Source organism: Cupriavidus sp. 10L43_2, from assembly GCF_056395265.1.
On record NZ_JBFTJE010000012.1, the window covers coordinates 1 to 173184 of the forward strand.

At 66.8% G+C, this 173184-nt stretch carries 159 protein-coding genes and 4 pseudogenes; 74 read left to right on the forward strand and 89 right to left on the reverse strand.

Annotated features, from left to right (window positions below):
• The 3 genes and pseudogenes from AC1DEL_RS17225 to AC1DEL_RS17235 all read left to right on the forward strand — a co-directional run.
• Positions 1-365, forward strand: a pseudogene (locus AC1DEL_RS17225) (bifunctional UDP-4-keto-pentose/UDP-xylose synthase); the annotation flags it as partial.
• 7 nt (positions 366-372) lie between these two features.
• Positions 373-1263 (forward strand): polysaccharide deacetylase family protein, encoded by an 891-nt coding sequence (locus AC1DEL_RS17230; RefSeq protein ID WP_477110481.1) that lies wholly within the window; start codon positions 373-375, stop codon positions 1261-1263.
• A gap of 152 nt (positions 1264-1415) precedes the next feature.
• A pseudogene (locus AC1DEL_RS17235) lies at positions 1416-1737 on the forward strand (DUF4172 domain-containing protein); the annotation flags it as partial.
• Here the strand turns inward: AC1DEL_RS17235 and AC1DEL_RS17240 are convergent.
• Positions 1700-4018, reverse strand: a complete 2319-nt coding sequence (locus AC1DEL_RS17240; protein WP_477126049.1) for a heavy metal translocating P-type ATPase — start codon at positions 4016-4018, stop codon at positions 1700-1702. The pseudogene AC1DEL_RS17235 and the gene AC1DEL_RS17240 overlap by 38 nt on opposite strands.
• A 136-nt stretch (positions 4019-4154) precedes the next feature.
• Here AC1DEL_RS17240 and czcI point away from each other — a divergent pair, with 136 nt between their 5' ends.
• The 4 genes from czcI to AC1DEL_RS17260 all read left to right on the forward strand — a co-directional run bounded on the left by czcI (position 4155) and on the right by AC1DEL_RS17260 (position 10297).
• Positions 4155-4520 (forward strand): cation efflux protein, CzcI family, encoded by a 366-nt coding sequence (czcI, locus tag AC1DEL_RS17245; protein ID WP_092299937.1) that lies wholly within the window; start codon positions 4155-4157, stop codon positions 4518-4520.
• Positions 4521-4599: 79 nt separating this feature from the next.
• Positions 4600-5865 carry a TolC family protein gene (locus AC1DEL_RS17250; RefSeq protein WP_477159135.1) on the forward strand — a complete coding sequence of 422 codons (1266 nt, stop codon included), beginning with the start codon at positions 4600-4602 and terminating at the stop codon, positions 5863-5865.
• A 19-nt stretch (positions 5866-5884) separates the two neighbouring features.
• Complete coding sequence (locus AC1DEL_RS17255; RefSeq protein ID WP_477105898.1) at positions 5885-7108, forward strand: efflux RND transporter periplasmic adaptor subunit; 1224 nt, start codon at positions 5885-5887, stop codon at positions 7106-7108.
• A 15-nt stretch (positions 7109-7123) separates the two neighbouring features.
• Entirely contained in the window at positions 7124-10297 is a 3174-nt protein-coding gene (locus tag AC1DEL_RS17260) for an efflux RND transporter permease subunit (protein WP_477110478.1), read from the forward strand.
• Here AC1DEL_RS17260 and AC1DEL_RS17265 read toward each other — a convergent pair.
• From AC1DEL_RS17265 to AC1DEL_RS17275, 3 genes are read right to left on the reverse strand one after another with little or no spacing between them, the layout of a single operon-like run.
• The gene (locus tag AC1DEL_RS17265; protein WP_441593438.1) at positions 10281-10688 is read right to left on the reverse strand and encodes a VOC family protein; all 408 of its coding nucleotides are present in this window, start codon (positions 10686-10688) and stop codon (positions 10281-10283) included. The genes AC1DEL_RS17260 and AC1DEL_RS17265 overlap by 17 nt on opposite strands.
• 49 nt (positions 10689-10737) lie before the next feature.
• Entirely contained in the window at positions 10738-12189 is a 1452-nt protein-coding gene (locus tag AC1DEL_RS17270; RefSeq protein ID WP_255370953.1) for a heavy metal sensor histidine kinase, read from the reverse strand.
• A 27-nt stretch (positions 12190-12216) separates the two neighbouring features.
• Positions 12217-12894 carry a heavy metal response regulator transcription factor gene (locus AC1DEL_RS17275; RefSeq protein ID WP_092299922.1) on the reverse strand — a complete coding sequence of 226 codons (678 nt, stop codon included), beginning with the start codon at positions 12892-12894 and terminating at the stop codon, positions 12217-12219.
• A 201-nt stretch (positions 12895-13095) separates the two neighbouring features.
• Here AC1DEL_RS17275 and AC1DEL_RS17280 point away from each other — a divergent pair, with 201 nt between their 5' ends.
• The gene (locus AC1DEL_RS17280; RefSeq protein WP_477110476.1) at positions 13096-13455 is read left to right on the forward strand and encodes a hypothetical protein; all 360 of its coding nucleotides are present in this window, start codon (positions 13096-13098) and stop codon (positions 13453-13455) included.
• An 18-nt stretch (positions 13456-13473) separates the two neighbouring features.
• Here AC1DEL_RS17280 and AC1DEL_RS17285 read toward each other — a convergent pair whose 3' ends face one another.
• Entirely contained in the window at positions 13474-13779 is a 306-nt protein-coding gene (locus AC1DEL_RS17285) for an H-NS family nucleoid-associated regulatory protein (protein ID WP_092299916.1), read from the reverse strand.
• Positions 13780-14101: 322 nt separating this feature from the next.
• Between AC1DEL_RS17285 and AC1DEL_RS17290 the strand changes: the two genes are divergently transcribed.
• A complete protein-coding gene (locus AC1DEL_RS17290; protein ID WP_092299913.1) occupies positions 14102-14350 on the forward strand; it encodes a copper resistance protein CopQ in 249 nt (82 codons plus the stop codon).
• 30 nt (positions 14351-14380) lie between these two features.
• Here AC1DEL_RS17290 and AC1DEL_RS17295 read toward each other — a convergent pair whose 3' ends face one another.
• On the reverse strand, positions 14381-16444 hold the full coding sequence (locus AC1DEL_RS17295) for a putative bifunctional diguanylate cyclase/phosphodiesterase (RefSeq protein WP_092299910.1): 2064 nt from the start codon (positions 16442-16444) through the stop codon (positions 14381-14383).
• Positions 16445-16828: 384 nt separating this feature from the next.
• Here AC1DEL_RS17295 and AC1DEL_RS17300 point away from each other — a divergent pair, with 384 nt between their 5' ends.
• Positions 16829-17011: a glycine zipper 2TM domain-containing protein gene (locus AC1DEL_RS17300; RefSeq protein WP_092299907.1), complete on the forward strand. Its 183-nt coding sequence runs from the start codon at positions 16829-16831 to the stop codon at positions 17009-17011.
• Between the two features lie 351 nt (positions 17012-17362).
• Here AC1DEL_RS17300 and AC1DEL_RS17305 read toward each other — a convergent pair whose 3' ends face one another.
• From AC1DEL_RS17305 to AC1DEL_RS17315, 3 genes are read right to left on the reverse strand one after another with little or no spacing between them, the layout of a single operon-like run.
• Entirely contained in the window at positions 17363-18535 is a 1173-nt protein-coding gene (locus AC1DEL_RS17305; protein WP_092299904.1) for an acyl-CoA dehydrogenase family protein, read from the reverse strand.
• A gap of 12 nt (positions 18536-18547) precedes the next feature.
• Positions 18548-19540 (reverse strand): Bug family tripartite tricarboxylate transporter substrate binding protein, encoded by a 993-nt coding sequence (locus tag AC1DEL_RS17310; protein ID WP_477113566.1) that lies wholly within the window; start codon positions 19538-19540, stop codon positions 18548-18550.
• Positions 19541-19581: 41 nt separating this feature from the next.
• The gene (locus tag AC1DEL_RS17315; protein WP_477108125.1) at positions 19582-19986 is read right to left on the reverse strand and encodes a cupin domain-containing protein; all 405 of its coding nucleotides are present in this window, start codon (positions 19984-19986) and stop codon (positions 19582-19584) included.
• A 255-nt stretch (positions 19987-20241) separates the two neighbouring features.
• Here AC1DEL_RS17315 and AC1DEL_RS17320 point away from each other — a divergent pair, with 255 nt between their 5' ends.
• The 5 genes from AC1DEL_RS17320 to AC1DEL_RS17340 all read left to right on the forward strand — a co-directional run bounded on the left by AC1DEL_RS17320 (position 20242) and on the right by AC1DEL_RS17340 (position 26651).
• Positions 20242-21210 (forward strand): tripartite tricarboxylate transporter substrate binding protein, encoded by a 969-nt coding sequence (locus AC1DEL_RS17320; protein ID WP_477113565.1) that lies wholly within the window; start codon positions 20242-20244, stop codon positions 21208-21210.
• Positions 21211-21230: 20 nt separating this feature from the next.
• On the forward strand, positions 21231-22649 hold the full coding sequence (gene leuC / locus AC1DEL_RS17325) for a 3-isopropylmalate dehydratase large subunit (protein WP_092299893.1): 1419 nt from the start codon (positions 21231-21233) through the stop codon (positions 22647-22649).
• Positions 22642-23286, forward strand: coding sequence for a 3-isopropylmalate dehydratase small subunit (leuD, locus tag AC1DEL_RS17330; protein WP_092299890.1), 645 nt, complete (start codon positions 22642-22644; stop codon positions 23284-23286). Before leuC ends, leuD begins: the two co-directional genes overlap by 8 nt.
• A gap of 351 nt (positions 23287-23637) precedes the next feature.
• Positions 23638-25917: a TonB-dependent receptor gene (locus AC1DEL_RS17335; protein ID WP_092299983.1), complete on the forward strand. Its 2280-nt coding sequence runs from the start codon at positions 23638-23640 to the stop codon at positions 25915-25917.
• A gap of 47 nt (positions 25918-25964) precedes the next feature.
• Positions 25965-26651 carry a Fe2+-dependent dioxygenase gene (locus AC1DEL_RS17340; RefSeq protein ID WP_092299887.1) on the forward strand — a complete coding sequence of 229 codons (687 nt, stop codon included), beginning with the start codon at positions 25965-25967 and terminating at the stop codon, positions 26649-26651.
• Between the two features lies 1 nt (position 26652).
• Here AC1DEL_RS17340 and AC1DEL_RS17345 read toward each other — a convergent pair whose 3' ends face one another.
• Both AC1DEL_RS17345 and AC1DEL_RS17350 read right to left on the reverse strand, forming a co-directional pair.
• The gene (locus AC1DEL_RS17345; RefSeq protein WP_477126090.1) at positions 26653-27759 is read right to left on the reverse strand and encodes a CaiB/BaiF CoA transferase family protein; all 1107 of its coding nucleotides are present in this window, start codon (positions 27757-27759) and stop codon (positions 26653-26655) included.
• Between the two features lie 18 nt (positions 27760-27777).
• Entirely contained in the window at positions 27778-29022 is a 1245-nt protein-coding gene (locus AC1DEL_RS17350; RefSeq protein ID WP_092299881.1) for a CaiB/BaiF CoA transferase family protein, read from the reverse strand.
• Positions 29023-29154: 132 nt separating this feature from the next.
• Between AC1DEL_RS17350 and AC1DEL_RS17355 the strand changes: the two genes are divergently transcribed.
• From AC1DEL_RS17355 to AC1DEL_RS17365, 3 genes are all read left to right on the forward strand, one after another.
• On the forward strand, positions 29155-29985 hold the full coding sequence (locus AC1DEL_RS17355) for an IclR family transcriptional regulator (RefSeq protein WP_255370952.1): 831 nt from the start codon (positions 29155-29157) through the stop codon (positions 29983-29985).
• Positions 29986-30072: 87 nt separating this feature from the next.
• Positions 30073-31113, forward strand: a complete 1041-nt coding sequence (locus tag AC1DEL_RS17360; protein WP_441644356.1) for a Bug family tripartite tricarboxylate transporter substrate binding protein — start codon at positions 30073-30075, stop codon at positions 31111-31113.
• Between the two features lie 24 nt (positions 31114-31137).
• Positions 31138-32307 carry an acyl-CoA dehydrogenase family protein gene (locus AC1DEL_RS17365; RefSeq protein ID WP_092299872.1) on the forward strand — a complete coding sequence of 390 codons (1170 nt, stop codon included), beginning with the start codon at positions 31138-31140 and terminating at the stop codon, positions 32305-32307.
• Between the two features lie 4 nt (positions 32308-32311).
• On the opposite strand, the gene AC1DEL_RS17370 is transcribed toward AC1DEL_RS17365, so the two are convergent.
• Both AC1DEL_RS17370 and AC1DEL_RS17375 read right to left on the reverse strand, forming a co-directional pair.
• Positions 32312-33271 (reverse strand): Bug family tripartite tricarboxylate transporter substrate binding protein, encoded by a 960-nt coding sequence (locus AC1DEL_RS17370; RefSeq protein WP_441593442.1) that lies wholly within the window; start codon positions 33269-33271, stop codon positions 32312-32314.
• A 230-nt stretch (positions 33272-33501) separates the two neighbouring features.
• Positions 33502-34767, reverse strand: a complete 1266-nt coding sequence (locus AC1DEL_RS17375; protein ID WP_477126050.1) for a 4-aminobutyrate--2-oxoglutarate transaminase — start codon at positions 34765-34767, stop codon at positions 33502-33504.
• Positions 34768-34869: 102 nt separating this feature from the next.
• On the opposite strand from AC1DEL_RS17375, the gene pdxR reads away from it, so the two are divergent.
• From pdxR to AC1DEL_RS17390, 3 genes are all read left to right on the forward strand, one after another.
• On the forward strand, positions 34870-36357 hold the full coding sequence (gene pdxR / locus AC1DEL_RS17380; protein WP_092299862.1) for a MocR-like pyridoxine biosynthesis transcription factor PdxR: 1488 nt from the start codon (positions 34870-34872) through the stop codon (positions 36355-36357).
• A gap of 40 nt (positions 36358-36397) precedes the next feature.
• A complete protein-coding gene (locus AC1DEL_RS17385; RefSeq protein WP_477126051.1) occupies positions 36398-37843 on the forward strand; it encodes a PQQ-dependent sugar dehydrogenase in 1446 nt (481 codons plus the stop codon).
• 81 nt (positions 37844-37924) lie between these two features.
• The gene (locus AC1DEL_RS17390) at positions 37925-38827 is read left to right on the forward strand and encodes a DMT family transporter (protein WP_092299856.1); all 903 of its coding nucleotides are present in this window, start codon (positions 37925-37927) and stop codon (positions 38825-38827) included.
• 20 nt (positions 38828-38847) lie between these two features.
• Here the strand turns inward: AC1DEL_RS17390 and AC1DEL_RS17395 are convergent, their stop codons facing one another.
• The gene (locus tag AC1DEL_RS17395) at positions 38848-40149 is read right to left on the reverse strand and encodes a cation:proton antiporter (RefSeq protein ID WP_454757769.1); all 1302 of its coding nucleotides are present in this window, start codon (positions 40147-40149) and stop codon (positions 38848-38850) included.
• A 334-nt stretch (positions 40150-40483) separates the two neighbouring features.
• Here AC1DEL_RS17395 and atzF point away from each other — a divergent pair, with 334 nt between their 5' ends.
• From atzF to panE, 6 genes are all read left to right on the forward strand, one after another.
• The gene (gene atzF / locus AC1DEL_RS17400) at positions 40484-42214 is read left to right on the forward strand and encodes an allophanate hydrolase (protein WP_477126052.1); all 1731 of its coding nucleotides are present in this window, start codon (positions 40484-40486) and stop codon (positions 42212-42214) included.
• A gap of 41 nt (positions 42215-42255) precedes the next feature.
• Positions 42256-43266: an ABC transporter substrate-binding protein gene (locus AC1DEL_RS17405; protein ID WP_092299850.1), complete on the forward strand. Its 1011-nt coding sequence runs from the start codon at positions 42256-42258 to the stop codon at positions 43264-43266.
• A 5-nt stretch (positions 43267-43271) separates the two neighbouring features.
• On the forward strand, positions 43272-44123 hold the full coding sequence (locus AC1DEL_RS17410) for an ABC transporter permease (RefSeq protein WP_441593444.1): 852 nt from the start codon (positions 43272-43274) through the stop codon (positions 44121-44123).
• Between the two features lie 2 nt (positions 44124-44125).
• Positions 44126-44947 (forward strand): ABC transporter ATP-binding protein, encoded by an 822-nt coding sequence (locus AC1DEL_RS17415; protein ID WP_092299844.1) that lies wholly within the window; start codon positions 44126-44128, stop codon positions 44945-44947.
• A gap of 111 nt (positions 44948-45058) precedes the next feature.
• The gene (locus AC1DEL_RS17420) at positions 45059-45763 is read left to right on the forward strand and encodes a GntR family transcriptional regulator (RefSeq protein ID WP_477108138.1); all 705 of its coding nucleotides are present in this window, start codon (positions 45059-45061) and stop codon (positions 45761-45763) included.
• 80 nt (positions 45764-45843) lie between these two features.
• Positions 45844-46764, forward strand: coding sequence for a 2-dehydropantoate 2-reductase (panE, locus tag AC1DEL_RS17425; RefSeq protein ID WP_477126053.1), 921 nt, complete (start codon positions 45844-45846; stop codon positions 46762-46764).
• A gap of 12 nt (positions 46765-46776) precedes the next feature.
• Here the strand turns inward: panE and AC1DEL_RS17430 are convergent, their stop codons facing one another.
• The 5 genes from AC1DEL_RS17430 to AC1DEL_RS17450 form a co-directional block, all read right to left on the reverse strand.
• Positions 46777-47031: a translation initiation factor 1 gene (locus AC1DEL_RS17430; protein ID WP_092299977.1), complete on the reverse strand. Its 255-nt coding sequence runs from the start codon at positions 47029-47031 to the stop codon at positions 46777-46779.
• Between the two features lie 38 nt (positions 47032-47069).
• Positions 47070-47291 (reverse strand): translation initiation factor IF-1, encoded by a 222-nt coding sequence (gene infA / locus AC1DEL_RS17435; RefSeq protein ID WP_092299836.1) that lies wholly within the window; start codon positions 47289-47291, stop codon positions 47070-47072.
• Entirely contained in the window at positions 47284-47565 is a 282-nt protein-coding gene (locus AC1DEL_RS17440) for an isochorismatase (RefSeq protein WP_092299833.1), read from the reverse strand. Before AC1DEL_RS17440 ends, infA begins: the two co-directional genes overlap by 8 nt.
• A 344-nt stretch (positions 47566-47909) precedes the next feature.
• Positions 47910-49235: a type II toxin-antitoxin system HipA family toxin gene (locus AC1DEL_RS17445; protein WP_477126054.1), complete on the reverse strand. Its 1326-nt coding sequence runs from the start codon at positions 49233-49235 to the stop codon at positions 47910-47912.
• Positions 49235-49510 carry a helix-turn-helix domain-containing protein gene (locus AC1DEL_RS17450; protein WP_092299829.1) on the reverse strand — a complete coding sequence of 92 codons (276 nt, stop codon included), beginning with the start codon at positions 49508-49510 and terminating at the stop codon, positions 49235-49237. Before AC1DEL_RS17450 ends, AC1DEL_RS17445 begins: the two co-directional genes overlap by 1 nt.
• 244 nt (positions 49511-49754) lie before the next feature.
• Between AC1DEL_RS17450 and AC1DEL_RS17455 the strand changes: the two genes are divergently transcribed.
• Positions 49755-50489 carry an IclR family transcriptional regulator gene (locus AC1DEL_RS17455; protein ID WP_092299975.1) on the forward strand — a complete coding sequence of 245 codons (735 nt, stop codon included), beginning with the start codon at positions 49755-49757 and terminating at the stop codon, positions 50487-50489.
• Between the two features lie 10 nt (positions 50490-50499).
• On the opposite strand, the gene AC1DEL_RS17460 is transcribed toward AC1DEL_RS17455, so the two are convergent.
• The 22 genes from AC1DEL_RS17460 to AC1DEL_RS17565 form a co-directional block, all read right to left on the reverse strand.
• A complete protein-coding gene (locus tag AC1DEL_RS17460; protein WP_441593447.1) occupies positions 50500-51162 on the reverse strand; it encodes a 4'-phosphopantetheinyl transferase family protein in 663 nt (220 codons plus the stop codon).
• A 76-nt stretch (positions 51163-51238) separates the two neighbouring features.
• Positions 51239-51688 carry an excinuclease ATPase subunit gene (locus AC1DEL_RS17465; protein ID WP_092299825.1) on the reverse strand — a complete coding sequence of 150 codons (450 nt, stop codon included), beginning with the start codon at positions 51686-51688 and terminating at the stop codon, positions 51239-51241.
• Between the two features lie 67 nt (positions 51689-51755).
• Positions 51756-52985, reverse strand: coding sequence for a beta-ketoacyl-ACP synthase (locus tag AC1DEL_RS17470; RefSeq protein ID WP_477108142.1), 1230 nt, complete (start codon positions 52983-52985; stop codon positions 51756-51758).
• Complete coding sequence (gene fabG / locus AC1DEL_RS17475) at positions 52982-53713, reverse strand: 3-oxoacyl-ACP reductase FabG (protein ID WP_477110469.1); 732 nt, start codon at positions 53711-53713, stop codon at positions 52982-52984. Before fabG ends, AC1DEL_RS17470 begins: the two co-directional genes overlap by 4 nt.
• A complete protein-coding gene (locus tag AC1DEL_RS17480; RefSeq protein WP_477126055.1) occupies positions 53710-54195 on the reverse strand; it encodes a hotdog family protein in 486 nt (161 codons plus the stop codon). The genes fabG and AC1DEL_RS17480 overlap by 4 nt, the downstream gene beginning before the upstream one ends.
• Before the next feature lies 1 nt (position 54196).
• On the reverse strand, positions 54197-55387 hold the full coding sequence (locus AC1DEL_RS17485) for a beta-ketoacyl-ACP synthase (RefSeq protein ID WP_477126056.1): 1191 nt from the start codon (positions 55385-55387) through the stop codon (positions 54197-54199).
• A complete protein-coding gene (locus AC1DEL_RS17490; protein WP_441644348.1) occupies positions 55384-55986 on the reverse strand; it encodes a DUF3261 domain-containing protein in 603 nt (200 codons plus the stop codon). The genes AC1DEL_RS17485 and AC1DEL_RS17490 overlap by 4 nt, the downstream gene beginning before the upstream one ends.
• A complete protein-coding gene (locus AC1DEL_RS17495; protein ID WP_092299810.1) occupies positions 55974-57203 on the reverse strand; it encodes an NAD(P)/FAD-dependent oxidoreductase in 1230 nt (409 codons plus the stop codon). The genes AC1DEL_RS17490 and AC1DEL_RS17495 overlap by 13 nt, the downstream gene beginning before the upstream one ends.
• A 5-nt stretch (positions 57204-57208) precedes the next feature.
• Positions 57209-59575, reverse strand: coding sequence for an MMPL family transporter (locus AC1DEL_RS17500; protein ID WP_477110484.1), 2367 nt, complete (start codon positions 59573-59575; stop codon positions 57209-57211).
• 1 nt (position 59576) lies between these two features.
• Complete coding sequence (locus AC1DEL_RS17505; RefSeq protein WP_477126057.1) at positions 59577-60206, reverse strand: outer membrane lipoprotein carrier protein LolA; 630 nt, start codon at positions 60204-60206, stop codon at positions 59577-59579.
• The gene (locus tag AC1DEL_RS17510; protein WP_477126058.1) at positions 60203-60619 is read right to left on the reverse strand and encodes an acyl-CoA thioesterase; all 417 of its coding nucleotides are present in this window, start codon (positions 60617-60619) and stop codon (positions 60203-60205) included. The genes AC1DEL_RS17505 and AC1DEL_RS17510 overlap by 4 nt, the downstream gene beginning before the upstream one ends.
• A 23-nt stretch (positions 60620-60642) precedes the next feature.
• Positions 60643-61656, reverse strand: a complete 1014-nt coding sequence (locus AC1DEL_RS17515) for an LpxL/LpxP family acyltransferase (protein ID WP_092299804.1) — start codon at positions 61654-61656, stop codon at positions 60643-60645.
• Positions 61653-62402, reverse strand: a complete 750-nt coding sequence (locus tag AC1DEL_RS17520) for a glycosyltransferase family 2 protein (RefSeq protein ID WP_092299801.1) — start codon at positions 62400-62402, stop codon at positions 61653-61655. Before AC1DEL_RS17520 ends, AC1DEL_RS17515 begins: the two co-directional genes overlap by 4 nt.
• Complete coding sequence (locus AC1DEL_RS17525) at positions 62399-64129, reverse strand: ApeI family dehydratase (protein WP_477126059.1); 1731 nt, start codon at positions 64127-64129, stop codon at positions 62399-62401. The genes AC1DEL_RS17520 and AC1DEL_RS17525 overlap by 4 nt, the downstream gene beginning before the upstream one ends.
• Positions 64122-64679 (reverse strand): COG4648 family protein, encoded by a 558-nt coding sequence (locus AC1DEL_RS17530; protein ID WP_092299798.1) that lies wholly within the window; start codon positions 64677-64679, stop codon positions 64122-64124. Before AC1DEL_RS17530 ends, AC1DEL_RS17525 begins: the two co-directional genes overlap by 8 nt.
• A 6-nt stretch (positions 64680-64685) precedes the next feature.
• On the reverse strand, positions 64686-64943 hold the full coding sequence (locus AC1DEL_RS17535) for an acyl carrier protein (protein ID WP_092299795.1): 258 nt from the start codon (positions 64941-64943) through the stop codon (positions 64686-64688).
• A gap of 40 nt (positions 64944-64983) precedes the next feature.
• Positions 64984-65253 carry a phosphopantetheine-binding protein gene (locus AC1DEL_RS17540; protein WP_477159136.1) on the reverse strand — a complete coding sequence of 90 codons (270 nt, stop codon included), beginning with the start codon at positions 65251-65253 and terminating at the stop codon, positions 64984-64986.
• Entirely contained in the window at positions 65240-66016 is a 777-nt protein-coding gene (locus tag AC1DEL_RS17545) for a lysophospholipid acyltransferase family protein (protein WP_092299789.1), read from the reverse strand. Before AC1DEL_RS17545 ends, AC1DEL_RS17540 begins: the two co-directional genes overlap by 14 nt.
• Entirely contained in the window at positions 66009-66767 is a 759-nt protein-coding gene (locus tag AC1DEL_RS17550) for a beta-ketoacyl synthase chain length factor (protein ID WP_454757761.1), read from the reverse strand. The genes AC1DEL_RS17545 and AC1DEL_RS17550 overlap by 8 nt, the downstream gene beginning before the upstream one ends.
• A 459-nt stretch (positions 66768-67226) precedes the next feature.
• A complete protein-coding gene (fahA, locus tag AC1DEL_RS17555) occupies positions 67227-68507 on the reverse strand; it encodes a fumarylacetoacetase (RefSeq protein WP_477126060.1) in 1281 nt (426 codons plus the stop codon).
• Positions 68508-68526: 19 nt separating this feature from the next.
• The gene (gene hmgA / locus AC1DEL_RS17560) at positions 68527-69861 is read right to left on the reverse strand and encodes a homogentisate 1,2-dioxygenase (RefSeq protein ID WP_477126061.1); all 1335 of its coding nucleotides are present in this window, start codon (positions 69859-69861) and stop codon (positions 68527-68529) included.
• Between the two features lie 382 nt (positions 69862-70243).
• Entirely contained in the window at positions 70244-70627 is a 384-nt protein-coding gene (locus AC1DEL_RS17565; protein WP_092299777.1) for a helix-turn-helix domain-containing protein, read from the reverse strand.
• Positions 70628-70910: 283 nt separating this feature from the next.
• Here AC1DEL_RS17565 and AC1DEL_RS17570 point away from each other — a divergent pair, with 283 nt between their 5' ends.
• Together AC1DEL_RS17570 and AC1DEL_RS17575 are read left to right on the forward strand one after the other, a co-directional pair.
• Positions 70911-71528, forward strand: coding sequence for a TetR/AcrR family transcriptional regulator (locus AC1DEL_RS17570; RefSeq protein WP_092299774.1), 618 nt, complete (start codon positions 70911-70913; stop codon positions 71526-71528).
• Between the two features lie 288 nt (positions 71529-71816).
• Positions 71817-72719 carry an alpha/beta fold hydrolase gene (locus AC1DEL_RS17575; protein ID WP_255370947.1) on the forward strand — a complete coding sequence of 301 codons (903 nt, stop codon included), beginning with the start codon at positions 71817-71819 and terminating at the stop codon, positions 72717-72719.
• A 93-nt stretch (positions 72720-72812) separates the two neighbouring features.
• Here AC1DEL_RS17575 and AC1DEL_RS17580 read toward each other — a convergent pair whose 3' ends face one another.
• The 7 genes from AC1DEL_RS17580 to oxlT (AC1DEL_RS17610) form a co-directional block, all read right to left on the reverse strand.
• Positions 72813-73829: a zinc-binding alcohol dehydrogenase family protein gene (locus AC1DEL_RS17580; RefSeq protein WP_092299768.1), complete on the reverse strand. Its 1017-nt coding sequence runs from the start codon at positions 73827-73829 to the stop codon at positions 72813-72815.
• Between the two features lie 108 nt (positions 73830-73937).
• On the reverse strand, positions 73938-76802 hold the full coding sequence (gene fdhF / locus AC1DEL_RS17585) for a formate dehydrogenase subunit alpha (protein ID WP_477126062.1): 2865 nt from the start codon (positions 76800-76802) through the stop codon (positions 73938-73940).
• On the reverse strand, positions 76799-78538 hold the full coding sequence (locus AC1DEL_RS17590; protein WP_454757758.1) for an NADH-ubiquinone oxidoreductase-F iron-sulfur binding region domain-containing protein: 1740 nt from the start codon (positions 78536-78538) through the stop codon (positions 76799-76801). Before AC1DEL_RS17590 ends, fdhF begins: the two co-directional genes overlap by 4 nt.
• Before the next feature lie 137 nt (positions 78539-78675).
• Positions 78676-79995: an oxalate/formate MFS antiporter gene (gene oxlT, locus AC1DEL_RS17595; RefSeq protein WP_092299759.1), complete on the reverse strand. Its 1320-nt coding sequence runs from the start codon at positions 79993-79995 to the stop codon at positions 78676-78678.
• 515 nt (positions 79996-80510) lie between these two features.
• The gene (locus AC1DEL_RS17600) at positions 80511-80723 is read right to left on the reverse strand and encodes a hypothetical protein (protein ID WP_092299756.1); all 213 of its coding nucleotides are present in this window, start codon (positions 80721-80723) and stop codon (positions 80511-80513) included.
• Positions 80724-80960: 237 nt separating this feature from the next.
• Complete coding sequence (locus tag AC1DEL_RS17605) at positions 80961-81872, reverse strand: LysR family transcriptional regulator (RefSeq protein WP_092299753.1); 912 nt, start codon at positions 81870-81872, stop codon at positions 80961-80963.
• Positions 81869-83200: an oxalate/formate MFS antiporter gene (gene oxlT / locus AC1DEL_RS17610; protein ID WP_477159137.1), complete on the reverse strand. Its 1332-nt coding sequence runs from the start codon at positions 83198-83200 to the stop codon at positions 81869-81871. The genes AC1DEL_RS17605 and oxlT (AC1DEL_RS17610) overlap by 4 nt, the downstream gene beginning before the upstream one ends.
• A gap of 215 nt (positions 83201-83415) precedes the next feature.
• On the opposite strand from oxlT (AC1DEL_RS17610), the gene AC1DEL_RS17615 reads away from it, so the two are divergent.
• Both AC1DEL_RS17615 and AC1DEL_RS17620 read left to right on the forward strand, forming a co-directional pair.
• Entirely contained in the window at positions 83416-84384 is a 969-nt protein-coding gene (locus AC1DEL_RS17615) for a LysR family transcriptional regulator (RefSeq protein WP_092299747.1), read from the forward strand.
• Between the two features lie 107 nt (positions 84385-84491).
• The gene (locus tag AC1DEL_RS17620; protein WP_454757756.1) at positions 84492-84806 is read left to right on the forward strand and encodes an HAD family hydrolase; all 315 of its coding nucleotides are present in this window, start codon (positions 84492-84494) and stop codon (positions 84804-84806) included.
• A 179-nt stretch (positions 84807-84985) separates the two neighbouring features.
• Here AC1DEL_RS17620 and AC1DEL_RS17625 read toward each other — a convergent pair whose 3' ends face one another.
• Both AC1DEL_RS17625 and frc (AC1DEL_RS17630) read right to left on the reverse strand, forming a co-directional pair.
• Positions 84986-87115, reverse strand: coding sequence for an acetate--CoA ligase family protein (locus AC1DEL_RS17625; protein ID WP_441593463.1), 2130 nt, complete (start codon positions 87113-87115; stop codon positions 84986-84988).
• 55 nt (positions 87116-87170) lie between these two features.
• Positions 87171-88403, reverse strand: a complete 1233-nt coding sequence (frc, locus tag AC1DEL_RS17630) for a formyl-CoA transferase (protein WP_092299738.1) — start codon at positions 88401-88403, stop codon at positions 87171-87173.
• 349 nt (positions 88404-88752) lie between these two features.
• Here frc (AC1DEL_RS17630) and sucC point away from each other — a divergent pair, with 349 nt between their 5' ends.
• Both sucC and sucD read left to right on the forward strand, forming a co-directional pair.
• Positions 88753-89967, forward strand: coding sequence for an ADP-forming succinate--CoA ligase subunit beta (gene sucC / locus AC1DEL_RS17635; RefSeq protein WP_477126063.1), 1215 nt, complete (start codon positions 88753-88755; stop codon positions 89965-89967).
• A gap of 1 nt (position 89968) precedes the next feature.
• Complete coding sequence (gene sucD, locus AC1DEL_RS17640; protein WP_092299735.1) at positions 89969-90892, forward strand: succinate--CoA ligase subunit alpha; 924 nt, start codon at positions 89969-89971, stop codon at positions 90890-90892.
• Positions 90893-90967: 75 nt separating this feature from the next.
• Here the strand turns inward: sucD and AC1DEL_RS17645 are convergent, their stop codons facing one another.
• From AC1DEL_RS17645 to AC1DEL_RS17675, 7 genes are all read right to left on the reverse strand, one after another.
• The gene (locus tag AC1DEL_RS17645; protein WP_144197077.1) at positions 90968-91414 is read right to left on the reverse strand and encodes a PAS domain-containing protein; all 447 of its coding nucleotides are present in this window, start codon (positions 91412-91414) and stop codon (positions 90968-90970) included.
• A gap of 218 nt (positions 91415-91632) precedes the next feature.
• The gene (gene frc / locus AC1DEL_RS17650; RefSeq protein ID WP_477159138.1) at positions 91633-92883 is read right to left on the reverse strand and encodes a formyl-CoA transferase; all 1251 of its coding nucleotides are present in this window, start codon (positions 92881-92883) and stop codon (positions 91633-91635) included.
• 41 nt (positions 92884-92924) lie between these two features.
• Positions 92925-94658, reverse strand: a complete 1734-nt coding sequence (oxc, locus tag AC1DEL_RS17655; RefSeq protein ID WP_092299727.1) for an oxalyl-CoA decarboxylase — start codon at positions 94656-94658, stop codon at positions 92925-92927.
• A gap of 279 nt (positions 94659-94937) precedes the next feature.
• Entirely contained in the window at positions 94938-95720 is a 783-nt protein-coding gene (locus AC1DEL_RS17660) for a fumarylacetoacetate hydrolase family protein (RefSeq protein ID WP_144197074.1), read from the reverse strand.
• Between the two features lie 116 nt (positions 95721-95836).
• The gene (frc, locus tag AC1DEL_RS17665; protein ID WP_441644339.1) at positions 95837-97108 is read right to left on the reverse strand and encodes a formyl-CoA transferase; all 1272 of its coding nucleotides are present in this window, start codon (positions 97106-97108) and stop codon (positions 95837-95839) included.
• 381 nt (positions 97109-97489) lie between these two features.
• Positions 97490-98206 carry a GntR family transcriptional regulator gene (locus tag AC1DEL_RS17670; protein ID WP_092299721.1) on the reverse strand — a complete coding sequence of 239 codons (717 nt, stop codon included), beginning with the start codon at positions 98204-98206 and terminating at the stop codon, positions 97490-97492.
• A 246-nt stretch (positions 98207-98452) separates the two neighbouring features.
• Positions 98453-99463, reverse strand: a complete 1011-nt coding sequence (locus AC1DEL_RS17675; protein WP_092299718.1) for a 2-dehydropantoate 2-reductase — start codon at positions 99461-99463, stop codon at positions 98453-98455.
• Positions 99464-99655: 192 nt separating this feature from the next.
• Between AC1DEL_RS17675 and AC1DEL_RS17680 the strand changes: the two genes are divergently transcribed.
• From AC1DEL_RS17680 to AC1DEL_RS17690, 3 genes are all read left to right on the forward strand, one after another.
• The gene (locus tag AC1DEL_RS17680) at positions 99656-100411 is read left to right on the forward strand and encodes a TerC family protein (protein ID WP_092299715.1); all 756 of its coding nucleotides are present in this window, start codon (positions 99656-99658) and stop codon (positions 100409-100411) included.
• Between the two features lie 90 nt (positions 100412-100501).
• Complete coding sequence (locus AC1DEL_RS17685; protein ID WP_477159139.1) at positions 100502-101209, forward strand: GntR family transcriptional regulator; 708 nt, start codon at positions 100502-100504, stop codon at positions 101207-101209.
• Positions 101210-101480: 271 nt separating this feature from the next.
• A complete protein-coding gene (locus AC1DEL_RS17690; protein ID WP_477126064.1) occupies positions 101481-101870 on the forward strand; it encodes a DUF427 domain-containing protein in 390 nt (129 codons plus the stop codon).
• A gap of 117 nt (positions 101871-101987) precedes the next feature.
• On the opposite strand, the gene AC1DEL_RS17695 is transcribed toward AC1DEL_RS17690, so the two are convergent.
• Entirely contained in the window at positions 101988-102173 is a 186-nt protein-coding gene (locus tag AC1DEL_RS17695) for a hypothetical protein (RefSeq protein WP_092299706.1), read from the reverse strand.
• Between the two features lie 214 nt (positions 102174-102387).
• Between AC1DEL_RS17695 and AC1DEL_RS17700 the strand changes: the two genes are divergently transcribed.
• The 8 genes and pseudogenes from AC1DEL_RS17700 to AC1DEL_RS17735 all read left to right on the forward strand — a co-directional run bounded on the left by AC1DEL_RS17700 (position 102388) and on the right by AC1DEL_RS17735 (position 109868).
• Positions 102388-102864 (forward strand): nucleoside deaminase, encoded by a 477-nt coding sequence (locus AC1DEL_RS17700; RefSeq protein WP_477126065.1) that lies wholly within the window; start codon positions 102388-102390, stop codon positions 102862-102864.
• 148 nt (positions 102865-103012) lie between these two features.
• Positions 103013-104395 carry an LLM class flavin-dependent oxidoreductase gene (locus AC1DEL_RS17705; RefSeq protein WP_477126066.1) on the forward strand — a complete coding sequence of 461 codons (1383 nt, stop codon included), beginning with the start codon at positions 103013-103015 and terminating at the stop codon, positions 104393-104395.
• A 34-nt stretch (positions 104396-104429) separates the two neighbouring features.
• Entirely contained in the window at positions 104430-106034 is a 1605-nt protein-coding gene (locus tag AC1DEL_RS17710; protein ID WP_092299697.1) for an ABC transporter substrate-binding protein, read from the forward strand.
• Positions 106035-106038: 4 nt separating this feature from the next.
• On the forward strand, positions 106039-107037 hold the full coding sequence (locus AC1DEL_RS17715) for an ABC transporter permease (RefSeq protein WP_092299694.1): 999 nt from the start codon (positions 106039-106041) through the stop codon (positions 107035-107037).
• The gene (locus AC1DEL_RS17720) at positions 107034-107912 is read left to right on the forward strand and encodes an ABC transporter permease (RefSeq protein ID WP_477126067.1); all 879 of its coding nucleotides are present in this window, start codon (positions 107034-107036) and stop codon (positions 107910-107912) included. Before AC1DEL_RS17715 ends, AC1DEL_RS17720 begins: the two co-directional genes overlap by 4 nt.
• A 70-nt stretch (positions 107913-107982) precedes the next feature.
• Positions 107983-108453 (forward strand): annotated as a pseudogene (locus tag AC1DEL_RS17725) (ATP-binding cassette domain-containing protein); the annotation flags it as partial.
• 144 nt (positions 108454-108597) lie between these two features.
• Positions 108598-108924, forward strand: a complete 327-nt coding sequence (locus AC1DEL_RS17730) for an oligopeptide/dipeptide ABC transporter ATP-binding protein (protein ID WP_477126091.1) — start codon at positions 108598-108600, stop codon at positions 108922-108924.
• Entirely contained in the window at positions 108921-109868 is a 948-nt protein-coding gene (locus AC1DEL_RS17735; RefSeq protein WP_092299685.1) for an ABC transporter ATP-binding protein, read from the forward strand. Before AC1DEL_RS17730 ends, AC1DEL_RS17735 begins: the two co-directional genes overlap by 4 nt.
• A gap of 10 nt (positions 109869-109878) precedes the next feature.
• On the opposite strand, the gene AC1DEL_RS17740 is transcribed toward AC1DEL_RS17735, so the two are convergent.
• Both AC1DEL_RS17740 and AC1DEL_RS17745 read right to left on the reverse strand, forming a co-directional pair.
• Positions 109879-110706, reverse strand: a complete 828-nt coding sequence (locus tag AC1DEL_RS17740; RefSeq protein WP_477126068.1) for a phosphate/phosphite/phosphonate ABC transporter substrate-binding protein — start codon at positions 110704-110706, stop codon at positions 109879-109881.
• Positions 110693-111682: a fatty acid desaturase gene (locus AC1DEL_RS17745; RefSeq protein WP_477126069.1), complete on the reverse strand. Its 990-nt coding sequence runs from the start codon at positions 111680-111682 to the stop codon at positions 110693-110695. Before AC1DEL_RS17745 ends, AC1DEL_RS17740 begins: the two co-directional genes overlap by 14 nt.
• A 299-nt stretch (positions 111683-111981) precedes the next feature.
• Here AC1DEL_RS17745 and AC1DEL_RS17750 point away from each other — a divergent pair, with 299 nt between their 5' ends.
• From AC1DEL_RS17750 to AC1DEL_RS17760, 3 genes are all read left to right on the forward strand, one after another.
• Positions 111982-113232 carry an acyl-CoA dehydrogenase family protein gene (locus AC1DEL_RS17750; RefSeq protein ID WP_477126070.1) on the forward strand — a complete coding sequence of 417 codons (1251 nt, stop codon included), beginning with the start codon at positions 111982-111984 and terminating at the stop codon, positions 113230-113232.
• Positions 113233-113330: 98 nt separating this feature from the next.
• Positions 113331-114092, forward strand: coding sequence for a MetQ/NlpA family ABC transporter substrate-binding protein (locus AC1DEL_RS17755; protein ID WP_477110483.1), 762 nt, complete (start codon positions 113331-113333; stop codon positions 114090-114092).
• A 73-nt stretch (positions 114093-114165) separates the two neighbouring features.
• Positions 114166-114999 carry a class II aldolase/adducin family protein gene (locus AC1DEL_RS17760; protein WP_477105884.1) on the forward strand — a complete coding sequence of 278 codons (834 nt, stop codon included), beginning with the start codon at positions 114166-114168 and terminating at the stop codon, positions 114997-114999.
• On the opposite strand, the gene AC1DEL_RS17765 is transcribed toward AC1DEL_RS17760, so the two are convergent.
• On the reverse strand, positions 114996-115610 hold the full coding sequence (locus tag AC1DEL_RS17765) for an HD domain-containing protein (protein ID WP_477105883.1): 615 nt from the start codon (positions 115608-115610) through the stop codon (positions 114996-114998). The two genes, AC1DEL_RS17760 and AC1DEL_RS17765, sit on opposite strands and share 4 nt — an antisense overlap.
• Before the next feature lie 180 nt (positions 115611-115790).
• On the opposite strand from AC1DEL_RS17765, the gene AC1DEL_RS17770 reads away from it, so the two are divergent.
• Positions 115791-116570 carry an enoyl-CoA hydratase gene (locus AC1DEL_RS17770; protein WP_477105882.1) on the forward strand — a complete coding sequence of 260 codons (780 nt, stop codon included), beginning with the start codon at positions 115791-115793 and terminating at the stop codon, positions 116568-116570.
• Positions 116571-116603: 33 nt separating this feature from the next.
• Here the strand turns inward: AC1DEL_RS17770 and AC1DEL_RS17775 are convergent, their stop codons facing one another.
• Positions 116604-117035 carry a MarR family winged helix-turn-helix transcriptional regulator gene (locus tag AC1DEL_RS17775; protein WP_092299953.1) on the reverse strand — a complete coding sequence of 144 codons (432 nt, stop codon included), beginning with the start codon at positions 117033-117035 and terminating at the stop codon, positions 116604-116606.
• Between the two features lie 74 nt (positions 117036-117109).
• Positions 117110-117859, reverse strand: a complete 750-nt coding sequence (locus AC1DEL_RS17780) for an SDR family oxidoreductase (RefSeq protein WP_441593476.1) — start codon at positions 117857-117859, stop codon at positions 117110-117112.
• 107 nt (positions 117860-117966) lie between these two features.
• On the opposite strand from AC1DEL_RS17780, the gene AC1DEL_RS17785 reads away from it, so the two are divergent.
• Positions 117967-118890 (forward strand): LysR family transcriptional regulator, encoded by a 924-nt coding sequence (locus AC1DEL_RS17785; protein WP_477159140.1) that lies wholly within the window; start codon positions 117967-117969, stop codon positions 118888-118890.
• A 272-nt stretch (positions 118891-119162) separates the two neighbouring features.
• Here AC1DEL_RS17785 and soxR read toward each other — a convergent pair whose 3' ends face one another.
• Positions 119163-119615 carry a redox-sensitive transcriptional activator SoxR gene (soxR, locus tag AC1DEL_RS17790; protein ID WP_143093934.1) on the reverse strand — a complete coding sequence of 151 codons (453 nt, stop codon included), beginning with the start codon at positions 119613-119615 and terminating at the stop codon, positions 119163-119165.
• Positions 119616-119781: 166 nt separating this feature from the next.
• On the opposite strand from soxR, the gene AC1DEL_RS17795 reads away from it, so the two are divergent.
• Both AC1DEL_RS17795 and AC1DEL_RS17800 read left to right on the forward strand, forming a co-directional pair.
• Positions 119782-120210 carry a RidA family protein gene (locus AC1DEL_RS17795; RefSeq protein ID WP_477108168.1) on the forward strand — a complete coding sequence of 143 codons (429 nt, stop codon included), beginning with the start codon at positions 119782-119784 and terminating at the stop codon, positions 120208-120210.
• Between the two features lie 106 nt (positions 120211-120316).
• Complete coding sequence (locus tag AC1DEL_RS17800; RefSeq protein WP_441593506.1) at positions 120317-121891, forward strand: MFS transporter; 1575 nt, start codon at positions 120317-120319, stop codon at positions 121889-121891.
• Positions 121892-122119: 228 nt separating this feature from the next.
• On the opposite strand, the gene AC1DEL_RS17805 is transcribed toward AC1DEL_RS17800, so the two are convergent.
• The 5 genes from AC1DEL_RS17805 to AC1DEL_RS17825 all read right to left on the reverse strand — a co-directional run bounded on the left by AC1DEL_RS17805 (position 122120) and on the right by AC1DEL_RS17825 (position 126042).
• Positions 122120-122737 (reverse strand): nitroreductase family protein, encoded by a 618-nt coding sequence (locus AC1DEL_RS17805; protein ID WP_477126071.1) that lies wholly within the window; start codon positions 122735-122737, stop codon positions 122120-122122.
• Between the two features lie 298 nt (positions 122738-123035).
• Positions 123036-123692, reverse strand: coding sequence for a DUF799 domain-containing protein (locus AC1DEL_RS17810; RefSeq protein WP_092299649.1), 657 nt, complete (start codon positions 123690-123692; stop codon positions 123036-123038).
• Complete coding sequence (locus tag AC1DEL_RS17815) at positions 123689-124111, reverse strand: DUF4810 domain-containing protein (protein ID WP_441593479.1); 423 nt, start codon at positions 124109-124111, stop codon at positions 123689-123691. The genes AC1DEL_RS17810 and AC1DEL_RS17815 overlap by 4 nt, the downstream gene beginning before the upstream one ends.
• Positions 124112-124147: 36 nt before the next feature.
• On the reverse strand, positions 124148-124828 hold the full coding sequence (locus AC1DEL_RS17820) for a CsgG/HfaB family protein (protein WP_477126072.1): 681 nt from the start codon (positions 124826-124828) through the stop codon (positions 124148-124150).
• A gap of 257 nt (positions 124829-125085) precedes the next feature.
• Entirely contained in the window at positions 125086-126042 is a 957-nt protein-coding gene (locus tag AC1DEL_RS17825; RefSeq protein WP_092299640.1) for a LysR family transcriptional regulator, read from the reverse strand.
• Between the two features lie 165 nt (positions 126043-126207).
• Between AC1DEL_RS17825 and AC1DEL_RS17830 the strand changes: the two genes are divergently transcribed.
• Both AC1DEL_RS17830 and AC1DEL_RS17835 read left to right on the forward strand, forming a co-directional pair.
• Positions 126208-127206 (forward strand): tripartite tricarboxylate transporter substrate binding protein, encoded by a 999-nt coding sequence (locus AC1DEL_RS17830; protein WP_477126073.1) that lies wholly within the window; start codon positions 126208-126210, stop codon positions 127204-127206.
• Positions 127207-127217: 11 nt separating this feature from the next.
• A complete protein-coding gene (locus tag AC1DEL_RS17835) occupies positions 127218-128303 on the forward strand; it encodes a maleylacetate reductase (protein ID WP_477126074.1) in 1086 nt (361 codons plus the stop codon).
• A gap of 36 nt (positions 128304-128339) precedes the next feature.
• Here AC1DEL_RS17835 and AC1DEL_RS17840 read toward each other — a convergent pair whose 3' ends face one another.
• Entirely contained in the window at positions 128340-129344 is a 1005-nt protein-coding gene (locus AC1DEL_RS17840; protein WP_477126075.1) for a hypothetical protein, read from the reverse strand.
• A 243-nt stretch (positions 129345-129587) separates the two neighbouring features.
• On the opposite strand from AC1DEL_RS17840, the gene AC1DEL_RS17845 reads away from it, so the two are divergent.
• Positions 129588-130661 carry an AraC family transcriptional regulator gene (locus tag AC1DEL_RS17845; RefSeq protein ID WP_477126076.1) on the forward strand — a complete coding sequence of 358 codons (1074 nt, stop codon included), beginning with the start codon at positions 129588-129590 and terminating at the stop codon, positions 130659-130661.
• Here the strand turns inward: AC1DEL_RS17845 and AC1DEL_RS17850 are convergent.
• The 4 genes from AC1DEL_RS17850 to AC1DEL_RS17865 form a co-directional block, all read right to left on the reverse strand.
• Positions 130648-131622: a quinone oxidoreductase family protein gene (locus tag AC1DEL_RS17850; RefSeq protein WP_477126077.1), complete on the reverse strand. Its 975-nt coding sequence runs from the start codon at positions 131620-131622 to the stop codon at positions 130648-130650. The two genes, AC1DEL_RS17845 and AC1DEL_RS17850, sit on opposite strands and share 14 nt — an antisense overlap.
• Positions 131623-131699: 77 nt before the next feature.
• A complete protein-coding gene (locus AC1DEL_RS17855; protein WP_477108181.1) occupies positions 131700-132689 on the reverse strand; it encodes a Bug family tripartite tricarboxylate transporter substrate binding protein in 990 nt (329 codons plus the stop codon).
• A 36-nt stretch (positions 132690-132725) separates the two neighbouring features.
• The gene (locus AC1DEL_RS17860; protein WP_477126078.1) at positions 132726-133784 is read right to left on the reverse strand and encodes a beta-keto acid cleavage family enzyme; all 1059 of its coding nucleotides are present in this window, start codon (positions 133782-133784) and stop codon (positions 132726-132728) included.
• 34 nt (positions 133785-133818) lie between these two features.
• Complete coding sequence (locus tag AC1DEL_RS17865) at positions 133819-134664, reverse strand: TauD/TfdA dioxygenase family protein (RefSeq protein ID WP_477108183.1); 846 nt, start codon at positions 134662-134664, stop codon at positions 133819-133821.
• 312 nt (positions 134665-134976) lie between these two features.
• Here AC1DEL_RS17865 and AC1DEL_RS17870 point away from each other — a divergent pair, with 312 nt between their 5' ends.
• Together AC1DEL_RS17870 and AC1DEL_RS17875 are read left to right on the forward strand one after the other, a co-directional pair.
• Entirely contained in the window at positions 134977-135264 is a 288-nt protein-coding gene (locus AC1DEL_RS17870) for a DUF3562 domain-containing protein (protein ID WP_477126079.1), read from the forward strand.
• A gap of 41 nt (positions 135265-135305) precedes the next feature.
• On the forward strand, positions 135306-135536 hold the full coding sequence (locus AC1DEL_RS17875; RefSeq protein ID WP_092299600.1) for a hypothetical protein: 231 nt from the start codon (positions 135306-135308) through the stop codon (positions 135534-135536).
• Here the strand turns inward: AC1DEL_RS17875 and AC1DEL_RS17880 are convergent.
• Positions 135488-144109, reverse strand: a complete 8622-nt coding sequence (locus tag AC1DEL_RS17880) for a glycoside hydrolase family 94 protein (protein WP_477126080.1) — start codon at positions 144107-144109, stop codon at positions 135488-135490. The two genes, AC1DEL_RS17875 and AC1DEL_RS17880, sit on opposite strands and share 49 nt — an antisense overlap.
• Before the next feature lie 127 nt (positions 144110-144236).
• Between AC1DEL_RS17880 and AC1DEL_RS17885 the strand changes: the two genes are divergently transcribed.
• Entirely contained in the window at positions 144237-144644 is a 408-nt protein-coding gene (locus AC1DEL_RS17885) for a hypothetical protein (RefSeq protein ID WP_441593488.1), read from the forward strand.
• Between the two features lie 30 nt (positions 144645-144674).
• Here the strand turns inward: AC1DEL_RS17885 and AC1DEL_RS17890 are convergent, their stop codons facing one another.
• Positions 144675-145184 carry a hypothetical protein gene (locus AC1DEL_RS17890; RefSeq protein ID WP_092299591.1) on the reverse strand — a complete coding sequence of 170 codons (510 nt, stop codon included), beginning with the start codon at positions 145182-145184 and terminating at the stop codon, positions 144675-144677.
• 196 nt (positions 145185-145380) lie between these two features.
• On the opposite strand from AC1DEL_RS17890, the gene AC1DEL_RS17895 reads away from it, so the two are divergent.
• A complete protein-coding gene (locus tag AC1DEL_RS17895) occupies positions 145381-146241 on the forward strand; it encodes a transglutaminase-like domain-containing protein (RefSeq protein ID WP_092299588.1) in 861 nt (286 codons plus the stop codon).
• A gap of 7 nt (positions 146242-146248) precedes the next feature.
• Here AC1DEL_RS17895 and AC1DEL_RS17900 read toward each other — a convergent pair whose 3' ends face one another.
• The 5 genes from AC1DEL_RS17900 to AC1DEL_RS17920 form a co-directional block, all read right to left on the reverse strand.
• Entirely contained in the window at positions 146249-146566 is a 318-nt protein-coding gene (locus AC1DEL_RS17900) for a hypothetical protein (protein ID WP_092299586.1), read from the reverse strand.
• Positions 146567-146600: 34 nt separating this feature from the next.
• On the reverse strand, positions 146601-146735 hold the full coding sequence (locus AC1DEL_RS17905) for a hypothetical protein (RefSeq protein WP_255370945.1): 135 nt from the start codon (positions 146733-146735) through the stop codon (positions 146601-146603).
• A gap of 96 nt (positions 146736-146831) precedes the next feature.
• Entirely contained in the window at positions 146832-147209 is a 378-nt protein-coding gene (locus AC1DEL_RS17910) for a hypothetical protein (RefSeq protein WP_477126081.1), read from the reverse strand.
• A 173-nt stretch (positions 147210-147382) separates the two neighbouring features.
• On the reverse strand, positions 147383-147586 hold the full coding sequence (locus AC1DEL_RS17915) for a cold-shock protein (protein WP_092299580.1): 204 nt from the start codon (positions 147584-147586) through the stop codon (positions 147383-147385).
• 265 nt (positions 147587-147851) lie between these two features.
• Entirely contained in the window at positions 147852-148208 is a 357-nt protein-coding gene (locus AC1DEL_RS17920) for a hypothetical protein (protein WP_092299577.1), read from the reverse strand.
• 214 nt (positions 148209-148422) lie between these two features.
• Here AC1DEL_RS17920 and AC1DEL_RS17925 point away from each other — a divergent pair, with 214 nt between their 5' ends.
• Positions 148423-148920, forward strand: a complete 498-nt coding sequence (locus tag AC1DEL_RS17925; RefSeq protein WP_092299574.1) for a hypothetical protein — start codon at positions 148423-148425, stop codon at positions 148918-148920.
• A 57-nt stretch (positions 148921-148977) separates the two neighbouring features.
• On the opposite strand, the gene pcaD is transcribed toward AC1DEL_RS17925, so the two are convergent.
• The 5 genes from pcaD to AC1DEL_RS17950 are packed head-to-tail and all read right to left on the reverse strand — an operon-like array spanning position 148978 to position 152829.
• Positions 148978-149757, reverse strand: a complete 780-nt coding sequence (gene pcaD / locus AC1DEL_RS17930; protein WP_092299571.1) for a 3-oxoadipate enol-lactonase — start codon at positions 149755-149757, stop codon at positions 148978-148980.
• Positions 149758-149772: 15 nt separating this feature from the next.
• Positions 149773-150057 carry a muconolactone Delta-isomerase gene (gene catC, locus AC1DEL_RS17935; protein ID WP_092299568.1) on the reverse strand — a complete coding sequence of 95 codons (285 nt, stop codon included), beginning with the start codon at positions 150055-150057 and terminating at the stop codon, positions 149773-149775.
• Positions 150058-150084: 27 nt separating this feature from the next.
• Positions 150085-151143: a cyclase family protein gene (locus tag AC1DEL_RS17940; RefSeq protein WP_477108189.1), complete on the reverse strand. Its 1059-nt coding sequence runs from the start codon at positions 151141-151143 to the stop codon at positions 150085-150087.
• A gap of 14 nt (positions 151144-151157) precedes the next feature.
• Positions 151158-151454 carry a YciI family protein gene (locus AC1DEL_RS17945; protein WP_092299562.1) on the reverse strand — a complete coding sequence of 99 codons (297 nt, stop codon included), beginning with the start codon at positions 151452-151454 and terminating at the stop codon, positions 151158-151160.
• A gap of 34 nt (positions 151455-151488) precedes the next feature.
• The gene (locus tag AC1DEL_RS17950; RefSeq protein ID WP_477126082.1) at positions 151489-152829 is read right to left on the reverse strand and encodes a short-chain fatty acid transporter; all 1341 of its coding nucleotides are present in this window, start codon (positions 152827-152829) and stop codon (positions 151489-151491) included.
• 374 nt (positions 152830-153203) lie between these two features.
• Between AC1DEL_RS17950 and AC1DEL_RS17955 the strand changes: the two genes are divergently transcribed.
• The 6 genes from AC1DEL_RS17955 to AC1DEL_RS17980 all read left to right on the forward strand — a co-directional run bounded on the left by AC1DEL_RS17955 (position 153204) and on the right by AC1DEL_RS17980 (position 160999).
• A complete protein-coding gene (locus tag AC1DEL_RS17955; protein ID WP_177219996.1) occupies positions 153204-154016 on the forward strand; it encodes a thioesterase family protein in 813 nt (270 codons plus the stop codon).
• Positions 154017-154181: 165 nt separating this feature from the next.
• The gene (locus AC1DEL_RS17960; RefSeq protein ID WP_092299553.1) at positions 154182-155645 is read left to right on the forward strand and encodes an MFS transporter; all 1464 of its coding nucleotides are present in this window, start codon (positions 154182-154184) and stop codon (positions 155643-155645) included.
• Entirely contained in the window at positions 155642-157165 is a 1524-nt protein-coding gene (locus tag AC1DEL_RS17965; RefSeq protein ID WP_441593492.1) for an FGGY family carbohydrate kinase, read from the forward strand. Before AC1DEL_RS17960 ends, AC1DEL_RS17965 begins: the two co-directional genes overlap by 4 nt.
• An 18-nt stretch (positions 157166-157183) precedes the next feature.
• Entirely contained in the window at positions 157184-158863 is a 1680-nt protein-coding gene (locus AC1DEL_RS17970) for a glycerol-3-phosphate dehydrogenase/oxidase (protein WP_441593493.1), read from the forward strand.
• Entirely contained in the window at positions 158860-160410 is a 1551-nt protein-coding gene (locus AC1DEL_RS17975) for an FAD-binding oxidoreductase (protein ID WP_477126083.1), read from the forward strand. The genes AC1DEL_RS17970 and AC1DEL_RS17975 overlap by 4 nt, the downstream gene beginning before the upstream one ends.
• A 4-nt stretch (positions 160411-160414) precedes the next feature.
• Positions 160415-160999, forward strand: coding sequence for a glycerol-3-phosphate responsive antiterminator (locus tag AC1DEL_RS17980; RefSeq protein ID WP_477159141.1), 585 nt, complete (start codon positions 160415-160417; stop codon positions 160997-160999).
• 3 nt (positions 161000-161002) lie between these two features.
• On the opposite strand, the gene AC1DEL_RS17985 is transcribed toward AC1DEL_RS17980, so the two are convergent.
• Positions 161003-162295 carry a phospholipase D-like domain-containing protein gene (locus AC1DEL_RS17985; protein WP_477105874.1) on the reverse strand — a complete coding sequence of 431 codons (1293 nt, stop codon included), beginning with the start codon at positions 162293-162295 and terminating at the stop codon, positions 161003-161005.
• Positions 162296-162502: 207 nt separating this feature from the next.
• Here AC1DEL_RS17985 and AC1DEL_RS17990 point away from each other — a divergent pair, with 207 nt between their 5' ends.
• The 3 genes from AC1DEL_RS17990 (at position 162503) to AC1DEL_RS18000 (ending at position 166456) form a co-directional block, all read left to right on the forward strand.
• On the forward strand, positions 162503-163036 hold the full coding sequence (locus AC1DEL_RS17990) for an RNA polymerase sigma factor (RefSeq protein ID WP_255370944.1): 534 nt from the start codon (positions 162503-162505) through the stop codon (positions 163034-163036).
• Between the two features lie 17 nt (positions 163037-163053).
• Positions 163054-163884, forward strand: coding sequence for a FecR family protein (locus AC1DEL_RS17995; protein WP_477126084.1), 831 nt, complete (start codon positions 163054-163056; stop codon positions 163882-163884).
• A 115-nt stretch (positions 163885-163999) separates the two neighbouring features.
• Complete coding sequence (locus tag AC1DEL_RS18000) at positions 164000-166456, forward strand: TonB-dependent siderophore receptor (protein WP_477126085.1); 2457 nt, start codon at positions 164000-164002, stop codon at positions 166454-166456.
• Here AC1DEL_RS18000 and AC1DEL_RS18005 read toward each other — a convergent pair.
• Positions 166444-167652, reverse strand: coding sequence for an MFS transporter (locus AC1DEL_RS18005; RefSeq protein WP_477126086.1), 1209 nt, complete (start codon positions 167650-167652; stop codon positions 166444-166446). The two genes, AC1DEL_RS18000 and AC1DEL_RS18005, sit on opposite strands and share 13 nt — an antisense overlap.
• 111 nt (positions 167653-167763) lie before the next feature.
• On the opposite strand from AC1DEL_RS18005, the gene AC1DEL_RS18010 reads away from it, so the two are divergent.
• Entirely contained in the window at positions 167764-168216 is a 453-nt protein-coding gene (locus AC1DEL_RS18010; RefSeq protein ID WP_477126087.1) for a winged helix-turn-helix transcriptional regulator, read from the forward strand.
• Here AC1DEL_RS18010 and AC1DEL_RS18015 read toward each other — a convergent pair.
• A complete protein-coding gene (locus tag AC1DEL_RS18015; protein ID WP_177219994.1) occupies positions 168213-168959 on the reverse strand; it encodes a FadR/GntR family transcriptional regulator in 747 nt (248 codons plus the stop codon). The two genes, AC1DEL_RS18010 and AC1DEL_RS18015, sit on opposite strands and share 4 nt — an antisense overlap.
• A gap of 71 nt (positions 168960-169030) precedes the next feature.
• On the opposite strand from AC1DEL_RS18015, the gene AC1DEL_RS18020 reads away from it, so the two are divergent.
• From AC1DEL_RS18020 to AC1DEL_RS18035, 4 genes and pseudogenes are all read left to right on the forward strand, one after another.
• Positions 169031-170041 (forward strand): Bug family tripartite tricarboxylate transporter substrate binding protein, encoded by a 1011-nt coding sequence (locus AC1DEL_RS18020; protein ID WP_177219993.1) that lies wholly within the window; start codon positions 169031-169033, stop codon positions 170039-170041.
• Positions 170042-170051: 10 nt separating this feature from the next.
• Complete coding sequence (locus AC1DEL_RS18025; protein WP_477126088.1) at positions 170052-171620, forward strand: AMP-binding protein; 1569 nt, start codon at positions 170052-170054, stop codon at positions 171618-171620.
• 33 nt (positions 171621-171653) lie between these two features.
• Positions 171654-172832 (forward strand): thiolase family protein, encoded by a 1179-nt coding sequence (locus AC1DEL_RS18030; RefSeq protein WP_477126089.1) that lies wholly within the window; start codon positions 171654-171656, stop codon positions 172830-172832.
• Positions 172833-173039: 207 nt separating this feature from the next.
• Positions 173040-173184 (forward strand): annotated as a pseudogene (locus tag AC1DEL_RS18035) (UDP-glucose 6-dehydrogenase); the annotation flags it as partial.

Here is a 173184-nt window from a genome sequence, read left to right on the forward strand (position 1 = left end):
TCTCGGCCCTGATGCAGATCATCGAGAACAAGAACGGCGTGGCCAGCGGCAAGATCTTCAACATCGGCAACCCGGCCAACATCCACTCGGTGCGCGAACTGGCCGAGATGATGCTCAAGATGGCTGCCGACTACCCCGAGTACGCCGAAGAAGCCCGCAAGACCAAGATCGTGGAGACGTCCTCCGGCGAGTTCTACGGCAAGGGCTACCAGGACGTACAGCACCGTGTGCCGAAGATCGACAACACGATGGAAGAACTGGGCTGGCAGCCGAAGCTGAACATGGAGCAGGCGCTGCGCCGCATCTTCGAAGCCTACCGCGACAAGGTGGTGGAGGCGCGTACGCTGGTCGACGCCTCGCACTGAGCACGGCATGGCACGCATTGCCCTGAAAGTCGACGTGGACACGCTGCGCGGCACCCGCGAAGGCGTGCCCAAGCTGCTGTCGATGCTCGCCGCCGTGCAGGCGGAGGCCACGTTCCTGTTCAGCCTCGGTCCGGATCACACGGGCTGGGCGCTGCGGCGCGTGTTCCGGCCCGGCTTCCTGAAGAAGGTGTCGCGCACGTCGGTGGTGTCCAACTACGGGCTGCGCACGCTGATGTACGGCGTGCTGCTGCCGGGGCCCGACATCGGCCGCAAGGGCGCCGCCGAGATGCGCGCCGCCGCTGCGGCCGGACACGAGTGCGGCATCCACACCTGGGACCACGTCTACTGGCAGGACAACGTACGCACGCGCGACGCCGCCTGGACGCGCCGCCAGATGCAGCACGCACACCGCCGCTTCGTCGAGGTCTTCGGCACGCCGCCCACCACGCACGGCGCGGCGGGCTGGCAAATGAACGACGACGCCTTCCTGCAGATCGACGACTGGGGCATGGCCTACGCCTCTGACGGACGCGGCACCGCGCCGTACATCCCCACCGTAGCGGGCAAGCCCTGCCGCCACGTGCAGATGCCGACCACGCTACCCACGCTCGACGAGCTGATCGGCGTGGACGACCTCACCGAGGACAACGTCCACCACGCGCTGCTGCGCCTGACCGAGGGCCCCGGCGATCACATTTTCACGCTCCACACGGAGCTGGAAGGCGGCAAGCTGGCACCCGTGTTCGAGCGCCTGCTGGCCGGCTGGCGCGCGCAGGGCCACGACCTGGTATCGATGGCCACCTATTACCGCCACCTCGACCGGTCCGACCTGCCGCAACTGCCCGTCACCTGGGGCGAAATTGCCGGCCGCAGCGGGGAACTGATCATCCAGCCGTAGGTTTGCGGAGATTAGCCCCCTAATCTCCGCATATCCTGCGGCGAATAGGTTGCGGATGCGGAGGTCGTCTCGGGCCCCATTGGCCGCCAGCGCGTGCATTTCGAGGCGCCGCCGGCCGATCAACTCGAAGACGAGTCCCACCTGTTCCTCAAATGGACCGTGCAGTCGACCACGCCCACCTGAACCTTGACGCGGTACTGGCCAAGGCGCGCTTCTGGCGTCACTGGGCGATGCTGCCGTTGAACGAGCGGCAAGTGAAGCTTCTCAACCGACTGCTCGATGGTTTCGACGGCAAGCTCACCAGCAGCAAGTGGGCGGCCATCGCCAAATGTTCCCCTGACACGGCGCTGCGGGATATCAACGACTTGCTGACGCGCGGTGCTGCGAAAAACAGACGGCGGCGGGCGCAGTACCGGTTACGAACTGGAGGACAGGTTCACGAACGCACGCCCCGCGCCAGCCGAAGCCCGTTGAACACCACCAGCAGGCTGGCGCCCATGTCGGCGAACACGGCCATCCACATCGTTCCCAGGCCCATCACGGTCAGTACGAGGAAGACCGCCTTGATGCCCAGCGCCAGCGCGATGTTCTGCTTGAGGATGGCCGCCGTGCGCCGGGAAAGCTGCACGAAGGTGGGGATCTTGCGCAGGTCGTCGTCCATCAGCGCCACGTCGGCCGTCTCGATGGCGGTATCGGTGCCCGCCGCGCCCATGGCGAAGCCGATGTCGGCGCGCGCCAGCGCCGGGGCGTCGTTGATGCCGTCGCCCACCATGCCTACGCCGCCGCCGTGCGTGTGCGCCTGCCCAGCCAGCGCCGCGATGGCGTCTGCCTTGTCCTGCGGCAGCTGATTGCCGCGCACCTCGTCGATCCCCACCGCCGCGCCAATCGCCTGCACCGTGTGCGGGTTGTCGCCGGACAGCATCAGCGTCTTCACGCCTAGCGCGTGGAGTGCCTCGATAGCCTGCCGGCTGGTGTCGCGCACCGTATCCGCCACGCCGAACAGCGCCAGCGCGCGCGGGTTCGCCCCATCCGCGCCGGCGGACGCCAGCAGGACGAGCGTCTTGCCCTGCCGCTCGATCGCCTCCAGCCGGGCCTCCAGCGCCGGCGAGCACGCGCCGAGGTCGTGGATCAGGCGATGGTTGCCGAGGAAGTACGTCACACCCGCCACGCCGCCGCGCACGCCCTGCCCCGGCAACGCGGCAAAATCGTCCACGGCGAGCGGGGCGATGCCTTCCGCTTCGGCCGCCACAGCCACGGCCCGCGAGACCGGGTGGTCGGAGCGCGCGGCCAGGCTCGCCGCAATCGCGCGTGCCTGCGGCAGGTCATCCGCCAGCAGGCCGACATCGGTCTGCACCGGCTTGCCGTGCGTGAGCGTGCCGGTCTTGTCGAGTGCCAGCCACTTCAGGTGCCGGCCCTGTTCCAGATAGACGCCACCCTTGATCAGGATGCCGCGCCGCGCGGCGGCGGCCAGCCCGCTGACGATGGTCACCGGCGTGGAGATCACCAGCGCGCACGGGCAGGCAATCACCAGCAGCACCAGCGCCTTGTAGATCCAGTCGAGCCAGGCGCCACCCAGCAGCAGCGGCGGCAGCACCGCCACGGCCACGGCCAGCGCGAAGACCACCGGGGTGTAGATGCGCGCGAACTGGTCCACGAAGCGCTGCGTGGGCGCGCGGCTGCCCTGCGCGGCCTCCACGGCGTGGATGATCCGGGCCAGCGTGGAATCGCTGGCCGGCGCCGTCACGGTGTATTCGAGCTCGCCGGACTGGTTGATCGAGCCAGCGTAGAGCGGGTCTCCCACGGCCTTGTCGACCGGCACGCTCTCGCCCGTGATCGGCGCCTGATCCAGCGCGGATTGGCCGCGCAGCACGCGGCCATCGATCGCCACGCGCTCGCCGGGGCGCAGGCGCACCACGGCGCCCACGGGCACGTCGCGCGCCATCACGGCCAGCCAGGTGCCGTCCGGCTGCTGCACGGTGGCCTGCTCGGGCGCCATCGCCATCAGCCCGCGCACGGCGTTGCGCGCGCGGTCCAGCGAGGCGGCCTCGATGCGCTCCGCCAGCGCGAAGAGGACCATCACCATCGCCGCCTCGGGCCACTGGCCGATCAGCATGGCGCCGGTGACGGCGATGCTCATCAGCGCATTGATATTGAGGTTGCCGTGGCGGATGGCGATCCAGCCCTTGCGGTAGACGCCCAGACCCGACACCAGCACGGCGGCCAGCGCCAGCACGGCGGGCGCATACGGCAGGCCCCATTCGAACCAATGCGCCACCTCGGCGCCCAGCGCCGCCACGCCGGCCAGCGCCAGCGGCCACCAGGGCTTGGGCGCTTCGGGGGCGGCGACCGGCGCATCAGCCTGGGTGTCGGCATTCAGCGGCTGGGCATGCATGCCGAGCGTGGCAATCGCCTTGACCACGCCCTCAGTCGAATCCAGCGTGTGGTGGACGGTCAGCACGCGCTGCATCAGATTGAAGTCGAGCGCAGCCACGCCGGCCATGCCGCCAAGCTTGTTGCGGATCAGCGTTTCCTCGGTCGGGCAATCCATGGCCTCGATGCGGTAGGCGGCCGAGCGCGTACCGGCCGGGGCCGCCTTCGGCTTACGGATGGGCGTCGGCATCGACACCGTTGCCGTACCGCAACCGCCGCCACAGCAGGCGTGCTCGGCGGCAGGGGCATGGGCATGATCGTGGGCATGATCGTGGTCGTGCGCATGTGCATGAGGCATCACGTGATCGTCGGTATGGCGAGCCATGGCGGTGAGCGTTGGTCTGATATGGATGTCATTGAAGACCCTGTAGTCGCTACAAGGTCAACCCTTCGGGGCGAAGCCCCACAGATGACACGGTTGTCACGTGCGCCCGCGCGGCAGCCCCGTATAATCGGCCGCCATGCGTCGCCTGCTCCTCGTCTTTCTCGCCATCCTGCTGCCGATCCAGTTCGCCTGGGCCGGTGCTGCGGCGTATTGCGCCCATGAGGAGCGCACGCCGGCGAACGGCGCCAGTTGGCACATCGGGCATCACAGCCATGTGCATCCTGGCGCCGATGCCCATCAGGACGCCGCCAAGCCGGCCCCGAAACTGCCCGACGCCGACTGCGCCGCCTGCCACTTCCCCGGCTCGCACGGGGTGATTGCGCAGGCCATCCTGCCCGGCAGCTACCATTTCGTCACCGTGCGCTACCTGCCGCGTGTTGCGGGCTTCGGCTCGATCCCCGCGCGCGCCCCAGACCGGCCCCAGTGGTCCCGTCCCGCCTGAGCGGCGAGACGCGGACAATCCCCCTTCCCTGACTGCCTGACGTCTCGCCGGTTTTCCCTGTTTGCAACGGTGAAATTCGATGAGAAACCTTGTATTGCCCTGGGCAATGGCCGCCGCTTTGGCGTGGTGCGGCCTCCTGCCCCATGCCGCCGCGCAGCTTGCCTTGCCACCTGTGTCACCGCCTGCCGGCCAGGAGCCACCCGGCCCGCTGACGCTGGAAACCGCGCTGGCGCTGGCCATCGCGCAGAACCCCACGCTCTCCGCCTCCCGCCACGAGCTTGACGCCACCGAAGGCGGCATCACCCAGGCGCGCGTGATACCGAACCCCGAAGTGGCCGTGCTGATGGAAGACACGCGCCAGTCCACCCGCACCACCACGGCGCAGATGAACCTGCCGGTGGAGCTGGGCGGCAAGCGCGCCGCGCGCATCGGCGTGGCCCAGCGCACCCGTGAACTGGCGCAAGCGCAGCTGGAAGCTACGCAAGCCGACCTCCGCGCCAGCGTCATCGGCGCCTTTTTCAACGTACTGGTGGCCCAGGAGCGCGTGCGACTGGCAGCGGGTGCCGTCGACATCGCCAGGCGCGGCGCCAACGTGGCCGCGCGCCGCGTGGCGGCCGGCAAGGTCTCGCCGGTGGAAGAAACCAAGGCCGGCGTGGAGTTGGCCAATGCCGAACTCGAGCGCGCCGAGGCCGATGCGGCGCTTGTCGCCGCGCGGCAGGCGCTGGCCACGCTGTGGGGCAACCCGTCGCCCCAGTTCGCCGAAGCGGACGGCAGCCYCGATACGCTGCCCGCGCGCCCGGACGCCCTCGTCCTGCGCGAAGCGCTCGACGCCGCCCCCGCCACCGTGGCCAGCCAGCGCGAACTGGCGCGCCGGCAGGCCGAGATCAACGTGGAGCGCAGCCGCCAGTATCCCGATGTGACGCTGAGCCTTGGCGCCAAGCGCGAAAACGCGTCCGACCGTGGCTACTACCCGGTGCTCGGCGTGGCGATTCCGCTGCCGCTGTTCGATCGCAACCAGGGCAACCTCTACACCGCGATCCGGCAGGCCGACAAGGCGGCGGACACCTATCGCGCCACGCGGCTCCGGCTGGACCACGACCTCCAACAGGCCACCAGCCAACTCGCCGTCTCGCGCGGCTCAGCGCAGACGCTACGCGACACCGTGCTCCCTGCCGCCCAGCGCGCCTATCAGGCCGCCACGCAGGGCTTCGAGGCCGGCAAGTTCAGCTATCTCGAAGTACTGGACGCCCAGCGCACGCTGTTCCAGGCGCGCATCCGCTATCTCGGCGTGGTGGCCAATGCCTGGCAGGCCGCCACCACGATCGACCGCATTCTCGGCCGCTGACGCGCCGCAAGGATTTCCCATGACCCTCACACGAAAACAAGGCATGGCCATCGCGGCCATCGTCATCGGCGGCCTGATCGCCGCGCTGGCGCTGCTGCTGGTGGGCCGCGAGAGCGGTTCGCATGACGACCACGGCCACGGCAGCCACAGCGATCACGGCGATCACGGCAATCAGGCACCCGCCGCCTCGGCGCCTCAGGCCCCAGCCGCCGCCCCCGGCCTGATCGCCATGACGCCTGAGCAGATCGCCAACGCCAACCTCGTGCTGCGCACGGCCGGCCCGGGCCGCATCCGCAGCACGGTGCAGTTCCCGGGCGAGATCCGCTTCAACGAGGACCGCACCGCCCACGTGGTGCCGCGCGTGGCGGGCGTGGCGGAGGCGGTCGCGGCCAACCTCGGCCAGCGGGTGAAGAAGGGCGACTTGCTGGCGGTTTTCGCCAGTTCGCAGTTGTCCGAACTGCGTAGCGAATGGCTGGCCGGCCAGCGCCGGCTGGAGCTGGCGCGCAGCACCTTCGCGCGCGAGAAGCGGCTCTGGGAAGACAAGGTGTCCGCCGAGCAGGACTACCTGGCCGCCCGCACGGCCTTGCAGGAAGCCGAAATCGCCGTGCGCAACGCCACGCAGAAGCTGACCGCCATCGGCGCGAAGCCTTCGGCGGACGGCATCAACCGCTTCGAACTGCGCGCGCCGTTCGACGGCATCGTGGTCGAGAAACACCTGTCGCTGGGCGAAGCCGTGGGCGCCGACACCGCCGTCTTCACCCTCTCCGACCTGACCACGGTCTGGGCCGAATTTGTGATCGCGCCGAAGGATCTCGGCCACGTGCGGCTCGGGGAGGCGGTACGCGTCACTTCCACCGCGTTCGACGGCACCGCCGACGGCAAGGTCTCCTACGTGGGCGCCCTGCTCGGCCAGCAGACCCGCACGGCCACCGCCCGTGTGACGCTGGCCAATCCCGAGATGGCCTGGCGCCCCGGGCTGTTCGTCACGGTCAGCGTCAATACGGGCGAAGTGGACGCCCCCGTGGTGATCGAAGCCGAAGCCCTGCAGACCGACGATGGCCACACGCAGGTCTTCGTGGCGGTGCCCGGCGGCTTCGCGGCGCGCACGGTCAAGACCGGCCGCACGGACGGCCAGCGCATCGAGGTCACGGACGGCCTGCCCGCCGGCACGCGCTACGTGGCGGCCAACAGCTTCGTGCTGAAGGCCGAACAGGGCAAGGCTGGCGCCGAGCACGCCCACTGAGCGGAGCGACCACACATGTTCGAACGCATCCTCCGCTTCGCCATCGCCCAGCGCTGGCTGGTCATGCTGGCCGTGCTGGTCATGGCCGCGCTGGGCTTCTACAACTACGGCCGGCTGCCGATCGACGCCGTGCCGGACATCACCAACGTCCAGGTCCAGATCAACACGGCGGCGCCGGGCTACTCGCCGCTCGAATCCGAGCAGCGCATCACTTATCCGATCGAAACGGTCATGGCCGGCCTGCCGGGGCTGGTGCAGACGCGCTCGCTGTCACGCTACGGGCTGTCGCAGGTCACGGTGATCTTCCGGGACGGCACCGATATCCACTTCGCGCGGCAACTGGTCAGCCAGCGCATCCAGGACGCCCGCGCGCAGCTGCCAGCCGGCGTGGCGCCGCAGATGGGGCCAATTTCGACCGGCCTCGGCGAGATCTACCTGTGGACCGTGGAGGCCGAGCCCGACGCGCGCAAGCCGGACGGCACGCCCTACACCGCCACGGACCTGCGCGAGATCCAGGACTGGCTCATCAAGCCGCAGCTGCGCACCGTGCCGGGCGTGACCGAGATCAACACGATCGGCGGCTTCGCCAAGGAATACCTCGTGGCGCCGAACCCCGAGAAGCTGGCGGCCTACGGCATGTCCCTCCAGCACGTGGTGCAGGCGCTGGAGCGCAACAACGGCAACGTCGGCGCCGGCTATATCGAGCGGCGCGGCGAGCAGTACCTGGTGCGGGCGCCGGGGCAGGTGAAGTCGATCGACGACATCCGCGACGTAATCGTCGGCACCGCCCAGGGCCAGCCGATCCGCATCCGGGATCTGGCCGATGTGGGCCTGGGCCGGGAGTTGCGCACCGGCGCGGCCACCGACAACGGGCGGGAGGTAGTGCTCGGCACGGTCTTCATGCTGATTGGCGAGAACAGCCGCGCCGTGTCGCGCGCGGTGGATGCGCGCATGGTGGCGATCAACAAGTCGCTGCCGGCCGGCGTGCGGGCGGTGACGGTCTACGACCGCACCGTGCTGGTCGACAAGGCCATCGCCACGGTCAAGAAGAACCTGCTGGAAGGCGCCGCGCTGGTGGTGGCGGTGTTGTTCCTGTTCCTCGGCAACCTGCGCGCGGCGCTGATCACGGCGATGGTGATCCCGCTGTCGATGCTGTTCACGTTCACCGGCATGGTCGCGGCCGGCATCAGCGCCAACCTGATGAGCCTGGGCGCGCTGGACTTCGGCATCATCGTCGATGGCGCGGTGGTCATCGTCGAGAACTGCGTGCGGCGGCTGGCCCATGCGCGGCAGGCCGCCGGACGGCCGCTGACGCGTGCCGAGCGCTTCGAGGAGGTGTTCGCGGCGGCGCGGGAGGCGCGGCGGCCGCTGGTCTTCGGCCAGCTCATCATCATGATCGTCTACGTGCCGATCCTGGCGCTGACGGGCGTCGAGGGGAAGATGTTCCACCCGATGGCGAACACCGTGGTGCTGGCGCTGCTGGGCGCGCTGATCCTCTCGGTGACCTTCGTGCCGGCCGCCGTGGCGCTGTGCATCGGCGACCGCGTGGCGGAGAAGGAGAACCGSGTGATGGGCTGGGCGCGCCGCTGGTACGCGCCGGCGCTGTCGCGCGCGCTGGCCAATACGCCGGTGGTGCTGACCGGCGCCGTGGTGGCCGTGCTGCTGAGCGGGCTGGTGGCCACGCGGCTCGGCAGCGAGTTCATCCCCAACCTGAATGAGGGCGACTTCGCCGTGCAGGCGCTGCGCATTCCAGGCACCAGCCTGACGCAGTCGGTGGCGATGCAGCAGCAGATCGAAACCCGGCTCAAGGCGAAGTTTCCCGAGGTGGAGCGCGTGTTCGCGCGCACGGGCACGGCCGAGATCGCGGCGGACCCGATGCCGCCCAACATCTCGGACGGCTACATCATGCTCAAGCCGCGCGACCAGTGGCCCGATCCATCCCGCTCGTACGACGCGCTGCGCACGGCCATGTCAGCCGAACTGGAGCAGCTGCCCGGCAACCGCTACGAGTTCTCGCAGCCGATCCAGCTCCGCTTCAACGAGTTGATCTCTGGCGTGCGCAGCGACGTGGCGGTGAAGCTCTATGGCGACGACAACGCCGTGCTGGCCGCCACCGCCCAGCGCATCGCCGAGGTGCTGCAACGCGTGCCCGGCGCCGCCGAGGTCAAGGTGGAGCAGACCTCCGGGCTGCCGGTGCTCACGGTAGACATCGACCGCGCGCGCGCCGCGCGCTACGGCCTGAACATGGCCGATGTGCAGGAAACCGTGGCAATTGCCGTGGGCGGGCGGGAGGCCGGCCTGTTCTACCAGGGCGACCGCCGCTTCAATATCGGCGTGCGGCTGCCGGAAGGGATTCGTGCCGACGTGGAGGCGCTGCGGCGCCTGCCGATTCCGCTGCCGGCCGCGGAAACCAAGGGCGCCGAGGCGCGCACGAGCTACATCCCGCTGGGCGAGATCGCCACGCTGGAGATTGCGCCGGGGCCGAACCAGGTATCGCGCGAGAACGGCAAGCGGCGCATCGTGGTCAGCGCCAACGTGCGCGGGCGCGATGTCGGCAGCTTCGTGCCGGAGGCGATGAGCGCGGTCGAGCGTGGGGTGACGGTGCCGGCCGGCTACTGGATTGCCTGGGGCGGCACGTTCGAGCAGCTGCAATCGGCCACGCAACGGCTCGCCATCGTGGTACCGCTGGCGTTGCTGCTGGTCTTCGGGTTGCTGTTCGCCATGTTCGGCAATCTGCGCGACGGCCTGCTGGTCTTCACCGGCATTCCGTTCGCGCTGACGGGCGGCGTGCTGGCGCTCTGGCTGCGTGGCATGCCGCTGTCGATCTCGGCGGCGGTGGGGTTTATCGCGCTGTCTGGCGTGGCGGTGCTGAACGGGCTGGTGATGCTGTCGTTCATCCGCACCCTGCGGGACGGCGGCCAGCCACTGGACGCGGCGGTCACAACCGGCGCCCTGACCCGCCTGAGGCCCGTGCTGATGACGGCGCTGGTGGCCTCGCTGGGTTTCGTGCCGATGGCCATCGCCACCGGCACGGGCGCCGAGGTACAGCGCCCGGTGGCCACGGTGGTGATCGGCGGCATCCTGTCATCGACGGCGCTGACGCTGCTTGTCCTCCCGGTGCTGTACCGGTGGGCGCATCGGCGCGGGGGATTGGGCGCCGCCGGGCCTGCTCTTAGTGCTCGCAGTTGACCATCCAGCTCATGCCGAACTTGTCGACGAGCATGCCGAATCCTTCGGCCCAGAATGTCTTCTGGTACGGCATGAGCACCTTTCCGCCTTCGGCCAGCGCCTCGAAGATGCGCTTGCCCTCCGCGTTGGGCACGTAGCCCACGGACAGCATGAAGCCCGAAAAGGGATACGGCTCGCCTTCCCTGCCGTCCGAGGCCATGATCTGGCTGTCGCCGATCTGGATGTTGGCGTGCATCACCTTGTCCCCCCAGGCCGGCGAGGCGGGCGCCTCTCCGGGCGGCGCTTCCTTGTAGCGCATCAGGAACGTCACCTTGGCGTCGAGCACCTTGCCGTAGAACGCCATCGCCTCGTCGAAACGGCCACCAAAATCGAGATACGGTTGTACCTGCATATCGGTCTCCTTTACGTCACGTGGGTTGCCCAGATCCGGGCGCCGTCAATTATGCGCCGGCCTTGCTGCCGGTCAACGCGTCCGGAAAGTCGATCTCGAACTCGGTCTGTACCGCATCGCTGCGCACGGTGACGCTGCCGCCATGCAGCCGCATGATGGTATCGACGATGGCCAGCCCCAGCCCCGTGGAGGTGGCTGAATTGCGGCGCGACGGGTCGGCGCGGTAGAAGCGCCCGAACAGGTGCGGCAACGACTCCGGCGCGATGGCCGGGCCGTCGTTGGCCACGCGGATGTCGGTAAAGCCCGGCCGACCGCGCCCCACCGCCACGCGCACGGTGCTGCCGGCCGGCGCGTGGCGCAGGGCGTTGTCGAGCAGGTTGATGATGGCGCGCCGCAGCAGCGTGCGGTCGGCCGTGACCGTGGCGACGCCCGACACGGCCAGCGTGACGTCGCGGTCGGCGGCCACGGCCTCGAAGTACTCGGCGACCTTGTCCAGTTCTGCGCGGGCGTCGAGTTCGCATGCCCCCAACGCCACCTGCGCGTTGTCCGCGCGGGCCAGGAACAGCATGTTCTCGATCATCCGCGCCAGCCGCTCGTATTCCTCGAGGTTCGATTCGAGCAGCGATTCGTACTCGGCGGCGCTGCGGCGTTGGGCCAGCGTGACCTGCGTCTGTCCCACGAGGTTGCTGATCGGCGTGCGGAAGTCGTGGGCCAGATCGGCCGAGAATGCCGAGAGCCGCGTGAAGCTGTCCTGCAGCCGCGCCAGCATGCCGTTGAGGGCGCCGGCCAGTTCGCGCAGCTCCTCGGGCGCGCCGCCCACGTCCAGCCGCGTAGCCAGCCGGCTGGTGGTCACCGCCGCCGCGTCGCCGGCCATGCGGCGCAGCGGCCTTAGGCCCCGGCGCGCCAGCAGGTAGCCCAGCGCCGCCGCCACCAGCGCGCCGCACAGCACCGCGCCCAGTAGCTGGCTGCGGTATTCGCTCATCAGCGCCACGCGGTAACCGGCATCGCTGAGCACGATGATCTCCACGGCGCGGTCGGTATTGCCCAGCACGCCCAGCGCCGCCATGCCGCGCGACGGCACGCCGTTGCGCGGATACCAGGTCTGGAGCATGCCCTTGTCCGGCGCGGCGTTAGCCGGCAGCACGCGCAGCGGCGGCACCGACTCGTTGCGCGGATTCAGCGTGATCAGCGGCTCGCCCTGCCGCGTGCGCACCACGAGGATCAGGCCCTCATGGCCCATGGCGATATCGGCAAAGCGGTGGGTGTCGGCACGGATATCGGCTTCGTCGCCCACCTCGCGCAGCAAGTGGCGCACGAGCAGGATCTCGCCAACCAGTTCGCTCTCGTCGCGCGCCTGGAGCTGGCTGTCGAGCGCGCTGGAGAGGTAGGCGGCCACGCCGACCAGGATCAGCGCCGTGGTCAGGCCATAGGCCAGCGCCAGCCGCGTGGTCAGGGACGCCGTGAGGGAAACCGGGAGCGCGCCGGAGAGGCGGCCCAGCATTCGTCGCCAGCGACGCGCCATCGCCGCTCAGCCCTCGTCCGATTCGTCGAGCACGTAGCCCATGCCGCGACGCGTGTGGATCAGCTTGCGCGGGAACGGATCGTCCACCTTGGCGCGCAGCCGGCGGATGGACACATCCACCACATTGGTATTGCTGTCGAAGTTCATGTCCCAGACCTGGGAGGCGATCAGCGAGCGCGAGAGCACCTCGCCCCGGCGCCGCGCCAGCAGTTGCAGCAGCGCGAATTCCTTCGATGTGAGATCGATCTTCTGCCCGGCACGCGAGACGCGGCGCCGGATCGCATCGATCTGGAGATCGGCCACTTCCATGAACTCGCTCTCGCGCAGCGGCCCGCGCCGCAGGATGGTGCGGATGCGCGCCACCAGTTCCGCGAAGGCGAACGGCTTGACCATGTAGTCGTCGGCGCCCAGTTCCAGGCCCTTGAGGCGGTCGGACAATTCGTCGCGAGCGGTCAGGCAGAGCACTGGGGTGTCCTTGTCGCGGCGCAGTTCGCGCAGCACCTGCCATCCGTCCATGCCGGGCAGCATCACGTCGAGGACGATCAGGTCGTAGTGCTGCTCGCGTGCGTGGCCCAGGCCGTCCACGCCGTCGCGGGCGAGATCGGCCACGAAACCTGATTCCGTGAGGCCCTTGAGCAGGTAGTCGCCGGCCTTGGGTTCGTCTTCAACAATCAGGATGCGCATGGGAATTCACTGACAACAGCCATGGGTTGCGGGGGGAATCCACGACACTAGCCGAGGTTGGTACGCAATGGGCGAAGATTGCAGGAATGTCATCTTGGCGCCAGCGTTCTGACGGGTGGAATCCCAGTACAATGCGGGCTGCCATGATGAAAGGACGCCACCTGTGCGTCCCGTCTGGCGCGCCGCCCCCAAGATCCCGCAATGAAACGCCTGCCTGCCCTCTCCCTGCTGTACCTTGCCCTGTCCACCCTGCCCGTTTCCGGCGCGAGCGCGGCGGTCGTGGACTCCAGCGTAGCGGAAGTGGCCGGTTTGTCGATGTCGGAACGGCATGTGGCCATCAAGGCCGAGGCCGAAGCCGCCATCGCCAACACGGAAGCGGCCCAGTGCACCGAGGCGACCAGCGCGGCCAACCTGCCGGCGCCCCTGCCCGTGCTCGCGGAACTGCCGCGTGTGGCGCTTGAGCATCATCGACACTCCATGCCGATGGCCTCGCCGGCGGCGTTCGCGACCTCAGCGGCCTACGTCCCGCGGCCGGTCGAGCGCCCGGCCCCTCACTGCTGAACCCTGCCCGCGTGGCGCTCAGTCCACGCGATAAAAATCGATCGACTGCCCCGCGTTGACTGCGCGCTGGAGCCAGTCGGGATATTCGCCGGTACCGTCCCACGTCTGCCCCATCGCATTGCGGTAGAGCACCCGTACGCGCGCAACTTCGGGTTGGGCGGCGATGGTGGGGGGTACGTCGGTTTCCACGGTGACGGCGTCGCCGTCTTCGCTATCGGCAAAGCAACCTGCTTCGACCAGATCGTCGAACGTCAGGCCATGGCGATCCATTTGCTCGCGGATCCACGCTACCGCGGCTAGTTTGGCTGCATCAGACTCGGACATGACTATCGTGCGGCGCCCGCCGCAAGATGGGCGGGCTGGTGAAAGACCTTTTTGGGGGAATGGCCCTGAACGGCTGGGCCAGTACGGATTCTACAGGGTGTTTGCTCCGCCCCCGCCGCATTTCGTGCGGCGGCACATCGTCACACCGCTGGAATTGCTGCATGACAGCATTGTCATGGATGGGTCATCTTGGCGTCGGGGGCCCGCTTCTAGACTGCCTGCCATGGTCGCCATCAGCCGGTGCGCGTCGTCAAGAACGGCGCCACGCAGCGCGGCCCAACGCAGTTTCCCGCCTCCCTGGGACACGCAACGGAGTCTCACTATGCCTTCTATCCGACAAACCATCCGACAAACCATCGCCTACGCCGCGCTGGCCGCCACACTGGCCGGCACCGCCGGTCTCGCCAACGCCGCGCCGCGCTCGACCGACCCGTTCACCGACGGGGCCCGTGTGGGTGCGCGCGATGTCTATTCCGACGGCGCCCGCGCCGTGCACGACACCCGCAGCCCGTTCGTGGACGGTGCGTTCAGCGCTACCGGCCCGCGTGACGCGTTCGACAGCGGCGCCTGATCGACACCCCTCCCTCGCGCGCAGGCGGCTTCAGCCCGCCTGCTCCACGCCGGGAAATTGCGACGCGGGCATCGGGCGGCCCAACAGGTAGCCTTGCAGCGCGTCGCAGCCCAGATCGGCAAGGAAGGTCCGCTGCGCGGCCGTTTCCACACCTTCCGCCACCACCTGCAGTTTCAGCGTGCGGCCCAGCGCCACGATGGCGGACACGATGGCCGCATCCTCCGTATCCTCCGCAAGATCCCGCACGAAGCCACGATCGATCTTCAGCTCGCTGGCCGGAATCCGCTTCAGGTGCAGCAGGCTCGAATACCCCGTACCGAAATCATCGATGGCGATGCGCACGCCCATGTCGTCCAGTTGCGTGAGGATGGCCAGGCTGGCCTCCACGTCGCGCATGGCCGTGGACTCCGTGATCTCCAGCGTCAGGCTGGCCGGCGGCACGCCGTGGCACGCCAGCGCCTCCCCTACCGACTCGACCATGCCGGCATGGCAGAACTGCAGCGCCGACAGGTTGACCGCCATCGACCAGCTCGTATGGCCCAGCGCGTGCCACTCGGCCAGTTGGCGGCACGCCTCGTCGAGCACCCAGGCGCCAATCGGCACGATCGCGCCGGTCTTCTCCGCCAGCGTGATGAACTGGTCCGGCATCAGCATGCCGTGCGCGGGATGGTTCCAGCGCAGCAGCGCCTCCGCGCCGACCAGCTCGCCGCCCGCCGCCGCGAACTTGGGCTGGTAGTGCAGCTGTAGCTGCCCGTGCTTGAGCGCGCCGCGCAGATCCTGGATCAGCGCCTGCTGGGTGCGCGCCTGGTGATTCATCGAGCGTTCGAAGAAGCAGTACGCGTTGCGGCCGGCGGCCTTGGCGTGATACATCGCCGCGTCCGCGTTGGACATCAGCGCGTCCTGGTCCTGCCCATCCGCCGGATGCAGGGCGATGCCGATGCTGCCCGAGACATGCAGCGCATGGCCGGCCACCTGCACGGTCTCGCGCAGCGCTTCCAGCAGCCCTTCGGCGATCACGCCGGCGTCCTCGGGTTCGTCGATGCGCACCAGCAACACGAATTCGTCGCCGCCCACACGCGAGATGGTGTCATCGGCGCGCACCGCCGAGCGCAGCCGCCGGGCGATTTCCACCAGCAGGCCGTCCCCCACGTGATGGCCGTAGGTATCGTTGACGCCCTTGAATCCGTCGAGATCGACGAACAGCACGGCAAAGCGCGCATGCTGGCTGGCGCCGGCCTGGATGGCCTGCGCGAAGCGGTCGTCCAGCAGCGCGCGGTTCGGCAGATGGGTGAGCTTGTCGTGCAGGGCGAGGAATTCGAGTTCCTTATTCGCCACGCCGAGCGCCTGTGCCAGCATGGCGGTGCGCATTTCCAGCCGCATGTCGAGGACCGACGTAATCAGCGCCACCGCCAGCACGCAGACCGTGACGACGAGGATGGGCAGCGCCAGCGAGCCGCTGTCCACGCCGTCCCGGGCCGCGCCGCACACGCTGCCGAGCGGAAACTGGGCCGCTGCCATGCCCGTGTAGTGCATGGCGGCGATGGCCCCGCCCATCACCACGGCGGCGCCGAGGCGCAACTGGTGGATGCGCGGCATGTTCCGGCGCAGCCGGAAGGCAATCCACAACGCCACGCCCGAGGCCACCACCGCGATCCCAATCGACAGCACGAACAGCCACGGCACGTACTGGATGCCCGGCTGCATGCGCAGCGCGGCCATGCCGGTGTAGTGCATGCTGGCCACGGCGGCGCCGAGCACCAGCGCGCCCATCACCAGCCGGCGGCGAGGCAGGTGTTCCTGGCAGACCAGTTTCAGCGCGAAGGCCGAGGCGACGATGGCAATCAACAGCGAGCCCACCGTGATGGCGGGGTCGTAGCCCAGTGGAATCGGCAGCCGGAAGGCCAGCATGCCGACGAAATGCATCGACCAGATGCCCAGCCCCATGGCAACCGCGCCGCCGGCCAGCCACATATGGGCATAGCGTCCGCGCGCAGTGGCGATACGGCCGGCCAGGTCCAGCGCGGTATAGGACGCGAGGATGGCCACCAACAGGGAAAACAAGACGAGAAGCGCGTCGTAGCTCGGGGAAATCATGGTGGCGCGTGACGAAGCAGTGGCTTGGAGAGCCGGAATTCTGAGGGGTGGCGCCGCGCGAGCGTGCAATTCCCGTTATCAGTAAGGTTATCGGCGGATGGAGGCCAGACTTTAGCGGGATTGCGCTAGGCCCGCCTCCCCCGTTTTCCCTGCTTGCGCGCTGATATCCGACCTGTACCCGGCTTGCGCCCAGCTTGCCGAGGGCTTGACACGAGGCCGACCCGGCCCGCCCGCCGTCCGACAATTCCTACATCCCAATCGGCGCGCGCCGGAATGGCTGCGCCCAGCGCCCCGCCTATTCTTGAGTCGTGGCGGAAGCGCCGCATCGCAAATCTGCAAGACCTAGGCAATGCGACGCGGCCCGCGGAATGCAGGAGAGCAACCATGTGGAAACGACTGGCTGGCGCGCTCGCGGTGGGCGCATGCTGTTGGGCCTTCTCGGGCTGCACGGCAACCGGCGCCGTCGCGGGCGGCGTCGTTGGACACGAAGCGACCAACGGCAGCGCGCTAGGCACCGTGGGTGGTGCCGTGGTGGGTGGCGTGATTGGCCACGAGCTTGGCAAGTAACGCTGCAAGTAACGGATTGATGAAGTAACGTTTTCCGCGGTCTGGATGGCGGGCAGGGTCGTCCAGGCTAGCGCGGCATATGCTTGAAGATGGGAAGGATATGCCGCCGCGCGCCGCGCCATGAGCATCGGCTGTTGTGTTTTTCAACGATGAGCGGACGTTTTCATCGCTGAAAGGCATCGCGGCACACAACGATGTCAGATCTCCCCGATCGTCATGGCGCGGCCGTGGGAAACCCTGCAATGAGAAAGCCCCGGCGCGTGTGCACCGGGGCTTTTTCTTTTCCTGCTTTTCTCGATACTGCCTTCGACACTGCTTTCGACACGCCTCTCGCGTTCCCGCGCGATAGGACTAGTACGACTTCGGCAACCCCAGCACCCGCTCGGCGATATGGCACATGATCAGTTGGGCGCTGACCGGCGCGATGCGCGGGATGTACGACTCACGCAGGTAACGCTCCACGTGGTATTCCCGCGCATAGCCCATGCCGCCCAGCGTCAGCACGGCGGTCTGGCACGCCTGGTGCGCGGCCTCGGCGGCCAGGTACTTGGCGGCGTTGGCCTCGGCGCCGCACGGCTTGCCGTTGTCGTAGAGCCAGGCGGCCTTCCACACCATCATGTCGGCGGCTTCCAGCGCCATCCACGCCTGCGCCAGCGGATGCTGGATGCCCTGGTTCTGGCCGATGGGCCGGCCGAATACGATGCGCTCGCGGGCGTAGCGGGTGGCGGCCTCCAGCGCAGCGCGGCCCAGTCCCACGGCTTCGGCGGCAATCAGGATGCGCTCCGGGTTCAGGCCATGGAGGATGTACTCGAAGCCCCTGCCCTCCTCGCCGATGCGGTCCGCCGCCGGCACCATCAGGCCATCGATAAACAGCATGTTCGAGTCCACGGCGCCCCGGCCCATCTTGTCGATCTCGCGCACCTCGATGTGCTCGCGGTCCAGCGCCGTGTAGAACAGGCTCAGGCCCTGCGTGGGCTTGGCGACGGCCTCCAGCGGCGTGGTGCGCGCCAGCAGCAGCATGCGCGTGGCCACCTGCGCCGTGGAGATCCAGATCTTGCGGCCATCCACGCGATAGGCGCTGCCGTCCGCCGTGCGCACCGCCTGCGTCTTCAGGTGGGTGGTATCGAGCCCCGCGTCCGGCTCGGTCACGGCGAAGCAGGCCTTCTCCTGCCCGGCGATCAGCGGCGGCAGCGCGGCCGCCTGCTGGGCCTCGGTGCCGAACACCACCACCGGGTTCAGGCCGAACACGTTCATGTGGATGGCGGACGCGCCCGAGAATCCCGCCCCGGACGCCGACACGGTCTGCATGATCAGCGCCGCCTCGGTAATGCCCAGCCCCGCGCCGCCGTACTGCTCCGGCATGGCAATGCCGAGCCAGCCCGCGCCGGCCATCGCCTTGTGGAACGCCTCGGGAAACGCGTGGCGCTGGTCCAGCCCGGCCCAGTAGTCGGGGCCGAAGTCGCTGCATAGCTGGCTGACGGCCTCGACGATGGCGTTCTGTTCAGGTGTCCTTTCGAAGTTCATCGGCGTCTCGCGTTATTCCGGCTGGATGCCGGCGTCCTTCACCAGCTTGGTCCACTTGACCAGCTCGCCCGCCACGAAGCCGGCGAACTGCTGCGGGGTCTGACCGAAGGCCTCGAAGCCCAGCGCCTCGAAGCGCGGCGCCACCTCCTTGCTCGACGCAATGCGCGACAGCTCGCGATTGACCCGCTCGACGATCGGCTGCGGCGTCTTGGCCGGCGCGAACACGCCGTTCCACGATGTGATGTCGAAGCCCTTCATCTCCGGCGTATCGGCAATCGGCGGCAGGTCCGGCAGCAGGCGGCTGCGCTGCGCGGTGGTCACGGCCAGCGCGCGCATCTTGCCGGCCTTCACGTTGGCGATGCCGGCGGCCACGTCGACGAACATCATCGGCACCTGGCCGGCAATCACGTCGGTCATGGCCGGCGGTGTGCTTTTATAAGGCACGTGCAGCAGGTCCAGCTTGGCCAGACGCGAGAACGTGGCGCCGGAGACGATGCCAGTGCTGTTGCCGCTGGCGTAGGACATGCCCGGATGCGCCTGGGCATAGGCGATCAGCTCGCCCACCGTCTTCACCGGCAGCTTGGGATTGATCACCAGCATGAACGGCAGGTTGCCCATGCGGCCGACCGGCGTGAAGTCCTTGATCGGGTCGTAGGGCAGCTTCTTCATCAGCGACGGATTGGCCGAATGCGTGGTGTTGGTGGTCATGAACAGCGTGTAGCCGTCAGGGGCCGCCTGCGCCACCAGCTCCGCTGCGATGGCGCCATTGGCGCCGGGGCGATTGTCGACCACCACGTTCTGGCCGAGCGCATCGCCCAACTCCTTGGCCGTGATGCGCGCCACGGCATCGGTGCCGCTGCCGGCCGCAAACGGCACGACGAGGCGGATCGGGCGGCTAGGCCAGTTATCGGCAGCCTGAACGGCGGGGGCAAACGACAGCGTTGCCAGCGCGGGCAACGCCACGATGGCGGCGGCAAGCACGCGCCGCGCACGGAAAGTCGGCATGGAGGTCTCCTCGGGTTCTTATATAGGCAGGCGGCGCGGATTCAGGCGGGACGGATGACGCGGTCCGGCGATTCCTCGTAAGGCGGGGCGTAGACCACGAGCAGCTTGACGGGCTCGTCGCTGATCACCGTGAAGACGTGCATCGCTTCGGCGGGAAAGAAGCAGCAGTCCCCGGGGCCCAGTTCCTGGGACTGTCCGTTGACTTCGGCGCGCGCACGGCCTTCCAGCACATAGCAGACCTGTTCGATGCCCGGGTGCGCGTGGGGCAGCGCACCCTTGCCGCGTTCGATGGTGCCGTGGATGACTTCGAGTTGGGTGGCGCCGACGTTCTCGCGCCCGATGATGCGGCGGTTCAGCGTGCCGACGTGATTGGCGGGGTGGTAGCCGGCAACGTCCTCGGTGCGGACGAAGTACACCGGCCCGGATGCGGGTGAAGCTTGGGTCATAAAGGGCTTGTCTCCAACAGGGAATGACATCGGTCGCCGCGTGGCATCACGGGCGCCTCTTTTCATGTTTGTGAAACTGATTTTATGTCCATGAAAAACGAAGTCAACTAGGGGATGGCCCTTGGGTGTGGCGCGGGTGCACATCGCATTCATGAAATTGAGGCACGAATGAAGTGCATCGACCGAAATTATGTCGCCGCAGGCAAATGCTAGGATGCCAGCCATAACGACACCTATCCAAAAGGAGACAACCCCATGAAACTCAGCCATCTCGCCTGCACTGCCTTGCTCGCCTGCACCACCATCGTGGGTACGGCCTCGGCCCAGTCCTACCCGCAACGCCCGGTTCGCCTGATCGTGCCCTACGCGCCCGGCGGCAGCGCCGACATCGCCGCGCGCCTGATCTCGGAAGCCTGGTCGAAGAGCCTCGGCGGCACCCTCGTGGTGGAGAACCGCGCCGGTGCGGGCGGCAATATCGGCGTGGATGCCGTCGCCAAGTCGCCGGCGGATGGCTACACCATCGGCCTGCAAACCGTCTCGCTGGCCATCAACCCGGGCCTGTTCCCGCGCATGCCGTATGACACGCTGAAGGATCTGGCCCCGATCGGCATGGTGGCCAGCTCGCAGCACGTGCTGGTGGTCAACAACAAGGTGCCGGCCAAGAATCTGCAGGAACTGATTGCGCTGGCCAAGGCGTCGCCGGGCAAGCTGACCTACGGCTCCGCCGGCAATGGCAGCACCTTCCATATGTCGGCGGAACTGTTCAAGTCCGTCGCCAATGTGTCGATCGTCCACGTGCCCTATCGCGGCGGCGGCCCGGCCCTGGTGGACACCATCGCCGGACAGGTCGACATGAGCTTCCCGGTGATTTCCGCCGCCCAGCAGCACGTGCAGGGCGGCAAGCTGACCGCGCTGGCGGTGACCGGCGCCAAGCGCTCGGCCCTGCTGCCGAATGTGCCGACCGCCGCCGAAGCCGGCCTGCCCGACTACCAGTTCGAGACGTGGTTCATGGTCTTCGCCCCGACCGGCACGCCCAAGCCCATCATCGACAAGCTCAATGCCTCGCTGAACAGCGCGCTGGCCGCGCAGGCCACCAAGGAGCGCATGGTCAAGGAAGGCTTCGAGCCCACCCCGACCACGCCGGAAGCCGCCCGCCAGCGCCTGGAGCGCGAAATGCCGATGTGGGCCAAATTGATCAAGCAGCGCGGCATCACCGCCGAATGACCGAAGCAGAGACCGTAGCGATGACTTCCCGAACCCTATACAACAAGCTGGTGGACTCCCACACCGTCGCCCGGATCGATGAGGACAACGTCCTCCTGTTCTGCGACCTGCATCTGATGAACGAGTACACCAGCCCGCAGGCCTTTGCCGGCCTGCACGAGCAAGGGCGCGGCGTGCTGGTCCCGGGGCAGAATGTCTCGGTCGTCAGTCATATCATCCCGACTCATCCCACGGTGATCCGCGTGATTGCGGACCCGGCGTCGGCGCTACAGGCGACCAACCTGCGCGATAACTGCACCCGCCACGCGATTCCGCTGTTCGACACCAATGACCGCCTGCAGGGCATCGAGCACGTGGTGGCGCCCGAGCACGGCATGATCCGGCCCGGCATGGTGGTGATCTGCGGCGACAGCCACACCACCACCTATGGGGCGCTGGGGGCGCTGGGCTTTGGCATCGGCACGTCCGAGGTCGAGCATGTGCTGGCCACCCAGACGCTGGTCTACCGGATGGCGAAGACCATGCGCATCCGTGTGGATGGCAAGCTGCCGGTGGGCACCACGGCCAAGGACCTGATCCTCAAGATCATCGCCCGCATCGGCGCGCAGGGCGCGCGCGGCTACGTGGTGGAGTACTGCGGCACCGCGATTCGTGACCTGAGCATCGAGGCGCGCTTCACGCTGTGCAATATGACCGTGGAAGCCGCCGCGCGCGGCGCGCTGATCGCCCCGGACGACGCCGCCATCGACTACGTGCTGCGCCGAGCAGCCGATATGGACGAGGCGCAGCGCATCGCCGCCCGCCAGTACTGGGAAACGCTGAAAAGCGACGCCGACGCCACCTTCGACATGGAGTACGTGTTCGATGCCAGCGACATCGAGCCCTACGTCACCTGGGGTACCAGCCCGGACCAGGCGCTGCCGGTATCTGGCCACATCCCCTTCCCCGAAGACCAGATGGACGATGCCGAGCAGCGCTCGGTGGCACGCGCCCTGGCCTACACCCACCTGACGTCTGGCGCGACGCTGGAAGGCACGCCGATCCAGCACGTGTTCATCGGCTCCTGCACCAATGGCCGCATCGAGGACCTGCGCGCGGTGGCCAGCGTGGTACGCGGCAAGCACGTGGCGCAAGGCGTGCGGGCGATGGTCGTGCCGGGCTCCGGCACGGTGAAGGCGCAGGCCGAACGCGAGGGGCTGGCCGACATCCTGACCGCCGCCGGCTTCGAATGGCGCCAGCCGGGCTGCTCGATGTGCCTGGCGATGAATGACGATGTGCTGGCCGATGGCGTGCGCTGCGCCTCCACGACCAACCGCAACTTCGAAGGCCGCCAGGGGCGCGGCGCCATCACCCACTTGATGAGCCCGGCCATGGCCGCGGCCGCCGCCATCACCGGCACGATTACCGATGTCCGCAAGCTGGAGCTTTCCCATGTCTGATTTCGCACACCTTACCGGCAAGGGCGCAGCCATCCGCTTCGAGAACCTCGACACGGACCAGATCATCCCCAAGCAGTTCCTGCGCGGCATCGACAAGGCCGGCCTGGCCCAGGGCGTGCTCTACGACCACCGCTTCGACGCCGCCGGCCAGCCGCGCCCCGATTTCGTGCTGAACCGGCCCGAATACGCCGGCACCCGCATCCTGGTGGGCGGCGCCAACTTCGGCTGCGGTTCCAGCCGCGAGCACGCGGTGTGGGGGCTCCAGCAGTTCGGCGTGCAGGCGGTGATCGCGCCGAGCTTCGGCGAGATCTTCTACTCGAACGCGATGAACAATCGCCTGCTGCTGGTGATGCTGCCCCGGGACGTGATCGAGCAGTTGATGAACGATGTCGATGCCGACAGCGACAACGTCATCACCATCGACGTCGACGCCATGCGGGTGCGCACCCCGGCTGGCGAATACCCGTTCGAACTGTCCGCGCGGCACCGCCGCATGTTCCTGGAGGGGCTGGACATGATCGGCCTGTCCCTGAAGCAGCGCGGCGAGATCGAGCAGTTTGCCGCGCGCTACTGGTCGGCATTCCCCTGGACCAAGGACGTCGCCCGGCGCACCCGGGATCGCCTCTCCGAGGTCTGAAATAAAAATCTTTCGGATGAGTGCCACCCAAACGGGTGGAACCTGTCTGCATACGGCCCGTGATGAACGGGCCGTTTTGCATTTCCGAATCGATATGGGGACCAGGCAGGCGGCACTATAAGCGCCGCTTTCACCATTTTCCACGCCGACAATGTATTAAAACGGAGACAATCTCGATACGCTCACCGTGTCTGTGTCGGGCTAGCAACGCAAATTGAATGGGAATTGTTCGCATTTATATTCCGCCAGCCCGCCAGATAGATGCCCCTCCCGCAGCCGAACCCCGCGCAATCGCGCCCGGCGGCTGAGGACGGATCGGGCCCGACCGCGGAGGAGCGAATGGACCTGACAATGATTCGCCGTACCCCCGTGGCCACCGCACTTGTGGCCCTGTTCGCCGCCCCCGCCGCCCCCGCTGCGTTCGCGCAGCAGGCCCCCACGCCTCCGGCCGCCACGGCCGCCCCAGCCGCCCCTGCTGCCACCGAAAGCGCGCCGACCACGCTGCGCGAAGTCACGGTCCAGGGCTCGGCGGCGCGCGACGACTTCAATGCGTCCGGCAGCCAGCTGTCCAAGCTGCCCGCCGACCTGCGCGACGTGCCCCAGTCCGTCACCATCGTGAACCAGGCGCTGATGCAATCGCAGGGCGTCAGCTCCCTGACCGACGCGCTGCGCAACGTCCCCGGCATCACCATCGGCGGCGCGGAAGGCGGCCAGATCGGCAACAACATCAACCTGAACGGCTTTTCGGCGCGCACCGACATCTACCTCGATGGCTTCCGCGACCGTGGCCAGTACTACCGCGACACCTTCGCGCTGGATCAGGTGGAAGTGCTGATGGGCCCCTCGTCGATGCTGTTCGGGCGCGGCTCCACCGGCGGCGTGATCAACCAGGTCACCAAGAAGCCGTCCCTGAAGGCCGCCACCGAGGTCAGCGGCTCGGTCACCACCAACGGCCTGGTGCGTGCCACCGCTGACGTGAACACCCCTACCGGCGACACCTCGGCCTTCCGCATCTCCGCGATGGCGCAGGACGGCAAGCCGAGCACACGCGACGAGATGACCGTGCAGGACTTCGGCATCGCGCCGTCGTGGCGCTATGGCATCGGCACGTCCACCCAGATCACGCTGTCCGCGCTGCTCCAGCACAACGAGGACATGCCCGATTACGGCCTGCCGGCCATCAACGGCCATCCGGTGAAGGTGGACCGGGACACGTTCTACGGCTTCAACAACGACCACACGCGGCAGAACATCGCCTCGCTGTCGGCGGGCATCGACCACAAGTTCTCGCCCAACCTGCGCCTGCGCAACCAGACCGCGTTCAACTACGTGGAGACGGACGCCCGCGAGACCGCGCCGAACGCCGTCGGCTCCATCAACGCGGCGGGCGCCTTCACCGCGCTGACCACCACCAACCTGCCGCTGTCGCAGCTCTACGTGCGCCAGCAGAGCCACGACCGCAACATCCGCGACTACTCGATCTTCAACCAGACCGAGCTGACCGCCACCTTCGAAACTGGGTCGATCAAGCACACGCTGCTCACGGGCGTGGAACTGGGCCACGACGGCTACAACAACCAGAACTACTACCGGAACGGCAGCTGCGGCAGCACGCCGCTGAACCCGCCGGCCACCGCTACGGCTGCCGCCGGCACCTCGGGCTTCGTGGCCTGCACGCCGGTGGTCGATCCGGTGTACCGGGACTCCCCGGGCAACGTGCCGACCGCCACCGGCAACCTGCAGGGCGGCTCGGCCAACACCGTCGCCGTGTACGCCAACGACGCCATCGAATTCACAAAACAGTGGAAGGCGGTGGCGGGCCTGCGCTATGACCGCTACATCGCCAGCATCAGCAACTCGGTGAATGCCACGAACACACGGGGCAACACGGCGCTGGCCAACGCCGACCAGACCGTCAACTTCACCAGCGTGCGGCTGGGCGGCATCTGGCAGCCTACGGAGCAGCAGTCGTACTACCTCTCGTATGGCACGTCGTTCAACCCGTCGCTGGAGCAGCTGGTGGGCACGGTGGGCCAGCAGTCGCTGGACCCCGAGAAGAACAAGTCCTACGAGGCCGGCGGCAAGTGGGACCTGCTGAACGGCAACCTCTCGGTCACCTCGGCCCTCTTCCGCATCACCAAGGACAACGCGCGCAGCCAGATCGACGCCACCACCTACGCGCTGGCCGGCAAGATCCAGGTGGATGGCTTCCGCGCCGGCGTCACCGGCCGCATCACGCCGAAGTGGCAGGTCTTTGCCGGCTACACCTACCTCGACGCCGAGATCAAGAACGGCATCGCGGCGGGCACGCAGGGCAAGGTGCCGACCAACACGCCCAAGCACACCGCCACGGCATGGACCAGCTACGCCGTGCTGCCAAGCTGGGAAGTGGGCGGCGGCGCGTTCTATATGTCCGAGCGCTACGCCAACAACACCAACACCGTGCAGGTGGGCGGCTTCGTGCGCTGGGACGGCATGATCGCCTTCCACCAACCGAAGTACGATGTCCGCCTGAATCTCTTCAACATCTTCGACAAGAAGTATTACGATGCGCTGATTCAGTCGGATGGCGGCCGGTCGGTGCCGGGCACGGGCCGTACCGCCATGCTGTCGCTCACCTATCGCATGTAAACGCCGGCGGGGCCGCCCTGCCGGCGGCCTTCGCCAGGATTCCAGCCATGCTCGTCTGCATTCCCCGGGTACTCGACGCCGAACAGCTCGCGGTACTGGTCGCCCAACTCGAACACGCCGGCGATGCCTGGGTGGATGGCCGCGTCACGGCCGGCTACTCCGGCGCACCGGTCAAGTTCAACCAGCAGATCGACGAACGCGCCGAGGTGGCGGCCCAGTGCCAGCACCTGATCCTGAGCGCGCTGGAGCGCAACCCGCTGTTCATCAGCGCGGCGCTGCCCAACCTCGTCTATCCGCCGATGTTCAACCGCTACAGCGAGGGCATGACCTTCGGCGCCCATGTGGATGGCAGCGTGCGCATCGACCCGCACAGCGGGCGCAAGCTGCGCACGGACATCTCAGCCACGCTGTTCCTCTCGGACCCGGCCAGCTACGACGGCGGCGAACTCCAGGTGGAAGACACCTACGGCCTGCACAAGGTCAAGCTGGCCGCCGGCGACATGGTGATCTACCCGGCCACCAGCCTGCATCAGGTCACGCCCATCACGCGCGGCACCCGGCTGGCCAGCTTTTTCTGGATCCAGAGCCTGGTGCGCGACGATGGCCAGCGCGCGCTGCTGTTCGACATGGACAACGCCATCCAGACCCTGAACCAGACCAACGCCGACGAACGCGCCCGGCGCAGCCTGGTGGGCTGCTATCACAACCTGCTGCGGCAGTGGAGCGAGACCTGAGCTAGCGCGGATCGGCGGCGAGCCACGGGCTGCCCCGCTCCAGTCCGGCCCGGACTTCGTCGGCATGCTCGCCAATGGCAGGAATACGCCCGACCTGCCGCACCGCGCCGTCGAAGCGCGGCGCCGGGGCAGTCTGCAGGAAACCATCCGCCTCCACATAGACCCCGCGCGCCACGTTATGGGGATGGGCGGCGGCCTCCGCCGGGCTCAGTACCGGCGCAAAGCACACGTCGGTGCCCTCCAGCCGGCGGCACCAGCCTTCCCGGGTATCCGTGGCGAACACCTCGGCCAGATGCCGGTGGAGTTCCGGCCAGGCCTCGCGCTGCCACTGCCGGGCGAAGCGCGGGTCATCGGCCAGCCCCAGCGCCTGCACCAGCAAGCCGTAGAACTGCGGCTCGATGGCGCCCACGGTGATGAACTGGCCATCCGCGCAGCGATAAGTGGCGTAGAAGTGCGAACTGTCGTGGAGATTGCGCCCGCGCTCGCCGTGGATATAGCCCTTGGCCGTGGCCCCCAGCAGCAGTTGCAGCATGTGCGCCGAACCATCGACGATGGCGGCATCGACCACCGTGCCGACGCCCGTGCCCCGCGCGCGCAGGATGCCGGACAGCAGGCCCACGGCGAGGTACAGGGCCCCACCACCCACGTCCCCGGTCACGGCGAAAGCGGTCGAGGGCGGCGTCTCCGGTGCACCGTTGTAATAGAGCGCGCCAGACAGCGCGGTGTAGTTGTTGTCGTGGCCGGCCACCTGCGCCATCGGGCCGGTCTGGCCCCAGCCGGTCATCCGGCCATAGACCAGCCGGGGGTTACGCGTCATGCACACCTCTGGCCCGAGCCCCAGCCGCTCCATCACGCCGGGACGCATGCCTTCGATCAGCGCGTCCGCGTCCGCGATCAGGTCCAGCACCAGCGTGCGGCCTTCCGGCGTCTTCAGGTCGGCCATCACCGAGCGCTTGCCCCGGTTGACCAGCTTGCGCGGCTGCCCCGACGCGCCATCGTCAGGCCGTTCCACGGCTATCACATCGGCGCCGAGGTCGGCCAGATGCATCGCACAGAACGGCCCCGGGCCGAGCCCGCTGATTTCCACGATCCGCACGCCTTCCAGCATGGCTGCTCCTGACATCGCTCAAACGACTCCGGCCGACTTCAGCGCCGCAAGATCCGCAGCGGTGACCCCGATCGCGCCATAGACCGCCGCGTTGTGCTCGCCCGTGGCCGGACCACTGCGCGGCGGCGACGGCTGGTAGCCGGAGAAGCGCGGCACCACGCACGGCGCCGGAATCGTGCCGAGGTCGGCGTCTTCGAGCCGGACGATGGCCTCGCGCGCCTGCAGGTGGGGATCGTCGATCACATCGACAATGGTGAAGACCTTGCTGAACGGCACCTCGTGCGCCTTCAGCGCTGTGGCGATGGCGTCATAGGACTGCGCGGCGAACCAGGCCACGATCAGGTCGTCGAGCGGGCCGATATTGCGGATGCGGTCCGGGTTGCGGCGATAGTCGACGGACTCCGCCAGATCGGGCCGTTCCATGGCCTTGGCCAGCCGCCGGAACGTGACGTCCGACGAGGCCACCAGCGAGACCCACTGGTTGTCCGCCGTGCGATACATATTCGACGGCGCGGTGTAGGTCGCCCGGTTGCCGGAGCGCCCGCGCACCTGCCCAAGTTGCTCGTACTCCACCGCCAGCGGCTCCAGCAGGCGCAGCAGCGCCTCGGTGGCGGACAGGTCGATCTCCCGCCCCGGGCCCTCGGGCGCGCCGCGCGCCTCGGCAATCGCCGTGGCAATCGAGAACGCGCCGAACAGCCCCGCCACCATGTCCCCGATCGGATAGTTCATGTGCATCGGCCCGCCGGCGGCCTCGCCGCACAGGTTGGTGAAGCCGCTCATCGCCTCGAAGATCCGCGCGAAGCCGGGGTTGGCGGCATACGGGCCGGTCTGGCCGAAGCCGGTCAGGCGCAGCACGGTCAGGCGCGGATTGGCGCGATGCAGGGTGGCGATATCCAGACCCCATCGATCCAGCGTGCCGGTGCGGAAGTTCTCCACCAGCACATCGAACTCCGGCAGCAGGCGCAGGAACAGCGCCCGGCCTTCCGGCGTGCGGACATCGAGCGAAATACCCTGCTTGCCGCGATTGGTGACCTTCCAGTACAGCGACAGGTCGTCCTTTACCGGCGCCAGGCCGCGCAGCGGGTCGCTGCCGTCCGGCAGTTCCAGCTTGACCACCTCCGCGCCCATGTCGCCGCACAGCGTGGCGGAGAACGGCGCGGCCACCACGGTGGCCATGTCCAGGATGCGCACGCCGCGCAGCGGGCCGCCTTGGGGCGAGTCGGAGGGGGTCCGCTGTGCGGAATTGCATTCGGAGGGGTGCATGTCGTCGCCAGGTAGAAAGGGAAAAAGCGCGGTGAGACGAGGGTGGTCCCGCCAGACCCGCCTTGCAAGCAGGGTTTCGCACAGCGAAACCGTTCCGGTTCATCATTGACTCCCCGACCTGCGGAAACCAACATGAATCCACCCCAGCGCCCCCCCGCCATGGACCCAAACACGATTTCCGGCCTGGCCAGCGCCGACGAGCTGGCCCACGACAGACAGTTCGCCACCAACCTGGCGCGCGGCGTGGAAGTGCTGCGTGCCTTCACCCCGGCCCGGCCGATCCTGGGCAACCAGGATCTCGTGGTCAGCACCGGGCTGCCGAAGGCCACGGTGTCGCGACTGACCTACACCTTGTGCCTGCTGGGCTTCCTGAGCCGGGTGCCCGGTACGCAGAAATACCGGCTCGGTTCGGGCGTGCTGGCGCTGGCGTACCCGATGCTCGCCGCGCTGCCGATCCGCCAGGTGGCCCGCCCCTACATGGAGGCCATCGCGCGGGAAACCGGCTGCACGGTGAACCTCGGCATGCGGGACCGGCTGACCGTGGTGTACGTGGATAGCTGCCGGCTGGACCCGACCAACGTGTACCAGCCGGACATCGGCAGCACCCGGCCGGTGCTGTCCACGTCGATTGGCCGCGCGCTGCTGCTCGGGTGCAGCGCGGAGGAGCGCACGGCGGTGCTGAACCGGCTGCGCGTGGAAGACCCGGAGCGGTTCCGCGTGGAGAAGCCAATGTGGACGGCCGAGCAGCAGCACTTTCCCGCGCGCGGCTTCTGCCTGAGCCCGGGCGAATGGCGGGCGGAGATCCACGCGATTGCCGCGCCGATCCGCATGCCGAAGCAGGAGCCGTTTGCCTTGAACTGTTCGATCTCGGCCTTGCGCGACAAGGACGGGTATCTGGAGCGGGAAGTCGCCCCGAAGCTRCTGGAAGCCGTGCGGCAAATCGAATTCGGCCTGATGCGATAGCGAACCCGCCATCGCGCACCGGCCACCCGGACGGCCCGCAGAGGCCGCCGGACCCATCGTGGACCATCGTCAAATACGGAGACAACCATGTCTGGCATGAAGAATCTGGCCCGCTCGCGTCGCGGGTGGCTCACTGGCGCGCTGCTGATGGCAGCCTCACCGGCCCTCTGGTCAGCGGCCGCTCAGGCAGCGGACAAGGCAGCGGATAAGGCCAACGAGAGCGCGGCGCGCTTCCCGGACCATCCGATCCGGATCATCGTGCCCTTCTCCGCCGGCGGCGTGGTGGATTCCGTAACGCGCGTGGTGGCGGAGCGGATGTCGAAGACGCTGGGCCAGCCGGTCATCGTCGAGAACAAGTCCGGCGCCGGCGGCGCCATCGGCACGGACGGCGTGGCCCGCTCCACGCCGGACGGCTACACGCTGCTCGCGGTCAGCCCCAGCCACGCGGTGGCCCCGCTGCTCAACGCCAGCATCACCTGGAACGCCGAGCGCGATTTCCGCGCCATCGGCGGCTTCGGCATGATTCCCAACGTGATCGCCGTGCCGGCCAACTCCAGCGCGCAGACGCTCAAGGCGCTGCTCGACGATGCCCGCGCCCACCCGGACAAGCTGACCTATGCCAGCGCCGGCGTCGGCACCTCCAACCACCTGGCGGGCGCGCTGCTGGCGCAGAGCGCCGGGGTGCAGATCACCCACGTGCCCTACAAGGGCCAGCCGGAGGCGCTGACGGACCTGCTCGGCGGCCGGGTGTCGATGATGCCGCTGACGGTGGCCATCGCCCAGTCGCACGTCAAGAGCGGCAAGCTGCGTGCGCTGGCCGTGACCTCCACCAAGCGCTACCCCGGCATGCCGGACGTGCCCACGGTGGCCGAGGCAGCCAACCTGCCCGGCTACGAGGCCGGCGGCTGGTTCGGGCTGGTGGCGCCGCGCAAGACGCCGGACGCCGTGGTGCGCAAGCTGGCCGATGCCGTGGCCCAGGCCGTGGCCGCGCCGGATGTGGCCAGCCGGCTCCAGGACCTCGGCATGGACGTGACCCCGCAGACCGCCCCCGCCTTCGACAAATACGTCGATGCCGAATCGCGCAAGTGGGCCCGTGTGCTCAAGGCGTCCGGCATCACCGCCCAATAATCCTTTCCCGAGAGGCGACCTCCCATGATTACCAACCCTTCCGCCATGAACACGCTGCTGGCCGACATCCGCCGCTTCGTGCTGGAAACCTGCATCCCGCTGGAAGCCGAGATCGATCGCACCGATGTCATTCCCGAGCCCGTGGTGGAACAGATGCGCGCGCTGGGCCTGTTCGGCCACAGCATTCCGCGCGAGTACGGCGGCGCCGGCCTGACGGCCGAGGAGTTGACGCTGGTCAATATCGAGGTGTCGCAGGCGGCCACGGTGTTCCGCGCCCGCTTTGGCGGCAATACCGGCATCGCCTCCGAATCGCTGGTGGCAGACGGCACCGAGGCCCAGCGCACGCGTTACCTGCCCCGGCTGGCCTCCGGCGAGATCACCGGCTGCTTCGCGCTGACCGAGCCCGAGGCCGGCTCGGACGCCACCTCGCTGCGCACCGTGGCCGTGCGCGATGGCGACCACTACGTGCTCAACGGCAGCAAGTGCTTTATCACCAACGCGCCGCTGGCGGACCTGTTCACGGTCTTCGCCCGCACGGACCCCAACACGCCGGGCGCGCACGGCATCAGCGCTTTCCTGATCGARCGCGGCACGCCGGGCCTGAGCACCGGGCCGGCGGAGCGCAAGATGGGCCAGCACGGCTCCCCGGTGGGCGATGTGTACCTGAAGAACTGCCGCGTGCCGGCTTCGGCCATCGTCGGCGAGGTGCCGGGCCGTGGCTTCAAGACCGCGATGAAGGCGCTCAACAAGCAGCGCATCAACCTGGCCGGGCTGTGCATCGGCCCGGCCATCCGGCTGGTGGACGAAATGGTGCGCTACGCCGCCACGCGCGAGCAGTTCGGCCGCCCCATCGCCGATTACCAGCTGGTGCAGCAGATGATTGCCGACAGCAACACCGAGGTGCACGCAGCGCGGGCGCTGGTGCTGGAGACGGCGCGCAAGCGCGACAACGGCGGCGACGTGACCATGGAGGCGTCCATGTGCAAGCTGTTCGCCTCGGAGATGTGCGGGCGCGTGGCGGACCGCGCGGTGCAGGTCTTCGGCGGCAGCGGCTATGTGGCGCGCACCGTGGCGGAACGCTTCTACCGCGATGTGCGCGTATTCCGCCTCTACGAAGGCACCACGCAGATCCACCAGCTCAATATCGCCCGGCGCACGATGGACGCGCGCGGCCGGGCGCTGGAGCTGGGCTGAGCCTTTATTGGAGGGTCACGCCGGCCTGCTTCACCAGTTTCTCGGTGCGCGGGATCTCCGCATCGACCATCGCCGTGAAGTCGCCCACGCTGCCGCCGCGCGGCTCGGCGCCGGTGACGGCCAGCTTCTCGCGGAAGTCTGGCGAGTTCAGCAGCTTGTTGATCGACACGTTGAGGCGGGTCACCACGTCTGCCGGCGTGCCCTTGGGCGCGACGATGCCGTACCACGGCGCGATGTCGAAGCCCGCATAACCCTGCTCGGCGATGGTCGGGATCTCGGGCGCCTGCGGCGAACGCTTGGCGGTGGACATGCCCAGCGCGCGCAGCTTGCCGGACTTCACGAACGGCAGGCCGGTCATGATGGTGTCGAAGTACATCGACACCTGGCCCGAGAGCAGCGCGGGAATCGCCTCGCCGGCGCCCTTGTAGGGCACGTGAACGATGTCGATGCCGGCCACGGCCTTGAGCATTTCCCCGGCGATATGCGAGGTGGTGCCCGAGCCGAACGAGGCATAGGTCAGCTTGCCGGGGTTCGCCTTGGCGTAGGCGACCATCTCCGGCAGCGTCTTGAACGGCAGCGACGGGTTGGACAGCAGGATGTTCGGCGTGATCGCCACCACGGCCACCTTCTCGAAGGCATCCGGGTCATAGCTGAGCTTCTTATATAGGAAGCGGTTGGTCACCATCGACGCCGGCCCGGACATCAACAGCGTGTAGCCGTCGCCGGGCGCGCGCGCCGCGGCCTCGCTGCCGATCATCGCGGCAGCGCCGGGCCGGTTCTCCACCACGAAGCTCTGCCCGTACTCCTTACCCAGCCCCACGCCAAGCTGGCGCGTGATGAGGTCCGTGGCAGAACCCGCCTGGAACGGCACGACGATGCGCACCGGCTGGGTCGGCCAGTCGCGCGCGGTCTGCGCCATGGCCGTGGAGGACATGGCGAGCACCGCCAGCACGGAAGCCGTCATGAGTGCCCGGAAACTCGTCGATCTACTAAAACGCATGGTTGGTCCCTCGTGGATTTTGCGCAAGTTCGCGCTGGGTGTTATCCGCAACATGCGTGCCACGCTGAATCGGCACGCTTCAGGCTAGCGTTGAAATGCGTGTTTCCCGCCCCCTTCCGCGTGGGGGAGTTGGCCGGGGCGATGCACCGGGTTGGCGCGGGGCACGCTTGGCGTGCCCCGCCATGGCGTCTGACTTACTCGACCATGGCTTGCGCCAGCACGCCCAGCGCGGCGTCGAACTGCGCCTGCGGAATCGTCAGTGGGTAGAGGAAGCGGATCACATTGCCGTAGGTGCCGCACGTCAGCAGCAGCAGGCCGGCGTCCAGCGCGCGGCGCTGCACGCGCAGCGCGTGCTCGGCGCTCAGCGCGCCCGTGGCGGGGTCGCGGAACTCGGCGGCGATCATCGAGCCCAGCCCGCGCACCTCGGCCAGCGCCGGGCAGGTGGCGCGCAGCGCGGTCAGGTGCTCGCTAAGCTGCCGGCCCAGTGCGTTGGCACGCTCGCACAGCTGTTCCTCGGCAATGGTGTCGATCACCGCGTGCGCAGCGGCCACGGCCAGCGGGTTGCCCGCGTAGGTGCCGCCGAGCCCGCCCGGCAGCGGGGCATCCATGATGGCCGCGCGGCCACACACCGCCGACAGCGGCATGCCGCCGGCGAGGCTCTTGGCCATCGTCACGAGATCGGGCCGCACGTCGTAGTGCTCCATCGCGAACAGCTTGCCGGTGCGGCCGAAGCCGGTCTGCACCTCGTCGGCAATCATCACGATGCCGTGGCGGTCGCACACGGCGCGCAGGCCGCGCATGAAGTCGGCCGGGGCCGGCTGGAAGCCGCCCTCGCCCTGCACCGGCTCCACGATGATGGCCGCCACGCGATTCGGGTCGATATCGGTCTTGAACAGCCCTTCCAGCGCCTGCAGCGCCTGCGCCGTGCTGACGCCGTGCAGCGCGTTGGGGAACGGCGCGTGGAAGATGTCCGACGGGAACGGCCCGAAGCCGACCTTGTACGGCGCCACCTTGCCGGTCAGCGCCATGCCCAGCAGCGTGCGGCCGTGGAAGGCGCCCGAGAACGCGATCACGCCCGGGCGGCCGGTGTGGGCGCGCGCGATCTTGACTGCGTTCTCCACGGCTTCCGCGCCCGTGGTGAACAGCGCGGTCTTGTTCGGCCCGGGCACCGGCGCCAGCTCGTTGATGCGCTGGGCCAGCGTGACGTAGCTCTGGTACGGCACCACCTGGTAGGCGGTGTGGGTGAAGCGGTCCAACTGGGCGACGATGGCCTGCATCACACGCGGATGCCGATGCCCGGTGTTCAGGACGGCGATGCCGGCGGCGAAGTCGGTGTACTGACGGCCCTCCACGTCCCACAGGGTGGCGTTCTCGGCCCGGTCTGCATAGAAATCGCACATCACGCCAACGCCTCGCGGCGTGGCCTGGGCACGGGATTGGTTCAGTTCGCTGTTTTTCATGGGTCCGAGGTCTTGGGGCAGGGAGTGACAGGTGTGACGTGCATTCCAATCCCCTTTGGCTCTACAATCCAGCGCCACTTCGACAAATCAGATGGTGCCAATGTGAAATCGATCTGCGGCGACCTGCTGCTCCAGCGGCTCGGCCAGCCGACCGACCAACCGCTCAATCGGGCGCTGTACGCCTGCATCCGGGGGGCGATCCTGGACGGCAGCCTGGCGCCCGCCACGCGCCTGCCGCCCCAGCGCGACCTGGCGGCGGAGCTGGGCCTGTCCCGCAACACGGTGATGTTTGCCTACGAGCAGTTGCTGGCCGAGGGCTACCTGCGCGCCCGCACGGGCAGCGGCACCTTCGTGGCCGACACGGCACCCGAGCGCTACCTGAACGCCACCGCCGCCGACAGCGCGCCGGCCACGGCAGACGCCATGCCGGGCCTCTCGCCGCGCGGGCAGCGGCTGGTCTCGAGTGCCTCCGCATCGCCCATCCAATGGGGCGCTTTCATGCCCGGCGTGCCGGACCTGACGCGCTTCCCGCATCGGCGCTATGCCCAGATCGCCGCGCGGCTGTGGCGCCGGCCGCAGCCCGAATGGCTCAGCTACAGCCACGGCGGCGGCCTGCCGGCCCTGCGCGAGGCGGTGGCGGCCCACCTGCGCGTGGCGCGCTCCGTGCGCTGCGATGCCGATCAGGTGCTGATTACCGAAGGCATCCATCAGGCGATCGACCTCGTGGCGCGCATGCTGGGCTCGCCGGGCGATCAGGCGTGGGTGGAGGAGCCGGGCTACTGGGGCATCCGCGGCGTGCTGCAGGTCAGCGACATCGGCATGGTGCCGCTGCCCGTGGACGCCGAAGGGCTGTGCCTGCCCGATGCGGACGCCAGCGCCCCCGCGCCGCGCTTTATCTTCGTCACGCCCTCGCACCAGTATCCGCTGGGCGCCGTGATGAGCCTCCGGCGGCGGCGCGCGCTGCTGGAGTTCGCGCGGCGGCACGGGAGCTGGATCGTGGAGGATGACTACGACAGCGAATTCCGCTTCTCCGGCCAGCCGATTCCGTCGCTGCAGGGTATGGAGCCGGACGCGCCGGTGCTCTACATCGGCACCTTCAGCAAGACGCTCTACCCCGGCCTGCGCATGGGCTATCTGGTGCTGCCGAAGGGGCTGACGGAGGCCTTCCAGACCGCCCATTCCGACCTGTACCGCGCCGGCCACCTGATGACGCAGGCCACCGTGGCCGAGTTCATGCAGGCCGGCGACTATGCCGCGCACATCCGCCGCATGCGCCCGCTCTATGCCCGGCGGCGCGCGGTGCTGGCCGGGCTGATCGAACGCTACCTCGGGACGGAGGCGCTGCACGAACACGCGAGCAACGCCGGGCTGCACCTCGTGCTGCGCCTGCCCGACCACGTGGACGATGTGGCCCTGACGGCGGACATCCGCGCGCGCGGCATCCTGGTACGGCCGCTATCGCGCTATTTCATGGGGCCGACGGTTCGGCGCGGGCTGCTGCTGGGCTATGCCTGCGTGCCCGAGGAAGACATCGGCCCCGCCTTCGACGTGCTGCTCGATTGCCTGCTGCCCCGGCTCAGACCGACCTAGGATACAAAGGCTTCGGTAACGTGGTGAGCAGGAGGACGTGATGATTCATGCACATCGATCGATGCTATGCCGGCTGCTCGCCATCACCACGCTGTGGCTGGCCGGCTGTGGCGGTGGCGGCGGCGACGTCCAGATCACCAGCGGCAGCACGCCCGCCACCCTCGCGATCGTCGTGTCCGGCCTGCCCGCCGGCACGCCGGCCAACATCACGGTGACCGGGCCGGGCGGCTATCGGCAGACCGTCGGCCAGACCGTCACGCTTGGCAACCTCGCGGCCGGCACCTACACCGTGACGGCGGCCCCGGTACTGACCGGATCGACGTCCTACCAGCCCTCGCAGGCCGCGCAGACCGCGATGGTGGCCGCCAACACGGCGCCCACTATCGGCGTGAGCTACGGCGCGCCCTCGGACATGCGGCTGTCGCTGAACCAGGTGGCGGAAGGCTTCGCGGCGCCGATCTTCCTCACCGCACCCGCCAACGACCCCCGGCTGTTCGTGGTGGAGCGCGCCGGCCGGGTCCGCATCGTGCGGGACGGCAGCGTGCTCGCCGCGTCCTTCCTCGACCTCTCCATCCTCACCACCACCGACGGCGAGCGCGGCCTGTTCTCGATGGCGTTCGACCCCGCCTACGCCACCAACGGGCGCTTCTACGTCTACTACACCGACCAGAACGGCGCGATCACCGTGGCGCGCTACACGGTCTCGGCCAGCAACCCGGACGCAGCGAACCCCACCGGCACGTTGCTGCTGTCGATTCCGCACCCGGGGGCCAGCAACCACAACGGCGGCCAGCTCGCGTTCGGCACGGACGGCATGCTCTACATCGGCACCGGCGACGGCGGCGGTAGCAACGACCCCGCCAACAACGCCCAGAACAGCGGCACGCTGCTGGGCAAGATCCTGCGCATCGACGTGAGCGGCGCCAGCTATACCGTGCCGGCCGGCAATCCGTTCGCCGGCGGTGGGGGCGGACGCCCCGAGATCTGGGCCACCGGGCTGCGCAACCCGTGGCGGTTCTCGTTCGATGCGAACGGCCTGCTCTATATCGCGGATGTCGGCCAAGGCCAGCGCGAGGAAGTCAACGCCATGCCAACCGCCAGCGGCGGCCTCAACTACGGATGGGATCGTCTGGAAGGCACCGCCTGCGTCGGCGCCACCGCGTGCGACCCCGCCGGTCTGACCGCGCCCGTGTTCGAGTACACCCACGACGCCGGCGGCTGCGCCATCGTCGGCGGCTACGTCTATCGCGGCGCGGCCCTGCCCGAACTCCAGGGCCGCTATTTCTATACCGACCTGTGCACCGGCAAGCTGGCCAGCTTCCTGTACCGCGACGGCGCCGTTTCCGAGCGGGTGGACTGGCCGGTCACCGCCAGCGGCAGCGTCTACTCCTTCGGCACCGATGCCGCGCAGGAACTCTACGTACTGGCCGACGCTGGCACGTCTTCGACGAGCGGCAAGGTGTATCGGGTACAGCGGGCGCCTTAGGGGCGCCTTGCGGGGGGGCGCCAGCGCCACACGCCGTGATGGCGGATAATCCCGCATCCTCACGACGCCCTCCCCACCCCCATGCATGCCAGCGCCACCCGCCGCCTCGACGGGACCACCCTGTTCCTGCTCACCTTCCCGCCACTGGCCTGGGCGGGCAACGCCATTGTCGGGCGGCTGGCCGCCGGTACGTTTCCGCCCCTCACGCTGAATTTCGTGCGCTGGGTACTGGCCGGGACCTTGTTGGGGCTCTACGCCTGGCGCGGGGTGGTGGAACATCGGGCCACGCTGCGCCGGCATGCGGGGCTGCTGACGGCGATGGGCGTGCTGTCGATTGCCAGCTACAACGCGTTCCAGTACCTCGCGCTGACCACCTCGACGCCGATCAACGTCACCTTGATTGGCGCCTCCACGCCGCTGTTCCTGCTGATCATCGGCGCGCTGTTCTTCGGGGAGCGCATGCGGCCGTGGGCTGTGGCGGGGGCGCTGCTGTGTCTGGTGGGGGTGTCTTTCGTGCTGGTGCGCGGGGAGTTGGGGCGGCTGGCGCAGCTCGACTTCGTGCCCGGCGACCTGTACATGCTTGCGGCGACCATCGCCTGGAGCGCCTATACCTGGCTGCTGCGCAAGCATCGCCCGGACCTGCCGCTGCCGGTGCTGCTGTTCGCGCAGATCGTCACCGGCGTGGTGGCCAGCGTGCCCGTCACGGCGTGGGAATTGATGACGCTGTCGACGCCCATCCCCTGGAACGGCAAGGTGATGGGCATCCTGCTTTATGTGTCGACGATTCCCTCGCTGCTGGCCTACTTCGCCTGGGACCGCGCCATCGCACGGGCCGGCGCGCAGTTGCCGGTGTTCTTCATCACGCTGACGCCGGTGTTCGCCGCCCTGCTCTCCACGCTGCTGCTCGGCGAGTCGCCCCACTGGTATCACGGCGTGGGGCTGCTCACCATCGCCGCAGGCATCGGGCTGGCGCAGCGGCGCTGAATGACGCTGAAGGGTGCTGGCTAGCGCCCCAGCCGTTGATGGAAGGCCATCAGCGGCGTGGCCGTCAGGCCGTGCAGGACGATGGAGAACACCACGGTGCACAGCGTGGCGTGGATCAGGAAGGGGCTCCATTCCTCGCCGGCGGTGTGCGTCAGGGCATAGGCCAGGTAGTAAAGCGAGCCGATGCCGCGAATGCCGAACCACGCGGTCAGGCGCCGCTGGCCGCGCGCCATGGGCAGGTCGAAGGTGGACGCATAGACCGATAGCGGCCGGATCAGGCAGATCAGCAGCAGCGCCAGCACCACGTACTGGGCGTGGAAGACCTCCCGGGTCAGCATCGCCCCGATCAGCAGGGTGACGCACAGCTCGGCCAGCCGTTCGATATTGAACGAGAACTCCGAGGCGGTATGGGTGAGGTAGGCGGCGGCCTTGCGCTCGTGCGTGGAGGTGGTCTCGACATCGGCCGTATGCAGCGGTCCCAGCACCTCCGCCGGCGAGGTGGCGGGATTCTCGCGGCGCTCCACCTGCCGCATCGCCAGCCCCGCCGCGAACACGGCCAGGAAGCCGTAGGTGTGCAGCAACAGCGCGGCGCCGTAGGACACGCCGATCAGGCCCAGCGTGAGGAAACTCTCCAGCCCCACCGCCTCATGGAAGCGCAGCCGCAGGACCAGGATGGTCTTGCTCGCCAGCCAGCCCAGCAGCCCACCGATTGCCAGCCCGCCGAGGGTGCTCCAGACCAGATCGACCGCCATCCAGCGGCCGCCCCACGCGCCCAGTTCGTGGAAACCCAGCAAGCCAAGGCCGAGCATGACGAACGGGAACGCCGCGCCATCGTTCAGGCCGCCCTCACCCGTCAGGCTGTAGCGCACCACGTCGCGATCCTCGGTATCGGCCATCTGCACGTCCGAGGCCAGCACGGGGTCCGTGGGCGCCAGGATCGCCCCGAGCAGCACCGCCAGGCCCAGTGGCACCTGCAGCCAGCCCACCGCCACGGCGCAGACGCCGCCGATGGTCAGCAGCATCGCCACGGTGGCCAGCCGCACCGGCAGGCGCCAGACGCGGTACGTCATCTGCACCCGCAGCCGCAAGCCCACGCCGAACAGGGCGACGAGCACGGCCAGCTCGGTGATCCATTCCAGCACCTTCACGTGGCCCGGGTCCGTCAGATCGAGCACGATCAGCCCGGCCCCGCCCGGTCCCAGCGCCATCCCCACTAATAGATACAGGCCGGACGGGGACATGGGCAGGCGCTTCACCATGGAGTCGATCAACCCCATCGTGATCAGCAGCGCGCCAATGACCAATGCCCAGGTCGCGAACAAGCTGGCTCCTCTATTCGATATATCCCGGTCGAGACTTTCACAGTAGGCGGCGCGGCGGGCGGGCGCTGTCGGGCGGACCCCGTAGCGCCGTGTCAGTGAAGACCTCCCGACACTGGTGCGTGCGCGCACCACGCAGGGGCTTGCGGATGGCCGGCAGGGTGTGGGTGGCAGGCCGAAGGCGCCCAGCAGCCGGTCACGCGTGAACAGCCACGTGGTTAATCGACTGATTTCATTGACATTTTCCACGTCTGACCGGGCCTCCCCCTGCCCAAAAGTGCCTTTGGCACGGTGATTGCTATCTTGTATCCAAGATTGGATTTCAGATAGGACACTCATGCGTACCTCTACCTCGGCCACCACAGCGGCCACGACAGCCGCCCCCGGCGAGGCCGATGCGGCGTGGATCGCGCGGTTCGATACCCCGGTCGTCGCCCCGCACCCGGAGCACGCCCCGCTGGCCGGCCTGCGTTTTGCGGCCAAGGACAATATCGACGTGGCTGGCGTGCCGACGACCGCCGCCTGCCCCGAATTCGCCTACGTGCCGGACGCCCACGCCACGGTGATCGCGCGCCTGCTGGGCGCCGGCGCGGCGTTGGCCGGCAAGACCAACCTGGACCAGTTCGCCTGCGGCCTGAATGGCACGCGCTCGCCCTACGGCGCCGTGCCCAATGCGTTCGATCCAGCCTATGTCAGCGGCGGGTCGAGTTCCGGTTCGGCGTACGCGGTGGCCAGCGGTGAGGTTGACTTCGCGCTGGGCACGGACACCGCCGGCTCCGGCCGGGTGCCCGCCGGGCTCAACAATATCGTCGGGCTGAAGCCGAGCAAGGGCCTGATCTCCGCCCACGGCGTGTTCCCCGCCGCGCAGAGCGTGGATTGCGTGTCGATCCTGGCGCGCACGGTGGCCATGGCGGTGCGCGTGCTGGAAGCCGCAGCCGGCCATGACCCGCAGGACCCGTACTCGCGCGCGCTGCCGCTGGCGCGCACGCCGCTGCCGGCTGCGTTCCGCTTTGGCGTGCCGGCCGAGCCGGAGTTTTTCGGCGATGACCTCGCCCGCCGGGCCTTCGACGCCGCCGTTGCCGCGCTGGAGGCGCTGGGCGGTCGCGCGGTGCCCATCGACTATGCCCCGCTGGCCGAAGCCGCCGCGCTGCTCTATGACAGCGCGCTGGTCGCCGAGCGCTACGCCGCCGTGCGCCCCTTCTTCGACCGCGCGCCGGGCGCGGTCATCGAGCCGGTGCGTTCGATCCTGGCCGCCGGCAGCCGCTACAGCGCCGCCGATGTGTTCGATGCCCAGCACGCGCTCCAGGCCCTGGCCCAGCGCGCGGCCACGATGTGGCAGGACATCGACGTGCTGTGCGTGCCCACGGCGCCGACGCATTGCACCATCGCCGCCATGCTGGCCGATCCGGTGGTACGCAACCGCGAACTCGGCCACTACACGAACTTCGTCAACCTGCTCGACTACGCCGCGCTGTCCGTGCCCGCTAGCCTGCGCCCGGACGGGCTGCCGTTCGGCATCACGCTGATCGGCCAGGCCGGCAGCGACTGGCAGCTCGCCGACCTGGGGCAACGCTTCCACCACGCCACGGGGCTGACGCTGGGTGCGACGGGCGAGCCGCTGCCCGCGCCGGTGTCCATTGCCGGGCTGGCCCCGTCCCCCGCCACTCATCTGCCGCTGGCCGTGGTGGGCGCCCATCTCTCTGGCATGCCGCTGAACGGTCAGTTGACCGAACGCGGTGCGACGCTGGCCGAGGCCACCACCACCGCGCCGCACTATCGGCTGCACGCGCTGCCCGGCACCACCCCGCCAAAGCCCGGCCTGCGCCGCGTGGACGCCGGGGAGGATGCCGGCGCCGCCATCGCGGTGGAGGTGTGGCAGGTGCCGCTCGCCGCCGTCGGCAGCTTCCTGGCGCTGGTGCCGGCCCCGCTCGCGCTGGGCAGCCTCGAGCTGGCCGATGGCCGCTGGGTCCATGGCTTCGTCTGCGAAGGCCATGCGCTGCACGGTGCGCCCGATGTCAGCGCCCATGGCGGCTGGCGCGCCTATATCACGTCGCTCTCCGCCGCTTGACCGTCTTCCGAATCCTCAACATTCACGCACAGGAACCTGCCATGACCCGCTCCACCTCCCGTCCCGCCACCGTCTCCCCCTCGCGCCGCCGCGCGCTGAAGGCCGGCGCCGCCGCGCTGTCCGTGCTGGCCGCGCCGGCCATCGTCCGCGCGCAGGGCACGCCCAAGCTGCGCATCGGCTACTGGCCGGTCGCGTCGGGCCTGCCCTTCTTCGCCGCCGTCGAAAAGGGCTATTTCAAGGAAGCGGGGCTGAACGTCGAGCCGATCAAGTTCGCCAGCCCGCAGCAGGTCATCGAGGCCATCCTGGCCGGCCGCTGCGACGGCAGCGCCAATGGCACCGCCTCGGCCGCGCTGGCCATCGGTGACATCGCCCAGCCCGGCCTGCTGAAGATCTTCTGCACCAACCCGACCAACGCCAAGTTCGTGCTCGACGAGTTCCTCGTGGCCAAGGACAGCCCGATCAAGACCGTGGCGGAACTCAAGGGCAAGCGCGTGGCATGCGGCCCGGGCCTGCAGAACGTGGTGCTGGCCAAGACCATGCTCGAGCGCGCCGGCGCCGGCAAGATCAGCGTGACGGAGCTGCCGATTGGCCAGCACGTGGCCGCGCTCGCCGCCGGCCAGATCGATGGGGTCTACTCGCTCGAGCCGACCGGCACCATCGGCCGGCTCAACGGCACCACGCGCACGCTGGAAGCCGGCGTGGTGGCGCGCTACATCCTCGGCGACCCGATGGCCCCGTGGCATGGCGGCTCGGCCAGCCTGACCACGGAATTCCTCGGCAAGAACAAGGACGTGGCCAAGGCCTACCTCGCCGCCTACCGGCGCGGCGTGGTGCTGGTGCGCCAGAACCCGACCGAGGCGCGCCCCTTCCTCAAGGGCTATACGGCCATCGAAGGCGCGCTGACGGCCGAGGTGCCGATGGCTGACTACCTGTTCTTCGACGAATTCAAGGCCAGCGACGCCGCCCACTTCCAGAAGTTCTACGACCTGTTCACCGAAAAGGGCATCTTCTCGCGCAAGGTGGACGTCAACACGCTGCTCTACAAGGCCTGACGACCATGTCCGAACTCTCCGATACCGCCGCCGTGCCGGGCACGGCCCCGCCCGCCGGCCAGTCCTGGGCGCCCCCGGCCTCGCACGACGCCGCGCCACGCCGGCCCCTCGGCGACCGACTCTTGCCGATGGTCGGCCCGCTGGTGCTGTTCTTGATCTGGGACCTGGTGGTCCGCTTCGGCCTGATCAAGCCGATCCTGCTGCCGAGCCCCGGCGATACGCTGGTGGCGCTGGCCACCGGGCTGGCCGGCGGCGAGCTGCTGGCGGACTTCGCCGTCACCGTCGCGCGGACGCTGCAGGCGTTCGCCATTGCGGCGGTGGTTGGCATGCCGCTGGGCGTGCTGCTCGGCAGCAATGAGCGGGCCTACCGCAGCGTGGAGTTCCTGATCGACTTCTTCCGCTCCACGCCGTCTTCCGCGCTGATTCCGCTGTTCCTGCTGATCTTCGGCGTGTCCGACATCAACAAGATAGCCATCGCCGCCTTCGGTGCCCTGCTGATCGTGGTCTTCAACAGCGCCTATGGCGTGATCAACGCGCGCAAGCAGCGCGTGATGGCGGCGCGCGTGATGGGCGCCTCCCGCTGGCGCATCTTCCGGGACGTGCTGGTCTGGGAGAGCCTGCAGCCGAGCTTTGTCGGCCTGCGCTCCGCCGTGTCGATGGCGCTGGTCATCGTGATCGTCGCGGAGATGTTCATCGGCTCCGAGAACGGTCTCGGCCACGCCATCATCGATGCCCAGCAGGTGCTCAACGTCAAGACCATGTACGCGGCCATCCTCGCGGCCGGCGCGCTCGGCTACGTGCTCAACATCGCGTTCCTCGTGCTGGAACGCCGCATCGTCCATTGGAGTGGAAGGTAACCATGACCACCGTTCTGTCCCCTGCCCGCCACGCCGACGTGCCGGTGCCGCCGTTCCGCCCCGGGCCGCCGGGCACCCACATCACCATCCGCGGGCTGACCAAGTATTTCGCCGGCTGGCCGCTGTACGAGAACTTCGACCTCGACATCCCGAAAGGCAAGATCGTCTCGGTGTTCGGCCCCAACGGCTGCGGCAAGAGCACGCTGATCAACATGATCGCGGGGCTGATTCCGATCGACCGGGGCGAGATCCTGTTCGACGGCAAGTCGCTCAAGGACACGCGCATCGGCTACGTGTTCCAGAACTACCGCGAGGCGATGTTCCCGTGGATGCGGACCATCGACAACATCGCCTATCCGCTCCTGCTGGAGGGCCGCAGCAAGGCCGAGGTGGACCGGCGCATGGCGGAGCTGGTGGCGTCCTTCGACGTGAAGTTCGACCTGAACCGCTACCCGTACGAGCTGTCTGGCGGGCAGCAGCAGACGGCGTCGATCATGCGGGCGTTGGCGCCCCGGCCCGAGGTGCTGTTCCTCGACGAACCGTTCTCCGCGCTCGACTTCGAAATGACGCTGTTCATCCGGGAGAAGCTGCAGGAGGTGTTCATGCAGACCGGCACGACCATGCTGCTGGTCTCGCACGACCTGGAGGAGGCGGTGTACCTGGCCGACCAGATCCTGCTGCTGACCAAGCGCCCGACGCGCGTGGCCGAGATCCTCGACTACGGCGACGCGCGGCCACGCACGGTGGAGACGCTGTCGCAGGCGAGCTTCGTCGCGGCCAAGCGGCAGAGCCTGGAGATCTTCCAGCGTGAAGTCAGGCGCTGAAGCGTGCCCCCGGGGCCGGTGGCGACCCGGCCGGCGCCGGCGCATAATGGGCGCCAGCGCCGGCCCAGCCTTCCCCATGAGACCCGCACCGCGCCTATCCCCATGAATGCCATGCCCCCTACCGATGCCGGGCGCACCTCGCGTGCCGACGATGTGTACGCGCTGCTGAAGCGCGATATCGCCGACTTTCGCCTCGTGCCCGGCGACCGCTTCACCGAGAACGAAGTCTGTGAGCGGCTGGGCGTGTCACGCACGCCGGTCCGCCAGGCGCTGTTCCGGATGAAGCAGGAAGGATTCGTCGAGGTCAGCTTCCGCGCCGGCTGGCGCGTGCTGCCGTTCGACTTTGACAAGTTCGAGCAACTGTACGACCTGCGCATGGTGCTGGAGACCGAGGCCGTGCGGCGGCTGTGCGCGATGGCGCCGGACAGCAACCAGGAGGCGCTGGCCGCCCTGGCGGCGATCTGGCTGGTGCCGCCCGAGGCGCGGCTGCCCGACATGGCGCGCGTGGGCGAACTGGACGAGGCTTTCCACTGCACGCTGGTGGAGGCTGCCGGCAACCCCGAGATGGCGCGCGTGCATCGCGACGTAACCGAACGCATCCGGCTGATCCGCCGGCTGGACTTCACCAAGCCGGCGCGCGTGGATGCCACGTATGAAGAGCACGGGCGCATCCTGCGCGCCGTGCTCGCCCATCGGTCGGATGAAGCCTGCAGGCTGCTGCGCTCGCACATCGGGGCGAGCCAGGCGGAGGTGCGGAAGATCACCCTGCACGAGGTCTACCTCGCCCGCAGCCAGGCGCGGGGCGAAGGGAAATGAACGGCCCCTGCAGCTTTTGCGGCGCGCCACTACAATGGCGCACACCCGGCCTGGAGCCGGGCTGACCTGGGGAGTCGAACATGCGGATTCTGGTAGTCGGAGCGGGTGCGATTGGTGGGTATTTCGGGGCGCGGCTGCTGCAGGCCGGGCGTGACGTCACGTTCCTCGTGCGGCCCCGGCGCGCGGCCCTGCTGGCCGAACGCGGCCTGCGGATCATGAGCCCGCACGGCGACGTGCGCGTGGAAGACCCACCCACCGTGCTATCCACCCAGATCACCGAGCCGTACGACGTGGTGCTGCTGAGCTGCAAGGCCTACGACCTCGACGGCGCCATGGACAGCTTCGCGCCGGCCATGGGCCCCGGCACGGTGGTCATCCCGATGCTCAACGGCATGCAGCACCTGGACAAGCTCGATGCGCGCTTCGGCGCCGAGCGCGTGATGGGTGGCCGCTGCATGATCTCCAGCACGCTGGACGAGCAAGGCACCATCCTGCATCTGTCGGCCTTCCATATCCTCTCGTTCGGCGAACGCCCGGCTGGCAATACCGAACGCGCGCGCGCCGTGGCCGCCTTGCTCGAGAACGCCGGTTTCGACGTGCAGCGCAGCGAAGCGATCATGCAGGACATGTGGGAGAAGTGGCTGTTTCTGGCGACGCTGGCCTCGTCCACCTGCCTGATGCGGGCGACGATTGGCGACATTCTGGCCGCACCGCGCGGGCGGGAGACCATTGCGGCGCTGCTCGATGAGTGCGCGGCCATTGCGGCCGCGAACGGCTATCCGGCGCGGGCGCCGGCGCTCGAGCAGGCTCGGGCGACACTGTTTGCGGAAGGTTCACCGCTGATGGCGTCGATGCTGCGCGACCTGGAGCGTGGCGCTGCCATCGAATCGGACCAGATCGTGGGAGATTTGCTGGCGCGGCGCGGCAAGACGCCGGCGCCGACCCTGGAACTGGCCCTGACGAGTCTCAAGGCCTACGAGGCGCGCCGCGCACGCGGCTGACGCCTCGGGAACTCAGACGCCGAAGCCGGGCGCGCCGAATTTCGTCAGCAGCTGTTCGATCAGCGCCATGTCTTCGGTGCGCGGCGTGCGGTCCTCGACCACGCGGGACGGCCCGCCGTAGGTGGCGCTGACGTGCCGGCGCACGGTCAGCACGTCATCGGCCGGCGGGGCGATGTTCACGGCATCGCCCGGCTCATGCCGGTAGCTGCCGTCCATCCAGCCCTTGGGCGTCAGATGCATGATTTCCCATTCGTCATTGGCTGACATGACGGCCTCTTCCAGGTCGGGATGGCTCATGACTGCGCTCAATTCTTGTGCCGGTAGTTGATGCGGCCCTTGGTCAGGTCATAGGGCGACATTTCCAGCGTCACGCGGTCGCCGGCCAGAATCCGGATGCGGTTCTTCTTCATGCGGCCCGACGAATATGCCCACACCTGGAAGCCGTTTTCGAGAACGACGCGGAAACGGTTATCGGGCAGCACTTCGGAAACGTGGCCGCCGAATTCGACGAGATCTTCCTTAGCCATGACGGGCTCCTTGATTAGCGTGGGCAGTGGCGCCCGGTTGATGGTGTCGCGCAGCCAGGCGCGTGATGGCGCCTTCGCCGGCACAGCGGGCGGCATGCTTGGCCCGGGCGGCGGTGCGGTAGGTGTCGTGGCGCATGGCCACGTTGGCCACCACGCGTTCCATGCCGTCCTTGTATTCGCGGATCAGGTAGGCCGCGAACCAGACGCCTGGCTCTTGCTCGATGGGGTACACGGCAACCGTGTACGGCGATTCAATGATTTGCGTTTGCTGCAATGTGATGTGATGTCTCGTTTCGCGTGAACGCGCATGCGCAGGCTGGGCACCGATGTGCGCCTCTGCTTGCCAGTTGGTTCCAACGCGATGGGAAGGGGGTCAATGTGCGCGACACGCACTGAGGCGCATGTCGTCGCGATTGACGCGGAGTGACCGTGCTTGCGTAAGCTGGCGCGCTGGTACGGGGCGTGCCGGGTACGGAGCGGACTTGCCGCCGGTCATTATGGTGACGGGCCACGTGGCCCGGATCGATTCGGGTGTACGCCCGAAGGGTGCCAAAACTGAGTCTTTGTAGTGATGTCGGCACCCGGTCCTGTCGTTTGGAGAGAGGACCAAGTCCGGCATTATAACAGCTTCTTGCCTTGGGCCCTGATGCCATCGAACACGGCCCCGGCCACGTCCTGCGGAAATTCCCGGGGAAGGCGGGCCGCGACGGCGGCGATCGCCGGGTCCATGGCGGCAACGAGTTCGGCGATCATCGACTCCACCTCCGCCTCGGGCAGCCCCACCTGCCGCCCCTGCGCAATCCAGTGCCGACGCTGGATCTGGGCCAGCCGGTAGTAGTTCTGCGAGCCCCGCACCGCCATGGCCATGCGCGCCTTCTGTATGGCGAGTTGATTGGCGCCGCCCCCGACGATGGGATGTGCCGAAAGCACGTCATACAGCGGCGTGGCCCAGTAGCGACCGCCCGGCCCGATGCTCAGGCTGAAGTTCTTGGCATGCCCGTCCGTGGCGGCGAGCATCCAGAACAGGATCTGCGTCTTGAAGAAATTGCGACGATCCGCCTCGCGCGCGTCGGAGCCGGCCAGGATCGCCATGATGTCCGCGATGCCCGGCCCGCCATCGGCCTGATACTTGGCCAGCGGGGACATGCCCATCGCCTGGCAGAAGTCCTCCTGCGGCAGGCGCAGGATCCACTCGCCATCGGGCGCCACGCGCCGGTCGAAACGCTCGACCACGAGCGCCTTCTGATCCTCGAACATCGCCATCTCGCACGCCGCGATGGGCAGGCCGAAGGCCTCGACCAGCTGCGCGCAAAGCCATTCGTTCTCGACGGACGTGCGCATGTCCGCGCGCATATTGCCTACCAGCCCGAGCGGCAGCTTGAGGATATGGGTCGTCGGCGTACTGCCGTGCGGAACGAACCATTGGCCGTCCCGGCGCAGCAGCGCGGTCTTTTCCTGCGCGCCGGCGATCGACAGGCGCAGGTCGGCATCGTCGCCATGCTGGCCGAGGGGCGATCCACTCGTGGTGTCGCGCAGCAAGCGGGCGATGTGGGCGTCATCAGCCGGGCTGCCTTCGATGACGCGCAGTTCTTCGGGTACCTCGCCTTCGGGGAGCAGCTGCAGCGCGCCCACGCAGTCGCGGCCCAGCGCCGTGAGCAGATCGAACGGACCGATCCCACGCGTGCGATAGCGCTGCGCGAGCCGCCGGCGGATGGCGTCGCTATCCGGCAGCAGGTTGTCGAAGTAGTCCGTCACCACGCGGCCGCGATACGGCGCGTTGTCTGACCGGAACGGCATCGAAAGCGACAGCGGCCGGCCTTGCGCGCTGTGGATCCAGCGGGCCGCATAGTGGAAGGTCTCGCCCTCGCTGCCCTGTGCCCACACGCCCGTGAAATGGCCGTTCATCCAGACGCCGAGCTGGCGTCGCAAAGGTCGACGTCCCATTACCAGGGCTCGCTTGGCGGGGGCTGGCGGAGCATGGAGCCGCCGCCGCGATAGTCCTCGTCCCCATCGGTCGACAGGAGCATTTCCACGTCCAGCGCCTGCAATACCGCATGCAGCCGCTCCACGCTGACGCGCGCCGGGTTGGCTTCCAGCCGGGCATAGGTCTGCTGGCTCACCCCCAGGCGCGCCGCGAGTTGCGCCTGGGTCAGCCCGCGGGACTTGCGGAAGCCCTGGAGGATCGGCCGTAACTGGCTGATGATGCGGATGGGATACATAGTCGGATGTATGCTCGGATGGGGGCGCGAATACAGCTAGGAAGTTGTAAAGCCGTTTTACGCCATTTTGGCTGTATTTTCAAGATACAGCCTATCGGGCGTAAAACGGAAATACAGCCATTAAGCTGTATCGACGCGGCCCATCGGGCACGCCGTGGTACATTCCGGCCCCATATCCCTCCTGATTGCATGACACGCCCCGATGCCCGTGCGTCCCGATCCGTCCGCCGCCAAGCCGCCCTCGATGAACGTCAAGACCGCCCTGCGCGTGCTCGAGATCATCGAGACCTTTGCGCGCGAACGGCGCGCGCTGTCGCTCTCGGAGCTCTCCCGGCTGCTGTCCGTGCCAGCCTCTAGCTGCCTGGCGCTGATCCGCACACTGACCTCGCTAGGCTATCTCTATGAGACGGCCCGCAGGCAGGGCTACTACCCCACCGGCCGGCTGCTGGCCATGGCCCAGCAGATTGCCCGGCACGACCCCGTACTCGATCGCGTGCACGGCACCATGAGCGAATTGCGCGAAGCCACCGGGGAGACCATCGTTATCGGCAAGCTGCATGAGGGCCACGCGGTGGTGTATCTCGATGTGCTCGAATCGCCGCACGCGATCCGCTACATCGCCACGGCCGGCGAGCGGCGCGAACTCCATGCGAACTCGATCGGCAAGGCGCTGCTGGCCGCCATGGACGACGCCGAGCGCGCCGCCCTGCTCCCGCAGCTTCCCTTCCAGCCGTTCACCGCGCGCACGCTAGCCACGCCGGCGGCGCTGGAGGACGACCTCCGGCAAGCGCGCGAGCGCGGTGCGTTCGTGAATCTCAGTGAGTCGATGCCTGATGTCGGCGCGCTGGCCTGGCCGGTGCGGTTGTCGGGCGAGAGTTACGCGATTTCGATTGCCGGCCCGGTCTACCGGATCGAGCCGCATCTGGAGCGCTACGCGGCCATCCTGCGCGCGGCGTGCGCGGCGCTGGAGAAGATCTAGCCAGGCGGATCTAGTCGATCTGCTGCGCGCGGAGGCGCCATCCGGCCGGATTGGGCACCGACACCGAGGCCAGCGGCGCCGAAGCCGTCAGCGCCAGCACCGCGTCATCGCGCCGCCATGTGATGCCATTGGCGTGCGCCATCTGCACCGGCACGGCTTCCACCACGTGGCCCATCATGGTCCGGAACAGATTGCCGCCGTGGCACTTGATCCAGGCTTCCTTGAGCGTCCAGAGCTCGTAGAACGCCTCCAGCTTCGCCAACTCGTCACCCACGTCCAGCAAGGCCGGCAACGCGTCGCGCTCGGCCTCCGTGGTGGTGGCCTCGATCAGCGTGTCCAGGTGCTTGCGCGGCTGCATGTCCTCGATGTCGATGCCAACCGGCAGGTCGGACACGGCGCAAGCGAGGTGATCACCCGAATGGGCAATCGACAGGAATACCGGCGTGCCGACGGCCCCCCTGGTATGGGTCGCCAGCGGCGGCGCATCCTCGGCGGCCGACAGCGACCATTCCGCCGCCTCCCCGCCGAACGTCACCGCCAGCAGCCGCCGGGCGAGCCAGCGGCCCGCTGCGAACTGCTCGGCGCGGGCCCGGGCACGCATGGCGGCCAGCCGCGCCAGTTCCTCGGGTGACATCCAACGGCTGACGGGCGGCGCCATGGCCGCGAATGCCATGACCGATCCTGTGCGCAGCGCGAGCGGCATGGCAATCGTCCTGAAAACGTCTCAAACAGGTCCCGTCGATGGCGCCTTACTTGGCGGCCACCTTGGCGTAGGTGCCCTTCAGCGTCACGCCCACCACCACGGCGCCGGCGTGGCATTCGTACTCGGTGTTGCTGGCGTTGGTGTCCTTCTTGTAATAGCTCACCATGTCCACCACCGCATTCACGCCCAGCGACTTGGCCTTGTCCTGGAACGAGATCAGCGCCGAGAGCGCGGCCCAGCGGCACGCTTCCTCATCGGCCTTGCCCACGCCGTTGGTCTTTTTGTTCGAGACGTCGCTGTCCTTCTTCTCGAGCACCTTCGGCGTCTTCTGGCCGGCCAGGTAGAACGCAACCGATCCGTCGAGCTTTTCCTTGGCTTCCGGCATGTTCAGGACGTCCTGGAACGGCAGCATGTACTTGGTGTCGCGCGCGGCGGCAGGGGTGGACAGCAGCGTGCCTGCACAGGCGAGGGCAACCAGCGGGAGAGCGAATTTCATTGACCTTCCTTTGTTCTTGATTGTTAAGGGATGAAAACGGCGGTACGGCTCGGGTACGGCTTCCTGCTCAGGCGTCCCAGCGGCGGAACACCAGCGAGGTGTTGATGCCGCCGAACGCGAAATTGTTGCTCATCACGTACTCGGTGTCGAGTCGGCGGCCTTCGCCCATGATGTAGTCCAGCGGCGCGCAGCGCGGATCCGGGTTGACGAGGTTCACCGTGGGCGCGAACCAGCCGTCGCGCATCATCTCGATGGTCATCCACGCCTCCAGCGCCCCGCACGCGCCCAGCGTATGGCCGAGGTAGCTCTTCAGCGAGCTGACCGGCACGGCGCCACCCAGCACCGCGTGCGTGGCGTGGGATTCGGCGATGTCGCCATGGTCGGTGGCCGTGCCGTGCGCATTGACATAGCCGATGCGATCCGGCGCCAGCCCGGCGTCCTCCAGCGCCTGCCGCATGGCCACGGCCATCGTCGCGGCCTGCGGCTGGGTCACGTGCGCGCCGTCGCTGTTGGTGCCGTAGCCGACGATCTCCGCCAGGATGCGCGCGCCGCGCGCCTGGGCGTGCTCCAGTTCCTCGAGCACCAGCGTGCCGGCGCCCTCGCCCAGCACCAGCCCGTCGCGGTCTGCGTCGAACGGGCGCGGCGTGGCCTCGGGGGCGTCGTTGCGCGTGCTGGTGGCGAACAGCGTGTCGAAGACGGCCGCCTCGGTCGCATCCAGTTCCTCGCCGCCGCCAGCCAGCATCGCCACCTGCCGGCCCGCGCGGATCGTCTCGTAGGCGTAGCCGATCCCCTGGCTGCCGGACGTACACGCGCTCGACGTGGTCAGAATCCGTCCGGTGATGCCGAAGAACACCCCGATATTGACCGCCGTGGTGTGCGGCATCATGCGGATATAGGTGGTGGCGCTGATGTCCTCGGTGGTGCGCTCGCTCATCATCCGGCCAAAGTCCTGGATCGCGGACGGCGTGCCCGTGGACGAGCCGTAGGCGATGCCCATCTGCCCGCCCGTGATGATCGAATGGCCGGTCAGCCCGGCATCCGCCAGCGCGGCCTCGCTGGCCAGCACCGCCATCAGGGCGACCCGCCCCATGGACCGCGTGGCCTTGCGCGTGTAGTGGGCCGGCAGCGCGAACGGCGGCACCGGTGCCGCCAGCTGCGTGTTCAGGCCCTTGATGTCGGCCCACTCCGGCATCTGCACCACGGCATTGCGGCCGCTGGCCAGGCGCGCGCGCACCGTGGTCCAGTCGTTGCCCAATGCGCTGATTGCGCCCGCGCCGGTTACGACAACCCGCTTCATCCGAACATCCCCCCGTTCACCGAAATCACCTGCCGTGTAATGTAACCGGCATCCGGCGAGAGCAGGAAGGCCACCGTGGCCGCCACCTCGTCCGGCGTGCCCATGCGCCGCGCGGGAATCATCTTCAGCGCTTCCTCGCGCACATGCTCGTCCACCATTTCCGTGTCGATCAGCCCCGGCGCCACGCAGTTCACCGTGATATGGCGCTTGGCCAGTTCGATGGCGAGCGCCTTGGTGGCGCCGATGATGCCGGCCTTGGCGGCGCTGTAGTTGGTCTGGCCGCGGTTACCCACCAGCCCGGACACCGACGACAGCGTGACGATGCGGCCCGGCTGGCGGCGCTGCACCATCGGCATCACCAGCGGATTGAGCACGTTGTAGAAGGCGTCGAGATTGGTATGCACCACCTCATCCCATTCCTCCCCGCTCATGGCCGGGAACGCCGCGTCCCGCGCGATGCCAGCGTTGCAGACCACGCCGTAGTAGGTGCCGTGTTCCTCGATGTCGGCATGCAGCACGCCGGCGGTGGCCTGGCGGTCGCTGATGTCGAAGGCCAGCACGCGCGCGTTGCGGCCGAAGGCGCGCACGGCGTCGGCCACGGAGTCGGCGTCGTCCCGGCGGGCGCGGCAGTGCACCACCACGTCGTAGCCGTCGCGCGCGAGCCGCAGCGCAATGGCGCGGCCAATGCCGCGCGAGGAGCCCGTGACCAGCACGGTCTTGTTCGTCATGCTTGCTGCCCCTGGAGAAACGCCTGCGCGTCCGCAGGCTGGAAAACGGAAACATTGGCGCGCGCCACGTCGCGGCCATCCATCTCGAGCGTGCAGGCGAACATGCCGAGGCCGTTGTCCCCGATCAGTTCCACCTGGGTGCGGATGGTCAGCACGCTGCCCACCGGAAATGCGGGCACGTCGCAGGCATAGCGGCGCGAGCCAAGCAGGAAGCCCAGCCCCGGCGGGCGGCCCGCCGCGCGCTCGCGCACACCGGCCCAGGCGGCAATCGTCTGGGCCATATATTCGATACCGACCCAGCCGGGCATGCCGGCATCGTCCACGAACAACTGCGTGGCGCGCACCGTGGCGCGGGCCACGCAGTACTCGCCATCGGCCTCAACCAGTTCGTCGATCAGCCGCATGGCGCCCGCGTGGGGCACCACGTCGGACACCGGCGGCAGGAGTGGCGTGAAGTCAGGCTTCGTGTCAGATGTCGTCACGTCAGCCCTCCCCCATCACCAGCACGCTGTTGCTGCCGCCGAAGGCGAACGAATTGCTCATCACGTAGCGCGGGGCCCGGCCCAGCGACTCGTCCGCGCCCACCACGTGCAGCGGCGGCAGCGTCGGATCGGCCGCGCCGTCCCACCAGTGGGCCGGCAGCCGGCCACGCGGGTTGTCGGTCATGGTCAGCACCATCAGCGCCGCTTCCACGGCGCCGGCAGCGCCCAGCGTGTGCCCGGTCTGCGGCTTGGTCGAGCTGACCGGCACGTCGTGCCCGAGCAGGTCCGCCACGGCGCGGGATTCCATCGCGTCGTTCTGCTCGGTGGCCGTGCCGTGCAGGTTCAGGTAGTCGATGTCGGCCGGCTGCACGCCAGCGCGCGTCAGGGCCTCCTGCATGGCGGCGCGGGCGCCCGCGCCGGCCGGGTCGGGCGCGGACATATGGTGTGCATCGGACGTCTCGCCCCAGCCAGCCAGCCGCACCGGCCCGGCGTCGCACGACATCAGGAACAATGCCGCGCCCTCGCCCAGGTTGATGCCGTGGCGATGGGCCGACAGCGGATTGCACCGCTCCGCGCTGACTGAGTCGAGCGAGCGGAACCCGGCGATCGTGAACGCGCACAGCGTGTCCACGCCACCGGCGATGGCGACATCGGCCATGCCCTGTTCCAGCAGCCGCGCGGCGGCGGCCAGCGCCTTCGCGCTCGACGAGCACGCCGTGGAAATCGTATAGGCCGGCCCGGCCGTGCCCAGCGCCAGCGCGAGGTACTGCGCGGGCGAGCCCAGCTCCTGCTGGCCATAGTGGAAGGCATCCGGCCACGTGCCGGCCGCGTGCCGCGCGCGCACGGCCAGCTCGCCGTCGCTGATACCCGAGGTGCTGGTGCCGAGCACGATGGCCACGCGGGTCGGACCCACGCGGGCGATGGCAGCTTCCACGGCGGGGCGCAGCGCGTCCAGCGTGCGGTCCAGCAGCGCATTGTTGCGGCTGAACAGCGCGGGGGCGATGCCAGCCGGCAGGTCGGTGGCGGCCACCGGCTCGCGCACGGTGCCCAGGTGCAGCGGCGTGCCGGGCGTGTAGCGGTCAGTGACTTCGCCGCCCGTCGGGCCGTCCGTGCGCCACAGCGCGGCGCGCACGGCGTCGTTGCCGCTGCCCAGCGCGCAGATGACATTCATCGCGTTCAGGAAGATCGTCATGGCCGTGCTCCTTCGCCCTGCAGCGTGCGGATGGTCAGCCGGTAGCCGTCGCGGCGCTGCACGAATTCCGTGGTGGCGGCGTCGGGATAGCGGATCTCGGCCACGAGTTCGTCACCGGCCAGCAGGCGGCGCGTGGCCGGCGTGGCGTCCAGGCGCCAGCCCGGCGGCAGCGCCGCGCGAATGGCCGCCACGGGCCAGAGCGACAGCTGCAGATCACTGAGGATACGCTCCGGCACGAGTTCCGCGGGCGCCCATGGCGCGCGTGTCACGTGCAGGTCACTGCCGTCCCAGTCCAGCCGGGCCAGCACCTGTCCGCCGGCCAGCGCGGCCAGCCGGGTGTGGCCGGCGTCGGCCTCCAGCAGCGCGAGGATGTCCCGCGTCTGCTCGCCCTGCGGCGACGGATAGCGCACCGTGATCTGCTGCTGCAGATGCAGGGTGCGACCGAGCGACGCGGGCGGCAGGCGCAGCAGCGGCACCGCCGGGCGGCCCGCTTCCGCCACGGGCGGCGTGGGGCCGGCCGGCGGCGTCGCGGCGCAACCGGCCAGCACGGCAAACGCCGCGCCGGCCAATATCGAACACGTCAGCCTCAGACCGCGCAAAGCTGCTCCAGCACGTTGAGGCGCCGCCGGGACTCGGCCACGAAGGGGTTGCTGCGGTCCCAGGCGTAGCCGGCCAGAATCGACGAGATCATCCGGCGAATCTCGGGCGTGGCGTTCGGATGGAAGATCAGGGTCTGGAAGCGGCCTTCGTACCAGGCTTCGACGAAGGTGCGGAAGCAATCCACGCCGGCCTTCAGCGGCTTGGCGTAGTCGGCCTCCCAGTCCACGGTCTCGCCGGCCAGCTGGCGGGCGAGGCAGGCGGTGGCCAGGCTGGCCGATTTGAAGGCGATGGTCACGCCCGACGAGAACACCGGGTCCAGGAACTCGCCGGCATTGCCGAGCAGCGCGTAGCCATTGCCCCAGAGCGAGCTGACGTTGGCCGAATAGCCGACGATCTGCCGCGCCGGCGTGTCCCAGTTGGCGTCGCGCAGCAGGTGCGCCAGCCCCGGTTCCTCGCTGACCAGCTGCTTCAGCTTGGCCATCTCGTCGCCCGGATACTGGTCCAGGAAGGACTTCTCCGCCACCACGCCCTGCGAGCAGCGGCCGTTCGAGAACGGAATGGTCCAGTACCAGACATCGACATGCTCGGGATGCACGCCGATGCGGATCTTGTTGCGGTCGAAGGTGCCGGGCGCCACGCGGTCTTCCACGTGCGTGAAGATGGCTGCGCGTACCGGGAAGTTCGACGGGGACTCGAGCTTCAGCAGGCGCGGCAGGATGCGACCGAAGCCGGAGGCATCGAGCAGGCACTTCGCCTGCACGTTGTACGCCTGCCCGTCCGGGTCGCGCACTGTGACCACCGGCTGCGCGCCGGTGACATCCACCGCTTCCACCACGTGGCGGAAGCGCACCTCGGCGCCCTGCTTCTCGGCCTCGCGGATCAGCACGTCGTCGAAATGCGCGCGCTGCACCTGGTAGGTGGTGCCCCAGCCCTTGGAGAACTTGTCGCGGAAGTCGAATTCCGTGTAGCGGTCGCCCCGGGCGAAGGCGGCGCCGTTCTTGTACTGGAACCCGGCCTCCACCACGGCCTGCAGCATGCCGGCTTCCTCGATGTATTCCATGCTCTGCGGCAACAGGCTCTCGCCGATGGAGAAGCGCGGGAACGTCTCCTTCTCGATGACCAGCACCTGGACGCCGCGCTTGCGCAGCAGGCCAGCCGCCACCGAGCCAGCGGGCCCGGCGCCGACGATCAAAACCTCCACCTGTTCCGTTTTCATATGGATCAACCCTGTTCAGCTTGTTGTTGTGAGGCATGCCGGGCGAATGGCCGGAACCATGGCGACAGCACCCAGACCGCGCCCACGCCCGAAAGCATGGTCATGCCGAACGCATGCAGCGCCGGCGTGGAAGACAGTGCGAGCAGCCCGAACGCCAGCAGCGTGCTGGCCGCCCCGAGCACGATGGCGGTCCAGGACACGCCATCGCCGGGATGCTCGAGCAAAAATATGCCGTAATCGACACCTACGCCCAGCAGCAACGCCAGCGCCAGCACCGAAAACAGTTGCAACGGCACGCCGAGCCAGCCCAGCACGGCCACGCTGAAGGCGGCGGCCAGCAGCGTGGGCGCCAGCGCGCGCCAACCCTCGCGGCCATAGCGCCACGCCAGCAGCAGGGCCACGCCGGCCGCACCGGCCAGCAGCAGCCAGCTCATCAGCACGCGGTAATGGTGCAGCAGGAAGGACAGATCGGCGATGCGGTCGGCCCACTCGGCACCCTGCACCGTGTTAACGGCGGCGGCGATGCCAGACATGACTGCCGGATTTTCCAGCCCGCGCAGCAACATCACGCTGGCGTAGCCGCTGCCCTCGCGGTCCAGCCACAGATGACGCAGCGTGCCCGAGACCGGATTGGCCAGCCAGGCGGGCAGCGTCAGCACGGCGTCGGCCGGGGACGCCGCCGGCGCGGCAATCGACCCACCCAGCGTGCGGGCCACCCGCTCGCGCACGGCAGCTTCTTGACGGCCGGCCAGCGCGGCGTCCGCGCGTTGGCGGGCGGCGGACGGCACCCAGTCGGAAATCGCCAGGAAGCCGGCCAGCTCGCCGCGCCGGATGGCCGGCGCCAGCGCGGCCTTGACGGCCTCCTCGCGCGCCAGCACCTCGTCCGGCGTGGCACCGCGTACGAGCACGAACTGCGCGGGGCTCGGCGTGCCGAGCAGGCGGCCCGTGAGGCGCTGCGCCTCGATCAACGCCGGCGGCGAGCTTTGCAGCTGGCGCACGTCATCGACAACCCGCACCTGCCAGATCCCCGGCACGATAAACAGGGCCAGCGCCCCGAGCGCCAGCGCCGTGCGCCGGTCCGCCCGCACGCGCGGCCAGCGGGCGAGGCTCTGGGCCAGCCAGCTCGACACCCGCGTGGGCCGCAGCGCGCCCCGGTCCAGCAGTGGAAACCAGAACACCACGGTCAGGAACGCGGCGACCAGCCCCACCGCCGAGAACAGCGCCATCTGGCGCAGCCCCGGGAACGGCGCGATGCCGAGCGCCAGGTATGCCACCACGCTGGTCGCCAGCGCCAGCGCCATGCCCGGCAGCAGATGGCGCATGACCGATGGCGGCGTGGCGCGCGGCAGCGCCTGCCGCGAGACGAAGTAATGGATACCGAAGTCCTCCGCCACGCCCACCAGGCTGGCGCCGAACACCAGCGTGATCAGGTGCACGCGGTCGAAGACGATGGCCGTGGCCGAGATCGCCGCCGCCGTGCCGATGGCCAGCGACAGCCCCACCAGCACGATCGGCCGCAGCGAGCGGAACGCCAGCCAGACCAGCAGCAGCACCGCCGCCAGCGAGCCCCAGCCGATCACGTTCATTTCGAAATTCGCCTGCGCGGCGGCGGCCTCCGCGTGCAGCGGAATGCCGGCGGCCACTACGCGCACGTCCGCATCGCCCTGCCGCGCAGCGGCCTCGGCGGCGCGCAGCAGGTCGCTGTAGTCGGTACTGCCGCTGACCGAGAATGCCGGTTTGGTGATGTGGTACGTCAGCAGCACCCACTCCTTGCCATCGCCGGACAAGGCGGCCAGCCCGTCGCGCTCCTGCACGCGCGTCACGGCGGCGCGGGAGAGCCACCAGTCCTGCCACAGCCCAAGCGGATCGGCGGCCCAGTCGGTCAGGCGCGGCCCGGTGGAGAGCTGGTAGAGGCGCGTCAGCGCCTGCTGGGCGAGTTGGTCCGGATGACCTTGCTGCAACTGCTGACGCTGGGCGTCGGTGAGCAGGCGGTCCCGCCACGGGCGATAGAAGTCGAGCGCCTTGTCGAAGTCGAACGCGGCGATCTTGTCCACCGGTTGCAGCAGCGTGCCGCCCTGCGCCGTGGCTTGGCTGAAGCGCTGCGCGGCGGCGCGCGTGCGCGCCCAGTCCGGGCTGCCGACGAGCACCACCACCTCCTGCGCCACGCTGTCGGCCAGCCGGCGCAGCACGCGGTCCGCCGCAGCGGTGCGCTCGCTGGTCGGCAGCAGCGCCATCACATCCGTATCGAGCCGCGAGCCGCGCCAGAACTGCACCTGATGGGCGATCATCGCCAGCACGATCAGCAGCCAGACGATGGCCAGCCCACGCGCCAGCCGCGTGATGCCGCCCTGCATCGCCACGCCGCCCGCCACGTTACTCAAAGCGCTGCTCCTCGGCCGGGGTCAGCCTGGCGGCGGCGGCTGGGTCGATCATGCGGACCACGGTGCTGTCGCCGCCGGCTTCCTCGAGCCGCACGTCGCGCACGAACTTGTCGCCGGCCAGCTCGATCCGGGTGAACACGCGCCGCATGCCGGCATCCTTTGGGATCAGCGTCAGCGCCCATCCGGCGCTGCCGGCCAGCTTGCCGGTCACGTCGAAACGCGCGGACAGCCCGCGCAGGTCGCCGCGCAGCACGGCGATCATCGACTCGCCGACCACGCGCATCGCAGGCTGGGATTCGGCTTGCATCCGCTGCTGCACGCTGCCATCGGCGCCGCGCATCACCAGCTTCTCAGGGGTGACCAGCAGGCTCGACGGGAACGGCTCGCGCGTCTGCCAGACCACGCCACGGCCGCGCGCGAGCACGAAATCGCCCCGCGAGACCAGCGGATTGCTGAAGCCGGACAGCCGGCGCGTCTGCTCGAACCGGCCCCGGATCACGGGCGCATCGGCCAGCCGCTTGGCCACCGAGGCCAGCAGGTCGTCGGCATGGGCCGGCAGCGCCGGCAACATCACCACCAGCGCCAGTGCGCCAGCAGCGGCCAGAACCTGGCGGCGCCTCACGACGGCACCCCGAGCTTCTTCAGCAGCACCGGCGGGCAGACGTAGAGCATCTCCTGCGTCGTCATGTCCACGGCTACCTGGATCGAATAGCCCTTGGTCAGCCGCTGGCCAGACGCCGCATCGCGGATCTCGTAGTCGATCTTGAGCCGGTTTTCCCATTCGACGATGGTGGCGCGCACGATCATCGACTGGCCGTAGACCAGCGGGCGCACGTACTTGACGCGCAGGTCCACCACCGGCCACGCGTAGCCGGAATCGCGCATCTGGGGGTAGTCGTAGTCGATCTGCTTGAGCAGCGCGCAGCGCGCCACTTCGAAGTAGCGCACGTAGTTGCCGTGCCAGACCACGTTCATCGGGTCGAGGTCGTGGAACGCCGGCGTCAGCGTGATCTCGTGGCTGAAAGCTTTGGACATAGGTCTCCGGTGGGCGGCGCGGCTTAGTGCGCGTCCTGGCGCGCGTCCTGCGCGTCCTGGCGACCGGTACGGACCGGATCGTCCGCCCAGAAGTCGTAGAAGTTGAACCAGTCGAATGGCGAGCGCACCAGCAGCGCCTCCAGCCATGCGGCGTAAGTCGTGGCCAGCGCGGTCAGCGCGGCGTCACGGCTCGCACGTGGGAGCGTCACCGCGCGCGTGAGTTCCGTGAAACGCAGCAGATGGCCGTCGCCATGGCGCACGCAGCCCATGGCGTACAGCGGGCAGCGCATCAGCCCCGCCAGCACGTACGGGCCCACCGGGAAACGCGCCGGCGCGCCCAGGAACGGCACGCGCACCGCCCGGCCGCCGTGCGCGGGCGCGCGGTCGCCAGCAATCGCCACGAACTCGCCCGCCTGCACCTTGGCCGCCAGTTCCAGCGCCGTGGCGGGCGAGATATCGTCCACCTGATAGAGCTGGAGGCCCGATTTGGGATCGAGCCGCGACAGGATCCGGTTGAATCGCTCGGCATGGGCGGTGTGCACCAGCACGGTCAGCCGCAGCCCCTGCCGCTGGTTGGCCAGCACCCGGCACAGCTCCAGGCAGCCCATATGCGCGGTCATGATGATGCCGCCCTGCCCGCTGGCGATCTGGTCCAGCAGCACCTGGTGGCCTTCCCGCGTGACGTTGCCGAAGCGGTACTGGCCGCCGATGGACAGCAGCTTGTCCAGCAGCGTGTCTGCGAACGAGAACAGGTGGCGCAGCGTATGGCGCCAGGTGGGCTGCGCGCCGATCGCGCCGGCGGTGGCCTCCATGCGCGTGAGGTAGTCCATCGACGCCCGGCGCGCCAGCGGATGCGAGATCCAGTAATAGGTGACCACCGGGTACAGCACCGCCCGGAACAGCGTGCGGCCGAAGACGCGATAGAGCCCGTACAGGCACCAGACGCCCCAGACGCACGTGGCCTCGCCGATGGTGCTCCAGTGGCGCGACGGCGTGCGGCGCGTGGCGGCGTCAGCCGTAGGCTTCGCCGTGCTCATGCCGGCCTCACCCTGCGCCAGAGCAGGCGCGGCAGCCGCCACACCATGCCGAAGAACAGCCGCGTATGCATGCGCGAGATCAGCACGTTGTCGCGCCACGCCTGGAAGTGCGAGACGCCATCGGACGGATACGTCACGCGCGTCGGCACGTTGACGATGCGCACGCCGCGCCAGACCAGATGCACCAGCACCTCGGTGTCGAACTCCATGCGCCGGCCGAGGTCCACGTCGCGCATCAGGGCGGTTACCGCCGCCAGCGGGTAGACCCGCAGGCCGCACATCGAATCCTTGATCTGGAACGAGAGCGTGTTGATCCAGACCCAGATGTGCGTCAGGTAGCGCGCGTAGAGCCGCAGGCGCGGCACCGAGTCGTCGTAGACCGGGTGGCCGCAGATCATCGCGGCAGGCTGGGCCTGCGCCAGCGCGGTGAACTGGGGAATGCAGCCGGCGTCGTGCTGGCCATCGGCATCGATCTGCAGCGCGTGCGTGTAGCCGAGCCGCGCGGCTTCCGTGAAGCCGGCCATGATCGCGCCGCCCTTGCCCTGATTCACGGACAGGCGGATCAGGCGGACGCGCTCGGGGTGCGCGGCGGCAATCTCGCGGAGCACCTGCTCGCAGGCGGGGCTGCTGCCGTCGTCCACCAGCAGGCACGGCAGCGGATGCGCGAGGATGGCATCGACCATGGCGCCGATGGCGCCTTCGTGGTCATAGACCGGCACGAGCACAACCGGACGGAACGGCGTCATGGCGTATCGGGATGAAAAACGATCTTGCCGCTGGCGTGCGGGCCGGTGTCGGATGTCAGCCGGAAGCCGAGCGCGAGGGCGTCTGGCTGCCACGTCAGCGCCATGCGCACCGTGGTGCCAGGCTGGATCACGGCCTGGAACTTGAGCGTGTCCAGCCGCGCGAAGCGCTCGCGCGGCGGAATCGGCAGCCGCTGGGGCGCCAGCGCCATCACCCAGTCCACCTGGGCCACGCCCGGCACGATCGGGGTATCGGGGAAGTGGCCGTCGAAGATCGCCAGGTCATCGGTCACCTCCAGCGCGGCGGTGGCCGAGGTGGCCGAATTGGCCTCAGCGTCCAGCCAGTGCGCAGCCGGCACCGTGCGGCGGAACAGGTCGCGCAGCATGGCTTCGGTGGTCTTGCCCTGCGCGTTGCACGGCAGCGCCGGCACGAAGGCCCAGCGACGCGGCAGCGCCACCGGGTCCACGGCGTCGGCCAGTTGCGCGCGCAGCGCGGCGGTCAACGCGGCACGCCCATGGGTGTCGAGGAGTGCCTGTCCGGCGTCGCCAGGCACCACGGCGGCGGCCACGCGGGTGCCGACATCGAGTTCGACCATGACGACCCGCGCCTCCCGCACCAGCGGCGAGGCGGCCAGCCGCTGCTCGATCTGCGTCAGCGAGACGCGTTTTTCCTCGATCTTGACGATGCGGTCGGCGCGACCTGCCAGCACGAAGCTGTCGTCGCCGGCGGGCAGCGCGCGGTCCGCGCAGACGTACCAGTCGTCATCGGCCAGATGCGGCGAGCGCACGGCCAGGAAGCCGTCCTGCAGGCGCCAGGCGATGCCGGGCAGCGCCGTCCAGCGGTCCGCCTGCACGGCGCGCTGGCGCCAGGCGATGCCGCCGGTCTCGGAGCTGCCGAATACTTCGATGGGGGAGCGGCCGGTGTGGCGCAGCGCGTCCGCCGCAGCCTCGGGCGGGAGCGGCCCGCCGGACGAGAACACCGCCTGCAGCACCGGGCGCGTGACGGGCCAGTCGAGCGCATCGGGCATACGCTTCAGGTGCGCCGGGCTGCTGACCAGCACCGCCGGGCGGGCGTCGTCCGCGCAGGCGCGTACCAGTTCCTCATGGAAGGCGAGCCGCGCGCCGGGCATCGGCCGGCCCGCCGCCAGCGGCCAGAGCACCGTGAAGAGCAGGCCGTAGATGTGCTGGTGCGAGACCGTGCTCAGCACGTGCACATCGGCGGGCAGCCGCGCGCCAAAGGCTTGCTGGAGCGTATGGACCTCCGCGTCGAGCTGGGCCAGGCGCTTGTCGATGGCGCCGGGCTCGCCGGTGGACCCCGAGGTGAACAGCGTGACCCAGGTGTCGTGCGTGCTTAGCGGGAGCCAGTCGGCCTCCCCTGCCCCCGGAGTTGTTCCGGGCGCTGGCACCAGGCCGCCCGGCAACTCGCCGGCCCAGCCATCGGCATGGCCGCGCAGCGCCGCGAGCGTCTCCGTGCGGGTATCGCCGGGCAGCACCACGTGCTTGCCGGCATGCCACGCGCCGAACAGCGCGGCGGCGAAATCGGCCGTGCCCTCGAAGTACAGCGCCCAGCGCGCGCCTGGCGCCGCCGCGAAGGCCCGGCGCCACGCCGCCACACTGGCGACGAACGCTGCCGCCTGGGCATCGCCTTGCGCGGCCCGTGCCGCCTGGGCAGCCATCCCGGCGCCAACGCCCGTGAAGCCGGTGAAACCACTGAGCGCGGGCTCAGTCATGACGATTCTCCGCATGCCGCGCACGCGCGCGCTGCCGCACCAGCCATTCGCCGGCGAACATCGCGCCGATCAGGCCATAGGCAATCGCGCCGTTGTACAGCGCCCAGACCCGGTCGCTGGCGGCCAGCGCGGTCACGGCGGCAACGGCGCCATTGCAGATAAAGAACACGCACCAGGCCTGCGTCACGCGGCGCGTATAGGCCACGCCGCTGGGCGGCAGGTTCGGCTCGCGCAGCCGGGCCATGCGTTCCACCAGCGAGGGCGGATGGCGCAGGCTCCAGCCGAACACGCCCAGCATCGCCACGTTCACGAGCACCGGGTAGAGCTTCAGCGGCAGCGCGTGGTCGGAGGCCAGCACGATCAGGGCCAGCCCCGCCGCGAGCACCGCCATCGCCCGCCAGCCGGCCTGGCGGCTGGTGCCGGCGCGCAGCAGGGCGAGCGCGACCAGCGCCAGCGCCATCACGCGCGGCGAGAAGTGCTGCAGACCCAGGTAGATCACCACCGGGTACGACAGCGTCAGCAGCCCCAGCCCCCACTTGCGCCAGGTCATCGGGCGTCAGGCGGTGGCCGGCGAGTCGATCAGCAGCGCAAGCGCCTGCACCACGTCCTGCACGGTGCGCACGGACTTGAACTGCTCGGGCTTGAGCGGCTTGTTCAGCATCGGCTTCAGCTTCACCAGCAGGTCGACGGCGTCGATGCTGTCGATGTCGAGGTCGTCGTACAGCCGCGCCTCGGGCGTAATGCGCTCCGGGGCGATCTCGAAGGTTTCCTCGAGAACCGCCGCCACCCGCGCGAAGATTTCGTCGTGAGTCATGATCTGGCTCCGTATAGCAGTATTGCGATGACCTCGCGGATCAGGCCRGGGCCTGGCCGCGCTGCGACGCCACGAACGCCGCCAGCGCCGAAACACTGGCAAAGCGCGCGCGGATTTCCTCCTTGTCGCCGTTCATGGTGATGCCGTAGCGCTTCTGCAGCGCCAGGCCCAGTTCCAGTGCGTCGATGGAATCGAGGCCCAGGCCTTCGATGAACAGCGGCGCGGTGGCGTCGATATCGTCAGCCGCCACGTCCTCGAGGGACAGCGACGAGATGATCAGTTCCTTGATTTCTTGCTCAAGCGCCTGCACGGCGGATCTCCCTGGAGAAAAACTCGAATAGTGATTGGGTCAGGTGGCGCACGGCCATGGCGTCGTCGGTGCCCGGCGCCACCCACTGCGCGGGTGGCACGTCTGGGTGCACGTCGATGACGAAGCGCGGGCGCCGCACCGGCACGTGGTACCACTTCTCGCCCTTGGTCAGCGTGGGCGGTTCGCAGCGGATGACCACCGGGGTCAGCGCAAAGCCGCCGCGTACGGCCACGTTGGCCGCGCCGCGCTGGAGTTGCAGCGGCTGGCCCGGGCGCGTGCGCGTGCCTTCCGGAAAGATGATCAGGTTGTTGCCGGCCCGCAGCGAGGCGATGCAGTCGTCGACCATCGCCGCGCCACTGTCGTTCTGCACCCAGCCGGTGGCCAGCACCGGGCCGCGCGTGAACGGGTTGCGTGCCAGGCCGGACTTCACCACGCAGTCGGCGCGGCGCGTCAGCGCCATCAGGAACACCACGTCGATCAGCGACGGATGGTTCGCCACCACCAGCATCCCCTCGCGTTGCAGCCGTTCTGGATGGCGGATTTCGTAGCCGATGACGCCGACGCTGCGCATCAGCCAGAGGAACAGCCGGAAGGCATGGTGGATGACATCGCGGCACACGCGCTGGCGCGTCTGGGTGGACCACGGCAGCAGCGCCAGCGCCGGGAACACCAGCACGCGCAGCAGCAGGCCGCCCACGCCGAAGCTCGAGAAGCAGAAGCCGGTGGCGCACACGCGCCAGGCGCGGTCGAGGCGTTCAACCATGGCGCTGCCACCTCCAGACCGCGCGTTCGCCACGGTGGCACAGCTCGGCGTCGCCGGTCAGCATGAATCGCAGCACATCCAGCGCGTGCGGCAGCACCGGATGGGCGGTGTCGGGGTCCGACGCCTCGCGCACATGGTCGATGTCGAGCCGGAACACCGGCTCGCCCGGGCGCGGCTTGCCGATGCGCCAGGCCCAGCCGAACAGGCAGCCGGGCTCATCGGCGAACTCGGCATAGGCCTCGGGCAGCGGCGCGTCATAGCAGACCAGCAGCACCTCGTCCGCCCCATCGGCCAGCAGCGCGCAGGCTTCGAAGGCGGCCGTCTCCACGGTATCGCGGCCAGCCGCCACGGCCTGGAGGTTGGAGGCGTCTCCCCGGTCGATCGTAAACATCGCACCAATGGCGTTGTGGACAGAGAGGCCGAACGCGGTGGGCGACAGTGGCTCGCCGGCTGCCAGTTCGCTGAGCATGTCGAAGGCGCGGCGGGTGTCGCCGTGGCGCGAGGCAAACACGGCCGGCGGGGCTGGCGCGGCGGGGGCCTCGTCGGGCGGGAGGGTGTCGTAGGCGGGATGCAGCGCCGCGCGGCCGATGGCATTGACGCGTCGGCGCAACATCGGGGCCATGGCCGAGAGCGCCGGCAGGTCCGATCCCTCGGGCAGCCATGGCGCAAGACTCCACGCCTGCCAGGCTTCCGGGGATTGCAGTGCCGGCGCACAGGCCGCCCATGCGCGAATTCCGAATTCAATTGCCATGCCGTGCGCGTTGGGTGGAATGTGAGCCCCGCGTCCCCCGCCGTGCCTGGGGCAACGTTGGCCACGCGCGTGTGCGCAGGCCCGCGCGCGACCATCGCACCGGGGAACAGATTCCGTTTTTCCCTGAAATTAGAAGCAAAATCCGAGGATTTCGCCGAAATTAGTTATCGACACCCCGATTTCGCATATACCGCGCTAACGGCGGGTTTCGGCCAAACACTGAGCCGCCCAGTCGAGGGGTGTCCGTGGAGCGTGCTCCGGGCGGTCATCGCGGCAAACTACCGAAATGTTTCAACCCGGCGAACTTCGCCACACTTTTTTTGTCAGGGGCGAATTCTCGCATAAAGCGGCACCCGTAGGAATGGCGCAACAGTAACGGTCCTTCGCAAATGTAACGAGGGCGGGCGCGGCTTTTCAGCCGCCCCGCCCTGTGCTGGGACGCCCCGGAGGACGTGTCGATCAGGCCGCCGGCAGGATCTTCCCCGTGACCTCGCCAAAGCCGACCCGGTAGCCATCGCCCTGGCACCAACCGGTCATGGTCACCGTGTCGCCATCCTCGAGGAAACCACGCTGCACGCCGCCGCTCAGCGCCACCGGTTCGGCGCCATTGCGCGTGGTCTCCAGCAGGCTGCCGCACGAATCGGGCGTGGTGCCGCTGATCGTGCCCGAGCCCATCAGGTCGCCGACGCGCACATTGCAGCCAGACACCGTGTGGTGCGCCAGTTGCTGCGCCATGGTCCAGTACATCGCCTTGAAATTGGTGCGGCAGACCGTGCTGGGCGCCCCGCCAGCCGGTTGCAGCGCGATTTCGAGCGCGATGTCGTAGGCGTTGCGGCCCTGCTGCTGCAGATACGACAGCGGTTCGGGCGACTGTGCCGGATTGTCACGGCGGAAGGGCTCGAGCGCCTCCATCGTCACCACCCACGGCGAGATCGACGTCCCGAACGACTTGCTGTTGAACGGCCCGAGCGGCACGTATTCCCACTGCTGGATATCGCGCGCGCTCCAGTCGTTGAGGATGACCATGCCGAACATGTGCGCGGGGGCATCCCCCGTGCTGACCGGCTCGCCCAGCGCCGACGGCTTGCCGACGATGAACCCCATCTCCAGCTCATAGTCGAGCTTGCGGCACGGGCCGAAGGTCGGGCGCGCCTCGTTCGGCAGCTTGGTCTGGCCGTTCGGGCGACGCAGCGCGGTGCCACTAACCACCACCGAGCTGGCGCGGCCGTTGTAGCCGATTGGGATTTCGAGCCAGTTCGGCAGCAGCGCGTTTTCCGGGTCGCGGAACATGCGGCCGACGTTGGTCGCGTGCTCGCGCGACGAATAGAAATCGGTGTAGCCAGGGATCTCGATCGGCAGGTGCAGCGTCACGCCGGCCATCGGCAACAAAGCCTTGGCGCGCAGCGCCGCGTGATCGCGCAGCGCGGCGTCTTCGCCGGAGAGCAGCGCCGTCAGCCGGGCGCGGGTGGCCTGCCACAGGGGCTGGCCCAGCGCGATAAAGCGGTTGAGGCTGGCCGAGGCAAACGCGCCCTTGGCCGCCGCCGGCAGCAGGCCGGCATCGTCGAGCGCGACGAGGTCCAGGACCTGGTCGCCAATCGCCACGCCCACGCGCGGGGCCTGGCCGTTTGCCGAAAACAGGCCGTATGGCAGGTTCTGGATCGGGAAATGGGTCTGGCCGTCGTTGGCCGATTCGACCCAGCTGGTGGCACGCGTTTGGGTGCCGGTTTGGGGGGCAGTCATATTGGGAATCTTCCGGAAATCAGCGCACGTTCGGGTTGAAATGCTTCTTCAGGCCTTGCCAGCAGGTGTAGTAGTCATGCTGGAGCAGCGCCGACTGGGCCGCGTACGGCGTCGGGCGGATCACGCCCGGCGTCTCGAACATGAACGCCATGGTGTCGGTGATGTGGTGCGGCTGGCTCGTGTCAGCCCCCGAGGCGCGCTCAAAGGTTTCCGCATCGGGGCCATGGCCGCTCATGCAGTTGTGCAGGCTGGCGCCACCCGGTGCAAAGCCCTCGGCCTTGGCATCGTAAACGCCCGAAATCAGGCCCATGAACTCGCTCGCCACGTTGCGGTGGAACCAGGGCGGACGGAACGTGTTCTGCGCGGGCAGCCAGCGCGGGCCGAAGATCACGAAGTCGATGGTGTCCACGCCCGGCGTGTCCGACGGGGACTGCAGCACGAGGAAAATCGACGGATCCGGATGGTCGTAGCTGATCGATCCGATCGTGTTGAAACGGCGCAGATCGTACTTGTACGGCGCGTAATTGCCGTGCCACGCGACCACATCGAGCGGCGAATGGTCGATCTCGGCCTGCCAGAGATTGCCCTGGAACTTGGCGACGAGTTCGAACTTGCCCTCGCGGTCTTCGTAGCTCGCCACCGGCGTCAGGAAGTCACGCGGATTGGCCAGCCCGTTCGAGCCGATCACGCCGAGGTCCGGCAGCTTGAACAGCGCGCCGTAGTTCTCGCAGATATAGCCGCGCGCGGTGCCGTCCGGCAGGTCCACGCGGAAGCGCACGCCGCGCGGAATCACGACGATCTCCTGCGGCTCCACCGCCAGCCGGCCCATTTCCGTCGACAACAGCAGGCGGCCCTGTTGCGGGACGATCAGCATCTCGCCATCGGCGTTGTAGAAGAAGCGGTCCTGCATCGACTGGTTGGCCAGGTACAGGTGGATGCCGCAGCCGGTCATCGCTTCGGGGCTGCCATTGCCGGCCATCGTCACGATGCCGTCGATAAAGTCGGTCGGCGCGGTCGGCATCGCCGGCGGGCTCCAGCGCAGCTGGTTCGGCGACGGCGGCACCTCCTCGAAACGGCTCAGCCAGCGGCCCGGCTCCAGGCGGCTGAACGGCTGATGCATGGCGGCCGGGCGGATGCGGTACAGCCACGCGCGCCGGTTGTGAGCGCGCGGCGCGGTGAAGGCGGTGCCCGAGATCTGCTCGGCGTACAGGCCATATGGCACGCGCTGGGGCGAGTTCTGGCCCACGGGCAGCGCGCCGGGCAGTGCCTCGGTGGCGAATTCGTTGGCGAAGCCGGACAGATAGCCGGCCACCGAGACGTCCGCCATGGCTTCGTTCAGTTGAGTCTGGGTCATGAAGTCTCCTCTCGTGCCCCGGATCGTATTCGTCGTCCGACAAATTACGAATGGTAAAATCAATTTCTCATATCGTAATGATGACGGGTGGACGTGTCAAACCGGGAACGACCCTAAGTCGGTCCTAGGACGACAATAGGCGACCCGGCGGCCGGTTACAGCACTGCCGATGGAAAAGGCGAAGCGGAAATCAGAAGACGCGCAGCGAGATGTGCACGAAAAAGCACGCGGCGCAATGGCAGCGGCTGGGGATCGCGGGCGCGATCGGCATGAAGGACCGGGCATTGCCAGCGCGGCGGATTAGCCGCGCCGGAAATGCCCGGTGGTCTTGCTATCCGCAGACCATGTGGGCGGGTGCCCCCAGGCCCATGGACTGGCGGTGTTACATGGGCTTGTGGCCCTCCCCGGTGCTGGGTCCGGAACCGAACCCGCCCTGCCCCTGCGGCGCTGCCGCGGGAGCCGAGCCGGCCGGCTGGCCGGCCATCGAGGCTGCTGTAACGCCGCCATTGCGGCTGGCGATGAATGCGTTGACGTCGGCTGCCAGATGCTGCGGGGCCAGCACCACTTCCAGCCCCAGCGCCTCACAGGCCGCCAGGAACGTGGACATGCGTGGATCGGCTTGCCCCGATTCGGCCCGAAGATAGGCTTCCCGGGAAATTCCCGCCTTACGGGCGACGTCCTCCTGCTTGAGCTTGCGCGCACGACGCAACGCCCGCAGTTGCCGGAACGGTTCGCTAGCGCCTCTTGGCACGGCTGTACTGTTCATGTCGGTCTCCAGTCACCAGTGAAAAAAAAGTGCGCGGACGTGCATTCGAGTATAGAGCACGTAAAGCGTTCCGTAAGGTCATGTTTGGAACACTTTTACAGATTTCTTATGATGGCTTGATCTCGCCCACCGGAACCTCCTCCAAAAGGCGGATACAGCACAACTTCCTCTCCCCGCCTCCTCATAACGACAACGCACGCTTTGCGTTGACGTCACTTCAGTATCAACGATGTGTGGAATAAGGCAAGTTGACAAACCGACCGGTCGTGCTATTCTCAACCTCATGCAAAAAGGCCAGCTCACCCGTACCGCGATCATCGAACAGGCACTCGCTTCCGCCGCGCGCGTGGGGTTCGAGCAGCTTTCGCTCGCCACGCTGGCCGCGGATACGAATATGTCGAAGAGCGGGCTCTACGCGCACTTCCGCTCGAAAGAGGCGCTGCAGGAGGCCGTGCTCGAGCGCGCGGCGGAGCGTTTCAACGATGTCGTCGTACGTCCGGCGATGCGCCAGCCGCGCGGCGCACGCCGCCTGCAGGCGCTGTTCGACGGCTATATGGACTGGCTAGGTGCCACGGTGACGGAGGGGCGCTGCCTGTTCATGGCGCTCTCCCAGGAGTACCGCGACAAGCCTGGCGTCATTCGTGACAGGGTCGTGCAGGCCTTCAAGGACTGGCACAGCACCATCTGCCGCGTGATTACCGACGCGATGGACGAAGGCGATCTCCGGACCGATGTGGACCCGCGCCAGTTTGCGTTCGAGATGGCCGGAATTGGTATGTCGTTCCAGACATCGTTCAAGTTGATGGCGCGCAGCGATGCCGAGGCGATGGCCCGGCGCGCGTTCGCCCGGCTGCTCGACGACGCCCGAACCACGCGGGAAACCGCCCCGGCCGACGCCTGAAACGGCTCGCCGGCGGCTTCACACCACGGCGTTCCCGGGCACGAACGCAGTGTGTCAGACGGCATTTTCATCGTCATTTATTGCCCGAAAAATAGCACGACTGGTCGGTCGTGAATCATAAAAAAACAGGCGGGAAGCCAGCGAAGCTGGCCGATTTCGCCGGCAAGCCATCGGTTGGAGGTGTTAGCCGTGCCGCAAGTGCTGTTTTCCTCATCCACGCCACGCGCCGCTGGGTCACATCATGTGACGCATGCGGAACCCGTTTCCACCGTCCGCAGGGGGCCGCCCGTGTGGCTCAGACTGCGGTGGCAGGCTGCGAGCCTCCTCCATCCGGGGGGCACCGCCCGCGCGCTGGAGCGCCTATGGTTCACGCCGCCCCGCGCCAAGTCGAGCCCGGATGCACTGCGCCTGATCGATGCCGCGCGCAGCGAATGGGCACTGGTCACCGGCCAGGGCATCAGCCGGCGTGTGCGCGTCTACCGCTGGGGCACCGAAGGGCCGGTGGTCCTGCTGGCCCATGGCTGGGGCGGTCATGCCGGCCAGTGGCATGCGCTGGTCCATGCGCTGCTGGGCGCCGGGATGCGCGTGGTGGCGTTTGATGCGCTATCTCACGGGGCCTCCGACGCCGGCGCACGCGGGCCGAACCAGACCTCCTTGCTGGAGATGGCACGCTCGCTGCTGGCCGCGGCCTGGCAGGTCGGGCCGGTCCATGCAGTGGTCGGCCATTCGCTGGGCGGTGCCGCCGCCGCGCAGGCGATACGCGAAGGCTTGCCGGTGCGCGGCGCGGTGATGATCGGCTCGCCCGCTGATATGGGCGAATCCTGCGCCGCCCTCGCCTGGCAGCTCGGCATTGCGCCGGGCATCCTCGCGCGTATGCGGCAACAGAGCGAACAGTGGCTCGGCACGTCCTGGGCGACGTTCAACGTGCCCGATGTGGGGCGCACGCGGCCGGTGCCGCCGGCGCTGGTAATCCATGACCGCGACGACAAGGAAGTGCGCTGGGAAGACGGCGCCGCCATCGCAGGCGCGTGGCCGGCGGCGCAGCTGGTGACCACGACCGGACTCGGCCATCGGCGCATCCTGCAGGACAAGGCCGTGGCGACCGAAGTGGTCAGTTTCGTGGCGGGACTGGTTGGGGAGAACCCAGTGCGAAGCCTCGCGCGCGCGGTCGCCGCTCGTCCTCTCAGCTAACCCCCTTCTATATAGACAATAAGGGCCGGGTGCTGCGTCAGCAGCCCCGGCCCTCGTTTATGGCGCACCCGCGACTTGGCGGTTAATTGCAGATTAGAACCCGGACAGCACCAGCTTGCCGATAGTCTGGCCACCTTCGAGCTGCGCGTGGGCGCGGCGCAGGTTGGCCGCGTTGATCGTGCCCAGGTTCTCGCCCACCGTGGTTTGCAGGCGTCCCGCATCGATCAGCCGTGCCACCTCGTTGAGCAGGCGGTGCTGCGCGATCATGTCCGGCGTGCCGAACATCGCACGGGTGAACATGAACTCCCAGACGAAGGTCGCGCTCTTGCTCTTCAGCGCGCCCACCGGCAGTTCGCTCGCGTTCTCGACGATCGAGCAGATCTTGCCCTGCGGCGCGATGGCTTCGGCCATCGCCGGGAAATGGCGATCGGTGTCGTTGAAGCAGAGGATGTAATCCACCGCGTCAAACCCAAGCTTTCGCAGTTGCGCGGGGATGTCGGCACGATGGTCGATAATATGGTCGGCGCCCAGGCGGCGGCACCAGGCTTCCGATTCCGGCCGCGAGGCCGTGGCGATGACCGTCAGCCCGCCCAGCACCTTGGCCAGCTGGATGCCGATGGAGCCCACGCCCCCTGCCCCGCCGATAATCAGCACCGAACGGCCGGCATCGTCGCCCTTCGGCGAGACACCAAGGCGATCGAACAGCGCCTCCCAGGCGGTGATGGCCGTCAGGGGCAGCGCGGCGGCGTTGGGGAAGTCCAGCGATGCCGGCTTATGGCCGACGATGCGCTCATCGACGAGGTGAAATTCGCTGTTGGCGCCGGGCCGCGTGATGCTGCCCGCATAGAAGACCGGGTCGCCGACCTTGAACAGCGTCACGTCAGGGCCCACGGCGGCCACGGTGCCGGCGGCATCCCAGCCGAGCACGCGCGGGGCATCTTCAACCTTGTCCTTGGGCGCGCGGACCTTGGTGTCCACCGGGTTCACGGCGATCGCCTCCACCTTGACCAGCAGGTCGTGGCCCGAAGCGGCGGGCTTGTCGATTGCCACATCCACCAGCGCTTGGGGGTCGCTGATCGGCAGGTAACGGGTCAGTCCAATGGCTTTCATTGCAGGCATCCTTTCCAACGTATCGAGGGGATGCCTGCATCCTAACCGTTTCGGATTGCCCTGATTAGCCAGATGAATCCGCAATCACTTTCACGAATTTTCGGAAAATCATCCGGGCAAGGCCAATGCACCGGCCAGCGAATCCAGGATTTGCCCACCGCCGAAGCTCAGCTGCTCGGGCACGGCGCCGCCCAGCGCCATCCGGATCGCGCAGTACTTGAACTCCGGAATCTTGCCGAACGGGTCGAGCACCGGGTTGGTCAGCTTGTTGATGGCCGCCTCGTAATAGCAGAACGGCACGAAGACGGCGCCGCGCGGGGTGCCATCGTCGGCGCGCGCGTAGAGCATCACCTGGCCGCGCCGGGACGCCAGCGTGACCACGTCGCCGGGCTTGCCGCCGAGCGCCGCCAGATCGAGCGGATGGACCAGCGCCACCGGATCCGGCTCGATGGCGTCGAGCACGCCGGCGCGGCGCGTCATGCTGCCCGTATGCCAGTGTTCGAGCTGTCGGCCCGTGATCAGGACCGTCGGATATTCCTGATCCGGACGCTCCGCCGCCGGGATGATGTCTGCCGGCACGAATCGCCCGCGTCCGCTTACGGTCGGGAACGTGTCGGTAAAGATCACCGGCTCGCCTGGATCTCCCTCCGTCTTGCAGGGATAGGTCACCGCATGCTCGCGCTGGAGCCGCGCCCACGTCATGCCGCCGATGCTCGGCATCGCGTGTCGCATTTCGTCGAAAACCAAGGCCACGGGCGCCGCATCGCGGGTGGCATGTCCATAGTCCCAGGGCAGCCCGAGCCGCGCAGCCAGTTCGCACAGAATCCACAGGTCCTGACGCGCCTGCCCGGGCGGGTCGATGGCCTGCCGGCCAAGCTGCACGGTGCGATCCGTATTGGTAAACGTGCCGGTCTTCTCGGGGAAGGCCGAGGCGGGCAGCACCACATCGGCCAGGCAGGCGGTCTCGGTCAGGAAGATGTCCTGCACCACCAGATGGTCGAGCGCGGCCAGCGCCTCGCGCGCGTGCTGGGCGTCCGGGTCGGACATCGCCGGGTTCTCGCCCATGATGTACATGCCGCGCACGGTACCCGCTTCGATAGCCTGCATGACCTCCACCACGGTCAGGCCCGGCTGCTTGTCCAGCGGCATGCCCCACAGCGCCTCGAAGGCGGCATTGGCGGCGGGGTCATCCACGCGCCGGTAGTCCGGGAACATCATCGGGATCAGCCCCGCGTCGGACGCGCCCTGCACGTTGTTTTGCCCGCGCAGCGGATGCAAACCCGTGCCCGGCCGGCCGATCTGGCCCGTCATCAGCGCCAGCGCGATCAGGCAGCGCGCGTTATCGGTGCCATGCACGTGTTGGGACACACCCATGCCCCACAGGATCATCGATCCCTTCGAGGTGGCATAGAGCCGGGCCACCTCGCGGATGGTTTCCGCGTCGATGCCACAGACCGGGGCCATGACTTCGGGGCTGTACGGGGCCACATTGGCCGCCAGCGCCTCGTAGCCGGCCGTGCGCGAGGCAATGAATTCGGGATCGACAAGTCCTTCCTCCACAATCACATGCATCATCGCGTTCAGCAGTGCCACGTCCGTATCGGCCTGGAACTGGAGGAAACGGTGCGCAAAGCGCGCCAGATCCGATCGGCGAGGATCGGCGACGATCAGCTTCGTACCGTTGCGCACCGCATTCTTGATCCAGGTGGCCGCCACCGGATGGTTGACCGTGGGATTGGCGCCGATCAGCAGCACCACCTCGGCCTTGCCGACATCCATCACCGGATTGGACACCGCGCCCGAGCCGATCCCCTCGAGCAGCGCCGCCACCGATGAGGCATGGCACAACCGCGTGCAGTGATCGACGTTATTGCTGCCAAACCCGGTCCGCACGAGCTTCTGGAACAGATAGGCTTCCTCGTTGCTGCCCTTGGCCGAGCCAAACCCCGCCAGTGCGCGGCCACCCAGGGTGTCCCGGATGCGCGCAAGCCCGCCGGCGGCCAGCGCCAGCGCCTCTTCCCAGGTGGCTTCCCGGAATACCTCCATGACGCGATCGGGATCCAGCACGATGTCGCCGGATTTCGCCACGCCTTCGCGCCGCACCAGCGGCACCGTCAGCCGGTGCGGATGCTGGGCGTAGTCGAAGCCGTAGCGCCCCTTCACGCAGAGCCGATTGTGGTTCGCCGGGCCATCACGCCCTTCCACGAACAAAATGCGGTTGTCCTTGACGTGGTACGTGAGCTGGCAGCCCACGCCGCAATACGGGCAGACCGAATCCACCTCGCGGTCGGGCACCGCCAGCGCCACGTTGCGTGCCGGCATCAGCGCGCCGGTCGGGCAGGCCTGCACGCACTCGCCACAGGCCACGCAGGTGCTGACGCCCATCGGATCGGCCATATCGAAGACGATGCGCGCATGATCGCCGCGAAATGCCAGCCCGATCACGTCATTGGCCTGTTCGTCGCGGCAGGCACGCACGCAGCGCGTGCACTGGATGCAGGCGTCGAGGTTGACGGCGATGGCTGGGTGCGACAGGTCAGCCGGCACCGCCTCGCGCGGGGCGAAGCGTGGCTTGCCGACTTCGAGCCGGGCCGACCACTGGTCGAGTTCACTATGGCGCGTGTACGCGGTCTCCGGCATGTCGGATTGGAGCAGTTCCAGCACCATGCGCTGCGCGCGGCGGGCACGCTCGGAGTCCGTGTGCACCGTCATGCCATTGGCCGGCGCGCGGCAGCACGACGGCGCCAGCACGCGTTCCCCATCGATCTCCACCATACAGGCGCGGCAGTTGCCGGCCGTATCGAGCCCATCCTTGTAGCAAAGATGCGGAATCTCGATGCCTTCCCGACGCGCCACCTGCAGCAGCGACTCCCCGGGGCGGGCGGTCACGTCCCGGCCATCGAGCCGGAAGGTGACCTCGGTATCGGACGACGCCTGAACGAGCGCGACTTCAGCGCGGGTCAGTGCATTCATGGCTGGCCCTCCGGAGCGACGGATGTGAGTTCATGCGGGAAGTAGCGGATCACACAATCGACGGGATTCGGCGCGGCCTGCCCCAGCCCGCAGATCGACGCGTCACGCATCACGGCGGACAGGTCGGCCAGCGCGGCCAGGTCCCACGCCGCTGCCGGCTGCCGGATCAGGTCGAGCGCCTTGGCCGTGCCCACACGGCACGGCGTGCACTGCCCGCAGGACTCGTCGCGGAAGAAGTGCATCAGATTGCGCGCGGCATCGACGGCCCGGTCGTGGTCGGACAGCACCACGATAGCCGCCGAGCCGATAAAGCAGCCATGTGGCTGCAAGGTGTCGAAATCGAGCGGAATATCGCCCATCGCCGCCGGCAGGATGCCGCCGGACGCCCCGCCCGGCAGGTAGCCGTAGAAGGCGTGGCCGTCCAGCATGCCGCCGCAGTATTCGTCGATCAGCTCGCGCACGGTGATGCCAGCCGGCGCCAGATGCACGCCGGGATGCCGCACCCGGCCGGACACGGAGAACGAGCGCAGCCCCTTGCGACCATGCCGGCCCTGCCCCGCGAACCACTCCGGGCCGCGCTCCACGATCTCGCGCACCCAGTACAGGGTCTCGAAGTTGTGCTCGAGCGTGGGCCGGTCGAACAGCCCGACCTGCGCCACATAGGGCGGACGCAGCCGGGGCATGCCACGCTTGCCCTCGATCGATTCGATCATGGCCGACTCTTCGCCGCAGATATACGCGCCGGCGCCCCGCCGCAGGTGGATCTCGGGCAGGCCGGGCACGGGCGGCGCGGCGCGCAATTGCGCCAGCGCCTCGGTCAGCACGGCACGGCAGCCCGCGTACTCATCGCGCAGGTAGATATAGATGGCGGCCACGCCGGTCACGCGTGCGGCCACCAGCATCCCCTCCAGGAAGCGGTGGGGATCGCGCTCCAGGTAGACGCGGTCCTTGAACGTGCCCGGCTCGCCTTCGTCGATATTGACGGCCATCAGGCGCGGCGCCGGCTCAGCCCGGACGATGCGCCATTTGCGGCCGGTGGGAAAGCCCGCCCCGCCCAGCCCGCGCAGGCCCGAGTTCTCCATCACGGCGATCAGCGCATCCGCATTGGTATCGCCCTGCTCCAGCGCCTGCAACAGGCGATAGCCGCCCTGGGCGCGATAGTCGTCATAGCCGAGGTAGGGTTGGGGGTCATCGCGCACCGTGCCGGCCGTCACGCAGGCCTGGACGGCAGCAGGCGTGGCGGCATCCACGGGATGCTGGCCTACCAGCACGGCCGGCGCCCGTTCGCAGCGGCCGATGCAGGGCGCGGCCAGCACGCGGACATCGGTGCCGAGCAACACCGGCAGACGCTCCAGCAGCGATGGCGCACCGGCCATCTCGCAGGCGATGCCCTCGCAGACGCGCACGGTCAGCGCCGCCGGGGCGGTGATATGGCCATCGGCGTCCTCTCGGACAATATCGAAATGGTGATAGAAGCTGGCCACCTCGAAGACTTCGGTCTGGGCCATGCGCATTTCCTGCGCCAGCGCGGCCAGATGGGGGGTGGCCAGTTGGCCGTAGTGGTCCTGGATGGCGTGCAGATGCTCGATCAGCAGATCGCGGCGGCGTGGGGCATCGCCCAGCAGCTGGCGCACCTCGGACAGTGCCGCCGGATCCACCTGCCGGCCCTTGGGCTGGCGGCGCTTCCGCTCGCGTCCCCCGCCCTCCACCACAATCGGAATCACAACCTGGTTCATGGGGAATCCTGTCGGTTGCTGTGTTGCGCGCCGGCTATGCTGCCGGCTGGTCTGATGATACGCCCGGCATCGCCAGACGCACGGGGCCCGCGATGGCGGGCCCCTTCTGTCTAACCCGGCGCTCGGCTCAGGTCAGGTCAGGTCAGGTCGTCCGGCACGGCCCGATAGCCCATCGGCGGCGCCGAACTATCGTTGACGTACTTCCGGGCATGGGCCTCGCGCATCGGCTTGAGCACGAAGATCGCCAGCACCGCCGAGAGCGCCGCCATGCCGGAGGCCAGCATGAACACCGCGTGCCAGTCACCGGTGGCGGCGGTAATCACACTCGAGAACGGTACCAGCAGCGCGGCCGTGCCCTTGGCCGTGTACAGCAGGCCGGCGTTGGTCGCTGCAAACTTGGGGCCGAAGGTGTCGCCACAGGTGGCCGGGAACAGGCTGTAGATCTCGCCCCAGGCGAAGAACACCACGCCGGTCAGAATCACGAACGCCACCGGGTTGTGCCCGTACTTGGACAGCAGCAGGATGCCGACCGCCTCCACCGCGAAGGCCAGGAACATGGTGTTCTCGCGGCCGATGTTATCGGAGATCCAGCCGAAGAACGGCCGGGTCAGCCCGTTCAGCACGCGGTCGATGGTCAGCGCGAAGGTCAGCGCCGGCAGCGTCAGCCCGAGGATGGACACCGGCGAGTCATGGAGCCCGAAATCCTTGGCGATGGGGCCCAGCTGCGCCGTGGCCATCAGCCCGCCGGCGGCCATCATCACGAACATCGCGTACATCACCCAGAAGATCGGCGAGGACAGCACCTGGCGCGGCGACGCATTATAAGTAGCAGCCGCCTTCAGGGTGCTCTTCACGTCGGAGAGGATCTTGGCCGACGGCGGATAGAGCGCCAGGCCCAGGATCACCACCACGATGCCTTGCCCCAGCCCGAAGGTCAGGAAGGTGCTCTCGTAGCCGCTGGTCTTGATCATGTTGGCGATGGGCACCACGGTCAGCGCGGAGCCCGCGCCGAAACCGGCCGCCGTAATCCCCGCCGCGAGCCCGCGCCGGTTGGGGAACCACTTGAGCGCATTGCCCACGCAGGTGCCATACACCGCGCCGGCCCCGACGCCGCCAATGGCCGCAGCGAAGTACAGCAGCGGCAGCGACGACGCCACCGAGTTCAGCGCCCATGCAATCGCACAGAGCAGGCCGCCGCCCACCACCACCGGGCGCGGGCCGTACTTGTCGACCAGATAGCCCTCGATCGGCACCAGCCACGTTTCCGTGACCACGAAAATCGTAAACGCCACCTGGATGGCCGTGCGGCCCCAGTGGTATTTGTCATCGATCGGATTGACGAACAGGGTCCAGCCGTATTGCATGTTGGCGATCATCGCCATGCAGATAACGCCGAATACGAGCTGCGTCCATGGGGACGCAAATCGTGACGTGGACGCGCTTTGCTGTAGTTCCATGGTGTCTCCTTCTGGCGGTCATCGCCGCCGTTGTGGATGGGCATCTGATTCGATGCCTCTGTGTACCGCTATCGTTTTCTAGATGTTTTCGTAGAGTGGCTCGCCGCTCTAGTGCTATACAGTATGTGGTATATCACCCAAGTCAAGCCGTTTTCAGTGACCAGTTTTTCTGCCCGATACGACTCAGACCACCGCCGCCCGGAGCGAGGCTGGCAGTGGTGCGCCGGGCGCATCAAACCATGCCGCGAAACGGCGCTCGGTTCGTTGCCGATCAATGACTTAGCGGACGGCGCCAGATCAATGGCGCGACCTGGCGGCAAGCACCTGGGATGCTGCAATGCGAAGGGAAAAAAGATGTCCTAGGGAAAGTCCTAGGCCTTGGGAAAGGCTGGAAAACGCTGGATCAGGCGGGGGATGAAGCGAGGGGGAAACGAAAGATACGGCCGATGAGTACGACGACTGCTGGGAGGGAGTTGCCGGCCGCTACAAGCTCCCTGCCTTCGAACCCAACTGGCTTACGCGTGGGCGAACTGCGGGCGCGCGCCAGCGGCAGGCGTCGCACGGCCGATCCCGTCCACTGCCTGATCCGAGCCGAGGCCGGCAAAGCGGCCATGGTCACCGGCGGTGGTCAGCAGACCCATCGGCAGGCGCGTGGCAATCAGCCAGGTTACGGAAACACCCGAGGCAATCAGACCGAGGGCGATGAGGGAAAGCTGTGCGGCGTGCATGAAAACTCCTGAATGAGGTAGGTCAATGAGTCTTCAGTATATGCTGCACCGCGAGGTCTGTAAATATCCTGTATGTGATATATCAATAGAAGATTGGCACTAAAAACAACAACGCACCCCGTGGGGTGCGTTGTGGATCGCTTCTTGCGAGAACGACTGGCGAATTCGAGGGAAATAGCGCCTTATTCAGCGCAAAAAACGTTGCGGCGCTGCATCAGATGAATCCGATTCACGGCCCTACCCCGCTTTCTTCATCTGGCCCTGTTCGTACTCCTGGCCACGCAGGTTGTCCCACACCGCCGCCGCGTTGGGCTTGAGCGAGCGCGCCTTCCTTCGAACCAGCATCACGTTATTGTTGACCTGGGGCCGCAAGGGCCGCAGCACGGCCGCGGGCGCCAGACCGGCGGCCTGCGTGCGCGACGGCACCACGCCGATGCCGAGCCCCATCGCCACCATGCCGAAAATCGCCGAGAAATGCCCGAGCAGCTGCAAGGCGCCGGGCCGTACGTGATAGGTGGCCAGCGCGCGCTCCACGGCGGGCTGCACGCCCGAGTTGTGGTCGAGCGAGAGCACCGAGGCATCGGCAAGTTCGCCCCAGCCGAGGGACTCGCGCGCGGCCAGCGGATGCCCGGAGGGCAGCACCGCGTGCAGCGGGTCCATATAGAGCGGTTCGCAATAGAGGTCGTCGCAGGCCACCGGGTTGCTGGCGATGCCGAAGTCCACCTCGCCGCTGCGCACACTTTGCAGCACGCATTCGTGCGAGCGGTCGCGCAGCGTGATGCCGATGCCGGGCCATGCCGTACGGCAGCCGGCCACCCACATCGGCATGGACATCGACGACAAGACCGGATCGGTGGCGATATGCACGGTGCCCTGGCTGGGCTTGCCGGTGCCGTGGCTCTCGCGCAGCGTCTGCTCGACTTCCTCGATCAGATGGCAGATCCGTTGGGACAGATGCTCGCCGGCGTCGGTCAGCTCCACCTGGCGCGTGGTGCGGTCGAACAGCCGCTGGTCGATTTCCTCCTCCAGCTCACGCACGCTACGACTGATGGCCGACTGGGTCAGGCCGAGCTCCGCCGCCGCGCGCGTGAAGCTCTTCTGGCGCGCAACCGCAGCAAAGGCCTTCAGTTGGGGAAGCGAAACATTCATGGTGCCGCTCCTTGTCCTTGCATGGTGGGATGGGTTGCCGCGTGTCCGGTGATGAAGCGCCGGCGCATCGGCTGCAACAGGAACTTGGCGGACAGCCCCGCAGCCACGGTCAGCACGGCCGCCACCGTGAAGACCAGGCTCCATCCACCGCGATGCGACAACACCGAGGCCAGCGGCACCAGCATCGCCGCCGTCCCCTTGGCCGTATAGAGCGTGCCCGCATTGGCTGCGGCGTACTCGCTGCCGAACGTATCGGCACAGAGCGCCGGGAAGATCGAGAAGATCTCGCCCCAGAACAGGAAGGTGAGCGCCGCGAAGAACATGAACCAGTACGGGTTGTGTCCGAACTCCATCAGCCCGATCAGCGACAGCCCTTCGCCGATGAAGATGAAGAACATGGTGTTCTCGCGGCCGATGCGGTCGGAGATCAGGCCGCACAGCGGGCGCGTCAGCCCGTTGCAGAGGTTGTCGATGGACAGCGTCATGGTCAGCAGCGGCAGCGTCATGCCCAGCAGCGTGACCGGCATCGAGGCGAAGCCAAAGTCCTTGGCGATGGGGCCGAGCTGCGCAGTGGCCATGATGCCGCCTGCCGCCACGGCCACGAACGATGCGTAGATCACCCAGAACACCGGCGTGCGCACCATCTGGCCCGGCGTCAGCGCCACGGGGTTGGTCAGGTTGGCCTTGCCGGCGACGAGCCCCTTGGGCGGCTTCGGCTTGACCAGCAACATCGCCAGGATGAAGATCAGCACGCCCTGCAAGATGCCGAACGTGAAGAACGCGTGCTCGTAGCCCGATTTCTGGATCATGTTGGCGATGGGGATCACGGTCAGCGCCGAGCCCGCGCCGAAGCCGGCGGCGGTCAGCCCGGCGGCCAGGCCGCGCTTGTCCGGGAACCACTTCAGCGCTTTGCCCACGCACGTCCCATAGACGCCGCCCGCGCCGATACCGGCCACGACGGCCGCCGCGTAGAGCATCGGCAGCGAGGTGGCGAACGAGTTCATGACCCAGGCTGCTCCGGCGCACAGCGCGCCCACGGCCACCACGGGGCGCGGGCCGAACTTGTCCACGAGCCAGCCCTCTACCGGCACGAGCCAGGTTTCGGTGACGATGAAAATGGAGAAGGCGACCTGGATGGGGGACTCGCCCCAGTGATGACGCGCATTCATGGGCGTCACGAACAGCGTCCAGCCGTACTGGAGGTTCGCCACGAGGCCCATGCAAAGGACGCCGATGAAGAGCTGGAACCAGCGATTGCGGAGCAAGCCGCCCTGCCCGTCCAGATTGCCGTTGCCAAAGGCGGGGCCTGCCGCGTGCGGGTGCGCCATGTCGTGTCTCCTTACATTAGTGTGTCTCGCGCTCTGACGGCGCGACTGGTGGGCAGACCTGCGTGGGGACGCCCTACTTCACTACTGAATGAGCGCGCCTGACATTGCGGCACGTTGCATTGCTGATTGATGCTACTTCAAACTTAGATACGCAAAGCATAAAGTTTTTTATTATGATCATTGACGATCCTTTATAGATTGCAGGATATCGACCAATGAAGAACGCCACGCTGCGCCAGTTGAAAGTGTTCGAAACGGTGGCCCGCCATCTGAGCTTTTCGCGCGCGGCGGAGGAACTGCATCTCACGCAACCCGCTGTTTCCACACAGGTTCGGCAGCTCGAACATCACGTGGGCCTGCCGCTGTTCGAGCAGCTGGGCAAGCGGATCTACCTCACGCCGGCCGGCACGGAGATGCTGCACTACAGCCGCAGCATCATCCAGCAATTCCGCGAGGCCGAGGACGCGATGGCGCAACTCAAGGGTATTTCCGGAGGCCGGCTCAACGTGGCGGTGATCAGCGCCGGCGATTATTTCTTTCCCCGCCTGCTGGCCGAATTCATGAATCGGCATGATGGCGTGACGCTGAATCTCGCGGTGCACAATCGTGAGGAACTGTTGCACCAGCTGGCCGGCAACCTGACCGACCTCGCCGTCATGGTGCGCCCGCCCGAAGGCATGGACACCATCGCCGAGTCGTTCGCCCCCCACCCCTATGTCATCGTGGCCGCGCCGAACCATCCGCTGGTCGGGCGCCGCGACATCCCCCTGGCCGGGCTGGCCGAAGAGGCGTTCGTCTCGCGCGAGAAAGGCTCCGATACCTGGAATTCGATGCAGGAAGGCTTTGCCGGGCGGCTCTCGAACCTGCGCATCGCCATGGAGATCAAGAGCACCGAGACGATCAAGCAGGCGGTCATCGCCAATATGGGTATCGCCTTCCTGTCCGCGCACACGGTGGGGCTGGAGCTACAGGCCGGCAAGCTGGCCGTGCTCGACATCGAGGGATTCCCAGTCATGCTGAACTGGTATGTGGTGCACCGCAAGAACAAGCGGTTGCCGCCCGTGGCGCTGGCATTCAAGCATTTCCTGATGGAAGAAGGCGCCACCCTGATCCAGCAGATCACCGGCGTGGAGGGGCTGATCCGGCCGCGTATCGCCCGCCAGGTCCAGATTCCCAATGTATAAGCGATAGCTTATGGTTTCTTGATGAAACTTTAATTATCGTAAATCGTTCGTCGCGCCTACTCTGCACTTGTACCAAGCTCGTGACCTTGCAAACACAGGAGACGATCATGAACCCACTGCATCCCGCCGCGTCTTCCGCGTCCGTTTCGTCGCCCGTCGCCGGCGCCACGGGCCCTGATCGTACGTTGCAACTCGCCGCCTTCAACGCCGCCTTCGCCGAACTGGGCCTGCGCTTCCGCTGGGACATGCCGATGTTCGAGTGGCTCTGCGGCATCGAATGCGAGAAGACCCGCGTGGCCCGCTATGTCGAGGAACACCACGCGCATCTGCTCAACGCCTACGACGCGCCGTTCCTGAGCCAGTTGATCTTCGACAAGAAGAACGAATACCTGCGTGCGATGTCCGGCACCGGCATGAACTAGGCGTTTTACGATTTCCCTTTACGATTCGTCGCGCAATACCAGACAGGCCGTTCCCTCGGGAACGGCCTGTCGCATTTGCCCCTTCGTTTATCAAATGCCCCCAACGGTTGCTGTCTCGCTGGGGGCTGGTTGTGCTGGAGATGCCGGCAGGTCTGGCTATGCCGGCGGGGCGGACCGCATCAGATCTTGCCCGCTCCCCTCGCCCACTTGTACTTCGCGCCGAGCACCGCCACCGGGATTTCGGTCGAGTACGCGTAGGACGGCACGCCGTGCTCGTACAGGTACTCGGCAGCTTCCTCCACTTGCACGTCGCCGGCCAGCGACGCCACGATCGGCTTTTCGATGCCCTTCGCCGCCATCTCTTCCTTCACCTCGATGACCAGCTGGGCGAACACCATCGGCGGCGTGATGATCGTGTGCCAGTAGCCGAGGATGATCGCGTGGATGCGCGGATCTTCCATGCCAAGGCGCAGCGTGTTCTTGTACGTCGTGGGCGGTTCGCCGCCGGTGATGTCCACCGGATTGCCGGCCGCGCCGAACGGCGGGATGAACTTGCGGAACGCTGCGTCGAGGTCGTCCGGCATCGTCATCAGGGACAGGTTGTTGTCCACGCAGGCATCGGACAACAGCACGCCCGACCCGCCCGCGCCCGTGATGATGACCACGTTCTCGCCCTTCGGCGTCGGCAGCTTGGGAATGCCGCGCGCGAACTCGAGCAGGTCGCGCAGCGAGCGCGCCCGAATCACGCCGGCCTGCTTGAACACGTCCTCGTAGATGCGGTCGTTGCCGGCCAGCGCGCCGGTGTGCGAGCTGGCTGCCCGCGCGCCCATGCTGGTCCGGCCAGCCTTGAGCACCACCACCGGCTTCTTCTTCGACACCCGGCGCGCCACCTCGGCAAAGGCGCGGCCATCCTTCAGGTCCTCGCAGTGCTGGGCGATGATCTCGGTGTTGTCGTCCTGCTCGAAGAAGGTGAGCAGATCGTCTTCGTCGATATCCGACTTGTTACCCAGGCCGACGATGGCCGACACGCCCATCTTGGCCGAGCGCGAGAAGCCGATGATGGCCATGCCGATACCGCCCGACTGCGACGACAGCGCCGCCTTGCCCTTCACGTCATACGGCGTGCAGAACGTGGCGCAAAGGTTCTTCGGCGTGTAGTAGAAACCGTAGATATTCGGTCCCATCAGGCGGATGTCGTGCTTGCGGGCAATCGCCACGATCTCGTCCTGCCCTTCCACGTTGCCGGTTTCGGCAAACCCGGACGGAATCAGCACGGCGCCGGGAATGCCCTTCTTGCCGACTTCCTCGAGCGCCTGGGCCACGAACTTGGCCGGGATCGCAAACACCGCCACATCGATTTTGCCCGGCACGTCGAGCACGCTCTTGTAGGCCGTCATGCCCATGATCTCTTCGGCCTTGGGGTGGATCGGGTAGATCTTGCCCTGGTAGCCGCCGTTGATCAGGTTCTTCATCACCGAATTGCCGATCTTCCCGTCCTCGGCGGACGCGCCGATCACCGCCACCGTGTCCGGGCGCATGATGCGGTTCATCTGCTTGACGATCTGTTCCTGCGTCGGACGGTACTTCTCCGGCTGCGGCGAGAAGTCCACCACGATCCGCACGTCGGCGGCGATGGCGCCGTCCTTGCTGGCGAACACCGGGTTCAGGTCCAGCTCGGAAATCTCCGGGAAATCGCTGACGAGCTGCGACATGCGCTCGATCATGCCGGCCAGCGCCTCGCGGTTGGCCGGGTCGGCGCCGCGCACGCCCTTGAGCACCTCGGCAGCGGCAATGCCGTCCAGCATCGACAGCGCATCTTCGTTGGTGGCCGGTGCCATGCGGAAGGTGATGTCCTTGAGCACTTCCACCAGCACGCCGCCCAGGCCGAACGCCACCAGCTTGCCGAACGACGGATCGGTCACGGCGCCGATGATCACTTCCTGGCCGCCTGTGATCATTTGTTGCACTTGCACGCCGATGATTTCGGCGTTGGCGTTGTACTTCTTGGCGTTCTCGATGATGGTGCGGTAGCCCTGCTCCACATCCGCCGCCGATTTCAGGCCCACCAGCACGCCGCCGGCTTCGGTCTTGTGCAGGATGTCCGGCGAGACGATCTTCATCACCACCGGAAAACCCATCTTCGTCGCCAATTCCACCGCGTTCGACGGCGATTTGGCCACGCCCTCGCCCGGCACCGAGATGCCATAGGCGTCGCAGACGAGCTTGCCCTCGGGCGCCGTCAGCGCAGCGCGCCCCTCTTCCTTCACGGTCGCCAGAATCTTGCGTACCGCATCCTTGTCATGTGCCATGTCAGGTCTCCATCTGTTCAGGCATTGCAGACAATCATTCGAGAGGTGGCGCGGCTCAGACCGCGCCGGCCGCCTTCAGCGCCGCGATCTGGGCCGGCGAGCGGCCGAGCCAGTCGAGGATTTCTTCGGTGTGCTCGCCCAGCAGCGGCGAACGTTCCACTTCCACGGGCGAGGCAGAGAGCGTGATCGGGCAACCCAGCTGCACGTACTTGCCGCGCTCCGGGTGGTCCAGCTCGACCAGGTAGCCGCGGTCGAACATCGACTCGTCCTCGATCAAGTCCTTCATCGAGAGAATCGGGCCGCACGGCACGTCCACCTCGTTCAGGGCGTCCATGACCTCGAATTTCGTCTTGGTCTTGGTCCACTTTTCGATGATGGAGAAGCACTCGCCCAGGCATTTCAGGCGCGCTTCCGGCGTGGCGAACTGCGGATGGGTGATCAGGTCCTCCCTGCCGCACAGGCGCATCAGCGGCTCCCAGCCTTGCGGCTGGATGATCACGTAGACGTAGTCGTTGGCCCCGCCCGGCGAGCAGCGCAGCGCGGCGCCCGGCTGGCCGCCGCCCGACGCATTGCCGGCACGCGGCACATAGTCGCCAAAGGTTTCGTTCGGAAATTCCTTAAGCGGACCGGCCGAGAGGCGCTGCTGGTCGCGCAGTTTCACGCGGCAGAGATTCAGCACCGAATCCTGCATCGCCACTTCCACGCGCTGGCCACGGCCCGAATGCTCGCGGTGCAGCAGCGCGGCCAGGATGCCGACCACGCAGTGCACGCCGGTACCCGAGTCGCCGATCTGCGCGCCGGTCACCGTCGGGGCACCATCCTCGGTACCGGTCGTGCTGGCCGAGCCGCCCATGCACTGGGCCACGTTTTCGTACGCCTTGCAGTCCGCGTACGGCCCCGGGCCGAAGCCCTTGATCGACGCGTAGATCAGGCGCGGGTTCAACTCCTGCAGGCGGTCCCAGTCGAAACCGGCGCGGTCGAGCACGCCGGGGCCGAAGTTCTCCACCAGCACGTCGCAGCGCTGCACCAGGTCTTCCAGCAGCGCCTTGCCCTCGGGCGTCTTCATGTTCAGCGTGAGGCTGCGCTTGTTGGAGTTCAGCATCGTGAAGTAGAGGCTGTCGGCGTTCGGCACGTCGCGCAGCTGGCTGCGCGTGATGTCGCCCCGCCCGGGCAGTTCCACCTTGATCACGTCGGCGCCCAGCCAGGCCATCAGCTGGGTGGCCGAGGGGCCGGCCTGCACGTGCGTCATGTCCAGGATGCGGACACCGTCGAGTGCTTTGTTATTCATGCGTTGTCTCCTTGAGTATTCCCGTGCGCGCTTGCTGGATAACGTATGTGATATATCACGACACAACAAGAAGAAAATGCAGCGCGGTTCAGACTTTTCATTCCGCATCGCAATAGATCCTGCGGCATACACGAGCGTTAACCCGCAACATAGAAGGCTTTGCGATCAATCTTGCGCGATTGATGCGATGGCCTTGTCAGCGCGGACATCCCTTTTGCGCGATTCAGCTCGCACCCAGTTTCGGCATGATTTTATTATTGATATATTACATATAGTATTTTACGCCGCGAAGAACTGAACAGGCGGGTCCCGACCTGCGGCCCGCGGCGCTTTTCAACCGAGGAGACACGTGAACATTCACGAATATCAGGCCAAGGAGTTGCTCAGGCGCTATGACGTGCTTGTACCGCACGGCCGCGTGGCCTTTACACCAGACGAGGCCGCCCATGCCGCCCGCAAGCTGGGCGGCCCGGTCTGGGTGGTGAAGTCGCAGATCCACGCTGGCGGCCGCGGTGCCGGCCGCTTCGCGGATGACAGCTCGGGTAAGGGCGGCGTGCGCGTGGTGAAGTCGATCGATGACGTCCGCTCGAGCGCCGCGCAGATGCTGGGCAAGACCCTGCTCACCAGGCAGACCGGCCCGGCCGGCCGGGTAGTGCGGCGCCTTTACGTCGAGGAAGGCTGCGACATCGCGCGCGAGCTCTACCTGGGCATCCTGATCGACCGCGCCACGTCGCGCATCACGATCATGGCGTCCACCGAAGGCGGCATGGAGATCGAGGAGGTTGCCGCACGCACGCCCGAGAAAATCCTGAAGGTGGCAATCGATCCGGCCAGCGGCATCCAGCCGTTTCATGCACGCCGGCTGGCATTCGGCCTGGGGCTGTCGGGCAAGCAGGTGGGCGCGGCTACCCGTTTTATCCTCTCGACCTACCGCGCGTTCACCGAACTCGACGCGTCGATCGTCGAGATCAATCCGCTTGTGGTCACCGGCAGCGGCGACGTGATGGCGCTCGACGCCAAGTTCAGTTTCGACGATAACGCCCTCTTCCGCCATCCCGACATCGATGCCATGCGTGACGAGAGCGAGGAAGACCCGGCCGAGACCGAAGCCGCCCGGCACGCCCTGAACTACGTGCGGCTGGACGGCAACATCGGCTGCATGGTGAATGGCGCAGGCCTGGCGATGGCCACGATGGACATCATCAAGCTCCATGGCGGCGAGCCGGCCAACTTCCTCGACGTAGGCGGCGGCGCCACGACGGAGCGCGTCACCGCGGCGTTCCGGCTGATCCTGGCCGATCCCAGGGTCGAAGGGATTCTCGTCAATATCTTCGGCGGCATCATGCGCTGCGACGTGATTGCCGAAGGCGTGGTGGCCGCGGCGCGCGAAGTGGACCTGACCGTGCCGCTGGTGGTGCGGCTGGAAGGCACCAACGTCGACCTCGGCAAGAAGATCCTGCGAGATTCGGGCCTGCCGGTCGTCTCGGCCAAGGATCTTGCCGATGCGGCCGAGAAAGTCGTGTCCGCCGTGCGCACGCACCCATCGAAGAAGGGAGGAAAGTGAAATGGCCGTGCTGATCGACAAAGACACCCGCGTGATCTGCCAGGGCTTTACCGGCGCACAAGGCACATTCCATTCGGCACAGGCACTGGCCTATGGCACGAAGATGGTGGGCGGCGTCACGCCCGGCAAGGGCGGTGAATCGCACCTGGGCCTCCCGGTCTTCGATACCGTGGCCGCTGCCGCCAATGCCACAGGCGCCGACGCCTCGGTCATCTATGTGCCGCCACCGTTCGCCGCCGATGCCATCCTGGAAGCGGTCGATGCCGGCATCGCGCTGATCGTCTGCATCACCGAAGGCATTCCCGTGATGGACATGGTGCGGGTCAAGCGTGCGCTGTCGGGGTCCGGCAGCCGCCTGGTTGGCCCGAATTGTCCGGGGGTAATTACGCCGGGGCAATGCAAGATCGGCATCATGCCCGGCCACATCCATACACCGGGCAAGATCGGCGTGGTGTCGCGCTCGGGCACGCTGACTTATGAGGCCGTGGCGCAGACCACGGCGGCCGGACTGGGGCAATCGACCTGCATCGGCATCGGCGGCGATCCGGTGAACGGCACCGACTTCATCGACTGCCTGGAGATGTTCCTGGCCGACGACAAGACCGAAGGCATCCTCATGATTGGCGAGATTGGCGGATCGGCGGAGGAAGAGGCAGCCCAGTTCCTGCGCGATGCGCACAGGCGCAAACCGGTGGCGGGCTTTATCGCCGGCACCACGGCGCCGCCGGGACGCCGCATGGGGCACGCCGGCGCGATCATCTCGGGCGGGACGGGCACGGCGGAAGCGAAGGTCAACGCCATGCGCGAAGCCGGCATCCATGTCGCCGGGTCGCCAGCGGAGCTGGGTGCGACCATGGCGGCGGCAATGAAGCAGGCATCGGAACGCGCCCCGCTCAGACGAAACCTGGCGTTGGCCAGCGCGTGAACGTAGAAACGGAAAAGGCCGGAGAATCGCCCGGCCTTATCGTTCCTGCGCCATGCTGCAACTGCGTCCGGTGAGTCAGCCGGCTCCTGCCTCGGCGCCCGTCCTGGCTTCCAGTTCCGTGATGCGCTTGCGCAGCGCCCGCTCTTCCTGGAAGCGCACGGTCTCGTCACGGATCACCGCCACGATGCCGGTGATTTCCCCGCCCTGCCCGTGCAGCAGCGCCACGGTAAAAGCGATCGACATCGCTTCGCCGTTCTTGTTGATCGCCGGGACCTTGAGCAAGTCATGGCCGTAGCGGGTCTGGCCCGTTGCCATGGTCTTGTCGTAGCCCTCCCAGTGGCGCGCACGCAGGCGCTCGGGAATAATCAGATCCAGCGACTTGCCCAGGGCCTCCTCTCGGGTGTAGCCGAACATGTACTCGGCGGCCGGGTTCCATAACGTGATGGCACCGTCGGCGCCGGAGATGATCACGGCGTCGCCGATGGCCGACACCAGCTGTTCATAGTCGATCGCGGTCTGCATGGTCTTGGTCTTTCCTGAGCTTTCCAGGCGAATGGGGGGTGGCGAGGTTCGCCACCAGGGGTCCGGGCTGTCATTGTGGCACTGTCGGCCATGCCGGTCCCTCAGCTTGGCGTCCAAACCATGAAGCGCCAGGGTGCGTTACGTCCCGTCTACGCATTCCCCGGCGCTCCAGGTGTGACCCGCTGTCACATTGGGCACTGGCAGTGCTGGCGCCTGGCTCAGATCACCTGCGACTCACGCAGACGGGAGATCTCCTCGGCGGCATAGCCCAGGCTGGCCAGCACTTCCTCGCTGTGCTCGCCCAGCAGCGGCGAACCGGTGATTTCCGGCTTCATGGCCGAGAACTTGATCGGGCTGCCCACGGTCAGGTAGGTGCCACGTTCCTTGTGCGGGACTTCCACGATCGAACCGCTCTTGCGCAGCGATTCATCCGCCGCGAGTTCCTTCATTGACAGCACCGGCGAGCAGGGAATATCGAACTTGCGCAGGATGTCCACCGCCTCGTACTTGGTCTTGTCGGCAAGCCATTCTTCGATGGTCTTGAAGATTTCGAAGATATGCGGCTGACGGCCCTTGGGCGTGTTGTAGTTCGGATCGCTGATCCACTCTTCCTTGCCCAGTGCCTTGCAGATCGGCTCCCAGGCGTGGCCCTGGATGGTGAAGTAGATATAGGCGTTGGGATCGGTCTCCCAACCCTTGCACTTCAGCACCCAGCCCGGCTGGCCGCCACCGCCGGCGTTGCCACCACGGGGCACCACGTCGCTGAACGTGCCGTGCGGATACTGGGGATACTCTTCCAGATAGCCCTGGCGGTCCAGTCGCTGCTGGTCGCGCAGCTTCACGCGGCACAGATTCAGCACGGCGTCCTGCATCGATACGGCAACCTTCTGACCCTGGCCGGTCTGCTGGCGGCCGATGATCGCGGTCAGGATGCCGATGGCCAGGTGCATGCCGGTGTTCGAGTCACCCAGGGCGGCGGCCGACACGGTCGGCGGGCCGTCCCAGAAACCGGTGGTCGACGCGGCACCGCYAGCGCACTGTGCCACGTTCTCGTAGACCTTCAGGTCTTCATAGTGGTGGCCGTCGCTGAAGCCCTTGACCGATGCCACGATCATCTTCGGGTTCAGTTCCTTGATGCGCTCCCAGGAGAAGCCCATGCGGTCAAGCGCACCGGGGCCGAAGTTCTCGACCAGCACATCCGATTCGCGGATCAACTGCTCCAGGATCTTCTTGCCTTCCGGCTTCTTGGTGTCCAGCGTCAGCGAGCGCTTGTTGCTGTTCAGCATGGTGAAGTACAGCGCGTCCGCGTCGGGAATGTCGCGCAATTGCGTGCGGGTGACGTCGCCGGAGCCGGGGCGCTCCACCTTGATGACGTCTGCGCCGAACCATGCGAGAAGCTGCGTGCAGGCGGGGCCGGCTTGCACGTGCGTAAAGTCGATGATCTTGATGCCGTTGAGTGGGAGGTTCACAATCGCTCTCCTGATGGAATAGAGGGTGAAACTGGGGTGGATTACTTCTTGGCCGCGCTCTGCGGATTCAGATTGGTCAGACGACCGCTTTCGGTACCGGCAGCCGGGTCGATGACGGCGTTGACCAGCGTGGGCTTGCCCGACCGCAAGGCTTCGTTCACCGCGGCTTCGAGTTCCGCCGGTGTGGTGACGTTGTGACCAACCCCACCGAACGCTTCCATCATCTTGTCGTAGCGCGCCCCCTTGACGAACATCGTGACCGCCGGATCGTTGCCGCCGGTCGGATTCACGTCGATACCCTTGTAGACGCCGTTATTGTTGAAAATGACGATGCAGATCGGCAGGTTGTAGCGGCAGATAGTTTCCACCTCCATGCCCGAGAAGCCGAACGCACTGTCACCGCACAGCGCGAGGACAGGCTTGCTGGTTTCGACCGCCGCAGCGACCGCGTAGCCCATGCCCACACCCATCACGCCCCAGGTGCCCACGTCGAGGCGCTTGCGCGGCTCGTACATGTCGATCACGGCACGGGCGTAGTCCAGCGTGTTGGCGCCTTCGTTGACAAACGAGATGCCCGGATTGGCTTTGACGACGTCCTTCAGCGCGCGCAGCGCGCTATGGAAGTTCATCGGCGACACATCCTTGGACAAGGTCTCGGCCATCTTCGCCAGGTTCTTGTCCTTGCGTTCGTCCACCGCGTTCAGCCAATCGGCGCCCGGCTTGGCAAAGCCGTTGCCGATCTTGTCGAGCATTGCCGATACGCACGAACCAATGTCACCCACTACGGGCGCGGCGATGGCCACGTTACTGTCCATCTCGGTCGGCGAGATGTCGATCTGGATGAACTGCTTCGGCTTGCCCCAGGTCTTGCCTTTGCCGTGCGACAGCAGCCAGTTCAGGCGGGCGCCGACCAGCATCACCACGTCAGCTTCCGCCAGCACGTACGACCGTGCGGCCGAGGCCGATTGCGGGTGTGTATCGGGCAGCAGGCCCTTGGCCATCGACATCGGCAGGTACGGAATGCCGGTCTTCTCGACCAGCGCGCGGATATCCGCATCGGCGCGAGCGTATGCGGCACCCTTGCCCAACAGGATCAGCGGGCGCTTGGCGCTCTTCAGCAGCGCGACAGCACGGTCGATCGAGTCCGGTGCAGGGAGTTGGCGCGGGGCCGGGTCCACCACCTTGATCAACGACTTGCGGCCACGCTCGGCTTCCATCGACTGGCCCAGCAGATTGGCCGGCAGGTCCAGGTACACACCACCCGGACGGCCCGACACGGCGGCGCGGATGGCACGCGCGATACCGACACCAATGTCTTCAGCGTGCAGCACGCGGAAGGCAGCCTTGGCGTGCGGACGGGCGATAGCCAGCTGGTCCATCTCTTCGTAGTCACCCTGCTGCAGATCGACGATCTCGCGCTCGCTCGAGCCGCTGATCAGAATCATCGGGAAGCAGTTGGTGGTCGCATTCGCCAGCGCCGTCAGCCCGTTCAGGAAGCCGGGCGCAGACACGGTCAGGCAAACGCCCGGCTTCTGCGTGAGAAAGCCGGCAATCGCTGCGGCGTTGCCGGCATTCTGCTCATGACGAAAGCTGATAACGCGCATGCCGTTGGCCTGCGCCAGACGGGCCAGATCCGTGACCGGAATACCGGGCAGGCCGTAGATGTTCTCGATGCCGTTCAGCTTCAGCGCTTCGATGACCAGATGAAAACCATCGGTTTGTGCCTGATGTTCTTCGCCAGCCTGACGCTGCAGCTCGTTTCCGACTTCTGCCATGGTTGCATCCTTCTATACAAATTGACGGGGATTGGAAAACTTCTGCTTCAAGGTGTCTTCAGCGGTCGTTCTCGCGCCCGCCTGGCTACTTCGGACTTCACGATGTCTCCTCCTTGACGATTCGCTACAGGCAGCGACCTTTGGCAAATACGGTATGTGATATATCAGTATTCAGCAAGCACTGATGCGAACTTTCGTCGATGCGCCGCAGCATTTCCCCGAAATTACGCAACCAGATAAGGGAAACTACCGAGCTCCCGCCTTCGCAAACTGGCTCGTTCAGCCGCGCACATGGTTGACCAGCGAGCCGATCCCGCGGATCGACACCTCCACCACAGAACCCTCCTTCATCGACCCGACCCCGATCGAGGTGCCGACGGCGATCACGTCGCCCGGCATCAACGTCATGTCCCGCGACAGCAGGCTGACCTGCTCCTCGGGCGAAAAAACAATATCGGACAACGGGTAGTTCTGGCGCTCGACGCCGTCCAGACGCGTTACCACGCTGGCGCTTCGCCAGTCAAAGCCGGAGACAATGGCCGGACCGACGCAACCGAAGGTGTCGGAACCCTTGGCGCGCGTCCACTGCGGGAAGTTGGGATCGGCATTGAGCAGCTCGCTCGCCGTGACGTCATTGACGATGGTGTAGCCGAAGATGTGCGAGGCAGCTTCGGCGAGCGGCACATTCCGGCATTCGCGGCCAATGACGATGCCGAGTTCGCCTTCGTAGGCGATCTTGCCGGTATACCCGCTCGGACGCAGGATGCCGTCGCCGGGGCCGGCCAGCGAACTTGCCGGCTTCAGCAGGAACAGCGGATGCACGGGCACCGCTTTCTCCAGCCGGGCCGCGAGGGCGTGAAAGTTGTTCCACAGCGCCACGATCTTGCCCGGCTGGCACGGGGCCAGCAGGTCCAGCGAGGCGTAGCTGTAGCTATTGCCCGTGGGGCGAGGATCGGTATAGCCAGGGCCATCGCATTCGATGACGCGGTCGGCATCACCCTCGTCAAGCCGGCCATAAGCGGCGTCGCCATCAGGACGGCGGAAGCGAATCCAGGTTTGCACGGCAGAACTCCTCTGACAGGCGCGAGCGTGCCGCGCCTGCTCTTTCAGCAGAGAATGGAGAGACCCCCGTCAGGGGCTGTGGAGACGAGGCACCGGCCGGGGCCGGACGCCTCGGGTCAGATCGCTCCCGCCAGGCGCAGCGCAGCAATCTGGGCCGGCGACCGCCCCAGCGATTCGAGGATCTCGTTGGTGTGCTCCCCCAGCAGCGGCGAGCGCTCGACGTTCACCGGCGAGTCGGACAGTGTGATCGGCGAGCCGAGCTGCACGTATTTGCCGCGCACCGGGTGCTCCAGCTCGATCAGGAAGCCGCGCTCGTACATCGACTGGTCCCCGATCAGGTCCTTCATCGACAATATCGGGCCACACGGCACATCCACCTCGTTGAGTGCGTTCATCACCTCGAACTTGGTGTGGCCCAGGGTCCATTGCTCGATGATGCCGAAGCACGCGGCGAGCTTTTTCAGACGCACTTCAGGCGTGGCGAATTCCGGATCGGTGATCAGATCTTCGCGGCCGCACAGGCGCATCAGCGGCTCCCAGCCCTGCGGCTGGATGATGACGTAGACGTAGTCGTTCGCACCGCCCGGCGCGCAGCGCAGCGCAGCGCCCGGCTGGCCGCCGCCCGACGCATTGCCCGCGCGCGGCACGTGGTCGTCGAACTGATCGTTGGGGTACTCGCGCAGCGGGCCGGCATCCAGGCGCTGTTGGTCGCGCAGTTTCACGCGGCACAGGTTCAGTACGGCGTCCTGCATGGCGACTTCCACGCGCTGGCCGCGCCCCGAATGCTCGCGCTGCAGCAGTGCGCCCAGGATCCCGACCACGCAGTGCACGCCCGTACCCGAATCGCCGATCTGCGCGCCCGTCACCAATGGCATGCCGCTGGCTTCGCCTGTCGTCGATGCCGCACCGCCCATGCACTGGGCCACGTTTTCATACGCCTTGCAGTCCTGGTAGGGGCCGGGACCGAAGCCCTTGATCGACGCATAGACCATGCGCGGATTCAGGTCCTGGATATGTTCCCAGTCGAATCCGGCGCGGGCCAGCACGCCCGGACCGAAGTTCTCGATCAGCACATCGCTCTGCTGAATCAGGTCTTCCAGCAGTGCCTTGCCTTCCGGCGTTTTCATATTGAGCGTCAGGCTACGCTTGTTGCTGTTCAGCATGGTGAAGTACAGGCTGTCAGCGTTGGGCACGTCACGCAGCTGGCTGCGCGTGATGTCACCGCGTCCGGGCAATTCGACCTTGATCACGTCGGCGCCCATCCAGGCCATCAACTGCGTAGCCGAGGGGCCGGCCTGAACGTGCGTCATGTCCAGGACGCGAATGCCGTCCAGGGCTTTGCGTTGCGCCATGGTGCTGCTCTGACTTTGGTTGGTAGCCTCGGCCATGCTCGTCTCCTGATTTGTGCTTCGCTCTTTTGACATACAGTATGTGGTATATCAGCAAGATGCAAGAGGGTTTAAACCCGAATCATGGAAGTTTCGACGCTGCATCGCAGCAAATGCGCATAAAGCCTTGCGGTGCCTACGCTGGCGGTGGCTGTGCGAGCCGGGGAGGCGTTGCGGATGACGCAGAGGCCGTTCCAAGGACAGCCCCCGCCCCTGCGAGATCGGCAAACAGCCAAGGAAAAGTGCCAAAGAACGTGCCAAAGAAAACGCCCCAACGTGCCGTAAAGCTGTTGGGGCGCAAGAAGATTCGGCCACATCGCGGAACAATGCCCGCGCTCCGTCATGGGCTGGGCGAGGGGGCGTGCATGACGTGGCTGGCAGTCAGTCCAGGAAGTCGCAGTTCTTTTCCACGTAGTCGGCCAGGTCCAGCGAGTGCTGGCGCACCAGCTTCTCGGCCAGCTCCGTATCGCGCTTCTCCAGCGCCTCGATAATCCGCAGATGATCGACGATCGACCGCGCGGCGCGGTCGCTCTGCGAGATCGTCATTTTCCGAATCGCACGCACATGGACGAAGATGTTCTTGATCGCGTCCATGATGATCTGCGACTTCGATAGCTGCACGATCGCCTGGTGAAAGACGATGTTGGCGTCGGAATACTCTTCGATGTGTTCGGCTGGCGTGGAGTCTCGGAAGCTGTCGAACATGTGTCGCAGTTTGCCGATTTCCTCGTCGGTGGCATGGAGCGTGGCCAGGCGGGCCGCCATACTCTCCAGCGCGGCCCAGACCTGGATCATCTCCACGATCTCGCGCTTGGTCTTGCGCATGATGTAGATGCCGCGGCGCGGCACCGTGCGCAGGAAGCCTTCCTGCTCGAGCAGCGTCATCGCCTCGCGGATCGGCGTGCGGCTCACGCCCAGCGCTTCGGACAGCACGCGCTCGTCCAGCCGCACTTCCTCTCGCGACTGATAGATATCGGCATCGGCAATGGCCTGGCGCAGCATCGCATAGGCCTGGTCGCGTAGGCTGGCGCCCGCGTTGATCGGCTGCAGCGACAGGGTCAGGCCGGCGGGCTGGACTTCGGGTGTTTGGGCGGACATGAATGCACTCGTCTATGACCGGCGCCCCGGGGGCCGAGGCGGCCTCCGGCGGCGTCCCGCCCCACTCCACTGCCGGGACCTGACGCGCGGACGCATGGTGTCCAGTTTGGCATGGCGCCATGCGGTTTGCTCATCAATCTCGTCGATGATCGCGCGTCAAGAACCCGAACGGGTGAGAAAGGGGCGGGTCCGGCCTTTCGTATATGGTATATCAAGATCACCACATCGCCGGGGATTTCTCCCGCGTCATGCCGCGCGCGCCACCGGCACGGGCGGCGCAGTCTGACCGCCCTGCGCCATCCTGTCGCGCTGCTTGATCAGCCCCAGCACGGCATCGACCATCGGCGTAGGCTGGCCGATCATCCGGCCCATCTCCTGCACCACGGTCAGCAGGGGGTCGATTTCCATCGCCCGGCCGGCCTCCAGGTCCTGCAGCATCGAGGTCTTGTGCGCCCCCACCGCGCCGGCGCCGTCGATACGCCGCTCCACATCGACCCGAAAGTGCACGCCAAAGCGCTCGGCAATCGCCTTGGCCTCCAGCATCATCTGGCGCGACAGCGCGCGCGTGGCTGGGTCGGACGTGATGATGTCCAGCGTGGCATGCGTCAGCGCGCTGATCGGATTGAAGCAGAGGTTGCCCCACAGCTTGAGCCAGATCTCATCGCGGATGTTGTCGCGCACGGGCGCGTCGAGGTCCGCCTTGACCATCAGGTCGGCGAGTTGCGTCACGCGCGAGGAACGGCTTCCATCTGGCTCGCCGATAGGAAACTTCTTACCGTAGACATGGCGGATCACGCCCGGCGCCTCGATCTCGGCGGCCGGATACAGCACGCAGCCGATCGCCCGCTCCGGCCCGAGGCCGCGCCACTGCTTGCCGCCTGGGTCCACGCTCTCCAGCGTGCGCCCGGCGAACTCGCCGCCATGCTTGTGGAAGTACCAGTAGGGAATGCCATTGACGCCGGTCACGACTGCCGTTTCCGGCCCGAGCAGCGGCTGCATCAGATCCACCACGCCGGGCACCTGGTGCGCCTTGAGCGTGATGAACACATAGTCCTGCGGACCCAGCTCGCGCGGATCGCTGGTGCAGCGCACGCGCGCCACGCGCTCCTCGCCTTCGATATGAAGGCGCACGCCGTTGGCCTGCATGGCCGCCAGATGCGGCCCGCGTGCGATAAAACTCACGTCGGCGCCCGCGAGCGCCAACTGCGCGCCCATGTAGCCGCCAATTGCCCCTGCCCCATAGATACAGATCTTCATGGGTTGTCTCCTCGATGGTTGTGATGACCGGTATTATTTTGATATATCACATACTATATTCCAGTCTTGGCGTTTCACAACCTCAATCTCGCCCTATCTGATGTCCCCTGCACCGCCGGCGTGCGCTACCATGATCCTGGTAGTCCGCTTTCGGGTAGCCCTGCCCCAGCCCACCCCAACCAAGGAGTTCGCATGGAATCGCTACTCGCGCTGGCGCGCGACCCGGCCGCCTGGGCCGCACTGGCCACGCTCGTGGCCATGGAGGTCGTGCTCGGCATCGACAACCTCATCTTCATCTCCATCCTGACCAACAAGCTGCCCGAGGCCATGCGCGAGAAGGCCCGACGGCTGGGGATCAGCCTGGCGCTGGTGATGCGCCTGGGCTTGCTGGCGACGATTGCGTGGATCGTGGCGCTGACCGAGCCGGTCTTCACGCTCCTCGGCAAGGGCATTTCGTGGCGCGACATCATCCTGATCGCCGGGGGCGCGTTCCTGGTCTGGAAGGCCACGCGTGAGATCCATCAGCACGTCGCGCCCGAGCCCGGGCACGGCGAGGAAGGCATGGTCGCCCGCGCCGCGCCTGGCTTCGCGATGGCCATCGGCCAGATCCTGGTGCTCGACCTCGTGTTCTCGGTCGACAGCATCATCACCGCCGTAGGCATGACCGACCACGTGCCGATCATGTTCGTGGCCGTCATCGCCGCCGTGACCGTGATGCTGTTCGCGGCCACGCCGCTGGCGAACTTCATCAACGCCAATCCCACCATCATCATGCTGGCGCTGGCCTTCCTGATCATGATCGGCATGACGCTGATTGCCGACGGGCTGGGTCACCACGTACCGAAGGGCTACATCTATACAGCGATGGCGTTCTCGTGCGGCGTGGAGGCGTTGAATATGCTGGCGCGACGGCGGCGCAGCCGGCGCGCGGCGTCGCCGCCGGCCTGATATCGGGTATTCGGGCGCGGTGGCTGGCGAGCCGCCTGCCCGAGCGGGTATGATGGCTGTCTTTGCTGTCATCCCCACTCACACGCATCCATGCTTCCTGCGGATCTTGCCGGCGCCGACGGCGACCAGAGCGCGTCGCTGCCGCGTTCCGAACGGGCCTACCAACAACTCCGGGGCGCGATCCAGGCCGGCCACCTGCCGCCCGGCACGCGCCTGCGCGAGGTGGAACTGGCCGAATCGCTAGGGTTGTCGCGCACGCCGGTGCGCGAGGCGCTGTCGCGGCTCGAGTCCGAAGGGCTCGTCGTCAACGAGCCGAATCGCGGCATGATGGTGACGCGGCTCGACGCCAGCATGGTGAGCGAGCTGTATGTCATGCGTGAGGTGCTCGAATCCACTGCCGCCGCGCTGGCTGCCCGCCACGCCACCGATGTGGAAATCTCGTTGTTGCGCGATATTGTCGAGCGCGACCTGGCCTTCGCCGAAGATCCCGACAAGCTGGCGGTCAACAATCGCCTGTTCCACGAGACGCTGCACCGCTGCGCGCACAATCGCTATCTGCTGAAGACCTTGCGCTCGCTGCACGAGTCGATGGCGCTGCTCGGCCGCTCCACGCTGGYCGTGCCGGGCCGCGCCCGGGGCTCATACGAGGAACATCTGGCGCTGGTGGAAGCGCTCGAGGCCCGCAACCCGGCGCAGGCCGAGCAGATCGCCCGGCGCCATATCCAGCAGGCGTACAAGGTGCGGCTGTCGCTGTGGATCGAGGAACAGTCAGCAGGCGGTCAATCGCTATCGTTTTGATTGATCGATAGTTTTCGATCCCGCCTAGCCCCAACAGCCCCAGCAGCCCCGCCCAGTGCGGGGCTTTGTTTTGGAATGTTGGGGTGGATTGTTTAATCCACGAGAAGAGTGTGTTCCCTCGCGCGTGCTATGCCGGGCCGGCCGCGCTTGCTATCGTCCATTCCGAGGCCGAGGCTCTTCTCTCCCTTTTCGGCCTCACGTCACCTCCGTGGCGGTTTTTTCTTTGAGGCGCGGCCTGATCGCCGCGCCTCCTTTCTTAGGGAGGTCTGCCATGACCGACAAATCCGCCGACAAATCCGTCAGGATTCCCGGCCCGGATCATCCGATCACGATCACGCCCCAGGGCGGGCGCGTGGTGGTGACCGTAGCGGGCCGTGTGGTTGCCGATACCCGCCGCGCCTTGACGCTCGCCGAGGCCTCATACCCGCCAGTCCAGTACATTCCGCGCGAAGACGTGGACATGTCTCGACTGACGCGCACCCAGCACACCAGCCACTGTCCCTACAAAGGCGATGCGGCCTACTACAGCATTCCCGCCGGCGGCACCCGCACGGACAACGCCGTGTGGACCTACGAATCGCCCCATCAGGCGGTTGCCCAGATCGCTAATCATCTGGCCTTCTACCCGGATCGTGTCGATCGCATCGAAGTGACGCGTTAATCACCAAAAAAGCCAAAAGCCGACCCGCCGCACACCTCGAAGGGCTGTACGGCGGGTCGGCTTTTCAATGGCGGCGCCAGGAGGCGCCGCAGGCACTACAGGGGTGTTCTGACCGGATTAACCGTTCGCGTAGACGACCTTGGCCTTGCGCGCTTCCGCTTGCAGGCGGGAGAAAACATTCTGCACAGCAGCCACAACGCGCTTCACGTCGTTGGCAAAACCCAGGCTTTGCGTGCCCAGTTCGCGCTCGATCAGGTCGCGTTCGAGTTGATCGGTCATCTTGATGTCGGATTGGGTGTTCATGGCTTCCTTCCTTGAGGGATTACCCTTATGGGGTTTTCCCGAATTGTAGCAGAAGGATTGTCGCAATGCAGCATTAGATGATAGTACGTATGCAGGGAAGCAACGCAAGCCGTCTTCCCCTTGGACATTCCACCAGGCACCGGCAGCCATGAAGCGACGAAGAAGGCACCCCGCGTCCAGTACTATCGCCTTCCTGACGACTTCGAGACACACCATGACCGATACCGAAACATTCCTGCGCGAAGCCATCCGGCTCGCCCAAGCCAATATGGAGGCCGGCGGACGGCCCTTTGGCGCAGTGATCGTGCGCGACGGCAAGGTAATCGCCACCGGCGTCAACGAAATCCTGACCACCAACGATCCCACCTCGCATGCCGAGCTGAACGCCATCCGGGCTGCCAGCCAGGCGTTGGGCCGCCCAAGCCTTGCTGGCTGCGCGGTATATGCCAGCGGACATCCGTGCCCGATGTGCATGGCGGCCATGCGCTTGGCCGGCGTGACGCAGGTGGCGTACGCCTATTCGAATGACGATGGGGAACCGTTCGGCCTTTCGACAGCGGCGATCTACGCGGACTTGGCGCGGCCGTTCGCGGAACAGTCAATGAACATCGACTATGTGCCCGTCAGGCTGGACGGCGTCGCGGACCTGTATGCGGACTGGAGAACCCGACAGGCCACGGCCAAATCCTGAGGACCTGAAGCGGCCACGGGCGCCTTGATGGCCGGGCGGCGCGGTGATGGTCGGCCACGTACGCCACATATCGTTATCGTGTTTCCTTCGTTCCGTTGCGAGAGGCCCTTCCCTATCCTGCGTAGCTTGTACGGGAAAGGACCCTCGCATGACCGCTCCGCTGGAACTCGATCCTCAACGCGCCCCACGCCAGCTGCACCTGAACCTTAACGCGCTGCACAGCGGCTTCGTGCCGTCGGCATGGCGGCTCCCGGACAGCGACCCGCTCGCATTCACCGACGTGCAGCACTACGTCAGGCTGGCCCACACCGCCGAGGCCGGCAAGTTCGATGCGATCTTCCTGGCCGACAACGCGGCCATTGCGGACCAGATCAACTTCCGGCCGATTACTGCGCTGGAACCCACTGTGCTACTGGCCTGCGTGGCCGCCGCCACGACGCACATCGGGCTGGTCGCTACCGCCTCGACGAGCTACAACGAGCCGTACAACATCGCCCGCCGCTTTGCCACGCTCGATCATGTCAGCGGCGGTCGCGCGGGCTGGAACGTCGTGACCACCGCCGACGCTGCCTCGGCACGCAACTTCGGCCACGACGCCGTGCCCGATCATGCGCAGCGCTATGCGCGAGCGGACGAATTCACGGCCGTGGTGCGCGCGCTATGGGATAGCTGGGAGGACGATGCCTTCATCGGCGACAAGCGGGACGGCCGCTTCGTCGATACCCGCAAGCTTCAGCCCATTGCGCACCGCGGCGCGTCGTTCAACGTGCAAGGGCCGCTGAACCTGCCCCGTTCGGCGCAAGGGCATCCGGTGCTGTTCCAGGCCGGCGGCTCGGCCGACGGGCAGGAACTGGCCGCGCGGCATGCCGAAGCGGTGTTCTCGGCGGCGCAGTCGATCGAGGAATCCATCGAGTATGGCCGGCGGATCAACGCGCAGGCCGAAGCCATCGGGCGCGGCCCGCGCGCCGTGAAGATCCTGCCGGGACTCACGACCATCATCGGTGCGACCGAGGCGGAGGCGCTGCGCCGGCGCGACGAACTCGTCGACCTGATCCCGTGGGACTACAGCCTTAACCGGCTGGCCGGCACGCTGGGCATCCCGGCCGACCGCCTTCGACTCGATGCGCCGCTGCCCGAGCCATTGACACTGCCGGCCAACGGCAACGGCAACCACACGTTCTTCAACACCACTGTGGCGCTGGCCCGCCGGCGCGGGCTGACCGTGCGAGCGCTGATCCGCGAACTGGCCGGCGGTGGGGGGCATCGCGTCATCGTCGGCACGCCCGAACAGATTGCCGACGACATCGAGCACTGGTTCCGCCAGGGCGCCGCGGACGGCTTCAACCTGATGCCGGACGTGCTGCCCGATGGCCTGAGCGCCTTCGTGGAGGGCGTGGTGCCCATCCTCCAGCGTCGCGGCATCTTCCGCACCGAGTACACGGGTCGTACCCTGCGCGACCACCTCGACCTGCCCCGGCCATCTGGCCGGGTATCCGCGCCGGAGCCCGCCACGTCGCGCGCTGCCGCCTGACCGCCTTCTTCCACCGATCACACCATACCCATCCATGAACCGCCGCGATTTCCTGGCTGCATCCACCCTGCTCTCGATTGGCCTGCCCTTCTCCGCTGAATCCTTCGCCCAGGCCACCGCCCCCGTGCGCGGCGGCGTGCTGAATGTGGCCGTCTCCCCGGAGCCCACGCTGCTGACTTCGGCGTTCATCACCACCATGAACATCGGGCAAGTCTCCAGCAAGGTGCTGGAAGGGCTGGTCGCCTACGATCTGAACCTGAAACCCGTGCCCGCGCTGGCGACGGCGTGGAACACCTCGCCGGACGGGCTCAAGACCACCTTCCAGCTCCGCAAGAACGTCAAGTGGCACGACGGCAAGGACTTCACCGCCGCCGATGTCCAGTACACCCTGCTCGAAGTCTGGAAGAAGCTGCATCCATTTGGGCGCGCAGCGTTCGCCAACGTCACGGCAGTCGACACGCCGGACCCGCACACGGTCATCATCCGGCTGTCCTCGCCGGCCCCGTACCTGATCAACTACATCAACACCTACGGCGCGCAGATCCTGCCGCGCCACCTGTATGAAGGCAAGGACGTGCTCAGCAACCCGCTCAACAGCGCGCCGGTTGGCACGGGCCCGTTCGTGTTCAAGGAGTGGGTCAAGGGCAGCCATGTCCGGCTGGAGCGCAATCCGCACTACTGGCAGGCCGATCAGCCCTATCTCGACGGTATCGTCTTCAAATTCATCCCAGACGCCGCCGCGCGCACCGTGGCGCTGGAAGCCGGCGAGCTGGACGTGGCGCTCGGCTCCAGCATTCCGCTGTCGAACCTGAACCGCTTCCAGGACAAGCAGCGCTACCGCATCAACACCGACGACGGCCGCTACCTGGCAACGATCTTCCTGACGCAGTTCAACGTGCGCAAGCCCTACTTCGCCGACAAACGCGTGCGCCAGGCGTTCGCCCATGCGATCGATCGCAACGCGCTGCTCAAGGTGGTGTTTCTCGGCTACGGCAAGCCGGCCACGGGTCCGGTGCCTTCGTCGGTGGTCAACTACTACGCCGGCGACACCCGCCAGTACCCGTTCGATGTGAAGAAAGCGGCGGCGCTGCTCGACGAGGCTGGCTTCAAGCCCGGCAAGGACGGCAAGCGGCTGCGCATCACGCTCGACTACGATGGCGGCGGCGGCGTCACCGCCAGCCGGCCTGCCGAGTTCATCAAGCAGTCGCTTGCGCGCGTCGGCGTGGAGGTGGAGTTGCGCGCCGGTGACACCGCCACCTACCTGCGGCGCGTGTTCACTGACCAGGATTACGACCTGATGATCTCGAGCCTGCATCGCCTGCCCGATCCCACGCTCGGCGTGCAGCGCCTGTTCTGGACCAAGAACATCATCAAGGGCGCGCCGTGGACCAACGGCTCGGGGTACTCGAATCCCGAACTCGACCGGATCATGGAGGCGGCCGGACGCGAAGCCGATGACGGCAAGCGCAAGGCGCTGATCCGCAACTGGCAACAGATCGTGCAGGAAGATGTGCCCGTGCTGGATCTCGTCGAGCAGACCTGGGTCACGGTATCGACGGCGCGCTTCCGGAAGGCCACTGCGCAGGGCGACGGATTGTTCGCCTCGTATGCCGATGCCTGGCTCACACCCAAGGCATAAGCGCATGCGCCGCCCCGCCCTTGTGTTCCTGCGCCAGCGCCTGTTGCAGGTGATACCCGTGGTGCTTGGCATTGCCTTGCTGAACTTCGTGATCCTCCAGCTCGCGCCCGGCGATGTCGTCGACGTGCTGGCCGGCGAGGCCGGCGCGGCGACGCCCGAGACCATGGCCCAACTGCGCGCGAACTTCGGGTTAGACCAGCCGATGTGGCTACAGCTCGCACATTACCTGCGACAGATCGCCACGCTGGATCTCGGCTTTTCGTACCGCCAGAACATGCCGGTCTTCACCCTGATCGTGAACCGCCTGCCGGCCACGTTGTTGCTGATGACGCTCGCCATGGGCATCGCGCTGGTCCTTGGCATTGCCCTCGGCGTCGTGGCCGCCGTGCGCGTGCATCGCTGGCCCGACCGCCTCATCTCGCTGGGAACGCTGGTGGCCTACGCCATGCCAACGTTCTGGCTCGGCCTGATGGCCATCGTGCTGTTCTCCGCGCGACTGGGCTGGCTGCCGTCCGGTGGCATGACCGATGTCAGCGCCGCCCATACGGGGCTGGCCTACTTCGGCGATGTGGCGCGCCACGCCATCCTGCCGGCCTGCACCCTGGCAACGTTCTATCTGGCGGTCTACACGCGCCTGGTACGCACCGCGATGCTGGAGCTGGACGGCGCAGACTTCGTGCGCACCGCGCGCGCCAAGGGCGCTGGCGAGATCCGCGTCACGCTCGTCCACGCGCTGCGCAACGCCTTGCTTCCGCTGGTGACGATGGCAGGCTATCAGGTGGCCTCGCTGCTCAGTGGGGCGGTGCTCGTCGAGTCGGTCTTCAGCTGGCCGGGCCTGGGGCGGCTTGCGTTCGAATCGGTCCTCGCGCGGGATTTCAACCTGCTGCTCGGCATCCTGCTGCTCAGTTCGCTTCTGGTCATCGTTGTGAACATCTTCGTCGATCTGCTTTACGCGGCCATTGACCCGCGTGTGGCCGTGGTCCGCACTGGCGCACGGCCATGACTGCAGCGACCGCTTCCGTTATCGCCCGATCCCGTCCGCGGGCGCTCTGGCGCACTATCACGCGACATCCGGCCGTCTCGCTCGGCGCGCTGCTGATGCTGATCGTCGTCCTTGCTGCCGTAGTGGGGCCCGTTGTGTTCCCGGGCGACCCGTGGGAAATGGCAGGTCCGCCGATGCTGTGGCCCGGCGAGGACCCGGCCCACCCGCTTGGCACCGATTTCATGGGGCGCGACCTCGCCACGGGGCTGGCGGCCGGCGCGCGCGTCTCGCTGCTGATCGGACTGGTCAGTACCGCGCTGGCGGCCACCCTCGGCATTGCCGTCGGCGCTATCGGCGGGTATTTCCGTGGACGCGTCGACGCCGCACTGATGCGGCTGACCGAAGTCTTCCAGACGGTGCCGAAATTTGTCCTCGCCGTGGTGCTGGTGGCGATCTTCAAGCCATCCGTCACGACCGTGGTGCTGGCTATTGGCGTGGTGTCATGGCCCGCCACCGCGCGGCTGGTACGCGCCGAGTTCCTGTCGCTACGCGAGCGCGAGTTCGTACTCGCCGGCGAGACCATCGGCATGGGCCACACGCGCCTCATCGTCACGCAACTGCTGCCCAATGCGCTGCCGCCCGTGATCGCCATGGCGACCCTCACGGTTGCCACCGCGATCCAGACCGAAGCCTCGCTGGCCTTCCTCGGTCTCGGCGACCCCAACGTCATGAGCTGGGGCACGATCATCGGCAGCGGGCGCGAACAAGTCGTGGACGCCTGGTACATCTGTGGCCTGCCCGGCTTTGCCATCGTGCTGACCGTGCTGGCCTTCAACCTGCTCGGTGACGGTCTCAACGATGCCTTGAACCCCCACCTGCGCCAACGACGGAGCTGACGCCATGACGCTGCTCGATGTGCGCGCGCTGCGCACCACCTTCACCACCGCCAACGGCCCCGTCACCGCGCTGCACGACGTCTCGCTGCACATCGATCGCGGCGAGACGCTGGCGCTCGTTGGCGAAAGCGGCTCGGGCAAGTCCGTGACGGCCTACTCGATCATGGGCCTGCTGCCACGCCGCACGGCAAGGATTGCGGGTGGACAGGCCTTATTTGAGGGCACGGACCTGTTGGCGCTGGACGCACGTGCGATGCAGGACATCCGTGGCAACCGSATCGCCATGATCTTCCAGGAGCCGATGTCTGCGCTCAACCCCGTGATGAGGATCGGCGACCAGATTGCCGAGGCGATTCGCCTGCATCGGCAGGTAACGCACGCGCAGGCTGCCGAACGCGCGGTGGGGCTGCTCGAGCAGGTTCGCATGCCATCACCAGCCGCGCGCGCCGGCGACTATCCACACCAGTTGTCCGGCGGCATGCGGCAGCGGGCAATGATCGCCATCGCGCTGGCCTGCGCGCCCGACCTGCTGATTGCCGACGAGCCAACCACCGCGCTGGACGTCACGACCCAGGCCCAGATTCTTGCGCTGCTCAAGCGTCTCCAGGCGGAGACCGGCATGGCGATGCTGCTCATTACGCACGACCTCGGCGTGGTGGCGGAGACCGCCGACCGCGCGGCCGTCATGTACGCGGGCCGTATCGTGGAACACGGTGATGTGGCCGACCTGCTGTCACACCCCACTCATCCGTACACGGCGGGCCTGCTCGCCTCCCTTGCCATCGAGGCACTCCCGCCCGGCGCGCGGCTGCCGGAGATCCCCGGCACGGTACCGCCGTTGTCCGCCATGCCACCAGGCTGCGCCTTCGCGCCGCGCTGCGCACACGCACTGCCCCGATGCCGGACGGAGATCCCAACACTGCGAAGCGAAGGCGGTCGCCAAACCGCGTGCCATGCCCCGCTGAGCTTGACGGTGCGCAGCATCCCCGTTCTCGAAGAGGTGGCGGCATGACCGAGCCGTTGCTTGCGCTGCGCAATGTCACGCGGCATTTCCATACCCAGGCGGGTGTCGTGCGGGCCCTTGACGACGTTTCGCTCCACGTGTCACGTGGCGAGACGCTCGGCCTCGTCGGCGAAAGTGGCTGCGGCAAATCCACGGTGGCACGCGTGGCCATGCGCCTGACGGACGTCGATACCGGCCGCGTGCTGCTCGATGGCGAGGACATTGGCGCGCGGCGCGGCAGCGCGCTCGATACGATCCGTACGCGCCTGCAGATGGTGTTCCAGGACCCCGCCGCCTCGTTGAACCCACGCACCACCGTGGGACGGGCGCTGGAGGAGCCGCTGATCGTGCATCGTCGGGGCGCTTCGGCAGCGCGGCGCGCGCGCGTGGCGGAGATGCTCGACAAGGTCGGCCTGCATGCCGATATGGCCGCACGGCTGCCGCATGAGCTGTCTGGCGGTCAGCGTCAGCGCGTGGCGATTGCGCGGGCGTTGATGCTCGAACCGGACCTGATCGTCTGTGACGAAGCTGTGTCCGCGCTCGACGTCTCCATCCGCGCCCAGGTGTTGAACCTGTTGCTGGACCTGCGCGACACGCTCGGCATTGCCTACCTGTTCATCTCGCACGACCTCGCCGTGGTGCGCCATATGTCCGACCGCATCGCCGTGATGTATCTGGGGCAGGTGGTCGAACAGGGCCCCCGCGATGCGGTCTGGGATTCAGCGCTGCATCCGTACACGCGTGCGTTGATCGCTTCGGCACCTTCGGCGCGCCGCGAAGCGCGCGAGCGTCCCGGCGCGGTCATCGAGGGGGAACTGCCCAGCCCACTGGCGCCGCCGGCAGGTTGCCGCTTTCACACCCGTTGCGCGTATGCCAGCGCACAATGCCGCGAGTCCGCACCAGTTTTGCGGGAGCGTGACGCGGGTCACTGGGTAGCTTGCCACGTTGCGTAGTGGCAGGGCGTCATCGCAACTCGGCGTATCCACGGCGATGCGCCTCGTCTTCCATCTGCGCATGCGGCAGGTAGTCCGCCACCGTGGCGGGCACGAGGTCGCGCAGCCGTAGCCGTGCGCAGAGTGCGGCGTCCTCGCGCAGGCACGCGCACAGCGCCAGCCTGACATTGTCGAGGAGCGCCTGCCCCACCCGGCGCGAGGCGATGAAGGGCAACCCCGCCACAGCACGTGTTTCGCCGATCTGGCGCAGGCCCTCCAGCTTCGCCGGCATGTGCTCGCGCGCGAAGGCCAGCGTGACGCAATCAATGGCCGCCACGTCCGCCTCACCTTCCGCAACGGCCGCCAGCGAGCACAGGTGCGAACCCGTATAGACCGTGTGCGCGAAGAATCGCCCGTCGCGCGCCAGTGGCGCAACGGCGTGGCGCAACGCATTCATGCCACTATGAGATGTGCGATCGTTGCATGCCACCCGCATGCCCTGGCAGTCTGTCAACGTGGCAGGGCCGTCCTTCGCACGCACCATGATCGCGCTGGTATAGCGATGCCCCACGCATCCGCGCGCCGCGAAACTCGGCGTCCCGATCAACTGAATATGGCCGGCGAGGCCGTGAATCAGCGGGTAACCACAGGTCTGCGACAGCAGTACGTCGTCACGGCGCCAGAACGCGTGCAGCGCCTCCGCGCCCTCTCCCGGCTCCACGACGGACAACGCTACGGGCGTATCGCTTCGTGCCAGCCGTTCCGCGATTCGAGCCAGCAGCGCGTGCCAGTCTTCCCGCAAGGCGGGGCTCACGTTGTACATCGGCAGTGCGGCCACCCAGCGTTCAGGTGCGCTCATGGTGTCCTCCTGCGTCCCTGGGGCGCTCCGCCGGGGCGTGATACACCGGATGCGCCACCGGTGCCACGGCACGCAACGCGTATCGAAAGATCCATTCGCGATAGCCGCGCACCAGGAATCCGTCCGTGCGCGCCAGGTAGTCCCCGGCACGCCGACGATAGACCCAAGCAAGCGCAAACCATGGCACTGCTGGCAGATCGTGATGCACGAGGTGATAGTTGTTGTTCAGGAACAGGAGCCGCCACGCCCATCCGGCATCGTTGATCACGCTGCGCGCGCCAAACGGCGGATCCACACGATGCTCATGGAAGGAACGGATCGCGGCAAGCGACAGCGCCGGGTATCCCACGCCCGCCGGCACCAGCCACGCCGGCATCCCGCAGGAGGTATCGAGCCACACCAGCAGCACGCCTAGCGCCAGCAGATGGGCGATCCACGTCGGCACATCCTCCCAGTTGCCGTGGCGAACCCGGCCCACGGCATCGGCGCCAATCGAGGCAATGGCAAACGCCGGCTGGAGCAACACACGCCCTGTCAGCGTATTGCGCGCCGCGTAGAGCCTGCGCACCAGCGGCCCGGCTGCGTGCCAGTCACCGGCGTACAGGAAGTAGCTTTCCGGATCGCCATCCGGATGGGTGAGGTCCGCAGCATGGTGCTCCAGATGTGAGCGCCGGTAGATGCCGTATGGCAGCCAGATGCCAAGTGGTGCGGCGCCTAGCAGGGCATTGAGCCACGGCAGCCGGGTGGGATGGCCGTGCAGCAGTTCATGTTGCAGTGACAGGAACCACGTGGTCGCCAACGTCAGCAGCACGCAGGCGAGCGGCAGCCCGATCCGGTTGGCGTTGACCGCCACGCCGAACCACGACGCGTAGACGGCAACGATCAGCAGCCAGGTTGGCAATTCCGATCGCCACAGCCAATGACGGGCGGCGTGGGCCAGTTCGGCGCGCTGTCTGTTGTCGAGGTAGGTGGCCATGAATGCTGTGATGCAACGGGAAATGGACGTTCAGCTTACGGGCATGAGCCGCCGGACCGGAACGATTGAATGACCATATGAATATGCGCGTGCCCGGTGTCGGAGCACTTCCCGGCGTATTCCTCATGAGCTCATTCACCCGACGCCGGTGGGCGACCGTGACGGCATTCCCACGCGCCACCGCACAGCCGGATTTCGCATATGAATCGCACGCGCAAGCGATATCGACATGCGGATATCGTGCTTCGCCGTTCCCGCCGTATTGATTACCCTGAGTGGCCCCGAACCACGATGACGACATGGGAACTATCGATACGCTGGCGCCGCGCGACGCGGCCGTCAACCCGCACCCTGCCCCGCGCGGCGAAGCGCTACCGCCGGCCGGGGAAGTCGCCGTGCTGCGCGAGCGCGCGAGGGCATTGCTGCCCGAGATCGCGGCCGAGGCCAGCGCGCGTGAGTCCCGGCGCGAGCTGCCCTTTGCGCTCGCCCGAAAGATCGCGAACGCTGGCCTGCTGACGTTCAGGATACCCAAGGCATATGGCGGCCCGGGTGGCAGCATTCGGGACACGATCCAGTTCGTCATCGACCTCGCGGCGGTCGACGCCAATCTCGCTCAATCTCTGCGGCCGAACTTCGTCCTCGTGGAAGGGATATTGGCAGGACAGGACAACGAAGCCGAACGCGACCGCTGGTTCAACCGCTTACTGTCTGGCCAGATCATCGGGAATGGCGGCATCGAACGCGGTGGCAAGCAGGGCGAAGTCAGGGCGACCATCGTGCGGAACGACGACCATCACGTCGTCAACGGCACGAAGTACTACAGCACCGGGGCACTGTACGCGGACTGGGTCACGTCCATCGCCCTGGACGAGACCGGGCAGGAAACTCATTTCACGGTGCCACGCCAACGCGCGGGCATGGAACTCGTCGATGACTTCGACACCATCGGACAACGCCTCACCGCCAGCGGCACCACGCACTTTACGGACATGCGAGTGGAGCCGGACGAAGTCCGCCGCAGTCATGTTCCGCGGGACCGCCGGAATCCCGTCACGCCCGTGTTCCAGCTCTTCCTCGCCGCTACCGAGGCCGGCATCGCACGCAACGCGTTGAACGATGCGATCTGGTTCGCACGCAACAAGGCGCGGCCCATCAAGCACAGTTCGGCCGAGCGTTCGGTGGATGACCCCTACGTGCAGGAGACCATCGGCCAGATTGCCGCCGAAGTCTACGCGGCCGAAGCGACCACGCTGCGCGCCGCCGACGCCATTGACGCCGCCTGGGCCGACCACCTCAGCGATGCCTCGCTGACGCGGGCGTCCATCGATGTGGCCCAGGCACAGTACTTCGCCGTAGGCGCCGCATTGAAGAGTGCCGAGTACGTGTTCGACGTCGGGGGCGCATCGGCGTGTGATCGCACCTACAACCTCGATCGGCATTGGCGCAATGCACGCACCGTGGCGAATCACAATCCGCGCCAGTGGAAATCCGCCGCCGTAGGCGCCTGGCTGCTCAAGGATCAGCCCCCACCTACCACGGGTCTGTTTTAGCACCTCGCAACTCACATCAATCAGGGACTCTCACAATGAAAACATGGACGCGCGCCCTCATCGTGGCGCTTGGGGTTGGCATCGGCGTGACCGGGGGCATGGGATCTGCCTCGGCGCAGGGCGCACCGGACAAATCGAAGATCAAGGTTGGCATTTCGGCCGGCAACCAGGAGCAGATCTTCGATGTGGTCAAGAAAGTGGCCGCCCGGGACGGCCTGACGATCGACGTCGTGGTATTCAACGACTACCTGCAGCCCAACGAGGCGCTCGCGTCTGGCGATCTCGATGCGAACGCGTTCCAGCACAAGCCATTCCTCGACAGCCAGATCAAGACGCGTGGCTACAAGATCGTGCCGGCTGGCCTGACGATCACGGCGCCGCTCGGCATCTACTCCAAGAAGTACCACAGCATTGATCAACTGCCGGAAGGCGCGCGCATCGGCATCCAGAACGATCCGTCGAACGGCAATCGCGCGTTGCTGCTGTTGCAAAAGGCCGGCCTGATCAAGTTGAAGGTGGGGGTAGGCCAGAACGGCGTCAACGCGACGCCGCTCGATGTGGTGGAGAATCCGCGCAAGCTCAAGCTCGTGGAACTCGACGCCGCGCAGTTGCCGCGTGCGCTGCCTGACCTCGCGGCGGCATCGATCAACAACGACTATGCCTACCAGGCCGGACTGTCCTTGCAGAAGGACACCATTGCGATCGAGGATGCACGCGGCCCCTACGCGAATCTGATTGCCACGCGCCCGCAAGACAAGGAAAAGCCATGGGTGGCCAGACTGGTCAAGGCCTACCAGTCCGACGAAGTGCGCAACTTCATCAACACCCAGTTCAAGGGGTCGATCATCCCTGCATTCTGATCCCGAAGACGCGCAGCGACATCTGCGTGAATGACAACGAATTGCCTGCGGGAATCGCCGCAAAGGTCCAACGATGAACTCCGTCTTTCCGTTCGAACACCGGGCGTCTTTCACGCCCAACCCAGAACCGCGGCAGAAATTCTGGTTCGACCCGCTACCTGAGCGCCCCAGCGTGGCGGCCGAGCGTCGGCACCGTCAGGAGCGTCTTGCCGGCGCTTTCCGCCTCTTTGCACGCCAGGGCTTCGCGCTCGGCCTTGCCGGGCACATCACCGCGCGGGACCCCGAGTTTCCCGATCATTTCTGGGTCAACCCGCTCGGCGTGCATTTCTCGCGCATCCGCGTCTCCGACCTGTTGCTCGTGAACGCCCGCGGTGAAACAGTGGTCGGCAACCGCCCGCTGAACAAGGCGGCCTTTGCCATCCACGCGGCCATTCATGAGGCACACCCGCACGTCGTAGCAGCCGCGCATACGCATTCCACCTACGGCAAGGCCTGGTCCACGCTGGGCCGCAAGCTCGATCCTCTGACGCAGGATGCGTGCTCGTTCTTTGAAGACCACGTGCTGTTCGATGATTTCACCGGTATGGTCGTAGATAGTTCAGAGGGCGATCGCATTGCGCAGGCCCTGGACAAGGGCAACGGCCAGACGCACAAGGGAGCGATCCTGAAGAACCACGGCATCCTGACGGCGGGTCCCACCGTGGAAGCCACGGCCTGGTGGTACATCGCGCTGGAGAACGCCGCGCACACGCAACTGCTCGCCGAAGCCGCCGGCACACCACAACTGATCGACACTGCCACGGCGCGGCACACACATGGCCAGGTGGGCGGCAATGAAGGCTCGTTGCACGCGTTCGAGAGCCTCTTCGCGGGGTTGGTGGATGCAGAACCCGATCTGCTCGATTAGACACGCCCGTCAAGATCGGCTTTCCCGGCCAGCGGATCGCTGAAGTGTTCCCGTACGAGCTGGACGGCCACCTGCCAGAGGGCGGGTGCGCCACTTTCGATGGTCGGCCCGTAACGCGCGAAGACCTGCTCCTCACTGACCTGAGGCGCGACCCAGGTGCCGCCGTCCGTTGCCACGTTGTGAAGTAGCGGCTGGAAGCGGTCCAACGCCTTGGCGAACTTCGCGTCGTCGCTCTCCGCCGCCTCGAATTCGGTCCAAAGACCGCGAAACTCGGCGGCTTGCGCATCCGGCAACAAGGAAAAGATCCGCTCCGCCGCCTGGCGCTCCCGTTCCACCTGATCGGCCTGCATCGACGGATCATGGAACGGTGTATCGCCGGCATCGATCTCCACAATATCGTGGAGGAGGAGCATCTTCACGACGCGGACCACGTCGACAGGCGCCGCCGCGTGCTCCGACAGCACGAGCGCATACATGGCGAGATGCCAGGAATGCTCGGCACTGTTTTCTCGACGCGAGCGATCGATCAGCGGCGACATCCTTACGACGCTCTTCAGTCGATCAATCTCTCTCAGGAAGGCGAGCTGCCGCTCCAGGTGGGAAAGGTCCATGGTGAACACGAGGCGATAAGAATCACTGGAAGGAAGAAGTCTAGCAGCCACCTTCGCGTGCTTCAGGCGCTACCCCCGCCAGCGGACACAAGACCGCTTGCCGTCGACCCGCAGGGACTTTACTTCGCATGCAAAGTATCAATATACTTCGCATACGAACTTAAACCCATGGAGACCGACATGACCACCCCGGAAATTCGCACCGACCTGACTGACGGCGTGCTGACCATCACGCTAGCCAGACCGGACAAGAAGAACGCCCTCACGAATCAGATGTACGGCACGCTGGCTGATACCATCGAGCGCGCCGAGCACGATCGCAACATCCGCGTATTGCTGGTGCAAGGGGATGGGGACATGTTCACTGCAGGGAATGATGTGAGCGAGTTCGCAGCGATCGCGGTGGGAAAGGGTCCTGCCGAACGTCATGTGCACCGCTTTCTGCATGCCTTGGCCAAGGCGACGGTGCCCATCGTTGCAGCGGTCCACGGCAAGGCCGTCGGCGTTGGCACCACCATGCTGCTGCATTGCGACTACGTGCTGCTGGCGCAGGATGCGCAACTGATCACACCTTTCGTGAATCTCGCGCTCGTGCCTGAGGCGGCCTCGAGCTACCTGATGCCGCTGTGCATCGGCCACGCCCGGGCATTCGAGATGTTTGCGATGGGTGAGCCGCTGGACGCCCAGACTGCCGTGGCGTGGGGCATCGCCAACAGGGTCTGCAACAACGATCAACTTCGTGCGGAAGCGCGCCGCATGGCCGAGCGCATCGCCGCCAAGCCGGCCGGTTCCCTCAGCGCGATGAAGGCGCTGATGCGTAAAGCCGAGGCGCTGGTGGCCCAGATGGATAGCGAGAGCGCCAAGTTCCAGGAACGGCTGACGAGCGCCGAGGCCAGGGAGGCGTTTGCCGCCTTCGCCGAAAAACGCAAGCCAGATTTCTCGAAGGTGACGCAGCAGTAAGCGTGCACGCTGCGGCCCCAGCCGCAGCCCAGGTTACGCGTCCCCGTCGTCGGCAACGGGAAACTTTTCCTGCAGGCTGGCGAGCCACCGCGCCACCACGTCGACTTCCGCCTCCGTGAAGCCCTCGGTCAACTTTGCATTAAGGTCCTTCATGCGCGTCTTGGAACGCTGGCGCGCGGCACGCCCTGCATCCGTCAGCCACAAGCGCGATGCCCGGCCGTCGGTCTCATCGGCCCGGCGCTCGATCAATCCAGCTTTTTCGGTCCGGTCAGCCAGACCGCTGATGCCCGGCGCACCCAGATCGAGCGCGGCAGCCGCCTCGCTCATCAGTGCACCGTCGTGCGTGCCCAGGAAGAACAGCAGCCCGGACTGAGCCGCTGTCACCCCGCCACCGGCTGCGCGCGTCTGCCATCGTTGCAGTCGACGCTGGCCTACGTTCAATAGATATACAAGGCGATGCTGCATCTTCCTGAGGCAAGAGTTGTCGTGATTAGTTCGCATGTGAATCATATCACGCACATCGCCTTGAACCCGTCCGCTCAGGCGTTGAAACCGCCGTCGATCGTCAGGCTTGCACCAGTAACGAAACCAGCCTCCGGGCTGGCCACGTAGGCAACCATGCCTGCGATCTCGGCCGGATGCGCGTGACGCTCCAGGGCCATCAGGGCATGGAGGGCGCCGCCGAAATCGCCGGACTCCGGATTCATATCGGTATTGGTCGGACCGGGTTGGACATTGTTGACCGTGATGCCCTTCGGCCCGAGGTCGCGCGCCATGCCTTGCACGAGCCCTTGCAGCGCCGACTTGCTCATCGCGTAAGCCGCGCCGCCCGGGAACGGCATGCGCTCGGCATTGCAGCTGCCGATATTGATGATGCGACCGCCCTGCCCCATGTGCGGCAAGACCGCCTTCGACGCGACGAAGACGGCGCGCACATTCACTTCCAGGGTCTTGTCGAAGTCTTCCAGCGAGAAGGTATCGATCCCGCCCATCAGCAGCACGCCGGCATTGTTCACGAGGATGTCGATCTTGCCGAAGTGCCGCGCGGCGTCGTCGATGGCGCGCGTGAGCGAGGCCGCATCGCCTGCGTCCGACTGGATGGCCAGTGCGCGGCCGCCAGCGGCTTCCACGCTGGCCACCAGTGCGTTGGCGTTGGCGGTCGAGCCCTTGTAGGTAAATGCCACGGCTGCGCCGTCCTGCGCCAGACGCTGGACGATCGCGGCGCCAATGCCGCGGGCGCCGCCAGTAACGAAAGCAACCTTGCCGGCAAAGGTGGTGGGGGTGGTCATGTCGAAACTCCATCGGGTTAGGGTGAGTGAAGTATCCACACACGATTGCCGCGCGAATAGCCCATAATCCGGATCATCAATTTCAACCAAAAGTATCGGATCTGACGATGGAAGGCCTGAGTCTTCTCRAATCCTTCATCCTGAGCGCCCAAACGGGCAGCTTCTCGGGGGCCGCGCGGCGTCTGGGCGTCACGCCCGCTGCGCTCAGCAAGAACGTCGCGCGCCTGGAAGCGCGGCTCGGACTGCGGCTGTTCCATCGCAGCACGCGCAATCTGACCCTCACGGCCGACGGCGAGCGCTTTCTGCACGAGGTGACCGCGCCCTACGCGGACTTGCAGGACGCCTTTTCCCATGCGGCGGAGCGCAGCGGCGCGCCGTCGGGGATGCTGAAAGTGAGCTTGGGGGTCGCGTTCGGGCGGGAATACCTGGTGCCGATGCTTGGCGAATTCCTGGGCCGCTATCCGGAAGTCGTGCCGGACTGGCATTTCGATAACCGGCCCGTCGACCTGATCGGCGGCGGCTTCGATGCGGCGATTGGGGGTGGCATCGAACTGAGCCAGGGGGTCATCGCCCGGGAATTGGCTCCCGCGCACGTGATCGTCGCGGCATCGCCGGCCTATATGGCGACCCGGCGCATGCCGAGGCACCCCTCGGAGTTGGCCCAGTTCGATGGCATCGCCCGGCGCTCGGTCGCCACCGGCCGCCAGTACGCATGGACCCTGCGCAATCCGTTCGGTGAGAAGGCCCTGGCCGAGTGCCGCACCCGCCTTATTTTCGACGACCCGGAAGCCATGGCGCACGCAGCGATGCTTGGCCACGGCGTGGCCATGCTGCCGATGCCGCACGCTTCCCGCTGGCTGCTCAGCGGCGACCTCATCCGGTTGCTGCCCGGCTGGTACGCGGATATCGGGCCGATCTGCCTCTATTACCCAAACAAGCAGCAGCTGCCGCTCAGGACGCGTGCGTTCATCGATTTCGTAGTCGATGCGTTCCGCGAACAGCGCCTGGCTGCGCGTTTCGATAGCCGCTGAGGCCATGCAGGACGAATAACGCGGCTCCAGTTGAACGTGGTGCCAGAGCTGTCGCTCCGATGGACGACCACGATCTTCATATCTGGCCAGCAGCAGGCCGGGATTTTCCGCCGCAATGGCCGGATCGTTCCAGTTGACGATTCTTCCCTGGTAGATCTCCGTGAGCAGCGCACCGGTCATGCGCAACTGCCCCGGGCGGACGCCATCCAGGTTGAACACGGGCACGACACCGCCGATCACGATGGAAAACTGCTATGGCAGACACATGACAGTCACAATCGCGAATCGCCCTCGCCCACGTGGGCGCCTGGCCCCTGTCTCGCCATCACGTCCTGCGGATTGCGCAACGGACACGCCTTCAGCGACAGGCAGCCGCAGCCGATGCAGCCGTCGAGTTGATCGCGGAGCAACGTCAACGCACGAATGCGGGCGTCGAGGTCTTCCCGCCAGGACGCTGACAGCCGGCGCCAGTCGGCCACGGTCGGTGCCTTGCCTGCCGGCAAACGCGCGAATGCGTCGGCAATGACCGCGAGCGGCACGCCCATGCGCTGGGCAATGCGTAAAACAGCCAGCCGACGGAGGATGCCGCGCGGATAGCGGCGCTGGTTGCCAGCGCTGCGCGTGCTCGAAATCAATCCCTTCGATTCGTAGAAATGGAGCGCGGACGCGGCCACGCCGCTGCGCTCGACCACTTCGCCAATGGTCAGCGGATCGCGGGCGCGCATCGGGTGCACCGGGGGCTCCAACGGAACGTTCTTCGGGGGGCGGCTCATGACAGGACCATAGAGGACAAGGAAAGCCCTTGCAGCGCGCATGGTATCGCATCGAAGCTTGACCTAAAGTGCACTTGAAGTTTGACACTGGCATCCCTTCTCCATCCAGGACCCTGCCATGCTGCTCGAATCGCCGCGCGCCCCGTACCTCCAGTTCATGAACCCGCCCGACCTCTACGACCCGCGCCTGAACGGCTATTCACATGTCGCGGTGGTGAACCGGCCCGCGAAGATCATCTTCGCGGCGGGCCAGGGTGGCGAGGACATGTGCGGCGGCCTGCTGGCCGACTTCACGGCGCAGGTCAACCGTGCACTGTCCAACCTGCGCGTGGCGCTGCAGGCCGGCGGTGCGGATATCCCAGATGTGGCCAAGATCACGGTGCTGATCGTCGATCATTCGATGGAACGGCTGGCCATCTTCAGCCGCGCCTGGCAGGCCCTGCTGGGCGACTGGCCGGCCCCCGCCTGCACGCTGATTCCCGTGCCAAGGCTGGCGATTGACGGCATGTTGTTCGAGATCGAGGCGGTGGCGGTGCTGCCGGAATAACAGGTCTGGACCATTCCAAACCGGGCGACTCCATTTACTATGCTAGTCACCATCGACCGGCACGGGAGCGAGCTTGGCCAATCCGGATCTTCTCGATCGCGACCCAATGGCCGCGCGCGTCGTCGCTGCGCAAGCCAGCCCTTGTGACGAACTCGTCATCCGTACGCAGCCCAACGCGGTCGATCGTCCGTGCCGGCGCAAACGTATGGCGCTCGCCGCGACGATCCTCGGCTCAAGCATGGCGTTCATCGACGGCTCCGTCGTCAATGTTGCGCTGCCCGCCATGCAGAGCGAGCTCGGCGCGAGCGTTGCGGCAATGCAGTGGATCGTTAACGCCTACCTGCTCTTTCTCGGGTCCCTCGTGCTGGTGGGCGGATCGATGGGCGACAAGCTCGGCCGCCGCACGGTGTTCATCGCCGGCGTCGGGGTCTTCACGGTGGCGTCGGCCGCTTGCGGGCTCGCGCCAAACGCGAGTTCGCTGATCGTCGCGCGCGCTGTCCAGGGCATTGGCGCGGCGCTCTTTGTCCCCAGTAGTCTCGCGATCATCGGCGCCGTGTTCGAAGGCGAAGCACGCGGACGGGCGATTGGCACCTGGGCGGCCGTCGGCGCGATCACGTCGGCGGTGGGGCCGGTGGCAGGCGGCGCGCTTGTCGACGCGTTGTCGTGGCGCGCAATATTTTTCCTCAACGTACCGCTTGCAGCGCTGACAATTGCGCTGGCGATGTCGTCAGTGCCGAATAGCCACAAGCTCGATGCGCCTCAGCAACTGGACTGGCCCGGCGCGCTGAGCGCGGCGGCCGGGCTCGCCACCCTCACCTATGGCCTGACCCAGGTGTCGGCGCGCGGCTTCGCGCATCCGCTCGTACTGGGCACGATCGGCGCCGGCGTGCTCGTGCTGGGCGCATTCGTGAGGATCGAAGCGAACAGCCGTCATCCCATGATGCCACTCGACGTGTTTCGCTCCCGCGATTTCACCGGCGCCAACCTCGTCACCCTACTGCTCTACTTCGGTCTGGGCGGCGCACTGTTCTTCCTGCCGTTCACGCTGATACGCGCACATGCCTACACCGCAACCGAAGCAGGCGCCGCGCTGCTACCGGTGCCGGTCATCATCGGCTTGCTATCGCGCTTCACCGGCAGCCTGACAAGCCGCTTCGGTTCGCGGGCACTGTTGAGCGCTGGCCCGGCCGTCGCCGGCATCGGATTCGCGATGCTGGCGCTGCCGTTCGTGCATGGCGGCTATTGGACCGGATTCTTCCCGGCACTCGCCGTGCTCGGGCTCGGTATGACGATCACCGTCGCGCCACTCACGGCGACGGTAATGGGCTCCGTGCCGGGCGACCAGGTAGGCATCGCCTCCGGCATCAACAACGCGGTTGCCCGGGTGGCGAGCCTGCTGGCCGTTGCGGTGCTCGGCATCGTGTTCGTGTGGTCGCACGAAGCGGCGCTGTCGGCGCGGCTGGATGCACTGCATATTCCTCAGGATGCACGCCAGACCGGGCAATTGCTGGAGCCGGACGGAGCGGCAGCAGGCGACACCCGTACACCGCCTCAGGGCCCCTTGGCGCGGGCGGAGGCCGAAGCCATCGCTGACGCCCTGCGCGCCGTGGCGCTTGTGGCCGCCGCCTGCGCGTTTGCCGGAGCGGGTGTAGCGATGGCGACCATCCAGCGCCGCAAGTGACGTGCTTCGCGTCGGCCGCAGAAGGCGAGCGTAAATCCACCTTTACAAAATCCCACGGCGAAATGCCATGCAGCACGATTATCGAAGCGCATGGCGGCCGGTTGTGGGCGAGTGCCAATCTGCCACGGGGAGCCGTTGTGCAGTTCATCGTGCCTGAGGAGCCCACTGATCATGGATGCCGAAGCGCAGTTGCCTTCGGCATCCATGATGAAGGGCTCTGTGTGGGACCTACGCGAAGTCAAGCACCTCTGCTACTGCGCGGCGCGGCTTTTGCGCCCAGTTCTCGGGCAGGGCTGACCCGACGGACAGCAGCATGACGGGCACTTCGTCTTCGGCCAGCCCGAACTCACTTGCTACCGCCTCGGCGTCGAAACCGATCATCGGCGACGAACCCAGGCCCAGCGCATGCGCAGCATAGATCAACGCCGTCGCGCTGATGGCACCGGTGCGTACCGCCTCGTCGCGCTGGAGCTGCGGATGCTCGAAGTACAGGCCGCGCGCAGCATCTTCGAACCCCGTGGCGACCTTCGCCGGCATGATGCCCGCCTCCACGGCTGGCGCCAGGCGCTTCGGCAACACCCGATGGTCGGCCAACTGTCCGCAGATGATGAAGGTAACGGAGGCATCGGTGATCTTGGGCTGGTCCCAGGCAACGGCCCGCAGGCGCGCCTTGGCTTCAGGCGTGCGCACTGCGATGAAGCGCCAGTTCTGCAAGTTGAAGGATGTCGGCGCAGTGGTGGCGACTCTTACCAACTCGCGGATCTGATCGTCGCCCACGGTAAAGGCAGGGTCGTACAGACTGATGGTACGACGGCTCACAAGGGATTCGATGATAGCGTTGGCCATGGTGATTCCTATGGTCGAAGGACTGGGTTGAGAGGCACGGGTGGTGATCTGTTGCGATCGTRGTAACACGGCGCAGAACAAATCTTATGGAATCCGCCGGCCTGCCGGTAGATCCGGGAAGGCGCTCACAGCGTTGTCCTGCCGGCACCAATCCTCCCGTTGCTTCGGGTAACGATGCAATGTGATATTGCCGTTTGCAGCTGCCGTTTCCCCCAGACAAAGTGAAAATGCCGCAACACCGCTCCGACGAGGAGACAGTGCTGCGGCATTCTTTCTTGCGCAGCCGAACCCGGCGAGATCAGTCTGCCTGGTACTTCGGCGAGCGCGGGCCGTACAGGATGCCACCCGGCATGCCGGCGGACAAAAGACGCACACTGGCCGTGCCGGCCACCGGATAGCTGGCGTCGGTCAGATGATTGACCGCCTGGTTGATGGCGGCGGTGATCAGCATGCCGATTAGGCCGCCGCCGCTGTTGCCACTGTCGTTAGCTGCCACTGCCGTGCCGCTCCACAACACGTCGCCGGTCTTCAGGTCTACCAGCTTCGCATTCGCGGCCACGCGGGTCACGCTGCTCAGTACCTGGTAACGCGAGCCGTAGTCCGTCACGGTCACGTACAGCGCGGCATCCGCACCGAAGATTTCGCGCAGCTTGGGCACGGGTGCCGTGTGGATGTCACCAGGCACGGTCAGGCCATTCTGCCGGAACGTTTCGTCGACCAGCGCCACCGGCAGCACGTAGTAACCCGACTCAGCCAGCGGATACGTGGCTTGCGACAGCATGGCGTACGTGGCCTTGATGTCAGGCGACTCGTTCAGCGGCGGCAGCACCACGATCGAACGCGGGCGAGCGGCCTTGAACGCAGCGTAATCCACCTGTTTTCTGGGCACGGCACAGCCTGCGAACAACATCACGATGCCGAGCGTGGCGACGTAGGTCAGCATTCGACGCATCATTTGACGCTCCCTTCCGTGGCATCTGCCTTGGCGGGCGGCGTGGCGCCCACCGTCACATCCTTGCGCTCGTCAGTCTTCACATTGCGCATCAGAAAATCCATGTAAGGCGTGGACTCCGGGAACAGCGTCTTCTCTGTCTGGAATTCCTTGACCATCTGATCGCCCTTCCCGACATTCAGATACAGCATGCCAAGCTGGGCGTGATAGCCAGGTGGCACGCTTCCGTCTTTCGCCTTGATCTTTTCCAGGCCACTTTCCAGCGCGGTGATCTGCGCTTCCTTCGATTCGCCCTTGAAGTACGCGTAGACCTGGGATTGATACCCCTCCCATTGGTACATCGATTGTGGACCTGCACAACCGGCCAGCAGGCCGGCAGCCGACAAAAACGCCGCGTTGCGCAGCGTAACCCATGACTTCATTGTTGTTCTCGCTCTTGTTGGTATAGGCCTATGCGTTTACTGCGCCGGCTTCCATGCGCCGCTTTCGATCGCGCTGACCAGGTTGTTCACGGCTTCACGCATGGCCAGGTCCATCACCTTGCCATTGAGCGTGGAGTCATAGCTGGCCGTACCGCCAAACCCGATCACCTCGCGATTCGACAGCTTGAATTCGCCGGCGCCCTGCGTGGCGTAAACCACTTCAGAGGTGCTGATGTTGACGACGTTCAGGTTCACCTTGGCATAAGCGACCTGCTCGCGGCCGCGGCCGAGAATACCGAAAAGCTGCACGTCGCCCACTTCCTTGCGGCCAAATTCGGTGATATCGCCGGTCACCACGAAGTCGGCGCCCTTGAGCTTCTGCGCCTGATTCTTGATAGCGGCTTCGCGCTTGATCTCGTCGAGGTTCTCGCGCTCAAGCACACTGAAACGGTTGGTCTGCTGCAGGTGCGTCACCAGGCTGGTCTTGGCCTGGCCGCTCAGACGGTCGATGCCGTCGGAGAACACGCCGCGCATGTAGTTGGAACGGTTATCGAACTTGCCTACGGCAATGGGGGTGCGCACGCCGTTATAGGGGCGGCTCGCGCTTTCCACCTTTTGCACCGGCAGCGCGGTCGACGATTCAGTTGCGCATCCCGCCAGACCGAGGGCGGCGGCAGCGGCGGCACCGAGCAGGCAGTAGTTCTTGAGACTCTTCAATTCATTTCTCCAGACAAGGAACAAAACGACACATCTATCACGCCGTGACCGAGTGTGGATTGATCCCATTCAACCCTCTACGGTATCGGCAGCCGCAAGTCTGGATTAAGGCAAAATCCGCGGGATCCCCTCTTCGGTAGGGAGACCAACGCACAGTTCCCAAGTCGTTCCGCGAACTTGCCTGCGAGTCATGAGTGAAGCGATAAAGATTCCACAGGGAATCACAAGGGAGAACCTTTGGCGCAAGCAACGCCCGGCTACGCCCCACCCAAAACAGGCTCGTAGGAAGCAGTCCGCGTCATCGCCAGTTGCCACGATGGGGGGGCCCCAATGCATTGGTTCAGGTGCGAGGTGAAGGCCCGAAGCTTGGCCGAGGCGCGGGGCTGGGCGCGTAGCAGGTAGATGCCGCCTTGCGCCTGCGGGCGGAGGCCATCCAGCAGCAATTCTTCCAGCCGCCCCGCGCCGATGTCTTCGCCGACCGACCAGTCCGGCATCAGGGCGATGCCCAGCCCCTGCAATACCGACAGCCGCCGCGCATCGCAATCGTCGCACTCGACTGCGAACAGCGCCTGCGCGGCGTGGGTGGGTTCCAGGAGTTCGCGCCAGCCGCGCATGCTTGTGCTGTGGCCCCGGTCGATCAGGCGGTGGTGCTGCAGCTCGTCGGCGTGCACCGGCCTGCCATGCGCGCGCAGGTAGTCCGGCGTGGCGCAGATCACGTATCGTTGGCTGGCCACGCGCTGGGCGATCAGGTTGCTGTCAGCCTGTTGCCCGACGCGCACCACAACGTCGAATCGTTCGAGCACCGGATCGACCACGCGCTCGGTCAGCTCCAGCTCCACGGTCAGGTCCGGATACTGTGCGTAGAGGGAGCCGAGGTGCGGCACGACGTGCCGCCGCGCAAACGCCGGAAGGCACGCCACGCGCAGCCGGCCGCTAACGCCCTGCTCCAGCGCCGTCACCGCATCGCGCGTTTCGTTGAGTTCCTGGAGGATGCGCGCGGCCCGCTGGTAGAGGAGATCGCCCGCCTCCGTGCGGACCAGCGCCCGCGTGGAGCGCGTGAAAAGCGCCACGCCCATTTCCCGCTCCAGCACATCGATCTGGCGCGATACCGACGACGCCACCTGCCCGCGCCGCCGCGCGACGGCCGAGAAGCTCCCTTCGCGCGCCACATCGACGAAGACGGCCAGGTTCTCAGCAAAGCGAATGAATTCCATTTGTGCGCTCCCCGCAAAGGCATTACGCGTCCGGCTTGACTTTTCACCGCAAACCGACAGGAATAGTATCAACATCCCAGACCAGAGAGGCAAGTCTTTGCGAAATGCGCAAAGCATGCAGCCTCCGTCATCCGGATTGTCGAAACCCTACTGGAAGGCACCGCAATGGAGACAACTTACCTCTCAGCCGCCCTGCGCTCGATGCGCGGGCGCCCCCGCCGCATGCTGGCCGCCGCGCTCCTCATGTGCGCAACCGGGCACGTCATGGCCGACGACTGGCCGGCCAAGTCGGTCACGATCATCGTGCCCTATGCGGCGGGCGGCACCGTCGACAAGGTCGCACGGCAGGTGCAGGATGGCCTGCACACCCGCCTGGCGCAAACCGTCGTGGTGGATAACCGCGCGGGCGCCGGCGGCACCATCGGCACCGGCCAGATTGCCCGGAGCCCTGCGGATGGCTACACGCTCGGCATGGTGTTCGATTCCTTCGCTACCGAATCCCACATCTATCCGAAACTGCCCTATGTCGCGAAGCGTGACCTGACGGGCGTGTCGTATATGGTCCGCTCCCCGATGGTGCTCGTGGTGCCGGCCAGTTCGCCCTACCAGACCCTTCAGGATTACGTCAACGCCACGCGTACGCCGAAGAAGGTCTCGTACGCGTCGGTGGGCGCCGGGAGTTCGAACCAACTTGTGGCGGAAGCGTTCTTCGAAGCCGCCGGCACCAGCGGCATTCACACCCCCTACAAGGGTGGCGGGCCCGCGATCAACGACCTGCTGGGCGCCCACGTGGACTCGATGATCGCCAGCCTGCCGCTGATCCTGCCTTACGTGCAGGCCGGCAAGCTGCGCGCGCTGGCGGTAACCTCTCCGCAGCGCGACGCCCGTCTGCCCGAGGTGCCCGCCGTAGCGGAACGCTACAAGGGCTTCGAAGCCTACTCGTGGGTGGCGATGATCGCGCCGGCCAAGACCCCGCCCGCCGTGCTGGAGAAACTGTCCGCGGCGGTGACCGCCACGCTGCGCGACCCGGCCATCGCCAAGCAGTTGAGCGCCGGCGGCTTCGAGATCGTGGCCGGCAATGCCGCCCAGACCAACAAGCTGATCCAGGACGAGTCCGCGCGCTGGGGTCGCCTGATCAAGGCCCGCAACATCACACTCGAATAGATGCCGCCGTCATGAATCCTTTCGTCTATCAGTCCCGCCCGCAGCGCGTGGTCTTCGGCGCGGGCTCGCTGGCCCGACTGCCTGAGGAAGCCGATGCGCTCGGCGTCAAGCGCGTGCTCGTGCTCTGCACGCCCGGGCAACGGGCACTCGCGGAGCGGGCCAGCGCGTTGCTGGGTGACCGCAGCGCGGGCATCTTCGATGGCGCCGTCATGCACGTGCCCGTGGAACAAGCCCGCAAGGCGCGCACCGTGGCGGCGGAGTGTGGCGCCGACTGCGCGCTGGCCATCGGCGGAGGATCGACGATCGGCCTCGGGAAGGCGATTGCGCTGGAGTCCGCACTGCCGGTCATCGCTGTGCCCACCACCTACGCCGGCTCGGAGGCCACGCCGATCTACGGCCTGACCGACGCCGGCCTGAAGCGCACCGGACGCGATGCCCGTGTCCTGCCGCGCACGGTCATCTACGATCCGGAGTTGTCACTGCGCCTGCCGCGCATGGTCAGCGTGACCAGCGGCATCAATGCCATCGCCCATGCAGCCGAAGGCCTCTATGCTGGCGATCGCAATCCGGTCAGCGACTGGATGTCGCGCGAAGGTATCGCGGCGCTGGGTCGTGCGCTGCCAGTCATTGCGCGGGAAGGTGGTGAGGACGGTGCGGAAAGGCTCGCCGCACGTGGCGATGCGCTCTATGGGGCGTGGCTGTGCGGGGCCGTGCTTGGCAGCGTCACGGCAGGGTTGCACCACAAGCTGTGTCATACGCTGGGCGGCACCTTCAACCTGCCGCATGCAGAAGTCCATACGATTGTGCTGCCGCATGCGCTGGCCTACAACGCCCCTGCCGCGCCGGCCGCCATGGAGGCCATCGCTCGTGCGCTGGGCGCCACCGATGGCAACGCGCCGGCGGCGGTCTTCGACCTCGCCGCCTCGCTCGGCGCCCCTACCGCGCTGCGCGATATCGGGTTGAAGGAAGAGGATCTGGAGCGGGCATGCGAACTGGCCCTGCAGAATCAGTACCCGAATCCGCGACCATTGGAAGCGTCTGGCATCCGTACCCTCCTGCGCGACGCCTTCCTGGGCAGTCGTCCGACGCTTCCCTAGCGAGGCTGACTCGGTATAGGGCCCTGCGCGCCGCCGTCAGAAGCGATAGCCGAGCCCTGCGAGGAACATATCCGTATCCCGGCTGTATCCCGTCAGGGTTCGGTTCCATGACAGCCGTGCCAGCCAGTGATCGCCGAGCCGGTAGCTTGTCGACAGCGTAAACAGGCCAGACCAATGGGACGGTGAGGGGTCCGCGCCGGGGCCGCTGACACGGAGGCTGGTAGCGTAATAAGGACCGGCACCGAAACCGAGCGTCAGCCGGTCTCCCAGGAAGGCCCCGGATACCCAGGCCTGCGTCGCCACGCCGCGGCGCCGGACTGACCTGGCGCTTCCTTCGTCGAGGTAGCTGACCGTCCCTTCCACGTAGCGCCAAAGCTGGTGCCGATATTCAAGCGCGCCGCCAAAGACCATGTCCGACTCGAAATCATTGACGACGACGCCACCCAGCATGACGGTCAGTTCGTTGGGCGTGGCGTCTTTGCCCCGGTGAGCCGATCCCACGACCGGCCCTGGCAGGTTGTCGCGGTCGAGTTGATAGCCCACGCCCAGCAGAACCGTGTTGGAATTGAAGCCCGACGCCTGCCACGTCCGGTTGAAGCGTGCCTGCAACATCCAGGGGCCACCGACGTACCAGCTGGCCGCCGCGCTGGCCAACACCCCGACGCCGTGCTTGTTTTCGTAGCTGCCATCGGGCTGGTGGCTGGTGGTGTCGAAATAGAGATAAGGGCCGGCGCCCAGCGAGAGCGCCAGCCGCCTGTCCAGCGCCAGGTAACGCCACCAGAGTTGGGCGCTGTGCCCGTCGCGGTGATGGCCGGTGATATGGCCCTCGTTCAGGTAGGTATAGCTGGCGTACCAGTGCTCCGTCAGGTTTTGCTGATAGACGTAGGCATAGGCGTAGCTACGGTCGTCCTCGGTCTGGATCGGCGGGTTGGTATAGAAGCCGCCGAGCAGCAGCACCTCCTGCCCATATGCGGCAATGGATGCCAGCGCCAGTAGTCCGGCGGCGAGGAGCGTCAACCAATGACAACGGGCGCGGGGCATCGATCTCCGCCTTGAGCAGGGGTGAACTCGAATTATCTTAGCAACGGAAAATGAAAACCCCCAAGGCAAGCAGCAGACGCGCCGTGCAGATCTGCCCCGACACCCTGGTCGCATGTTTGGTTTGGGGCACATGCCAATGACGGTCAACATCTTTTCGGCGGCTTCTGCCGCCTCCGCCAGCCACCTGACAGGACACCGTGCTGAGGCATAATCGCCTGCACCGCATGCCAGCAAGCCCTCTCCATGCCATACACCGGACGAATTGTTCGCAGTGCCAGCCTGAACGGCTACATCGAACTGATGGAGTCGCTTGGATTGGATCCGGGGATCTTCCTCCGCAAGGTCGGCCTGTCGACGCGGCTGCTCAAGGACCCCGAGTCCCCCATTCCCAGCCATGCCCTGCGCGAGTTGCTCGAGACCACGGCGAGTGCAACCGGCATGGAAGACATTGCACTCCGGCTGGCGGCGCGTCGCTCCCTCTCGAATCTCGGACCGATCAGCCTGGTGCTGAAGGAAGAGCCGTCACCACGACAGGCGCTCGCTACCCTGTGCCGCTACCTGCGACTGGTTAGCACCGCACTGGTCATACGTATCGAGGACGACGGCCCGACCGTCACCATCCGGGAGGATCTGTTGCCGACACCCGGTCCGGCTACCCGCCAGGCAATGGAGCTGTCGGTGGCCATGATGTTTCGCATCTTGTGCGAGCTGGTCGGCCCGAAATGGCGGCCGTTGCAGGTCTGCTTCACGCACCGCCAGCCAGCCGATGTCTCAGCCCACCGCACGTTTTTCGGACGTAATCCGAGCTTCAACCAGCCGTTCAACGGCATCGTCTGCGCGGCTTCCGATCTGCAAGCGCTGCGCACGCCCGACCATTCCGGCGCCATGGAACTGGCGCGGAGGCACCTCGACGCCGCGCTGAAGCGCCGCGGCACAGGCATCCGCGCCTCCTGCAGCGAGCTGATCCTGGCGCTGCTCCCGAGTGGCCGGTGCACGGCGCAGCAGGTAGCCCGGCACCTGGGCATCGACCGGCGCACGCTGCACCGCCACCTCATCGTCGAAGGGCTGACCTTCTCCGCCCTACTTGACGAGACACGCAGCAACCTGGTAATCCGGCACTTGCGGGAAAGCGACCAGCCGATCGGCGAGATCGCGAGCCTGCTGGGATTCGCCACGCAGAGCAGTTTCAGCCATTGGTTTCGTGCGGCCTTTGGCTGCAGCGTCACGGATTGGCGCAAGCATGAGGCCGATCCGTCAGCCGGCCCCACTGCCGGCCGGGCTCATCGTCGCCCGGCTCCCGCCGTCAGTCCGCAATAAGCGCGATCTTGCCCATGTGCTGGCTGCGTTCGATATAGGCATAGGCATCGCCGATCGCATCCATGGGGAACGTGCGGTCGATCGGCAGCCGGAGCTTGCCTTCCCGGTAATGCGGCAGCAGGTCGCGCGCGCACGCCTGGATGCACGCCAGCCGCTCCTGCTCGCTCCGCGTGCGAAACGTGGCGCCCATCAGCTTCAGGCGATTCAGCCACAGCAGGTTGAGATCCAGCTGCGCGGTGCTTGCCCCGCCCAGTCTTGCGAGATTGACCAGGCGACCCTGGATGGCGAGGCTCCTGACATGGTCCTCGAAGACCGTGCCGCCAATCGTGTCCAGGATGACGTCGACACCGCGCCCGTCGGTGGCAGCCATGATGGCTTCGACCTGCGCGTCACGCGAGGCATTGATGCCGACGTCGACCCCATAGCCGGCAAGGCGTTTCAGCTTCTCGTCCGACCGCGATGACGCGATCACCGGCCGGGCGCCCAGCGCCGCCGCGACCATGATCGCGGCCATGCCAACCCCGCCCGAGGCGCCATTGATGAACACCGACTCCCCGGCCTTCAACTCGCCGTTGGTGATCAGGGCATCGTGAGCGGTGATGAAGACGTTGGGAAATACTGCTGCCTCGGTCCACGAGACATCCTCCGGTACCGGCATCAGCGCCAGCGGGAAGACGACCACGTACTGGGCATGGCAGTTCCGGCCATGCCCCATGACGCGGTCGCCTTCGCGCCAGCCGCTGACCTGCTCGCCCACGCTGGCGACCTCGCCCGCAAACTCGACACCCGCCGTCATCGCCGATCCAGTGCGATGCTCCCGCATGTACTTGATCTCGCCATAGTTGATGCCCGACGCGCGGACGCGCACCAGCACCTCACCGGGCCCCGGCTTCGGCACCGGAATATCCTGCACCGCCAGCGAACCGCCGTCCGCGCCTGGTAACACACGTACTGCTTTCATCCTGCCTCCTCTTGAACTCGCCCGCCTGCAACGCATGGCCACGGGATGGACTGCCCGCGCGCGAACCTCGCGCGACGTCATTGGGGTGTGAAGTTGATCGAACGCAGCAGCTTGCCCTGGCGCTCATAGGACTCCCGCACGTCCCGGGAAAGCTCCTCGGGCGTCGCGGGCGTGCCAACATCCATGCCCATGTCTTCGATCTTTCGCCGCAGCGTGGGCGATTGCATGGCGTTGAGGATGGCGTCGCGCATCCTGGCGATCACGGCCTGGGGTACATCCGGCGCGGCCCAGAGTCCCATCCAGCCCACTTCGTTGAGGTCCGGATAGCCCAGCTCCGTAAAAGTGGGCACACCGGGAAGCGCCGTGAGCCGTTGAGGAAAGGCAACGGCGAAGGCCGTCAGCTTGCCGGCCTTGATAAACGGCAGCGAGGTGGCCGGGCCGTCGAACATAAGGGGAACCTGTCCGCCCATGATGTCCTGCAACGCCGGGGGAGACCCCTTGTAGCTCACGGCACCGGTATCGAGCCCAGCCAGTCGATTGAACTGGACGCCGATGGTATGGCCGCGCAGGCCGATACCGAAGTTCGCAACGTCGACCTTTCCGGGGTGCGCCTTGATGTACCGGACAAGTTCCGGCAGGCTCTTCGCCGGCAGGCCCGGATTGCCGACCAGTATCAGCCCTTGCCGCGTGAGCTGGACGATCGGCACGATGTCCTTGAAGGGGTCGTAGTGCACCTTGATGGCGTGCGGCACCTCCGAGGCGATGCCCTTCTGGATCAACATGAAGGTGTAGCCGTCCCGCGGTGCAGACAACAAGCCCTGCACCGCGATGGTCCCGGCCGCACCGGCCTTGTAGTCGACGATCACGGTCTGCCCGAGCGGCCCCTGCAGCGCCTGCGCGAACAGCCGCGCCAGGGTGTCCGCCGTGCCGCCCGGCGGGGCGCCCACCAGTATCCGCACCGGCTTGGTTGGCCATTCGGCGGCCTGGACGCCCTGCGTGGCGATCAGCGCGCCGCAGGCAAGCGTGATCGCGAGTACCTGACGCACCGTCCGGGTGATGTGATGCATGGCTGTCTCCTTTCTTATCGGCCCAGTGACGGGCGCTTACTGGGTCTTCCGCAAGAAGCCCTGCGTTCCGCCGTTGCGGTTGGGCGCGAATCCGTTGGCTTTCAAGGACTCTTCTACCGTGTCGTAGAACACGCCGATCCTGCTGATCTCCCGCGCCTGTCCGGCCGTGGCGATGTCCCGGCCCAGTTCGCGCGAGATACGCACCAGTTGCTCGATCTGCTCGACAGTGCTCTGCTTCGCCGTGCGCCTCGGATTCCACAGCACATCCTCCGTGCCGCAGCGCACATGCAAGCCCATGGCGATGCCGATCGTATTGACGGGCAGCACATTGCGCACATTGCTTTCCACGGTCACGACGGCGCCATCCGGCACGGCACGCATGAAGTTGGCCAGGCTGTAGATGCTGGGCGTATCCATCCCGCCGCCAATCGCCACCCAGTTCAGGTTCAGCGGCCCCCGGTAGAAGCCGCGTCGCATCAGCCGCTCGACTGACTCGAGGCTGTTGACGTTGTAGCACTGGAACTCGCTCTGGATGCCGGCCAGCGTCAGGCGGCGCACGTGCTCCTCGACCCAGCCCGGGTTGGCGGGCACCGTCAAGTTCTTGTAGGCGTTGAAGAGCGTCATGTCCTGGCGCGAGGTGCCCCGGAAGTCCGCATCCTCGGCATGGTCGGTCACGTTCATCTGCGAAGTGTTGACCGTCACCGTCACCTGATCCGGCTTCGGATCCAGGTCGGCCAGCATGTGCCGGGTATCGTCAGACAGCCACTTGGCGGCCTGGCCCTCGTCCTCGGGGGCGAAGGAGATCGAGCCGCCTACCTGGATGATCATCTCCGGCACGGCCTTGCGAACGCCGGCAATCAACTCGTTGAATTTGGACAGGCGCTTGCTGCCCTTGCCGTCGAGTTCGCGCACGTGCAAATGCAGCACGGTCGCGCCGGCGTTGTAGCAGTCCACCGCCTTCTGGATCTGTGCTTCCATTGTGACCGGAATGTCCTCGGGGAAGTCGGAAGGCAGCCAGCCTGGGGCGTAGGGTGCGGCGGTGATAATCAGCGGCTGCTGGTTCTCGGGGAAGAGATGGCCGTCGAGAAAGTTCATGATGATGCTCCGTGGGGAAGACGCGAACGTGTGGTTACTTGGGGATGTCGCCCACGATGCCGGCGCGCTCCATTTTTCGTGGCGCTGGCCAGTAGTCGTTCAGCGCATAGTGCTGCGTGCAGCGGTTGTCCCACACGGCCACGTCGCCCTGCTGCCATGACCAGCGCACCTGATACTCGGGAATGGTGGCGCGGCTGATCAGATAGTTCAGCAGCAACGCGGCACCCGGCGCCTTGTCGACGCCATGGCGTACATTGGCCGGCGTGCTGTAGTTGGTGAAATGCGTGGTGAACCCTGCGCCAACGAACAGCACCTTCTCCCCGGTCTCCGGATGGATACGCACGACCGGATGCTCCACCGACGGATGCTCCGCGACCAGTTTTGCGCGGCCCTCGGGCGACATGACCGCGCCGAAGCTGTGTTCGATGCTGGCCCTGGCGCGCAGGCCATCGATCTTCTGCTTGATCTCTTCCGGGATCTCTTCGTACGCCTTGACCATGTTGACCCAGATGGTGTCACCACCGATCTCGGGACATTCCATGCAGCGCAGGACCGCCCCCATGGCGGGATTGGGCCGCCACAGGCCATCGCAGTGGTAGTTGTTCTCGTAGCTGTGCGGATTGTCACTACGGTAGATGCGCACCAGGCCGGGGTACTCCGGGTCACTGCCGGCGACGGGATGGTCTTCCAGCTCGCCGAAGCCGCGCGCAAACTTCACGTGCTCGGCCCGCGTGATGTCCTGATTGCGAAAAAACAGCACCTTGTGCGCAAGCAGCGCGGCCTTGATCTCCGCGAACAGCGCAGGGTCGCGCGACGCTTCTCCAAGGTCGACCCCCGAAATCTCCGCCCCGATGGCGGGAGTGATTTGCCTGATTCTCATGCTCGTCTCCTGCGGCCTGATGAACCTTGGGCCGGTTCATCGTTGGATGAATTCGGAGCGAGTTTCTGCCGTTTCCAGGGCGGGCGCTTGTCGATGTGGGACATTCATTTGCTAATTTGGGACAGCCGCCCAGGCATCGAGCGTGGCGCGAGATGCGCCAGCGATCCCTCGGACAGGGCCGGGCCGCTGGGCGAAAAAGGCACTTGGTTCGATAGGGAACGCACCGCACCGCGATGCCGGCATCTGGCACGGCTACCCAAACAGGCAGCGTCTACACTTGGTGTGGTAAAAACGCATGTATCAACATCATCCATGACGGACTCTGACGCTGGCACTGGAAATCCTGAACCGGCGTCAGGTGAGGATTCCGGGCGTCCTCCGCTGGCGGTCCAGGCCATCGAGCGCATCGCACTTCGCAGTGGCATACCAAGGGAAGTTGTCCGACAGGAGTTCTGGAGTGCATGGGACGCATTGCTGTCCGATGCGAAGTGCAAGGACTATGTTCTACTCTTCGCGGAGAAGAGAGTGCTGGAAGTCCTTCGGCGCAAATACGTACCGCAGTCGTCGCTCGATCGGCGGCCCGATTCGCCTGGCGCATAATCCCTGGCGCCACTTGCCAAACCGCACGTCAACGGGAAAACATGTCAAAGACCAACAAGAAGCAGTACCTGAAAGCACTCAACCGACGCCTCAAAAAGGAAACGGCCGGCAAGATCGACGCCGAGTTTGTCTTCTACCCTCTCGGCGCCAAGCCGAAGGACGCGACCGGCGTGACGGCCAGCGCCCCAGCAGACGAGAGCACGCTCGCCATCATGGAAGCGGTTCAGGCCCGCGTATTTGCCAAGTTCGAGGACGGCGCCGTCCGAAGCTGAACGTCGCCGAGGCGAAGGACCAGACGGTGCTCCCCGTCCTCCAACTGCACGCGCACGGCGCCGTTGACACAGGGGATGGGCAAGTCATCCAGCATCGCGGCCGACACTGGATCGTTGGCGCCCCTTCGCTCCACGCGAATATCGTAGTGGCCGGCACCCAGTGCGATGGTGGCCTGGAAGCCCGGCCAGCTTGCGGGAATCCGTGGCGCGATTAGCAGCCAGGCGCCCTCCCGCCGGATGCCGAGGATGCCCTCGACGCCTGCCCGCACCATCCATCCCGCCGCCCCGGTGTACCACGTCCAGCCGCCACGGCCGACGTGGGGGGCGACCGAATAGACGTCGGCCGCCACCACATAAGGCTCCACCTTGTAGCGGTCCGTTGCCTGCGGCGTCAGCGCATGGTGAATCGGGTTGAGCATCGAGAACAGTTCGACGGCAGTGTCCGCGTCCCCCAGCTCCGCAAAGGCCAGGACGCTCCACATCGCGGCGTGACTGTACTGACCACCGTTCTCGCGGACACCGGGCGGGTAAGCCCGGAGATAGCCGGGGTCATCCACGCCCCCGTCAAATGGCGGCGAGAACAGCAGCGCTAGCCCTTCGTCGCGGCGGACAAGCCGCTGGTCGAGCGACGCCATGGCCATCGCGCTTCGGGCAGGGTCGCCCACGCCAGACAGCACCGACCAGGACTGGGCGATGGCATCGATCCGGCAGGCCTCGCTGTCCTTCGAGCCCAGCGGCGTGCCGTTATCGTAGGTGGCCCGGCGGTACCACGCGCCATCCCAGCCATGCTGTTCCAGCGCCTCGCGCAGTGCCAGCCCATGGGCCCGCCATCTGGCGGCACGGTCGGCATCGTGCGCGTCAGCCAGCAGGGCGAACAGCGCGATAGTGCGGGCGAGCAACCATCCCAGCCAGACGCTCTCGCCCTTGCCGCCAGCGCCTACCAGATTCATCCCGTCGTTCCAGTCACCTCCACCAATCAGCGGCAGGCCGTGCTCGCCTGTCAGGCCGATGCAGCGGTCAATGCCGCGCGCACAGTGCTCGAACAGCGACGCGCTGGCCTCAGCCACCATGGGCTGGAAGAACAGGTCGTGGTCGCCGGCAGCCAGTGCCGGCCCGTCAAGGAAGGGGATGCGCTCGTCCAGCACCGCGGCATCATCCGCCCCCATCACATAGGTCGCCGTGGCGAAGGCCAGCCAGACGCAGTCGTCCGAAATCCGCGTGCGCACGCCCTGCCCTGAATGCGGTAGCCACCAGTGCTGGACGTCGCCTGGCTCGAACTGCCGCGCGGCGGCGCGCAGCAGATGGCGCCGCGTCTCGGCGGGGCGGGCGAAGGTGAGCGCCATGGTGTCCTGCAACTGGTCGCGAAACCCGTAGGCACCGCTGGCCTGATAAAACGCCGAACGGGCCCGGACGCGACAGGCGAGCGTCTGGTAGAGCAACCATCCATTGAGCATGATGTCCATCGCGCGATCCGGCGTCTTGACCTGCACCGCGCCGAGCAGATCCGTCCATTGCGCCGTCACGGCCGCGAGCGTGCTGTCGAGATTCTCGGCGCGATAGCGGGCGATCAAGGCGCGGGCCTCATCGGCGCCGGCGCATTGCCCGAGCAGCACGGCCACCTCGGTGGATTCGCCCGGCGCGAGCGAGACATGACACTGGAGGGCCGCACAAGGATCCATCCCCGCGCCGGCCGCGCCGGAAAGCGATGCCGAGCCGGCGGGGGCGACCAGCGCCGCCGGGCGGCCGAGCGTGCCGCGATAGCCAATAAACTCGCTTCGGTCGGCTGTCCAGCTCGTCGTGGTCCCGACCAGACAGGCGAACGCGACCCGGCCGGGAAACGCGAGATTCCAGGGGTTCCGCGCCAGCATCGCGCCGCTTTCCGCATCGAACTCGGTCACGATGTAAGGGCCCGAGGCGCCGCGCGACAGGCCGAGGACCCAATCGACATAGGCCGTCACGGACAGCTGCCGATGCTCCCCGGAGAGATTGCGCAGCGTCATCCGCGAGATCTTCACCGGGTCATCGACCGGCACATACTGCAGCAGCTCCAGCCCGATGCCGTGCGCCACGTGTGAAAATCGACTGTATCCAAAGCCATGACAGGCGATGTACTTGCCGCCATCACGCACCGGCTGCGCGGTGGCTGTCCAGACCTCGCCCGACGCCAGGTCGCGCACGTAGATGGCCTCCCCTGCCGGGTCCGAGACGGCGTCGTTGGACCATGGCGTCAACTGGTTCTCCCGGCTGTTGACGGACCACGTATAGCCGCTGCCCTCGGTCGACACCTGGAAGCCAAAGCCGTCATTGGCAATGACATTGATCCATGGCGCCGGCGTGGTGGAGCCGTCCTCCAGGATCACGACGTACTCCCGGCCATCCCGGGCGAAGCCACCCAAACCGTTGAAGAACTCGAGCGAGGCCCGATCGTACGAGGTACTTGCAACGGCAGGCGGCCACCGGGACGGCGGCGGCGTAAGCGGCAACGTTGGCGGCGGTGCCCACGCCGGATCGGGAATCCGTGCAAGCTGGTCGGCAATCGCGCCCCGGCGTGCAATCAGCGCCACGCGTGCGACGGACTGCAGCAACGCACGCGCCTCGCCGGTCATCAGGTCGGCGCGCAGCGCGTAGACCGCCCCCTGGGCGAACTCCTCGCCCAGACGCGGCCGCGACTGGCTGCTGCGTACCGCTGTGTCGATGGCGACCTGCAGGTCCTGCACATACGACGAGGCATGCTCGTTCACGATAACGAGATCGACGCCGAGCCGCTTCATGCGCCAGTACTCATGCGCACGCAGCAACTGGCGAACCTGCGCGATATCGTCGATCTCGTCGATACGCAACAGAACGATCGGCAGGTCGCCAGAGATGGCGTGCGGCCACAGCCCGGACTGGAGGCCAGCGCCGCGCGCGATCGCCCCGGATGGCGCCCTGAGGCGGCGGTCCGCGTACAGGATGGCTGCCGCCAGCCGCTGGAAGTCCGCAGCCTCGTTCGACTTGATATCCAGATGACGCAGCTGGACCTGCGCCTGCGTCCATGCGAGGGTCCGGGCGCGGTCGAAGGCGCTGCGATCGTGGTGCTTGTCGATCAGATCGAGCAGCTCGGCGCGCGACGCCGCCACGACGGTCCAGAACGCCACGCGCGCCACCCCACCGGGGGCGATGCGCACCTGCTGCCGCAGCGAAAAGATGGGATCCAGCACCGTGCCTGTCGTATTCGAGAGCGGCCCGCCGTCCTGCACTGCGCGCGCCGTCATGATGGTCCGACCCCGCCCCAGGAAGCGCGCCCGGTCGGACTCATACTCCGGGTCGGCACAGACGTCCCCCTCCACCACCGCGAAATGCGCGGCCCAGATCTGCGGATCGGTTTGCGAGCGGGGCCGGCGGGTCGCGATCAGTGCGCCGAACTCGGCCAGATACTCGGTCTGGATGAACAGCCGGGAGAACGCCGGATGCGCGACGTCCGCCGCCTGCGCCGAGAGCGCCAGCCCGGCGTAGGAGGTCAACGTGATCTCGCGGGTTCGGCGACCACTGTTGGACAGCGACGCACGCCGCACCTCGCCGTCGTCCTCGCCCGATACCAGCACGTCGAGCGTGGTGGTCAGCGCGCCATCGCGCCGATGGAACGCCGCGCGATCCTCGACGAACAGCACCTCGTTGTCCTCGCCAACATCGTCGCTGCCGGGGATCCACGCGCCGGCGCACCAGACCCGTCCGTCCTCGTTGTCGCGCAGGAAGATGAACGACCCATCTTCATCGCAGGTGGCGTCCTCCCGCCACCGGGTGACCGACAGGTCGCGCCAATGGCTGTAGCCGGCCCCCGCTGCCGTCAGCATGACGGTGTAGCGCCCGTTCGAGAGCAGATGGGTGACAGGTGGCCCGACGACCGCGCCAGGCATCCGCCTGGCCGTCGAATCCTGGACCGTGGGGGCAATCGCCGAAGCCTTGACGTCCTCGGCACGCGGCGGCGCGATCGCCACATTGCGCGGAATGCGCTCCTGCAGTAACAATTCGGTCGCCTGGACCATCGGCTCCTGATGGAAGCGCTCGCGCATGACGCCGTGCAGCAGCGTGTTGGCGAGCGCGACAATGCTCATGCCCTGGTGGTGGGCCATGAAGGCCCGCACGATGGCGTGGTCCTGGTTCTCCGGCAAGCGCGAGCGCGTGAAGTCGATGGCTTCGTAGAAGCCGTACCGAGCCAGCGCGCCGATGCGCATGAGATCCCTGAAGTTGCGCAGCGCTTCAGGCGGGTCAACCATGGCGGCGAGCGCGGCGGCGTACGGCGCAATCACCACGTTCTCGGCAAGACCCCGCTTCAGGCCGAGGCCTGGCACGCCGAAGTTCGAATACTGGTACGTGAACTCGAGATCGCGCGCGTTGTACGCGGACTCCGAGATGCCCCAGGGAATGCTCAGCGAGCGACCGTAGGTGCGCTGGCGCTCGACCACCAGCCAGCTGGTCTGTTCGAGCAGGCTGCCCTTCGGCGCACGCATCACCAGTGACGGCATCAGGTATTCGAACATGGAGCCGGACCACGAGATCAGCGCCGAACCGTTGCCGAGCGGTGTGGCGGCACGGCCCAGGCGGAACCAGTGCCGCGTGGGCACATCCCCTTTTGCGATGGCGAACAGGCTGGCCAGTCGCGCCTCCGAGGCGAGCAGGTCGTAGCAGCTGGTGTCGAGCCGGTTATCGTCCATCGCAAAGCCGATCGACAACAGCTTGCGTTCCCCATTGAACAGGAAGGAGAAGTCCATGGACATCGCCATCTCGCGCGCCTCGCTGGCGAGCGCGAGAAGCCGGACAGCCACGTCTGGCGACGCGGCGGCAAGCGCCGCGCCATCGCGCTCATGTTCTACCGCCCGTCTGGACAGGGCGCCGAGCCAGAACGAGAGGTCACCCAGCGCGTCATTGCCGGCGGCCGGGCGCATGTCCGCGCAGAGCCGCGTGGCGTGGTCGGCCAGCCGCCGCAGCGTGGGCATCAACGTGGCCGTCCGCTGCGCGCCGTGCAGATGATCGTCGATTTCGTTCAGCAACGCCTCGACCTCGCGGCCCTGCTCGCTGCCTGCCTGCAGCAAACTCCCCAGTGCCTCATGGGCCAGCGTGACGCTGTCCTGCATGCCCTCGCGTGTCTCCGGCGCCTCCGTCGCGGCGGCAGGCGTGCGCGCCCAGCCTTCGCAGGCGTTGGCCAGCACGATGAGATGGCCGGCTAGATTGCCGCTGTCGACGGACGACACATAGGCGGGCGTGAGCGCACGGAGGTCCTGGGTGCCATACCAGTTGAAGAAGTGTCCGCGATAGCGCGACAGCCGTCGCAGCGCGTCAAACGTGGCCTCGAGCCGCGCCACCGTTTCGGTCGTCCCCGCCCAGCCAAAGTCGTGCGCGGCCACGGCGGACAGCAGGTACAGGCCGATATTGGTCGGGGAAGTCCGGTTCGCCACGACCTGCCGGGGGCTCTCCTGCACGTTGTCCGGGGGCAGCATGTTGTCCGCCGGCGTGACGAAGACCTCGAAGTAGCGCCACGTGCGACGCGCGATCCGGCGCAGTTCTCCCGCTTCCTCCTCGGACAGCGTAAGCCGGGGCGCAGCGCGCGTCGCACGGCTGGCCCACAGCGCGAGCGCCGGCGCGGCGAGCCACAGCAAGACAAACGGCGTCACCAGCGGCCAGCCGGATGGCGCGACACCGATCGTGATGGCAGCCACCACCACGGTCAGCAGGATCCCGCCCAGCATGCGACGGTAGAACCCCGCGAGATCGAGCCGGGGATTGCGCTTCGACTGCGCGGCAGTCGTCCATTCGAGCAAGTGGCGCCGCGTGCGGAGCAGCCGCGTCAGTGTCCGGACGATGGCGTCGCCGGTGCTCCAAGCCTGGTCCGGCAGGAACGCCACGGTGAACAGGATCTGCATGGCGGCGGTGCGCAGATCGGCCAGCCGCATCGCCGCGTGGCTGCGCCATCGCACCGCCGTGTGATGGGGGCGCAGCGAAAGCAGGCCCGGCAGCAGGATCGGGATGCTGATGGCGGCCAGCACCAGCAGCGTGGCATGCAGGTTGAGCGGCGCGGGCGCGAGCCAGCTCGTCGCGAGCGCCGCCAGTTGGCAGAGCGGCAGGACCGAGCGGCGCAGGTTGTCGAACATCTTCATGCGGCCTACGGCGGGCACCGCATCGCGCCCGGCATGGTGTCCGAAGATCCAGCCGAGGAGCTGCCAGTCGCCGCGCGTCCAGCGGTGCTGCCGCTTGGCGGCCACGTCATGGCGCGCGGGAAATTCCTCGACCACCTCGATATCCGACGCCAGGCCCGTACGCGCGAACATGCCTTCGAGCAGGTCGTGGCTGAGCACGGTGTTATCGGCGATCCGGCCGGACAGTGCCGCCTCGAAGGCGTCGACGTCGTAGATGCCTTTGCCAACGTACGACCCTTCGTTGAACAAGTCCTGATAGACATCGGATGCTGCGGTGGCATAGGAATCGATGCCGCCCGGCGCGGAGAAGATGCGCTGGAACAACGATCCCTCCCGCCCAACCGGCAGCGACGGGGTCACCCGAGGCTGGAGGACCGCATAGCCGCCGATGACCCGCTGCAGCGCAGGGTCGAAGCGGGGCCGGTTTAACGGATGCGCGATCTTGCCGATCAGCCGCAACGCGGCGTCTCGCGGCAGGCGCGTGTCCGCATCCAGCGTAATGACATAGCGGACGTCAGCCGGTACGCGCGGCGGCGCGCCGTCCACCGGCACATAGCTGGTGTCGGTGGCGCCCCGCAACAGGCGGTTCAGCTCGTGCAGCTTGCCGCGCTTGCGCTCCCACCCCATCCAGACGCCCTCGCCCGCATTGAAGATGCGGCGCCGATGGAGCAGGAGAAAGCGGTCTCCCGCTGGCCCTGGGCCATGGCGCTCGTTGAGTAGCGCGATGGCGTCGGCGGCGACTGCGAGCAGATGCGCGTCGCCGGGCATGACCTCCTGATCGGCGTCTACGCCATCGGTCAGCAAGGCGAAACTCAAGTCGCCGCCGGCCCCGGAAAGATGGTGCACCTCCAGCCCCTCGATCTGGGCGCGCAGCTCGGGCTCGCCGGACAACAGCGTCGGCACGGCGATCAGGGTCCGCAGGGAGCGCGGCACGCCGGCAGAAAGCGCCAGACCGGGCAGGATGACGGCCCCGAAGTGCCACGCAATCGCCCGGTTGATCAGCGCGAAGGCGACTTCGCTGGCGGGGATCAGCCAGATCAGCACAACGAGCGCGAGCAGCATGGGCCATCCGCCCGTTGCGGCCAGCGCCGGAACTCCCAGAAGCCACAACGAGATAGCGAGCAGCAGGACGGTGACCAGCAACGTCGCCCCGAGGTAGCCGCCGATGCCGAGCCGGAGATGAAAGCGGCTGAGCTGCTGCGCGACGGTGGGTCGGTATCCGATCGACGCCTCGAAGGTAGCGAGTCCGTCACCGATCAGGTGGTAGCCGGCGTCCGTCGCGCATTCGACGCGGCCGGCATCGTGCCCGATTCCAGTCGCGGCACGGGCGGCCCCTACCGCGCGGTCGGCGATCTCCAGCTCGGATAGCGTCGCGCCCCGCGCCAGGCGCTCGATGGCGCTGCGGTAAAGGTTGCGCGTCGGGAAGTCCATGAGCGCGAACGTGCTGTTCGCGCACAACACCCGGTTGACGAGGCTGACGTCCTCGAACAGCTCGGTCCAGTCGAGGTCCGAGATCAACCGCAAGCTGGTAATGACGTTGCGGACCGTGACATTGGACGCCCCTTGCCGCTGTTGGGCATGCAGTACCACGTCATCGACGGAAACGCCCTGCCGCCCGAGCCGCGCCTCCAGCCAGCCAAGGATCGGCGTGGTCACGGGGTCCTGGTCACGCAGCCGCTTGGCCAGCTGCGCGGCAAACAGCTCCGACAAGGGCAGGACGGAACGCGCCGCAATATCGGCTTCCAGCGCCGATCGGCCGCATCCCTCGACCAGTACACGGCGCGCCAGGCCATCGGCGTCGGCGCGGGCGGCGCGCCCCGCTGTCATCTGGTCAGCGAGCCGGCGCAGGTTCTCGATCAGGACAATGCGCAGCGTAATGGCGACGGCCCACAGTTCCCCGATGGTCAGCGGTGTCACGCGCTGATAGGCGGCGATAAAGCGCCGCAGCGCGATGGCATCGATATGGCTGTCGGTGTGCGCGACAAACGCCCAGGCGATGCCAAAGACGCGCGGGTAGCCGGCGAACGGTCCGCTGCTCAGCTTGGGCAGCTGGCGATAGTAGCCGGGCGGCAAGGCATCGCGAATCTCCCGGACCTGCGCTTCGACGAGGTGGTAGTTGTCGAGCAACCACTCTGCGGCGGGCACCACGCTGCGCCCCTTCTCCAATTCGGACGCACCGGCCCGGTAGGCGCGCAGTAAGACCGCCGCATTGTCCTTGAGGCGGCTCTGCAGCGTGGGGACCCTGGGCGGGCTGGCGGTCACGGTCTGCGCGGCCGCCAGGCTCTGCGCATGCTGCTCCAGCCGTTCGATGCCAAACAGTTCTCCCCGGACCGGCGCCTTGTCATGCCATGGCGACGGCGTAGGCAGAAACGAAAAAGCGTGGCGAATGGCCTCTAGCATCTATTTCCTTCGTTGAGGATGGCACCCCACGAACCTGCGACCTGGATCACCGATACGTACGGACGTTGCGCGCGCGTTCTACAGTAGAGGCATGGTCTTTTGTCCCACAGCAGGGCGAGGAGGCGCGATGTCCCCGTATGAAGCGTTACGCGATCGATTCTTCGAGGCATCGACGCGCGAAAAGGATCACAGGGCCTTGCTGGAATCGGTCGCCAGATCCACGAGTGAGAAGCTGGCTGCATATTTGCAGGCGCCGCCCGCGCTGATATCGGTCAAGCCGACCGGAGAGCCCGGTCCGAAAAGCTACGGCTTTCGTTACGTCGTCACGTTCGACGCAGGGGATGCCGTGGTGCACAGCGCCGAGGTGCCCGTCGTGATGACACTCACGCGTCACGGCTTGCACGCGAAGGTTGCCGATGGCCATGACCAACACGTGGGCGACCCCGCGCACCCCGATTGGCATGAAGTGTTCTACGACGTACTCACCATGCTGGAGAAGGACTGTCAGGCCACGGAAAGGCAATCCCAGATCTGAATGGTCGACGGGGCCGTCGTTATCGCATGGTCAACGGGGCCAGCCGCGGTAAGCTGTCCCGGCGAGGCAAACGCCGCCCAACTCCTTGACGATGCTGCGCATCGGCGCGCAGGAACCGCCGTGGCAACTTGCCACCATCACGAGCTGCCCCGGCGCCATGGGGAGTCGGCGTTCCGTCAAGCCGACGCGCAAGAACTTGCCACCGAGTCTTGCCCCGAGCAGCCAGCCCAGCATGCCGCCGAGCATGGCAACCCCCAGTGCGGCGATCGTGCTTTCGGCCGGACCAAACGATGTGCCGTACGCAACGGTGATGGCGACGCCGGCAATGGCGCCGGCGACAAATCCGCCCATTGCGGTTTCATCGCGGTAGGTAATCTGGCCCGTGTCGGTGCCGGGCAGGCTCTCGACGGGCTGCCGGTCTCGACGTACAAACCACGGACCATCCGGCTCCTGAGGGCCAGCCACGAGCGCGTGCAGCCGGGTCTGTGCCAGCTTGGCGGTGGCCACATCATTGAGGATGAAATATAGGAGCGTGCGCATGACTCGCCTCCGACTGTTGTTCCGCATATCTGTTGGGCCATCGGCGGCCGGAGAGCGGAACCCTGCTAAGGCGCGTCATGGCTCTAGTTTAGAGGTCCAGGCACGACAAATGCGAGCGTCCTTACAATACAGGCGCAGCGTCGTAGCAGTACACTTTGAATGCCGTCTCCCTCCCCACATCGGCGCAAGGTCAACGATGAATCGCATCCGGTACCTGGTGAACCTGTCCTATGAGATCCTGGATCCCACAGCGGACTTTCTGTTGCGTATCGAAGCCGCAAGGACGGGACGCCAGTCCATCGTTTCCGAGCACCTCGCCATCACGCCGGAGGTGCCCGCCACGCGCTACACAGATCCAGTCCTGTGCAACCGCATGCTGCGGATTCGGGCGAACAAGGGCCATCTGGCCATCCGCTATGAGTGTGTGGTGGACATCGATCATCGACTCGACGATGGCGAATCGATACGGCAGGTCCCGGTCGCCGAACTGCCCTTTGAGGTGCTGCCCTTCCTGACGCCGAGCCGCTATTGCGAATCAGACCGCCTGATGGAGTTCGCGATGCGTGAGTTTGGCGGCATGCGCCCCGGCTACCCGCGCGTGTACGCGATCCGGGAATGGGCGCGCAACCATATCCGATTTCTCTCGCACTCCACCAATGAACGGACGTCGGCGACCGATACGATCGTGGAGCGAACCGGCGTGTGCCGGGATTTCGCCCACCTGATGATCGCCATTTGCCGCGCGCTGAGTATGCCGGCCCGCATTTCCAGCAGCCTGGACTATGGTGCGGACCCGGCAATGGGCCCGCCGGATTTCCACGCGGTAGTTGAGGTGTACCTGTCGGGCGGCTGGTATCTGCTCGATCCCTCAGGGGTATCGATTCCGACCGGCCTGCTGCGTATTGGCACCGGCCGGGATGCCGCCGATGTTCCTTTTGCGGCGATATTCGGGAAGGTGCAGTCGGAGCGGCCCTATATCGAAATCGAGGCACTGACCGATCCGGCTGCCGGCATTGGCATGCCGCTCGCCACGCCCCGCGCCATCTCGACCTGGTAACCAGCCTTCAGCGCTGGCCGCCTTTCATGCCCTCGGATTCCATGGCGGCGTTCCATTCCTCGTACGCCTCGATCGGTTCCATGGCGTCGTCGACGAACGCTGCCGCGCGTTCCGCCGCGGCGACACGCTCCAGTTGCGTATCGCCGGCGTCGCTATCTTCCGCCGTGGGCGGCAGCAGCATGTCTTCCAGCATTCCCCGCAACTCCACGGTGTCCCATGGCCGGCCGAGCCGGGCCTTCCTGTTCAGGTAGTGACGAACTTCCGATTCCTGCTCGGCGGTCAGTGGCAGCCCCTGGAATGTCGAGCTAAAGTCCTGATGGATCATGATGCGCCTCCCTCATCGGTCGGCTTCCGCCGATTTACTTCCGCTTGCCGACGCCGTCGTTGCCGATCCGAGAATGCACCGTTCCGATCGGGCTTGCCGGCACGGCCGGCTTCTTGGGCTGTTTGGGTTTTTTTGCTTCGCGATTGCCGCGTAGTTGGCTCTTGGCCATGAGATGCTCCCGGTGCATTGATTGCCGATTGGCAGTACCAGCATACGCTCTTACTGTGCGCTTCAGGGATATATCGGGGAAAGCCGCCCGACGGACTTAAACCGGCGAATATCGCCGTGCAGGACGCCTTGCGATATTGCCGGCGCCGACGGGCTTCAGTTCGCCCTCCCATGGCAACACGTCGAGATCGAGCACATGGTCGCCGTCGGCCGCCTTGTTGTAGAGCTGGTCGCGCAGGACCTGGCCAATGGCGATGCGGCATAGCTGTTCGCAGGTCTCACCCGTGGCGGGCTGGAGGTCGCTGTCGGGGCTGCGCACCGAAAAGGAGCGTCTTCCGGTGCCAACGAAGCTTGTAAATTGCACGCCCGCCGGGTGGTTGCCATCCCGGAAACTGACCGCCACATGGTAGGCCAGGCGCTCGACATCGACGTTTAATGTGCAGAGGAAGCTGAATGGCAGAGTGGCACCTTGCATACTGGAATCGCCCCCTTGATTGAGAAGGTATCGGAATTTGCGACTACCTATCGACTCTACTCCTTCCCTCCCACTCGCGGCGGGTGTATTTCTCCGTAGGGAAAAACCCGCCACAAATAAAAAAAGCTCCGCATCTGCGGAGCTTTTCTACGACTGTTGCCAGTCGAGTCAGTTCAGGAGGGCTGAATCTTCGTCGCGGTCGGACCCTTGGGGCCATTGCCTTCGACGTAATTCACCTTCTGTCCTTCTTGCAGCGACTTGAAGCCATCGCCCTGGATCTCGGAGAAATGCGCGAAAAGATCATTTCCACCTGCTTCCGGCGTGATGAAACCAAAGCCCTTGGCGTCGTTAAACCACTTTACCGTACCTGTTGCCATGTCAATTCCTAAAAAATTCTCGCACGACGAAAATACCGGCGAGGCACGATACTCAAGGAAGAAACAAGGAAGGTGGCGATTCGCCAATGAACTCTGAGGTCTGCTTGATGATCCTGCAAGGACTCTTATACAGGTCATGCCCGGGCAGGTCAACCTAACTTACGAATGAATCGATGGCCGGAGACCGATGACGTCCATTTCGAGGCGTGCCAGGGGAAAAGCCAGCCATCGGCCACCCCTGACGCGCTTCGCTATCCCGGCAGGCCTAGGAACACTGGCTCAAGACGCTGGACGCCGCGGCGTCGTTGCCGCGGAAATACAGCGTTGAGCCTGTGCCGGTCGGAGCGGGCCTGACCATAGCGGCCGTTCCGGCGGGCGGGGTCTGGCCGGGGACAAAGACATCGAATGCCGTATCGTTGGCGTACACGTACTGGATCATGGCCGGCTGTCCGCCCGGTTGCGTCCATTTCGATCCGATGCACTGCGCGGCCGCCTTGGGCGCCATCTGGCTCTGGCCTACCTTGCTGGCATTGGCCGGCGGCGGCGGGGGAAGGGGCGCGGGCGGCGGTGGGCTGGCGCATCCGGCGGCTGCGAGCAACACAACGAGCAGGGAGTATTTCATGTTGTTGGCTCCATAGGACGTTCGCTTACTTCACCAAGATATTCAACCGTGGAAAACGCCGGTATTGGACCATGGACCACCCTGCCGCCCGCAAAGGCAGCGGGCGCCATTTCGTCGAGACACTGATCCCATTACAATGCGGCGTTTAGCCGCCACCATGGCAGCGGCTGCCGCGCGCCAGCGGCGAAGGCCGCATGCATTGAATACGAGATCCATGAATCACAGCGACACCGTCCCTTCGGAGGCCGAGTCCTCCCCCATCCATGAACCCAGGCTTTGGCGAGACAAGGGCTGGACCGCGCGGGTCATCAAGAACGAGGATGGTGACGGCTGGGCCGTCGAGATGATCCGGGATGGCAGTTCCGAGCCCGCGCTGGTCGGCCCCTGGACCATGGGCCGAAACAAGGTCGATCCGAAGCCGCTCGATGCGACAGCGCATCAGACCCTGGTGAAGACCGCTTCGGAAGTCATCCGTCGACACGAACAGCAGTTGCACGCGCAACTGAACAAGCAGGTGACCGTGGAAGTCGGCTCGGACGCGGTAACGATCCAGCTTGTCATCACGCCGGACGAGTACGAGCCATTCGGCACCCTCACGGCAGTCGGGCAGTTCGGGGACGTGCTCGCTACCGTCAAAGTGCGACCAGATTTCCGCTTGACGCGGGAAAGCGGCGCGCAGTGGGCCGCCGGGGGATTCGGCAAGATCCGGTGAAACCCTGCCGGGGTTACCCGCCGGGCGTCCGGCGGGGGTAGCAGCCCACCTCAGGCGTCAGCGATCCAGGAACGCCAGCACAGCCTGATTGAACCCCTCCACCTGTTGCAGGTTCGAGAGATGCGCGGCGTACAGTTCCACGTACCTGGCGCCCGGAATGTTCTCCGCCAGATACCGACCATCGGCGGGCGGGGTCGGGATATCGCCGGTGCCGGCAATGACCAGCGTGGGCGTGGTGATGCGCTGCACGTCGTTGCGCAGATCCGAATCGCGCACGGCCAGGCAGTTCGCCGCGTAGCCGCGGGCGTCGGTGGCACCCAACATCGTCCGCAACGTCTGCACGAGATCCGCCTGCTGCGCCGCGAAGTCCGGCGTGAGCCATTTGTCGACTACGGCGGCGGCAATCGACGCCACACCGTCACGCTCCACGGCGGCGGCACGGTTGGTCCAGTTCTCGGGCGGCCCGATATAGGCCGCCGTATTGCACAGGATCAGCTTGTCAAGGCGGTCAGCGTGGTGGACGCCCAGCCACATGCCCGTGATGCCGCCCATCGACAGCCCGCAGAAATGCACGCGTTGCAGGCCCAGATGGTCGAGCAGCGCGATGACGTCGCCGCCCAGTTGCGCGATGCTGTACGGTCCCTCGGTAACGGACGACTGCCCGTGGCCGCGCGTGTCGTAGCGCAGCACCCGGAAACGCTGCGTCAGCGCAGCGATCTGCGGCTGCCACATATCGAGGCTGGTACCCAGGGAGTTCGACAGCACCAGCACGGGCAGGCTCTCATCGCCATCGAACCGGTAATGGAGCTTGACGCCCGCAAGGTCAGCAAAAGGCATGGCGGTCTCCGAGGCTCAGTTCTGGGCGATGGCAGAGGCGTGCTGCGCCAGCGCGGTCACCTTCATTTCCATGTACGGATACAGTGGCAGGCCAGTCAGCAGCGTGTGCAGTTCGTCGGCATCCTTGACGTCAAAGATGCTCACGTTCGCGTAGAGGCCAGCCACGCGCCACAGGTGGCGCCACTTGCCGTCGCGTTGCAGTTGCTGGGAGTACGCCTTCTCTTCCGCCTTGATCTTGTCGGCGACAACCGGGTCGAGCGTTTGGGGAATACGAACAGTCATTTCGACCATGAACAGCATGGTGGGCTCCTAGTGAAGAGAGAGGAATCAGGTAGTGGCAACGGGCGTCACGGGCGACCCCATCGCGCCGGGCAGCCGCAGCGGCGGCGCCGACAGGAAGAACCGATGGCGACCCTCGGCGCGCAGCCAGGCGGCCAGGTCGCGCAGGTACCAGAGTTCGCCGAGCGGCAGGCCGAGCTTGAACAGGCAGTGATGATGCAGCGGCAGCATCGGCACGGGGCCCTGCTCCGCCGGCACGGGCCGGGCCGGATAGCGCTCGACGGCGTAATTGTCTGCCGCGATCGCGGCAATGCCGGAATCGGTGATCCACTGCAGCAGCTTGTCGTCGCGCCCGTCCAGCGCGCAGCAGCTCTGATGCAACAGTTCGGCATCGGGCTCGCCAGCCATCTCGACCAGCATCTCGGCGAATCCGGTGCGAAGCACGAGGATGTCGCCACTGCCAACCTCGATGCCATCGGCGTCGATCACGCGCATCAGGTCGTCGTAGCCGACCGTCCGGCATTCGCGGCCGTAGTGTTCGGCCAGATCGACCAGCACGCCGCGCGCCTGAATGCCGTGCGCCGCGAGGGTCTCGATGCCGAGCGCGTCGGCATGGCTGTGGTCGTGCCCGCAGGGATGGGCCGCGAAGTGGTCGGCTTCAGCATAGTCAACCGGACCGACGATATCGGCATTCGGCCGGAAACCGTTGTAGTAGACGCGTTCGGCCACCCCATCGCCATCGGCATCGAACAGCGCGCCCACGTGGGCCAGTGAATCCCACTGCGTGGAGTACTGCATGGATAGCAGCACCTGGTCGTCGCTGAGCACGTCCAGCGCGCGCGGATCGACCTTGGCCAGCGGGAAGTTCACGTAGGCCACGTCGTCACGGAAAGTGGGACGCAGCACGGGCGGATGCCGGCGCGGGTTCAGCACATTCCCGCCGGGGAGGTCCAGCGGCAGGGACAGGCAGAACGTCCGGCCGCTTTGAATCTCCTGCGCGGCGGCACGCACGCGCGCCGCCGTGATCAGGTTCAGGCGGCCGAGCTGGTCGTCCTCACCGAAGTCGCCCCAGTTGGCGCCATCGGGCCGTTGCTTCCATCGCTTCATACCTACGCCTTCGTTCAGATATGACGGACGCCGTCCAGATAGGCCTTGCGCCACCGCACGATCTTTACCTCGGCGAACAGCGCGGCCTTGTGGAACGGATCGGCTTCGATAAAGGCCTGCGCAGCCTCGCGCGTCTCCACGTCGACGATATACAGGCCACCACCGCCATCGCTGCCGTCATCGTTGAGCTTGGCGCCGCAGGCCAGCAGCAGCGCCTTGTTGGCTTCCAGATACTCCAGGTGCACGGGCCGGTTGGCCTGCCGCACATGCTGGTGATTCGGCTTGTCGAACGTCTCGATCAGGAACGGCATGCGATTCTCTCCGCGTTGGTTGTCAGTACATCGGTCAGTGCGTCAGCATGCCCCAGGCCAGCAGCGCCACGATATAGATGGCACCGACCCAGAACATCATGATCACGGTATAGCCCATCACGTCCTTGAGCTTGAGCTTCGACAGCGCCAGCGCCGGCAGGATCCAGAACGGCTGCACGAGGTCGTTCCAGGCGTTGCCCAGCATCACCGACATCGAGGTCTGCGCCACCGAGCTGCCGATGGCCTTCGCCGCGTCGATCATGAATGGCCCCTGAATCACCCAGTGGCCACCACCCGACGGCGCGAAGAAGTTGATCACGAACGAACTCACCAGGCCCCAGAACGGCAGCGTCTGCGGCGTGGCGATATCCACGAACACGCGCGAAATGGTATCCACCAGCCCCGAGCCCGCCATGATCGCCATGATGCCGGCATAGAACGGATATTGCAGGATGATGCCTGAAATCGTCTTGATGCCCTCGTTCAGCTTGGCGACGTAGTTGGCCGGCGTGCCCAGCAGCAGCACCCCGATGAACAGGATCAGGAAGTTGATCAGGTTCAGGTCCAGCGTGCCGCCCTGCGTGAAGTACAGCACCGCGTAGGCCATGCCGCACAGGCCGATGACCAGGCTCAGCAGGCGGCTGTTGTTCATGCGCGCGGCCAGCGTGTTCTCGATGCCCATGCTGTGGCCACCGGCGGCGCCGGCGCGGCCCTCCTCCGCATCGTCCTTGATCTCGACCACATCCTTGGCATCGCGCGGATGCAGCATCGCGTTGAGCAGCGGCAGCGTGATGATCACGGCCAGGCTCGTGAGCAGCATCGGCAGGGAGAAGATCGTGTCCTTGAGCGCCACAACGCCCATGAGCTTTTCCATGGGATGGCCCGGCGTGGAGATCAGCACGGGAATGCTGGCGGACAAGCCCAGGCCGTACATCGTGAAGCCGCTATAGGCCGACGCGATGATCAGCGGGTAGTGCACCCCCTTCACCTTGAGCGCCAGCTTGCGGGCGATGATGCCACCGATCACGAGGCCGAAGCCCCAGTTCAGGTAGCTACCGATACCGCCGACCAGCGTCGCCACGATGATGGCCCCGCGCGGCGTATGCGCGCGCGCGACGATGCTGTTCAGGAAACGATCGACCAGCGGCGCGGTGGCCAGCACATAGCCCATGGCCAGGATCACGGCCATCTGCGTGGTGAACGAGAGCAGGTTCCAGAACCCCTTGCCCCAGTTCAGGATGATCGTGTTGGCGGCCTGTCCCTCGACCAGCATCGCCATCACCATGGAGAGCAGCGTCAGGCCAATCGCAAACACGAAGGGGTCCGGCAAATACCGGCGCATCAGTTCTGTAAAGAACCCGGCAACCTTGTTCAAGGCAAGTCTCCTGAAATCCGAAATGACCACATATCGAACTTGCGTTCTATATGCGAACGTCTAGTTAGCTTGGATCGGAGGGTAAGACTTTGTCTTTGGCAATGTCAACGCAATAAAATGCTCGATTACCCGCCCCCAACACAACAATTCGATATTGCACCGCAGCAGATCCGCACGCCAATTCACAGGTCGTTGCGCCCTGTGCGCAGGGGCTTCGCATATTGCAATGCACCAATGGTCTTTCACGGCTGAAAGGTTCATGGCCGGTATCCGCACAGAACGGTGGCGCCAGCAGACAAGCCATCTCGTGGTGTATCGTTGGCGGCCATAGCGCCCCGGCGTCCGGGAGCGCAGCCCGCATCACGGAGACCGTCTTGGCTACTGCTTCTGCGCCGATTCCCCACAGCATTTTTGAAGTCTCGGGCGATGCCGTCGTCCCTACCGAACTGTCGCGCGGCCCCTGGCATCCCGGCGCCCAGCACGGCGGCGCACCGGGCGGGTTGCTGGCCTCGATGGCGGACCGCGCCATGGCGCAGGAGCCGGGTTGGTCGATGGTTCGCCTCACGCTCGAATTCGTGCGGCCGGTTCCCGTGGCACCCTTGCGCGCGGTGGTCGAACCGCAACCGGGCGGGTCGGTGCGGCGCGTGCGGCTGGCGCTGTCGCACGAGGGCGTACCGGTCGTCTACGGCACGGCGGTCTATATCCGCGAGCGTGCGCTCGACCTCCAGTCGTCCCCCCAGTCTCCGTCCCTCCCCCCGCCCGATGCGTGCCACACCCCCATCCTCATCCCGGGCATGCAGCCGCAGACCTCGTTCCACTACACCGCCATGGAGAGCCGCGTGGCGACCGGCACGGTCACGGCCCCCGGCCCTGCCGCCGTATGGTTCCGCCTGGCGGTGCCGCTGGTGGCCGACTGGCCAGTCACGCCAGCAGCCCGCGCGGTAGCTGCAGCGGACTTCGGCAATGGCATCAGCTGGGCCGTGCCGCTGGATCGCTTCGCGTTCGCGAATGCCGACCTGACGATGTACCTGCACCGGCTGCCACGCGGGGAATGGGTCGCGGCCGACTCGACGACCACGGTGCAGGAGAGCGGCATCGGCCTGACCCGCACGACGCTGCATGACGAGCACGGCGTCATCGGTGTCGCGCAGCAGGGACTGATCTTCAAGCCGCGCGACGCGCGCTAGTCGCGCCCGGCTCCGCCCCACCCTATCGGGTTTTCCCCGTTGACATGACCTGCCCGGCGACATACATTGGCCGGGCAGATCTAGATAAGAGACCATCTGTAAGATGGTCTCTTAGCGCGTGCAGTTTGCTGCGGCCTCTTACAGAACCAAAAAAAGGAGACCGCCGTGCAAACCTCTGCCATCAAGCTTCGTGGCATCGATGATGTCATCGCCTTCATAGATTCCTGTCCTGGCATACGTGGCCGCGCCGGCGTGGTGTGGTGGCTTGCCCTCGGCGGACTCTTCCTTGACGCTTTCTCCAATTCCGCACTGAGCGCCGGCCTTGGGCCGATGACGCGCAATTTGCAGCTCGCCCCGGCGCAGGTGGCGCTGCTGACCTCGTTCGCCTCATGGGTCGCCATCGTCTTCAACCCGTTGGGCGGCTGGATGGCCGACCGCTGGGGCCGCGTGCGCCCGCTGATCCTGGCCAAGGTGCTGGCCGTGGTGGGCGCGCTGCTGGTGGTGTTCGCGCCCGGCTTCGATGTAATCCTGGTCGGCCGGTTCTTCGTCGGCGCGGCGTACGGCATCGACTTCGCCATCGCCATGGCCGTGCTGGCCGAATTCACGCCGGTCAAGCTCAAGAGCCGCCTCAATACCTGGCAAGGCATGTGGTACACGGCGGTCTGCTCCAACCTGCTGCTGGCGCTGCTGTTCCATTCCTGGAATGTGGGCGATACGATCTGGCGCTATTCGGTGGCCGCCACCGCCATCTTCGGCGTCCTCATCCTGGTGCTGCAACTGCTCTTCCTGGTCGAAAGCCCGATCTGGCTGGCCCGCAAGGAACGGCTGGACGCCGCCGCGCGCGCCATGACCCGCATCTATGGCCGCGCCTTCATGGCCGCCGCGCCGTCCGAGCGCATTCCCGTGACCAACCAGGCCCGTCGCGGCCTGGCCAACGTGCTGCTGATCTTCCGTGGCGTCTACCTGCCTCGCACCATCCTCGCCTCCACGGTGCAGATCGGCCAGTCGATCCAGTACTTTGCGATTGGCTGGTACCTGCCGCTGATCAGCGCCGCGCTGTTCGGCAAGGACTTCGTCTACGCCACCATCGGCGCGCTCGTGTTCAATGTCTGCGGCATCTTCGGCGGCTTCCTGTCGCCGCTGATCGGCCGCAAGCTCGGCCTGCGCCGTGCCTCGGCGTTCGGCTTCGCCGCCGTCTTCGTGATGCTGCTGGTGCTCGGCCTGTTCAACGGCAAGATGCCGATGTGGGTCGCCGTGGTCGTGCCGTCGCTGTTCATCCTGTTCCACTCGGGCGGCCCCGGCGCGAACGGCAAGAGCCTGTCCTCGCTGTCTTTCCGCAGCGAACTGCGCGCGGGCGCCAACGGCATCATCGGCGCGCTCGGCTCCATCGGCGCCGCGCTGGGCCTGCTGGTGTTCCCCCTGTTCCGCGCCCAGTACGGGCTGGAAACCACCTTCCTGATCCTCTCCGTGGTGCCCCTCATCGCCAGCATCATCTGCTTCACGATCCGCTGGGACCCCACGCGTACCACCATCAACCCCGACAACGAAGCCGATGCCCCGCAGTTCGCACGCGATGCGCGCGAGGGGGCCGGCTTCCTGCAACCCGTGATCGAGAAATCGCAGTCATGACCCAGAACAGGAACGTCATCCTCGCCATCGACGAGGGCACGTCCGGCACCCGCGCCGCCGTGGTGGCCGCCGATGGCCACGTCTCATGCCTGGAATACACCACGCTGCAAGTGGATTCGCCGCGCCCCGGCGTGGTCGAGCAGGACGCCAATGTCCTGCTGGAGAAGACGCTGGCGGTGTGCCGGGCCACGCTGGCGCAGGCTGCGCGCGATCACCTCAACGTGGTGGCGCTCGCCATCGCCACGCAGCGCGCCACGGCCGTGCTGTGGGACACGCAGACCGGCCGCGCGCTGGTGCCGGCCATGGTCTGGCAGGACACGCGCTACGCCCCGGACCTGCACGAACTGGCGGCCACGTGGGACCCGCGCCTGCGTCCTGTCGTCGGCCGGCCTGCCGGCGTGCGTTCGCCCTACCTCTGGGCGGCGCGGCACCTGCGCGAGACGCCTGCCGTGGCCGAGGCATGGGCCGCGCGCCGGCTGGCCTTCGGCACGGTGGATAGCTGGCTGCTCTGGCACCTCTCCACCGAGCGCGCCTGCGTGACCACGCCGACGAACGCCACCTCGTGCAGCGCCTACATGCTCGGCGAGCACCGCTACCTCACGGACTGGACCGATGCGCTCGGCTTCCCCCGCGAGCTGCTGCCCGAACTGCGGCAGGACGCCGATGACTTCGGCCGCACGCGCGCCGACCTGATCGGTATCGACGTGCCCATCCTCGCCTGTGCCGGCGACCAGCTTGCCGGCGCCATCGGGCTGGGCTGCCTCGATGCGGGGCAGTCGATGTGCCTGCACGGCACCGGCAGCTTCGTGGACCTGATGGTCGGCCCCGCCCTGCCGGCGCGCAGCGGCGAATCGGACAGCACGCTGACGATGACCGCGCGCCGCCATCGGGGCGTCTCCCACTACTCGGTGGAGACCTTCGTGGCCACCACCGGCTCCGCGCTGAATTGGGTCTGCAACAAGCTGCACTGGTTCGAAGACGCCCGGCAGATCAGCGCGCTGGCGGCCACGGTGCCCTCGTCGGGCGGCGTCACGTTCATCCCAGCCCTGACCGGCCTGCGCGTGCCGCAGATGCAGCCCGAGGCCCGCGCCGCACTGAACGGCGTGTCGATGGCCACCACGCAGGCCGAGATCGCCCACGCCATCCTCGCCGGAATCGCCCATTCCGTGGCGTCCTGCATCGAGGCCAACCGCGACATCGCCGGCGTGCCCGTCTCCAGCCTCGTGGTGGGCGGCGGCCTCTCCGGCAGCGACGCGCTGCTCCAGATGCAGGCCGACCTCACCGGCCTGCCGATCCATCGCATGCAGGAGACGGACCGCGCCAGCCTGCGCGGCATCGCCTTCCTGGCCGGCGCGTCGGGCCTGCTGTGGGACTCCCTGCAGCAAGCCCGCACCACCACCGCGCCGGACGCCGTGTTCACCCCGGCCATCGGCGATGACGAGCGCGCCGCGCGGCGCGCGCTCTGGCACGCCCGCGTGGCGTCCGAACTCAATCACGTGGACGCGTTTGCGTCGCATTAATCAGGAGAAGCGATCAACATGATGGGTCTGCCATCCCGAAGCGCGAGCCGCGAACGCGCCGCCATGACCAGCACCGAGCCGCTGCGGCTCGACCGCAGGTCGCAACTGGACCGTCTGGGCAGCGAGGCGTTCGACATCCTCATCGTCGGCGGCGGGGTCACCGGCGCCTATGCGGCGCTGGACGCCAGCCTGCGCGGCTACCGCGTGGCGCTGGTCGAGAAGAACGATTTCGCCTCGGGCACCTCGTCCAAGTCGTCGAAGATGGTGCACGGCGGGCTGCGCTACATCGAGCAGGGCAACCTGAGCCTGGTGCGCCATTCGCTGCTCGAGCGCCAGCGCCTGCGCCGCAACGCGCGCCACCTCGTGCAGCGCCTGCCGTTCCTGTTCCCCGTGATGGAGCGCGACGGCGTGTTCGACAAGCGGCTCGCCAAAGCCTTCGAAAGCCTGCTGTGGACGTACGACCTGGCCGGCGGCTGGCGCGAGGGCATCCTGCACCAGAAGCTGAGCAAGGCCGAGGTCCTGTCGCACTGCCCCACCTTCAACCCCGAGCACCTGACCGGCGGCTTCCTGTATTTCGATGCGCGCGTCGATGATGCGCGACTGACGCTGAACATCGCGCGCACCGCCGCCTTCCATGGCGCGGCCGTGGCTAACCACGCGCAGGTCATGGAGATCACGCGCGACGGCCACGGCAAGGTCGACGGCGCCATCGTTCACGCCGGTGAGCAGGAAATCCGCGTGCGTGCGGGCGTGGTCATCATGGCCACCGGCGTCTGGCTGCGCGACTGGACCGGCCGCAAGCGCGGCGAACAGAAGACGCTGCACATCCGCCCCGCCAAGGGCGTGCACGTGGCCATTCCCTGGCTCAAGATCCGCAACGACTGCACGGTGACGATTCCCGTACCGGGGCGCAGCCGCCGCGCCACCATCACGCGCTGGGGCAACGTGTCCTACCTCGGGACCACCGACGAGGACTACGAAGGCGACCTCGACAACGTGATGTGCACCCGCCAGGAACTCGACTTCCTGCTCGAAGGCGCGCGTTCGGCGCTGAAGACAGACCTTCAGCCCGAGGACGTGGTGGGCAGCATCGCCGGATGCCGGCCGCTGGTGGCGCCACCGGGCGGCAAGACGCTTGAAATCAAGCGCAACCACGAGATCCATATCGCCGATGACGGGCTGGTGACCATCGTCGGCGGCAAGCTGACCACCTCGCGCCATATGGCCGAGCAGACCATCGACGCCGCGCAGCGCGTCATCGGCAAGCGCGGCAAGTGCCGCACCAAGAGCGCCTACCTGCTCGGCGCCGCCGGCTACGACGCGCAGGCCATCGTGGCGTCGGGCGGGATGTCGGCACACCTGGGCGAACGGTACGGCACGGAGGCGCGCTTCGTCAGCGACATCCTCCAGGCCGATGCCACGCTCGCGCGGCCCATTGTCAATGGCCTGCCCCACACCGAAGCGGAAGTCGTCTACGCGGTGCGCCACGAGCTGGCCGGCACCGTGGATGACGTGCTGTCGCGCCGCATGCGTGCCCGCCTGATGGCGCGCGATGCCTCCGCCCACGCCGCGCCGCGCGTGGGCCAGATCCTCCAGGCCGAACTCGGGTTGTCCGAGTCGGCCGTCGCCCGGCAGGTCAGCGACTACCTGGCCGCCGTGGCTCTCGAAAAATCCGTCCTCATGGGAGAAGCAGCATGATCAGCAAGGAAGCCATCAAGCGCGGTTACAACCGTGGCAACTACGTCGTGGGCGCGCATACGCCGCCGGGCTACGCAGCCACCATCACCGAGACCCCGGACGCCCCCGGCCTGCAGCGCGACGCCCTGCCGCTCAGCGACGCCACGCTGGCCGCGCTGCGCCTGGTGGCCGATGCCGTCCTGACCAGCACCGGCGATGTGGTGACGTGGACGCGCGACTGGTGGGCGGGCTCGATGATGACCGAGACCGGCGGAAAGCCCGCCACGCCGCGCGGCGTGATCGTGCGCGTGTCCACCGTCGAGCAGGTGCAGGCCGTGATGCGCATCGCCCACGCCAGCGCCGTGCCGGTCACGGTGTCCGCCGGTCGCAGCAACGTGACCGGCGCCGCACTGCCGGTACGCGGCGGCATCGTGCTCGACGTCTGCGAGCTGAACAAGCTGCTCGGCTTCGACAAGAACAGCCAGATCGTGGAAGTCGAGGCCGGCATGTTCGGCGACATCTTCGAGCAGACCATCCAGCAGGAATACGGCATGACGATGGGCCACTGGCCGTCGTCGTACGCCATCAGCACCGTGGGCGGCTGGGTGGCCTGCCGCGGCGCGGGGCAGCTCTCCACCCGCTACGGCAAGATCGAGGACATGGTCTTCGGCATGGACGTGGTGCTGGCCGACGGCCGCCTCATCACCGTGGGCGGCTACTCGCGCGCGGCGCTGGGGCCGGACCTGCAGCAACTCTTTATCGGTTCGGAAGGCACGCTGGGCGTGATCGTGCGCGTGCGGCTGAAGCTGCACCGCCTGCCCGACTACGGCCGAGCCATCGCCTATGGCTTCAAGACCTTCGCCATCGGCCTGGAGGCGTGCCGCGAGATCATGCAGCGCGGCGCCAACCCGGCGGCGCTGCGGCTCTATGACGCCCTGGAGAGCGGCGTGCAGTTCGGCCTGCCCGACACCAACGTACTGCTGGTGGCCGACGAAGGCGCCCAGGATATGGTCGATGCCGTGATGGCGATCAGCGAGCGGGTCTGCGTGGAATTGGGCGACAAGCTCGATGACAAGGCCATCTTCGAACGCTGGCTCGATACGCGCTACCTGACCGGCAAGAGCGCCGAAGGCTTCAAGCGCAGCCCCGGCTTCGTGGCCGATACGCTCGAGATGTCCGGGCCGTGGGCCGACCTGCCCGCGATCTACGACGACGTGGTGGCCGCCATCAACGCGGTGCCGGGCACGCTGGCCGGCTCCGCGCACCAGTCGCACGCCTACGTGGACGGCGCCTGCCTGTACTTCTCGCTGCGGGGCGAGGTTGCGGTGGAAGACCGCCAGACGTGGTATCGCGCCGCCTGGGATGCCGCCAACGCGGTGCTGATCCAATACAATGCGGCCCTCAGCCACCATCACGGCATCGGGCTGCTGCGCGCGCCGTATATGGCACCGTCGCTGGACACCGCGTTCCCGGTGCTGGTGGCGGTCAAGCAGGCGCTGGATCCGCAGAACATCCTCAACCCCGGGAAGCTCGGCCTGAGCGACGTGCTTTCCCACGAAGCGAAGTAACCCCATGGACAGGYCCCTCGGCGCCCGCCTGACGCGCCACCCGGTCATCGCCACGCTCTACGGCGCGGAGCAGGTCGATGCGTTTGTCGACAGCGAGGCCGAAGTCTCGATCGTGGCCAACGTGGAGCTGCGCAAGCTGCAGCCCGTGATTGCCACGCTGACCCGCGCCGGCAAGTACGTCATCGTCAACATCGATAGCTGCGAAGGGCTGTCGCAGGACAAGGGTGGCGTGGATTACCTGGCGGACATCGGGGTGACCAGTCTGGTGTCCACGCGCGTGGCCACCATCCAGCGCGCCAACCGCGCCGGCATGGTGACGATGCAGAAGGTCTTCGTGACCGACCGCTCGACGTGGCCACGCAGCGTGAAGGCACTGGAGCAGAGCGACCCCAACCTGGTGCAGCTGATGCCGGCGCCAATGCTGTCCCACCTGCCCGAGGCGGACCGCAAGGCGCTGCCGCCCATCGTCACGTCTGGCTTTGTCTGCAACGAGGCCGATATCCGCAGCGCGCTCGCGCATGGCGCGGTGGCGGTCTCGACCAGCGACCGCAAGCTCTGGAATCTGGAAGGGAAAAAGCTGAAGTCCTAGGTCCTACAGCTGCGAGGCCAGCAGCGAACTCAACCCATCGGCCAGCTTTTCGCGCCACGGCCGGTTGGACCATGCTTCCAGCGATACCGGCCGGGACAGGGCCAGGTCGTCCTCGAATATCCGCGTCTGTTCCGCCGCGAAGTCCCGATCGAGGATATTGAGCGTGGCCTCGTCGTTCAGGCGGAAGGAGCGATTGTCGAAGTTGGTCGAGCCGACCGACACCAGGAAGCCGTCCACGATCATCACCTTGCAGTGGTACATCGTGGGCGCGTACTCGGCGATCAGCGCGCCGGCCGCCAGCGGCTCGCCCCATTGGGCCCGCGACGCCGAGCGAGAGGTTTCCGAGTCGATATGCTCGCCCGGCACGATGATGCGAACCTTGACGCCCCGCTTGAGCGCGGCCAACAGCGCCTTCCGCGTCAGGTCGTCTGGCACGAAGTACGCCGCCGACAAGTCGATGGTGCGCGTGGCGGCGGTGATGGCGAGCAGGTACATCAGCGCCATGTTCTCGCTCCCGCCGGTGGGGGAGCTGCTGAACATCTGCGCCATGCCCTTGCCCACGTCCGGCAGCGCCGGGAAATACCCCGGGCCGTGGGGCACTTCGCCGCTTACCTTGATCCAGTTGTCGAGAAAGACCGACTGCATCTGGGCCACCACCGGGCCTTCGACCTGGAAGTGCGTGTCGCGCCAGTGCTGGGGATCCTGGGCGTGGCCGGTCCATTCCGGCGCAATGCCCACGCCGCCGGTGAAACCGATCCTGCCATCGACGATCAGGAGCTTCCTGTGCGTCCGGTTGTTGAGCTTGCCGAGCGTGTACCAGTGAACCGGGTGATAGCGCTGCAACGCCACACCGGCTTTCGACATGATGTCCAGCACGGCGGCGTCCACCTTCTGGCTGCCCACCCAATCCAGCAGGACGTGCACCTTCACGCCCGCCTGCGCCCGCTCGGCCAGCGCCTGCGCGAAGGCCCGGCCAATGTCGCCGGACCAGTAGATATATGACTCGAAGGTAATCGTCCGCTGCGCCGCGCGAATGGCGCCCAGCATCGCGGGGAAGATCTCGTCGCCATTCCTCAGCACGCGGTAGGCGTTGCCGCCGACCACTGGCGGACCGAGCAGGACGCTCAGTTCCCGGGAAAACTGCGGGTCCTCGGTCGCATAGAGCCGTTCCAGCCGATGCTCAATGCGCTTCTCCGCGCCGAACAGGTTGTAGGCCACCAAGCCGAAGAGCGCGGTAAGGATGACGGCAAGCAGCACATACCACGTGGTCCGGGCCCTTCCATGAGCGTGGCGCATCGGCTGGCTTCCTCTTATCGGTGAGACGGCGCTTTTCGAACATGAAGTGTGGACGAGTTTTGGGCGATTGCAGCCCCCGGATGTGTGGCCGATCGCCAACGGCCCCTCCTTGCAAATGCGAATCACTATCATTTATACTCCGCCGCTTCGCCTGATTCGTCTTTTGCCGTCATCCTGGCCGTGCTGCGCGACCCCGCCCATCCCCCGTTGTTTGCTGCATTGCTGCGCCATTACGACGAATTGGTCGATCACGTCCGCCGCCGCTTTGGCGACCGCCACTTTGCCCGCGACGTGCTCCAGGACGTCTGCGTCCAGTTGCTCGAACGGCCGCCCGCCGGCGAGGTGGCCCAGCCGCTCGCCTTCCTCCGGCACGTCTCCACCCATCGCGCGATTGACCGTTACCGCGCCGAATCCACCCGCCAGACCCATGCCGATGCCTGGCAGGCCGACGCCGCCGGCATCGCCGTATCGAGCCCGGACGTCGCCGAGGCCATCGCCCACCGTCAGGCCGTAGACCGGCTCGAGCAGTGCATTGCCGCCCTGCCGCCACGCTGCCAGGAGGTGTTTATCCTGCATCGGCTCCATGAGCTGCCGCAGCAGGACGTGGCGCTACGATTGGGCATCTCGCGGGGCATGGTGGCGCGCCATATGGCCCGGGCCATGGCACTATTGGCGCCCGAACTGCAAGCCCTGGGCGCCCCGCCGCGCCCGGAAACTGCCGCGCCGGCCCCGTCATCGTGAGGACCCCTCCCCTGCCCATGCCCAATTCCCGCACGCCGCCGGGCGACCCGCTGTCTCCCTACCAGCAGGCGCTGCGCGAGCGATTTCCGTCCGTGGAAGCCATCACGGCCGCCGCCACTGCGCGCCGCCGCAGGCAACACCGTGTACGCGCCGGAGCCGCCGCCGCGCTGGTGGTGCTGGCCGCCGGCACGTGGCTGGCCGATCCCGCCTATCGCACCGAGTCCCTGAGCGCCGAGGCCGGGCCGCGCACCGTTCAACTGGCCGATGGCAGCCGCGTCACGCTGGACCAACACACCCGCCTGACCGTGCAGTGGCGCCTGCGCACCCGCGCACTGGCGCTGGATGCGGGCGAAGCGGTGTTCACCGTGGCCCATGGCCCGCGTGCGTTCCTCGTCACGGCGGGCCAGACCCGGGTGCGCGACATCGGCACGGTGTTCGACGTCCAGCGGCTGCCGCAGCGCACGCGCGTGGTGGTGCTGGAAGGCGCGGTGGAAGTCGAGGCCGGTGGCCAGGTGCGGCAGCTGCGCGCCAGCCAGCGCGTGGACGTAGCACCGGACGGCCAGCCCGGCGACACCGTGACCGTGGACGCCGAGCGCGCCCTGGCCTGGCAGCGCGGCAAGTTCTCGTTCGATGGGGCGACGCTGGCCGACGCCATCGCCGAGATGCAGCCGCACTCGCGGCACGCCCTCGTCATCGACGATCCACGCGTGGCCCAACTGCGGCTGTCCGGCGAATTCGACCGCGACCAGGTGGCGGCCATCCTGCAGTTGCTGCCGGGCATCCTGCCGGTAACGGTGCGCCAGGCGGCCGACGGCACCGTGCATCTGGGCGCGCGGCAACGGTCCTGATGACTAACTGAGCCTCATCTGAAATTTTTTTTCGCGTGGAGGTGTACAAACACGCGGCGGCGCACGGCAACTCCATGAACAGGCCGAATGGATCGGCCCGCCATCAGGAGCTTTCGTGATTTTCACCGTTCGACGCCGGCCTGCCGCCCGCGCCTCCCGCCTTGCCGTGCGGCCGTTTGCGGCGCTGGTTCCCCTGCTCGCGGCGATGCTCGCCGCCGGCGCGATTGCACAGGGCGTGGCCCGCCCCATCGACATTCCCGCCCAGCCGCTGGCCCAGTCGCTGGCCGCGCTGGCGCGTCAGTCCGACACCCAAATCCTGTTTGCCACGACCCTGGCCGATGGCCTGCGCGCCCCGGCCGTGCGCGGCACGCTGACCGTGGAAGACGCCCTCGCCCGCATGCTCGCCGGCTCCGGCCTCCATGTGGTCAGCAACGGGCCGCGCACCTTTACCGTGGTCCAGGCGCCCGCCGACGCCAGCGCCGGCGCCGCCACGTTGCCGCTGATCACGGTGCGGGCCGATGTCGCGGACCTCTCGGCCAATGCCGATGGCGTGGTGCCCCGGCGCGCAAGCGGCGCCAAGACTGGCACGCCGCTGATCGACGTACCGCAGACCATCAACGTGGTCACGCGCGAGCAGATGGACGAGCAAGGCGTGCAGAGCGTGATGCAGGCGCTCCAGTACACGCCGGGCGTGGTCAACCAGTATGGCGATACCGACCTGCGGTACGACTGGCTGGCCGTGCGCGGGTTCGTGCCGTTGCGCTACCTGGACGGCCTGCGCCTGCCCTACGGCGCGCGCGGCTATTCGCAGCCCCGCATCGACCCCTACACGCTGGAGAGCATCGAGGTGCTCAAAGGGCCCGCGTCGGTCCTCTACGGGCAAAGCTCCCCGGGCGGGCTGCTGAACATGGTCAGCAAGCTGCCGCAGGCGCAGACCTCGCGCGAGGTGGTCTTGCAGGCCGGCAGCCACGACCGCCTGCAGGGCGCGTTCGACCTGACCGGCCCGATCGATGAAGACGGCAAGCTGCTGTATCGCGTGGTGGGGCTGGCCCGCGACACCAACACCGAAATCGACTATATCGACGAGCGCCGCGTGCTGGTGGCGCCCAGCCTGACGTGGCGGCCCAGCACGGACACCTCGCTGACGCTGATGGCGCAGTACCAGAAGATTCGCTCGGACGGCGGCGGCGCGCCGCCTGCCCTGCCCGCCGCCGGCACGCTGCTGCCCAACCCGAACGGCAGCATCCCCACCAACCGCTTTATCGGCGAGCCCGCCTACGACAAGTTCGAGAGCGAGCAGATGATGTTCGGCTACAAGTTCGCGCATCGCGCCAACGAGACGTGGCAGTTCCGCCAGAGCGCGCGCTACAGCTATATCGATACCGATACGCAGCGCGTGCAGGGGCTGTCCATGAATCCGGACCTGCGCACGGAAAACCGCTACGGCTGGGCGTTCCCGGAGCGCAGCGGCGTGTTCTCGATCGACAATCAGGCGGAGGCGAGCTTCCGCACCGGGCCCGTCCAGCACACCCTGCTGCTGGGGGTGGACTACCAGTACGAGGACGCGCGCTACGAGGAATCGCAACTCGTAGCGGTGCGCGCGCTCGACGTGTTCAACCCGGTGTACGGCGCCCCCATCACCCGGCCGCCGCTGGGCACGCGCGTGGACCAGACCCGCCAGCAGGTGGGCGGCTATGTGCAGGACAGCCTCGCCATCGACCGCTGGACCTTTCTGCTGAGCGGCCGCTACGACTGGGCCGGCAGCAACACCGACACCCTGACCGCCCAGACCGGCAACACGCTGAACACGCGCCAGAGCGACAATGCCTTCACGGGCCGCACCGGCGTGGTCTACCAGTTCGACAGCGGCTTCGCGCCCTACGCCAGCTTTGCCACGTCGTTCCAGCCGCAGGCGGGCACGGGGCGCACCGGCACGCCGTTCGAGCCGACGCGCGGGCGCCAGACCGAGGTGGGCGTGAAATTCCAGCCCAAGGGGGCGAATGCCTTCGTTACGCTGTCCGCCTTCGACCTGCGCCAGACCAACGTGCTGACACCCGATCCGCTGAACACCAACTTCAATACGCAGAGTGGCGAGGCCCGCGTGCGCGGCATCGAACTCGAAGGCAAGGCCAGCCTGACACGCGGGCTGGACGTCGTAGCGTCCTATGCCTACTCCGACACCGAGGTCACCAAGGCCAACGCCAATGCACGCGGCGTGACCACGCTGGGCAACGCGCTGCCCTTCGTGCCGGAGCACCAGGCGTCCCTGTGGATGTACTACACGTTCCACGACACCCTGTTCCAGGGTCTGGGGCTGGGCGCCGGCGTGCGCTATATCGGCCGGTCGTACGGCGATGCGGCCAATGTGTATCGCGTGCCGGCCGCCACGCTGTTCGACGCCGCGTTGAGCTATGACCTCGGCAAGTCGTTCCTGCAACTGCGCGGCGTGCGCGTGGCGATCAACGCGACGAACTTGTTCGATCGTCGCTACATCAGCACATGCATTTCCGCCACGGGCTGCTACTTCGGCAGCCGCCGCACGGTGCTGGGAACCGTGAGCTACAAGTTCTGAGGCGTGCCGCCGCGCCGGTGCTGCTGCCCGCCGGCAGGACACCGCCGCGGCCGCGTGCAGGCCCAGAACCCCAGCGCCGCGAGGCTGACCAGCGCGCCCAGCGTGCAAACCCCGCCCCAGCCCGCCAGCGCGTAAGCCACCGAGGTACCGAAAGCGCCCAGCGCGCTGCCCACCGCGTAGAACAGCATGTAGACGCCCACCAGCCGGCCCTGGGCGTCCGGCTGGGTATTGAGGATCAGGCTCTGGTTGGTCACGTGCAGCGCCTGTCCGCCAAGGTCGAGCAGCAGGATGCCGGGCACCAGCGCCCACAGCGAATGCGTCATGCCGGCCAGCGGCAGCCACGCCGCGATCAGGCACAGGAGCGCCAGCAGCGTGGTGCGCTCACCCAACCCGCGATCCACCTGCCGTCCCGCCCCGGCGCCCGCCAGCGCGCCAAGCGCCCCCACCAGCCCGAACGCACCGATAGCCGTATGCGAGAACGCATAGGGCGGCGCGCTCAGCGGCAGCACCAGCGCGCTCCAGAAGATGTTGAACGCCGCGAACATCAACAACGCCAGCATGCCGCGCACCTGCAGGACCCGGTTATGGCGCAGTAGCCCGAACATCGATCCAAGCAGCGCCGGATAGCCGATGCGCTTGGCGGCGGCCGGCAGGCTGGGCAGCCGCGCCCAGAGCCCCACCGCGAGCAACAGCATGGCGCCGGCCGAGCCGAAGTACACCGCGCGCCATCCGGCCAGGTCGCTGACCGCGCCGGCCACCACGCGGGCCAGCAGCAGGCCGAGGAAGACGCCGCTCTGGGCCGCCCCGACCACGCGGCCACGTTCGTCCGGCGGCGCGGCGGCTGCGGCGTAGGCGATCAGTCCCTGCGTCATGGCAGTGCCGAGCATGCCGGTCAGGCACATCGCGCCGAACAGGCCAACCGTGGAGGACGACAAACCCACCGCCGCCAGCGCAACCACCAGACCCAGCGCCTGCGCCAGCATCAGGCGGCGCCGCGCGAAGACATCGCCCAATGGCACCAGCAGCAACAGGGCCAAGGCACTGCCGACCTGCGTGGCGGTGACCACGCCACCAATGGCAAACGCCGGAATGCCGAAGTCGCGCGCCAGCGCGTCCAGCAGCGGCTGGGCGTAGTAGACATTGGCCACGCTCAGGCCGCTGGCGCAGGCAAACAGCAGCATCAGGCTCCGACGCATACGCAATCCCCTCCCATGACTGGGTCCAACTGGTTGCAAATTAAAACCAGTTGAAGGCTAGCGGAAGTGGTTTTAAAATGCAACCACTTAAGGCGATCGAAGGACGATGAGATGCGCGATGACAATCCGGCCGAAGCCGAAGCCTGTCCGGTGGCAAGAAGCGTCAATGTGATTGGCGACCGCTGGTCGCTGCTGATCGTGCGCGATGCCTTCGACGGCATGCGCCGCTTCAGCGATTTCCAGCGCAACCTGGGCATGGCGCGCAATGTGCTGGCCGACCGGCTGCGCCGGTTGGTGGAGGCCGGCATCCTCGACCTCCAACCCGCCTCCGACGGCAGCGCCTATCAGGAATACGTGCTCACGCTCCGGGGCGAGGAACTCTTCCCTGTGGTGGTGGCGCTGCGGCAATGGGCCGAGAGCCATCTGTTCGCGCAGGGGGAGCCGCACTCGGATCTGGTGGAGCGGACATCGGGCAAGCCGATTCCGCGCATGCTGCCGCTCGCCCACGATGGCAGCGCGCTGACGCCCCAAGATGCCGAAGTACGGAAGCTGGCCGGCCGCTAGTCGTGCGGGAAATACCCCTCCAGGAACCGTTCGAGCGATCGCAACATCTCCTGTTCGGCCGCCTCGGCATCGCCCCGCGCGAAATGCGCCATGAATCGGCGCCGCGACGCGAAGATTTCCTCGCTCTCGTACGTGCCGATCCGCAGGATGAACTCCACCAGTAGCGAAATCAGGCCGTCCATGAAGACGACCAGGATTGGGTTGCCGGCGATGCGCGCCAGCATCTTGTGGAACTCGTGGTTCAGCGTGAACCGCTTCTCGAATTCGCCGGCGGCCATTGCTGCCTCGGCGGCGTCGATATTGCGATAGAGCCGGGCCACGTCGTCTTCGGTCGCCAGCCGGCAGGCTTCGCGCACGATGGCCGGCTCGATCGAGATATGGGCCTGGATCAGCTGGCGCGGCGTAATGCCGCCGAGCCGGTAGAGATCCATCAAGCCCTCGATCACCACCGAGCCATCGGCGCGGGTAATGAAGATCCCGCCATGCGCACCCTTCTTGGTCTCGACAAGCCCGGACTGCTCGAGCGAACGCACGGCCTCCCGAAGGGTATTGCGCGACACCCCGAGTTCCGCCGCGAGCTGCCGCTCCGCCGGCAGGCGCGTGCCCGGCTTCAGCCGTCCCCCGGCGATTTCCTTGCGGATCTGGTTCGCGATTTCATCCGCCGCGCGCCGGACCGCAATCGGCCGAAATGACGTCTGCGCCTCATCGTCAGGATTTACCCGAGGATCATGTTTTGTAATCATCGTTTGCCGATAGAATGGTTCAACCATTAAGCCATTATGGCACGCCAATGATAAGGCCAACGGAGACGACGATGACGAAAACGCACCTGCCTACGAAAACCCCCTCCCCGCGCCGCGCTTTGCTGGCGGCCACGGGCGCCCTGCTGGCGGCGACGCTGCTCACCGGCACCGCGCACGCCCAGCGGGACGCCGCGTATCCGACGCAGCCGGTCAAGCTGGTGGTGGTCTACCAGGCGGGCGGTGCGAACGACATCGTGGCCCGCGTCCTGGCGGACCGCATGACCCGCGCGCTCGGCCAGTCGGTGATGGTGGTGAACAAGCCGGGCGCCTCGGGGGCCATCGGCGCGCAGTTCGTGGCGGGCAGCCCGCCAGACGGCTACACCGTGCTGATGGGCGGCGCGCCGCTCGTGGTCGCCCGCGCGCTATATAAGAATCCTCCCGTGGACTTCGAGAAGAGCTTTTCCCCGGTCGGCAAGGCGGTCAACCTCAATCTGGTGCTGGTCGCCCGCAAGTCCTATCCGGCCGACACCTTCAAGCAGGCCATGGACCTGGAGAAGAAGCAGCCGGGCAGCTCCACCATGGCCGTCACGGCCGGCGTCTTCGAGCTGTACTACGCGCGCCTCAACCGGCTCGCCAACACCCGCATCGTCAAGGTGCCCTACAACGGCGTGCCCGCCGCGATGAACGACATCCAGGGCGACCGCGTGGACATGCTGATCGACACCGTGGCCGCGCAGAAGCCGTTTATCGCCAGCGGCGCCACCAAGCCGCTCGCGGTGTTCGGCCCGAAGCGGCTGCCCTCGCTTCCCGATGTACCCACGCTGGCGGAACTCGGCCTCAAGGGCTTCGATGACCAGTCCTACGTCGGCATGCTGGTGCCGAAGGGCACGCCCGACGGCGTGGTGCGCAAGCTCAACGGCGCGCTGAACACCGCGCTGGCCGACCCGGACGTCAAGACGCGCCTGGAGAAGCTGGACTTCGGCGTGGAAGGCAGCACCCCGGAGGCGTTCTTCAAGGAGATGAAGTCCGATTCCGACCGCTTCGCCGAGCTTGCCGACGCGACCCACATTGAAAAGCAGTAAGGAGTTGAACATGCGGGACACAGGACCACTCTACGGGCACGCCACCATCGCCGCGCTGTACCGTTCGGCATTCAAGGCGTTTGCGGACCGCGAGGCGCTGGTCGGGCAGGACATCCGCCTGACCTACGGCGAACTCGAGGCCCGCAGCCACCAGATCGCGCGATATTTCCTGTCGATCGGCCTGCGCCGTCAGGATGGCATCGCCATGCTGGCCGGCAATCGGGTCGATGCGATGGCCGCCATCATCGCCGCGCAGTTGCTTGGCTTGCGCTACACGGCGCTGCACCCGCTCGGCTCCGCCGACGATCAGGCTTTCGTGTTGCGCGATGCCGGCATCCGGGCGCTGGTGATCGACACGCCCCGGCACGGCGAGCGCGGCGCCGCGCTGGCCAGCCTCGGCATCGTCGAGCATGTGCTGACGCTGGGCCCGGCGGCGTTTGGCGTCGATCTGGCGGCGGCCTCCGCCGGCATGGACGCCAGCGACATCCCGCTCGACGTCCAGCCCGACGATATCTTCAAGATTGCCTACACCGGCGGCACCACGGGCAAGTCCAAGGGCGTGGTCCAGCCTCACCGGACCGCCGTCACGATGATCCTGCAGCAGCTTGCCTGCTGGGAGTGGCCCGACGACGCGCGATTCCTGGCCACGACGCCCATTTCCCACGCCGCGGGCGCCCTGATCCTGCCCACCTTCCTGCGGGGCGGCACGGTGGTTTTTCTGGACAAATACGATCCGCTGGCCTTCCTCGAAGCCGTCGCCCGCCACCGCATCACCTGTACCTTCCTGGTGCCGAGCCAGATCTACGGCCTGCTCGATTTCCAGGGGCTGGCGGACCACGACCTGTCCAGCCTGCACCGCATCTGGTACGGCGCCGCGCCCATCGCGCCGGCCCGGCTGGCCGAGGCGATCGGGCGGATCGGCCGGATTTTCGGCCAGATCTACGGCCAGGCCGAGGCGCCGATGACGGTCACCTACCTGCGCGCGGACGAGCACGACCCCGCCCGCCCCCATCTGATGGGCTCCTGCGGGCGCCCCATCCCGGGCAACGACGTGCGCCTGCTGGACACACAACTGCAGGAAGTGCCGCCCGGCGAGATCGGCGAACTGTGCGTACGGGGGCCGCTGGTGATGTCGGGTTACCTGAACCGGCCCGAGGAAACCGCCAAGACGCTCGCGGGGGACTGGCTCCATACCGGCGACATGGCGCGCCGCGACGCGGCCGGCTACCTGTATCTGGTCGACCGGGCCAAGGACATGATCATCTCGGGCGGCTTCAACGTCTATTCGAGCGAGGTCGAGAACTGCCTGGCCGCGCACCCGGCCGTCGCCATGTCGGCGGTGATTGGCGTGCCGCACGCCAAGTGGGGCGAAGCCGTGACCGCGCTGGTCGTGCTCAAGCCGGACGCGTCCGTCACCGAGCAGGCCCTGATCGACTACGTCACCGAGCGCAAGGGCGTGGTGTGCGCGCCGAAGTCGGTCTCGTTCGAGACCGAGCTTCCGCACACCTCGCTCGGCAAGCTCGACAAGAAGACCCTGCGGGCCCGCTACTGGAGCGGGCAGGACCGTCAGGTCAGTTAATCGACGCAGACAACAGACCCTCTGGAGACCCGCATGCAGCAAGCTTTCATCATCGACGCCATCCGCACGCCCATGGGCCGCGCCAAACCCGGCGCCGCCTTTGCCGATGTCCATCCCGCCGAACTGCTGGCGCAACTCCTGAAAGGGCTGGTCGAACGCAACCGGCTGGACCCGGGCATGGTGGACGACGTCATCACCGGCTGCGTCAGCCAGGTGGGCGAGCAGTCCGCCACGCCCGGCCGCGTGGCCTGGCTGGCCGCCGGCTTCCCGGAGCACGTGCCGGCGACCACCATCGACCGCAAGTGCGGCTCCAGCCAGCAGGCCATCCATTTCGCCGCGCAGGGGATCATGGCCGGCGCCTACGACATCGTGATCGCCTGCGGCGTGGAGTCGATGAGCCGCGTGCCGATGGGCACGGCGCGCATGGGGCAAGACCCCTATGGCCCCTCGTTCGCCAAGCGCTACGCGCCCGGGCTGGTGTCGCAAGGCGTGGCGGCCGAGCTGATGGCCAGCCGGGGGGCGCTCTCGCGCGAGGCACTCGACACGTATTCGGCGGAATCCCACCGCCGCGCCCAGCTCGCCCGGGAACAGGGCGCGTTCCGGCGCGAGATTTTTCCGATCGTCACCTCGCGCGGCGTGGTGGAAGTCGACGAGACCATCCGGCCGGACACCTCGCCCGCCAGCCTCGGCACCTTGAAGCCGGCCTTCCGCACCGACGAACTGGCCGCGCGCTTCCCCGAAGTCGGTTGGCACATCACGGCCGGCAATTCCTCGCAGATGACGGACGGTGCCTCGGCGCTGCTGCTGATGAGCGAGCGCATGGCATCCCGGCTCGGCTGCAACGCGCGCGCCCGCTTCGCCGGCTTCGACGTCTGTGGCGATAGCCCGATGCTGATGCTGACCGCCCCCATCCCCGCCAGCCAGCGCGTCCTCAAGAAGAGCGGCCTGACGATGGCAGACATGTCTCATTGCGAAGTCAATGAGGCGTTTGCGCCCGTGCCGATGATCTGGCAGCGTGAACTCGGCGCCGACCCCGCCCTGCTCAACCCGCGCGGCGGCGCGATCTCCCTCGGGCACCCGCTGGGCGCCTCCGGCGCGCGCATCATGACCACCATGCTGCATGCGCTGGAAGACAACAAGGGCCGCTACGGCCTCCAGGCGATCTGCGAAGCCGGCGGCATGGCCAACGCCACCATCATCGAACGGCTCTGAGTGCCAATCAACGGCCGCCCGGCCGGCATGCGCGCGCCCCCGGCGCCGCATGCTTAATCTGCGCTTAAGGTTCCCCGCCTAAGCTGCACCCCTGCCCGCCACCCGGCGTGGCCTGACGCATTCCCCTGTTTACCGCCTTACCTCCATGCCTGGCGCGCGTGCGGACCGCGGTCGTCCCGCAAGCCGCTTCCCCAGAAATCGTCCCCTATGAAAGTCACAATTATCGGTAGCGGCTATGTCGGCCTGGTCACCGGCGCCTGCCTGGCGGAACTCGGCAATTCGGTGTTCTGTCTCGATGTGGACGAACGCAAGATCGCCATGCTCAACGCGGGCGGCGTGCCGATCTATGAGC

Coding starts and splice junctions, on each gene's coding strand:
- AC1DEL_RS17600 (WP_092299756.1), bottom strand. CDS start 80,723: ATGCACGCCGCACAGCTTTCCCTCATCGCCCTCGGTCTGATTGCCTCG.
- AC1DEL_RS17580 (WP_092299768.1), bottom strand. CDS start 73,829: ATGAAAGCCATTGGACTGACCCGTTACCTGCCGATCAGCGACCCCCAA.
- AC1DEL_RS17625 (WP_441593463.1), bottom strand. CDS start 87,115: ATGGCACATGACAAGGATGCGGTACGCAAGATTCTGGCGACCGTGAAG.
- czcI (WP_092299937.1), top strand. CDS start 4,155: ATGCGTCGCCTGCTCCTCGTCTTTCTCGCCATCCTGCTGCCGATCCAG.
- AC1DEL_RS17730 (WP_477126091.1), top strand. CDS start 108,598: ATGTACGCGGGCCGTATCGTGGAACACGGTGATGTGGCCGACCTGCTG.
- AC1DEL_RS18010 (WP_477126087.1), top strand. CDS start 167,764: ATGCGCGATGACAATCCGGCCGAAGCCGAAGCCTGTCCGGTGGCAAGA.
- AC1DEL_RS17520 (WP_092299801.1), bottom strand. CDS start 62,402: ATGACGCCGTTCCGTCCGGTTGTGCTCGTGCCGGTCTATGACCACGAA.
- AC1DEL_RS17340 (WP_092299887.1), top strand. CDS start 25,965: ATGCTCGTCTGCATTCCCCGGGTACTCGACGCCGAACAGCTCGCGGTA.
- AC1DEL_RS17745 (WP_477126069.1), bottom strand. CDS start 111,682: ATGGCCACCTACCTCGACAACAGACAGCGCGCCGAACTGGCCCACGCC.
- AC1DEL_RS17720 (WP_477126067.1), top strand. CDS start 107,034: ATGACTGCAGCGACCGCTTCCGTTATCGCCCGATCCCGTCCGCGGGCG.
- frc (WP_092299738.1), bottom strand. CDS start 88,403: ATGAATAACAAAGCACTCGACGGTGTCCGCATCCTGGACATGACGCAC.
- AC1DEL_RS17360 (WP_441644356.1), top strand. CDS start 30,073: ATGTCTGGCATGAAGAATCTGGCCCGCTCGCGTCGCGGGTGGCTCACT.
- oxc (WP_092299727.1), bottom strand. CDS start 94,658: ATGGCAGAAGTCGGAAACGAGCTGCAGCGTCAGGCTGGCGAAGAACAT.
- AC1DEL_RS17700 (WP_477126065.1), top strand. CDS start 102,388: ATGACCGATACCGAAACATTCCTGCGCGAAGCCATCCGGCTCGCCCAA.
- atzF (WP_477126052.1), top strand. CDS start 40,484: ATGCGTACCTCTACCTCGGCCACCACAGCGGCCACGACAGCCGCCCCC.
- AC1DEL_RS17885 (WP_441593488.1), top strand. CDS start 144,237: ATGTCCCCGTATGAAGCGTTACGCGATCGATTCTTCGAGGCATCGACG.
- fdhF (WP_477126062.1), bottom strand. CDS start 76,802: ATGAATGCACTGACCCGCGCTGAAGTCGCGCTCGTTCAGGCGTCGTCC.
- AC1DEL_RS17695 (WP_092299706.1), bottom strand. CDS start 102,173: ATGAACACCCAATCCGACATCAAGATGACCGATCAACTCGAACGCGAC.
- pcaD (WP_092299571.1), bottom strand. CDS start 149,757: ATGCCTTTTGCTGACCTTGCGGGCGTCAAGCTCCATTACCGGTTCGAT.
- AC1DEL_RS17675 (WP_092299718.1), bottom strand. CDS start 99,463: ATGAAGATCTGTATCTATGGGGCAGGGGCAATTGGCGGCTACATGGGC.
- AC1DEL_RS17605 (WP_092299753.1), bottom strand. CDS start 81,872: ATGAATGTTTCGCTTCCCCAACTGAAGGCCTTTGCTGCGGTTGCGCGC.
- AC1DEL_RS17905 (WP_255370945.1), bottom strand. CDS start 146,735: ATGGCCAAGAGCCAACTACGCGGCAATCGCGAAGCAAAAAAACCCAAA.
- frc (WP_441644339.1), bottom strand. CDS start 97,108: ATGGCCGAGGCTACCAACCAAAGTCAGAGCAGCACCATGGCGCAACGC.
- AC1DEL_RS17895 (WP_092299588.1), top strand. CDS start 145,381: ATGAATCGCATCCGGTACCTGGTGAACCTGTCCTATGAGATCCTGGAT.
- AC1DEL_RS17840 (WP_477126075.1), bottom strand. CDS start 129,344: ATGCCCCGCGCCCGTTGTCATTGGTTGACGCTCCTCGCCGCCGGACTA.
- AC1DEL_RS17795 (WP_477108168.1), top strand. CDS start 119,782: ATGCTGCTCGAATCGCCGCGCGCCCCGTACCTCCAGTTCATGAACCCG.
- AC1DEL_RS17825 (WP_092299640.1), bottom strand. CDS start 126,042: ATGGAATTCATTCGCTTTGCTGAGAACCTGGCCGTCTTCGTCGATGTG.
- AC1DEL_RS17465 (WP_092299825.1), bottom strand. CDS start 51,688: ATGAAATTCGCTCTCCCGCTGGTTGCCCTCGCCTGTGCAGGCACGCTG.
- panE (WP_477126053.1), top strand. CDS start 45,844: ATGCGGATTCTGGTAGTCGGAGCGGGTGCGATTGGTGGGTATTTCGGG.
- AC1DEL_RS17750 (WP_477126070.1), top strand. CDS start 111,982: ATGGGAACTATCGATACGCTGGCGCCGCGCGACGCGGCCGTCAACCCG.
- fahA (WP_477126060.1), bottom strand. CDS start 68,507: ATGACTGCCCCCCAAACCGGCACCCAAACGCGTGCCACCAGCTGGGTC.
- AC1DEL_RS17470 (WP_477108142.1), bottom strand. CDS start 52,985: ATGAAGCGGGTTGTCGTAACCGGCGCGGGCGCAATCAGCGCATTGGGC.
- catC (WP_092299568.1), bottom strand. CDS start 150,057: ATGCTGTTCATGGTCGAAATGACTGTTCGTATTCCCCAAACGCTCGAC.
- leuD (WP_092299890.1), top strand. CDS start 22,642: ATGTCTGATTTCGCACACCTTACCGGCAAGGGCGCAGCCATCCGCTTC.
- AC1DEL_RS17445 (WP_477126054.1), bottom strand. CDS start 49,235: ATGGGACGTCGACCTTTGCGACGCCAGCTCGGCGTCTGGATGAACGGC.
- AC1DEL_RS17350 (WP_092299881.1), bottom strand. CDS start 29,022: ATGCACCCCTCCGAATGCAATTCCGCACAGCGGACCCCCTCCGACTCG.
- AC1DEL_RS17995 (WP_477126084.1), top strand. CDS start 163,054: ATGCCCAATTCCCGCACGCCGCCGGGCGACCCGCTGTCTCCCTACCAG.
- AC1DEL_RS17385 (WP_477126051.1), top strand. CDS start 36,398: ATGATTCATGCACATCGATCGATGCTATGCCGGCTGCTCGCCATCACC.
- oxlT (WP_477159137.1), bottom strand. CDS start 83,200: ATGGCGCACCCGCACGCGGCAGGCCCCGCCTTTGGCAACGGCAATCTG.
- AC1DEL_RS17645 (WP_144197077.1), bottom strand. CDS start 91,414: ATGCAGACCGCGATCGACTATGAACAGCTGGTGTCGGCCATCGGCGAC.
- AC1DEL_RS17495 (WP_092299810.1), bottom strand. CDS start 57,203: ATGAAAACGGAACAGGTGGAGGTTTTGATCGTCGGCGCCGGGCCCGCT.
- AC1DEL_RS17910 (WP_477126081.1), bottom strand. CDS start 147,209: ATGCAAGGTGCCACTCTGCCATTCAGCTTCCTCTGCACATTAAACGTC.
- AC1DEL_RS17965 (WP_441593492.1), top strand. CDS start 155,642: ATGACCCAGAACAGGAACGTCATCCTCGCCATCGACGAGGGCACGTCC.
- AC1DEL_RS17755 (WP_477110483.1), top strand. CDS start 113,331: ATGGGATCTGCCTCGGCGCAGGGCGCACCGGACAAATCGAAGATCAAG.
- AC1DEL_RS17295 (WP_092299910.1), bottom strand. CDS start 16,444: ATGATTTCCCCGAGCTACGACGCGCTTCTCGTCTTGTTTTCCCTGTTG.
- AC1DEL_RS17275 (WP_092299922.1), bottom strand. CDS start 12,894: ATGCGCATCCTGATTGTTGAAGACGAACCCAAGGCCGGCGACTACCTG.
- AC1DEL_RS17715 (WP_092299694.1), top strand. CDS start 106,039: ATGCGCCGCCCCGCCCTTGTGTTCCTGCGCCAGCGCCTGTTGCAGGTG.
- AC1DEL_RS17810 (WP_092299649.1), bottom strand. CDS start 123,692: ATGATGCGTCGAATGCTGACCTACGTCGCCACGCTCGGCATCGTGATG.
- AC1DEL_RS17845 (WP_477126076.1), top strand. CDS start 129,588: ATGCCATACACCGGACGAATTGTTCGCAGTGCCAGCCTGAACGGCTAC.
- AC1DEL_RS17290 (WP_092299913.1), top strand. CDS start 14,102: ATGCCTTCTATCCGACAAACCATCCGACAAACCATCGCCTACGCCGCG.
- AC1DEL_RS17450 (WP_092299829.1), bottom strand. CDS start 49,510: ATGTATCCCATCCGCATCATCAGCCAGTTACGGCCGATCCTCCAGGGC.
- oxlT (WP_092299759.1), bottom strand. CDS start 79,995: ATGGAACTACAGCAAAGCGCGTCCACGTCACGATTTGCGTCCCCATGG.
- AC1DEL_RS17925 (WP_092299574.1), top strand. CDS start 148,423: ATGAATCACAGCGACACCGTCCCTTCGGAGGCCGAGTCCTCCCCCATC.
- AC1DEL_RS17515 (WP_092299804.1), bottom strand. CDS start 61,656: ATGAGCACGGCGAAGCCTACGGCTGACGCCGCCACGCGCCGCACGCCG.
- AC1DEL_RS17945 (WP_092299562.1), bottom strand. CDS start 151,454: ATGCCGTTCCTGATCGAGACGTTCGACAAGCCGAATCACCAGCATGTG.
- AC1DEL_RS17975 (WP_477126083.1), top strand. CDS start 158,860: ATGATCAGCAAGGAAGCCATCAAGCGCGGTTACAACCGTGGCAACTAC.
- AC1DEL_RS17455 (WP_092299975.1), top strand. CDS start 49,755: ATGAACGTCAAGACCGCCCTGCGCGTGCTCGAGATCATCGAGACCTTT.
- fabG (WP_477110469.1), bottom strand. CDS start 53,713: ATGACGAACAAGACCGTGCTGGTCACGGGCTCCTCGCGCGGCATTGGC.
- AC1DEL_RS17525 (WP_477126059.1), bottom strand. CDS start 64,129: ATGACTGAGCCCGCGCTCAGTGGTTTCACCGGCTTCACGGGCGTTGGC.
- AC1DEL_RS17830 (WP_477126073.1), top strand. CDS start 126,208: ATGGAGACAACTTACCTCTCAGCCGCCCTGCGCTCGATGCGCGGGCGC.
- AC1DEL_RS17865 (WP_477108183.1), bottom strand. CDS start 134,664: ATGAGAATCAGGCAAATCACTCCCGCCATCGGGGCGGAGATTTCGGGG.
- AC1DEL_RS17305 (WP_092299904.1), bottom strand. CDS start 18,535: ATGAACTTCGAAAGGACACCTGAACAGAACGCCATCGTCGAGGCCGTC.
- AC1DEL_RS17800 (WP_441593506.1), top strand. CDS start 120,317: ATGGCCGCGCGCGTCGTCGCTGCGCAAGCCAGCCCTTGTGACGAACTC.
- AC1DEL_RS17710 (WP_092299697.1), top strand. CDS start 104,430: ATGAACCGCCGCGATTTCCTGGCTGCATCCACCCTGCTCTCGATTGGC.
- AC1DEL_RS17270 (WP_255370953.1), bottom strand. CDS start 12,189: ATGCTGGGCCGCCTCTCCGGCGCGCTCCCGGTTTCCCTCACGGCGTCC.
- AC1DEL_RS18005 (WP_477126086.1), bottom strand. CDS start 167,652: ATGCGTCGGAGCCTGATGCTGCTGTTTGCCTGCGCCAGCGGCCTGAGC.
- AC1DEL_RS17770 (WP_477105882.1), top strand. CDS start 115,791: ATGACCACCCCGGAAATTCGCACCGACCTGACTGACGGCGTGCTGACC.
- AC1DEL_RS17690 (WP_477126064.1), top strand. CDS start 101,481: ATGACCGACAAATCCGCCGACAAATCCGTCAGGATTCCCGGCCCGGAT.
- AC1DEL_RS17410 (WP_441593444.1), top strand. CDS start 43,272: ATGTCCGAACTCTCCGATACCGCCGCCGTGCCGGGCACGGCCCCGCCC.
- AC1DEL_RS17570 (WP_092299774.1), top strand. CDS start 70,911: ATGCAAAAAGGCCAGCTCACCCGTACCGCGATCATCGAACAGGCACTC.
- AC1DEL_RS17680 (WP_092299715.1), top strand. CDS start 99,656: ATGGAATCGCTACTCGCGCTGGCGCGCGACCCGGCCGCCTGGGCCGCA.
- AC1DEL_RS17970 (WP_441593493.1), top strand. CDS start 157,184: ATGATGGGTCTGCCATCCCGAAGCGCGAGCCGCGAACGCGCCGCCATG.
- AC1DEL_RS17320 (WP_477113565.1), top strand. CDS start 20,242: ATGAAACTCAGCCATCTCGCCTGCACTGCCTTGCTCGCCTGCACCACC.
- AC1DEL_RS17940 (WP_477108189.1), bottom strand. CDS start 151,143: ATGAAGCGATGGAAGCAACGGCCCGATGGCGCCAACTGGGGCGACTTC.
- AC1DEL_RS17300 (WP_092299907.1), top strand. CDS start 16,829: ATGTGGAAACGACTGGCTGGCGCGCTCGCGGTGGGCGCATGCTGTTGG.
- AC1DEL_RS18030 (WP_477126089.1), top strand. CDS start 171,654: ATGCAGCAAGCTTTCATCATCGACGCCATCCGCACGCCCATGGGCCGC.
- AC1DEL_RS17265 (WP_441593438.1), bottom strand. CDS start 10,688: ATGCAGGTACAACCGTATCTCGATTTTGGTGGCCGTTTCGACGAGGCG.
- AC1DEL_RS17510 (WP_477126058.1), bottom strand. CDS start 60,619: ATGTCCAAAGCTTTCAGCCACGAGATCACGCTGACGCCGGCGTTCCAC.
- hmgA (WP_477126061.1), bottom strand. CDS start 69,861: ATGACCCAGACTCAACTGAACGAAGCCATGGCGGACGTCTCGGTGGCC.
- AC1DEL_RS17805 (WP_477126071.1), bottom strand. CDS start 122,737: ATGGCCAACGCTATCATCGAATCCCTTGTGAGCCGTCGTACCATCAGT.
- AC1DEL_RS18025 (WP_477126088.1), top strand. CDS start 170,052: ATGCGGGACACAGGACCACTCTACGGGCACGCCACCATCGCCGCGCTG.
- AC1DEL_RS17370 (WP_441593442.1), bottom strand. CDS start 33,271: ATGACGGCTTCCGTGCTGGCGGTGCTCGCCATGTCCTCCACGGCCATG.
- AC1DEL_RS17855 (WP_477108181.1), bottom strand. CDS start 132,689: ATGCATCACATCACCCGGACGGTGCGTCAGGTACTCGCGATCACGCTT.
- AC1DEL_RS17870 (WP_477126079.1), top strand. CDS start 134,977: ATGACGGACTCTGACGCTGGCACTGGAAATCCTGAACCGGCGTCAGGT.
- AC1DEL_RS17900 (WP_092299586.1), bottom strand. CDS start 146,566: ATGATCCATCAGGACTTTAGCTCGACATTCCAGGGGCTGCCACTGACC.
- AC1DEL_RS17545 (WP_092299789.1), bottom strand. CDS start 66,016: ATGGTTGAACGCCTCGACCGCGCCTGGCGCGTGTGCGCCACCGGCTTC.
- AC1DEL_RS18015 (WP_177219994.1), bottom strand. CDS start 168,959: ATGATTACAAAACATGATCCTCGGGTAAATCCTGACGATGAGGCGCAG.
- AC1DEL_RS17835 (WP_477126074.1), top strand. CDS start 127,218: ATGAATCCTTTCGTCTATCAGTCCCGCCCGCAGCGCGTGGTCTTCGGC.
- AC1DEL_RS17850 (WP_477126077.1), bottom strand. CDS start 131,622: ATGAAAGCAGTACGTGTGTTACCAGGCGCGGACGGCGGTTCGCTGGCG.
- AC1DEL_RS17875 (WP_092299600.1), top strand. CDS start 135,306: ATGTCAAAGACCAACAAGAAGCAGTACCTGAAAGCACTCAACCGACGC.
- AC1DEL_RS17345 (WP_477126090.1), bottom strand. CDS start 27,759: ATGCTGGAAGGCGTGCGGATCGTGGAAATCAGCGGGCTCGGCCCGGGG.
- AC1DEL_RS17590 (WP_454757758.1), bottom strand. CDS start 78,538: ATGAACCAGGTTGTGATTCCGATTGTGGTGGAGGGCGGGGGACGCGAG.
- AC1DEL_RS17815 (WP_441593479.1), bottom strand. CDS start 124,111: ATGAAGTCATGGGTTACGCTGCGCAACGCGGCGTTTTTGTCGGCTGCC.
- AC1DEL_RS17775 (WP_092299953.1), bottom strand. CDS start 117,035: ATGCAGCATCGCCTTGTATATCTATTGAACGTAGGCCAGCGTCGACTG.
- AC1DEL_RS17760 (WP_477105884.1), top strand. CDS start 114,166: ATGAACTCCGTCTTTCCGTTCGAACACCGGGCGTCTTTCACGCCCAAC.
- AC1DEL_RS17860 (WP_477126078.1), bottom strand. CDS start 133,784: ATGAACTTTCTCGACGGCCATCTCTTCCCCGAGAACCAGCAGCCGCTG.
- AC1DEL_RS17985 (WP_477105874.1), bottom strand. CDS start 162,295: ATGCGCCACGCTCATGGAAGGGCCCGGACCACGTGGTATGTGCTGCTT.
- AC1DEL_RS17280 (WP_477110476.1), top strand. CDS start 13,096: ATGAAACGCCTGCCTGCCCTCTCCCTGCTGTACCTTGCCCTGTCCACC.
- sucD (WP_092299735.1), top strand. CDS start 89,969: ATGGCCGTGCTGATCGACAAAGACACCCGCGTGATCTGCCAGGGCTTT.
- AC1DEL_RS18020 (WP_177219993.1), top strand. CDS start 169,031: ATGACGAAAACGCACCTGCCTACGAAAACCCCCTCCCCGCGCCGCGCT.
- AC1DEL_RS17415 (WP_092299844.1), top strand. CDS start 44,126: ATGACCACCGTTCTGTCCCCTGCCCGCCACGCCGACGTGCCGGTGCCG.
- AC1DEL_RS17765 (WP_477105883.1), bottom strand. CDS start 115,610: ATGGACCTTTCCCACCTGGAGCGGCAGCTCGCCTTCCTGAGAGAGATT.
- AC1DEL_RS17240 (WP_477126049.1), bottom strand. CDS start 4,018: ATGGCTCGCCATACCGACGATCACGTGATGCCTCATGCACATGCGCAC.
- AC1DEL_RS17230 (WP_477110481.1), top strand. CDS start 373: ATGGCACGCATTGCCCTGAAAGTCGACGTGGACACGCTGCGCGGCACC.
- AC1DEL_RS17705 (WP_477126066.1), top strand. CDS start 103,013: ATGACCGCTCCGCTGGAACTCGATCCTCAACGCGCCCCACGCCAGCTG.
- AC1DEL_RS17670 (WP_092299721.1), bottom strand. CDS start 98,206: ATGTCCGCCCAAACACCCGAAGTCCAGCCCGCCGGCCTGACCCTGTCG.
- AC1DEL_RS17535 (WP_092299795.1), bottom strand. CDS start 64,943: ATGACTCACGACGAAATCTTCGCGCGGGTGGCGGCGGTTCTCGAGGAA.
- AC1DEL_RS17915 (WP_092299580.1), bottom strand. CDS start 147,586: ATGGCAACAGGTACGGTAAAGTGGTTTAACGACGCCAAGGGCTTTGGT.
- AC1DEL_RS17335 (WP_092299983.1), top strand. CDS start 23,638: ATGATTCGCCGTACCCCCGTGGCCACCGCACTTGTGGCCCTGTTCGCC.
- AC1DEL_RS17430 (WP_092299977.1), bottom strand. CDS start 47,031: ATGTCAGCCAATGACGAATGGGAAATCATGCATCTGACGCCCAAGGGC.
- AC1DEL_RS17390 (WP_092299856.1), top strand. CDS start 37,925: ATGCATGCCAGCGCCACCCGCCGCCTCGACGGGACCACCCTGTTCCTG.
- AC1DEL_RS17920 (WP_092299577.1), bottom strand. CDS start 148,208: ATGAAATACTCCCTGCTCGTTGTGTTGCTCGCAGCCGCCGGATGCGCC.
- AC1DEL_RS17890 (WP_092299591.1), bottom strand. CDS start 145,184: ATGCGCACGCTCCTATATTTCATCCTCAATGATGTGGCCACCGCCAAG.
- AC1DEL_RS17735 (WP_092299685.1), top strand. CDS start 108,921: ATGACCGAGCCGTTGCTTGCGCTGCGCAATGTCACGCGGCATTTCCAT.
- leuC (WP_092299893.1), top strand. CDS start 21,231: ATGACTTCCCGAACCCTATACAACAAGCTGGTGGACTCCCACACCGTC.
- AC1DEL_RS17530 (WP_092299798.1), bottom strand. CDS start 64,679: ATGACCTGGCGCAAGTGGGGGCTGGGGCTGCTGACGCTGTCGTACCCG.
- AC1DEL_RS17420 (WP_477108138.1), top strand. CDS start 45,059: ATGCCCCCTACCGATGCCGGGCGCACCTCGCGTGCCGACGATGTGTAC.
- AC1DEL_RS17740 (WP_477126068.1), bottom strand. CDS start 110,706: ATGAGCGCACCTGAACGCTGGGTGGCCGCACTGCCGATGTACAACGTG.
- AC1DEL_RS17310 (WP_477113566.1), bottom strand. CDS start 19,540: ATGCCGACTTTCCGTGCGCGGCGCGTGCTTGCCGCCGCCATCGTGGCG.
- AC1DEL_RS17880 (WP_477126080.1), bottom strand. CDS start 144,109: ATGCTAGAGGCCATTCGCCACGCTTTTTCGTTTCTGCCTACGCCGTCG.
- AC1DEL_RS17460 (WP_441593447.1), bottom strand. CDS start 51,162: ATGGCATTCGCGGCCATGGCGCCGCCCGTCAGCCGTTGGATGTCACCC.
- AC1DEL_RS17550 (WP_454757761.1), bottom strand. CDS start 66,767: ATGGCAATTGAATTCGGAATTCGCGCATGGGCGGCCTGTGCGCCGGCA.
- AC1DEL_RS17615 (WP_092299747.1), top strand. CDS start 83,416: ATGAAGAACGCCACGCTGCGCCAGTTGAAAGTGTTCGAAACGGTGGCC.
- infA (WP_092299836.1), bottom strand. CDS start 47,291: ATGGCTAAGGAAGATCTCGTCGAATTCGGCGGCCACGTTTCCGAAGTG.
- AC1DEL_RS17405 (WP_092299850.1), top strand. CDS start 42,256: ATGACCCGCTCCACCTCCCGTCCCGCCACCGTCTCCCCCTCGCGCCGC.
- AC1DEL_RS17375 (WP_477126050.1), bottom strand. CDS start 34,767: ATGAAAAACAGCGAACTGAACCAATCCCGTGCCCAGGCCACGCCGCGA.
- AC1DEL_RS17565 (WP_092299777.1), bottom strand. CDS start 70,627: ATGAACAGTACAGCCGTGCCAAGAGGCGCTAGCGAACCGTTCCGGCAA.
- AC1DEL_RS17255 (WP_477105898.1), top strand. CDS start 5,885: ATGACCCTCACACGAAAACAAGGCATGGCCATCGCGGCCATCGTCATC.
- AC1DEL_RS17285 (WP_092299916.1), bottom strand. CDS start 13,779: ATGTCCGAGTCTGATGCAGCCAAACTAGCCGCGGTAGCGTGGATCCGC.
- AC1DEL_RS17620 (WP_454757756.1), top strand. CDS start 84,492: ATGAACCCACTGCATCCCGCCGCGTCTTCCGCGTCCGTTTCGTCGCCC.
- AC1DEL_RS17780 (WP_441593476.1), bottom strand. CDS start 117,859: ATGACCACCCCCACCACCTTTGCCGGCAAGGTTGCTTTCGTTACTGGC.
- AC1DEL_RS17485 (WP_477126056.1), bottom strand. CDS start 55,387: ATGACGATCTTCCTGAACGCGATGAATGTCATCTGCGCGCTGGGCAGC.
- AC1DEL_RS17315 (WP_477108125.1), bottom strand. CDS start 19,986: ATGACCCAAGCTTCACCCGCATCCGGGCCGGTGTACTTCGTCCGCACC.
- soxR (WP_143093934.1), bottom strand. CDS start 119,615: ATGCGCGCCCGCGATCCGCTGACCATTGGCGAAGTGGTCGAGCGCAGC.